Annotated in this window: 205 protein-coding genes, 9 tRNA genes and 1 other RNA gene (1 of these 215 cut by a window edge); 110 read left to right on the plus strand and 105 right to left on the minus strand. The window is 63.2% G+C overall.

Annotated elements, in window-relative coordinates; genetic code table 11:
• Positions 1–189: 189 nt before the first annotated feature.
• The 9 genes from HHL26_RS07025 to HHL26_RS07065 form a co-directional block, all read right to left on the minus strand.
• Positions 190–1,485 (minus strand): MFS transporter, encoded by a 1,296-nt coding sequence (locus tag HHL26_RS07025; RefSeq protein WP_066557664.1) that lies wholly within the window; start codon positions 1,483–1,485, stop codon positions 190–192.
• Positions 1,482–2,117: a TIGR02281 family clan AA aspartic protease gene (locus HHL26_RS07030; protein ID WP_066557663.1), complete on the minus strand. Its 636-nt coding sequence runs from the start codon at positions 2,115–2,117 to the stop codon at positions 1,482–1,484. Before HHL26_RS07030 ends, HHL26_RS07025 begins: the two co-directional genes overlap by 4 nt.
• A 16-nt stretch (positions 2,118–2,133) precedes the next feature.
• Positions 2,134–2,913 carry an MBL fold metallo-hydrolase gene (locus HHL26_RS07035; RefSeq protein WP_066557661.1) on the minus strand — a complete coding sequence of 260 codons (780 nt, stop codon included), beginning with the start codon at positions 2,911–2,913 and terminating at the stop codon, positions 2,134–2,136.
• A complete protein-coding gene (locus HHL26_RS07040) occupies positions 2,910–3,698 on the minus strand; it encodes a TatD family hydrolase (RefSeq protein WP_066557659.1) in 789 nt (262 codons plus the stop codon). The genes HHL26_RS07035 and HHL26_RS07040 overlap by 4 nt, the downstream gene beginning before the upstream one ends.
• Positions 3,699–3,702: 4 nt before the next feature.
• Positions 3,703–5,265, minus strand: a complete 1,563-nt coding sequence (gene metG, locus HHL26_RS07045; RefSeq protein WP_066557658.1) for a methionine--tRNA ligase — start codon at positions 5,263–5,265, stop codon at positions 3,703–3,705.
• A 43-nt stretch (positions 5,266–5,308) separates the two neighbouring features.
• Entirely contained in the window at positions 5,309–6,271 is a 963-nt protein-coding gene (locus HHL26_RS07050; protein ID WP_066557652.1) for an AAA family ATPase, read from the minus strand.
• On the minus strand, positions 6,268–6,909 hold the full coding sequence (gene tmk / locus HHL26_RS07055) for a dTMP kinase (RefSeq protein WP_066557650.1): 642 nt from the start codon (positions 6,907–6,909) through the stop codon (positions 6,268–6,270). Before tmk ends, HHL26_RS07050 begins: the two co-directional genes overlap by 4 nt.
• Entirely contained in the window at positions 6,906–8,069 is a 1,164-nt protein-coding gene (locus HHL26_RS07060) for a D-alanyl-D-alanine carboxypeptidase family protein (RefSeq protein ID WP_066557644.1), read from the minus strand. The genes tmk and HHL26_RS07060 overlap by 4 nt, the downstream gene beginning before the upstream one ends.
• An 80-nt stretch (positions 8,070–8,149) precedes the next feature.
• A complete protein-coding gene (locus tag HHL26_RS07065) occupies positions 8,150–9,187 on the minus strand; it encodes a lytic murein transglycosylase (protein ID WP_066557642.1) in 1,038 nt (345 codons plus the stop codon).
• 148 nt (positions 9,188–9,335) lie between these two features.
• Between HHL26_RS07065 and HHL26_RS07070 the strand changes: the two genes are divergently transcribed.
• The 3 genes from HHL26_RS07070 (at position 9,336) to HHL26_RS07080 (ending at position 10,443) form a co-directional block, all read left to right on the plus strand.
• A tRNA-Ser gene (locus HHL26_RS07070) sits at positions 9,336–9,425 on the plus strand.
• 91 nt (positions 9,426–9,516) lie between these two features.
• A complete protein-coding gene (locus HHL26_RS07075; protein ID WP_066557556.1) occupies positions 9,517–9,717 on the plus strand; it encodes a hypothetical protein in 201 nt (66 codons plus the stop codon).
• Positions 9,718–9,984: 267 nt separating this feature from the next.
• The gene (locus HHL26_RS07080) at positions 9,985–10,443 is read left to right on the plus strand and encodes a DUF983 domain-containing protein (RefSeq protein WP_240962388.1); all 459 of its coding nucleotides are present in this window, start codon (positions 9,985–9,987) and stop codon (positions 10,441–10,443) included.
• Positions 10,444–10,642: 199 nt separating this feature from the next.
• Here HHL26_RS07080 and secA read toward each other — a convergent pair whose 3' ends face one another.
• Positions 10,643–13,375 carry a preprotein translocase subunit SecA gene (secA, locus tag HHL26_RS07085; protein WP_066557553.1) on the minus strand — a complete coding sequence of 911 codons (2,733 nt, stop codon included), beginning with the start codon at positions 13,373–13,375 and terminating at the stop codon, positions 10,643–10,645.
• 227 nt (positions 13,376–13,602) lie between these two features.
• Here secA and HHL26_RS07090 point away from each other — a divergent pair, with 227 nt between their 5' ends.
• Genes HHL26_RS07090 through HHL26_RS07105 form a run of 4 tightly spaced genes read left to right on the plus strand, consistent with a single transcriptional unit; the run spans position 13,603 to position 17,815 of the window.
• Positions 13,603–15,114: a glycosyltransferase family 39 protein gene (locus HHL26_RS07090; protein ID WP_066557546.1), complete on the plus strand. Its 1,512-nt coding sequence runs from the start codon at positions 13,603–13,605 to the stop codon at positions 15,112–15,114.
• Positions 15,115–15,144: 30 nt separating this feature from the next.
• Positions 15,145–16,371: a bifunctional glutamate N-acetyltransferase/amino-acid acetyltransferase ArgJ gene (gene argJ / locus HHL26_RS07095; protein ID WP_066557543.1), complete on the plus strand. Its 1,227-nt coding sequence runs from the start codon at positions 15,145–15,147 to the stop codon at positions 16,369–16,371.
• 16 nt (positions 16,372–16,387) lie between these two features.
• Complete coding sequence (locus HHL26_RS07100; RefSeq protein WP_066557541.1) at positions 16,388–17,185, plus strand: inositol monophosphatase family protein; 798 nt, start codon at positions 16,388–16,390, stop codon at positions 17,183–17,185.
• Between the two features lie 18 nt (positions 17,186–17,203).
• Positions 17,204–17,815 (plus strand): glutathione S-transferase family protein, encoded by a 612-nt coding sequence (locus tag HHL26_RS07105; protein ID WP_066557539.1) that lies wholly within the window; start codon positions 17,204–17,206, stop codon positions 17,813–17,815.
• Between the two features lie 69 nt (positions 17,816–17,884).
• Here HHL26_RS07105 and trxA read toward each other — a convergent pair whose 3' ends face one another.
• From trxA to HHL26_RS07155, 10 genes are all read right to left on the minus strand, one after another.
• Positions 17,885–18,205, minus strand: a complete 321-nt coding sequence (gene trxA / locus HHL26_RS07110) for a thioredoxin TrxA (protein ID WP_066557531.1) — start codon at positions 18,203–18,205, stop codon at positions 17,885–17,887.
• A gap of 29 nt (positions 18,206–18,234) precedes the next feature.
• Positions 18,235–21,678 (minus strand): double-strand break repair helicase AddA, encoded by a 3,444-nt coding sequence (gene addA, locus HHL26_RS07115; protein WP_169576059.1) that lies wholly within the window; start codon positions 21,676–21,678, stop codon positions 18,235–18,237.
• Positions 21,659–24,634, minus strand: coding sequence for a double-strand break repair protein AddB (gene addB / locus HHL26_RS07120; RefSeq protein ID WP_066557523.1), 2,976 nt, complete (start codon positions 24,632–24,634; stop codon positions 21,659–21,661). Before addB ends, addA begins: the two co-directional genes overlap by 20 nt.
• Positions 24,627–25,337 carry a nucleotidyltransferase family protein gene (locus HHL26_RS07125; RefSeq protein ID WP_066557515.1) on the minus strand — a complete coding sequence of 237 codons (711 nt, stop codon included), beginning with the start codon at positions 25,335–25,337 and terminating at the stop codon, positions 24,627–24,629. Before HHL26_RS07125 ends, addB begins: the two co-directional genes overlap by 8 nt.
• Positions 25,334–26,320: a phosphotransferase gene (locus HHL26_RS07130; RefSeq protein WP_169576063.1), complete on the minus strand. Its 987-nt coding sequence runs from the start codon at positions 26,318–26,320 to the stop codon at positions 25,334–25,336. The genes HHL26_RS07125 and HHL26_RS07130 overlap by 4 nt, the downstream gene beginning before the upstream one ends.
• Positions 26,317–26,775: a tRNA (adenosine(37)-N6)-threonylcarbamoyltransferase complex ATPase subunit type 1 TsaE gene (gene tsaE, locus HHL26_RS07135; protein ID WP_087574231.1), complete on the minus strand. Its 459-nt coding sequence runs from the start codon at positions 26,773–26,775 to the stop codon at positions 26,317–26,319. Before tsaE ends, HHL26_RS07130 begins: the two co-directional genes overlap by 4 nt.
• Complete coding sequence (locus HHL26_RS07140; protein ID WP_066557507.1) at positions 26,768–29,113, minus strand: PAS domain-containing sensor histidine kinase; 2,346 nt, start codon at positions 29,111–29,113, stop codon at positions 26,768–26,770. The genes tsaE and HHL26_RS07140 overlap by 8 nt, the downstream gene beginning before the upstream one ends.
• A 427-nt stretch (positions 29,114–29,540) precedes the next feature.
• Positions 29,541–29,616 (minus strand) — tRNA-Ala (locus HHL26_RS07145).
• 198 nt (positions 29,617–29,814) lie between these two features.
• Positions 29,815–29,890: transfer RNA gene (locus tag HHL26_RS07150), tRNA-Ala, on the minus strand.
• Between the two features lie 90 nt (positions 29,891–29,980).
• Positions 29,981–30,316, minus strand: a complete 336-nt coding sequence (locus tag HHL26_RS07155; protein ID WP_066557504.1) for a TIGR02300 family protein — start codon at positions 30,314–30,316, stop codon at positions 29,981–29,983.
• Positions 30,317–30,494: 178 nt separating this feature from the next.
• On the opposite strand from HHL26_RS07155, the gene aroA reads away from it, so the two are divergent.
• From aroA to HHL26_RS07190, 7 genes are all read left to right on the plus strand, one after another.
• The gene (gene aroA, locus HHL26_RS07160; protein WP_176392327.1) at positions 30,495–31,805 is read left to right on the plus strand and encodes a 3-phosphoshikimate 1-carboxyvinyltransferase; all 1,311 of its coding nucleotides are present in this window, start codon (positions 30,495–30,497) and stop codon (positions 31,803–31,805) included.
• A complete protein-coding gene (locus tag HHL26_RS07165; protein ID WP_066557499.1) occupies positions 31,802–32,053 on the plus strand; it encodes a hypothetical protein in 252 nt (83 codons plus the stop codon). The genes aroA and HHL26_RS07165 overlap by 4 nt, the downstream gene beginning before the upstream one ends.
• Positions 32,050–32,685 carry a (d)CMP kinase gene (gene cmk / locus HHL26_RS07170; RefSeq protein WP_066557497.1) on the plus strand — a complete coding sequence of 212 codons (636 nt, stop codon included), beginning with the start codon at positions 32,050–32,052 and terminating at the stop codon, positions 32,683–32,685. The genes HHL26_RS07165 and cmk overlap by 4 nt, the downstream gene beginning before the upstream one ends.
• Before the next feature lie 170 nt (positions 32,686–32,855).
• Complete coding sequence (gene rpsA, locus HHL26_RS07175; RefSeq protein WP_066557495.1) at positions 32,856–34,568, plus strand: 30S ribosomal protein S1; 1,713 nt, start codon at positions 32,856–32,858, stop codon at positions 34,566–34,568.
• Positions 34,569–34,736: 168 nt separating this feature from the next.
• Positions 34,737–35,027: an integration host factor subunit beta gene (locus HHL26_RS07180; protein WP_066557492.1), complete on the plus strand. Its 291-nt coding sequence runs from the start codon at positions 34,737–34,739 to the stop codon at positions 35,025–35,027.
• A gap of 54 nt (positions 35,028–35,081) precedes the next feature.
• Positions 35,082–35,167: transfer RNA gene (locus HHL26_RS07185), tRNA-Leu, on the plus strand.
• 78 nt (positions 35,168–35,245) lie between these two features.
• Positions 35,246–37,030: a cation:proton antiporter gene (locus HHL26_RS07190; protein WP_066557489.1), complete on the plus strand. Its 1,785-nt coding sequence runs from the start codon at positions 35,246–35,248 to the stop codon at positions 37,028–37,030.
• Here the strand turns inward: HHL26_RS07190 and HHL26_RS07195 are convergent.
• The 3 genes from HHL26_RS07195 to HHL26_RS07205 all read right to left on the minus strand — a co-directional run bounded on the left by HHL26_RS07195 (position 37,027) and on the right by HHL26_RS07205 (position 43,142).
• Positions 37,027–37,965, minus strand: coding sequence for a glutaminase (locus HHL26_RS07195; protein ID WP_066557488.1), 939 nt, complete (start codon positions 37,963–37,965; stop codon positions 37,027–37,029). The genes HHL26_RS07190 and HHL26_RS07195 overlap by 4 nt on opposite strands.
• A 288-nt stretch (positions 37,966–38,253) precedes the next feature.
• On the minus strand, positions 38,254–40,908 hold the full coding sequence (alaS, locus tag HHL26_RS07200; RefSeq protein ID WP_066557486.1) for an alanine--tRNA ligase: 2,655 nt from the start codon (positions 40,906–40,908) through the stop codon (positions 38,254–38,256).
• Positions 40,909–41,048: 140 nt separating this feature from the next.
• A complete protein-coding gene (locus HHL26_RS07205; protein ID WP_066557484.1) occupies positions 41,049–43,142 on the minus strand; it encodes a malate synthase G in 2,094 nt (697 codons plus the stop codon).
• 92 nt (positions 43,143–43,234) lie between these two features.
• Here HHL26_RS07205 and HHL26_RS07210 point away from each other — a divergent pair, with 92 nt between their 5' ends.
• The 4 genes from HHL26_RS07210 to HHL26_RS07225 all read left to right on the plus strand — a co-directional run bounded on the left by HHL26_RS07210 (position 43,235) and on the right by HHL26_RS07225 (position 48,533).
• On the plus strand, positions 43,235–44,161 hold the full coding sequence (locus tag HHL26_RS07210) for a LysR family transcriptional regulator (protein WP_066557482.1): 927 nt from the start codon (positions 43,235–43,237) through the stop codon (positions 44,159–44,161).
• Positions 44,162–44,223: 62 nt separating this feature from the next.
• On the plus strand, positions 44,224–46,491 hold the full coding sequence (locus HHL26_RS07215) for an NADP-dependent malic enzyme (protein WP_066557480.1): 2,268 nt from the start codon (positions 44,224–44,226) through the stop codon (positions 46,489–46,491).
• 58 nt (positions 46,492–46,549) lie between these two features.
• A complete protein-coding gene (locus tag HHL26_RS07220) occupies positions 46,550–47,218 on the plus strand; it encodes a L,D-transpeptidase family protein (RefSeq protein WP_066557473.1) in 669 nt (222 codons plus the stop codon).
• A gap of 118 nt (positions 47,219–47,336) precedes the next feature.
• Positions 47,337–48,533, plus strand: coding sequence for an MFS transporter (locus tag HHL26_RS07225; RefSeq protein WP_066561735.1), 1,197 nt, complete (start codon positions 47,337–47,339; stop codon positions 48,531–48,533).
• Positions 48,534–48,561: 28 nt separating this feature from the next.
• Here HHL26_RS07225 and HHL26_RS07230 read toward each other — a convergent pair whose 3' ends face one another.
• From HHL26_RS07230 to HHL26_RS07285, 12 genes are all read right to left on the minus strand, one after another.
• A complete protein-coding gene (locus HHL26_RS07230) occupies positions 48,562–49,095 on the minus strand; it encodes a hypothetical protein (RefSeq protein WP_066561732.1) in 534 nt (177 codons plus the stop codon).
• Positions 49,082–49,465, minus strand: coding sequence for a phosphoribosyl-AMP cyclohydrolase (gene hisI, locus HHL26_RS07235; RefSeq protein WP_066561733.1), 384 nt, complete (start codon positions 49,463–49,465; stop codon positions 49,082–49,084). Before hisI ends, HHL26_RS07230 begins: the two co-directional genes overlap by 14 nt.
• 65 nt (positions 49,466–49,530) lie before the next feature.
• Positions 49,531–49,607: transfer RNA gene (locus tag HHL26_RS07240), tRNA-His, on the minus strand.
• 290 nt (positions 49,608–49,897) lie between these two features.
• Positions 49,898–50,170, minus strand: a complete 273-nt coding sequence (locus tag HHL26_RS07245; RefSeq protein ID WP_007688799.1) for an HU family DNA-binding protein — start codon at positions 50,168–50,170, stop codon at positions 49,898–49,900.
• Between the two features lie 177 nt (positions 50,171–50,347).
• Positions 50,348–52,744 carry an endopeptidase La gene (lon, locus tag HHL26_RS07250; RefSeq protein WP_066557468.1) on the minus strand — a complete coding sequence of 799 codons (2,397 nt, stop codon included), beginning with the start codon at positions 52,742–52,744 and terminating at the stop codon, positions 50,348–50,350.
• A gap of 130 nt (positions 52,745–52,874) precedes the next feature.
• Entirely contained in the window at positions 52,875–53,198 is a 324-nt protein-coding gene (locus tag HHL26_RS07255; RefSeq protein WP_066561731.1) for a YbaB/EbfC family nucleoid-associated protein, read from the minus strand.
• Positions 53,195–54,805: a DNA polymerase III subunit gamma/tau gene (locus HHL26_RS07260; RefSeq protein ID WP_066557466.1), complete on the minus strand. Its 1,611-nt coding sequence runs from the start codon at positions 54,803–54,805 to the stop codon at positions 53,195–53,197. Before HHL26_RS07260 ends, HHL26_RS07255 begins: the two co-directional genes overlap by 4 nt.
• A gap of 103 nt (positions 54,806–54,908) precedes the next feature.
• Positions 54,909–55,006: signal recognition particle sRNA small type (gene ffs, locus HHL26_RS07265), an RNA gene on the minus strand.
• Positions 55,007–55,158: 152 nt separating this feature from the next.
• Positions 55,159–56,073, minus strand: coding sequence for an SGM family class A beta-lactamase (gene blaSGM, locus HHL26_RS07270; RefSeq protein ID WP_237230058.1), 915 nt, complete (start codon positions 56,071–56,073; stop codon positions 55,159–55,161).
• Positions 56,074–56,090: 17 nt separating this feature from the next.
• Entirely contained in the window at positions 56,091–56,426 is a 336-nt protein-coding gene (locus HHL26_RS07275) for a 2Fe-2S iron-sulfur cluster-binding protein (RefSeq protein ID WP_066561729.1), read from the minus strand.
• A gap of 23 nt (positions 56,427–56,449) precedes the next feature.
• Entirely contained in the window at positions 56,450–57,538 is a 1,089-nt protein-coding gene (locus HHL26_RS07280) for a cysteine desulfurase family protein (RefSeq protein ID WP_066557459.1), read from the minus strand.
• Positions 57,535–58,581 (minus strand): aminotransferase class V-fold PLP-dependent enzyme, encoded by a 1,047-nt coding sequence (locus HHL26_RS07285; protein WP_066557458.1) that lies wholly within the window; start codon positions 58,579–58,581, stop codon positions 57,535–57,537. The genes HHL26_RS07280 and HHL26_RS07285 overlap by 4 nt, the downstream gene beginning before the upstream one ends.
• Before the next feature lie 131 nt (positions 58,582–58,712).
• On the opposite strand from HHL26_RS07285, the gene HHL26_RS07290 reads away from it, so the two are divergent.
• Complete coding sequence (locus HHL26_RS07290; RefSeq protein ID WP_046762752.1) at positions 58,713–59,369, plus strand: alpha/beta hydrolase; 657 nt, start codon at positions 58,713–58,715, stop codon at positions 59,367–59,369.
• A gap of 184 nt (positions 59,370–59,553) precedes the next feature.
• A complete protein-coding gene (locus tag HHL26_RS07295; protein WP_066557456.1) occupies positions 59,554–60,639 on the plus strand; it encodes an HPP family protein in 1,086 nt (361 codons plus the stop codon).
• Here HHL26_RS07295 and HHL26_RS07300 read toward each other — a convergent pair.
• Positions 60,636–60,833: a hypothetical protein gene (locus HHL26_RS07300; RefSeq protein ID WP_066561728.1), complete on the minus strand. Its 198-nt coding sequence runs from the start codon at positions 60,831–60,833 to the stop codon at positions 60,636–60,638. The genes HHL26_RS07295 and HHL26_RS07300 overlap by 4 nt on opposite strands.
• 102 nt (positions 60,834–60,935) lie before the next feature.
• On the opposite strand from HHL26_RS07300, the gene rpiB reads away from it, so the two are divergent.
• The 4 genes from rpiB to HHL26_RS07320 all read left to right on the plus strand — a co-directional run bounded on the left by rpiB (position 60,936) and on the right by HHL26_RS07320 (position 64,317).
• A complete protein-coding gene (gene rpiB / locus HHL26_RS07305) occupies positions 60,936–61,373 on the plus strand; it encodes a ribose 5-phosphate isomerase B (protein WP_066557453.1) in 438 nt (145 codons plus the stop codon).
• 12 nt (positions 61,374–61,385) lie between these two features.
• Positions 61,386–62,705, plus strand: a complete 1,320-nt coding sequence (gene glyA, locus HHL26_RS07310; protein WP_066557451.1) for a serine hydroxymethyltransferase — start codon at positions 61,386–61,388, stop codon at positions 62,703–62,705.
• Positions 62,706–62,711: 6 nt separating this feature from the next.
• Positions 62,712–63,173, plus strand: a complete 462-nt coding sequence (gene nrdR, locus HHL26_RS07315) for a transcriptional regulator NrdR (RefSeq protein WP_022682631.1) — start codon at positions 62,712–62,714, stop codon at positions 63,171–63,173.
• Positions 63,174–63,261: 88 nt separating this feature from the next.
• On the plus strand, positions 63,262–64,317 hold the full coding sequence (locus HHL26_RS07320) for a TrmJ/YjtD family RNA methyltransferase (RefSeq protein ID WP_082748591.1): 1,056 nt from the start codon (positions 63,262–63,264) through the stop codon (positions 64,315–64,317).
• Positions 64,318–64,353: 36 nt separating this feature from the next.
• Here HHL26_RS07320 and HHL26_RS07325 read toward each other — a convergent pair whose 3' ends face one another.
• Positions 64,354–64,653, minus strand: coding sequence for a chorismate mutase (locus HHL26_RS07325; protein ID WP_066557448.1), 300 nt, complete (start codon positions 64,651–64,653; stop codon positions 64,354–64,356).
• 192 nt (positions 64,654–64,845) lie between these two features.
• On the opposite strand from HHL26_RS07325, the gene rpsD reads away from it, so the two are divergent.
• Positions 64,846–65,460, plus strand: coding sequence for a 30S ribosomal protein S4 (rpsD, locus tag HHL26_RS07330; protein ID WP_066557445.1), 615 nt, complete (start codon positions 64,846–64,848; stop codon positions 65,458–65,460).
• Positions 65,461–65,522: 62 nt separating this feature from the next.
• Here the strand turns inward: rpsD and HHL26_RS07335 are convergent, their stop codons facing one another.
• Positions 65,523–67,508, minus strand: a complete 1,986-nt coding sequence (locus HHL26_RS07335; RefSeq protein ID WP_066557441.1) for an alpha/beta fold hydrolase — start codon at positions 67,506–67,508, stop codon at positions 65,523–65,525.
• 123 nt (positions 67,509–67,631) lie between these two features.
• On the opposite strand from HHL26_RS07335, the gene HHL26_RS07340 reads away from it, so the two are divergent.
• From HHL26_RS07340 to HHL26_RS07360, 5 genes are all read left to right on the plus strand, one after another.
• Positions 67,632–69,287 carry a M28 family peptidase gene (locus tag HHL26_RS07340; RefSeq protein WP_066557437.1) on the plus strand — a complete coding sequence of 552 codons (1,656 nt, stop codon included), beginning with the start codon at positions 67,632–67,634 and terminating at the stop codon, positions 69,285–69,287.
• Positions 69,288–69,542: 255 nt separating this feature from the next.
• Positions 69,543–70,523 carry an agmatine deiminase family protein gene (locus HHL26_RS07345; RefSeq protein ID WP_066557434.1) on the plus strand — a complete coding sequence of 327 codons (981 nt, stop codon included), beginning with the start codon at positions 69,543–69,545 and terminating at the stop codon, positions 70,521–70,523.
• Positions 70,524–70,877, plus strand: a complete 354-nt coding sequence (locus HHL26_RS07350) for a DUF3147 family protein (protein WP_066557429.1) — start codon at positions 70,524–70,526, stop codon at positions 70,875–70,877.
• 10 nt (positions 70,878–70,887) lie between these two features.
• Positions 70,888–71,736 (plus strand): N-carbamoylputrescine amidase, encoded by an 849-nt coding sequence (gene aguB / locus HHL26_RS07355; RefSeq protein ID WP_066557426.1) that lies wholly within the window; start codon positions 70,888–70,890, stop codon positions 71,734–71,736.
• Positions 71,737–71,752: 16 nt separating this feature from the next.
• Complete coding sequence (locus tag HHL26_RS07360; RefSeq protein ID WP_066557424.1) at positions 71,753–72,043, plus strand: antibiotic biosynthesis monooxygenase family protein; 291 nt, start codon at positions 71,753–71,755, stop codon at positions 72,041–72,043.
• A 1-nt stretch (position 72,044) separates the two neighbouring features.
• On the opposite strand, the gene HHL26_RS07365 is transcribed toward HHL26_RS07360, so the two are convergent.
• The gene (locus tag HHL26_RS07365) at positions 72,045–72,698 is read right to left on the minus strand and encodes a uracil-DNA glycosylase (RefSeq protein ID WP_066557423.1); all 654 of its coding nucleotides are present in this window, start codon (positions 72,696–72,698) and stop codon (positions 72,045–72,047) included.
• 23 nt (positions 72,699–72,721) lie between these two features.
• Here HHL26_RS07365 and folK point away from each other — a divergent pair, with 23 nt between their 5' ends.
• Together folK and HHL26_RS07375 are read left to right on the plus strand one after the other, a co-directional pair.
• On the plus strand, positions 72,722–73,222 hold the full coding sequence (gene folK / locus HHL26_RS07370) for a 2-amino-4-hydroxy-6-hydroxymethyldihydropteridine diphosphokinase (protein ID WP_066557421.1): 501 nt from the start codon (positions 72,722–72,724) through the stop codon (positions 73,220–73,222).
• A 45-nt stretch (positions 73,223–73,267) separates the two neighbouring features.
• Positions 73,268–73,343, plus strand: a tRNA-Lys gene (locus HHL26_RS07375).
• 248 nt (positions 73,344–73,591) lie between these two features.
• Here the strand turns inward: HHL26_RS07375 and HHL26_RS07380 are convergent.
• The 5 genes from HHL26_RS07380 to HHL26_RS07400 are packed head-to-tail and all read right to left on the minus strand — an operon-like array spanning position 73,592 to position 79,088.
• Entirely contained in the window at positions 73,592–74,047 is a 456-nt protein-coding gene (locus tag HHL26_RS07380; protein ID WP_087575796.1) for a carboxymuconolactone decarboxylase family protein, read from the minus strand.
• 52 nt (positions 74,048–74,099) lie between these two features.
• On the minus strand, positions 74,100–75,272 hold the full coding sequence (locus tag HHL26_RS07385; protein ID WP_066557418.1) for an acetyl-CoA C-acetyltransferase: 1,173 nt from the start codon (positions 75,270–75,272) through the stop codon (positions 74,100–74,102).
• Between the two features lie 14 nt (positions 75,273–75,286).
• Positions 75,287–75,952 (minus strand): NADPH-dependent F420 reductase, encoded by a 666-nt coding sequence (gene npdG, locus HHL26_RS07390; RefSeq protein WP_066557415.1) that lies wholly within the window; start codon positions 75,950–75,952, stop codon positions 75,287–75,289.
• The gene (gene cofH, locus HHL26_RS07395) at positions 75,942–78,335 is read right to left on the minus strand and encodes a 5-amino-6-(D-ribitylamino)uracil--L-tyrosine 4-hydroxyphenyl transferase CofH (protein WP_237229781.1); all 2,394 of its coding nucleotides are present in this window, start codon (positions 78,333–78,335) and stop codon (positions 75,942–75,944) included. Before cofH ends, npdG begins: the two co-directional genes overlap by 11 nt.
• A gap of 33 nt (positions 78,336–78,368) precedes the next feature.
• On the minus strand, positions 78,369–79,088 hold the full coding sequence (locus HHL26_RS07400) for a TetR/AcrR family transcriptional regulator (protein ID WP_066561725.1): 720 nt from the start codon (positions 79,086–79,088) through the stop codon (positions 78,369–78,371).
• A 97-nt stretch (positions 79,089–79,185) separates the two neighbouring features.
• On the opposite strand from HHL26_RS07400, the gene HHL26_RS07405 reads away from it, so the two are divergent.
• The 10 genes from HHL26_RS07405 to HHL26_RS07450 are packed head-to-tail and all read left to right on the plus strand — an operon-like array spanning position 79,186 to position 91,882.
• Positions 79,186–80,208 (plus strand): phosphotransferase family protein, encoded by a 1,023-nt coding sequence (locus HHL26_RS07405; RefSeq protein WP_066557404.1) that lies wholly within the window; start codon positions 79,186–79,188, stop codon positions 80,206–80,208.
• Between the two features lie 18 nt (positions 80,209–80,226).
• Positions 80,227–80,967 (plus strand): SDR family NAD(P)-dependent oxidoreductase, encoded by a 741-nt coding sequence (locus tag HHL26_RS07410; protein ID WP_066557403.1) that lies wholly within the window; start codon positions 80,227–80,229, stop codon positions 80,965–80,967.
• 23 nt (positions 80,968–80,990) lie between these two features.
• Positions 80,991–82,217, plus strand: coding sequence for an acyl-CoA dehydrogenase family protein (locus HHL26_RS07415; protein ID WP_066557401.1), 1,227 nt, complete (start codon positions 80,991–80,993; stop codon positions 82,215–82,217).
• A 36-nt stretch (positions 82,218–82,253) separates the two neighbouring features.
• Positions 82,254–83,582 carry an MFS transporter gene (locus tag HHL26_RS07420; RefSeq protein WP_066561724.1) on the plus strand — a complete coding sequence of 443 codons (1,329 nt, stop codon included), beginning with the start codon at positions 82,254–82,256 and terminating at the stop codon, positions 83,580–83,582.
• Positions 83,582–85,117, plus strand: coding sequence for an AMP-binding protein (locus HHL26_RS07425; protein ID WP_066557399.1), 1,536 nt, complete (start codon positions 83,582–83,584; stop codon positions 85,115–85,117). Before HHL26_RS07420 ends, HHL26_RS07425 begins: the two co-directional genes overlap by 1 nt.
• 5 nt (positions 85,118–85,122) lie before the next feature.
• Positions 85,123–87,201: a PQQ-dependent dehydrogenase, methanol/ethanol family gene (locus HHL26_RS07430; RefSeq protein WP_066561722.1), complete on the plus strand. Its 2,079-nt coding sequence runs from the start codon at positions 85,123–85,125 to the stop codon at positions 87,199–87,201.
• Positions 87,188–89,263 carry a 3-hydroxyacyl-CoA dehydrogenase NAD-binding domain-containing protein gene (locus HHL26_RS07435; protein ID WP_066557397.1) on the plus strand — a complete coding sequence of 692 codons (2,076 nt, stop codon included), beginning with the start codon at positions 87,188–87,190 and terminating at the stop codon, positions 89,261–89,263. Before HHL26_RS07430 ends, HHL26_RS07435 begins: the two co-directional genes overlap by 14 nt.
• A complete protein-coding gene (locus HHL26_RS07440; protein WP_206377390.1) occupies positions 89,260–90,411 on the plus strand; it encodes a thiolase family protein in 1,152 nt (383 codons plus the stop codon). Before HHL26_RS07435 ends, HHL26_RS07440 begins: the two co-directional genes overlap by 4 nt.
• Positions 90,412–90,414: 3 nt before the next feature.
• Positions 90,415–90,831 carry an OB-fold domain-containing protein gene (locus tag HHL26_RS07445; protein ID WP_066557395.1) on the plus strand — a complete coding sequence of 139 codons (417 nt, stop codon included), beginning with the start codon at positions 90,415–90,417 and terminating at the stop codon, positions 90,829–90,831.
• Between the two features lie 10 nt (positions 90,832–90,841).
• Positions 90,842–91,882: an SMP-30/gluconolactonase/LRE family protein gene (locus tag HHL26_RS07450; protein WP_066557393.1), complete on the plus strand. Its 1,041-nt coding sequence runs from the start codon at positions 90,842–90,844 to the stop codon at positions 91,880–91,882.
• Positions 91,883–91,960: 78 nt separating this feature from the next.
• Here the strand turns inward: HHL26_RS07450 and HHL26_RS07455 are convergent, their stop codons facing one another.
• The 8 genes from HHL26_RS07455 to HHL26_RS07490 form a co-directional block, all read right to left on the minus strand.
• Entirely contained in the window at positions 91,961–92,938 is a 978-nt protein-coding gene (locus HHL26_RS07455; RefSeq protein WP_066557386.1) for an NADPH:quinone oxidoreductase family protein, read from the minus strand.
• 3 nt (positions 92,939–92,941) lie between these two features.
• Complete coding sequence (locus HHL26_RS07460; RefSeq protein WP_066557378.1) at positions 92,942–93,583, minus strand: nuclear transport factor 2 family protein; 642 nt, start codon at positions 93,581–93,583, stop codon at positions 92,942–92,944.
• A 2-nt stretch (positions 93,584–93,585) separates the two neighbouring features.
• Positions 93,586–94,593, minus strand: coding sequence for an LLM class flavin-dependent oxidoreductase (locus HHL26_RS07465; RefSeq protein ID WP_066557376.1), 1,008 nt, complete (start codon positions 94,591–94,593; stop codon positions 93,586–93,588).
• A 25-nt stretch (positions 94,594–94,618) separates the two neighbouring features.
• Positions 94,619–97,015, minus strand: coding sequence for a CoA transferase (locus HHL26_RS07470; protein ID WP_066557374.1), 2,397 nt, complete (start codon positions 97,013–97,015; stop codon positions 94,619–94,621).
• A 150-nt stretch (positions 97,016–97,165) separates the two neighbouring features.
• Positions 97,166–97,819: a flavin reductase family protein gene (locus tag HHL26_RS07475; RefSeq protein ID WP_066557372.1), complete on the minus strand. Its 654-nt coding sequence runs from the start codon at positions 97,817–97,819 to the stop codon at positions 97,166–97,168.
• 14 nt (positions 97,820–97,833) lie between these two features.
• The gene (locus HHL26_RS07480) at positions 97,834–98,643 is read right to left on the minus strand and encodes an enoyl-CoA hydratase/isomerase family protein (RefSeq protein WP_066557370.1); all 810 of its coding nucleotides are present in this window, start codon (positions 98,641–98,643) and stop codon (positions 97,834–97,836) included.
• 99 nt (positions 98,644–98,742) lie between these two features.
• On the minus strand, positions 98,743–99,477 hold the full coding sequence (locus tag HHL26_RS07485) for a TetR/AcrR family transcriptional regulator (protein ID WP_066561717.1): 735 nt from the start codon (positions 99,475–99,477) through the stop codon (positions 98,743–98,745).
• Positions 99,478–99,615: 138 nt separating this feature from the next.
• Positions 99,616–101,664: a PQQ-dependent dehydrogenase, methanol/ethanol family gene (locus HHL26_RS07490; RefSeq protein ID WP_066557367.1), complete on the minus strand. Its 2,049-nt coding sequence runs from the start codon at positions 101,662–101,664 to the stop codon at positions 99,616–99,618.
• Positions 101,665–101,838: 174 nt separating this feature from the next.
• Between HHL26_RS07490 and HHL26_RS07495 the strand changes: the two genes are divergently transcribed.
• Genes HHL26_RS07495 through HHL26_RS07505 form a run of 3 tightly spaced genes read left to right on the plus strand, consistent with a single transcriptional unit; the run spans position 101,839 to position 104,234 of the window.
• Positions 101,839–102,609 carry an enoyl-CoA hydratase/isomerase family protein gene (locus HHL26_RS07495; RefSeq protein WP_066557363.1) on the plus strand — a complete coding sequence of 257 codons (771 nt, stop codon included), beginning with the start codon at positions 101,839–101,841 and terminating at the stop codon, positions 102,607–102,609.
• A 6-nt stretch (positions 102,610–102,615) separates the two neighbouring features.
• Positions 102,616–103,044: a Zn-ribbon domain-containing OB-fold protein gene (locus HHL26_RS07500; RefSeq protein WP_066557361.1), complete on the plus strand. Its 429-nt coding sequence runs from the start codon at positions 102,616–102,618 to the stop codon at positions 103,042–103,044.
• Between the two features lie 2 nt (positions 103,045–103,046).
• A complete protein-coding gene (locus tag HHL26_RS07505) occupies positions 103,047–104,234 on the plus strand; it encodes a hypothetical protein (protein WP_066557359.1) in 1,188 nt (395 codons plus the stop codon).
• Here the strand turns inward: HHL26_RS07505 and glgX are convergent.
• From glgX to HHL26_RS07535, 6 genes are all read right to left on the minus strand, one after another.
• Complete coding sequence (gene glgX / locus HHL26_RS07510; RefSeq protein ID WP_066557356.1) at positions 104,202–106,082, minus strand: glycogen debranching protein GlgX; 1,881 nt, start codon at positions 106,080–106,082, stop codon at positions 104,202–104,204. The genes HHL26_RS07505 and glgX overlap by 33 nt on opposite strands.
• Positions 106,079–107,521, minus strand: coding sequence for a glycogen synthase GlgA (glgA, locus tag HHL26_RS07515; protein ID WP_066561716.1), 1,443 nt, complete (start codon positions 107,519–107,521; stop codon positions 106,079–106,081). The genes glgX and glgA overlap by 4 nt, the downstream gene beginning before the upstream one ends.
• A 20-nt stretch (positions 107,522–107,541) precedes the next feature.
• Entirely contained in the window at positions 107,542–108,801 is a 1,260-nt protein-coding gene (gene glgC / locus HHL26_RS07520) for a glucose-1-phosphate adenylyltransferase (RefSeq protein ID WP_066561715.1), read from the minus strand.
• 50 nt (positions 108,802–108,851) lie between these two features.
• A complete protein-coding gene (gene glgB, locus HHL26_RS07525) occupies positions 108,852–111,029 on the minus strand; it encodes a 1,4-alpha-glucan branching protein GlgB (RefSeq protein ID WP_066557354.1) in 2,178 nt (725 codons plus the stop codon).
• An 18-nt stretch (positions 111,030–111,047) separates the two neighbouring features.
• Positions 111,048–113,516 (minus strand): glycogen/starch/alpha-glucan phosphorylase, encoded by a 2,469-nt coding sequence (locus HHL26_RS07530; RefSeq protein WP_066557352.1) that lies wholly within the window; start codon positions 113,514–113,516, stop codon positions 111,048–111,050.
• A 99-nt stretch (positions 113,517–113,615) separates the two neighbouring features.
• Positions 113,616–114,830, minus strand: a complete 1,215-nt coding sequence (locus tag HHL26_RS07535) for a beta-lactamase family protein (protein WP_237229780.1) — start codon at positions 114,828–114,830, stop codon at positions 113,616–113,618.
• A gap of 140 nt (positions 114,831–114,970) precedes the next feature.
• Between HHL26_RS07535 and HHL26_RS07540 the strand changes: the two genes are divergently transcribed.
• From HHL26_RS07540 to HHL26_RS07555, 4 genes are all read left to right on the plus strand, one after another.
• On the plus strand, positions 114,971–115,483 hold the full coding sequence (locus tag HHL26_RS07540) for a sigma-70 family RNA polymerase sigma factor (protein WP_066557350.1): 513 nt from the start codon (positions 114,971–114,973) through the stop codon (positions 115,481–115,483).
• Between the two features lie 55 nt (positions 115,484–115,538).
• On the plus strand, positions 115,539–116,468 hold the full coding sequence (locus HHL26_RS07545; RefSeq protein WP_066557347.1) for a FecR domain-containing protein: 930 nt from the start codon (positions 115,539–115,541) through the stop codon (positions 116,466–116,468).
• A complete protein-coding gene (locus tag HHL26_RS07550; protein ID WP_066557344.1) occupies positions 116,452–118,896 on the plus strand; it encodes a TonB-dependent receptor in 2,445 nt (814 codons plus the stop codon). Before HHL26_RS07545 ends, HHL26_RS07550 begins: the two co-directional genes overlap by 17 nt.
• Before the next feature lie 98 nt (positions 118,897–118,994).
• Positions 118,995–122,204: an autotransporter domain-containing protein gene (locus HHL26_RS07555; protein ID WP_066557341.1), complete on the plus strand. Its 3,210-nt coding sequence runs from the start codon at positions 118,995–118,997 to the stop codon at positions 122,202–122,204.
• 193 nt (positions 122,205–122,397) lie between these two features.
• Here the strand turns inward: HHL26_RS07555 and HHL26_RS07560 are convergent, their stop codons facing one another.
• From HHL26_RS07560 to gatC, 4 genes are all read right to left on the minus strand, one after another.
• The gene (locus HHL26_RS07560) at positions 122,398–123,282 is read right to left on the minus strand and encodes a hypothetical protein (protein WP_066557338.1); all 885 of its coding nucleotides are present in this window, start codon (positions 123,280–123,282) and stop codon (positions 122,398–122,400) included.
• Between the two features lie 53 nt (positions 123,283–123,335).
• Positions 123,336–124,838: an Asp-tRNA(Asn)/Glu-tRNA(Gln) amidotransferase subunit GatB gene (gene gatB, locus HHL26_RS07565; RefSeq protein WP_066557335.1), complete on the minus strand. Its 1,503-nt coding sequence runs from the start codon at positions 124,836–124,838 to the stop codon at positions 123,336–123,338.
• A gap of 160 nt (positions 124,839–124,998) precedes the next feature.
• Complete coding sequence (gene gatA / locus HHL26_RS07570) at positions 124,999–126,480, minus strand: Asp-tRNA(Asn)/Glu-tRNA(Gln) amidotransferase subunit GatA (RefSeq protein ID WP_066557333.1); 1,482 nt, start codon at positions 126,478–126,480, stop codon at positions 124,999–125,001.
• Positions 126,480–126,767, minus strand: a complete 288-nt coding sequence (gatC, locus tag HHL26_RS07575; protein ID WP_046765720.1) for an Asp-tRNA(Asn)/Glu-tRNA(Gln) amidotransferase subunit GatC — start codon at positions 126,765–126,767, stop codon at positions 126,480–126,482. Before gatC ends, gatA begins: the two co-directional genes overlap by 1 nt.
• Positions 126,768–126,874: 107 nt before the next feature.
• Between gatC and HHL26_RS07580 the strand changes: the two genes are divergently transcribed.
• Both HHL26_RS07580 and ruvX read left to right on the plus strand, forming a co-directional pair.
• The gene (locus HHL26_RS07580; RefSeq protein WP_066561713.1) at positions 126,875–127,993 is read left to right on the plus strand and encodes a DUF3089 domain-containing protein; all 1,119 of its coding nucleotides are present in this window, start codon (positions 126,875–126,877) and stop codon (positions 127,991–127,993) included.
• Positions 127,994–127,995: 2 nt separating this feature from the next.
• A complete protein-coding gene (ruvX, locus tag HHL26_RS07585) occupies positions 127,996–128,466 on the plus strand; it encodes a Holliday junction resolvase RuvX (protein ID WP_066557330.1) in 471 nt (156 codons plus the stop codon).
• Positions 128,467–128,621: 155 nt separating this feature from the next.
• Here the strand turns inward: ruvX and HHL26_RS07590 are convergent, their stop codons facing one another.
• From HHL26_RS07590 to serB, 3 genes are all read right to left on the minus strand, one after another.
• The gene (locus HHL26_RS07590; protein ID WP_066557327.1) at positions 128,622–130,103 is read right to left on the minus strand and encodes a L,D-transpeptidase family protein; all 1,482 of its coding nucleotides are present in this window, start codon (positions 130,101–130,103) and stop codon (positions 128,622–128,624) included.
• 71 nt (positions 130,104–130,174) lie between these two features.
• Entirely contained in the window at positions 130,175–130,435 is a 261-nt protein-coding gene (locus HHL26_RS07595) for a hypothetical protein (protein WP_066557323.1), read from the minus strand.
• Positions 130,436–130,653: 218 nt separating this feature from the next.
• Entirely contained in the window at positions 130,654–131,532 is an 879-nt protein-coding gene (gene serB / locus HHL26_RS07600; RefSeq protein WP_066557321.1) for a phosphoserine phosphatase SerB, read from the minus strand.
• On the opposite strand from serB, the gene miaA reads away from it, so the two are divergent.
• The 7 genes from miaA (at position 131,531) to leuA (ending at position 139,093) form a co-directional block, all read left to right on the plus strand.
• Complete coding sequence (gene miaA / locus HHL26_RS07605) at positions 131,531–132,490, plus strand: tRNA (adenosine(37)-N6)-dimethylallyltransferase MiaA (protein WP_169576060.1); 960 nt, start codon at positions 131,531–131,533, stop codon at positions 132,488–132,490. The genes serB and miaA overlap by 2 nt on opposite strands.
• 100 nt (positions 132,491–132,590) lie before the next feature.
• Positions 132,591–134,339 (plus strand): acetolactate synthase 3 large subunit, encoded by a 1,749-nt coding sequence (locus HHL26_RS07610; protein WP_066561711.1) that lies wholly within the window; start codon positions 132,591–132,593, stop codon positions 134,337–134,339.
• Between the two features lie 10 nt (positions 134,340–134,349).
• Positions 134,350–134,694, plus strand: coding sequence for a hypothetical protein (locus tag HHL26_RS07615; RefSeq protein WP_066557314.1), 345 nt, complete (start codon positions 134,350–134,352; stop codon positions 134,692–134,694).
• Positions 134,694–135,209, plus strand: a complete 516-nt coding sequence (ilvN, locus tag HHL26_RS07620; RefSeq protein ID WP_066557311.1) for an acetolactate synthase small subunit — start codon at positions 134,694–134,696, stop codon at positions 135,207–135,209. Before HHL26_RS07615 ends, ilvN begins: the two co-directional genes overlap by 1 nt.
• Positions 135,210–135,380: 171 nt before the next feature.
• Complete coding sequence (gene ilvC / locus HHL26_RS07625; protein ID WP_066557308.1) at positions 135,381–136,400, plus strand: ketol-acid reductoisomerase; 1,020 nt, start codon at positions 135,381–135,383, stop codon at positions 136,398–136,400.
• A gap of 112 nt (positions 136,401–136,512) precedes the next feature.
• The gene (locus HHL26_RS07630; RefSeq protein WP_066557305.1) at positions 136,513–137,136 is read left to right on the plus strand and encodes a YceI family protein; all 624 of its coding nucleotides are present in this window, start codon (positions 136,513–136,515) and stop codon (positions 137,134–137,136) included.
• A 283-nt stretch (positions 137,137–137,419) separates the two neighbouring features.
• Positions 137,420–139,093 carry a 2-isopropylmalate synthase gene (gene leuA / locus HHL26_RS07635; protein ID WP_066557302.1) on the plus strand — a complete coding sequence of 558 codons (1,674 nt, stop codon included), beginning with the start codon at positions 137,420–137,422 and terminating at the stop codon, positions 139,091–139,093.
• A 52-nt stretch (positions 139,094–139,145) separates the two neighbouring features.
• On the opposite strand, the gene HHL26_RS07640 is transcribed toward leuA, so the two are convergent.
• Complete coding sequence (locus tag HHL26_RS07640) at positions 139,146–140,504, minus strand: M20/M25/M40 family metallo-hydrolase (protein WP_066557300.1); 1,359 nt, start codon at positions 140,502–140,504, stop codon at positions 139,146–139,148.
• A gap of 192 nt (positions 140,505–140,696) precedes the next feature.
• On the opposite strand from HHL26_RS07640, the gene HHL26_RS07645 reads away from it, so the two are divergent.
• Positions 140,697–141,998 (plus strand): dicarboxylate/amino acid:cation symporter, encoded by a 1,302-nt coding sequence (locus HHL26_RS07645; RefSeq protein WP_066557298.1) that lies wholly within the window; start codon positions 140,697–140,699, stop codon positions 141,996–141,998.
• A gap of 60 nt (positions 141,999–142,058) precedes the next feature.
• Entirely contained in the window at positions 142,059–143,396 is a 1,338-nt protein-coding gene (gene trmFO / locus HHL26_RS07650; RefSeq protein WP_066557296.1) for a methylenetetrahydrofolate--tRNA-(uracil(54)-C(5))-methyltransferase (FADH(2)-oxidizing) TrmFO, read from the plus strand.
• Positions 143,397–143,399: 3 nt separating this feature from the next.
• Here trmFO and HHL26_RS07655 read toward each other — a convergent pair whose 3' ends face one another.
• Positions 143,400–143,864, minus strand: coding sequence for a hypothetical protein (locus tag HHL26_RS07655; protein WP_066557294.1), 465 nt, complete (start codon positions 143,862–143,864; stop codon positions 143,400–143,402).
• An 11-nt stretch (positions 143,865–143,875) separates the two neighbouring features.
• Complete coding sequence (locus HHL26_RS07660) at positions 143,876–144,517, minus strand: hypothetical protein (protein ID WP_066557290.1); 642 nt, start codon at positions 144,515–144,517, stop codon at positions 143,876–143,878.
• Between the two features lie 147 nt (positions 144,518–144,664).
• On the opposite strand from HHL26_RS07660, the gene HHL26_RS07665 reads away from it, so the two are divergent.
• From HHL26_RS07665 to HHL26_RS07675, 3 genes are read left to right on the plus strand one after another with little or no spacing between them, the layout of a single operon-like run.
• The gene (locus HHL26_RS07665) at positions 144,665–146,254 is read left to right on the plus strand and encodes a TadE/TadG family type IV pilus assembly protein (RefSeq protein WP_066557289.1); all 1,590 of its coding nucleotides are present in this window, start codon (positions 144,665–144,667) and stop codon (positions 146,252–146,254) included.
• Complete coding sequence (locus tag HHL26_RS07670; protein WP_066557287.1) at positions 146,251–146,847, plus strand: TadE/TadG family type IV pilus assembly protein; 597 nt, start codon at positions 146,251–146,253, stop codon at positions 146,845–146,847. Before HHL26_RS07665 ends, HHL26_RS07670 begins: the two co-directional genes overlap by 4 nt.
• Positions 146,848–146,849: 2 nt before the next feature.
• Complete coding sequence (locus tag HHL26_RS07675) at positions 146,850–147,530, plus strand: TadE/TadG family type IV pilus assembly protein (RefSeq protein ID WP_066557285.1); 681 nt, start codon at positions 146,850–146,852, stop codon at positions 147,528–147,530.
• Between the two features lie 62 nt (positions 147,531–147,592).
• On the opposite strand, the gene HHL26_RS07680 is transcribed toward HHL26_RS07675, so the two are convergent.
• From HHL26_RS07680 to eno, 4 genes are all read right to left on the minus strand, one after another.
• Complete coding sequence (locus tag HHL26_RS07680; RefSeq protein ID WP_066557283.1) at positions 147,593–148,948, minus strand: pyruvate dehydrogenase complex E1 component subunit beta; 1,356 nt, start codon at positions 148,946–148,948, stop codon at positions 147,593–147,595.
• Positions 148,948–150,015 carry a pyruvate dehydrogenase (acetyl-transferring) E1 component subunit alpha gene (pdhA, locus tag HHL26_RS07685; RefSeq protein ID WP_066557282.1) on the minus strand — a complete coding sequence of 356 codons (1,068 nt, stop codon included), beginning with the start codon at positions 150,013–150,015 and terminating at the stop codon, positions 148,948–148,950. Before pdhA ends, HHL26_RS07680 begins: the two co-directional genes overlap by 1 nt.
• 124 nt (positions 150,016–150,139) lie before the next feature.
• Positions 150,140–150,451: a septum formation initiator family protein gene (locus HHL26_RS07690; RefSeq protein WP_066557279.1), complete on the minus strand. Its 312-nt coding sequence runs from the start codon at positions 150,449–150,451 to the stop codon at positions 150,140–150,142.
• A 77-nt stretch (positions 150,452–150,528) separates the two neighbouring features.
• Positions 150,529–151,803: a phosphopyruvate hydratase gene (eno, locus tag HHL26_RS07695; RefSeq protein ID WP_066557277.1), complete on the minus strand. Its 1,275-nt coding sequence runs from the start codon at positions 151,801–151,803 to the stop codon at positions 150,529–150,531.
• 231 nt (positions 151,804–152,034) lie between these two features.
• On the opposite strand from eno, the gene HHL26_RS07700 reads away from it, so the two are divergent.
• The 5 genes from HHL26_RS07700 (at position 152,035) to HHL26_RS07720 (ending at position 154,316) form a co-directional block, all read left to right on the plus strand.
• Positions 152,035–152,655 carry a hypothetical protein gene (locus HHL26_RS07700; RefSeq protein ID WP_066557276.1) on the plus strand — a complete coding sequence of 207 codons (621 nt, stop codon included), beginning with the start codon at positions 152,035–152,037 and terminating at the stop codon, positions 152,653–152,655.
• A gap of 56 nt (positions 152,656–152,711) precedes the next feature.
• Positions 152,712–153,068 (plus strand): phage holin family protein, encoded by a 357-nt coding sequence (locus HHL26_RS07705; protein WP_066557275.1) that lies wholly within the window; start codon positions 152,712–152,714, stop codon positions 153,066–153,068.
• Complete coding sequence (locus tag HHL26_RS07710; RefSeq protein ID WP_066557263.1) at positions 153,065–153,388, plus strand: hypothetical protein; 324 nt, start codon at positions 153,065–153,067, stop codon at positions 153,386–153,388. The genes HHL26_RS07705 and HHL26_RS07710 overlap by 4 nt, the downstream gene beginning before the upstream one ends.
• The gene (locus HHL26_RS07715; RefSeq protein ID WP_066561709.1) at positions 153,381–153,989 is read left to right on the plus strand and encodes a hypothetical protein; all 609 of its coding nucleotides are present in this window, start codon (positions 153,381–153,383) and stop codon (positions 153,987–153,989) included. The genes HHL26_RS07710 and HHL26_RS07715 overlap by 8 nt, the downstream gene beginning before the upstream one ends.
• Positions 153,990–154,094: 105 nt before the next feature.
• Entirely contained in the window at positions 154,095–154,316 is a 222-nt protein-coding gene (locus tag HHL26_RS07720; protein ID WP_066557253.1) for a DUF4170 domain-containing protein, read from the plus strand.
• A 13-nt stretch (positions 154,317–154,329) separates the two neighbouring features.
• Here the strand turns inward: HHL26_RS07720 and HHL26_RS07725 are convergent, their stop codons facing one another.
• The 6 genes from HHL26_RS07725 to carA all read right to left on the minus strand — a co-directional run bounded on the left by HHL26_RS07725 (position 154,330) and on the right by carA (position 160,736).
• A complete protein-coding gene (locus tag HHL26_RS07725) occupies positions 154,330–154,983 on the minus strand; it encodes a rhomboid family intramembrane serine protease (RefSeq protein WP_066557246.1) in 654 nt (217 codons plus the stop codon).
• Between the two features lie 5 nt (positions 154,984–154,988).
• Complete coding sequence (gene greA / locus HHL26_RS07730; protein WP_066557239.1) at positions 154,989–155,465, minus strand: transcription elongation factor GreA; 477 nt, start codon at positions 155,463–155,465, stop codon at positions 154,989–154,991.
• An 81-nt stretch (positions 155,466–155,546) separates the two neighbouring features.
• Positions 155,547–158,882, minus strand: a complete 3,336-nt coding sequence (carB, locus tag HHL26_RS07735) for a carbamoyl-phosphate synthase large subunit (protein ID WP_066557237.1) — start codon at positions 158,880–158,882, stop codon at positions 155,547–155,549.
• Positions 158,882–159,118, minus strand: a complete 237-nt coding sequence (locus tag HHL26_RS07740; RefSeq protein WP_066557234.1) for a hypothetical protein — start codon at positions 159,116–159,118, stop codon at positions 158,882–158,884. Before HHL26_RS07740 ends, carB begins: the two co-directional genes overlap by 1 nt.
• A gap of 89 nt (positions 159,119–159,207) precedes the next feature.
• A complete protein-coding gene (locus tag HHL26_RS07745) occupies positions 159,208–159,576 on the minus strand; it encodes a ribonuclease E inhibitor RraB (protein WP_066557233.1) in 369 nt (122 codons plus the stop codon).
• Positions 159,573–160,736: a glutamine-hydrolyzing carbamoyl-phosphate synthase small subunit gene (gene carA, locus HHL26_RS07750; RefSeq protein ID WP_066561707.1), complete on the minus strand. Its 1,164-nt coding sequence runs from the start codon at positions 160,734–160,736 to the stop codon at positions 159,573–159,575. Before carA ends, HHL26_RS07745 begins: the two co-directional genes overlap by 4 nt.
• A 154-nt stretch (positions 160,737–160,890) precedes the next feature.
• Here carA and HHL26_RS07755 point away from each other — a divergent pair, with 154 nt between their 5' ends.
• The 7 genes from HHL26_RS07755 to HHL26_RS07785 all read left to right on the plus strand — a co-directional run bounded on the left by HHL26_RS07755 (position 160,891) and on the right by HHL26_RS07785 (position 168,977).
• Positions 160,891–161,343, plus strand: a complete 453-nt coding sequence (locus tag HHL26_RS07755; protein WP_066557231.1) for a GatB/YqeY domain-containing protein — start codon at positions 160,891–160,893, stop codon at positions 161,341–161,343.
• A 253-nt stretch (positions 161,344–161,596) separates the two neighbouring features.
• Positions 161,597–163,495 (plus strand): DNA primase, encoded by a 1,899-nt coding sequence (gene dnaG / locus HHL26_RS07760; protein WP_066557227.1) that lies wholly within the window; start codon positions 161,597–161,599, stop codon positions 163,493–163,495.
• A 42-nt stretch (positions 163,496–163,537) separates the two neighbouring features.
• Positions 163,538–165,583, plus strand: coding sequence for an RNA polymerase sigma factor RpoD (gene rpoD / locus HHL26_RS07765; protein ID WP_066557224.1), 2,046 nt, complete (start codon positions 163,538–163,540; stop codon positions 165,581–165,583).
• 242 nt (positions 165,584–165,825) lie between these two features.
• Complete coding sequence (locus HHL26_RS07770; protein ID WP_066561705.1) at positions 165,826–166,524, plus strand: hypothetical protein; 699 nt, start codon at positions 165,826–165,828, stop codon at positions 166,522–166,524.
• Positions 166,525–166,591: 67 nt separating this feature from the next.
• Entirely contained in the window at positions 166,592–167,437 is an 846-nt protein-coding gene (locus tag HHL26_RS07775) for a MoxR family ATPase (RefSeq protein ID WP_066561703.1), read from the plus strand.
• Positions 167,438–167,441: 4 nt separating this feature from the next.
• Entirely contained in the window at positions 167,442–167,855 is a 414-nt protein-coding gene (locus HHL26_RS07780) for a GFA family protein (protein WP_066557221.1), read from the plus strand.
• Between the two features lie 93 nt (positions 167,856–167,948).
• On the plus strand, positions 167,949–168,977 hold the full coding sequence (locus HHL26_RS07785; RefSeq protein ID WP_066561701.1) for a hypothetical protein: 1,029 nt from the start codon (positions 167,949–167,951) through the stop codon (positions 168,975–168,977).
• A gap of 3 nt (positions 168,978–168,980) precedes the next feature.
• Here HHL26_RS07785 and HHL26_RS07790 read toward each other — a convergent pair whose 3' ends face one another.
• On the minus strand, positions 168,981–170,345 hold the full coding sequence (locus HHL26_RS07790; RefSeq protein WP_197672707.1) for a methyl-accepting chemotaxis protein: 1,365 nt from the start codon (positions 170,343–170,345) through the stop codon (positions 168,981–168,983).
• Positions 170,346–170,484: 139 nt separating this feature from the next.
• Between HHL26_RS07790 and HHL26_RS07795 the strand changes: the two genes are divergently transcribed.
• On the plus strand, positions 170,485–171,660 hold the full coding sequence (locus HHL26_RS07795; RefSeq protein ID WP_066557215.1) for a VWA domain-containing protein: 1,176 nt from the start codon (positions 170,485–170,487) through the stop codon (positions 171,658–171,660).
• Positions 171,661–171,682: 22 nt separating this feature from the next.
• Here HHL26_RS07795 and HHL26_RS07800 read toward each other — a convergent pair whose 3' ends face one another.
• The 3 genes from HHL26_RS07800 to HHL26_RS07810 all read right to left on the minus strand — a co-directional run bounded on the left by HHL26_RS07800 (position 171,683) and on the right by HHL26_RS07810 (position 174,460).
• Positions 171,683–172,510, minus strand: coding sequence for a transporter (locus HHL26_RS07800; RefSeq protein WP_066561700.1), 828 nt, complete (start codon positions 172,508–172,510; stop codon positions 171,683–171,685).
• A 75-nt stretch (positions 172,511–172,585) separates the two neighbouring features.
• Positions 172,586–172,936 (minus strand): hypothetical protein, encoded by a 351-nt coding sequence (locus HHL26_RS07805; RefSeq protein WP_066557213.1) that lies wholly within the window; start codon positions 172,934–172,936, stop codon positions 172,586–172,588.
• Between the two features lie 435 nt (positions 172,937–173,371).
• Positions 173,372–174,460 carry an anhydro-N-acetylmuramic acid kinase gene (locus HHL26_RS07810; protein ID WP_066557207.1) on the minus strand — a complete coding sequence of 363 codons (1,089 nt, stop codon included), beginning with the start codon at positions 174,458–174,460 and terminating at the stop codon, positions 173,372–173,374.
• 117 nt (positions 174,461–174,577) lie between these two features.
• Here HHL26_RS07810 and tyrS point away from each other — a divergent pair, with 117 nt between their 5' ends.
• Complete coding sequence (gene tyrS, locus HHL26_RS07815) at positions 174,578–175,795, plus strand: tyrosine--tRNA ligase (RefSeq protein WP_066557205.1); 1,218 nt, start codon at positions 174,578–174,580, stop codon at positions 175,793–175,795.
• Between the two features lie 76 nt (positions 175,796–175,871).
• Complete coding sequence (locus tag HHL26_RS07820) at positions 175,872–176,225, plus strand: PilZ domain-containing protein (RefSeq protein WP_066557202.1); 354 nt, start codon at positions 175,872–175,874, stop codon at positions 176,223–176,225.
• Here the strand turns inward: HHL26_RS07820 and HHL26_RS07825 are convergent.
• Together HHL26_RS07825 and recG are read right to left on the minus strand one after the other, a co-directional pair.
• Entirely contained in the window at positions 176,197–177,288 is a 1,092-nt protein-coding gene (locus HHL26_RS07825; RefSeq protein ID WP_066557200.1) for a mechanosensitive ion channel domain-containing protein, read from the minus strand. The two genes, HHL26_RS07820 and HHL26_RS07825, sit on opposite strands and share 29 nt — an antisense overlap.
• 146 nt (positions 177,289–177,434) lie before the next feature.
• On the minus strand, positions 177,435–179,498 hold the full coding sequence (recG, locus tag HHL26_RS07830; protein ID WP_066557196.1) for an ATP-dependent DNA helicase RecG: 2,064 nt from the start codon (positions 179,496–179,498) through the stop codon (positions 177,435–177,437).
• A gap of 85 nt (positions 179,499–179,583) precedes the next feature.
• Here recG and HHL26_RS07835 point away from each other — a divergent pair, with 85 nt between their 5' ends.
• Both HHL26_RS07835 and mfd read left to right on the plus strand, forming a co-directional pair.
• Entirely contained in the window at positions 179,584–179,853 is a 270-nt protein-coding gene (locus tag HHL26_RS07835) for a succinate dehydrogenase assembly factor 2 (protein ID WP_066557193.1), read from the plus strand.
• 128 nt (positions 179,854–179,981) lie between these two features.
• Positions 179,982–183,446: a transcription-repair coupling factor gene (gene mfd, locus HHL26_RS07840; RefSeq protein ID WP_066557190.1), complete on the plus strand. Its 3,465-nt coding sequence runs from the start codon at positions 179,982–179,984 to the stop codon at positions 183,444–183,446.
• Positions 183,447–183,459: 13 nt separating this feature from the next.
• Here the strand turns inward: mfd and HHL26_RS07845 are convergent, their stop codons facing one another.
• Positions 183,460–185,472, minus strand: coding sequence for a bifunctional diguanylate cyclase/phosphodiesterase (locus HHL26_RS07845; RefSeq protein WP_145907318.1), 2,013 nt, complete (start codon positions 185,470–185,472; stop codon positions 183,460–183,462).
• A gap of 118 nt (positions 185,473–185,590) precedes the next feature.
• Here HHL26_RS07845 and moaA point away from each other — a divergent pair, with 118 nt between their 5' ends.
• The 4 genes from moaA (at position 185,591) to HHL26_RS07865 (ending at position 187,796) form a co-directional block, all read left to right on the plus strand.
• Positions 185,591–186,601: a GTP 3',8-cyclase MoaA gene (gene moaA / locus HHL26_RS07850; protein WP_066557183.1), complete on the plus strand. Its 1,011-nt coding sequence runs from the start codon at positions 185,591–185,593 to the stop codon at positions 186,599–186,601.
• Positions 186,598–187,374: an NAD kinase gene (locus tag HHL26_RS07855; protein ID WP_066557182.1), complete on the plus strand. Its 777-nt coding sequence runs from the start codon at positions 186,598–186,600 to the stop codon at positions 187,372–187,374. The genes moaA and HHL26_RS07855 overlap by 4 nt, the downstream gene beginning before the upstream one ends.
• Positions 187,375–187,452: 78 nt before the next feature.
• A tRNA-Asn gene (locus HHL26_RS07860) sits at positions 187,453–187,527 on the plus strand.
• Between the two features lie 194 nt (positions 187,528–187,721).
• Positions 187,722–187,796 (plus strand) — tRNA-Asn (locus tag HHL26_RS07865).
• 210 nt (positions 187,797–188,006) lie between these two features.
• Here the strand turns inward: HHL26_RS07865 and HHL26_RS07870 are convergent.
• The 3 genes from HHL26_RS07870 to HHL26_RS07880 are packed head-to-tail and all read right to left on the minus strand — an operon-like array spanning position 188,007 to position 190,613.
• Entirely contained in the window at positions 188,007–189,326 is a 1,320-nt protein-coding gene (locus HHL26_RS07870) for an SPOR domain-containing protein (protein WP_066556303.1), read from the minus strand.
• A 15-nt stretch (positions 189,327–189,341) separates the two neighbouring features.
• Positions 189,342–189,878 (minus strand): hypothetical protein, encoded by a 537-nt coding sequence (locus HHL26_RS07875; RefSeq protein WP_066556296.1) that lies wholly within the window; start codon positions 189,876–189,878, stop codon positions 189,342–189,344.
• 15 nt (positions 189,879–189,893) lie between these two features.
• Positions 189,894–190,613 carry a ParA family protein gene (locus tag HHL26_RS07880; RefSeq protein ID WP_066556294.1) on the minus strand — a complete coding sequence of 240 codons (720 nt, stop codon included), beginning with the start codon at positions 190,611–190,613 and terminating at the stop codon, positions 189,894–189,896.
• Positions 190,614–190,780: 167 nt separating this feature from the next.
• Between HHL26_RS07880 and HHL26_RS07885 the strand changes: the two genes are divergently transcribed.
• The 3 genes from HHL26_RS07885 (at position 190,781) to purU (ending at position 193,829) form a co-directional block, all read left to right on the plus strand.
• Entirely contained in the window at positions 190,781–191,809 is a 1,029-nt protein-coding gene (locus tag HHL26_RS07885; protein WP_066556293.1) for an SPOR domain-containing protein, read from the plus strand.
• Positions 191,810–191,874: 65 nt separating this feature from the next.
• The gene (locus tag HHL26_RS07890; RefSeq protein WP_066556288.1) at positions 191,875–192,903 is read left to right on the plus strand and encodes a DUF1338 domain-containing protein; all 1,029 of its coding nucleotides are present in this window, start codon (positions 191,875–191,877) and stop codon (positions 192,901–192,903) included.
• 53 nt (positions 192,904–192,956) lie between these two features.
• Positions 192,957–193,829 (plus strand): formyltetrahydrofolate deformylase, encoded by an 873-nt coding sequence (gene purU, locus HHL26_RS07895; protein WP_176392425.1) that lies wholly within the window; start codon positions 192,957–192,959, stop codon positions 193,827–193,829.
• A 173-nt stretch (positions 193,830–194,002) separates the two neighbouring features.
• On the opposite strand, the gene HHL26_RS07900 is transcribed toward purU, so the two are convergent.
• The gene (locus HHL26_RS07900; protein WP_066556283.1) at positions 194,003–194,653 is read right to left on the minus strand and encodes an MOSC domain-containing protein; all 651 of its coding nucleotides are present in this window, start codon (positions 194,651–194,653) and stop codon (positions 194,003–194,005) included.
• Between the two features lie 57 nt (positions 194,654–194,710).
• Positions 194,711–194,929, minus strand: a complete 219-nt coding sequence (locus HHL26_RS07905) for a DUF2945 domain-containing protein (protein WP_066556281.1) — start codon at positions 194,927–194,929, stop codon at positions 194,711–194,713.
• A gap of 123 nt (positions 194,930–195,052) precedes the next feature.
• Here HHL26_RS07905 and HHL26_RS07910 point away from each other — a divergent pair, with 123 nt between their 5' ends.
• The 5 genes from HHL26_RS07910 to HHL26_RS07930 all read left to right on the plus strand — a co-directional run bounded on the left by HHL26_RS07910 (position 195,053) and on the right by HHL26_RS07930 (position 198,998).
• Entirely contained in the window at positions 195,053–196,231 is a 1,179-nt protein-coding gene (locus HHL26_RS07910) for a glycosyltransferase family 1 protein (RefSeq protein ID WP_066556280.1), read from the plus strand.
• A gap of 62 nt (positions 196,232–196,293) precedes the next feature.
• Entirely contained in the window at positions 196,294–197,607 is a 1,314-nt protein-coding gene (locus HHL26_RS07915) for a replication-associated recombination protein A (RefSeq protein WP_066556278.1), read from the plus strand.
• Positions 197,604–198,464 carry a hypothetical protein gene (locus tag HHL26_RS07920; protein ID WP_066556276.1) on the plus strand — a complete coding sequence of 287 codons (861 nt, stop codon included), beginning with the start codon at positions 197,604–197,606 and terminating at the stop codon, positions 198,462–198,464. Before HHL26_RS07915 ends, HHL26_RS07920 begins: the two co-directional genes overlap by 4 nt.
• A 29-nt stretch (positions 198,465–198,493) precedes the next feature.
• Positions 198,494–198,568, plus strand: a tRNA-Thr gene (locus HHL26_RS07925).
• A gap of 49 nt (positions 198,569–198,617) precedes the next feature.
• A complete protein-coding gene (locus HHL26_RS07930; RefSeq protein WP_066556274.1) occupies positions 198,618–198,998 on the plus strand; it encodes a YkvA family protein in 381 nt (126 codons plus the stop codon).
• A gap of 484 nt (positions 198,999–199,482) precedes the next feature.
• On the opposite strand, the gene HHL26_RS07935 is transcribed toward HHL26_RS07930, so the two are convergent.
• Positions 199,483–199,923, minus strand: a complete 441-nt coding sequence (locus HHL26_RS07935) for a cupin domain-containing protein (protein ID WP_066556272.1) — start codon at positions 199,921–199,923, stop codon at positions 199,483–199,485.
• Between the two features lie 121 nt (positions 199,924–200,044).
• Between HHL26_RS07935 and HHL26_RS07940 the strand changes: the two genes are divergently transcribed.
• The gene (locus tag HHL26_RS07940) at positions 200,045–200,347 is read left to right on the plus strand and encodes a glycine zipper 2TM domain-containing protein (protein WP_066561591.1); all 303 of its coding nucleotides are present in this window, start codon (positions 200,045–200,047) and stop codon (positions 200,345–200,347) included.
• Positions 200,348–200,411: 64 nt separating this feature from the next.
• Here HHL26_RS07940 and HHL26_RS07945 read toward each other — a convergent pair whose 3' ends face one another.
• A complete protein-coding gene (locus HHL26_RS07945; RefSeq protein ID WP_237230007.1) occupies positions 200,412–200,696 on the minus strand; it encodes a hypothetical protein in 285 nt (94 codons plus the stop codon).
• A gap of 134 nt (positions 200,697–200,830) precedes the next feature.
• The gene (locus tag HHL26_RS07950) at positions 200,831–201,238 is read right to left on the minus strand and encodes an EVE domain-containing protein (protein WP_066556268.1); all 408 of its coding nucleotides are present in this window, start codon (positions 201,236–201,238) and stop codon (positions 200,831–200,833) included.
• A gap of 105 nt (positions 201,239–201,343) precedes the next feature.
• On the opposite strand from HHL26_RS07950, the gene HHL26_RS07955 reads away from it, so the two are divergent.
• Positions 201,344–202,288, plus strand: coding sequence for a 2-oxoglutarate and iron-dependent oxygenase domain-containing protein (locus HHL26_RS07955; protein WP_066556261.1), 945 nt, complete (start codon positions 201,344–201,346; stop codon positions 202,286–202,288).
• Between the two features lie 46 nt (positions 202,289–202,334).
• Here the strand turns inward: HHL26_RS07955 and HHL26_RS07960 are convergent, their stop codons facing one another.
• Complete coding sequence (locus HHL26_RS07960) at positions 202,335–202,718, minus strand: dihydroneopterin aldolase (protein ID WP_066556253.1); 384 nt, start codon at positions 202,716–202,718, stop codon at positions 202,335–202,337.
• A 143-nt stretch (positions 202,719–202,861) separates the two neighbouring features.
• Between HHL26_RS07960 and HHL26_RS07965 the strand changes: the two genes are divergently transcribed.
• The 4 genes from HHL26_RS07965 to HHL26_RS07980 are packed head-to-tail and all read left to right on the plus strand — an operon-like array spanning position 202,862 to position 205,792.
• On the plus strand, positions 202,862–203,380 hold the full coding sequence (locus tag HHL26_RS07965) for an N-acetyltransferase (RefSeq protein ID WP_066556252.1): 519 nt from the start codon (positions 202,862–202,864) through the stop codon (positions 203,378–203,380).
• Positions 203,381–203,425: 45 nt separating this feature from the next.
• On the plus strand, positions 203,426–203,992 hold the full coding sequence (locus HHL26_RS07970; protein WP_066556251.1) for a DUF1285 domain-containing protein: 567 nt from the start codon (positions 203,426–203,428) through the stop codon (positions 203,990–203,992).
• On the plus strand, positions 203,989–204,600 hold the full coding sequence (locus HHL26_RS07975) for a CoA pyrophosphatase (protein WP_066556250.1): 612 nt from the start codon (positions 203,989–203,991) through the stop codon (positions 204,598–204,600). The genes HHL26_RS07970 and HHL26_RS07975 overlap by 4 nt, the downstream gene beginning before the upstream one ends.
• On the plus strand, positions 204,581–205,792 hold the full coding sequence (locus HHL26_RS07980; protein WP_066556249.1) for a CCA tRNA nucleotidyltransferase: 1,212 nt from the start codon (positions 204,581–204,583) through the stop codon (positions 205,790–205,792). The genes HHL26_RS07975 and HHL26_RS07980 overlap by 20 nt, the downstream gene beginning before the upstream one ends.
• Here the strand turns inward: HHL26_RS07980 and HHL26_RS07985 are convergent.
• From HHL26_RS07985 to gcvA, 3 genes are all read right to left on the minus strand, one after another.
• Positions 205,756–207,507: a bifunctional diguanylate cyclase/phosphodiesterase gene (locus tag HHL26_RS07985; protein WP_066556248.1), complete on the minus strand. Its 1,752-nt coding sequence runs from the start codon at positions 207,505–207,507 to the stop codon at positions 205,756–205,758. The two genes, HHL26_RS07980 and HHL26_RS07985, sit on opposite strands and share 37 nt — an antisense overlap.
• Before the next feature lie 82 nt (positions 207,508–207,589).
• On the minus strand, positions 207,590–209,878 hold the full coding sequence (parC, locus tag HHL26_RS07990; RefSeq protein WP_066556247.1) for a DNA topoisomerase IV subunit A: 2,289 nt from the start codon (positions 209,876–209,878) through the stop codon (positions 207,590–207,592).
• A gap of 112 nt (positions 209,879–209,990) precedes the next feature.
• Positions 209,991–210,911, minus strand: coding sequence for a transcriptional regulator GcvA (gcvA, locus tag HHL26_RS07995; RefSeq protein ID WP_197672776.1), 921 nt, complete (start codon positions 210,909–210,911; stop codon positions 209,991–209,993).
• 129 nt (positions 210,912–211,040) lie between these two features.
• Here gcvA and HHL26_RS08000 point away from each other — a divergent pair, with 129 nt between their 5' ends.
• The 6 genes from HHL26_RS08000 (at position 211,041) to purC (ending at position 216,461) form a co-directional block, all read left to right on the plus strand.
• Positions 211,041–211,181 carry a hypothetical protein gene (locus tag HHL26_RS08000; RefSeq protein WP_169576061.1) on the plus strand — a complete coding sequence of 47 codons (141 nt, stop codon included), beginning with the start codon at positions 211,041–211,043 and terminating at the stop codon, positions 211,179–211,181.
• 76 nt (positions 211,182–211,257) lie between these two features.
• Positions 211,258–212,022: a trehalose-phosphatase gene (otsB, locus tag HHL26_RS08005; RefSeq protein WP_066561588.1), complete on the plus strand. Its 765-nt coding sequence runs from the start codon at positions 211,258–211,260 to the stop codon at positions 212,020–212,022.
• Between the two features lie 107 nt (positions 212,023–212,129).
• Positions 212,130–213,899 carry a glycoside hydrolase family 15 protein gene (locus HHL26_RS08010; protein WP_254911528.1) on the plus strand — a complete coding sequence of 590 codons (1,770 nt, stop codon included), beginning with the start codon at positions 212,130–212,132 and terminating at the stop codon, positions 213,897–213,899.
• 25 nt (positions 213,900–213,924) lie between these two features.
• Positions 213,925–215,328: an alpha,alpha-trehalose-phosphate synthase (UDP-forming) gene (otsA, locus tag HHL26_RS08015; protein ID WP_082748794.1), complete on the plus strand. Its 1,404-nt coding sequence runs from the start codon at positions 213,925–213,927 to the stop codon at positions 215,326–215,328.
• Between the two features lie 91 nt (positions 215,329–215,419).
• Complete coding sequence (locus HHL26_RS24480; RefSeq protein WP_254911527.1) at positions 215,420–215,548, plus strand: hypothetical protein; 129 nt, start codon at positions 215,420–215,422, stop codon at positions 215,546–215,548.
• Between the two features lie 130 nt (positions 215,549–215,678).
• A complete protein-coding gene (gene purC, locus HHL26_RS08020; protein WP_066556241.1) occupies positions 215,679–216,461 on the plus strand; it encodes a phosphoribosylaminoimidazolesuccinocarboxamide synthase in 783 nt (260 codons plus the stop codon).
• An 18-nt stretch (positions 216,462–216,479) separates the two neighbouring features.
• Here purC and HHL26_RS08025 read toward each other — a convergent pair whose 3' ends face one another.
• Positions 216,480–217,232, minus strand: coding sequence for a sulfite exporter TauE/SafE family protein (locus HHL26_RS08025; protein ID WP_066556239.1), 753 nt, complete (start codon positions 217,230–217,232; stop codon positions 216,480–216,482).
• Between the two features lie 58 nt (positions 217,233–217,290).
• Positions 217,291–217,440, minus strand: a complete 150-nt coding sequence (locus tag HHL26_RS08030) for a hypothetical protein (protein ID WP_165363364.1) — start codon at positions 217,438–217,440, stop codon at positions 217,291–217,293.
• A gap of 129 nt (positions 217,441–217,569) precedes the next feature.
• Here HHL26_RS08030 and purS point away from each other — a divergent pair, with 129 nt between their 5' ends.
• Positions 217,570–217,800, plus strand: a complete 231-nt coding sequence (gene purS / locus HHL26_RS08035) for a phosphoribosylformylglycinamidine synthase subunit PurS (RefSeq protein WP_007682101.1) — start codon at positions 217,570–217,572, stop codon at positions 217,798–217,800.
• A 3-nt stretch (positions 217,801–217,803) separates the two neighbouring features.
• On the plus strand, positions 217,804–218,478 hold the full coding sequence (purQ, locus tag HHL26_RS08040; RefSeq protein WP_066556238.1) for a phosphoribosylformylglycinamidine synthase subunit PurQ: 675 nt from the start codon (positions 217,804–217,806) through the stop codon (positions 218,476–218,478).
• Positions 218,479–218,828: 350 nt separating this feature from the next.
• On the opposite strand, the gene HHL26_RS08045 is transcribed toward purQ, so the two are convergent.
• From HHL26_RS08045 to wecB, 5 genes are all read right to left on the minus strand, one after another.
• Positions 218,829–219,182 carry a hypothetical protein gene (locus tag HHL26_RS08045; protein ID WP_066556236.1) on the minus strand — a complete coding sequence of 118 codons (354 nt, stop codon included), beginning with the start codon at positions 219,180–219,182 and terminating at the stop codon, positions 218,829–218,831.
• 165 nt (positions 219,183–219,347) lie between these two features.
• Positions 219,348–221,456 carry a polysaccharide biosynthesis tyrosine autokinase gene (locus tag HHL26_RS08050; protein WP_066556232.1) on the minus strand — a complete coding sequence of 703 codons (2,109 nt, stop codon included), beginning with the start codon at positions 221,454–221,456 and terminating at the stop codon, positions 219,348–219,350.
• Positions 221,456–222,166: a polysaccharide biosynthesis/export family protein gene (locus HHL26_RS08055; protein ID WP_066556231.1), complete on the minus strand. Its 711-nt coding sequence runs from the start codon at positions 222,164–222,166 to the stop codon at positions 221,456–221,458. The genes HHL26_RS08050 and HHL26_RS08055 overlap by 1 nt, the downstream gene beginning before the upstream one ends.
• 122 nt (positions 222,167–222,288) lie before the next feature.
• Positions 222,289–223,584 (minus strand): UDP-N-acetyl-D-mannosamine dehydrogenase, encoded by a 1,296-nt coding sequence (gene wecC / locus HHL26_RS08060; RefSeq protein WP_066556230.1) that lies wholly within the window; start codon positions 223,582–223,584, stop codon positions 222,289–222,291.
• Between the two features lie 118 nt (positions 223,585–223,702).
• Complete coding sequence (wecB, locus tag HHL26_RS08065; protein WP_066556229.1) at positions 223,703–224,845, minus strand: UDP-N-acetylglucosamine 2-epimerase (non-hydrolyzing); 1,143 nt, start codon at positions 224,843–224,845, stop codon at positions 223,703–223,705.
• Between the two features lie 157 nt (positions 224,846–225,002).
• Here wecB and HHL26_RS08070 point away from each other — a divergent pair, with 157 nt between their 5' ends.
• Entirely contained in the window at positions 225,003–226,322 is a 1,320-nt protein-coding gene (locus tag HHL26_RS08070) for a UDP-glucose/GDP-mannose dehydrogenase family protein (RefSeq protein WP_066556227.1), read from the plus strand.
• Positions 226,322–226,447 carry a hypothetical protein gene (locus HHL26_RS24485; protein WP_254911636.1) on the plus strand — a complete coding sequence of 42 codons (126 nt, stop codon included), beginning with the start codon at positions 226,322–226,324 and terminating at the stop codon, positions 226,445–226,447. Before HHL26_RS08070 ends, HHL26_RS24485 begins: the two co-directional genes overlap by 1 nt.
• A gap of 52 nt (positions 226,448–226,499) precedes the next feature.
• On the opposite strand, the gene HHL26_RS08075 is transcribed toward HHL26_RS24485, so the two are convergent.
• The gene (locus HHL26_RS08075; RefSeq protein WP_066556225.1) at positions 226,500–227,348 is read right to left on the minus strand and encodes an ABC transporter permease; all 849 of its coding nucleotides are present in this window, start codon (positions 227,346–227,348) and stop codon (positions 226,500–226,502) included.
• 117 nt (positions 227,349–227,465) lie between these two features.
• On the opposite strand from HHL26_RS08075, the gene HHL26_RS08080 reads away from it, so the two are divergent.
• Both HHL26_RS08080 and parE read left to right on the plus strand, forming a co-directional pair.
• Entirely contained in the window at positions 227,466–228,143 is a 678-nt protein-coding gene (locus HHL26_RS08080) for a GcrA family cell cycle regulator (protein ID WP_066556223.1), read from the plus strand.
• A gap of 104 nt (positions 228,144–228,247) precedes the next feature.
• A protein-coding gene (gene parE / locus HHL26_RS08085) for a DNA topoisomerase IV subunit B (protein WP_066556221.1) crosses the window boundary here: on the plus strand, positions 228,248–228,997 show its 5' end (the start). The gene runs 1,224 nt beyond the window's last position; 750 of the gene's 1,974 nt are visible here — the first part of the coding sequence; it begins with the start codon at positions 228,248–228,250; its stop codon lies beyond the right edge, outside the window.

Consider the following 228,997-nt stretch of genomic DNA (forward strand, 5'->3'; position numbering starts at 1 on the left):
TCAGCCGATAGATATCCCGCCGCTCATCCAAACCCAAATGCTGATAGCCGTTCATCGCGTGCCTTCCTGGAAAAGGGATCAAACCCTTATAAACCCTAGGATTTCGCACTTCGATTTAGAATCCACCCGCTTACAATCGCATAGTTCGATAATATATATTATGTTAAATCCATAACAATCCGCCCAGGTTCAATCCTCCAATATCTGGCTGTGCCGCTGGGTATCCCGCATTCGAATATAGACGACCAACGAGATGCCGATCATCACCGTGACATAGATATAGAATGCCTGCTCCATCCCGATCTGCTTGAACCACAGCGCGACGAATTCCGCCGTGCCGCCGAACAAGGTATTGGCCAGCGCATAAGGCAGCGCAACCCCCAATGCCCGGATATGCGCCGGAAAAAGCTCCGCCTTCACGACCGCGTTGATCGAGGTGTAGCCGGTGACGATGATCAAACCGACCATCACGAGCAGGCCCGCAATAAACGGGTTCTTGGTGACGGCCAGCGTCGCGAAGATCGGATAAGTGCCGATCACGCCCAATATGCCGAAGCCGATCATCAAAGGCTTACGGCCGATGCGATCGGAGAGCGCGCCTGCAAGCGGTTGAATCAGCATGAAAAGAAAAAGCGTTATCCCATTGATCTGAGACGCTATTTCTCGACTGAGACCGCTGGTGTTGACCAGGAATTTCTGCATGTAGATGGAATAGGCATAGAAAGCGATTGTCCCCCCCGCCGTCAGCATCATCACCGTCAGCGTTTCGCGAGGATGCCGCGTAATGAGTTCGACAAAGCCGGATTTGGGCGCGCCTTCAGCTTTAGCGACGGCAAAGCTTTGGGTTTCAGAAAGGCCGCGCCGCAGCCAGAAGACGACAATGGCCAGCGCTCCGCCGATCAGGAACGGAATGCGCCATCCCCAGGCGTCCAGTTCGGCTTCGCTTAGCATGGCCTGGAGCAGCAGCAGGACGCAGATGGCGACAAGTTGTCCCGCGATCAGCGTGACATATTGGAAACTGGAATAAAAACCGCGCCGGCTGCGTCCGGCCATTTCGGACAGATAGGTTGCGCTGGCGCCATATTCTCCGCCGATGGACAGCCCCTGCATCAGCCGGGCAAGGACCAGCAGCAAAGGCGCGCCCACACCGATAGTCGCATAGGATGGCGTCACCGCGATCAGCAGCGAGCCCGCGCACATCAACGCGACCGAGAGGGTCAGACCGCTTTTGCGGCCATGACGATCGGCATAGATTCCCATCAACCACGCGCCGATCGGTCGCATCAGAAAGCCGACCGCAAAGATTCCCGCTGCGCTCAGCAGTTGGGCCGTGCGATCTTCGTTGGGGAAGAAATGCTGTGCGAAATAGAGGGTGAAGGCCGAATAGGCGTACCAGTCATACCATTCGACCAGATTGCCGGTGGAGCCGCCGATAATGGCCTTCAGGCGCTCCCGCTGATTGGGCGCCGCAAGCGGTGACGTCATGGGGTCAGCACCATTTCACCGTCCTGCACTGCCCAGCTTTTCAGGCGCGAAAGCATGTTCATGCCGATCACATTGACATCCCCGAAGGCAGGAGAAATGACGATGTCGATATCGCTGGCACGGATCGGACCGATGGCCAGGGTCGCTATGGTGGAGCGTTTTGCGTCGATCTTGCCGTTCGCGGTCATCATGCTGACGCCGGGAGCATTGAGGTCAAAATTGAGCCCGGATGCCCGAGCCGAGGTTACGGACAAGGCCGTGACGCTTGCGCCGCTATCGATCAGGAAACGGGTCGGCGTGCCGTTGACCATGCCTTCCACCCAATAATGTCCATCCGCCGCGATGGGAATGCGCAACGCCTGCCCCTCCGCTCGCGCAGGGGGCAATGGTGCGGGCGCGTCACTGCTCGACAATGATGAGGACTCGCCCCCTTCCCCGCTCATGCGGCCGGAAAACAGGCCGAATTTCTCACCGGTCTTGAACAGGCCGAGCAGCGCGGCAAAGATGACGATCCAAAGTATCGCCATGCGCATGAGACCGCCCGACGGCGCGCGTCGGGCCAAGAGGGCCGATCCGACCAGGACAAGCGCCAGCACATACCAGAGACTGGACATTGCCTGATCGCCATCCATGCTTCCACCCCGCCTTCTACGTCCCGCCCAGTTCGGCTACCAGACCGTCATAGCCCGGTTCCACCCCTTCCGGGAGTGTCCGGCGCAAGGTGGCATAGTCCATGCTCTGGTCCATATGGATCAATATGGCACGTCGGGGCCGCACGGCCTGCACGGCATCCATTGTAAGCGCCAGATGCGCATGGGTCGGATGCGGCTTTTCCCGCAAGGCATCGACCACCCAGATGTCCAGCCTGTCGTAAAGGGCCAGCATATCGACCGTCATGTCATGAAAGTCAGTGGCATAGCCAATAGAATGGCCATCATATGTAAAGCGAAACCCGGTGGAGAAGATTTCGCCATGGGGCTGATCGGTGCAGGCGATGCTGATATCCCCGATGCGCAGGCCGTCGGGCAGCGCATGGGCTTCGATCGTGGGATGATAGCCGTGGCGTCCCTCGAAAGCATAGCCGAAGCGTTCCCGGAGCAATCTGAGCGTCTGCGGCCGGGCATAGCCGGGCACGGGAGTACCGCGATGATGATAGAGCTGGCGGACATCGTCCAGGCCGTGGCTGTGGTCGGCATGGTCATGCGTCCACAGGATGGCATCGATATGAACCACCTCCGCCGCCAGCAATTGCGCGCGCATATCGGGCGAGGTGTCGATCAGAAGCCGCGTGGTTGGACTTTCGATCAGGATCGAGGCGCGGGTGCGTCGGTTTTTCGGTTCATCGGGATCGCAGGCGCCCCAGTCATTGCCGATCCGGGGAACGCCCGAGGAGGTGCCGCTGCCCAGGATGGTGAGCTTGAGGCTCATGCTGCGGATGTGGCTCCGACCTTGCTGAAAAGCTTGCGGAAATTCGCTGACGTCGCTTCGGCCAGTTGTTCGACGCTCTCTCCCCGCAGATTGGCGAGAAAGCGGGCGGTGTCGGCTACAAAGGCGGGTTCGCAGGACTTGCCGCGATGGGGGACTGGCGCGAGGAACGGAGAGTCGGTTTCGATAAGCAGCCTGTCGATCGGCAGTCGCGCGGCCGTTTCCTGCAAATCCCTGGCGTTCTTGAAGGTCACGATGCCGGAAATGCTGATATAGAAACCCAGTTCCATCGCAGCATCGGCAAAGGCGCCGCTGGCGGTGAAGCAGTGGATGAGGCCGCCATAAGCCCCCTTCCCCATTTCATCGCGCATGATGGCGAGCGTGTCATCCTCCGCATCGCGCGTGTGGACGATCAACGGCAGTCCCATTTCGCGGGACGCCGCGATATGGGAGCGGAAGCTGCGCTGTTGCCGTTCGCGATCGCTATGGTCGTAATAATAGTCCAGGCCGGTTTCGCCTATGCCCACGATACGCGGGTGGGCTGCGCGTTCGACCAGCTTGGCCGTGTCGACATGCGGATGTTCGTCTGCCTCATGCGGATGGATGCCGACGGTCGCCCAGACATCGGGTTCGCGCAGTGCCGTGCCCAACACATCGTCCCATTCGCTTTCACGCGTGGCAATGTTGAGCATCAGGCCAACACCGGCGCCGCGCGCCCGTTCGAGCACGTTCTGCTGATCCTCGATCAACCCTTTGTAATTCAAATGGCAGTGACTGTCGATCAGCATGGTTTCACGCCTCTTCGGCGGGCAATTCGAGGCGCGGGAAAAGTGGCTTGGGCGCGCCGAGGATGAAACCCACGGTGCGAAGCTGCGCGTACCAGTCGCTGCCGATGGCGGCATAATTCCGCCTTTCCCCTGCCACGCCCATCTGGTCGAGCAGGGCCGAGGCGCTGGCCGGGATGACCGGCTGGATCGTGATGGCGAGATGGGCGATGGCTTCGTACAGAGTGGCGAGCACTGCCTCCATCCGGGCGGGGTCGGTCTTGCGGAGCGTCCAAGGCGCCTGCGCGTCGATATAGGCGTTGCAGGCGAAGACCGCCCGCATCCATGCTTCGATGGCAACAGACGGCGCGAGATCGGCCATGGCGGCCTGGAAGGTCTGCGCGGCCTCAGCGATGGTCTTGAGGAGGTCGCTGTCGACATCCTGAGCGGCCGGTTCGGGCAGGCGGCCTTCAAGATTCTTGGCGATGAAGCTCAAGGTCCGCTGGGCCAGATTGCCGAAGCTGTTGGCAAGGTCGCTGTTGGAGCGGGCGACGATTGCCTCCGCGCTGTAGCTGCCGTCATTGCCGAAAGTGACTTCGGACAGCAGGAAATAGCGGAGCTGGTCCACACCGAAACGCTCGGCCAGTTCCATCGGATCGGCCACATTGCCCAGCGACTTGGACATTTTCTCACCTCGATTGAGGAGAAAGCCGTGGCCAAACACCTGTTTCGGCAAAGGCAGCTTCGCACTCATGAGAAAAGCTGGCCAATAAACCGTATGAAAACGCACGATATCTTTGCCGATGATGTGCGTGATATCGCCACCTTCCGACCAATAGCGGGCCATGCGTTCGGCGTCGTCCGGATAGCCGCAGCCGGTCAGATAATTGGTGAGCGCATCGACCCACACATACATCACATGTCCGTCGCTGCCGGGTACCTTCACGCCCCAGTCGAAGCTGGTGCGCGAGACGCTGAGGTCGGAAAGGCCGCCCTCAACGAAGCGCATGATCTCATTGCGTCGGCTGTCCGGCTGGATGAAATCCGGTTGGCTGGCGTATAGGTCCAGCAGTTTCTGCTGATAGGCGGACAGGCGGAAGAACCAGCTTTCCTCGACCGTCCATTCCACCGGCGTGCCCTGGGGCGAGAGTTTCTGCCCACCCTCCCCTTCGGTCAGTTCCTTCTCGTCGTAAAAGGCTTCGTCACGGACCGAATACCAACCCTCATAGCGGCCGAGATAGAGATCGCCATTGGCCTCCATCGCCTGCCAGATGGCCTGGCTGGCGCTGTGATGATCCGGCTCGCTGGTGCGGATGAAACGATCATAGCTGATATTCAGACCATCGTTCATAGCCTTGAAATAGCTTGCCATTTCGTCCGCCAACTCGCGCGGCTCCATATTCCGGTTGCGGGCTGTCTGGGCCATTTTCAGCCCATGTTCGTCCGTGCCGGTCTGGAAGAAGACATCGCGGCCCATCATCCGCTGGAAACGGGCAATCGCGTCGGTGGCGATCACCTCATAGGCATGGCCGATATGCGGGCGGCCATTGGGATAGCTGATGGCGGTGGTGATGGTGTAGGGCTTCGACATGGGCCTTCCCTAGCGATAGTTAGCCCTTGCGCAAAGCCGCTTTTCAGTGCGCGAGCGCCGCGACATGCCCGGCCAGTTCGAACACCACCGCGCTTGGTTCCAGCGACAGGATGATGGCGCCGCTGGCAAGCTGGCGGGCGGCTTCCCAATGGTCGAGCGCCTTGCCGAGGTCGCTCCCCTGCCGCTGGCGAGCCGCATCCGCGATGAAGGCAGGCGCGCGTTCCAGAAAGGCTTCGTAGCGGGGCCGCGCCGCTTTCGACGCAAGCGTCTTGGCGAGGAGCAGGCGCTGGCGGTTGCCCGGATCGCCATCTGCGGCAATCGCCAGGAGCGACTGTTCGATGTCCGCGATATTCAGGCCAGCATAACGCAATGCCTTGCCGGGCGAACCCTCTCCCGCGTGGATCAGGGCGTTCAATTCCTTTGCGGACAGCGCTTCATCCGCAGCGCGCAATATGGTGCGCATGGCGTCCTCGCCAAGCGTATCGAAGCGCAGCGTGCGGCAGCGGGAACGGATGGTCGGAAGCAGGCGGCCAGGCGCGTGACTGACCAGCAGGAACAGCATGTCGGCCGGCGGCTCTTCGAGATTTTTGAGCAGGGCGTTGGCGGCGCCGCGCTCCAGATCGTCCGCGCTGTCGATCACCACGATGCGGCGCGAGGACATGGACGGAGCCGACTGGATCAGGCGCTGGAGGCCACGGACCTGATCGACCGTGATGTTGCGCGCCGTGCCGCTCTCCTTTTCCAGGCAGTAAAGCTCGGCATAGTCGGGATGGGAATCGGCTTCGAACAGGCGGCGGATCGGATGATCCTGCGGCACGTCCAGCCCTTCGGCCGAAACCGGTGGCCCGGCTGCCTCCGCCAACAGGCGCAGCGCCATGGCGCGAGCGAAGCTCGCCTTGCCGATGCCGCGCGGGCCAGCCAGAATCCAGCCATGGTGCAGACGCCCGCTCCGCGCCGCGCTCAGCAATGTGCGCGCCTGTTCGTCATGGCCGAGCAGTGACGTCATGGCAGCAAATCCTGCAGCGCATGCAGCAAGCGCTCCGTCACCGCCTCGCTGTCGCCCGACGCATCTACCGTGAGGAAGCGCGTCGGCTCCTGCTCGGCAAAGCGCGTGAAAGCCCTGGCAACGGACTGATGAAAACTGCGATCGCGCCCGCCGATCCGGTCGGAGGCATCTCCATCCCGGGAGCGGGCCCGCGCCGTCGCTTCCGCCTCGGGTAAGGTGAGGAAGAGGGTGCGATCGGGCAGGAAGCCCTCGCTGCCGATCCGGTGGAGCGTCAATATGTCCGCATCGGTCAGTTCGCCCATGCCCTGATAGGCGCGGCTGCTGTCGAGAAAGCGGTCGGACAACACCCATGCGCCGCGATCCAGCGCAGGCCGGATCGACTTTTCGACATGGTCCGCACGGGCAGCGGCGAACAGCAGCGCTTCGGCGCGGGGACTCCAGCGATCGGCACCGCCGGTCAGCAGCAATGCGCGAATGGCTTCCGCACCTTCGCTGCCGCCCGGTTCGCGGGTTTCGACCACTTCCAGCCCGCGGGCGCGCAGTGCCGCGGCAAGCGCCCGGAGCTGGGTCGACTTGCCGGCCCCCTCCCCGCCTTCCAGAGAGATGAAGCGGCCCCTTGTCGTTCGAGTGGCCGTCACCCGAAGAACGACTTCAGCCCGTTCCACAGACGGCCGAATATGCCCGCTTCGGAGACTTCCTCGCCCGCTACCAGCGGCAGGATCTGCGGCGGGGTATCGGGCGTGGAGATGATCAACTGGGCAATCTTCTGCCCCTTGGCGATGGGCGCCTTGATCGGGCCGGTATAGGCAACCTTGACCGAGATGTTGGACGACGCCGCACGGGGCAGGGTCACGGCCATGTCCTGCGGCGCGACAAGCGCGACCTTGGTGGCGCTGCCGAGCTGGACTTCGGCGGTTTCCACCGTCTGTCCTTTCTTGAACAGCGGTTGCGCCTTCCATGCGCGGAAGCCCCAATCCATGAAGCGCACGGATTCGGCAATGCGCTGATTGGCGCTGGTAAGGCCGGCGACGACCATTACCAGACGGCGGCCTTCCTGTTCGGCCGATCCGGTGAAGCCATAGCCCGCTTCCTCGGTATGGCCGGTCTTGAGCCCGTCGGCGCCCGCCACCTTGCCAAGAATGGGATTGCGGTTGCCCTGCTCGATATCCGCGCCGCCCATCGTCTTGCCCCAGGTGAAGGCGCGCGTGGCGTAGAATTTCTTGTAGAGCCCGGGCGTTTCCTCGATCGTCGCTTCGGCCAGGCTCGCGAGGTCGGCGGCGGTCACATAGGTCACGCCTTCGTCCGGCCAGCCGTTGCTGGTGCCGAAATTGCTGTTCTTGAGGCCTAGGCGCTTCGCCTCCTGATTCATCAGCGCGACGAAGGCCTGCTCGGTTCCGGCAATGCCCTCCGCCAGCACGACGCAGGCGTCATTGCCCGAGAGGGTGACGATGCCATGCAGCAGATTTTCCACCGACACCTGCTCGCCGGGGGAAAGGAACATGGTCGAACCGGCCTGGGGGCCGTGCCATTGCTGCCAGGTTTCCGGGCGGACCGTGAATTTCTGGTCGAGCTTCAGGTCGCCCTTCTGGATCAGACGGAAGGCGACGTGGACCGTCATCATCTTCGCCATGGAAGCGGGCGGCATTCGCGTCTCGCCGCCCTTGTCATAGAGGACGGCGCCCGAGGAAAGGTCCTTCAGATAGGCGATCGGCGCTTCGCCGGTATAGGGCGGTGCGGCGGCGGTCAGCGGCTGGGACAGCAACCCGACGAAAAGGAGGGCGGCGATGGACTTCTTCATGCGGGACTGCCTTCGGACTGGTGGATTCTTCGAGTGCCTTGCGCTTTCATTAGCCATGAGAGGGCCGATCTCAAAGCGCTCTATTGCTTCACCGCATCGGCCAGCAGGCCGACCGACAGGGCGTAGAAGTTCGAGCAATTATAATCGAGGATCGCCCGGTAATTGCTGGTGAGCAGATAAGCGGTCTTGCCCGGACCATCGGGTTCCAGCAGCGTCGCCATCACTCCGTCGCCGGGCCAGCTTCCGCCAGTCGGCACAACCCCCATGCGCCGCCATTCGGCCATGTTGAGCCAGCGGCTGTGCCGGTTGAACACGCGCTCGCAACGGGCCGGATTGGTGCGCGCGGCGATGCTTGCGCGATCGAGGTTGACGGGCACGGACACGGCGACGCCCCAGGGCTGACCCCGCCGCCATCCGGCATGGACGAAATAATTGGCGATGGATGCGAGCGCGTCGGCTTCGCTATTCCAGATGTCGACCCGACCGTCGCCATCGCCATCCTTGCCCAGCCGCAGATAGACGCTGGGTAGGAATTGGGGATAGCCCGTCGCCCCTGCCCAACTGCCCACCAGTCGGCTGCGCGGGACGCCATTGTCCAGCATCTTGAGCGTCGCGAGCAATTCCGGCTCGAACAGCGTCCGCCGGCGCCCTTCATAAGAGAGGGTCGCGAGGGAACGGATCAGGTCGAAATCGCCGGTGTAGGAACCGTAATTGGTTTCATGGCCGTAAATGGCGACCATGACCTCCTCCGGCACGCCGGTTTCCGCCTCGATCCTGGCCAGCCGGGCGCGATTGGCGAGATAGGCGGTGCGACCCCGGCTGATGCGCGCCGCATCGACATGTTGCTGGCGATAGGGCTCGAAATTGGGGATCGGCGCATAAATGCTGCCGCCGGGCTGGGTTTGATCGAGTTGAACCACGCGCGGATTGGGCGTCAGGCCCGGAAACACGCTGTCCAGGGTCGCGTCCCGTATGCCCAGAGCGCGAGCCCTGGGACGAAGGGATTCGAGATATGCGCGAAAGGCGACATCCTCCTGCGCCATGACGCTGTCGGCCGTCAGGCTGCCCGCCATGACGGCAGCCAGTCCCAGCAACAGCGACATGATCGACGAACGCATTGAAGAATCTCCTTATCCCCTTTTGTTGCACAGGGATGCCGTGGCGTGAATCCCCTTATTGGCGCATGACGCCATTCCAGCGCCGAAAGCGCCTTCCTGCGATTTTGCTCTTGGCATGGCCGCCGGGTTCGCTAGGAAGCGTGGCAACGGACAGGTGGCCGAGTGGTTTAAGGCAGCGGTCTTGAAAACCGCCGTGGGTTTACGCTCACCGTGGGTTCGAATCCCACCCTGTCCGCCATTCCCTTCCTCAAGTCGGTAAAATTGATCCTGGTTAAAGCGGGGCGGTTTTTCCGATGCTAGAATCGGCTCGTTCATCATCGGAGGTGACGATGTCTGCCGATACTGACGCGCGCTATTTGTTTCGGCGCGCAAGAGAGGAAACCGCGAAGGCCGATGCTGCGGCACGGCGGAGCGCTTCGTCGCAGGAGGTCGCGGCCCATCGCGAACTCGCGCTGCGCTATAAAGTCAGGGCCTTGGCGCTGTCCTGCCCCGATCAGGTTCTGCACGACGCGATGGAAAGAGAGCCGTGATCGGCTGGCGGGAACTTCTACCCACGCACAGAATTTAAAAAAAAGCGCCCCCGGGCAAGGGATAGCCGGGAGCGCGACTTGTTTGCTGTCGGGCATCCAAATCATCCTCCGCATAGCAAGGGGGCGGGTTTCTGGCAATCTACCCAAAGGTAGAGCGCATGCTTTCCGTAACGTAACCCATATGGTCGAAGGCAGGCATCCCCAGGGCAAAAAGCCCAATTGAAAATTCCCCTGGAATGCCGACATTTCTGCCGTTGATAGGATGGCATGACGATGGACGACACAGGCGGGATTTCAACGATGCAATCGGCGGCGGAAAATGGCGGACGATGGAAACGGCGTTCACCGATCGAGACAGGGCTCTTGGGCCGCTGCCCGCGCTGCGGCGAGGGGCATATATTTCGCGGTTTTCTGACGGTGCGCGATCATTGCGAGGTCTGCGGGCTGAATTATGACTTTGCCGATCCGGCGGACGGGCCAGCCGTGTTCGTGCAGTTGTTCGCCTGCGTGCCGGGAGTTGTCTTCATCATCATGCTGGAAATCTTGGCGCGACCGGGGCTGTGGGTCCATCTGGCGGTCGGCGTTCCGGTGCTGATCCTGACGACGATCCTGCCCCTGCGGCCAATCAAGGGATGGTTGATCGCCGCGCAATATGTGAACAAGGCCCAGGAAGCCGGCACCGCTCAATTATGGGCGAAATTGCACGGCGGTCGGCCCGGCGATTAACGGCCGCCTGCGGAGCCTGTCGATTTAGGGTGTGTGGGGATTCAGCCTATGGCGGGCTGCAAATCGCGGCTTTCTGCGCTTCCGGTGCTCACGACCTTCATGGTCGCTGCGCGCCGGTTCTCGAAATCCGCAATTTTCGCCTCACCCTGAGCTGAATCTCCACACACCCTAGATCAGTATGGCAGAAATCTCGGCGCGCTTAACTAAGCGCGCCGTGGCAATGCTTGTATTTCTGGCCCGAACCGCAGGGGCACGGCGCGTTCCGGCTGATGTCCAGATTGGCGAATTCTCCGCCCTGACCAGCGCCTACAGGCGGGCGCGGCAAAGTCGTGGTGATGCCGCCAATCTGTCCGCCGTCAATGTCCCCGCTATTATCTTCACCCGAAAAGGGATCGATATGCGTGGTGATGAAGTCGGGCAGTACCGGCAGCTCGAATTCGGGCAGCGGTTCCTCCATGCGGAACTGAACGCGGGCGATCGACCCGGTCACATCCTCCCGGATATTGCCCAGCATCCGCTCAAACAGGGCGAAGGCTTCCTGCTTATACTCGTTGATCGGCGTCTTCTGTGCATAAGCACGCAGGTGCACGACCTGGCGGAGCGCGTCGAGGGTCGACAGATGCTCCTTCCAATGATGATCGAGGCTCTGGAGCAGGATGCTCTTCTCGATCATATGCCAGTTTTCGGGGTCGAGTTCCTTGACCTTCTCCGCCACGGCTTCGTCAGCCAGCGCAGTCAGCCGTTCCTCGATCATTTCCGGATCGACATGATCCTCCGCCAGCCAGGCGTCGAAATCGGGTTCGAGGTTCAGCACCTCCGCTGTGCGGGCCTTCAGGCGCTCCATGTCCCATTGTTCGGGATAGGTGCCCGGCGGGCAGGAGGCGCCGACCAGATCGTTGACCGTCTCATGCCGCATGTCGACGACGACATCGTCCACCGTCTCCGCGTCCATGATGTCGCTGCGCTGTTCGTAAATGACCTTGCGCTGGTCGTTCATCACGTCGTCATATTCGACGACCTGCTTGCGGATATCGTAGTTGCGCGCCTCGACCTTCTTCTGCGCGGTCTCGATCGCCTTGCTCAGCCATTTGGACGGGGGCAGCGCCTCGCCATCCTCCAGGTTCGATCGGATCATCTTGGCGAACATGGTGTCCGGGCCAAAGATGCGCATCAGATCGTCGTCAAGGCTGAGGTAGAAGCGGGACAGGCCGGGGTCGCCCTGACGGCCTGAACGACCGCGAAGCTGATTGTCGATGCGACGGCTTTCATGCCGCTCGGTCGCGAGGACGAACAAGCCGCCGGCCGCGAGCACTTCGGCCTTTTCGGCCTCGATTTCGGCATCGATGCGGGCGATGGCCGCCTCGCGCTCCGGTCCTTCCGGCATGTCGCGCAGCTCATCCTCGACGCGCATTTCCAGATTGCCGCCGAGTTTGATGTCGGTGCCACGACCGGCCATGTTGGTGGCGATCGTCACCGCGCCCTTGCGACCCGCCTGCGCGACGATATGCGCTTCGCTTTCATGGAAGCGGGCGTTGAGGACGGCGTGCTTGACCCCTTCCTGATTCAGGAACTCGGACAGCATTTCCGATTTTTCGATCGATACCGTGCCGACGAGGACCGGCTGGCCCTGCTCGGCGTGGATCTTGATGGTCTTGGCGATGCCGCGGAACTTGTCTTCCAGATTCTTGTAGAAGCTGTCTTCCTCGTCGACCCGCTGCACCGGCCGGTTGGTCGGGATGGTGACGACGTTCATCTTGTAGATTTCGAAGAATTCGGTCGCTTCGGTCGCGGCCGTGCCGGTCATGCCGCCCAGCTTCGGGTACATGCGGAAATAATTCTGGAAGGTGATTGAGGCGAGGGTCTGGTTTTCCGGCTCGATATTCACCGCTTCCTTGGCTTCCACCGCCTGGTGCAGGCCGTCCGACCAGCGGCGGCCGTCCATCATGCGGCCGGTAAACTCGTCGATGATGATGACCTTGCCGTCTTTGACGATATAATCGATGTCGCGGCGGAACATGGCGTTCGCGCGCAGCGCCTGATTGACGTGATGGACGACGGCGGTGTTCTCGAAATCATAGAGGTTGGCGCCCTGAAGCAGCCCCGCCTCTTCCAGCATGCGCTCGATCTTCTCGGTCCCGTCCTCGGTCAGGGTGACGGTGCGCTGCTTCTCATCCTTTTCATAATCGGCCTCGTCCAGCCGCTTCACGATGGCGTCGACCGAGACATAGAGTTCCGACTTGTCATCGGTCGGCCCCGAAATGATAAGCGGCGTGCGCGCTTCGTCGATCAGGATCGAGTCCACCTCGTCGACGATGGCGAAGTTGAAGGGCCGCTGCACCATCGATGCGCGGTCGTACTTCATGTTATCGCGCAGATAGTCGAAGCCGAGTTCGTTGTTCGTCGCATAGGTGATGTCGGCGTTATAGGCCTCGCGCCGCTGGTCTTCCGACAGGTTCGGCACGATCACGCCGGTCGTGAGGCCAAGGAAGCGATAGACCTGCCCCATCCATTCGCAGTCACGGCTGGCCAGATAGTCGTTCACCGTGACGACGTGGACGCCCTTCCCCTCCAACGCGTTCAGGTAAGTGGCAAGCGTCGCGACCAGCGTCTTGCCCTCACCCGTGCGCATTTCAGCGATCTCGCCGCGATGGAGGACGATGCCGCCGACCATCTGCACATCATAATGGCGCTGGCCCAGCGTGCGCTTGGCCGCTTCGCGCACCGTGGCGAAGGCTTCGGGCAGCAGGCTGTCCAGGGTTTCGCCCTGCGCCAGCCGCTCCCGGAATCGAACGGTCTGCGCCGTCAATTCCTCATCGGTCATCGCGGAGATGGTGGGTTCGAAAGACGCGATCTGTTCGACGGTCTTGCCCAGCGACTTCACATAGCGGTCGTTGGAGGAGCCGAAAATGGACTTGGCGAGTGCGCCGAACATGCAAGTTCCTGACAAAAGGGGACGCGCGCGCCTTAAGGGCGACGCACGCAGACATGCGCGGCGATTTAGGGGGCGCACAGGCGTTAGTCAATCAGAGCGGGTATGTCCTGGTATCCCAATAAGGGCTGACCGCGCCAATTTTCAGAAACGAAATGATCGGATAAGCGGGATATTGGCGGATCGCGGCGTCTTGTGCCAAAGCCTGATAAAATGAGAGGCATTTGACGATGGTTCCCGCCCCTGCCCGCATGAAGTTGCGTGGCGCGACTTTTATCGTGATGGCGGTGGTTGCGGCCCTTCTCTGGTTCGGGATTACGGCGCTCGCCACGCCGTTAGATCATGATGAGAGCCAATATGTAGCGGGTGCCTGGTTCAGTTCGCACATGCTGATCTATCGGGACTTCCTCTACCTTCAGCCGCCGCTGCACGCTTGGCTGTTCGCGCCGCTCACCTGGGCGTTTCCGGGAAAGATGCTCGCGGCGATGCGGCTTGCTACGGCGGCCTGTGCGGTCGGCACGCTCCTGCTGCTATACCTTGTTCAGCGCCGGGCAGGCGTTTCACGCGGCAGCGCGGTCCTCGCGACCATCTCCATGGCCACCACGGCAGCGTTTCAGTTCACCGCCAGCGTGACGCGCAACGACATGCTGCCAACCATGCTGGCCACGCTGGCGATGCTCCTGATGATCGCAGCGCTGCACATCGGGCGGCGGCGCCACTGGTTCGCGGCGGGGGTGTTCTTCGGGCTGGCGATCGCCGCCAAGCTCAATTTCATTCCATTGGGCGCGGCGGCGGGCGGCTTTGCCCTGTTGGCCTATCGCCGCCATGCCCTTTGGCTCGCCCTTGGCGCATTGGCCGGGATCGCGCCGATGCTCATGGCCTGGGCCGCAGCGCCAGCCGCCTTTTCCTATGGCGTCGTCACCTTTGCCGCGAGCGGTCCCTTCGCCTGGTATGCGGCCAATGGGGCGGGCGACGAGCTGGCATTGGGCGAGAAATTCGCGGACCTCGCGAAATATCTCTGGCGGGGACCGGCTCTGATGAGCCTTGCAATGATCCTTGGCCATGGGTGGGCGAATCGCGGGCGAGCCTGCCCGCCTGAGAGGCAGTTTGCCTATTGGATGATCGGCGGCGGATTGATCGGCGCTGCATTGCCCACGCCGTCGCAGCTTCAATATGTCATGCCGCTGCTGCCGCCGCTGGGCTTGGCGCTCGGCATCATGCTGGACGATGCGCGGGCATGGCATGGTCGTATGCGGCCGGGTTTGATCGCTTTGCTCTGCCTTGCCGCTGTGCCGGGGCTGTTGCCGTCGGGCGGCCATGTCGCAGCGATGACGCGCCACGGATCGCCTATCCTGACCGCGAGCGCCAACGCTCGCTGGGCGGGGGCGCAGGTGCGCGCTCTGACCGGCGATGACGAGATCGTCAGCCTTTCGCCCCAGCAACTGGTCGATAGCGGCCTGAACATCGACCGGCGCTTTGCTCCAGGCCCCTTCGTCTATCGGACGGGATGGACGATGGACAAGGCCGAAGCGCGCAGCATTCATGCGATGATCCCGGCAATCTTGACGGATCTGGACCGCGATCCGCCCGAGGCCATATTGGTCGGCTATGAAATGGGGACGCGCAAACTGCCTCTGAGACCCGACGACAGCCTGATCGCCTATGCAAAGCGGCGTGCCTATCGGATGCTCGCCATGCCGGACGGCGTCGGAAAGCTGTATATCCGCCCATCTCGCCGTTGACGGACGGGCATATTGCGCTAATCGACGGGCATGACTGAACGCTCGCCCCTTGCCCCCGCCGCTTTCCCCGATCTTCCGCCCATTGCGGGCGTTACGGCGCGCGTGGCGCGAGCGCGCTACAAGAATTGGGACCGCTGCGACCTCACCTATGTCGAACTGACCGCAGGTACGGCGGTCGCGGGCGTCACGACGCAGAGCAAATGCCCCTCCCCCGAGGTGGAATGGTGCCGGGACGCCATTCCGCTGGGATCTGCGCGGGCTTTGGTGGTCAATGCGGGTAACGCCAATGCCTTTACCGGGCATCGCGGCCGCGCCGCCGTGGAGGCGATCGCCGCCAAGGTCGCCAATCATCTGGACTGCCAGCCTTCGGATATCTTCATCTCTTCGACCGGAGTGATCGGCGTTCCGTTGCCGGTGGACAAGGCCGAGGCCGGGCTGGAAGCTGCTTTCACGGCCCCCCCCTGCGGCTGGGAAGATGCCGCGACGACCATCGGCACGACCGATACCTATGCCAAGGGCGCTCACGCCTCCGCCATGATCGGCGGCACGCGGGTCGAGCTGGTCGGGATCGTCAAGGGTTCGGGGATGATCGCGCCCGACATGGCGACGATGCTCGGCTATATCTTCACCGACGCCGCCGTCGATCCCAAGCTGTTGCAGCAGATGCTGTCCGCCGCCAACAGGAAGACCTTTTCCTGCATCACGGTCGATAGCGACACCTCGACCAGCGACACTGTGCTGGCCTTTGCTACGGGCAAGGCGGGCAATGCGCCGCTCACTTCCATGGAGGATGCCGGAGCGGATGCCTTTGCGGCGGCGCTGGGCGATCTCTGCCGCCAGCTTGCGCATCTGGTGGTGCGCGACGGGGAAGGCGCGACGAAATTCGTCGAGATCACCGTCGAGGGCGCGGAAAACGATCCGAGCGCGCATCGCATCGCCCTTTCCATCGCCAATTCGCCGCTGGTGAAGACGGCCATTGCCGGGGAGGACGCCAATTGGGGCCGCGTGGTGGCCGCAATCGGCAAGGCGGGCGAGCCTGCCGATCGGGACAGGCTTTCCATCCGTTTCGGCGCGACTCAGGTGGCTTCCGGCGGCCTGGCGGTCGAGGGCTATGACGAAGTGCCGGTGGCAGCCCATCTCAAGGGACAGGACATATTGATCGGCGTCGATCTGGGGCTTGGCGACGGTCGGGCGACAGTTTGGACATGCGACCTGACTCACGGCTATATCTCGATCAACGCGGATTATCGTAGCTGAGAATAGGGCGGAGCCGATGCCGATCGAATTGCACGATCCTGTCGTCGCGCTGATGCGCGAAGTGGCGCGGGACGTCGTGATGCCGCGCTACCAGAATCTCGCCAGCCATGAAGTCAGCGAGAAAGCGGCCGACGACCTCGTCACCATCGCGGACAAGGAAAGCGAAATCCGACTGGCCGAAGGGCTGGCCGCCATATTGCCGGAAGCGGGCATCATCGGGGAGGAAGCCTGCGCTGCCGATCCCGCCATCCTGGACCGCGCAGGCGACGGCCTCAATTGGATCATCGACCCAATCGACGGAACGGGGAATTTCGCAGCGGGAAAGCCGCCCTTCGGCATCATGGTCGCGCTGGCCGATGCGGGGACAATCCTGGCCGGGTGGATATTGGACCCGCTGACGGGACGTCTATGCCATGCCATATTGGGCGCGGGCAGCCATATCGATGGCAAGCAGGTCTATGCCCGGGAAAGCGGCGAAGCGCTGCCAATCGCCGCACTCGCCGTCTATTTCATGACCGATGAAGAACGCGCCGACATCAAGCGCCGGTCGAAGGCCAGTTTCCAATTGGTGGATATTCCCCGCTGCGCTGCGGAGCAATATCCGCGCCTGGTGCTGGGGCAGAACGACATTTCGGTCTTCGCGCGCACTTTGCCCTGGGATCATGCGGCGGGAACGCTGTTTCTCAATGAGGCGGGCGGGCGGTGCCAGCGGCTGGACGGATCGCCCTATGTCGTGGGCGATCTGCGGCGCGGGCTGCTGGGGGCTTCGTCCCCGCGCCTTTGGGATCTGGCGGCGGAGCGGCTGTTCCGCTGAAATAGGGAAAGGACGGACATGCTGACGATCTGGGGACGCCTCAACTCGCATAATGTGAAGAAGGTGGCCTGGTTCGCTGGCGAAATAGGCCTGCCTTATGTTCGCCATGATGTCGGCGGCCAGTTCGGCATGAACGACGCCTATGTGGAGATGAACCCCAACCGGCTGATCCCGACGATCGAGGATGGCGATGTTATGCTGTGGGAATCCAACGCGATCCTGCGCTATCTGGCTGGACGCTATGCGCCTGAGCCGATGTGGCCCGCCGATCCCGCTGCACGGGCGCAGGGCGACAAATGGATGGATTGGCAGTTCAGCTTTGCCGATGCGCAGCGGGATGCCTTTGTGAACCTGATCCGCAGGAAAGCGGAAGATCGGGATGCGGCGGCCTTGGCGAAGTCGGCGCGGACATCGGGTGAAGCGATGCTGATCCTCGACCGCGCATTGGCCGGGCAGCCCTGGCTGTCGGGGGAAAGCTTCGGCGTCGCGGACGTGCCGATGGGCGTCTATGCCCATACTTTCTTCACGCTGGAGATGGAGCGGCCAAAGGTGCCGCATGCGCGCGCCTGGTATGACAGGCTACGCGAAAGGCCAGCCTATGCCGAGACCGTCATGATCCCGCTGACCTAAGATAAAATATGCTCCTGCGAACGCAGGAGCATATTTTGGAAAGGCCGTGACCGACCTTTCCTCATTCCATCAAAGAACGCTTTCGATCCAGCCCTTGAGCGCGCTCTTGGGCGCCGCGCCGACCTTGGTGGCGGCGGCTTCGCCATTTTTGAAGAGGATCATCGTCGGAATGCCGCGCACGCCATATTTGCCGGGCGCATCGGGATTTTCGTCGATATTGATCTTCGCGATGACGACCTTGTCAGCCAGTTCTTCCGAAATTTCTTCCAGAGCGGGGCCGATCATCTTGCACGGGCCGCACCATTCCGCCCAGAAATCGACGAGGACAGGCTTGTCCGCATCGATGACGTCCTGCTTGAAGCTCAGGTCGGTGACTGCCTTGGTAGCCATTTTTGGTATCTCCTTCGGTTGGCAGATATTTAGGACGGAGTGGCGTCGGTCTCAACGGGCGGAAGCGGCAAATTCTCCTGCGCGGACGGAAAGGCCGGCTTGTGCCGCGCCAGCAGCTCGGGCGGCAGGGTGATGAGCCGGGGCGCAGCGGTGTAGAGCAGCCCCGCCTCGATCCTGCGATCGGGGAAGATCACCTGCAACGCGGCGGCATAGGCCGCCATCTGCCGGACATGGGCCAACGGAACCTCCTCCACGACAAGCGGCGATATGCGGCCTGTCTTGAAATCGATCAGTTGCACCAGACCGTCGCTGATGCGCAGCCGGTCGACGGTTCCGGCGATCACCGCCTCGCCCACGACAGCGGCGATCGGCGCTTCGGCCAGCGCATCCGGTCCGAAAAGCCCGGCAAATTGCGGGTCTTCGATAACGCGCAACGTCTGCTTGATGACGTCATGCCGCCGCGCAGGATCGGCAAGACCCTGTTGCGCCAGCCATTTGTCGGCACGCAGGCGGCGGCTGTCGGGCGGCACATCGGCCAGCCGCTCGAACAGCCGATGCAACCAGCGGCCCCGCTCGGCCGCATCCCGCATCGCAGGGGTCGGCGGCGGATAGGGCACATCATCCTCCACAGCGGCAGACGGCGCCAAGGGACGCGGCGGCCGCGCTTCCGCTGGAGCGGGACGACGCAACCAGGATGGCTCGTTGTGAACCGCCTGATTTTCCGCGATGCCATGTTCCGCCGGTTTCGAGGGGAGAATCTCACTCCCGCGCCAACTGCGCCGCGCACCCCAGAGCGGATCGGCCTCCCATTCCGCCTCCAGCGAGATCAGCGCACCTTCGACAGCCGCATACCAGCTTTCGGGCTTGACCTCCCCCTTGGCCCTGGGTCCGAGCGATCCGGCGACGACCAACCTTTCTTCCGCTCGCGTCAGGGCGACATAGAGCAGGCGCCAATGCTCGGCGCGTTCGACGGCGCTCGCTTCCTCTGCCACCTGTCCGATCGCGCCCTGCCGTTCCGCCTTGCGCGGCGCGATGATCGGCAACCCGTTCCATTCGAGCGAATCCGCGCGATTACCCGCATCCGGATCAAGGCAGGCATCAGCAAGAATGACGATGGGCGCCTGCAAACCCTTGGCGCCATGCACCGTCAGCAGACGCAGCGAATCGCCCTGCGCGGCGGCATCGCGTACGATCTCCACCTCGCCCCGGTCGAACCAGTCGATGAAGCGCTGGAGCGAGGGATAATCGTCATTCTCGAAGGCGAGCGCGGCGTTCAGCAATTCCTCGATCGGATCGGCGGCTTCGGAGCCCAGGCGCTCGATCAGGCGGCGGCGGCCATCCATCGGGCCGGACAATATCGCCTCCAGATAGCGATAGGGGGTGGTGAAGTCCGCCTGCCCCAGCAACTGGCGCAAAGGCTCCAGCAGCGCAGCGTCCAGCGTCTGCGTCAGATGCTGCCACAGCCCGGCGCGCCGGTTGATGAGGCGGTCCATCAACGCGTCCTGCGTCCACCCGATCAGCGGCGAGACCAGCAGCGCGGCGAGGTTCAGATCATCCTCCGGCTGCACGGCAAAGCGCAGCGCCGCCAGCAGATCGCGCACCGCCAGCGGCGCGTTCAACCGCAGGCGGTCGATGCCCGCCACCGCGACCTTTTCCTCATAGAGCCGGGCCACGATCAGCCGCGCCAGTTCGCTGCGGCGGCGGACCAGGATCATGAAGTCGCCCGCCGTCACCGGGCGGCCCCGGCTTTCCAGCATCAGCCCGTCATCGATCCACTGCCTGATCTGGCGCGCAATGGTTTGCGCCAGAACGCGCTCCTGATCGGCGGCCCAATCCTCTTCCCCCTCGGCCTCGTCGGACAGGCCCGCGACCACAGGCTTCCAGAGCAGCACTTCGCCGGGGAAGCGATTCGCGCTGATATGCCGGACTTCGCCCGGTTCCAGCCCGAAACGCTCGGCGCGCAGCGTCGCGATGGTGCGGTCGACCACATCCAGAACCGCGGGCGTCGAGCGGAAGCTGTGCTGAAGCGAGAGGTCGTAAAAAGGATGACTCGCATCCTCGGCATGGCGCTGGAAGACGATCTGCGCGGCCCGGAAAGATTCGGGGCTGGTGCCCTGAAAACCGAAGATCGCCTGCTTGAAATCGCCCACGGTGAAGATGGTGCGGACCTTGTCGCCCTTCGCCCCTTCGCCTGCGAAAAACTCCGCCGCCAGCGCGCCGACGATCTGCCACTGGCTGACATTGGTATCCTGCGCCTCGTCCACCAATATATGGTCGATGCGCTGATCAAGCTTGTAGCGTATCCAGTCGGCAATGCCGGGCTGGGACAGAAGTTGCGCGGTGTTGGCGATCAGGTCGTCGAAATCGACCGCGCCCGCAAGTTGCTTGGCCTGGGCATAGGCGCGGGCATAAACCCGCCCGGCGTGCAGAGCCTTGGCGAGCAAAGCGGCATAGGCGGCGCGGAGCCTGAGGCCCAACAGTTCGGCACAACGCTCATGGATGCGTGCAATGGCGTCCCCATAGCCATCCACCGGGGGCGCCCAGCCTTTGGCGGTAGAGATCAGTTCGCCATCGGCCTTCGCCCAGACGACATGGAGATCGGTGAGCGTGGCCGCCCGCGCCGCCGGATCGAGATTCCGCCAGCGCGCGATCCGGTCGCAGCGCTCCAGCGCCCGACCCGTGCCCCAATCCGCATTGGCCTGCGCGATCCATATCAGCGTGCGCATATCGAACAGGTCGTCCGCGCACTGTGTGGCTATATGAGCGTCGATATCGCCTTCGGGCAGTTCCAGTTCCCGCAGCAGCCAGGGCGCGATATCCTCCGGCAAGGCCTTGAGCGCGTCCAGCCGGGCCGCACAGCGCAGCAGGAAATTCTCCGCGCCTCCCTCGCCCATGCGCAGGCTGAGCGCCTGCAAAGCTTCGATCAGCGCATCGTCGCCCTGCTGTTGTGCGACCACCACCATGTCGGCCAGCGTTTGGCGCGCCAGTGTTGCCTGCTCGCGCTGATCGAGCGGCCGGAAACCGGGCGGCAAGTCGGCCTCCAGCGGAAAAGCGGTCAGCAATTGCTGACAAAAGCCGTGAATCGTCTGGATGCGCAGGCCGCCGCCAGTCGACTCCAGCACTTCGGCAAAAAGGCGGCGCGCCCGGTCGCGGGCTTCCGGGCCGGACTCCTCGCTCAAAGCCTCCAGATCGTGGAAGAGATCGCCTTCCTCCATCTGCACCCAGGCGGCGAGCCGGTCATGGATGCGATCGGCCATCTCCGCCGCGCCCGCCTTGGTAAAGGTCAGGCAGAGGATATTTTCCGGCCGCACCCCTTGCAGCAGCAGACGGAAAACGCGCGCGGTCAGCACATGGGTCTTGCCCGTGCCCGCCGATGCCGACAGCCACACATGGGCGTCGGGCGCGGCGGCCTGCGCCTGGGCGCCGGCCAGCGGTTGCAGAGCCTTGGCCTTTTTAGCCATCGTCGCGGCCATACCATTCCTCCAGCCGCATGAGCTGGTCATAATCGCCATAGTTCGCGACTTCGGGGTTCACCTGCGCATCGAAGGGCGCCGAACCGAGGAGGTAGGTGGCGGCAATATCCTCGAACTGCGCGTAGACTTGGGAGGTGAAGTCGGCGGTGATGATCTTGTCCCGCTTGCCCATCGGATCGACCGGGCTTTCCCGATAGCCAAAGGCGTCGCCCTTCTTGGCGAGCGACCAATATTCGAAGCTCCCCGCCACAGGCGCCGTGTGGGGACCGGGAAAGCCGTCATGCTCCGCGATCAGGCCCAGCAATCCGAGCTGAAGCGCATAGCCAGCCTTGACCTGCCGGGCGCTGGGGGGCTTGCCGGTCTTGTAGTCGACAATGCCGAGCTTCCCGTCCGGCAGCAGGTCGATGCGGTCGGCCTTGCCGGTGAGCGTGACCCCTGCAATGTCCGCACGGCCGTCAATCTCGACGGAAAGGATCTTGCGCCCAGCGGCGAGGTCGCTCGCCACCTCGGCGGCGATCCAACGGATCGCTTCGATCAGGCGCGGCTGCCAGAGCGCTTTCAGCAAGGGATGCACATTCGGCTGGTCGAACATCGCCCGCGCACGGGCTTCGAGATCGGCCAGGTCGCGGCTGCCCGCCTCTGCCCATTGCTGGAGGATTTCATGTACCGCCGTGCCGCGCCAGGCCGGCCCGGCATCGGCGTCCACCGGATCGAGCCGCGCCAGACGCAGGATGCGCTTGGCGTAAAAGGCGTAAGGGTCGGCCTTCAACCGATCGACATCGGTGACGGGAATGACTTTCGGGCGCACCGACAGCGGCGGCACCGGCGCGGGGCGGCTGGCGGGCCGGTGGTCCGCCGCATCATCGATCGCTTGCGCCAGCGCGGCATAGCGATCGGCGCTTTTCCATTGCGGCCCCGTCATGGCCTTCAGCCGCAGCCAGAAGCGCGAAGCGACCGCCGGGCCGCCCGATCCGCGCCGGGCCCGCGTGATAAGGATTTGCGGCGCACCCAAGGCACTCGCAAAATCATGGGCGGCAAGGCCGATCCGGCTTTCCAGTCCCGGCAGCCCGATTTCCCGCCGGATGCGGGGCGCCAGCCAGGGATCGGGCGCGGGCAAGCCCGGCCATGTACCCTCGTTAAGGCCGCTCAGGATCATCAGGTCCGTCTGCACCAACCGCGCTTCGATCAGGCCAAGGATGCTGATGCGAGGATGTCCCCCCTGCGGCGGGCGCACCGACAGCCCGCCCAGAAGATGGTCGAACAGGGCTGGCAGCGCACGTATGTCGGCCTGGCGCGGCCCTTCGCTAGCCGCCTCCTCCATCTCAGCGAAGAGGTCGGCGGCGGCATGGCCCTGATGCCCGGCCCAGACCGCATCGCGCGACAGGCGACCGGCATGTTCGCGAATGACCGCCAACTGCCCGGCCAGGTCCGGCGCGGCCAGAAAGGCTTGTTCCAACGGTTCGAGCAGGGTGCGGGCTTCCGCCCACCAATGCCGCGTGCGAGCGCGCAGCGTGCGCTGCCGATCTTCACCCTCGCGGTCGCCAAGCAGCAGGTCGAGACCGACGATCCCCGCCTGCGGCCTTGGCCCGCGCAGCAGCAGGTCGAGACCCCGCACGCCCTCCAGCCAGGCGAGCCGCCCCTCCCCGCGCATGACGAGCGGATGCTTGAGCAGGGTTAGCAACGCAACCGGCGCAAAGCGTTCCGCCAATGCTTCCGCCATGGCGATCAGCAAGGTTCCGGGCGGCAAGCGAGACAGCGGTTGCCCGGCGGAATCGTCGGCGTCGATGCCCCAGCGCTTGAGATGCGCGGACACGCGGGTCGCCAATTGCCGGTCCGGCGTCACCAGAGCGGCGGTGCGGCCCGGCGTCTCCACCGCTTCGCGCAGAGCAATGGCGATGGCCTGCGCCTCCTCGCCGGGTGTCGCGACCTCCAGCGCCTCCACCCCCGCGAGCGAGCGATCCGCCGTCTTGAGATCGCGCCAGCGGCTGGTTAGGCGCGGCGGCAGCATGGCGTTGGAAATATTGCGTCCCCGCACGGCGCGGGCGTCATGCTCGCTGCCCCAGCGCCAGAGCGCCACATCGTCACGCGTCGCGCTCATCCGGTCGAGCAGGCGCTTCAGGGCGTATTGGGGATGGGTTTCATGCCCCGCGGGCGCCCGGCCGGTCAGTGGATCGGCGTCAAAGGGACCGATAGCATCCCAGGCGTCGCCATCCATCTCCTGATCCAGACCGGCAAAGACTACAGCGCCCTTGGGCAGCAGCGCGATCCGCCGCAGCAGCGCGGCAATCGCCGGGGCCGTCGTGGACATGCCCGCGGCAATGACGAAGCCCTCGGGCGGCGCCTTCGCCCAGCGGGCGGACACACGATCCAGCAGCCGATTGCGGCGATCCGCCAGATCGATGCAACCGAGCCGCGCTAGTTCCTGCGGCCATTGCGCCAATAGGATGCCGAACAGCTTGAGCGAGGTCTGCCAATGCTGCGACAGTTCGTCGGACAAAGTGAGATCGGCCAGCGCGGTGACCGAAAGCCGCTCAACCTGTATCTGATCGAGGACCGTGCCCAGCGCCTGGGCGAGTTGCAATGCCTGCCCCGCGTCCACCGGGTGCGCCGATGCCTGCTGGACCATCCGCGCCAGGATCATCTGGCGGCGCATCGGCGCTATGGCGGGCGGCACAGCCTCGTCCTCGCCCAGCGGATCGAGCGCGCTGCCGACCTGTTCGCCCAGATCGGCATCACCCAATGCGACAAGGCGCGGCAATAGCAGCCCGCCGCCCGATTTCCGCACGAAAGCGTCGCTGACCGACCGGACGGCGCGATTATTGGGCAACAGGATCATGCCCTGCGCCAGCCGCATCGGATCGCCGCCATGCTGGGCGAGGAGGCCCGCGACCAGCGCATCGGAAAAGGCGCGGTGCGCCGGTATGTTGAACAGCGCCGGGCGGGTGCGGTCACCCATCGGCCAGCATCGTCTCCACGGCGGGGATGGCCTGCGGCGTGCCGACATCGAACCACAAGCCCTGGTGCGAGACGCCATAGAGGCGCCCCGCCTCTATCGCCCGATTCCAGAAGACATTGGTCGAAAAGACCTCCGACGGCGGATCGACAAGCAGGCTGGGCGACATGATCTGGACGCCGGTAAACACGAAGGGCGCGACATGGGCCGTCTTGCGCCGGGTCAGCCGGCCGTTCGCGTCCATATGAAAATCGCCCGGCCCCTTATGGCAATTGGCGCGGGCCAGCGGGACCAGCAGCAGCAGGGCGTCCATGCGCTCCGGATCCCAGATCTTCCGCATCATGCCCAGCGTTTCCTGTGGGCCGTCGATCCACAGATTGTCGCTGTTGGCGCAGAAAAAGGGCGCATCGCCAAGCTGCTCCCTGGCATGGATCAACCCGCCGCCGGTCTCCAGCAGCTTCCGGCGTTCGTCGGAAATCGCCACCTGCATGCCGTTGCAATGCGCATGCAGATGCGCCTCGACCGTGTCGGCCAGATAGTGGACATTGACCACCAGCTTCCTGATGCCACCCGCCGCCAGCCGATCCAGCGCATGGTCCATCAGCGGCTTGCCCGCCACCTTGACCAGCGGCTTGGGGCGGGTCGCGGTCAAAGGGCGCATGCGCTTGCCCAATCCTGCGGCCATCAGCATCGCGGTATCGATCATGCGGGGGTGAAATCCTGTAACGCGTGATGACGCTTGTCGGCAGGAATATTGGCCGCGAACCAAGCCGCCACGGGCGCCAGCGCGGGATGGGCGAGGTCGCGCTCCAGCAAATCCCACATGCGCGGCAGATAGGACAGATAGCGCGGTTTGCCGTCGCGCTTCCACAAACGGGTGAAGATACCGATGATCTTCGCATTGCGCTGCGCGCCCAGCACAGCATAGGCGGCGTCGAAATCCGCTGGCGGATTGGCGATGGCGCGATAATGGTCGAGCATCGCCGCCTCCAGCGCGGGAGGCACGTCGCGCCGCGCATCCTGGAGCAACGAAACGAGGTCATAGGCCGGGTGCCCGGCCAGCGCGTCCTGAAAATCGAGCAGACCCAGCCCATGGGAAGCCGCCCGGTCGATCAGCATGATATTTTCCGCGTGATAATCGCGCAGCACCGTGACGACCGGGCTGGCCGATTGCTCGACGATCGGCAGGACCGCGTCCCAAGCCTCGGCATAGGCATCCTCATCCACCGGCAGACCAATGGCAGGACAATAATATTCGGTCAGAAGGCCGGCTTCGCGCTGATAGACTGCGCGGTCATAGGGCGGAACATCGGCGGGCGGCAGACGATGCAGGGCAGCCAGCAAATCGACGGCGCGGCTATACACATCCCATTCCGCGTCGGGCACGTCCTCGACATGCTCCTTGACGCGCAGATCACCGAAATCCTCGATCAGAACCAGCCCTTCTTCCAGATCGCGGGCCAATATCTGTGGCGCGGCAAAACCGTTCGCCGTCAGATGCTCTGCAATGGCGATAAAGGGGCGCGGGTCTTCATGGGGTGGCGGCGCGTCCATCAGCACCGCCCGGCGCGCACCGTCGATCGCGCGGAAATAGCGGCGGAAAGACGCATCGCCAGCCAGCGGCACGATGGCGGCATGCTCCCACCCCGCTTGCGCGAGGAAAGCGGGAGCGGCGGCGGGCGGGATCATATCTGTGACCATCGCTCCGTCCAAGCGTCCGGCACGCGCGCTGTCAAGCGCCGAGCGCCATCGAGTTCGATGCCGATGTGGAACCGCAAGGCTTCGGGCCAGGCGCCCTCTCCCAGCCGGTCGGGCCATTCGACGATCAGCAGGCTGTCCATCAGATACTCGTCCAGCGCCAGTTCCTCCGCTTCCTCGGGCCTGTCGAGCCGGTAGAGGTCGACATGAGCAACGGGCAGGCGGACTTCGGGAATGTCATAGGGCTGGACGATGGCGAAGCTGGGACTAGGCGCTTCTTCCTCCAGCCCCAGCCCTTCCAATATGCCTCGGGCCAACGTCGTCTTGCCTGCGCCAAGTCCGCCTTCCAGCGCGATCACGTCACCTATGCGGACAAGCGCGGCCAGACGATGCCCGAATGCCAGCATCTCGCCCTCCCCCGCCAGGATGATTTCGTTCTCAGTCACGGGGCAGCTCGATCACGACCATGGTGCCCTGCCCCGGTTCCGACACCAGTTGAAGCGTCCCGCCATGCGCCTGCGCCAATTGCCTGGCGAGCGGCAGGCCGATCCCCGCCTTGCCGCCGTTGCGCGCCTGCTCGGTCCGGGAGGAAGCGTCGAAGATGGTCCCCTGCCGCTTGGCGCTGATGCCCGGACCATTATCCGACACGACAAGACGCGCATTGTCCGCCGTGCCGTCGCCATGCAGCAGAACGCGGCCGCCCCGGCTGCAATAGCGCACCGCATTTTCCAGCAGATGATCCAGCGCCTGCCCGATCCGGCGCTTGTCGCCCTGCACCGTGCCCAGGCTGGACTGGAGCGACATGGCAAGGTCGATCCCCTTGGCGGTGGCGTCGCCCTTGATCCGCGCCACGGCGTCGCGGGCTTCCACCGCCAGGTCCACCGGCGCTTTTTCTATGGGCAGCATCCCCGCCTCGCCCTGCGTCAAATCCAGAACATTGTCGATCAGCATGGAGAGCCGGTTGGTGCTCTGCAGGATGCCGTCGACATATTCCCTGGCGGACGTGCTGAGCTCTCCCGCATAACCCGCGCTCATCATTTCCGCGAAACCGGCGATGGTGGTGAGCGGCGTGCGCAACTCATAGCTCATATTGGTGACGAAGGCGGTCTTCACCTTATCCGCCTGCTCCAGCGCGTCGTTGCGGTCGCGCAGCACCTGTTCCACGCGGCGGCTGTCGGTGACGTCGAGCATGGTGAACAGCGCATTGCCGTCGGGCAGCGGGATCGCTGCGAATTCGAAGATGCGCCCATCCGCGAAGCCGACATGACCGACGCGCTGCTTGCGTTCCACCGTGGCGGCCCGCACCAGTTCGCGAACGAGATTCGCCTGCTGCGGCTTGGCCAGGCGCGATTGGACCGCTCGCATCAGTTCGTCGATGCGCGGATGCTTCGCCAGCAAATCCTCGGACACGTCCCAGATCGAGCGGAAACGGCTGTTCCAAAGGTGCAGGCGCCCATCGGAGGAAAATACGCCGATCGATTCGAACAGATTGTCGAATGTCGCCGTGCGGACGCGGAGCAGCGTATCGCGCGCGCTCGACAACTGGACTTGCTCGGTCCGATCCTCGAAGATCAGCAACAGCCCGCCATCGGGCAAAGGCTGCCCATAGACGCGCAAATGGGTGCCGTCGGCCAGCAGCCAATTTTCCTCGCGGGGATCGGGCGAGAGGAACCAGTCGCGCCTTTCCGCGCGCCACGCCGGGAAATCCCGGTTTTCGGGCAGTCGCCGCGCTTCGCGCATCTGGTCCAGCACCCGCTCGAAGGGCGGATTGTCCGCCAGCCACTCCTGGTCAAGCCCGAACAGGCTCATGAAGGGCTGGTTCCAGAAGCGCAATGCCCGGTCGGACCCAAAGCGCGCCACGCCGGCGGACAGGCGGTCCAGCAAGTCCCGCTGCGCCGCCTCCAACCGCCGATGTTCGACGCGGGACTGTTCCAGCTCATTCTGGTCCATCGCGAAACCGGCCACGCCCGCCGTCCCGAGCGGGACGTCGACGACGCGCATGGTCCGCCTCTCGCCGTCGATCGTGGCGGGCACCATGCGCTCGACGGGCGTACCGTCGGCAAGCGTCTGAGCAGCGGCGGCTTGCGGTGTGAGGCCGCCGACCGTCTCGACCAGTTCGGTGCCATGGGCAATGACTTCGCGGGCGCTTTCGCCGTCCACCGCCCGGACATAGGCGGTGTTGACGAGGCTGAGCCGCATGTCCGCCGTGCGATGCCACATCGGGAAGGGCGCCGCCTCCACCAGTCCCGCCAGTGCTTCCAGCGCCTCGCGGAGCTGTTCGACCTTGCCCTTCAGCGTCTGGATTTCCGACTGGCTGTCGGTCGCGTCGAAAATCCAGAGCACGACCCCGCCGCTTTCGGCCAATACCGGCCCCGCGGGCGCGCCCCGCACCAGCAACAGGCGGGACGAATCGACGCCCCGCACCGGCAGCGCGAAGCTGCGGCCCGCGCGCTGGGCGGCGGCGATTTCCTGCGCCAATGCGGCGGCGTCATCGGCTTCCAGGCCGCCGTCGGGTGCGGTCAATTCGGACACGAAGGTCGGCACCCGATCCTTGCCAAGCCATTTGGCAAGCCGGTCGGCCGCTTCCAGCCGGCCATCGGGGTGGATGACGATGGGGGCGGCCGGTGCGGAGGCAAGCAGAACCGACAGCCGATCCAGCTTGCCCTGAGCCTGCATGCCTTCGCGACGCCGGCGCTGGCCGCTGGACAGCGCCCAGATCGCCGCGCCCAGCCATGCGGCCAGCACGACGCCGAGAATCACGGCGGCAAGTGGGGTCAACGTCATTACGCCCTACTTCACCCTCATCGCGAAAAATTGCCCCCGTGCATGATCTTGAGGGGACTAACCCAAGTCAGATGCAGCGTGAAGCGCTGAGATGGAAAGAATTATATGCGGGGCGACGGCGTCGCCGGCCTTTTGGATGAGCTTGGGTGATTGTCTGGCCGCGAAACCCGGAGCGGCAATGGGTAAGATGGCCCTTATTTCCGTCATCTCAGCGAAAGCTGGGATCTCTTGAGGCCAGGTCGTGCGTTATCGCTCGAGATTCCATCTTTCGCAGGGATGACGATATTATCAAACGTCCACTTTGGGTCGAAATCCGACAGAGCACTACTCAGCCCTGCGGCATACCAGCCAAGCTATGCCATCTTCACTGCCGATGTTTGAGAGCTTCGTGGTGAGGATATGTCCGAGCATTTTCTTGCCCGGGAATTGGTGGAGCCTAGCGGGATCGAACCGCTGACCTCCTGCATGCCATGCAGGCGCTCTCCCAGCTGAGCTAAGGCCCCATCGTTGCGCGGCATCATACCGCATCCCAATGGATCGAACCATGTCCGGCTTCGCGCCGTCGGCCCGGATGTCTGGACGCCCGTCGTTTGCATTGGGGAGCGTTGATCGAGGTCGTTTGCAACCTCACCACACCCCTCGCTTACGCCCGGGAGTTTTTCGGGAAAATGCCCCGCGGACATTTTCTTTATCCGAAAAACTGGTGGAGCCTAGCGGGATCGAACCGCTGACCTCCTGCATGCCATGCAGGCGCTCTCCCAGCTGAGCTAAGGCCCCGTTTTCCAGTGTCGGCGCCGTTTGGGTCCGGCGCCTGCGAGGTCGCTGCCATTAGGTGGCAGCTTCCTCCTTGGCAAGCATAAAATTCACTTAATTGTCGTCGTCGCCATCATCGGCGGCGGCATCGACGCCCAGGTCGTCGTCACCACCCAGATCGACATCATTATCCGGCGAATCACCGTCATCATCAACGTCCAGATCCAGGTCCAGATCGTCATCAGCCGTCTCGATTTCGCCATCGGCGGTTTCGATGACCTTCTTGGGCGCTTCCTCATAAGGCAGCGGCTGTTTCGACTTCAGCACCGGTTCCGGTTCCCAGGCCGTGCCGCAGTTGATGCAGGTGACCGGGTCATCCTTACCCAGGTCGTAGAAGCGCGTGGCGCATTTCGGGCAGGTACGCTTCGTGCCCCATTCAGCCTTGACCATGTCCGGCCTTGTCCTTCTTGCGAGTGCTCAAAATGGATATTACGCGGCACGACTGGGTCGCCCGCGAAGAGACGGCGCCTTGCCATAGCCAAACCGCGCTGTCAAAAGCCGGGCGCAATTTTTCAGTTCCTTCCAGACGGATTGACCCGTGACCGCTTCTTTCGACCACCCAACTCCCATGACCTTCACTGCCGCGCCGCCGCTTTCCGGTTCGGTCACCGTGCCGGGCGACAAGAGCATTTCGCACCGCTCGCTGATGCTCTCGGCGCTGGCCGTGGGCGAAAGCCGCGTCGAAGGTCTGCTGGAAGGCGAAGACGTCCTTGCCACCGCCGCCGCCATGCGCGCCATGGGCGCGGACATCCGCAAAGACGAGGAAGGCATCTGGCACGTTCACGGCGTCGGCGTGGGCGGCCTGCTCCAGCCCGAAAGCGCGCTCGACATGGGCAATAGCGGCACCTCGACCCGCCTGCTGATGGGCCTGGTCGCCAGCCACGCCATCACCGCGACCTTCGTCGGCGACGCGTCCTTGAGCAAACGTCCCATGGCCCGAGTCACCGAGCCGCTGTCCCGCATGGGCGCCGGCTTCACGACCAGCCCCGGCGACCGTCTGCCGCTGACCATGCGTGGCGCATGCCCGGCCGTGCCGCTGGACTATCGCCTCCCCGTCGCCTCCGCGCAGGTCAAGTCGGCCATCCTGCTCGCGGGGCTCAACACCCCAGGCATCACGCGTATCGTCGAGCCCATCCCCACCCGCGACCATAGCGAAAAGATGCTGAAAGGCTTCGGCGCCGATCTCAATGTGGAAGTCGAGACGGACGGCACTCGCATCATCACGCTGAAGGGCGAAGCCGAACTCCGCCCACAGTCGATCGTCGTGCCCGGCGACCCTTCCTCCGCCGCTTTCCCGATGGTCGCCGCGCTGCTGGTTCCCGGTTCCAAGGTCATCATCGCCAATGTCGGCCTCAACGCGACCCGCGCCGGCCTTGTCGACCTGCTGCGCGAAATGGGTGGCGATATCGCCATTGAAAATCCACGCGACGTGGGCGGCGAGCCGGTGGGCGACCTCGTCATCACGGCCTCGGCGCTCAAGGGTGTCGAACCCGACCCTGCCCGCGCTCCGTCGATGATCGACGAATATCCCGTGGCCTTCATCGCCGCCGCCTTCGCGGAGGGCCGCAGCATCTTCCGGGGTCTGGAAGAATTGCGCGTCAAGGAATCGGACCGCATCGCCACCATGGCGGCGGGCCTGCGTGCCATTGGCGTCACGGTCGAGGAGCTGGAGGACGGCATCGTCATAGAGGGCAGCGGCGGCGCGCTCCTTCCCGGCGGCGGCCCGATCGCCACGAAGCTCGACCACCGTATCGCCATGAGCTTCGCAATCGCCGGCCTCGTGTCGAAAAATGGCGTCACCATAGACGACATGCGCCCGGTTGCGACCAGCTTCCCCGGCTTCACCGCCCTGTTGCAGACGCTCGGCGCCATGGCATGAATTTCGACCTGGCCAACATCATAGGCCTGATCGGCAGCGGCCTGATGGTCATTGCCTATGCCTATAGCAACATGGCGAAGCTGCTCAATTTCACCCTCTTCAACCTGCTGAACCTGATCGGCTCGCTGCTGCTGATCTATTCGCTGATGGTTCATTTCAACGTCGCGTCGATGGCGCTGGAAGTCGTCTGGGCCTTCATTGCCCTGATCGGGCTCGCCAAGGCGCTGCGGAAAGGCAAAACATCATGATCATCGCCGTGGATGGCCCAGCCGCATCGGGCAAAGGCACGATCGCCAAGGCGCTCGGCCGCCATTACGGCCTGCCCGTCCTCGACACCGGCCTGCTCTATCGCGCAGTGGGCCTCGCCGTCCTCAAGGCCAGCGGGGATCCCGATCATGAAGCCGACGCGCTGGCCGCCTGCGATTTTGACGACGCGATGCTGAACGACCCGGCGCTCCGCAACGAAGCCGTCGGATCGCTTGCCTCCCGCGTTTCGATCCATCAGAGCGTCCGCAAAGCCTTGGTCAAGCGTCAGCGCGACTTCGCCACCCAGCCCGGCGGCGCCATCCTCGACGGCCGCGACATCGCGACGGTCATCGCGCCCGATGCCGATGCCAAGATCTTCGTCACCGCCAGCGTCCATGTCCGCGCCCAGCGCCGTTATGACGATGCCCTGTCGCATGGCAGCCATCCCGATATGGACAGCCTGATCGCGGACATTCAGGCCCGCGACACCCGCGACATGAGCCGCGATCATGCCCCCCTGCGCGTGGCGGATGGAGCGGACTTGCTCGACACCAGCAATTTGACTATAGACGCGGCCGTCCAGCAGGCCATTGCACTGGTGGACGCTCAGTTGGAACGTCGGCCAAAAGCCTGACGCGATGACGGCGCTTGGGATTCCCAGGCGCCCTTTTCGCTTATCCGCGGGGCGTCGACTCGTCAGGGCCGAAAGGATGTTCGCACGGTATTCGGCCGTGCGGGCGCTTTGGCCTGAAAGACCACCGGAGACAACCGGTAGGCCAGCAATGACGAGTGAAGGACTATATTATGGCCTCTACGGCATTCCCCTCGCGCGACGATTTCGCCGCGCTTCTCAATGATTCTCTCGGTGGCGAGGACGGCGGCTTCGAAGGCCGCGTCGTAAAGGGCACCGTTACCGGCATCGAAAACGACATGGCGCTGATCGACGTCGGCCTGAAGTCGGAAGGCCGCGTGCCGCTGCGCGAATTCGCCGCGCCGGGCCAGAAGGCTGACCTCAAGGTCGGTGACGAAGTCGAAGTCTATGTCGACCGCGTCGAAAACGCCCATGGCGAAGCCATGCTGTCGCGCGACCGCGCGCGCCGTGAAGCCGCCTGGGACAAGCTGGAATCCGAATTCACCGAAAGCGCCCGCGTCGAAGGCGTCATCTTCGGCCGCGTCAAGGGCGGCTTCACCGTCGATCTCGACGGCGCCGTGGCGTTCCTGCCCGGCAGCCAAGTCGACATCCGCCCCGTGCGCGATGTCACGCCGCTGATGGACATTCCGCAGCCCTTCCAGATCCTGAAGATGGATCGCCGCCGCGGCAACATCGTCGTGTCGCGCCGCGCCATATTGGAAGAGACCCGCGCCGAACAGCGCAGCGGCCTCATCCAGACGCTGGCCGAAGGTCAGATCATCGAGGGCGTCGTCAAGAACATCACCGACTATGGTGCATTCGTTGATCTGGGCGGCATTGACGGTCTGCTGCACGTCACCGACCTCAGCTACAAGCGCATCAATCACCCGAACGAGATGATCAACATCGGTGACACCGTTCGCGTTCAGATCATCCGCATCAACCGCGACACCCAGCGCATCAGCCTTGGCATGAAGCAGCTCGAGAGCGATCCGTGGGAAGGCGCTGCCGCCAAGTATCCGGTCGGCGCGAAGCTGTCGGGCCGCGTCACGAACATCACCGAATATGGTGCGTTCGTAGAGCTGGAAGCCGGCATCGAGGGTCTGGTCCACGTTTCGGAAATGTCCTGGACCAAGAAGAACGTCCACCCCGGCAAGATCGTTTCGACCAGCCAGGAAGTCGAAGTTCTGGTGCTCGAAGTCGATCCCGAAAAGCGCCGCATCTCGCTCGGTCTCAAGCAGGCCCAGAACAACCCCTGGGACAGCTTTGCCGAACGTCACCCGATCGGTTCGACCGTCGAGGGCGAAGTCAAGAACGCGACCGAATTCGGCCTGTTCATCGGCCTGGACGGCGACGTCGACGGCATGGTCCACATGTCGGACATCGCCTGGGGCATTTCGGGCGAAGACGCGCTGGCTCTGCACCGCAAGGGCGAGACGGTTCAGGCCGTCGTTCTCGACATCGATGTCGAGAAGGAGCGCATCAGCCTCGGCATGAAGCAGCTTGAGCGTGGCGGTCCGGCCGCTGGCGGAACCGCGGCTGCGGCTGCCGGCCTCAACAAGAACGCGATCGTCACCGTGACCGTTCTGGAAGTGCGCGACGGCGGCCTGGAAGTCCAGGCGGGCGAAGATGGCGCCGCCGGCTTCATCAAGCGCAGCGACCTTGGCCGCGACCGCGACGAGCAGCGTCCGGAACGCTTCCAGATCGGCCAGAAGTTCGACGCCATGGTCACCGGTTTCGACCGCGCCAAGAAGCCGACCTTCTCGGTCAAGGCGATGCAGATCGCTGAAGAGAAGCAGGCCGTGGCTCAATATGGCTCGTCCGACAGCGGCGCGTCGCTGGGCGACATCCTTGGCGAAGCGCTGAAGGCGAAGAGCGAAGGCTAAGGCCTCCTTCGATATCTAACTTAAGTAATAGAGCCCGCCGGAACTTAGCTCCGGCGGGCTTTTTCTTTTCCCATAATGAGAAAGACATACCGATATTGGCCAATTGTCAGAACGTTGAGGATTCATTATAAATTAAGCGGGAACCAGAAGGGGGAGTCTGGAGGACCAATGATACGCTCGGAACTGATACAAAAATTGGCTGAGGAAAATCCAAACCTCAACCTCCAGGAAGTGGAAAGGATCGTCGATCTTTTCTTCAAGGAAATAGTCGACCGCCTTTCAAGTGGCGGTCGAGTGGAATTGCGCGGCTTTGGCGCGTTTACGACACGGGCGCGCGACGCGCGTACGGGGCGGAATCCGCGAACGGGGGAGCAGGTTCCGGTGGACGCGAAGCGCGTTCCCTATTTCAAGCCAGGAAAGGAAATGCGCGAGCGGTTGAACACGAAAGCTGCGGTCTGATTCAAGCACATCCTTGACCTCTGCGCCGTTAGCCTTCAGGGGGTAACGGCCCGAGCGGACGTGGCGAAATCGGTAGACGCAGCGGACTTAAAATCCGCCTCCCCCTGGGAATGCGGGTTCAAGTCCCGCCGTCCGCACCAGCTTTTTTTCCAGGCGCTAATTTCCCAATTCCAGTGCTTATTGCTGGATATCCACCTCATTTGTGGTGATGATCGGTCATGGCCGGTGCAATCAATCCACAAAGCTTCAGCGATTCCCTCGTCATATTGGGGGCAGCGGGGCTGGTCATTCCAGGATTCGCTCGGCTCCGGATCAGCCCGGTCATCGGCTTCATTCTGGTCGGACTGGCAGTGGGACCGTCTGGATTGGGCGCATTGGTCGGCCAATATCCCTGGCTCTATCATGTCACCATTTCCAACAGAGCGGCGATAGAGCCCTTTGCCGAACTCGGCGTCATCCTGCTTCTTTTCTCCATAGGGCTGGAACTAAGTTTTCGTCGTCTTTGGACCATGCGGACGCAAGTATTCGGTGTCGGCGCGGCAGAATTAATTGGCGGCGGTACTCTTATTGCACTTGGCCTTTATTTACTGGGTCAGGCACCCGCCGGCGCTTTCGGCCTTGGACTCGCATTGGCGCTGTCATCGACGGCGGTCGTTCTGCCGATGGTCGGCACGCAGAGCGCCGTGGGCCGCGCCGCATTTTCCATGCTGCTTTTCGAGGATCTGGCACTCGTCCCGATCATCTTCATGCTGGGCGCCCTCGCGCCTTCCGTGGCAGCCAGTCCTGAGGGGCCCTGGAGCGAACTGGCCGACACGCTGCTGAAAAGCGGCATCACCATCGCCATCATGCTGGTCCTGGGCCGCCTCTGCCTGCCGCATATCTTCAGTCAGGCCGCGCGCACCAAAAGCCCTGAAGTGTTTCTCGCCGCCAGTCTTCTGGTCGTTATCGTTTCCAGCATGGCGACCTCCATTGCCGGCTTGTCACCAATCGTCGGCGCGCTTCTGGCGGGTCTGCTGATTGCCGAAACCGACTATCATGGCGAGGTCGAGGTCATGACCGCGCCGTTCAAGGGGCTGGCTCTGGGCGTCTTCCTCATCACCGTCGGCATGGGCCTGGACGTGCGCGTCATCCTTGCCAATTGGCCAAATCTTATTCTGGCCGTGGTGGGAGTGGTTCTTGCCAAGACGCTTGTAACCGCCGCTTTGCTGTACCTCTCAGGCGCGAGGAAAGGTGTCGCGCTGGAAGTCGGCGTGCTGATGTCCAGTCCATCGGAAACCACCCTCATCGTGCTTTCCGCCGCCGCCGCCGCCCAATTGATATTGCCCTCCACGGCCGCCTTCTGGCAGATCGTGACGGCAATCGGACTGACCATTACCCCGCTGCTGGCGCGGCTGGGCCATGATGTTGCCCGGCGGCTGGAAATGGCGCTAGGCGAAGAGGCGTCCGAAATCAGCGAAGATCATGCAGAATCTGCTGCCGTCGTGATCGGTTTCGGGCGCGTGGGGCACATGGTGTGCGACTTGCTCAATCTGCATAAGCAGCGCTTCATCGTCGTGGAATCCGATCCGGATGTCGTCGCGGAGGCCCGGCGCAGGGGATATCCCATCCTGTTCGGGGACGTGTCGCGGACCGAAATGCTCGACAAGCTTCGCCTGGGTCATGCGCGCGCGTTGATCCTGACGATGGACGACCCTGTGCTATCCATCCGCATGACGAAGCGCGTGCGCGGCTGGGTGCCGGACTTGCCGATCATCGCACGCGCGCGGGACACCGATCATGCGGCCCAGCTCTATCGGGCGGGCGCGAGCGACGCGGTTCCGGAAACTCTGGAAAGCTCGCTTCAACTGGCGGAAACCGCGCTGGTCGACCTGGGCGTGGCGATGGGGCCGGTGATCGCCTCCATACATCAGATGCGGGAAGACCTGCGAATGGACATCAAGGATGCCGCCCAGCTTGAGACGGCGCCCAAGCTGCGGCGATTGCGCGCGGATGAGGTGCCTTAAGCCTCATCTCGCGGCGGGCTGAAAACCGACCAGCCGGTGCGGCGGGCCAGTTCTTCCAGAGCCAATGTCCCGAGTTGGCTGTTGCCATTTTCGTTCAAGCCGGGGGACCAGACGGCGATGGAGGCGCGACCGGGAACGATCGCCAATATGCCGCCACCAACTCCCGATTTGCCGGGAATGCCGACGCGGAAAGCGAAATCGCCCGATGCGTCATAATGACCGCAGGTCAGCATCAGGGCATTGATGCGCTTGGCCCGGCTGGACGAAACGACCCGGCCACCCTCCGGATGCTGACCGTCGAGCATCAGGTAGCGTCCGGCCAGGGCAAGCTGACGGCAGCTCATTTCGATCGCGCATTGGTGGAAATAAGTGCCGAGCACCAGATCGACCGGGTGCCTGATATTGCCGAAGGCGCGCATATAATTCGCCAGCGCCATATTGCGGAATCCGGTGGCGGTTTCGGAGGCGGCCACGGCTTCATTGATGGCGATGCTGTCGTCCCCGGCCAGATAGCGCACGAAGCGCAGCATTTCCCCGATGGCGACGCGGGGTTGATGGCCGCCCAGATTGACATCCGCGACGACGATCGCGCCTGCATTGATAAAGGGGTTTCGCGGAATGCCCCGTTCCTGCTCCAGTTGGACGATGGAATTGAAGGCATTGCCGGATGGCTCCCGCCCTACCCTTTCCCAGAGCTGGTCACCGACTTTGCCGAGCGCGAGGGTCAGCGCGAAGACCTTGGAAATGGATTGGATCGAAAAGCCGGTGTCGGAATCGCCGCCTTCGATCAAGCGGCCATCGGCGGTGGCTATGGCGATGCCGAACTGGCCGGGATCGACCTTGGCCAGTTCCGGAATATAGCTGGCGACGGTACCGCGATCTTCCCGGGTCGCGGCTTGGGCGACGATATCAGAAAGGATCGCGGGCAGGTCCATGGCTGGCCTCAGATTCCGGAGAATGATTCAGGTGATAGGTTACATGGATAGAAGCGCGAAAGAACGTCGTTTTCTCGGATTTTTCCTACGGGTCAAAAGTCCGGTGCGGCATAGCCTGATCGGGGTGATGCATGGGTGGCAGTAACTGGCCATTAGCTGCCATTGAGCGCATCCGTGTTCCTGCCTTCGCAGGAACACGGTGTAATTCAAGAAAACAGCGCGAAACAGAACGTCCGCTAACCACCCTTATTAGACAGGTGAAAGGCCCGCTTACAGCAGGGGATGGACTTAGGCTGGAACGTTGGCGAGGGTAGCCTTGACCGCTTCAATCGCGGCCTGTGCCTTGTCGCCTTCAGGGCCACCACCCTGGGCCATATCCGGACGGCCGCCGCCGCCCTTCCCTCCCAGCGCTTCCACGCCCGCGCGTACAAGGTCGACGGCGCTGATGCTGTCCTTCAGATCATCGGTCACGCCGACGGCGATGGTGGCACGCCCGTCGACAACGGCGAGGACCGCGGAGACGCCGCTGCCCAAGGTCGCCTTGTTCTGGTCGACCAGGCCGCGCAGCTCTTTGGGGTCAAGGCCTCCTATGACCTGACCGATGAAGTCGATGGCGCCGACCTTTTCGGGGCCTGCCGCCTGTGCGGAGCCGCCGCCGCCTAAAGCCAATGCCTTCTTCGCTTCGGCCAATTCGCGTTCGAGCTTGCGGCTCTGTTCGACCAGCGCGGCGATGCGGGCCGGGACTTCCTCCGGCGTCGTCTTGAGCGCGGCGGCGGACTGGCGCAGCCGATCCTCGCGGTCGGACAGCCAGAGGCGCGCCGCTTCGCCAGTCAGCGCCTCGATGCGGCGGACGCCGGATGAGACGGCAGATTCCGAGATGATCTTGAAGATCGCAATGTCGCCCGTTGCGCGGACATGGGTGCCGCCGCAGAGTTCGACCGAATAGCTGTGCGCGTCACCCGTCCCCATCGAAAGAACGCGGACTTCATCGCCATATTTTTCCCCGAACAGGGCCATGGCGCCTGCCTGGATGGCGTCGTCGGGCGTCATCAGGCGGGTCGTCACCGCCTCATTATGGCGGACCTGCTCGTTCACCTCAGCCTCGATCGCGGAAATCTGGCTGTGGGTCAGCGCCTCGGGATGGGAGAAGTCGAAGCGCAGGCGTTCCGGCGCGACCATGCTGCCCTTCTGCGTGACATGCGCACCCAACTGGTTGCGGAGTGCGGCATGCAGCAAATGCGTCGCGCTGTGGTTGGCGCGGATGCGATCGCGGCGGTTGACGTCCACGCTCAGGTGAACGGTGTCGCCAACCTTGATCTTGCCCGCGCCGACCTTTGCCTTGTGAGCATGGAGGCGGCCGAGCGGCTTGGCTGTATCTTCCACATCCGCGACCAAGCCCGCCTGCGAGCTGATCGTGCCCGCGTCGCCCATCTGGCCGCCGCTTTCGCCGTAAAAGGGCGTCTGGTTGGTGATGATCATGACCTCATCGCCCGGCCCGGCCGCATCGATGCGCGCGCCGTCCTTGACCAGCGCGAGGACTTCGCCCTCGCCCACTGTGGCGGTGTAGCCGATGAATTCGGTGCTGCCGGTGCTTTCGGCAATGTCGAACCAGATTTCGTCCGACGCCTTTTCGCCCGATCCCTTCCACGCGGCGCGGGCAGCGGCCTTCTGTTCCGCCATCGCCTTGTCGAAGCCTTCGCGATCGACGCCGAGGCCGCGCGAACGCAGCGCGTCTTCGGTCAGGTCATAGGGAAAGCCAAAAGTGTCGTAGAGCTTGAACGCGGTTTCGCCGGAGAGCGTGCCGCCTTCGTGCAAGTCGCCGGTCGCTTCGTCGAGCAGCTTGAGCCCGTTTTCCAGCGTCTTGCGGAAGCGGGTTTCCTCACGCAGCAGCGTTTCCTCGATCAGCGGCTGGGCGCGGACCAGTTCCTGATAAGCGCCGCCCATTTCGGAGACGAGACTCCCGACCAGACGATGCATCAAAGGCTCCTTCGCGCCGATGATGTGGGCGTGGCGCATGGCGCGGCGCATGATGCGGCGCAGCACATAGCCGCGGCCTTCGTTCGCGGGCAGCACGCCATCCGCGATCAGGAAGCTGGTCGAGCGCAGGTGATCCGCGATGACGCGGTGACTGGCCTTATGCTCGCCATCGATAGCGGTTTTGGTCAGCGCACCCGATTCCTCGATCAGCGCCTTGAAAGTGTCGGTGTCGTAATTGTCGTGGACGCCCTGAAGTACAGCGGCGACGCGTTCCAGGCCCATGCCGGTGTCGATGCTCGGCTTGGGCAGTTCGGAGACGATCTCATTCGCCTCCTGCTCATATTGCATGAAGACGAGGTTCCAGATCTCGACGAAGCGGTCGCCATCCTCCTCCGGGCTTCCCGGAGGGCCGCCCCAGATATGCTCGCCATGATCGTAGAAGATTTCCGAGCAGGGACCGCAAGGACCACTATCGCCCATCGCCCAGAAATTATCCTTGGTGGGGATGCGGATGATCTTGTGCTCGGGCAGGCCTGCAATCTTCTTCCAAAGGTCGAAGGCTTCATCGTCGGTGTGATAGACGGTGGCGGTCAGCCTTTCGGCCGGGATGCCCCATTCCTTGGTCAGCAGGGTCCAGGCGTGGGTGATCGCCTGTTCCTTGAAATAGTCGCCGAAGCTGAAATTGCCCAACATTTCGAAGAAAGTATGGTGGCGCGCGGTGTAGCCGACATTGTCGAGGTCGTTATGCTTGCCGCCGGCACGGACCGACTTCTGGCTCGACGTCGCCTTGTTGTACGGGCGGGTTTCCAGCCCTGTGAAGACATTCTTGAACGGCACCATGCCCGCATTGACGAACATCAGCGTCGGGTCGTTGTGCGGCACCAGAGGCGCCGATGGGACGATGGTGTGGCCGTTGGCCCCGAAATAGTCGAGGAAGGAGCGGCGAATGTCGTTGGTCGAAGTCATGAGGCGCGATTTAGTGGGAAGCGCTCCAACGCACAAGCGGGGCTTTTCGTCGTTTATTGGAATATCGGTCGATGGGGTTTTGGATTGGGACGGGTAGCGTCTCATTTGCCCCCTCCCGATAGCAGGAGGGGGCACATTGGTTACGCCGCCGCCTTCGCCAGCGCGCGATATTTGTGGAGCAGCGGTTCCGTATAGCCATTGGGCTGGCCGACGCCTTCGAACACCAGAGCGCGAGCGGCCTGCCAGGCCAGGCTGGACGGATTGCCGCTCATGGGCCGGTAGAGCGGATCGCCGGCATTCTGGGCATCGACCTTGGCCGCCATGCGGGTGAAGGCGGCGTCGACCTGTTCCGCCGTGCAGACGCCGTGGAGCAGCCAGTTCGCCATATGCTGAGAGGAAATGCGCAGCGTGGCGCGGTCTTCCATCAGGCCGATATCATGAATGTCGGGAACCTTGGAGCAGCCGACGCCCTGATCGACCCAGCGGACGACATAGCCAAGGATGCCCTGGGCGTTGTTGTCCAGTTCCTGAGCGATTTCCTCTTCGGACCAGTTGCGGCCCTGCGCGACCGGGATGGTCAGCAGCTTATCCAGCGGTGCGATGGCTTCAGCCTTGCGCTCAACCTGGCGGGCGAAGACGTCGATGCGATGATAGTGAGTCGCGTGCAGCGTCGCTGCGGTGGGGGACGGAACCCAGGCGGTGTTGGCGCCGCTCTTCGGATGCCCGACTTTCTGGTCGAGCATATCGGCCATGCGGTCCGGCGCGGCCCACATGCCCTTGCCGATCTGGGCGCGGCCGGAAAGCCCACAGGCGAGGCCGATCTGGACGTTGCGGTCTTCATAGGCCGTGATCCAGTCGGACGTCTTCATCTCCCCCTTCCGGATCATCGGGCCGGCGCGCATCGACGTGTGCATCTCGTCGCCGGTGCGGTCGAGGAAGCCGGTGTTGATGAAGACGATGCGGTCCTTCACTGCCTCGATGCAGGCGGCGAGGTTGGCAGAGGTGCGGCGTTCCTCATCCATGACGCCAACCTTCAGCGTGTGGCGGGCAAGGCCGAGCAGATCCTCAATGGCGTCGAACAGGCGATTGGTGAAACCGACTTCTTCAGGGCCGTGCATCTTGGGTTTGACGATATAGACGCTGCCAGTGCGGCTGTTGCCACCTTTCCTCTTGAGGTCGTGCAAGGCGATCAGCGTGGTGACGATGCCGTCGAGAATGCCTTCCGGGGTTTCCTGGCCGTTGGCGAGCAGGATTGCCGGGGTGGTCATCAGATGGCCGACATTGCGGACGAACAGCAGGCTGCGGCCCGGCAGGGTTAAGCTGCTGCCGTCGGGCGCGGTGTAGCTGCGATCCGGGTTGAGCGCGCGGGTCATCATCGCGCCATTCTTTTCGAACGTGTCGCTGAGGTCGCCCCGCATCAGGCCGAGCCAGTTGGAATAGGCGGCGACCTTATCCTCCGCATCCACCGCGGCGACCGAGTCTTCCAGGTCGCAGATGGTGGTAAGGGCGGATTCGAGGATGACGTCGGCTATGCCAGCAGGGTCGTCCTTGCCGATCGGATGCGAGCGGTCGAAGACGACTTCGATGTGCAGGCCGTTATGGCGGAACAGGCGGCCCTTTTCGCTTTTGCCGCGATATTGGGCCGGGTCGGCCAACTGGATGTCGCCGCCGGTAAGGTCAGCCCAAGAGCCGCTAGCGAGCGGAATGGCTTCGTCGAGGAAGGATTTGGCCCAAGCGATGACCTGCGCGCCGCGCTGCGCATCATAGCCCTTGCCCGCCGCCGCGCCGGGAATCGCGTCGGTGCCGTAGAGCGCGTCATAGAGGCTGCCCCAGCGCGCATTGGCGGCGTTCAGCAGGAAACGGGCGTTGAGGATCGGAACGACCAATTGCGGCCCGGCGAGGCGGGCGACTTCGTCATCGACATTCTCGCTGCCGATCTGGAACGGCGCCGGTTCGGGGACGAGATAACCGATCTCGCGCAGAAAGCCCTGATAGGCCGCGCCATCGAAGCTGCGCCCACCGCTTTCCCCGTGCCAGGCGTCGATCTGCTCCTGAATCGCATCGCGCTTGGCGAGCAGCGCGGCATTTTCCGGGGCGAACTTCGCGAAGATCGCGGCGGCGCCCTGCCAGAAAGCTCCGGCCTCTATGCCCGTGCCGGGGAGCGCCCGTTCCTCGATGAAGCTGGCGAGTTGCTGCGCGACCTGGAGGCCTGCGCGATCGGTCATGCTGGTCATGGATGATCTCCTTTTGCGCGGGACCATAGACGGATCACATTATGTTCGGTAGACGATATTATTTGAATTCAGATTTTCCTCTGGTGAAACAAATGATGGACCCGGATTATGACCTGTTCGCGACCATCGTGGACGAAGGCGGCATGGCGGCGGCGGGACGGCGGCTGAATATCTCGCCCGCCATGGTGTCGAAGCGACTGGTTCGGCTGGAGGAGCGGCTGGGCACCCGGCTGATCCACCGGACGACGCGTCGGCTCGCGTTGACCCCGGCGGGCGAGCGGCTGCATGACGATCTGCGCGCGATCATGGCGGCGCTGGATGAGGCGGAGCAGCGCGTGTCCGGTGCTTCGGCGGAGGCGACGGGGACTTTGCGGGTATCGGCGCCGACATCCTTCGGGCGGATGCATGTCGCGCCCTATCTGGGCCGATTTCTGGAAACGCATCCCAAGGTGCGGATGCAGATCGACCTGTCGGACGACTATGCCGACCTGCTGGCGACGCGGGCGGACCTAGCCATTCGCATCTGTTCCGATCCGGGGCCGGGGCTGGCCGCGCGCAGGTTGGCGACCAACCGGCGGGTCTTGTGCGCCGCGCCCGCTTATCTGGAGCGGTTCGGGGTGCCGGAGACGATCTCCGATCTCCGGAAACATCGCTTGCTCGCGGCGGATGGGCAATTGCCTTGGCGGCTGATCGGGCCCAAGGGCGCGACTTCCGTCGAAGGCGACAGCCATGTCCGCACGAATAGCAGCGAAATGGTGCGCGAACTGGCGCTTTCGGGCGTGGGCATCGCGCTGCGCTCGCTCTGGGACGTGAGCGACGCGCTAGCACGCGGCGACATTCGGCAGATCATGCCGGACCATGAGGGATCGGCGGATGTCGGCCTCTATGCCGTTCATCTGCCGCAGAATAATCCGCCACTCGCCATCACCGCCTTTGTCGATTTTCTTGGTCAACTCTATGCCCCCAGCCCGCCTTGGGAGCGGTCGGGCATTGCCCCAGCGGAAAAGCAGCCTTTTTGATGCCGTGATTTCCGAGCCGCGAAATGTTCCATTTCGCTCCAAATCACTCTAGAGGCCATCCCATGGACGAAAACACCCGGCGCGCCGCCCTAGACTATCACCGCTATCCGCAACCCGGAAAGCTGAGGATCGAACCGACCAAGCGCATGGTCAACCAGCGCGACCTGGCGCTGGCCTATTCGCCCGGCGTCGCCGCGCCCTGCATCGACATTGCCGAAGATCCCGAAAAGGCGATGGACTATACCGCCCGCGGCAATCTGGTCGCGGTGATCTCCAACGGCACGGCGGTGCTGGGGCTGGGAGCCATCGGCGCGCTGGCTTCCAAGCCGGTGATGGAGGGCAAGGCCGTCCTCTTCAAGAAATTCGCGGATATCGACGTGTTCGACATCGAGGTCGACACCACCGATCCCGAGAAATTCATCGAAGCCGTCGCCCTGCTGGAGCCGACCTTCGGCGGCATCAACCTTGAGGACATCAAGGCGCCGGAATGCTTCGCCATCGAGGCGGAGCTGAAGAAGCGGATGAACATCCCGGTCTTCCACGACGACCAGCATGGCACGGCCATCGTCGTCGCGGCGGCGGTGCGCAACGCGCTGGTGCTGCAGGGCAAGACGCTGGCCGATGCGAAGCTGGTGACGTCCGGTGCGGGCGCGGCGGCGCTGGCCTGCGTCGACCTGCTGGTATCCATGGGCCTGCCGATCGAAAATGTGACGCTGACCGACAAGGATGGCGTCATTCATTCGGAACGCGAGGGCATGTTGCCGAACATGGCCCGCTATGCCCGCACCACCAATGCACGGACTTTGCCGGACGTGCTGCCGGGCGCGAACCTGTTCCTGGGCCTGTCGGCGCCGGGCGTGCTGAAGCCCGAATGGCTGCCACTGATGGCGCCCAATCCGCTGATCTTCGCGCTCGCCAATCCGGAGCCGGAAATCCGCCCGGAAGCGGCGCGAGAAGCCCGTCCCGACGCCATCATTGCGACCGGCCGCTCGGACTATCCCAATCAGGTCAACAACGTCCTGTGCTTCCCCTATATCTTCCGGGGCGCACTCGATGCGCGGGCGACCGAAATCAACGAGGCGATGAAGGTCGCTGCCGCCGACGCCATAGCCAATCTCGCCCGGATGCCCGCCCATGACAGCGTCGCCCAGGCCTATGGCGGGCGCAAGCTGGTCTTCGGGCCGGACTATATCATCCCCACCCCCTTCGACCCCCGCCTGATCGCGGAGATCGCCACCGCCGTCGCCAAGGCTGCGATGGACAGCGGCGTCGCCAAGAAGCAGCTCGATCTTGAGGTCTACAAGCGCCAACTTGCCCAGCAGAATACTCGCTCGGCGCAACTCATGCTGCCGGTGTTCGAGGCGGCGCGCGGCACCCAGCGGCGCATCGCCTATGGCGAGGGTGAGGATGAGCGCGTGCTGCGCGCCATTCAGGATGCGCTGGACGAAGGCATCGTCCGCCCGGTCATCGTGGCGCGGCGGCGGATATTGGACCAGAAGCTGCCGGATCTGGGTCTGCGTTTCCAACTGGACCGCGATGTCGAGGTGGTCGATCCCGAAACCGACCATCTGTTGATGGGCGAACTGGTCGAGGCCTATCGGAGCGTTGCCGCGCGGCGGGGCGTATCGTCCAACGAGGTCGTGCGTCATGTCTACCGCCGTCCGAGCGTCACCGCCGCCATGCTGCTGCGCACCGGCCGCGTCGATGCCGCACTGGTCGGCGGCAACAGCGAATATTGGGGCGAGGTCGAGCATGTGCTGCGCATCATCGACCGCACGCCGGGCAACAGCCGTATCTATGCGCTGTCGGGACTCATTCTGGACGCCGGTGCGCTGTTCATCACCGACACCCATATGGTGCCCGATCCAACACCGGAGCAGATCGCGGAAATGGCGCTGCTGGGGGCGACGGAGCTCAAGCATTTCGGCCTGACGCCGCGCATAGCGCTGCTCTCGCACTCCAATTTCGGGGCGTCCCACTCGCCCAGCGCGCGCAAGATGCGCGAGGCGCTCAAGCTGGTGAGGAAGGCCGCGCCCGAATTGATGGTCGATGGCGAAATGCATGCCGATGCCGCGCTGAGCCAGGGGCTGCGCGAGCGGCTGATCCCGGATTCGCGGTTCGAAGGTCCGGCCAATCTGCTGGTCATGCCCAATCTGGACGCGGCGAACATCACGCTGACGGCGCTGTCGGCTTCGTCCAGTTCGCCTACGGTCGGGCCGATGCTGGTGGGGCTGGCGCAGCCGGTCCATGTGCTGACGCCCGGCGTGACGGCGCGGGGCATATTGAACCTGACCGCCATCGCCGCAGCGGAAGTGGAGCGCGAGGGCTGAAGCCTTAACCTTTTTCTGCGATAATCCGGCGAAGGTTTTTTGCGGTGACGGACGGTTCATGGCGGGACGGATTTCGACAGGGGTGAAGCTGGCGATAGGCGGCGGCGTCGCGGCTGTGGCGCTGTTGCTGGGTCTGTCGATGGGACGCGGACGCGACCTTGCGCCGCACCGGCCTGCTCCTGTTCAGGCGACCAAAGCGGCCACGCCAGCCAAGCCCATCGAACGGACCCGCGCCCAGCCCGTAACGGTCGATCCACATGCACTGCTGGTGAAGCGCGTTCTGCCGATCGACGGCCCCTTTCGCCATGGCGACTATGTCTGGGACGAAGGCGGCGCTCCCGCAACGGGACCGGTCATCATCACCGTCGACCTCAAGGCGCAAACGCTATCCGTCTTCCGGGCGGGCTATGAGATCGGATCGGCGGTCATCATCTATGGCGCGGACGACAAGCCCAGTCCGATCGGAGCCTTTCCGATCACGGAGAAGGATGCGGATCATTATTCGCGCACCTACAACAACGCGCCCATGCCTTACACGCTGCGACTGACCAGCGACGGCGTGGCGATCCACGGCAGCGACGTGCAGTGGGGCAATGCCACCCATGGCTGCATCGGCGTGCCCAAGGCTTTCGCGAAAAAGTTGTTCGGCGTGGCGAATCTGGGCGATCTGGTGGTGATCACCGATGGCAAGATGCTCGACACCAGCCATGCCAAAACCGCTGCCTGAGTTGCGCCGAATATCAACGCACCTGCAATAAATTCATCCGGGCTACAGCTTGATTCTCCATGGTAACGTGATCATGTGCGGGGCTTAACCCCTATCGCATCGCAACATGGAGCAGCCGATGGCGCAAGCCAGCCGCGCGGTACATCCCGCTCTTGTCATTCTTGCGCTCTCCATGGGCGCTTTCGCCATTGGCACGACCGAATTCGCGGCGATGAGCCTGCTGCCCTTTTTCGCGGACGATCTGCGGATCAGCGAGCCGATGGCGGGCCATGCGATCAGCGCCTATGCGCTGGGCGTGGTGGTCGGAGCGCCGGTGATCGCCGTGCTTGGCGCCCGATTGCCCCGGCGGACGCTGCTGATCGGATTGATGGCCCTGTTCGCGATCGGCAATGGCCTCAGCGCCGTTTCGCCCGATTATGCGACCATGCTTCTGTTCCGCTTTCTGAGCGGCCTGCCCCATGGCGCCTATTTCGGCGTTGCGGCGCTGGTGGCAGCGTCTCTGGTGCCGAGCGACCGGCGAGCGCTGGCGGTGGCGCGGGTGATGACCGGCCTGACCGTCGCGACCGTCATCGGCGTGCCGGTGGCCAATTGGACGGGACAGGCGCTTGGGTGGCGCTGGGGCTTCGGCATCGTCGCGCTGCTGGCGATGATCACCATGACGCTGGTAGCGCTGTACGCGCCACGCGACGCGGGCGATCCGGAAGCCAGCCCGATGCGGGAACTGGGCGCGTTGCGGGAACCACAGGTGCTGCTGACGCTGCTGACCGGAGCGATCGGTTTCGGCGGGATGTTCGCCGTCTATACCTATGTCGCGTCGACCATGATTTCGGTGACCCATGTGTCGGAGCAGCTGGTGCCGGTGGTGCTGGCGATCTTCGGCATCGGTCTGACCATCGGCAATCTGGTCGCGGCCTGGGCGGCGGATCGGGCACAGAGCCGAACGGCGGTCATCGTGCTGTTGTGGAGCGCTGCGTCGCTGGCGCTGTTCCCGCTGATGGCAGGGAATATCTGGAGCCTGTCGCTGGTGATCTTCCTGATCGGCTGTGGCGGGGGTCTGGGCAGCGTGCTCCAGACCCGGTTGATGGACGTGGCGGGCGATGCGCAAACGCTGGCGGCGGCGGCGCATCATGCCGCCTTCAATCTCGCCAATGCGCTGGGGCCGTGGTTGGGCGGCATGGCGATTGCGGCGGGCTATGGCTTTACTTCGACCGGGTGGATCGGCGCGGCGCTGGCGCTGGCAGGTCTCGCAATCTTTCTGTTCGCACTGAACCAGCGTCAGCGCTCGATGCGGCTGGCGCCCATTCCTTGCGAATAAGCCGACTGCCGTTGGTTCACAAACCGCTCTAATCCGGCTTGCAGAGAGCGTAACCAGCGCTGTCGCGCGCCTGGAGCGCTGAAGCCGCGTCGCTGGCGATGCGCGGGAAACTGACGCCTTCGAGCGACCCCCGGCCTTTGCAGACATCGGCGCACTTCATGTCGACCACGCCGGGAAACGCTATCTGATCGCCGTCATATTGCGCGACGACAATGCAATGATCGCTGCGGGAGAAGCTGAGGATCAGCTTGTCGCCTGCGCGGCGCGCCGAACCTCCACCCGTGCAGCTTTGATCTTCCCCGAAGGTCGCTTCCAGGCCGAAGCGGTAATCGCCATTCTTCGCCGGGATCACGCAAAGCGCATCGCGGCCCGCCTCATGGGTGCGCTGGTAGAGGCCGATGGCCGGAATTTGCGCCGCGTCCTCAATCACGCCGGTTTCAATGGCTGCGCGTTCAAGGCCCGAACCTGTCTGGACGCCGGTCTCATGTCGGCCCGGCGCGGGCGCAGCTTCACGCTGGCACGCAGCGAGCAGGACCAGCGCGCCCAGGCTAATCAGCCGCATCGGCGTCCGGCGTGACCGGCGCAAGGCCTTCCGGGCCGATATGGCGGAAAAAGCAGGAGCGAGCGCCCGTATGGCAGGTGGGACCGGCGGGGACGGCCTTCACCCAGACGGCGTCCTGATCGCAATCGATGCGAAGGTCGCGGACTTCCAGCATGTGGCCGGAGGTTTCGCCCTTTTTCCAGAGCGACTGGCGGCTGCGCGACCAGAAATGAGCGAAGCCGGTGTTCATGGTGAGCTTGAGCGCCTCTGCATTCATATGCGCGACCATCAGCACTTCGCCGCTGTCCACATCGGTGACGACGGCGGTGATCAGGCCGTCTCGGTCATATTTGGGGTTGAGGGTCAGGCCTCTGTCGCGCGCTTCGTCCATCAGCGGGCTATAGAGCGCACGGAGCCTCATGCGAAGCCCCGATTATCAAGGGATAAGGGAGAAAATGGGGCGATCGACGGGATCCGAACCCGCGACCTCCGGTACCACAAACCGGCGCTCTAACCAACTGAGCTACGATCGCCACAAGGGCCGTGCCCCTGAGAGAAGGGCGACATATGCGGCCCATCCCGCGCCGTCAAGCGGCCTGATGCCGAAAAAAGCATGAGGCCAAAATAAAAAAGAAAAGGGGTGACGAGCCTGACGCCCTCACCCCTTTTCATGCCTTTCGGAAATGGGCACGCGCATGGGAGACTGGCTCCGTGCCGCTGCGCCCAAATCCTGAAACTTCTCTCCGTAAAACTTTCGCCAACCGCGACGCCGGCTCTAAAAAAACAGACAAAGGCGCTCTTTGAAAGAGCGCCCCTGGACCTTTTAGTTGACCGAATCCTTCAGACCCTTGCCGGCCTTGAACTTCGGCTGAGCCGAAGCCTTGATCGTCATCGTTTCGCCGGTGCGCGGGTTGCGACCGGTCGAAGCCTTGCGCTGCGAAACGGAAAAAGTGCCGAAACCGACCAGGCGAACTTCGTCGCCCTTCTTGAGCGCACCAGTGATCGCATCGAAAACGCCCTCGACGGCCTTGCTGGCGTCGCTCTTGGAAAGGCCGCTGCTTTCAGCCACTGCGCTGATAAGATCCTGCTTGTTCATGCCTTGGGAACCCCCTTCTAGCTGTTTGGATAACTTAGGAATCGCGGCGTAGGCGGCGCAATAAGGCGCAGCTTTGGGGCCTTGTCAAAGGGAAAGCTGCATCGACGGCTACCCAGACAAGATTTTACGTCAAAACCTTGTTGAATAGCCGTCAAACCCGATATTTCCTGATCCGGTTCAGTGCCGGATCGACGCTTCCCCGTCCCGTCCCTGCGCCGGATTCGGCTGGGCGGCCAGATCGTCTTCCTCGGTCCAGGCGATTGCTTCCGGCTTCGACATCAGCGCGCGGGCCAGCACCTCGTCCACATGGGACACGGGAACAATCTCCAACCCCTCCCTGATATTGGCCGGGATCTCCGCCAGGTCCTTTTCATTCTCGGCAGGGATCAGTACCGTCTTGATACCGCCCCGCAGGGCCGCGAGCAGTTTTTCCTTAAGGCCGCCGATCGGCAGCACCCGCCCGCGCAGCGTGACTTCGCCGGTCATCGCCACATCCTTGTGGACCGGAATGCCCGTCAGCGTCGACACGATGGTCGTTACCATGCCGATGCCCGCCGATGGACCATCCTTGGGCACCGCGCCTTCGGGAAGGTGGATGTGGATATCCTTGCGGTTGAAGATGCTGGGCTTGATCCCGTAGCCGGGCGAGCGCGCCTTCACATAGGAGAAGGCCGCCTGCACCGATTCGGTCATGACCTCGCCCAACTTGCCGGTGGTCCTGATCGCGCCCTTGCCGGGAACGGTCACTGCCTCGATGGTCAGCAATTCGCCGCCCACCTCGGTCCAGGCCAGGCCCGTCACCGCCCCGATCTGATGCTCTTCCTCGCCCACGCCATGGCGGAACTTCCGCACACCGGCATAATCGGCCAGATTTTCCGGCGTGATGACGACCTTGTCATAAGCGCCTTCGAGGATCTTGCGCAGCGCCTTGCGGGCGAGACGCGCTATTTCGCGCTCCAGCGTGCGGACGCCAGCCTCGCGTGTGTAATAGCGGATCAGGTCACGAACCGCGTCCTCGGTGACCTCGAACTCGCCTTCCTTGAGGCCATGGGCATCGATCTGCTTGGCGAGCAGGTGCCGCTGGGCGATCTCGACCTTCTCATCCTCGGTATAGCCTTCGAGCCGGATGATCTCCATGCGGTCGAGCAGCGGCTGCGGCAGATTCAGCGAATTGGCCGTCGTCACGAACATGATGTCGGACAGATCGACGTCGATCTCCAGATAATGGTCCTGGAACTTGCTGTTCTGTTCAGGGTCCAACACCTCCAGCAGCGCCGAGGCCGGATCGCCGCGGAAGTCCTGACCGAGCTTATCGATCTCATCCAGCAGGAAGAGCGGGTTCATCGTCCCCGCCTTCTTGAGATTGGTCACGATCTTGCCCGGCAGCGAACCGATATAGGTGCGGCGATGGCCGCGGATTTCCGCTTCGTCGCGCACGCCCCCCAGCGACTGGCGCACGAATTCGCGGCCCGTCGCCTTGGCGATCGAACGGCCAAGCGAGGTCTTGCCGACGCCCGGAGGGCCGACAAGGCACAGGATCGGCCCCTTCAGCTTGTTGGTGCGCGCCTGGACGGCGAGATATTCGATGATCCGGTCCTTGACCTTCTCCAGCGCGAAATGATCCTCATCCAGGATCGCCTGCGCTTTCTTGAGATCGGTCTTGACCTTGCCCTTCTTGCCCCAGGGCAGGCCGAGCAGCACGTCGAGATAGTTGCGTACCACTGTCGCTTCGGCCGACATGGGCTGCATGCCCTTGAGCTTCTTGAGCTCCGCCGTCGCCTTGGCGCGGGCTTCCTTGCTGAGCTTGGCCTTGGCGATCTTCTCCGTGAGTTCGGCAAGCTCGTCGCCTTCCTCGCCTTCGCCATTGCCCAGCTCGCGCTGGATCGCCTTCAACTGCTCGTTCAGATAATATTCGCGCTGGGTCTTTTCCATCTGCCGCTTCACGCGGCCACGGATCTTCTTCTCGACCTGGAGCACGCCCAGCTCGCCTTCCATGAAGGCAAAGACCATCTCCAGGCGCTTGACCGGATCGGCCTCGACCAGCAGCGACTGCTTGTCGGCAACCTTGACGTTGATATTGGCGGCGATGGCATCGGCCAGACGCCCAGCATCCTCGATCTCGCGCAACTGCACCGGCGTTTCGGCAGGCAGCTTCTTGTTGAGCTTGGCGTAATTTTCGAACTGTTCGGCCACAGAGCGCATCAGCGCGGCGGCTTCGGGGCCTTCGGCGGCCAGTTCCTCGACCTCGGTCACATCGGCAACCATATGGCCATCGGCATTGGCGATGCCGCCAAGCCGGGCGCGCTGCTTGCCCTCCACCAGCACGCGGACCGTGCCGTCGGGCAGCTTCAGCAATTGCAGGACCACGGCAATGACGCCGGTATCGTAGAGCGAATCCTGACCCGGATCATCCTCTGCGGGATCGAGCTGGGAAACGAGAAAGATTTCCTTGTTGCCTTCCATCGCTGATTCGAGCGCGGAAACGCTTTTGTCGCGGCCTACGAAGAGCGGCACGATCATCTGCGGGAAGACGACGATGTCGCGCAGCGGAAGAAGGGGATATTGCGTAGTCATTCACTCTCCGGGGCGCTTATTCCACCCAGTCATGCGGTTCATCGCCTTTATGGGGAGAGTCACCGCATGGTTCAATCATGCCTTATAGATCCGGAATGATGAATAAGGGCTGATCCTGTCATAAGTTCAATCAGAAAGGCAATTTAAAGCCGGGGGGCAGCGGCAAGCCGGCGGTCATCTTGCCCATTTCGGCGTTGGACACTTCGTCGGCCTTCTTGCGCGCATCGTTGAACGCGGCGGTGACGAGATCCTCCAGCATCTGCTTTTCCGTAGGGGAAAGCAGGCTGTCGTCGATGGCGACGCCCAATATGCGGCCCTTGGCGGAGGCGCGAACCTTCACCAGACCACCGCCGGCCGAACCCTCGACCTCCAACTTATCGAGATTTTCCTGCGCGCGTTGCAGTTCCTCCTGCACGCGGCTCGCCATGCCTAGAATTTCATTCAAATCTTTCATCGCTCTGCGCTCCATTGTTCAAGCTCATCGCTAAGCTCGGCATCGGGGAAAGCGGCCAACGCCGCCTTGACCACCGGGGTTTCCATGATTTCCGCGCGAGCGTCCGCCGCCTTGCGCATTTCCTGTTCGAGCAGGGTCGGCACGGCAGAGCCATCGCTTTGCGTGACGCGCCAGGCCACGCCAGTGACTTCCCGCAACGCCGGGGTGATGCGGCTGACAAAACCAGGCAGCAGCGAGGGCGCGCCGGTAAAGTCCAGTTCTGGCGGGGCGTAGCGGGTCACGCCGATGCAATCGTGCATTTCCTGCGCGAGCTGACCTTTGCCCTTTTGCCAGAAAGCTTCGATGAGATCTTCAAAGCTGGCGGGAAAGTTGGCCGCAGGCGCGCCGGAGGATGGCGCAGCGGATGCTTGGCCGGGGGCAGCAGCGGTGGGCGCGCCTTCGCGAAGCAGGCGGGCGATCTCGCCCGGATCGGGCATGGTCGCGGCGTGCATTACGCGCAGCAGCGCCATTTCGCACGACTCGATGGGCAGAGCGGCGTTGGCGACCTCGTCATGGCCCTTGAGCAGAAGCTGCCAGAGGCGGTGGAGCGGCGCGAAGCCCAATTGCGAGGCCCAGTCGGCCAGCGCTTCGCGTTCTTCGGCGGACTGGCCGGGATTGGCGATGTCGCGCCCGGCCTTCACCAGCGTTACGGCGTGGACCAGTTCGAGCAAGCCGCGCATCAGCGACAACGGCTCGACGCCCAGCGCATATTGGTCGCGCACGGCACCAAGCAGCGCGCCGGTGTCGCCTTCGAGCAAAAGCCCAAGCAAGCGGCGGGTGGAACCGCGATCCGACAGGCCCAGCATGTCGCGGACCTGGGTGGCGGTAACGAGTGGTGCCCCTTCGCCCATTTCGGCATGGGCAATGGCTTGGTCCAGGATGGAAAGGCCGTCGCGGGCAGACCCTTCGGCCGCCTGGGCGATGAGCGACAGCGCGTCGGGTTCGGCTGCGACCGACTCGGATTCGACCACATGGGCGAAGTGGGCCGCGAGCAGTTCCGCAGGGATGCGGCGCAGGTCGAAGCGCTGACAGCGGGACAAGACCGTCACCGGCACCTTGTTCACTTCGGTCGTCGCGAAGAGGAATTTCACATGCGCCGGGGGTTCCTCCAGCGTCTTCAGGAGCGCGTTGAACGCGTTCTTCGAGAGCATGTGAACTTCGTCGATGATGTAGATTTTGTAGCGGGCGGAGACGGCGGCGTAGCGCACCGCCTCGATGATCTCGCGCACATCGTCGACGCCGGTATGGCTGGCGGCGTCCATTTCGACCACGTCGATATGACGGCCTTCGGCAATCGCCCGGCAGGGCTCACAGACGCCGCAGGGGTCGATGGTCGGGCCGCCCCGCCCGTCCGGGCCGATGCAGTTGAGCGCCTTGGCGATCAGGCGGGCAGTGGAGGTCTTACCCACCCCGCGCACGCCGGTCATCAGAAAGGCATGGGCCAGCCGACCCCGCCGGATCGCGTTGCCCAGCGTCTGGACCATGGCGTCCTGCCCGATCAGTTCCCGGAAATTGCGCGGGCGATATTTGCGCGCAAGCACGCGATAGGGCTGAGGGGAATCGGACATTCGATCAGTCTAGCGGCTTGGGGCGAGGCTGTCGAAGCCGGAAAGCCTTTAAGGGGCGGGTTTTGTTTCGCTGCCGGATGAGGACATCGACGCTGCGATGAATGGAGGTGGGAGCCGGAACGACCCGCAGCGAAATCACTGTGGCTGCTTCCGTCAGGACCTGACCAGGTTCGCGACGACTACGTCCGCCCGACTCCCGGCGCGGCATATGGCGAAGTGATGAGTTTATAGCAAGGGGTCGCGGACGATCACTGTTACGAAAGGCAAAAAGCGAGGCCAAGGAATCAGGTGCTCCTGCCTTAGGTGCTCCTGCCTTCGCAGGAGCACGACAACCCACAGGTCGATGTCCCGCGCTATTCCAGACCCGTCTTCTGCGCTTTTCCAACAAAATCCAGCGCGGCTCGGGCAGTTTCGGCTATGGCGGCTTCGGCAACCTTGGCATCTACCGTGGGGCGGTCGAGATAGATGGCGAGGATATATTCCTCTCCGGCGGGCGACTTCACCAGCGCCACATCATTATAGGCGGTGCCGCAGCTTCCGGTCTTGCTGCCGGAAGTCCAGTCCTTGGGAAGGCCTGCCTTGATGCGGTTGGTGCCGGTGGTGCTGGCGTTCAGCCAGCCCCGCAACTTGCCGGCGCTCTCGGTTTTGAGGTCGCGAAAGATCAGGCGCCCCATCAGTCCGGCCATGGCGGCTGGACTGGTGGTGTCACGCTCGTCGCCCTCGACATTCTCGTTGAGCGTGGGTTCCGTCCGGTCGAGGCGGGTCACGGTGTCGCCATGAGCGCGGATGAACATCGTAAGACCTTCCGGGCCGCCGATCATCGGGAGCAGCAGATTGGCGGCGCTGTTGTCGCTGACCTCTACGGCAGCGGCGGCCAGTTCCTCCATCGACATGCGTCCGCGCTTGCCGTTCTTCTTGACGACCGGGGCATAGTCCAGAATGTCCGCCTTGGTGAAGCTGATCTGGCCTTCGAGGCCGAATTTGCCGCCTTCCGCGCCCGTCAGGATGGCTGCCGCGAGCGGCGCCTTGAAGGTCGAGCACATGGCGAAACGCTCGTCGCGGTTGAAACCCAGGATCAGCGCGCCCTTGCTGTCGACCAGCGCGACGCCCAACCGGCCACCGGTTTCGGTTTCGATCTCCTTGGGATTGCGGACCGATTTCATGGCCGATTCGCTCACCATATAGCGGGGCGGCGGCGGGAGGAGCGACTGGCGGGGGGCTTCATCCTGCGCCAAAGCCGGGGCGGCAAGCAGCAGGGCCGCAAAGATCAGGCGTTTGGGCAAGCTTACATCCCCTGCATATTATAGGATTCGCCGGGGATGCGGACGGTCAGGCTTTCGAGCTTCTCGTCCAGTATGATCTGGCAGGACAGGCGGCTGGTGCGGGTCGCCGCGGCGGCGAGGTCCAGCATGTCCTCCTCATCCTCACTCGCCTTTTTGAGCTTGGCGAAGTCGGCGGCGTCGACGATGACATGGCAGGTGGAGCAGGCCATCTGGCCTTCGCAGGTGCCCTCAAGCGGCTGTCCCGCGGCTTGGGCGACGTCCAGCAGGACCGATCCGGCCGGTGCTTCAACCTCCTGCTTATGCTCTCCATCGGCGCTGATGAAGATTACCCTGGTCATGGTGCGACGTTCCCCGCTTTTCTTCAAGGCGCCCATATTTGGGCTGCCTCATTCAATATCCTCGCGGCATCCTCCAGTTCGGCCAGCGTCGTGTACCGGCCAAAGCCGATCCGCACCGATCCACGCGCCTCCGCGTCTGAAAGGCCGAGTGCGCGCAGCACATGGCTAGGCCGCCCGGACCCACTTGCGCAAGCGCTGCCGAGCGAAAAAGCGACATCGCGGCATTCCGACAACAGCCGCGCACCGTCCACTCCAGCCCGGCGAAGGTTGAGATTGCCGGGATAGCGACAGGTTTCGCTGCCGTTGAGCGTCCATTGGAAAAAGAGGTCGCGGGCGGCTGTCCAAAGCGATTCGACATGGGCGCGGTCGGTTTCGGCGCGCTCCCGCATCAAGCGGGCAGAAGCGCCGAAGCCCGCGCAGAGAGCGGGCGAAAGGGTGCCCGAGCGCAGGCCACCTTCCTGCCCGCCGCCATGGATGACGGGGGTGAGATCGACGCCCTCGCGAAGCCAGAGAGCGCCGACGCCTTTGGGGCCGTGGATTTTGTGGGCGCTGATCGCGACCATGTCGCATAAGGGCGGAATGGGGACGCGGCCATAGCCTTGCACGGCGTCGCAGAGAAAGAGGGCGCCCGCACGGTGGGCAAGCTCGGCCAGTTCCGCAACCGGCTGAATGACGCCGATTTCATTGTTGACCAGCATGACCGCGACCAAGGCCACGCCGGGGCGGATGGCTTTGGCGGCCTGGTCGAGATCCACTAGGCCGTCGGAGCCCACTGGAAGGATGGCGACGTCGCGCCCCGCCCTGCCCTGCGCTTCGACAGTGTCAAGAACGGCGGCATGTTCGGTGGCGACAGTGACGATTCCGCCCGAAGGCGCGCCCCGGATCGCCATGTTCAGCGCTTCGGTAGCGCCGGAAGTGAAGAGGAGGCGGCCGCCCTCCGGAAACAGCTTCAGGATTTCGGCGCGCGCGACCTCTACCTGCGCGGCGACGACTCGGCCCAGGCGGTGGGCGCTATGGGGGTTGGCGAACTGGTCGCGGAGCAGCGGGACCATGGCGTCAAAGGCTTCGGGCGCGAGCGGCGTGGTCGCCTGATAGTCGAGATAGATGGTCATCGGGCGCGCGCCGCCATGCTGGTCCAGGCTTCGATGAAGCGGTCTATGTCGGCTTCGCTGGTGGCGGGGCCAAAGCTGACGCGGATGACTTCGCCTGCCTGCGCTTCATCCCAACCCATGGCGTGGAGGACATGGCTGGTCTTGAGCGAGCCGGAGGAACAGGCGCTGCCGGCCGAGACGGAAATGCCCGCGAGATCGAACTGGATAAGCTGGGCGCGGGCCGAAAGGCCGGGCATGCGGTAGCTTGCGATGGAGGGGATGCGCGGGGCGTCGCGCGCGACGATCTCGCCGCCGAATGCTTCGATGGCGTCATCCAGCTTGGCGCGCAGGGTGGCTACCTTGGGAATCCAGTCGGTGCGGGCCTCCAGCGCCGCCGCCATGGCGAGGACGGCGGGGAGGTTTTCCGTGCCTGCGCGATAGCCCTGTTCCTGCCCGCCGCTGGCGTGGATCAGGGTCAGATCCTTGATGAGCAACGCACCGATCCCCGGAGGGCCGCCGAATTTATGCGCGCTGATGGCGATCATGTCAGCGTCGGGGAGAGGGAGTTTGGCGGCGCTCTGGGCGCAGTCCGCGAAAAGGATGACGCCCTCGCGGTCGATCTCTTCCAGGGGCTGGATCACGCCGGTTTCATTGTTGACGTGCTGGATGGCGAGGAGGCTTTTTCCGCCGTCATTAACGTGCAAACAGGAATGATGAATAAGGAGGCCGTTGATATCCACCTCCAGCCGCTCGGCCTCCGGTGTCACGCGCAGGACCGAATCATGCTCGACCGGCGATGTCAGGATTCGTCCCGCCTTGCTGCGGGTCAGCGCGATCGCAATGGCTTCGCTGGCGCCGGAGGTGAAGATGACATGCCCGTCCCAACCCAGCGCAGAACCGATCCGACGGCGAGCGTCCTCCAGCGCGGCGCGGGCTGCGCGGCCGTCGCCATGCGGGCTGGAGGGATTGGACCAGCTTTCCAGCGCCTGGATCATCGCCGCTTGCGCCTGCGGCAATATCGGCGTGGTGGCAGCGTGATCCAGATAGAGACGGTGGGAAGCCACGGACGGAAGACACTCATTGATTGCGGAAATGGTGGCGACTTCTATATAGGCGGTCTGTCGCGCAGCGCCAGCATTGGCTGCTGCGCCGTCTCCATTCGCCGTATCGACGGCCCAGAACCATAACAGGTGCCATGCCCGACGTAATTTTCCCCGGACCCGAAGGCCGCCTCGAAGGCCGCTTCAGCCCTCCCCCCCGCCCCCGCGCGCCGGTCGCGATGATCCTCCATCCGCACCCCCAGGGCGGCGGCACGATGAACGACCGTATCACCCAGGCGCTTTACAAGACCTTCGTGCGGCGCGGCTTTGCGGTGCTGCGGTTCAATTTCCGTGGCGTGGGGCGCAGCCAGGGCACGTTCGACAACGGCATTGGCGAATTGAGCGACGCCGCTGCGGCGCTCGACTGGGTGCAGAGCTTCCATCCGGAGGCGCAGACGACATGGATCGCCGGTTTCTCCTTTGGCGCCTGGATCGGCATGCAGTTGCTGATGCGGCGCCCGGAAATACGGGGCTTTATCTCGGTCGCACCGCCAGCGAACATGTATGACTTCTCCTTCCTGGCGCCCTGCCCTTCCTCGGGCATCATCGTCCAGGGAACGGCGGACGAGGTCGTCACCGCGAGCGCCGTGCAGAAGCTGGTCGACAAGCTGCGCACCCAGAAGGGCATCACCATCCATCATGACGAGATCCGTGGCGCGAACCACTTTTTCGAACATGAGCTGGAGCAGTTGATGAAGTCGGTGGATAATTATCTCGACATGCGGCTGTCGCCGGATTCGCCTATACGGTGAGCTGGGGTTACAGATTTGCAAGATTGGGGGCTGCGAAAGCGGCCCCTTTTCTTTTGGGTTACGAACTGGCCCCCTCCTATCCCCTCTCCAAGCTTGTGAGAGCATTAGCGCGAAGCTGCGATTGCGGCGGACGAGTAAATTTGCGCTTGGCCTGGAAGGGTGCGGGCTTTAGCGGCAGCGCGTGATGAGTGAGCCCAAGAATGACGTCCGCCTGATCTGGAGCCGCTATTATAGCGCCTTCATCCCCGCACCGGCGGGACCGGGCTTTCTGGACCGGCTGAAGGCAGCAAGCGGAGCGATCGGCGGGATCGCCATTACCGGCCTGCTATGCGGGCTGATGCTGGGGAACGGGATCGCCCATCCGCTGCTGGTCGCGCCCATGGGGGCGTCGGCGGTGCTGCTCTTTGCCGTGCCGGCCAGTCCGCTGGCCCAGCCCTGGCCGGTCTTGGGTGGCAATGTGGTGTCGGCGCTGGTGGGCATCAGCGTGGCAAAGCTGATCCCCGATCCGACCATTGCCGCCGCGCTGGCGGTGGGCAGCACAATCGGCGTCATGTCGCTATTGCGTTGCTTGCACCCACCCGGCGGGGCCGTGGCGCTGTCCGCGGTCCTGGGAGCCACGCAAGGCGCACCGAGCTATATGTTCGCCTTCGTTCCGGTGGCGGTGAATACGGCGCTGCTCGTGACCGTCGCGATCATCTTCCATCGGCTGGCCGGGCATAATTATCCCCATATCGTGCCCAAGGCACCCGGCACCCATGGCACCAGCGATCCCGCCCCCCTGTTGCGCTCGCCGTCGGAGCAGGACGTCGAAGAGGCATTGCATGCCTATGGCGAGACGCTGGACGTGGATGCGGCCGACTTGCAGATCGTCCTGCACGACGCGGAGATGCGCGCAGCCGAGCGGGCGCATGGCCGGCTGACCTGCGGCGAGATCATGTCTCGCGACGTGATTTCGGTGCGGGAAGGCCAGCCGGTGGCCGAGGCGCGGGCACTGCTCCACCTCCGGCGGCTACTGTCCTTGCCAGTGCTGGACAATGCCGGACGCGTGCATGGCGTAGTCGGCCCACTGGACCTGGCGCGCGTGGGTGAGCGCGTGGGCGACATCGCTTCGGAACCCTATATCGTGCACGCGGATACGCCGGTGGCGGCGCTGCTGCGTCCCCTGACCGGCGGAGGGCGGCGCGAGGCGATCGTGGTGGATGACGACCGGATGCTGCGCGGCCTCATCACGCAGACCGATCTGCTGGCGGCGGTGGCCCTTCGCGCTTAACGGCTGCCGTTTTCCAGCACGGGCAGGTCGGAGCCCGGAATGGCGGTGATGGCGACGTTGACGAACATCACCAGCCCCGCGACGATCATCAGCGTGCCGCGCTTGCGGTCCCTCTTCTTGACGATCGCATAAATGCCGCCGCCCGTCAGAGCCATGCCCGCAAGCATCAATATGGATAAAATCGTGCCAGCCATGAAGCAGGCCATAGGCGGGCGGGTGGACTGTGGCAATATCGCGGTTCAGCCCCTATGAGGCGCGGGAACGAATCACCTTTTGCGTGACAGGACAGCTTTACCGTGAAAATCGCACTCGCTTCCGATCATGCCGCCGTTGATCTGAAGGCGGAACTCGCAGACTGGCTGCGCGCCGAAGGCCATGAGGTCGACGATCTGGGTCCGGCGACCGCCGATCGGGTGGATTATCCCGATTTCGGTTACAAGCTGGCGACGGCAATTGCTTCGGGCGCGGCCGAGCGCGGCATTGCGCTTTGCGGGTCGGGCATCGGTATTTCCATCGCCGTCAACCGCAACCCCGCCTGTCGCTGCGCGCTGGTGTCCGAACCTCTCTCCGCCGCGCTCTCGCGTGAGCATAATGACGCCAACGTCCTTGCCCTGGGCGCGCGCCTGACCGGCGTGGACATGGCCAAGGCCTGCGTCGCTACCTTTCTTTCCACAGATTTCGGCGGTGGCCGCCATGCCGGCCGCGTCGAGAAACTCTCCCAGCCCGCGCTTTAAGGAGCCTGCCCTATGAGCACCGCCACCCTCACCCAGCCCGACCTGTCCGATATCCGTTCGGAAGGCTATTTCACGCGCAGCCTGGCCGATGCCGATCCGGCGGTCTTCGCGGGCGTCACCAACGAACTGAAGCGCGAGCAGAACCAGATCGAACTGATCGCCTCGGAAAATATCGTGTCAAAGGCGGTGCTGGAGGCACAGGGTTCGGTCTTCACGAACAAATATGCCGAAGGCTATCCGGGCAAGCGCTATTATCAGGGCTGCGCGCCTTCGGATGAGGTCGAGCAGCTCGCCATCGACCGCGCCAAGCAGATCTTCAACTGCGGCTTCGTGAACGTGCAGCCCCATTCGGGCGCGCAAGCGAACGGCGCGGTCATGCTGGCGCTGACCAAGCCGGGCGACACCATCATGGGCCTGTCGCTCGATGCTGGTGGTCACCTGACCCATGGCGCCAAGCCGGCGCTGTCGGGCAAGTGGTACAATGCCGTACAGTATGGCGTGCGCGAGGATACGCATGTCATCGATTATGACGCACTGGAAGCGCAGGCGATCGAGGCAAAGCCGACCCTCATCATCGCGGGCGGTTCGGCCTATCCGCGGCATTTGGACTTCGCCCGCTTCCGCGCCATCGCGGACAAGGTCGGCGCGCTGCTGATGGTCGACATGGCGCATTTCGCGGGTCTGGTCGCGGGTGGCGCGCATCCGACGCCTTTCGGTTTTGCCGATGTCGTGACCACCACCACGCACAAGACCCTGCGCGGTCCGCGTGGCGGCATGATTCTGACCGATAACGAAGCCATAGCGAAGAAGATCAACTCGGCGGTGTTCCCCGGCCTTCAGGGAGGCCCGCTGATGCATGTGATCGCGGCGAAGGCGGTTGCCTTTGGCGAGGCGCTGCGTCCGGAGTTCAAGACCTATGCCCAGGCGATCGTGACCAATGCCAAGGCGCTTGCCGGCAAGCTGGAGCAGCGCGGCCTAGCTGTGGTGTCGGGCGGCACCGACACGCATCTGGCACTCATCGACCTGCGTCCCTATGGCATTTCGGGCAAGGATGCGGACGAGGCGCTGGAGCGCAGCTTCATCACCTGCAACAAGAATGGCGTGCCGGGCGACCCGCTGCCGCCCACCAAGACCAGCGGCATCCGCGTGGGCTCGCCCGCCGGTACGACCCGCGGTTTCGGCGTGGCCGAGTTCGAGGCCATTGGCGACATGATCGCGGACGTCTTGGAAGGCCTGCGTGACAATGGCGAGCATGGCGACGCCGCCGTGGAAGCCAATGTCCGCGAGCGCGTCTCGGCCCTTTGCGCCCGTTTCCCGATCTACGAAGGCTGATCGCCCTTGCGTTGCCCTTTCTGTGCCCATGACGACAGTCAGGTCAAGGACAGCCGCCCGACGGAGGATGGCGCCGCCATTCGCCGTCGGCGTCAGTGTGAAGCCTGTGGCGCGCGCTTCACCACCTTCGAGCGGATTCAGCTCCGCGACATATGGGTGGTGAAGAGCGAGGGGCGCAAGGAAGCCTTTGATCGCGACAAGCTGGCCCGCTCCATCGGGATCGCGTGCCGCAAGCGGCCGATCGATCCGAGCCGCCTGGAAAAGCTGATTTCCGGCATCCAGCGGCAGTTGGAAACGTCCGGCGACGGCGAAGTTCCTGCGCGGGCTATAGGCGAGATGGTGATGGAGGGTCTGAAACGCCTCGACAGCGTCTCTTATATCCGCTTTGCCAGCGTCTATAAGGACTTCACCGACGCACGGGACTTCGAGGATTTTGCCTCCACCGTGAAAGAGGTGGGCAGTGAGTGAGACGGTGATCTCCCCACCGCCTTCCCACCTCCGTTCGTCCTGAGTAGCCATTGAGCGAAGTCGAAATGGCGTATCGAAGGACCATGCCATGACATTCCACGCTTATATGCTGCGCTGCTCGGACGGCAGCTATTATCTGGGTCACACGGATAATCTCGAATATCGCGTAGCCCAGCATCAGGCTGGTGAGGTCGAAGGTTACACGCAAAAACGGCGCCCTGTATCACTCGTTTGGCAACAGGATTTCGGGACTCGCAACGAAGCGCTTTCCGCCGAGCAACAGATTAAGGGCTGGTCGCGGAAGAAAAAGGAAGCCTTGATCGCGGGCGATTGGAACGAGATCCGCCTGTTGGCGCGCAAATCCTTCGATACGGGGCTTCGACAAGCTCAGCCCCTACTCAGGACGAACGGAACTATGGAACAAGTACAATCCCCCTCCCCCGTCATCGTTCTAGTTCGGCCGCAGCTTGGCGAGAATATCGGCAAGGCGGCGCGTGCCATGCTCAATTTCGGGCTGACCGAGATGCGGCTGGTCAGCCCACGTGATGGCTGGCCCAATCCGGATGCCGGACCGTCTGCGGCTGGCGCGGATGTGGTGCTGGACAAGGCCAAGGTTTTCGAGACGCTGGCTGATGCAGTGTCCGACTGCGCCCATGTCTATGCGACCACCGTGCGCAAGCGGGGCGTGACCAAGCCGGTTGTGACGCCGGAAGAGGCTGCACGGGAAATCCATGAGGCAGCGGGGCGCTCTGCCTATGTGTTCGGGCCAGAGCGGTCGGGGCTGGAGACCGAAGATGTGGCGCTGGCGCGGAAAATCCTGACCGTACCGATCAATCCGGAGTTCGGGTCGCTCAATCTGGCGCAGGCGGTGATCCTGTGCGCCTATGAATGGTCGAAGCAGGCTGGGCTGGAGCAGCCGACCGTGGTCGATCTAGGCGAACCGGCTCCGCAAGCGGAACTGGAGGGGATGATCGACCAGTTCGAGACGCTGCTCGAAGGCGCGGGCTATTTCTTTCCGCCGGATCGGGCGCCCGCAACCAAGCGGACTTTGCGGAACCTGCTGACTAAGCCGGGTTGGAACCATCTGGAAGTGCGGACCCTTCGCGGCGTGCTGTCGGCGTTGGGCAATCCACGGGCGCGCTGAACCTCCGTCATCCCTGCCTGCGCGGGAAATGACGGACTAAGAGGACCGGAGGCGATCGAACTCGTTCATCTCATAGGCGATCGAGGCTTCGACCAACTTGTCCCACAACTCCCCGACCACATCGGAAGGGACGCCCAGGCGCTCCGCTTCAGCGCACACATTTGCGATGACTTCAGCTTTGCGAGGCTCATCGCGAACAGCCCCCCGATCCGGCTTGATCCGGGCAGCGGCGCGCATATGGGCAAAGCGCTGGTCGAGCAGCGCGACAAGCTGGCGGTCGATTTCGTCCACGCCTGCGCGGACTTCGGCCATGGTCGTGTAGCTTTCAGGATTCATGGGTGGTGGAACTAAGCCCGGAAACCGGGCCTGTCGAGGGTTGACGTTCGGGGTTGACAGGCTCCCATCCCTTCTCCATAGGCGCCGCTTCGCGATTGGTCCCGCATCCCGGTGAAGCGGTGGCCCTGCCCCTGAAATATGGATCGTAGGCGATACCGGGCATAACGTTGTTAGCAGTTGTAAGGAAATATCATGTCGAAGCGTTCCAGCGCCAAGTATAAACTCGACCGCCGCATGGGCGAGAATATCTGGGGTCGCCCCAAGAGCCCGGTCAACAAGCGTGAATATGGCCCCGGCCAGCACGGCCAGCGCCGCAAGGGCAAGATGTCCGACTATGGCATCCAACTCCGCGCCAAGCAGAAGCTGAAGGGCTATTACGGCGACATCACCGAAAAGCAGTTCAAGAAGAGCTATATCGAAGCCGCCCGCATGAAGGGTGACACCGGCCAGAACCTGATCGGCCTGCTCGAGCGCCGCCTGGACGCCGTGGTCTACCGCGCCAAGTTCGCGCCCACCATCTTCTCGGCCCGCCAGATCGTTTCGCACGGCCACATCTATGTGAACGGCGTGAAGTGCAACATCGCCAGCCGCTTGGTAAAGCCGGGCGACGAAATCACCCTGGGCAAGAAGGCGCAGGAAATGGCGCTGGTTCTGGAAGCGCAGGGTCTGCCCGAGCGCGACATCCCCGACTATGTGTCGCCCGATGGCGCCGCCAAGGTCACCTATGTCCGCGTGCCCTCGCTGGACGAAGTGCCCTATCCGGTGAAGATGGAGCCCAATCTGGTCGTCGAATTCTATTCGCGCTAATCGGCGGCGAATATTCGAAACAAGAAAGGGGCGGTCCGATCGGGCCGCCCCTTTTCTTTTGCCTATTTGGCCGGTTCGAGTTTCAGGGCAGACCTCAGGAAATTATCAGCGCGATCAAGCATCTGCGCGCGCACATCGCTATCGTTCAACTGATGGTCCAGATTCTTGAACTCCACCAGTTCGACCGACTTGCCCTTGCTCCTGAGGCGGGAGGCCATGGTGCGCGATTCCGCTATCGAAACATTCTGATCGATATCGCCATGGAATAGCTGCACCGGCGCGACGAAGGCATCGGCATGACGGGCAGGCGACCCGGCCTGCGCGACGGCGCTGTCACCGAACATCGCTTCGAGTGAGGCGGGGCTGAGGTCGCTTTTCCATTCCTGCTGCAAGTCGCCTATGTCCGTGACCGGCGCGATGGCGACGATGGCCTTGTAGAGCCGCGGATCGACCACCGCGGACTGAAGAGCGGCATAACCGCCATAAGACCAGCCGACGATCGCCAGCTTGGCGGGATCGGCTATCCCTTGGCTGACCAGCCATTTTCCGGCATCGTTGATGTCACCGATCGACCTTTGCCATGATTTGAAGCCGCTGCCTCCCAGCCAGTCAGCGCCAAACCCGGTCGAACCGCGAAAATTGGGCTGGAACACGGCATAACCCTGATGCGCGAAGAATTGCGCGAGCCAGTCGAAGCCCCATTCATCGCGCGCCCACGGCCCGCCATGAGGCATGACGATGGCGGGCAGCCCCTTGCCGTCGCTGCCTGGCGGCAAGGTCAAATAGCCGGGGATCGTCTTGCCGTCCGAAGCGACGAAGCCGACCGGCTTGACCGGCGAGAGCCTGTATTTATCCAGCGCCGGCTGGATCGCCATGATCTCGCCCAATTGCTTGGTCGCCTTGTCGAACAGATAATAGCGGCCCGCGTCGATATCGCTGCCTGCATAAAGGACCAGCTTCTGCTCGTCCGCGCTGGCATCGACGAAGCTGACCAGCGGCGCATTGGGCAGCGCTTTGCCCAGCGCCGCCGCGAATTTCTTGAGCTCCGGATCGAAAAAAGCTGAATGGCGCCGGTCGGTGGCCCAACTGACGCCCACGACGCGCTGTTGGCGGCCGATCTGGATCAGGTCGGTCACATCGACATCGCTGCGGTCGTAGACCAGCTCCTTCTTCATGCTGCCGTCCAAACTGATGCGGTAAAGGCCCGCACGCCCATTTTCCGCATCCGTGCCGTAAACGACGTCCAGGTCGGAATCGACCGCCTGCGCCTCAAAACCCTGTGCAACGACACCCGAAACCGACTGGGTCGAGAGCGGAAGCCAGTCGCGGCTTCCCTTCTTCCGATAGAAATATTCGTAACGATGCCCGCCATAGCCCATGCTGGTCGTCGGACGCGTCACCATGATCCTCACCGCCCCATGGCCGTCCGTGATGTAGGACACGGCATCGCCACGCGGGATTTCGACCATAGAACGCGCAAGGCTGCGCGTGTTCACGCGGTCTACGCCCAGCCCCTGTCTGCTTTGCGCCGTCAAGTGCCCGGTCGTCTGTTCGGGAATATAATAACGATCCATAAGGACGGTGCCGTCCTCACGCTCCCCCATCCAGTCGAGAATGCTGCCGCCGCCAAGAGCGATCCCCAGCTGCGTCGTGCTTTGCCGGGCGCTCACCATCTTGACGTCCGTCCCGTCGGCATTGACGCCCAACATGCGCGTCTGGCCGGTCCTCTGTCCGAACACGGTGCTGATCATATAGACGTTGCAGAGAATGCGGTCATTGGTCGACCAGCCACAGGATGTCAGTTGGTCCGGATTGCCGTTCGAGGCAAGGATCAACTTGCGGTCGGCATCGCCGCCGATCTTGAGCACCGACACGACCGATCCACGCCCTGCTGTCGCCTCGATCATCGCCAGCGACTGGCCATCGGGCGAAATGCTGACATCGGAAACGGCGGGCCGGGCGCCGAAGGCCTTGGCAGCATCGCTTTGTGCATGGGCCGGCACGACGAACGCAACCCATGGTAAAAAATTCAGAAACTTCAATCGCATGAAACTACCCCCTTGCGGGGTCCAGAAATATATACAGCCGTAAAACTGTCAACGCCTGACGCTTGCCGGTTCCGGTGCGCGGTGCCATCATCGCACCAATCCATCTGTCGAGGTTCCCCCCTGATGCGCCCCTCTTTCGCCAAGATCACGCTACCGCTCATCGCCCTGTCCTGCGCGCTGCCAGCCTCCGCCGCGTCCTCGAACGACGGCCCTTCCATCGACACGATGAAGGAGGTGGTGAAGGAGATTTCTTCCGACGCTTATGAAGGCCGCGCGCCGGGGACGGTGGGGGAGGAAAAGACCCTCGCCTATCTGGTCCAGCGGTTCGAGGTGCTGGGACTGAAGCCCGGCAACAAGGGTAGCTGGTTCCAGGATGTGCCGCTGGTCGAGATCGACGCGAAAAATGTGTCGCCGCTCCGCTTCACCGGCGGCAAGAGCGCTGTTTCCGCCAGTTACGGACCGGAAATGGTGATCGCCACCTATCGCACCGGACAGCCGCATGTCGAGGTGAAGGACAGCCCGGTCATCTTCGTCGGCTATGGCATCAACGCGCCGGAGAAGAAGTGGAACGACTATGCCGGCGTCAATGTGAAGGGAAAGACGGTCATCATTCTGGTGAACGATCCCGATTACCAGACCCCGACCCTGCGCGGGCCGTTCAACGGGCGGGCGATGACCTATTATGGCCGCTGGACCTACAAGTTCGAGGAAGCGGCGCGGCAGGGCGCGGCGGCGGCGATCATCGTGCATGACACGGTGCCCGCCGCCTATGGCTGGAATGTCGTGCAGTCGAGCTGGACCGGCGCTCAGCATGTCGCGGACAGCGCCAACGGCAATGCCGACCAGTCCGCCGCGATCGGCTGGATGCAGAAGGACAAGGCTGCCGCGCTGATGGCGAGCGCGGGGCTTAATCTGGACACGTTGATGGCGGCGGCGAAGAAGCGCGGGTTCAAGGCCGTGCCGTTGAAGGGCATGAAGGCGAACCTCAGCTTCGACAATGCCATCCGCAAGCATAGTTCGAAGAATGTCGTCGCCCTGCTGCCCGGCAAGGCGCGGCCCGACGAATATGTGCTTTATGCCGCGCATTGGGATCATCTGGGCCATTGCGAAGCGGCGCCCGACGGCGACGACATCTGCAACGGCGCTATCGACAATGCGACGGGGACCGCTGCGCTGGTGGCGTTGGCGGAAGCCAATGTGAAGGCCGGACCGACGGATCGCAGCCAGGTCTTCCTGGCGGTGACGGCGGAGGAATCGGGGCTGCTGGGATCAGCCTATTATGGCAATCATCCGGTCTTTCCGCTGGGCCGGACGGTGGGCGGCGTGAATATGGACGCGCTCAGCATGGCGGGGCTGGCGAAAAATGTCGTCGTGATCGGCAAGGGCAAGTCCCAGCTCGATGCCTATCTGGACCGGGCGCTGGCGGCGCAGAAGCGGGTCGCCAGCCTGGAGCCGACGCCGGAAAAGGGCTTTTATTACCGCTCCGACCATTTCAGCTTCGCCAAGCATGGCGTGCCGATGCTCTATTTCGAGGGCGGGCAGAACCTGGTGAAGGGCGGACCCGCTGCGGGCGCCAAAACCGCCAAGGAGTATGAGGAACATCATTATCACGGGCCCAAGGATGAATATGATCCCAAATGGGATTGGGGTGGCGTGAAGGCGGATCTGAAGCTTTATTATGATGTCGGGCGGGCGCTGGCGAACACGACCGACTGGCCCAATTGGATGCCGGGGGACGAATTCCGGGCGATCCGCGACAAGAGCCGCGCCGGGAAATAGCGGGTTTCGGGCAATGCAAGCCATTAAGTGATCCGTGTTCCTGCGAAGGCAGGAACCCAGTTCCGCCGCTTGTGGATCATCGCACCATAGGAACTGGGCTCCTGCCTTCGCAGGAGCACGATGTGCTTCAAGAAAAGCCGTACGAAGCAGACCGTCCGCCTTCCACCCGAATTGGCCATTCCTCATAATGCCTCTGGAATGCGCGCCGCGATCCTGTAGAGGCGCGAAGAACACCCGCAGACAGGAGCCAAGCCCATGACTTTCCGTATGCCCGCCGAATGGGCGCCGCATGAATGGACCTGGATCGGCTTTCCCACCTCTCCCGAGGAATGGCCAGGCGCGTTTGACCAGGCGCGGCAGCAGATCGCGGATTTTGCGAGCGCGCTTCACGCCAATGGCAGGGGTGAGGAAGTAAGGCTGGTCTGCGCCAATGAAGGCGATGCGGAGGTCGGGCGCAGACTGGCGCCGAACGTCAGCATCGTCGTTCAAAAGCTGGGCGATGTATGGTTGCGCGACACGGCCCCCATTGCAGTATTGCGCGAGTCCGAACGTGCGCTGGTGGATTTCGGCTTCAACGGCTGGGGCGGCAAATATCGGATGCCCGGCGATGAGAATATCGGCGCGCGCCTGGCGGCGATGACGGGCCTGCCGACCTCGACCCAGCATTGGGTGTTCGAGGGAGGGGCGGTCGATACAGACGGCACGGGTTTGTTCGTGACGACCGAGCAATGCCTGCTCAACCCCAATCGCAATCCGGAACTGGACCGGGGCAAGATCGAAACCCTGCTGGCCGGATCGCTGGGTCTGTCGGATATGCTGTGGCTGGGCGATGGGCTGCTCAATGACCATACGGACGGGCATGTCGACAATCTGGCGCGCTTCGTGGCGCCGGGCGTGCTGGCCCTGCCCGAAGCGAGCACGGAGGATGATCCCAATGCGGCGATCTATGCCGATGCGCGGGCACGGGCCAAGGCCTTCGGCATAGAGGTGGCGTCGATCCCCTCCCCCGGCCGCGTCGTCGTGGACGGCGAAATCATTCCGGCAAGCTACATGAATTTCGCTATCGGCAATGCAGCGGTCATCGTGCCCATCTATGGCCAGCCCAATGATCAGGCAGCCTTGAATGCGTTCAGACCCTTCTTCCCTGGCCGGGAGATTGTCGGGCTGCGCAGCGACGCCATTCTTTCGGGCGGCGGCAGCTTCCACTGTTGCAGCCAGCAAATGCCGTCCGCTTAGATGAGCGCGATTCTGGCGCTGCGGGCGCTTATTTCCGGTATCATCATCGCCATCGTGTCGGTGGTGTCGCGGCGTTATCCGGGCCTTGGCGCGCTGATCGCATCGCTGCCGCTGATTTCGGTGATGGGGATGATCTGGCTGTGGAACGACAAGCCCGATGTCGAGAATATGGCGCGCCATGCAGAGGCGACATTCTATTATGTCATTCCCTCGCTGCCGATGTTCCTGCTGATCCCGATGCTGCTGCGGCGTGGGGTTGGCTTTGGGCCAGCGCTGATCGTGGGTTGCGTGCTGACGATCCTGCTCTATCTCCTGACCGTTGCCATTGCCGCCCGGATGGGCATTCGACTCTAGGGTATCGTTCATGACCAAAGTCACCGTTGCCGCGCTCCAGCTCGCCTTTTCCGACGACCGGGCGAACAATATCGAAATGGTCGCCGGCCATGTCGTGAAGGCCGCCGCGCGGGGCGCGAAGATCGTCCTCCCGCCGGAACTGTTCGAAGGCCCCTATTTCTGCAAGGTCGAGGAAGAAGCGCTGTTCGCCAATGCTCTGCCGCTCGACGAGCATCCCGCCGTGCAGGAAATGCGCAAGGTGGCGAAGGCCGAGGGCGTCTATATCCCGGCCAGCTTCTTCGAGCGCGATGGGCAGCACTATTACAATTCGCTCGCCATGATCGACGATGAGGGCGAGATCATGGGTCTCTATCGCAAGAGCCACATCCCGGACGGGCCGGGCTATGAGGAAAAATATTATTTCCGCCCCGGCAATACGGGCTTCAAGGTTTGGAAGACCAAGTTCGGCACCATCGGCGTTGGCATATGCTGGGATCAATGGTATCCCGAAACCGCGCGGGTGATGGCGCTGATGGGCGCGGAAATGCTGTTCTACCCGACCGCGATCGGATCGGAACCCTATGACGTCGGCCTCGACACCAGCCGCATGTGGCGCCGCGCAATGATCGGCCATGCGGTCAGCAACTGCATGCCGGTGGTCGCCGCCAACCGTATCGGTGAGGAAGATGGTCAGAAATTCTACGGCCACAGCTTCATCAGCGACGAATGGGGCGATTTCGCCGCCGAAGCCGACGCTAGGGACAATGGCGCGCTGGTGGCGACACTAGATCTGGCGCAAGCGCGCAAACATCGGGCCGGCATGGGCTTCTTTCGCGACCGGCGGCCGGAGCTTTATGCACGTATCGCCCAGGATATCTGACAGCAGGAGAGAGGCTATGACCGTTGCCCGGCACTATATCATGCACGCGAAGGAAGGCATGGACGCCGCATTGGAAACGGCCCTGCGTGCCATAGCGGATGCAGTGCGTCCGCTGCCCGGCTGCGAGGGTGTCGAAATGCTGCGCGATTTGGGGAATGAACGGCGCTTCGTCTTTATCGAGCGATGGGCCGACGTCGACGCGCACAAATCGGCTGCGGCGCTGATCGACAAGGGGCTGTTCGCCTCGCTGATGGCGGCGCTCGACGGGCCGCCGGATGGGGCTTATCTTGACTATCTGATGCGCTGACTCATGCGCTGAGCGTCAGCGCGCGGGCGAAGACCGCCTCGAACATCTCGGCGGTCAGCCGCCCCGTATTCTGGTTGTAGCGCGAGCAATGATAGCTATCGATTACGATCTTGCCGCTGGGCATGCGATGCTCCGCCAAATGGGCGAAGCGCGCCTTGGGGAGCTTGCCGCCCAGCACCTTCACGGCTGACTGGTGCGCGATTTGGCCGAGCGCAATGAAGACCTGCGCATTGGGCAACGCTGCCACCGCGGGTTTCAGGAAGGCCCGGCAATTGCGGATTTCCTCCGGCAGTGGCTTGTTCTGCGGCGGCAGGCATTTGACCGCATTGAGGATGATGATGTTCCGCAGCTTCAGGCTGTCATCCGCGCGCGCTTCATAGACGCCTTCGGCAAGCCCGAATTTGTGGAGCGTCGCGAAGAGAAGATCGCCGGCATAATCTCCGGTAAAGGGCCGGCCGGTGCGGTTGGCGCCCGATTTGCCGGGCGCCAGTCCGATGATCGCGATCTTGCCGAGAGGATCACCGAAAACGGGAACCGGAGCATTCCACCAGTCGGCATGTTCTGCCCGGTTTTCGTCGCGGAACGCAACGAGGCGCGGGCAAAGCGGACAATCATGCGGCGGTTCGCTATGCGGGATAGGGCTTTGCAGCGTCATGGCGACGGGATAGGCGCTGTCGGATGACAAAGACAAGCACTCGTCATGTTTACGCGCTCGCATTGGGATCGAACCGCCCGCTGTCGGCCCGGCTCGCTCCTGCGCGCTTGCTGAAGGAAGCAGTTCGCCTGATCGGGCAGTTGGGCACGGTTCTGGCCGTGGCTCCTGTCATAAAAACACTGCCCCTGGGACCATCGCGGCGGATTTTCGCCAATAGCGCGGCCTTGGTGGAGAGCCGCTTGCCGCCCGAGGCGATGCTTTTGCACTTGCAGGCGATCGAGCGCCGCCTGGGGCGCCAGCGATTCATGCATTGGGGAGCACGTCGTCTGGATATCGACATCATTCTCTGGTCCGGCGGGCGGTGGAACAGCCGTTCACTGCGCATCCCGCATCCGGCTTTTCGGGAGCGGGACTTCGTGCTGACGCCGCTTTGCGCGATTGCCCCGGATTGGCGCGACCCGGTTTCAGGACTTTCCATGCGCCATTTGCGCTTCCGCTTACGAAAAGCGATTTCTGGAGGTTGACCAGCCGCACCACCGCCTCTAGTGCGTGCGGACCTCATGATATGAGGGCCCTTAGCTCAGTCGGTAGAGCAACTGACTTTTAATCAGTAGGTCGCTGGTTCGAATCCAGCAGGGCTCACCATCCCCCTTCCGATCATCAGGTCAGGGCTGTCAGCAGCAGCGCGGCGCAGCACCATAGTTCGATCGACACCAGCAGGCCGAACAGGATGCCGAACATGGCATGAGGCTTCAGCGCGTCGTCCATCTGCCCTCTCCAATTCTTTCTGCAAGATGAACGGCTTAACCATGCGTCTGGTTCCCGGAGCGCTTTGGCGCAGAGCATCGGTTCACCGCATTTCCGGCGAAATGGTGGAGAGATGTAGCCGGTTGTCAGGGAATATCCGGCCCGGCGCTGATGCGGATCGGGCAGGATGTGGCGATCTCCATCACTGCATTGAGGCGACCAAGGCCCAGCCATTTCGCGCAATGGGTGGCGAGTTCCAGCAATTCTGCGGCGCTGAATTGGGCATGGAGTTCCGCCCAGAACAGGTCGTCAAAGGCGGCCGGGCCTGTCGCGAAGCGTTCGGCAAAAGCGATGGCCAGCGCTTCGCGTGGCGCATAATCGGTGCGCCGGTCCGGATCGTCGACCCCTGCGTAGAAATCTTCGGTAAGGCCGTGGCGTTCCATATCCTCCACCCGCGTTTCCGAGCAGGGAATGCAGCCGTTGATATGGGCAATACGGATGCGGGCGGCTTCGCGAATGCGGACCGGAAGCCGCGCCCCCTCCTGCAACGCGTCGCCAAAGGCATGCGCCGCAGCGCCAAGATCCGGGCGGAGGGACCACATGCGGGCGCCCTCCTCTCCGTCGCCGGGTGGGAGGGCGAGCCGCGCCATGATCTCAGAGCCTTTCGACGATAGCGACGTTGGCCATGCCGCCCGCTTCGCACATGGTTTGCAGGCCATAGCGGGAGCCCCGGTCGCGGAGGGCGCTCACCAGCGTCGCCATGAGTTTCGCGCCTGAGCCGCCGAGCGGGTGACCGAGCGAGATCGCGCCGCCATGGACATTGAGTTTCGCCGGGTCGGCACCGAGCGCCTGCGCCCATGCCAGCGGGACCGGGGCGAAGGCTTCGTTGACTTCATAAAGGTCAATGTCGGAGAGCTTCATGCCCGCTCTGGCCAGCGCCTTTTCCGTCGCGGGGATCGGGGCTTCGAGCATGATGACGGGGTCGTGGCCCAGCACGGTCATCTCATGCACGCGCGCGAGCGGGGTCAGGCCATGCGCCTTGAGGCCGCGTTCGTTGACCACCAGCAGCGCAGCGGCTCCGTCGCAAATCTGGCTGGCGTTGGCGGCTGAGATCACGCCATCCTCGGTCAGCAGCTTGACGCTGGCGATCCTTTCCAGGGTCGCGTCGAAGCGGATGCCCTCGTCGATCTTGTGGAGGACGGTTTCGCCTTCCGGGGTGACGATTTCGAGGGGGATGATTTCCGCGTCGAACTTGCCTGCTTCCGTCGCGGCGGCTGCACGGCGATGGCTTTCGAGCGCATAGGCGTCCAGCACATCACGAGTCAGGCCATATTTCTTTGCCAGCATTTCCGCGCCGCCGAACTGGCTGAAGGGCTGGTTCGGATAGCGGGCCTCGATGCCGGGGCTGCGATAGGTGCCAAAGCCATGTTTGGCGGGAAGCGTCCAGGGCAGGCCCATGGGGACGCGGGTCATGCTTTCGACCCCCGCCGCGATCACCACATCCTGCACGCCGGACATGACCGTGGCGGCGGCGAAGTGCAGCGCCTGTTGCGAAGAGCCGCATTGGCGGTCGACATGGGTGCCGGGGACGGATTCCGGCAGGCCGCTGGCGAGGACGGCGTTGCGGGCGATATTGGCGCCCTGCTCGCCGCCGGGGCAGGCGCAGCCCATGATGACATCCTCGACAGCGGCGGGGTCTAAGCCGGAGCGTTCGACCAGCCCCGCAAGGACTTTGCCCGCGAGATCGGCGGGGTGGACGCCAGCGAGGCGACCGCCGCGCTTGCCGCCAGCGCTGCGCGCGACGGCGGCGATATAGGCTTCAGCCATGTCTTTTTCTCCTGTCAGACGCCGGTGATACGGATGCCGGAGCCGGGAACTTTATATTTGCGGTTAAGGGCGATCAGGACGGAGGTGAGGCCTTCCGCCACGACCGAGTTGCACAAGGGGCCTGCATTCCAGGCACGCAGGCCGATTTCCTGCGCGAGCGCGACCACAGTATCGGCGGCTTCGCTGTCGTCGGCGCAGACCAGAACGTCGCACTCGACTTCCTCATCCAGCTTGGTGAGGTGATGGGCGCTGATATTCTGGAAGGCGGAGACGACGCGCACACCCTCGCCCAACATCTTCTGCACGGCTTCGACGGCGGAACCGCCTTCGGGAAGCTGGACGCGGCTGACCTTGGGCGGGACCAGGGGAACGGTCACGTCGATCAATATCTTGCCCGCCAGCGCCGGTTCGACATCCTTCACCGTCGATTGCTGCGCAGCATAGGGCACGGCGAGGACGACGATATCGGCCTGCGCGGCGGCTTCCGGGTTGGCGGCGCCGGTGACAGCGCCCTCCCCCAGAAGCTCGTTCATCTGGGCGGCGGCTTCCTGCGCGCGCTCGGCGGTGCGACTGCCGATGATGACCTTGTGGCCCTTATGCGCCCAGCGGAGGGCCAGGCCGCCGCCTTCCTTGCCGGTGCCGCCAAGGACGGCGATGCTCGCCAGAGCTTCATTCTGCATATTCAAACCTCTCCTGTTCTTTTCGGCGCTTGCGCGGGGGCGTGAGGATCATCGGGGTGAGTTCCTCAGCGGCCATGCCGCGCTCATGTATATCCTGGGCGATGGCGCCATAGGCGGTGCTGCGCTGGCGCGGGGTGCGGCCCAGCGAGCGGATCAGCGCCTCCATGGCGGCGGGCGGCATCTCCTGCCCGTGCTGGGTGCCGGCGGCGCGGGAAATGCTCTCATTCATCAGCGTGCCGCCAAGGTCATTGGCGCCCGACATAAGGCAGGCCTTCACTCCCTCCTCGCCCAGCTTGACCCAACTGGTCTGGATCGAGCGGATATGGGGGTGCATCGCGAGCCTCGCCACGGCGTGCATCAGCCGGACTTCGCGGAAGGTCGGGCCATGGCGCGCCTCGCCGCGCAGGCCCATGGGCGCTTCCATATGGACGAAGGGCAGCGGCACGAACTCGGTGAAGCCGCCAGTGCGGCGCTGGAGGTCGCGGATGCGGATCAGATGGCGCGCCCAATGGCGGGGCGTGTCGACATGGCCGAACATGATCGTGGCGGTGGTGGTGAAGCCGACCTTGTGCGCGGTTTCGACCACCTCCAGCCATTTCTCGGTGCTGAGCTTGTCCGGGCAGATCTGAGCGCGGACTTCATCGTCGAGGATTTCCGCCGCCGTGCCGGGAAGCGTGTCGAGACCCGCTTGCCTAAGGCGGATCAGGAATTGCTCGACCGTCAGGCCCAGCGTCGCAGCGCCTTGCGAGACTTCCAGCGGGGAGAAGGCATGGATATGCATCTCCGGCACGGCGGCGCGGACCGCTTTGGCAAGGTTGATGTAGGTTTCGCCGGTATAATGCGGGTGGATGCCGCCTTGCAGGCAGACCTCGGTGCCGCCGCGATCCCAGGCCTCGCGGGTACGGCGGATGACTTCTTCGAGGTCGAGATCATAGGGTTTGCCGCGCAGTTCCTCCGCCTTGTCGCCCTTGGAGAAGGCGCAGAAGCTGCATTTATAGGCGCAGATGTTGGTATAGTTGATGTTGCGGTTGACGACATAGCTGATCTCGTCGCCCATCACCTGTTCGCGCAAGGCGTCAGCGCTGTCGCAAATATGTTCGAGGTCGGTTTCGCGGGCGGAGAAGAGCGCAGCGATCTCCTCCTCTTCCAGCAAAGTGCCCGTCATGGCGCGCTCGACGATGGCGGCGATCTTCGGATCGACCGGCAGGGTCGAGGGGCGCGTGACGCGGGGCTCCAGCGCTATGCCCGGCGACCAGCTATCCTCGCGGGCAAAGCCGTCCGCATCGGCATGGGCGAGGATGTGGCGCACCATGGCCGCATCCTGCCAGCGATCATTATCCTGCGCATAGGCGGGATAGACCGGCAAGCGCGCGACCAGCATCCGCCCCTCCCCTTCGGTCGCCATGCGCAGGCGCTCGACTTCGGGCCAGGGCGCTTCGGGGTTCACATGGTCGGGCGTGACCGGCGAGACTCCGCCCCAGTCGTTGATCCCCGCCGACAGCAGGCGCGGGAAGTCGGCAGCCGAGAGATTGGGCGGCGCCTGGATGTTCATTTCAGGACCCAAAATCAGGCGAGCGGCGGCGATGGTCCAGAGCAGGTCTTCCATGTCCGGTTCGGGCGCATGGGCCATCACCGTGCGCTCCTTGGCGCGGAAGTTCTGGACGATGACTTCCTGGATGTGGCCATAGCCTTCATGCAGGTCTCGAATGGCTTCGAGCGCTTCGACCCGCTCCTCGCGGGTTTCACCGATGCCGATCAATATGCCGGTGGTGAAGGGGATTTGCAGTTCGCCCGCGAGGCGGATCGTTTCCAGCCGTGCCGCCGGTTCCTTGTCAGGCGAGCGATAATGCGCGCCACCCTTCCGGCAGAGCCGGTCTGAAATGGACTCCAGCATCAGGCCTTGGCTTACGGAAACCCGGCGGAGCGCGGCCATTTCCTCGCGGGTCATGACGCCGGCGTTGATGTGCGGCAGTAGTCCGGTTTCGTCACGTACCAGCGCGGCCATTTCGATGAGATAGGAGATGGTCGTGGCATGGCCGAGCCGCGCCAGTTCCTCGCGGGCGGCGGTGAAGCGCAGTTCGGGCTTGTCGCCCAGAGTGAACAGCGCCTCGGTGCAACCCGCCGCCTTGCCTGCGCGGGCGACGGCCAGCACCTCCTCGCGGGTCATATAGGCGTTCTCGCCGGGACGCGGGGGCTGGGAGAATGTGCAATAATGGCAAAGATTCCGGCAAAGCTGGGTCAGCGGGATGAATATCTTGCGCGACCAGCTTTGCACACGGCCATGGCCTGCCTCGCGCAGCGCCGAAGCGGCGGCCAGCAGATCGGCCAAGGGCGTTTCCAGCAAAGCTGCCGCCTGTTCGCTCATCCCGTTCCTGCCCGTCATCATCCGCTCCATCATCTTATCTTTGCGCCCGTCTCAGCCGACCGGCCCCGGCTGCTCGGGGATTGCGCCCGCGCCTCCACCAATACCGTCGAGCATTTCCTGCGGGAGATCGGCGGGCGCGTCCAGCAGGGCGACCAGCGACTGCATGAAATGTTCGAGGCTGGAGTCGCTACCCCACATCGGATGCGCGCGGCTATGGTCGACCAGGGCGCGCTGCCGCGCCGAAAGGACCGCGCTGATATATGCGCCCATGAACACGAAGCGCTGGTTCTGAAGTCCAGGCGACAGATGCGGCATCAGGCGGCGCAAATGATCGAGGCAGCGGCCATAGGCGATGTTCCACGCCGGATCGATCGCGTCCAGCATCATGTCCCTGTGGGTCATTGCGAAGATCACGATGAACTGGACATAATGCTCATCGGGCAGGCCAAGAACCGGCTGGACAAGGATATCCACGACCTCCCGGATCGTGCGGGGTCCGCCCTCCCGCTCCAGCGAGTCGAGCGCGGCGTTGCGTTCCCGGTCGAGCGCCACCGCGCCGTCCATGACGATGGCCCGCACCAGCGCTTCCTTCGACCCGAAATAATAGCCGACAGCGCCGTGATTCTTCTGCCCCGCCGCCGCCGCGATCTCCCGCACGGTGACGCCATCCACGCCCCGTTCCGCGAACAGGCGCAGGGCGACCTTCTTGAGCTGCTCCGCAGCGGCGCTGCGCGTGACGTCATCGGCCTTGGCAAGTTGAAGTCTGACCATGTGTGCATTTTTCTCATTGCCAAGCGCGTTCGTCAAGTGCATTATCCAATTGATCTAATCGACGGGTGAACAGTCGATAAAAGTGAGGGATGCCTAAGTGGAATCAGCGGTCGACATCGAGTCGCTGGCGGCGTGGATGACGGATCAGGGGCTTGGCTCCGGCCCGTTGATGGACGTGACGCCGCTTGCGGGAGGGACGCAGAACATCCTGCTGCGTTTCAGCCGTGATGGGCGCGATTATGTGTTCCGTCGCCCGCCCGCGCATCCCCGTCCCAACAGCAATGAGACGATGCGGCGGGAGGCACGCGTGCTGCGCGCTTTGGCCGGGACAGCAGTGCCGCATCCGGGACTGATCGCGGATTGTAGCGATGAGAGCGTGCTGGGCGTCGCCTTCTATCTGATGGAGCCGGTGGATGGCTTCAATCCGGTGGGACAATTGCCCGAACCCCATGCCAGTTCGCCGGCGATGCGCCATGCCATGGGGCTGGCTCTGGTGGATGGGATCGCGGCCCTGGGCGCGCAGGATCATCAGGCATTGGGCCTGGCCGATTTCGGGAAGCCGGAGAATTTCCTCGGGCGGCAGGTCGATCGCTGGCGATCGCAGCTTGCGGGCTATGGCGAGTTTGACGGGTGGACGGGGCCGGAGGCGTTGCCCTCCGTCGGCGCGGTAGGGGATTGGCTGGAACGGCATCGGCCCGACCGCTTCATGCCCGGCATCATGCATGGCGACTATCATCTGGCCAATGTGATGTATCGCAATGATGGGCCGGAACTGGCGGCGATCATCGATTGGGAACTGGCGACGATCGGTGATCCGCTGCTGGACCTGGGATGGGTGCTGGCGACCTGGCCGGATGGGAAATCGGAAAGCACGGTATCGGTGAAACCCTGGAATGGGTTCCCGGCCGCGGGCGAATTGGTCACGCGCTATGCGGAGGGATCGGCGCGCGATCTGTCGGCTGTCGATTGGTATCATGTGCTGGCCTGCTACAAGCTCGGCATCCTGCTGGAGGGCACTTACGCCCGCGCCTGCGCTGGCAAGGCGCCGCGCGAGACCGGCGACAAGCTCCACGGCCGCGCCATCCATCTTTTCGAGCGCGCTGAAGCGCTGATCCGCTGACATGAAGAGGAATCCCCTTTGACCAACGAACTCGACTTCACCGGAAAGACGGTGCTGGTGGTCGGCGGATCGAGCGGCATCGGCAACGGCATGGCGCAGGCCTTCCGCCAGCGCGGTGCGCAGGTGCATGTCTGGGGCACGCGGACCAGCGCGGCCGACTATGCGGGCGAGGAAGGCTCCGACCTCGAAGGCGTCGGCTATACGCAGGTCGACGTCAGCGATGCGGCAGCGATTGCAGCGGCGCCGGTGCCTTTCGACAGGCTCGATGTGCTGATCCATTCGCAGGGGGCCGTGCTCTACCGGCGGCAGGAGTTCGAGGCCGAGGGCTGGAACAAGGTGATGGCGGTCAATCTCGACTCCATCCTGCATATTTCCAATCTGTGCCGGGAAGCGCTGGCGGCCGCCAAGGGGGCGATCATCGTCGTCAGTTCCATCGGCGCGTTCAAGGCGACCTTCGGCAACCCCGCCTATGCGGCGTCCAAAGCGGGCGCGGTCAATCTGGTGCGGGCGCTGGCGATTGCCTGGGCGGGCGACGGCATCCGCGTCAACGGCATCGCGCCGAGCCTGGTCGATACCAAGATGACCAAGGTGACGATGGACAATGACGAGCGGCGGACCCGAGCGCTGGCGAAGATTCCCCTGGGCCGCTTCGGGTCGGTCGAGGAGATGGCGGGCGTGGCGCTTTTCCTCGCCTCTCCCCTCTCCGGTTATATTTGCGGGCAGACTCTGGTCGTCGACGGCGGCCTCACGCTCACCTGAATTTTTCCAAGAAGGATCATCCGATGAACTTCGAATATTCCGATAAGGTGAAAGCGCTGCAAGCGCGGCTCATCGATTTCATGGACGCCCATGTCTATCCGATCGAGAAAGAGCGCGACCATTTCCACCATGACCCGGCGAACCTGTGGAAGCGCTGGCCGGGCACGGAGGAGATCAAGGCCAAGGCCAAGGCAGCCGGTCTGTGGAACCTGTTCCTGCCGCATGAATATGGCGAATGGAGTCCCGGCCTAACCAATCTGGAATATGCACCGCTGGCCGAGATCATGGGGCGCGTGATCGGGTCGTCGGAATATTTCAACTGCTCGGCGCCCGACACCGGCAATATGGAAGTGCTGGCCCGCTACGGCACGCCGGAGCAGCAGGAGAAGTGGTTGAAGCCGCTGCTCGATGGCACGATCCGCTCCTCCTATGTGATGACGGAGCCGGAGGTCGCCTCTTCGGATGCGACCAATGTCGCCACCACCATCATCGCGGATGGCGACGATTACGTCATCAATGGGCGCAAATGGTGGATTTCGGGCGCGCTCGATCCCAATACCAAAATCTTCATCCTGCTGGGGAAGACCCCCAATGACGGGCCGCGCCACCAGCAGCATTCGCAGATCCTGATCCCGGCCGGCACGCCCGGCATCGAGATCATCCGCCCGCTCGATGTGATGAACGCCGTGCATTCGCCCGGCGGTCATGCGGAAATGGTGTTCAAGGATGTGCGCGTGCCCAAGGAGAACCTGATCCTTGGCGAAGGGCGCGGCTTCGAGATCGCGCAGGGACGACTTGGGCCGGGCCGTATCCATCACTGCATGCGGCTCATCGGGCAAGCGCAGCGGGCGCTGGAATATATGGCGCGGCGGGTGGAAAGCCGGGTCGCTTTCGGGCGCAAGCTCGCGGATCAGGGGAGCATAAGGCAGGATATCGCCCTCTCCTTCTGCGAGATTGAGCAGGCGCGGCTGCTGACGCTGAAGGCCGCCGATGCGATGGACCGCTATGGCAACAAGATCGCCAAGGACCTGATCGCCGCCATCAAGATCGTCGCGCCGCGCATGACCCAGACGGTGGCGGATCGGGCCATGCAGGTGTTCGGCGGCATCGGCATTTCGAGCGATTTCCCACCCGCCGCCGCCTTCATGAATGCGCGCTACCTGCGCTTCGCGGATGGCCCGGACGAGGTTCACATGGCGCAGCTTGGCAAGCTCAAGATTGCTGAACTCAACCAATTGCCGGTGCGCTGAACTTTTTAACCGGAAAGGCGAGGAAGGATCATGCTGATGACCCCGCAGAACCAAGCCGACAGCCGGGCCAACCCCGGCCTCGGCAGTGCCTGGTGGATGGTGGCGGTTCTGTTCGGGCTGTACGTGCTCAGCTGGGTCGACCGGCTGATCGTGTCGATGCTGGTGACGCCGATCAAGGCGCATCTGCTGCTGTCCGACGTGCAGATCAGCATGATCACTTCGACCTCCTTCGCCATCTTTTATGCAGTTTTCGGCTTGCCGCTCGGTTGGGCTTCGGATCGGTTTTCGCGGCGCTGGATCATCTTTGGCGGCGTGGTGATCTGGGGGATCGCGACCACGGCCTGCGGTTTCGCGCAGACCTATGAGGCGCTGCTGATCGGGCGGATTTTCGTGGGCGTGGGGGAAGCGGCGCTGCTACCTGCCGCCTATTCGCTGATTGCCGACGCCTTTCCGCCGCGCCTGCTGACGCGGGCGACCTCGACCTTCCAGATGGCGGGCAAAGTGGGGTCGGCGACGGCCTTTGCGCTGGGAGGCGTCGCGATTGCCTTTGCGACGGCGCATACCGGCATTCACATTCCCTTTCATGGCCCCGCGCAGCCCTGGCAGCTGGTCATGATGATGGTGGGCTTGCCGGGGATCATCTTCGCGCTGTTGCTGTTCACCTTTCCCGATCCGGGCCGCAGGAAACCGCCGGGCGCGGCTTCAATGGCGGCTTCGGGCGAAATCCGAACCTTCGTTTCGCGCAACTGGAAGCTGCTGGCGCTGATGCTGGTGGGCACATCCTGCCTCGCCATGTGCGGCTATTCGATGACCAACTGGGTGCCCGCCTATATCGAGCGGCATTTCGGGTGGAAGCCGGTGCAATATGGCCTCGCGCTCAGCATGATGAACATCGTGTCGGCCGTGTCGCTGGTGGTGAATGGCTGGATCGTCGACCGGCTCTTTTCCGGCGGCATGAAGGACGCGCATTTGCGCTTCTATAGCTGGCTGATCATCGGTTTCCTGCCGGTGGTCGGCTATATGTTCTTCGCCACCAACGTCTATGTGTTCCTGGCCTGCTATTGCGTGGCGCAGTTCATCACCGTGCCGTTCATGGTCTATGTGTCGTCGGTCATGGGGCTGATCGCGCCAGCCACGATCCGGGCGCGGATGCTGGCCTTTTTCCTGTTCGTCTTCACGATCCTTGGCCTCGGTGCGGGGCCGGCGATCGTCGCGGCGCTGACCGAATATGTGTTCCATGATGAGGGCGCGCTGGGACAGTCGCTCGCCGTCGTGGTGACGGTCTGTTCGGTGATCGCCTTGATCTCCTTCCGCATGGCGCTGCGCTATCTGGCGCCCGCCATTGCTTCCCGAAAGGACGTTTGATGTCTTTGAGCCTTGGCGGGGTCGATCCCGCGCGTCGTGACCAACTCGCCCTTGCCGATGAGCGGGTGACTTATGACTGGCATCAGTTGGATGAGCTGCTCAACCGGGCGGCCAATGCGCTCAATGGCCTCGACCTGACCGAGCGGCGAGTGGCGGTGTTCGCGCCCAACAGCGCCGAGACAGTGATCGCCTATGTCGCCTGTCTGGAGGCGGGCATTTCCAGCGTGCCGGTGAGCTTTCACCTGACGCCTTCGGAGGCCGCCTATATTCTGAAGGACAGTGGCGCGGTGGCGCTGCTGGTCGGGCCGGAGACGATGGAGGCCGGGCTTGCCGCAGCCGCTGAGGCTGGCGTCAAGACGGTGATCGGCTGGCGCTGCCCTGATCGTGAAGATGTCATCCATTGGGAGGACTGGATCGCGGCGGCTTCGACCGCTGAACCCGATCCTGAGGTGCCACCTTTGCCGCATCTCCACTATACGTCCGGCACCACGGGACGACCCAAGGCCACCGAGACGCCGCCGCAATATTTCCCGCGCGCTGCCACGGTGAAGGCTCTGGCCGAAGCGATCCGATCGAAGATCACGCCTTCGCCCGGCATTGCCGTGGGGCCGCTTTATCATACCGGGCCGCTCGGCATGGCGCGCAATGTCTTTGGCGGCATGAGCCTGATTACCGTCGAGCATTTCGATGCGGAAAAGACGCTGGCACTGATCGAGAAATATAAGGTCGCAGGATCGGTGATGGTGCCGACGCATTTCCAGCGGATGCTGGCTCTGCCCGAAGACATCCGCACCAAATATGATGTGTCGAGCATCCAGCGGCTCGCCCATACCGGCGCGGCCTGTCCGCGTGCGGTGAAGCAGGCGATGATCGACTGGTTCGGGCCGGTGCTGGTCGAGGCCTATGGCGGGACCGAGGCGGGATCGACCACCTACATCACCTCGCAGGAATGGCTGGAGCGGCCGGGGTCCGTCGGCAAGGCGCTCCCGCCTTTCGAGACGGAGATTTATGGCGAGGATGGGCAGTTGCTGGGGCCGAACGAAGTCGGACAGGTCTATTTCCGCGACACCAGCGGCCATGGCATCGTCTATCGCGGCGATCCCGAAAAGACGGCCGCCGCCCATATCGCGCCGGGCGTCTTTACGCTGGGCGAGATGGGCTATGTCGATGCGGAGGGCTATCTCTTCATCACCGACCGCGTGTCCGACATGATCGTAAGCGGCGGGGTGAACATCTATCCCGCCGAGTCCGAGCATGTGCTGCTGCGCCATCCCAAGGTGGCGGATGTGGCCGTGGTTGCCGCACCCAATGCGGAAATGGGCGAGGAAGCGCGGGCGCTGGTCATTCCCAAGGATGCGGACGATCCGCCGAGTCCGCAAGAACTCAACGCCTTCTGCCGCGCCAACCTCGCCGGTTACAAATGCCCGCGCGGTTACGAGATGGTGGATGATATCGGCCGCACCGTCATGGGCAAGGTCAACAAGAAGGCGCTGCGCCAGCGCTTCTGGCCTTCTGATCGCACCATCGGGGGTTGAGCTTCATGCGTTTTGTCTTGCCCTTGCTGCTGTTGCTCGCCGCTTGCGCGCCTTCGGGGGAAGCCCGGCGAGATGGGAGCGACTGGCCGGGCTATGGCGGGATCGATGAGAACCATTACAGCTCGCTCACCGAGATCAATGACCGCAATGTCGGGAAGCTGAAGCTCGCCTGGTATCATGACATCAGCGGTGGCGGGTCGAGCCTTTCCGCGCCTATCGCGGTGGATGGCGTCGTTTATTATGCCTCGGGCTATAGCGTTATTCATGCGCTGGACGCTTCGACTGGCCGGGAATTGTGGACCTATGATCCGCAAAGCTGGAAGGTCGCGGGGCAGAAGATGCGCGCCGCCTGGGGCATCAGAGGCATCGCCTATGACAGTGGCATGGTCTTTACCGGGACCATCGACGGGCGGCTGATCGCGATCAACGCCAAGTCCGGCCATCCCGTCTGGACCGCGCAGACCATCGGCAAGGATGACGAGCGCTATGTCACCGGCGCGCCCTGGGTGTTCAAGGGCAAGGTCATCATCGGCCATGGCGGCGCGGACTTCGCGCCGGTCCGGGGCTATGTGACCGCCTATGACCAGCAGACGGGGAAGCAGCTCTGGCGCTTCTACACCGTGCCGGGCGATCCGAAGCTGGGCTTCGAGAATAAAGCGATGGCGATGGCCGCCCGGACGTGGACCGGCCAGTGGTGGAAATATGGCGGCGGCGGGACGGCGTGGAACGCCATGGCCTATGACCCCAAATATAACCGCATCTATATCGGCATCGGCAATGGTTCTCCATGGAACCAGAAGATCCGTTCGCCGGGCGGCGGGGACAATCTCTTCCTCTGCTCCATCGTCGCGCTGGATGCCGATACGGGCGAATATGTCTGGCACTATCAGACCAATCCCGGCGAGACTTGGGACTTCAACAGCGCGATGGATATCGAGCTGACCCGGCTCAAGATCGGCGGGAAAGAGCGCGATGTGCTGATGCACGCGCCGAAAAACGGCTTCTTCTATGTAATCGACCGGGAGACGGGGAAGCTGATCTCCGCCCGCAACATCGTGCCCGTCAACTGGGCGAGCGGGATCGATATCAAGAGCGGGCGGCCGATCGAGAATCCGGCGGCGCGCTATCCGGGCGGCAAGGCGGCGATCGTCTACCCCTCCCCCTTCGGCGCGCATAATATCGAGGCGATGTCGTTCAATCCGGGGACCGGCCTCGTCTATATCCCGACCATGGATCAGGGGCGGGTCTATATCGATCCGGCCGAGTCCTTGCAGGGCTGGAAGCATCTGAACGGCCAGCGGATCAGTGTCGGCACGGGCGCGCCGCCTCCGAACGTGGTGCCGGATCGGCCCGCGACCAGCTTCCTGCTCGCCTGGAACCCGGTGACGCAGAGCGAGGCGTGGCGCGTGCCGATGCAGGGCATTCGCGGTGGCGGCGGCACGGCAACCACTGCGGGCAATCTGCTGTTTCAGGGCAATGCGGCGGGCAAGTTCGTCGCCTATGCCGCGAATAACGGGACGCCGCTCTGGTTCTTCGATGCGCAGACAGCCGTGATGGCGCAGCCGATCACCTATCGGGCACGCGGCAAGCAATATGTGACGGTGATTGCGGGATCGCGTTTCCCCAGCGCCACCGGCATTGGACATGAATGGAACTACCGCACCCAGCAATGGCGCGTCCTCACCTTCTCGCTTGATGGCAAGGCTGCTTTGCCACCGGTGCAGCCCGTCGAAACGCCGGTCATCGACATGCCCGATTTCGCCGTCGATCCTGCCAAGGCCGCCCCCGGCGCGACCGTTTTCGGCCAGCGCTGCTCCATCTGCCATGGCGCCAATGCGGTGTCGGGCGGCATGGCGCCGGACCTGCTCCAGTCCGGCGTACCGCTCGACAAGGCCAGTTTCGAAGAAGTGCTGCACAAGGGCATCTTGCGCGAACGGGGCATGCCGCGCTTCGAGGAACTGACCGACACCGAAATCACCAGTCTGCAACATTATTTCCGCCAACGCGCCCGCGAGGTTTTGGCAACGCAAGCCGCTGCCAAGCCGGGCGCCCAGACACATAGAGGCTTGAATGAAGGTCAATGACGTCGTCACCTATGAGGTGGAAGGCCCAATCGCGGTCATCACGGTCAACTCGCCGCCCGTGAACGCGCTCTCCAATGCCGTGCGGCAGGGCGTCGCGGGCGCGGTGCAGACGGCCATCGGCGATAGTGGCGTGGGCGCGATGATGCTGATCTGCGAAGGAAGAACCTTCTTCGCAGGGGCCGAGATCAGCGAACTGGGCAAGCCGCCGGTCGAGCCGACCCTGCGCAATCTCCAGTTGGTTGTCGAAAATGCGTCCAAGCCGGTGATCGCCGCCATCCATGGCACGGCGCTGGGCGGCGGTCTAGAACTGGCGTTGGTGGCGCATTATCGCATTGCCGTGCCTTCGGCCAAATGCGGGCTGCCCGAAGTCAATCTGGGCCTGCTGCCCGGCGCTGGCGGTACGCAGCGTCTGCCTCGCATCGTCGGGGTGGAGAAGGCTTTGGACCTCATCACTTCCGGCGCGCCGGTCGGCGCCAAGGCGGCGAAGGAAATGGGGCTGCTCGATGAACTCGCGACGGAGGGCAATCTGCGCGCCGAGGCCATCGTCTTTGCGCAGCGCGTACTCGACGAGAAGCGTCCACTGCTCAAGGTCCGCGACCGTACCGAGAAGCTGGATGAAGCACGCGGCAAGCCGGAAATCTTCGCGGACTTCCGCAAGGCCAATGCCAGAAAATTCCGTGGCTTCAAGGCGCCCGAACATATCATCCGCTGCATCGAGGGCGCGCTGGAAAAGCCCTTTGACGAGGGCATGGTCTATGAGCGCGAACTGTTCAACGAGCTTCAGGCCGACAGCCAGTCCGCCGCCCAGCGCCATGTCTTCTTCGCAGAACGGCAGGCGGCCAAGATCGACGGCATTCCCGCCGACACGCCCATCCTGCCAATCCAGAAGGTCGGTGTGATCGGCGCGGGCACTATGGGCGGCGGCATTGCGATGAACTTCGCCAATGCCGGCATTCCCGTGACCCTATTGGAGACGAACGAAGAAGCGCTGTTCCGGGGTCTGCGCATCATTCGCGGCAATTATGAAACCACCGCGAAGAAGGGCAAGATGAAGCCCGAGGATGTCGACAGCCGCATGGGCCTGCTGACCGGATCGGTGGCGATGGAGGATCTGGCCGACTGCGACCTCATCATCGAGGCGGTGTTCGAAAATCTCGACGTCAAGCGAGAGGTCTTCGCCAAGCTCGACAAGATCGCCAAGCCCGGTGCGATCGTTGCCACCAACACCAGCTATCTCGACATTGACGACATTGCCGCCGCCACCCAGCGGCCCGAAAGCGTCGTCGGCCTGCACTTCTTCTCGCCCGCTAATGTCATGAAGCTGCTGGAAGTGGTGCGGACCAAGGATACCAAGCCCGAAATCACCGTCACAGCGATGAAGCTGGCCAAGACCATCGGCAAGATCGGCGTGCTGGTGGGCAATGGCTTCGGCTTTGTGGGCAACCGCATCCTTGCGGCGCGCAACACGCAGGCAGATCAGTTGGTGCTCGAAGGCGCGACGCCCTGGGCAGTAGACAAGGTGCTCTATGACTTCGGCTTTGCCATGGGGCATTTCCAGATGCGCGATCTGGTCGGCCTCGACGTCGGCTGGAATCGGGACGCGACCAGTTCCGCCAATGTACGGGAAATCCTCAACGAAATGGGCCGCCATGGGCAGAAGACGAAGGGCGGCTATTATGACTATGACGAGAACCGCAAGCAGACGCCCTCCCCCATCGCCATGCAGGTCATCGAGGATTTCGCCGCGAAGCAGGGCATCGCCCGGCGCGAAGTGAGTGACGGGGAAATCCACGACCGCATCCTCTTTGCCATGGTGAATGAGGGCGCGCGCATTCTCGACGAAGGTATCGCCTCACGGGCGTCGGACATCGATATCGTCTGGATCACCGGTTACGGCTGGCCGAAATATCGGGGCGGGCCGATGTTCTGGGCGGATTTGCAGGGGCTTCCCGTGGTGCTGGAGAAGCTGAAGGCGCTGGAAGCCGCCCATGGCGAGGCATTCAAGCCCTCTCCACTGATCGAGCGGCTGGTGGCGCAAGGCAAGGGGTTCAAGGACGCATGATACAGGGAAACCGCATCGCCATCACCGGGGTCGGTGAAACCCCCTTCCTCCGTAAAGGCGAGGAAGGGGTCATGAAGATGATGACCCGCGCCAGCCTCGCGGCGATTGCCGATGCGGGCCTGACGCCGAAGGACATCGACGGCTATATCTCCAACAAATATGCGGGGCATGGATCGGACGAGGTCGCCTTTGCCATCGGCGCGGGGGAGAAGCGCTTTTGCGCCACGACCGACAGCGTCGGTGGCACGGCGACTTCGGGGCAGGCGCTGCAACTGGCGCAGATGGCGATCGAGGCAGGTTTGGCGCGGCATGTGCTGGTGCCCTATGCGATCCAGTCGACCAAGCCGGGCGGCGTCTATGGCTTCCATGCGCGCGAGCCGCAAAAGGCAGGGATCGAAATGCCGGTCGGCTTCTTCGGCCAGCCCACCTATTTTGCGAGCATGGCGAACCGCTATGCCCATGAATATGGTATGACGGAGGAGGATCAGGCCGCCATCCCGATGACCTATCGGGCCTGGGCGGTGCTGACGCCAAGCGCACAGCGGCGCGATCCGATGGACCTCGCCGCCTATCGCCAGTCGCCCATGATCTCGACGCCGCTCAGGGCAGCGGATTGCTGCCTCACCACCGATGGCGGCGGCGCCTATGTGGTGAGCGCCATAGAGGAAGCCCGCGACATGCCCCATCCGGTGGTGAGCGTGCAGGGGCTGGGGTTGGGCTTCAACAACTGGCCACAGGGGGTACTGTTCACCCAGACGCCCTGCACCTACGACTTCCCCGGTGAGGTGTCGGCGAAGCTCGCTTATGCCATGGCGGGCTGCGATCCCAAGGACCTCGATCTGGCGCAGATCTATGATGGCTTCACCATCTCTGCGCTGGTGCAGACCGAGATGCTGGGCCTGTGCGAGCGGGGCGAAGGGCCGCGTTTCTATGCTGCGGGGCATGGGATGCCGGGCGGGCGCATGCCGATCAACACCAGCGGCGGACATATGTCGGGCGGCTATGTGCCGGGCATGAACCTGCTGATCGAGGCGGTGCGGCAATTGCGCGGGCAGGAAGGCGATCGGCAGGTGCCGAACGCGAAGCTCTGCGCCGTCGCGGGGCTTGGCGGCAACAATCATTCCACCACCATATTGGCGCGGAGCTGATCCATGGGCATTCCGATTTACCCCCCGAAGATCGAAGACCCGCTGTTTCAGGGCTATTATGACGGGCTGGAAGCAGGCGAGCTGCGCATCACCGCCGACGCCGAGACGGGCGAATGGATATGGTATCCGCCCGAAGTCATCCCCGGAAAGCCCGACGCCGTGCTGGAATGGCGCCCGGTTTCGCCGGAGGGCAGCGCCTATAGCTTCACCACTGTCATCCGCAGCCTGCTGCCCGGCGATCACAAGGCGGAAGTGCCCTTCACCGTCGTCCTGTTCGAGCCGGATGATGCGCCCGGCGTGCGCGTGCCGGGCTTGCTGATTGATGCCGACGGGATCGAACCTCGCTGCGGGATGCGGCTGCGCTTCCGGGCTGTGCAGGCGGGGGATCATAAGATTGCGAGCTTCGCGCCCCTTGCTTGAGGAACGCCTTATGGAAGTCGGCCGCCGCGAACTCTTGTTGGGCGGGGCGGCCATGGCTCTTGCCGGTTGCGCGGGATCGGGAGGGATCGGCCAGCCCCACCCGCCAAAGCCGCTGGGCCTTGCCGACTTCACGCTGGTTCGGGGCAATCTGGAAAGCCCGGAAGGCATAGCGAGCAGTCCCGATGGCCGCCTGTTCATCTCCAATGGCGGCGGCGCCATCAGCGTGCTGGAGCCCGACGGAACACTGCGCCAGATCGGCAAGGCACTGGCGCCCAATGGCGTGGCGGTGGACCGCGACGGCCGCGTCATCGTCGCCAATATGGGCCTGCTCAAGCAAATGCCGGGACCGTTGCAGCGGATCGACGTCGCGACGGGCACGGTAGAAACGCTGGTGTCGGAACTGGAGGGACGGCAACTGGTCGCCTCCAACGGCCCGGCGACGGCGCGCAATGGCGACATCTATTGCACGCACAGCACTTGGGGACCGCTTGGCAATATCGGCACGACCACGCCTTCGGGTTTCATCTACAGGGTCGCGCCGGATGGCAAAGCCTCGATCGTCGCGCGCGATCTTCGTGGGGTGAACGGCCTCTGCCTCGACCGGGAGGAGCGCTTCGTTTATGCCTCGCTGACCGCCGAAGGGCGCATCAGGCGCTGGCGGCGGCAGGCCGATGGGTCGCTCACCGATCCGCAGGATTATGGCCCGCTCTTGGGAGTCGTGATCCCCAACCATCAGGCGAAGGATATTCGCGCCATGGCTGCTGCGGATCGTGCGACGCTGGGCTATTGCGACGGCATCGCTTTCGATCGGACGGGCAATCTCTGGGTGACGCTGCCCTTCGCCAACCGGATCGTCGCGATCACGCCCGACGGGCGGAAGGTCGACATCATCCACGATCCTGAAGGGAAGATGCTCTCCAGCCCTACCAATCTCTGCTGGAGCGGCGCGGGCCTGCGCGACCTCTATGTCGTGTCGCGGGCGAGCGGTATGGTGGTGAAAGCGCGCACAGATGTTGCGGGTTTGCCGTTGGCGAACTGGCCTCGGACCTAAAGCGACGTGTTCCTGCGAAGGCAGGAACCCAGTCCCGCCCTCTGAACTGGACTCCTGCCTTCGCAGGAGTACGTCATTCTAAGCCATCTCGATCACGACCTTGCCCAGCGCTTTGCGATCCATGATCCAGCGGATCGCCTCTGCGCCCTGCTCGAAGGCGAAATGGCGGCTGATCTCCGGCCGCAGGGCACCCGCTTCATACCATTGGTAGAGCTGCTCGATATTGGAGGCATTGGCCTCCCGGTCACGCGCAAGAAACGCGCCCCAGAACACGCCGACGATCGCAGCGCCCTTCACTAGCGGCAGATTGAGCGGAATGGCCGGAATATCCCCCGTCGCAAAGCCGATCACCAGATAGCGCCCGTCCCAGGCAATGGTGCGAAAAGCCGGGTCAGCCAGCGCTCCGCCGACCGGATCATAGATGACGTCCGCGCCCTTGCCACCGGTCAGTTCCTTGACCGCCGCCTTCAGATCGGCGGTTGCATAGTTGACCGTCTCGTCCGCCCCATGCGCCCGCGCCAGGGCCAGCTTTTCCTCGGAGGAAGCGGCGGCGATCACCCGCGCGCCCATCTGCTTGCCGATCTCCACTGCGGCAAGGCCAACGCCACCCGCTGCGCCCAGCACCAGCAATGTCTCGCCCGGCTGCAAGCGCCCCCGCTGTTTGAGCGCATGGAGTGACGTCCCGTAAACCATCGTAAAGCCCGAAGCGACATCGAACGGCATGGCATCGGGTATGGCGAAACAGCGTGCCGCCGGAACCACCACCTCCTCCGTAAAGGCGCCCCAGATCGTCATCGCCGCAACCCGATCACCCACGCGCAGGCTGGTCACGCTCTCGCCCACCGCATCCACTACGCCTGCCGCCTCGCTGCCGGGGCTGAAGGGCAAGGGCGGCTTGGTCTGGTAGAGATTCTGGATGATGAGGCCGTCAGGGAAGTTGACGCTCGCAGCCTTCACCCGCAGTCGCACCTCGCCCGGTCCCGGTTCGGGCGAGGGCATATCCCGGAACACCAGTTCCTCGGGCGGTCCATGATGCTCGCACATCAGCGCGCGCATGGATCAGCTCCCTCGGAATTGCTGGCGCATCTTGTAATAATCGTCGCTTGGATATTTCTCGCTATGCTGGCCGGCGGGCCATTGCGCATAGGTAGTTTCCGACAGGAAAGCCGGAGAGGTATAGTCGGAAAGCCCTCGGCGGCGAATGATCTTCCATTCGCCATTGCGTCGTTCGAGATCGTCAAGATAGCGCCCCTGAAAAAAGACATCTTCCTCCCCACTACCATCTTTCCGGTCGCGGCGATGCTGCGCGAAATAATAGCATTCGGAAAAGGCCTTATCGCCCTGCACCTCGACCGAGACGTTGGAGATATGATGGCACGCATATTTGAGGGCGGAGACGATCTTGAAGGCGAAACCGACGAAATCCGAAGATTTGCCCTCGAACTTCCCATGTTTGTGCGTCGATTCCGGCCAGAATAGCGAGCGCAGCAACGCTTCATCCGCCCGGTCATTGGCGCGGGCATAGGCATAGAGCAGTTCGGCGATCGCCTGCTTGGATTCGATCACGTCCAGACGATCGGCCATGCTCATCGGCTTGCCCTTCCCTTTCGCGGTCGCGGCTGAGGCCTGCCCCACGGCCGCCAAGCCAAAGGGCACGGCCAGCATCGTAGCCAGCGTTCCGCGACGATTTTGCTCTTCCATGCTCATTCTCCCGGCATTTCCAGTAGGCCCGGCTCAGCCTTGAGGCGTGGCAGGACTTCCTTTTCGAACAGGCGCAGGCTGCGCCAGGAGACTTCAGGATCAAGCCCGCCTAGCAGCGCGTGGAACGTGACCGCCGTGCCGCGCCCCAAACCCTTCAGATAAGCGAAACATTCGTCCGGCGTCAGCACCTTGATATTGGGCATGGCCTTGAGGCCTTCGATCGTCTCGGCGGGCTGATAGCGGGTCTGGCCGGTGCCCCGCTCCTTGGCCCATTCGGCATAGGCGTTGGTCGCATAAGCGACATGCGGCGCGACCAGCGGCCAGTCGCGGTCGGGGTCGTCCGAGACATAGAGGAAGCTCGCCGCAGGCTTGCGCAGTTCCTCCGGTGGCCCGAAACCGGCCTTTGCGCGCTCTTCCTTGTAGAGCGTGAACAGGTCGGGATGGCCGGGGAAATATTGATAGCCACCCTTGGCCGCGCGGATGGCGGATTTGTCGGTCGAGCCGCCCATGTAGATTTTCGGACCGCCCGGCGTCGCGGGCGCTGGCGTCACGCGGACGGTGCGGCCACGATATTCGAAAGGCTCGCCGGTCCATGCGTTTTTGAGCGTCGCCATCGCCTCGTTCATGATGGCGAGCCGCTTGGTGATGTCGCGGTCGAACATTTCGAACTCATGCGGGCGATAGCCCATGCCCGCCGTCAGCCAGATGCGGCCCGGCGCGATATTGTCGAGGACAGCCAGGTCTTCAGCCAGACGCAACGGATCGTGCATCGTCACCACCAGCGCCGACAGGTGCGCGACGATCCGGTCCGTCGCGCCCAGAATAGAGGCCGCCTGGATCATGGAGGACGGGCAATAGCCGCCTTCCGCACCATGATGTTCGGCCAGGAAAACCTGGGTGAAACCCAGTCTGTCAGCCCATTGCGCCTGCTCGATCGCGGTGCGGTACAGCACGGGATGCGGCGCACCGAAGTCAGGGCGGTTCATGTCATAGCGAAGGTTGAGTTGCACCTTTGCGTTCCTCTCTCTTGTCTTGTCAGGCGGCTGAGACGCGGGACTGGATACGGCCTGTGACGTCCGCCGCCTGCATCGCCTTGCGGCTTTCGATCAGCGCATCAATCTCGCTTTGGGAATAGCCGATCTCGCTCAATATCTGCCTTGTATGTTCACCCAGACGCGGCGCGGAACCCTTGGCGAAGCTGGGTGTGCGGCTGAAATGGATGAAGCTGCCGAACTGGCGGACATGGCCGTACATGGAGTCGAAATTCTCGATCACCCGGTTGCTTGTCGTCGCCCAATCCTGCCACAGCGCCTCGCGCACCCAGCTCGTTTCGCGAGCGATTTCACTGGGCGCTCCGGCGGCTTCGAGAAGCGCATGGGAATCTGCGCTGCTCTTGTCCGCGAACCAGGGCTTGAGCGCCTCCAGCAGCACCACGTCGTTGGCTGAACGGTCGCGCGCCGTAGCGAAGCGGGGATCGCTCAACCATTGCTCCTGCCCGACCGCCTTGGCGAGCGCTGCGAAACGCTCGTCCGACCGGCAGCTAATGCAGAGCCAGCCATCGCTGGTCCGGTAAATCCGGTCGAGCGCATTGAAGCCCGCCTGTTCCTTGTCCAGCCGGAAGCCGTAAACGACCTTTTTGTCGGCATCGAGGAAATGTTCGGAGGTCGTCCACAGGCTCGAATGAAGCTGCGGAATCTCCATATAGTCGCCCTTGCCGGTGACGGAGCGATGTTCCAGGCCCATCAATATGCCAACCGCGCCGAGGAAGCCGTTATTATAATCCTCATTGCCGAAGACCGCGCGGGTCGGCGGATTGCCTGCGCCGCCGCCTTCGTAGAGCAGGCCGGTCCAGCCCGACACCAAGGGCGCGAAGCTCTTGAGCAGCGACTTCGGTCCCTTGGAGCCATAGCCGGGCAGATAGACATAGATGAGCCGCGGATTGAGCTTCGACAGCGCCTCATAGCCGATGCCGAGCTTGTCAGCCTTGCCGGGGCGCAAGTTGTGCGTGACGACATCCGCCGTCGCCACCAGTTTCAGCGCCGCTTCCAGCGCTTCGGGGTCTTTAAGATTGAGGACGATATCGCGCTTGCCGCGCTGGGCCGCGTCGAAACAGTCGGGCAGCGGACGCATCTGGTCGCCGCCGGGGGTTTCCACCTTGATGACGTCGGCGCCAAGGTCGGACAGCAGACGACCGCCATAGCCCACGGCGAAGAAGGAGGAGAAATCCACCACCTTGATACCTTCGAGCGGCCGGTCGAGAGGCTTGCCATCCGCGGCAAGCGCTTCACGGCGGCGGGCGATCAGGTCGGCCAACGCGCCATTGTCAGCGCCCACCTCTGGGGCGGGGCGGGGCGCAGCGCAAGGAGCGTTGCTCATGCGGACTGCCGGCGCGGCCTGATAGATGGTGCCGAAATCCTTGTCCGGCATGGCGATGCGCTGACCGACAAACTCCACCTGATCGTCGAGCAGCACTTCCGCCGGTTCCAGCACCGGCAGCGCCGCCACATCCGCCGCCTGGAACAGCGAAATCCATTCGGCGCGCGGCTTGGTCTTGAAGGCGTCGAAAATCTCGACGCGGGCGATTTGATATTCATCGTCGGTAAGCGGCACCGACATTTCCGGCGCGGTTACGGTCTGGATGCGGTCGCCAAAGCCCAGCACATCCATCGCCGCCTTAAAGCCGCCCTGCCCGCCGGTGTGCATCTGAAGGAAAAGGCCATCGCCGCATTCGAACATGCCAGTGGCAAGACGGGTTTTCCCGAAGCGATCGACAGCGCCGGAATCGCCAGCCTTGATGTAGCTGATGCCCTCTTCCTGCCACCAATTGTTCATCGGGGATTGGGCGATCATCGCGTCCAGCAGCGATGCCTCGACCCGCTGCCCCTGGCCGATATGGCGGCGGGCACGCACGGCCGAAAGAGCACCAATCACGCCGAGGAACGCCTGCCCATAATGCAGCGCCGGATGGCCGAGATAGACCGGTCCGGGACGGAAGCTACTGGACCGATCGATCATCGTCCCCAGCAGCGCGGCGGCCAGCGATTCCCCATGCGGCCGACCGGCAAAAGGCGTGTCCGCGCCATAGGCAGTCAGCGCGCAGACGACCAGTTCGGGGAAATCCCGGGCAAGGCTCTTGCCATCCAGGCCAAGCGCTGCGGCGTCCTTTTCCTCAAGCGCGTGGATGAATATGTCTGCCCCTTCCAGCAGCCCGCGCAGCGATTGCAACCCCTCCGCATCCCGCACATCCAGTTCGACGCTACGCTTCGAGCGGTCCCAGCTCTTGCGACTGAGATCATGGGCGAAGAAGGCGCCGCCCTTCGGCTCTACCTTCAGCACGTCGGCGCCATGATCAGCCAGCAGCATGGCGGCAATGGCGACAGGCATTTGATCCGCCAGTTCAATGACGGTCAGATGATCCAGGGGACCGGGCATCTCATCACTCCTATGACGGGCGAGGCCCGCTTCCTTTTCGGGAATTATCGTTATGGCGCCGCTTCTTTCGGCGGGCCGAAAAATGCTCTTCGGTGTAAAGAACACCAGTTTGACCCCAAGTGCAAGTAATTTTGCACCATGGGTTCAAATTCATTCGGCCGCCTTATCCTTGCCCATCAGGCGCGAGGGATCGTAGCGGGGCCGCTCCATCTGGAAACTGTCGCTGTTGCGGACATACCAGCCGCTGCCGTGCGTGCGGCCGATCAGCTTCATGGCGGGCGTGTCGAAATAGACCCGTTCCCTATCGCTGATGAATTCGTCGCGGATATGGGCCATCAAAATTTCACCGATCACCACGGTCTGGAGCGCGCCGATGTCCATCGCGGCGACCTTCCGGCATTCGAAGCTGACCGGGCTGGAGGCGATGCGCGGCGGCGCGACCACCACCGAGGGCGCGGTTTCGACGCCCGCATAGTCTATCTCGCTGACATCGGCGGGCGCATCGACACTGCACAGGTTCATCTTTTCGGCATCCGCTTCGCAAACGAGGTTCACGACGAACTCGCCGGTCGCGATGATGTTGGAGGCGGTGTTCTTCAGGCCACGCGAGGCCGGTTCCTTGAGCAGGCCCAGCACCACCAGCGGCGGTTCCGTGCCCACGCAGTTGAAGAAGCTGTAGGGCGCGGCGTTGAGGATGCCGTCGGCTGACTGGCTGGTGATCCAGGCGATGGGGCGCGGCGTGATCGTCGAATTGACGATCTTGTAGCGCGTGACCATCGGAAGCTCGCGCATGTCGAACTGCATGGACGGACCTCCTCTTATTGCGCTGCCTTGGCGGCCGCTTTCGCAGCGGCGCGGGCCTTGAAGCGTTCGCGTGCGCGGGGCACTTCCTCGCCCGCCTGACAAGTGTGGCAATAGACCAGCTCCAGCGCATGGGTCGTCGCCAGATCGCCGCTTTCCGCTTGCTGGAGCAGGCGCTTCGTGAGTTCGACCGCGTGGCGATTGCCGTCACCGATCGCCTCTCCCAACGCCATGGCCTCATCCACCGCCGTGCCCGGCGTCACCACCCGGCTGACAAGGCCGAGCGACAGCGCCTCCGCGGCATCAAGCATCCGGCCAGAAAAAATGATTTCGGCTGCCCGCGCCCGGCCCAGTTGCTTCGTCAGGAACCAGGCCGCGCCGCCATCGGGCACCAGACCGAACTCCAGGAAAGGCGCCCCGAACCGCGCATTGTCCGCCGTGAAAATCATGTCGCACGCCATGGCGAGGCTCCACGACACGCCAAAGGCGCCCCCCTCCACTGCCGCAACCGTGGGAATCGGCAAGGCGCGAACCCGGCTGATGATCCGCTGCCCCATTTCGAGGCGCGCCGCCAGCGCGAGCGCCCCCTCACCCCTTGCAGGAGGCAGCTTCACATCGCCGCCATTGGAGAAATAGCCCTCCGCTCCGCTGATGATCAGCAACCGGGCAGGCGTCGCATTTTCCAACACATCGAGCGCGGCGGAAAATTGCTCCCACATCGCGAAGGACACGGTGTTCTTGGCGCGGGGCCGGTTGAGGATGATATGCGCGATCCCCCGGTCGTTCAGATCGAACAGCAATTCGGGGGCTTCGCTTACCGCGTTCATCTCTCTCGCTCTCCATTCCCGCACATTCTCTTCAAGTGCGGGAACTGAACTAGCCGACCGGGCGTCCCTCTTCAAGTAAATTTGCATCCATGTGCAAATTCATGCCTCGACTGCCTTGGGACGTTGGGTAGCGGGCAAGGCGTCCATGCCGCGTTCGGCAATGTCCTTGATCAGCCCCTCCACTTCCTTGCGCGCCGCGCCCTTCAACGCGCCGAGCAGGCTGGTCAGGTAGCTGCTCACCAGCCGCACGATGACTTCGTCGTCCGGAATGCGCCCCTGCGCCCAGTCGTTGATCGTCGCATATTCGAAGCGCACCAGATCCTCGACCAGCTTGTCGACCTCGACCCAGGGCTGGAGCTGCTTCTTGGCCACCAGCACCTCGATCCACTGGCGGTTATGGTGAACCGCAGGCGAGTGCATCGCTGCCCAGATGTCATGATCGACGTCGGAGCTGAAATAGAGCGCCATGATCGCCTTGATATAGTTGCGAATCTTGCGGTTGCGCTGCACGACGGAGATCATGCGCTCCAGATTATGCTGCATCGTGCCGGGCTCGCTGGAATAGGCGATGCGGCTGACATATTCGTCGAAATATTCCTGAATGGCAGAGGCAATCATCCGCTCCCGCGTCTGGAACGCATTATAGAGCGTGCGCTTGGCCACGCCTGCGCGCTGCCCGATCTCGTTCATGCTGAGCGCGGCGATACCCTGTTCAGCGATAACCTTGCGGGTTTCCTCCAATATTCGGCGGCGGCGCTCGATAATGGCCGGACTGGAATAAGTCTGGGGCCGCTCGCCGCTCTCCTTCAATTCTTCGTTCGCTTTACTCGCCAAAGTCAATCGCCTTCATTTCACTCTCATCCCATATGTCGGGATCATAGCGGGATTGCATGAACGTGCCAATTTATCCTTCCCTTGACGTAGAAAGCCCCGTTCCACCCGCCGGGAGGATAGCGGGCCGCGGATCTTCCATCACTTGCCCTTGGGCGCGGTTTCGCGCGCACGCTGGCGGATATAGTGACGCAGCCCTTCCAGCTCCCCGTCGGTCAACTGGCCGAAGGAACCCATGCCCCGCGCCATCAAGGCGCCGTCATGCACCACCGACTTGAAGGTTTCGGCGTCCAGCGGCACGCCCGATTTGCGCAGATCCGGTGCAGCGCCGCCCGCCATCATGCCCGAGCCATGGCAGATGACGCAGCTACTATTATAGATGCCCGCGCCGATCTTCGCCTTGTCGGCATCCACCACAAAGGCCGGATCATCCTGAATCGGTTCGTCCACCGAATCGACCTTCGGCAACTTCTTCACGCCGCCGATGGTGAAGGTCAGCAGCCGACGCTGCTGCTGGCGATAATCCCAGTTCGGCTTATTGGGGAAACTGCTGCGGAACCCGGTGATGACCGAAACATATTGCTTGCCGCCGACCGAATAGCTGATCGGCGCGGAAAGAATGCCGTTCTGCGCCGGATAGGACCAGAGCTTGCGCCCCGTCTTCGCGGAAAAGGCGTTGAACGTGCCGTCATTGGTGCCCTGGAACACCAGATTGCCCGCCGTCGCCAAAGTGCCGCCATTGAACACGCCGGGCTGGGGCACGGACCAGGCGATCTTGTTGTTGGCGACGTCGTAGGCGACGAGCTTGCTGGTCGCGACCGGGGGAACCATATTGGCCGGCGGCGCGCCCAGGCCCGTATTCACCATCATGCCGGGCTTATATTTCCAGTCCTTGATATTTGCCGGATCGACGAAGACGCGTCCTCCCTCCATCACCGGGATGTAGCTGTAGCCGGTCTTCGGGCTGAACGACATGGCCTGAATGCCGTGCGCACCATTGGGGAAGGGATACATCATGAACGGCTTGCCGTCGGGATATTGCGCGTCCGGATTGATGTCCGGCCGTCCCGTCACCGGATCGATCCGCTTCGCCCAATTCTGCTTGCCGAACTCGCCCGCCTGGATGAATTTGCCGGTCTCCCGGTCGATCGCGTAGAAAAAGCCGTTCTTCGGCGCATGCATCAGCACCGACCGCATCTTGCCGCCGATCATGATGTCGGCCAGCTCGATATCCATCGCATCGTTCCAGTCATGGCTGTTTTCAGGGTTCACCTGATAGTGCCAGACATATTCGCCGGTCTTCACGTCCAGCGCGACGATGGAGGAGAGATAGAGATTGTCGCCCCCGCCGGGGCTGCGGATCTTGATGTTCCACGGAAAGCCGTTGCCGGTGCCGATATAGATTCGGTCATATTTGGCGTCATAGGCCATGGCGTGCCATACCGATCCGCCGCCCCCCCATTTCCACCATTCGCCGTTCCAGGTCTTGGCGGCAGCCTCCATCGCCTTGTTCTCGAAGCCCTTGGCCGGATCGCCGGGCACGACATACCAGCGCCAGGCCTTCTTGCCCGTCTTGATGTCATAGGCGGTGACATAGCCGCGCACCGGGTTGTAGTCCGCACCGCCGAAGCCGATCACCACCTTGTCGCCCGCGACCCATGGCGGGCCGGTGATATAGGCGCCCTCGGCCTCATCGAGTGTCTTGACCGACCAGCGCGGCTTGCCGGTCTTGGCGTCGACGGCGATCAGACGGCCTTCACGCGTGGCGGTGAAGATGGTGCCATCCTTATAGGCGATGCCCCGCGTGCCCCAACCGGCGCGCATCCGCCATTTGGCTTCGGGCTGGCTCGCCACATCGGGATCATATTGCCAGAGCAGCTTGCCGGTGCGCGCATCGACCGCATGGACGACGCTCAGCCCCACAGCGAAATAAATGACGCCATTGACCGCCAATGGCTGAGTATAGCTGTCATAGCTATCGACATCATAGGACCAGGCAAGCCCGAGCTTTCCGACATTCGCTTCGGTGACTTGCGCGAGCGGGCTGTAATGCTGTTCCTTGTCGTCGCCGCCAAAGCTGGACCAGTTCGTCGCAGCCGGGCCCGCGCTTTCCGCCGAACGGGAGATGACGGCGGTGGAGAGCGCCAGAACCGCGGCCCCCGCCGCGAGCGCCGAAAATCTTGCCTTCATGGATCGCATCCTCTTTCTTCGGGGCGCGTCGCGACGCAGCCTTTTATTGCACCATCGTGCAATATTATGCACTTGTCAACGCGTCTCCTCAATTGACAGCGCAACGCTTTGCGGATTTAATATTGCACCGAAGATAAATTTTGGGAGCAGGGCCGTGAAGCGCAGGGCCACACAATGACCGTCCGGGTCGAAAGCCAGGGACGCGTCGGCATCGTCACGCTCGATCAGCCGGGGCGAGCCAATGCCTTCACCATGGCAATGCGCGAGGAAATCTGGCGCATTTTCGAAGAATTGGCGGAGGATGACGCGGTAGGCGCGGTCATTCTGACAGGTGCGAACGGGCAATTCTGCTCGGGCGCTGATACCGGCGACATGGGCCATCAGAACACGGCGGCATTCCTGCGCCGGATGCGCTGGCTGCACCGGATGGTGAAGGCGGTCGGCGGCATCCGCAAGCCCGTGATCGCGGCGATCGACGGCGCCTGCGTCGGCGCGGGCTGGAGCCTGGCACTGGCCTGCGACATCGCCATCGCCACGCCCCGAGCCCGCTTCTGCCAGAGCTTCGGGCGGATCGGCTACGTCCCCGATGCGGGGGCGGTGTGGCAGCTCAGCCGGCTGGTCGGGCCGATGCGGGCGAAGGAAATCGTCTATTCCGCCCGCATGATCGACGCGCAGGAAGCCTTGCGTCTGGGGCTGGTGCTGGAACTGGTCGAGAGTGACGCGCTGATGACACGGGCGCTGGAATTGGCGGGATCGCTGGCGCAGGGGCCGACATTGGCGATCGGCATGGCCAAACGGCAGTTCGAGGCCGCGCAGGCTCTTCCGCTGGACCAGTATCTGGAACTGGAATTCGCCATGCAGCCGCTGCTGGCCACGACCCAGGACCATCTGGAAGGCATATCCGCCGCGCGGGAAAAGCGCCCGCCCCATTTCCAGGGATTGTGAACTGCGATGCCGCAAACAACTTCCCCGCAACGGCCGTTGCCCCTGCCCGATCTGCTGTCGGAACCCTTTTGGGCGGCTGCGCGGCGCCATGAACTGCATATGCAGAGATGCGGCGCCTGCGGTCGGCTGGCCTATCCGCCCGAAATCGCCTGTCGGGCCTGTGGCGGGGGCGAGTTGCATTTCACGCCGGTTTCCGGGCACGCAACATTGCATAGCTGGACGGTGCTGCACGATCCGCCCTCTCCCGGTTTTCGCGACCGGCTGCCGGTGATCCTGGCGGTGGTGGAACTGGATGAGCAGGCGCGCCTGCTGATGAGCAGCAACCTCATCGGCGTCGCGCCCGACGATCTGCGCATCGGCCTGCCCCTTGAAGCGCGGTTCGAGGATGTGACGGACGACTGCACGCTGGTGCAGTTCGGCCTGGCTGAGCGCTGACCATGTGGGACTATCGGGACAAGGTGGCCGTCGCCGGGCTTGGCTACAGCACGCTGGAGCGGCGGTCGGACCGAACCCTGGCGGCGCTGACGCTGGAGGCCTGTGACGCAGCGCTGGCTGATGCCGGGCTGCAACGGAGCGATCTTGACGGCATCGCGACCTCACCCTCCATGCCGCGCTATGGCGGCAAGAAGGGCGTTGATGAAGGGATCGACGTGGTGACGCCCTGGTATCTGGCCGGGCTGCTCGGCGTGACTTCGGGCGTCCAGTGGATCGGCTCGACCAACGGCATGGTGACGCAGAGCCTGATCGATGGGGCGCTGGCGATCATCGGCGGACTTTGCGACCATGTGCTGGTCTATCGCGCGCTGCATGTACCCGATGGCCGCTACGTCAATTTCGAGCCAGTGCAGGCGGTGGGGAGCGACCAATATCTGGCGCCCTATGGATTCAGCATGCCACCCGCTTGGGCAGCGGTGGTGCTGCGCCGCTATTTCGAGCTTTATGGTTATAGCCGGGCGGATTTCGCCCATTATATCGCCAACAACCGCGCCAATGCGCAGCTTAACCCCCATGCCTATTGGCGGGGCAAGATCATCACGGCTGAGGATTATCTCGGCGCCCGGATGATTGCCGATCCCATGTCCATCCTCGATTGCGACATTCCCGTCGATGGTTGTTGCGCGCTGATCCTGACGTCTACGGAACGGGCGCGCCATCTGCGCCAGCCGCCTGCTTTGCTCACCGGCTTTGCGGCCTCCGCCCATCAGGGCGCAGGAGGCACGCCGATGAATCTTGAGGATATGCGGGACGGCGCGAAAGATGTTGCGCAACGGCTGTGGGACACAACCGGCCTGTCCCCGATGGATGTGGACAATGCGCAGCTATATGACGGCTTCAGCGTGCTCGTGCTGACCTGGCTAGAGGGCATGGGCTTTTGCCGGGACGGCGAGGGACTGGCATTCCTGCGCGAAGGCCATGGCGATCTGGGGGGCAGGCTGCCGATCAATACCGGCGGCGGAGCGCTGGGCGAAGGGCGGCTGCATGGCATGACGCAGCTTGCCGAAGCGGTGGCGCAAGTGACGGACCGTGCGGGCGAGCGGCGGGTGCCGGGCGCGGCGCGGTCATTGGCGACGATCTCCAACGGACTGGCGAAATCAACCGCCTTCCTGTTTAGCCGGGATGGGTAAGATCGTTCGGGCTGGAACCTGAACGGTGCCGAATTGATGGGCCTGATCGTCGCCGTTGATGAATATGGCGAACCCCGACCGCCGGAACCGCATCGCCAGGCAGCGCCGGTCGGGATCTTCCCATTGCGCGACGGTCAGGGGCTGGCCCTGCTCATCAAGCCACTCGACATCCGTTTCGGACAGCCAATTCGTGGCGTTGAAGTCCGGCTGTGATGATCGCAGTCTGGCAAGGGCAAAGGCATGCGCCTCGATCTCCCGATCACGCCCCGACCAGTCGACCCAGCCTGTCGCATTATCCTGCGCATAGGCATTGTTGTTGCCCTGCTGCGTACGCCCGAACTCATCGCCTGCCGTCAGCATGATCGTGCCGCGCGAGCAGAACAGCGTGCCGAGCAACGCCTTGATATCCCAGCGCCGCGCGGCCTGAACTGCCGTGTCGTCGCTCACCCCTTCGACGCCGTTGTTCCAACTGAAATTCTCGCCATGGCCGTCGCGATTCTGCTCGCCATTGGCTTCATTATGCCTGTGTTCATAGGCTGTGAGGTCCGCCAGGGTGAAGCCGTCATGGGCCGCCAGGAAATTGACGGTGCGCGTGGCTGGACCGCCACGGAAGATATCCGACGATCCGGAGAGCCGCGTCGCCAGAGCGCCAAGCGTGCCGCGATCCCCTCGCCAGAAGCGCCGTATATCGTCGCGGTAACGGTCATTCCATTCCAGCCAGCGTTCCCCGAAATGACCAAGCTGATAGCCGCCGGGACCGATGTCCCACGGCTCCGCGATCAGGATGCGATCGGCCAATAGCGGATCGACTCCTATCGCTGCTAGCAACGACGCCTTTGGATCGAAACCGGCCGGCAAACGTCCCAGCGCTGGCGCGAGATCGAAGCGAAAGCCGTCCACGCCCGCTGCACTGACGAAATGGCGCAACGAATCCAGGATGAGCCGTTGCGTGACGGGATGATTGCAGTCGATGCTGTTCCCCGTGCCGGTATCGTTGATCAGGCGACCATCGGGTTCATGCCGGAAATAGCTGCGAGCATCGAGGCCGCGCAGAGACAATGTCGGCCCCAGTGCATCGCTTTCCCCGTCATGATTATAGACCATGTCGAGGATCACCCCGATCCCCGCCGCGTGCAACGCCTCCACAGCGGCGCACAGTTCCGCCATGCCGCCGGGCGCCAGCCGGGGATCGAGCGCGAAATAGCTGACCGGATTATAGCCCCATGCGTTGTGCAGCCCAAGCGGCCCCAGATGCCGTTCATCGATCCAGGCGTTGATCGGCATCAGTTCGATCGCGGATACATGCAGGCGACGCAGATGATCGATCACGGCGGGATGACCGAGTGCGGCAATCGTCCCTCGCTGCTCTTGCGGAATGTCGGGGTGCAGCATGGTAAAGCCACGGACCTGAACTTCGTAGATCAGGCCGCCGCGACGAAATAAGGGCTGCGCAAGGGCGACCGGCGGAAGCGGCGTCCTCGCCACCCCCTTGGGCATGAGCGGCGCGGTATCGATGCAACTCCCCCGCTGCGCGGCGAGAACCGGATCGTAGACGAACGCCCGGTCGATTTCCGTTGCATAGGGATCAAGCAACAGCTTGTAGGGATCGAACCATAGTCCTGCGGCTGGATCATAAGTCCCGTCCGCTCGGAAGCCGTAGCGCGCGCCCTCACCCACGCCCGGCGCATCAATGGACCAGACGCCCTCCCCATCCCGTGCCATCGGCAGGCGCGTCTCGCGATCATCGGCATCGAACAGGCACAGCCGGAGCTGTTCGGCATTGGGCGAATGGACGCGAAAACGGGTTCCCAACCCATGAATGTCCGGGCCGAGCGCCCTTGGACTCATGGCGCGTTCCGGAGCAATGCGCGGAACAGCTCGGCATAGCGCGCCGCGCTGTGGGTCCAGGAAAAGTCGGCGCGCATCCCCGCACGCTGCATCGCCTGCCAGTCCGGCTTGTGCGCATGAAGCCGGATGGTCCGCGCAATCGCGCCGTGCAGCGCCAGCGGATCGGACGGCGGAAAGACGATGCCTGTCGCGACACCCGCGCTGACGGCGGCCTCATTGGCGTCGATCACCGTATCGGCCAGCCCGCCGACCCGCGCCACCACCGGCACGCAGCCATAACGCAGCCCGTAAAGCTGCGTCAGTCCGCAGGGTTCGAAGCGGGAGGGGATCAATATGGCGTCGGCGCCAGCCTGCATCAGATGGGACAGCGGCTCGTCATAGCCGATCTGCGCCCCCACCCGGCCGCGATGCCGGTCCGCGGCGGCCAGAAAAGCGCCCTCCAACGGATGATCGCCCGACCCCAGCACGGCCAGCTTGCCGCCCAGCTCCACAAGATGGTCGATCGCGCCCATCACCATGTCCATGCCCTTTTGCCAGGTGAGGCGGCTGACGATGATGAAGATCGGGGCATCGTCGCGGTCGAGGCCGAAGCCCGTTTCCAGCGCCCGGCGATTTGCGTTCCGCCCGCCCAGCGCCCGCGCGCTGAACGGCTTGGCGATAAGCGGATCGGCGGCGGGGTTCCAGATAGCGGTATCGACGCCGTTCAATATGCCGTGCAGCCGGTCCGCCCGCCCGTTGATCAGCCCATCCAGCCCCATGCCATGCACCGGCGAGCGGATTTCATCGGCATAGGTGGGGCTGACGGTGGTGATGGCGTCGGCGGAGACCAGACCCGCCTTCAAATAGCCCGTGCCGCCATAATATTCGACGCCGTCGACGCCCCAGGCTTCGGGCGGCAGGCCGAGCTGGGGGAAGATGTCCGCGCCGAAACGGCCCTGAAAGGCGAGGTTGTGGATGGTCACCACCTTGGGCACGGCATGGGCAGGCCCGAAGCGCATATAGGTGGCGGTCATCGCCGCCTGCCAGTCATGCGCATGGACCAGATCGGGCCGCCAGCCCTTCGCGCCTTCGGCCGCGATGTCCGCGCCTGCGCGGGACAGGGCGGCGAAGCGCTTCCAATTGTCGCTCCATTCGCCGCCGCCGGGATCGCCATAGGGACCGCCTTCCCGCGCAAAGAAATCCGGCGCGTCCAGCACCAGCAAATCAAGGTCGCCCACTCTGGCGGCTAGCACCGTGGCGGGCGCGCCGAACAGCGTTTCATAGCGCCGCAACGCCTTTGCCTTGCCCAGCCGCGAGAGGACGGAGGGATAGCCGGGCACCAGCGTCCGCACTGCAATGCCATGTCCGGCCAGCGCGCCGGGCAAGGCTCCCGCCACATCGGCCAGCCCCCCGGTCTTGATCAGCGGATAGATTTCGGACGCGACCGAAAGCACCTGCATCGAAGCCGTCTTGCCCAAGATCAGTCCACCAGCCGTTCGATCATATATTGGGTAATCAGCGTCACGCCGCTGTCGGTGCGGCGGAAACGCTGTGCGTCATGATCGGGATGCTCGCCCACGATCAGGCCAGGCGGGATGATGACACCCGAATCCAGCACGCATTTGTGCAACCGCGCCCCGCGCCCGATGACGCAATCGGGCATGACGACGCTTTCCGTGACGGACGAGAAGCTGTGCGTCCGAACGCCGGAAAAGAGCAGGCTGCGGTGGAGCGACGATCCCGACACGATGCACCCGCCCGCGACCAGCGAGGATGTCGCGGACCCGCGCCGTCCTTCCTCATTATGCACGAATTTGGCGGGCGGGGTGACTTCGGAATAGGTCCAGAGCGGCCAGCTCCGGTCGTACAGGTCGAGTGACGGCACCACATCGGTCAGATCGATATTGGCCTGCCAATAGGCGTCGATCGTGCCGACATCGCGCCAATAGGGCACCGGCTCGCTTTCGGCGCGCACGCAACTGTTGGAAAAGCGGTGGGCGACGGCTTTGCCATGGCTGACGATATGGGGGATGATGTCGCCGCCGAAATCGCGCTTGCTGGCGGGATCCCCCGCATCCCGGCGCAATTCTTCGATCAGGAAAGCGGTGCGGAAGACATAGATGCCCATGGACGCCAGCGCCACGCCGGGATTGCCGGGGATATGCGGCGGCTTCTTCGGCTTTTCGACGAAGGCGGTGATGACGTCCTGCTCATCCACATGCATGACGCCGAAACCGCTGGCTTCCTTCACCGGCACTTCCATGCAGCCTACGGTGACGTCAGCGCCGCTGTCGACATGCTGCTGGAGCATCAGCTCATAGTCCATCTTGTAGACATGGTCGCCCGCCAGGATGACCATATATTCGGGCGCATAATCCTCGATGATGTCGATATTCTGGAAGACGGCGTCGGCCGTGCCCTCATACCATTGGCTTTCCGACACGCGCTGGCTGGCGGGCAGGATATCGAAGCTTTCGTTGCGCTCCGGCCGCAGGAAGTTCCAGCCGCGCTGGAGGTGGCGGATCAGCGAATGCGCCTTGTACTGCGTCGCGACGCCGATGCGGCGGACGCCGCTGTTGAGCGCGTTGGAGAGGGCGAAATCGATGATCCGCGCCTTTCCGCCGAAATGAACTGCCGGCTTGGCGCGGCGGTCGGTGAGTTCGGCCAGACGACTGCCGCGCCCCCCGGCCAGCACATAGGCCATGGCGTCACGGGCGATCGGCTGGTGTCTTGGCTGCATCGGCCTCTTCTCCATCATGCCCGCGAGCGTTTGGCTTCCACCCGTCGGTCTCAATAGTCCAGTTCCAGCATCAACGTGCCAAAGGGCGGGATGGTGACATTGCCCCATCCTTCCTCATCAGCGGTGACGATCCCCATATTCCCAACACCGCTGCCGCCATATTCCGCCGCGTCGCTGTTCATGATCTCCCGCCAGCGTCCCCCCGAAGGCAGGCGCATCCGGTAGCCATGGCGCAATTGCGGGGTGAAATGGCTGATGACGACGATCGGCGCGGCGCCCGGCGCGCGCCGGACCCAGGCAAAGACCGAGTCCGCCGCCGCGTCGACCAGCACCCATTCGAACCCCTCCGCCTCGCAATCGCGGGCATGGAGGGCTGGGCGGGAACGATAGAGGCGGTTGAGGTCGCTCACCAGCAACTGCACGCCCCGATGCGGCGCATGGTCCAGCAAATGCCAGTCGAGCGCCCGATCCTCGCTCCATTCGTCGCGCTGGGCGAATTCCTGGCCCATGAACAACAGCTTCTTGCCGGGATAGCCCCACATCATCGCGTAATAAGCGCGCAGGGTCGCGAATTTCTGCCAATCATCCCCGGCCATCTTGTGGAGCAGGGATGATTTGCCGTGCACCACCTCGTCATGGCTCAGCGCCAGCACGAAATTCTCGGTAAAGGCGTAGAGCAGGCCGAAGGTAATATCGTCATGATGATGGGCGCGATGCACCGGATCACGCGCCAGATAGCGCAGCGTGTCGTGCATGAAGCCCATATTCCATTTGAAGCCGAAGCCCAGCCCTCCTTCATGGACGGGGTGGGACACTTTTGGCCAGCTCGTCGATTCCTCGGCTATGGTCATGATGCCGCCATGAGCGCCGTAGAGCGCCGTGTTCATCTGCTGGAGGAATTCAACCGCCTCCACATTCTCCCGCCCGCCATGCTTGTTGGGAATCCATTCCCCTTCCTTGCGGCTATAGTCGAGGTAGAGCATTGAGGCGACGGCATCGACCCGCAACCCGTCGACATGATAGCGCTCCGCCCAGAACAACGCATTGTTGACCAGGAACTGCGCCACTTCGCGCCGCCCGAAATTGTAGATGGCAGTGTTCCAGTCCGGATGGAAACCCTTGCGCGGGTCTTCATGCTCGTAAAGCGCCGTGCCATCAAAGCGTGAGAGGCCATGGGCATCGGTCGGAAAATGCGCTGGCACCCAGTCGAGGATCACCCCGACACCCGCCCGATGCGCGCCGTCGACGAAGCGCGCAAATCCCTCCGGATCACCGAAACGCGCTGTCGGCGCATAAAGGCCGGTGGTCTGATAGCCCCAGCTTGGATCATAGGGAAATTCGCTGATCGGCAGGAACTCGATATGGGTAAAACCCATGCCGACCACATAAGGGATCAGCCGGTTGGCCAGCGCATCCCAACTCAGGAAATCGTCATGCTCGTCGCGTTGCCATGATCCGGCGTGGACTTCATAGATGGAAACGGGTTCGCGGCGCGGATCGGCCTTCTCCCAATGGGCGCGATGGCGCTCATCGCCCCAGACATGATCCGGCGCGCCCGCGACGATGGAAGCGGTCGAGGGCCGCAATTCCGACTGGAAGGCGAAGGGATCGGCCTTCAATGGCAGCATCTCGCCATCCGGCCCGATAATCTCGAACTTATAGGGGCTGCCCTGCACCACTTCCGGCAGGAAGATTTCCCAGACCCCCGCATCCTGCCGCCGCCGCATCAGCCCCCGGCGGCCGTCCCAGCGGTTGAAGTCGCCCACCACCGCAACCCGTTGCGCATTGGGCGCCCAGACCGCGAAATGCGTGCCCTCCACCCCTTCATGGGCGATCAGATGCGCGCCCATCTTGTCGAATAGCCGCGCGTGAGACCCTTGGGCAAAAAAATAGTCGTCCATCGGCCCCAGCACCGGGCCAAAGCTGTAGGGATCGATCAGCCGATATTCGCCGCCATCCGCATAAGTGGCGCAATAGCGCAGCGGCTGGCGCTTGCGGATCGACACCTTGCCGAAGAACAACCCGCCCACCCCGAGCGGGGTCAGGGTTCCGATAGCCTTGCCGTCCAGCCTGTGCGCCGTGACACTGACCGCTTCGGGCAACAGGACGCAGGCGGTGAAGCCCCCTTTTCCCTCAGAAGCACCCGCCGGATGGACGCCAAGCGTCGCAAATGGATCGTCCTCGCGCCCCTCCAGCAGCCGGGCGATCTGTTCCGGCGTCAATCCCACCCTGTTAACGGCCTCCCCTCAAACCGGCACTTTCCAGATGTCGGTCGCATATTCTCTTATCGTGCGATCGGATGAAAACCATCCCATCCGCGCAACATTGTGGATCGCCTTTTTCGCCCAGAGCGCCTGATCCTGCCACATCGCATCCACGCGCCGCTGGGCGGAGGAATAGCTGTCGAAATCGGCCGCCACCATGAACCAGTCATGATCGTAAATGCCCTGCACCAGATCCTTGTAGCGATCCGGATCGTCCGGCGAAAAGACGCCGCCCGCAATCGCGTCCAGCGCCTGCCCGAGTTCCCGGCTCTGGCCGATGACGTCGCGGGGATGATAGCCCTGGGCGCGCCGCTCGTTCACCTGAGCGGCGGTCAGGCCGAAGATCACGATATTCTCGTCACCCACATGATCGCGCATCTCGACATTGGCGCCGTCCAGCGTGCCGATGGTAAGCGCGCCATTGACCGCGAACTTCATATTGCCGGTGCCCGACGCCTCCATGCCCGCCGTCGAAATCTGCTCCGACAGGTCCGCCGCCGGGATCATCACTTCGGCAAGACTGACATTGTAATTGGGCACGAACTGTAGCTTCAGCAGCCCCTGCACGGCGGGATCGTGATTGACCGCCCGCGCCACGTCGCCCGCCAGCTTTATGATCAGCTTGGCATTATGATAGCTGGGTGCCGCCTTGCCGCCGAACAGCTTGACCCTGGGCACCCAGTTCTTTTCCGGATGCGACCGGATCTGGTCGTAGAGCGAAACCGCCTCGATGATATTGAGCAACTGCCGCTTATATTCATGGATGCGCTTGATCTGGATGTCGAACAAAGCCGCCGGATCGATCCGGGCATTCACCCGCTGCCGCAGCAGATCGGACAGCGCCACCTTGTTGGCGCGCTTCACGGCCAGGAATTTCTCCTGGAAACCACTGTCTTCCGCGAACGGATCGAGGTCGCGCAGCGCTTCAGGATCATCCATGAAGCGGTCGCCTATCGCCTCGCGGATCAACTCGAACAGGCCATGATTGCACTGCATCAGCCAGCGGCGGAACGTCACGCCATTGGTCTTGTTGTTGATCCGCGTCGGATAGAGTTGATGGAAGTCGGCAAAGACCGTCTCCTTCATCAACTCTGTATGCAGTGCCGACACGCCGTTGACGCTGTGCGATCCGGCAAAGGCCAGATTGCCCATGCGCACCCGACGCTCGCCGCCTTCATCGATGAGGGAAATGGCACCGATCGACCGATCGTCGAACTTGCCGGACCGCCGCGCCTCACCCAGCAGACGGCTGTTCACCGCATAGATGATCTGCATGTGCCGGGGCAGAAGCCGCTCGAACAGCGGCACCGGCCAGCTTTCCAGCGCCTCCGGCAGCAGCGTGTGATTGGTGTAGCTGAACGTCTGGCGCGTGATGTCCCACGCCTCGTCGAAATCGAGGCCGTGATTGTCGAGTAGCAGCCGCATCAGCTCCGCCACGGCGACCGCCGGATGCGTGTCGTTAAGCTGGATCGCTGCCTTGTCCGACAGGGTCCGTACGTCACCGAAATATTGGATATGCCGCCGTATGATGTCCTGCAAGGAGGCGGAGGAGAAGAAATATTCCTGCCGCAGCCGCAATTCCTGCCCTGCCGGCGAACTGTCGGCCGGATACAGCACCCGCGTCAGCGACTCTGCCCGGTTGCTTTCCGTCAGCGCGCCCAGATGGTCGCCCGCGTTGAAACGGTCGAGCAGGATCGGGTCGATCGGCTGCGCTTCCCAGAGGCGCAACGTGTTGACGCGCTTGCCCCGCCAACCCGCGATCGGCGTGTCATAGGGCGTCGCGATCACCCGTTCGGCGGGCCGCCAGCGCATCTGGTGCGGGCTGGCATCCTCATTTTCCGATGGATCGACCCGGCCGCCAAAGCCGATTTCGTAACTCGCCTCGCGCCGTTCGAACTCCCAGGGATTGCCGTGGGTCAGCCAGGTTTCGGGCAGTTCCACCTGCCAGCCGTCGGAAATCTCCTGCCGGAACATGCCGTTCACATAACGGATGCCATAGCCATAGGCGGGCACGTCGACCGTCGCCATGCTTTCCATGAAACAGGCCGCCAGCCGCCCCAGGCCGCCATTGCCCAGCGCTGCGTCCGGCTCCAGCGCGGCGATGATGTCGATGTCGACGCCCAGCGAACTCAGCGCCACCTGCATGTCGTCCAGCATTTCCATGTTGGACGCGGCATCGCGCATCAGGCGGCCGATCAGGAACTCCAGGCTCAGATAATAGACCCGCCGCCCCTGCGCCTCATAGGTTTTTTCGGTGGAGTCGATCCACGCATCGATCACCCGGTCGCGAATGGCCAGAATGACGGCATGCAGCCAGTCATGCGGCTTCGCCGCCGTTGCATTCTTGCCGATGCGATAGGTCAGCCGCTCAACGATCTCATGGGCAAGAACCTCCGGATCGACCTGCCGGGGAGCGGGCTTGGGAAGGGTCGGTTGGCCTTTGAGGTTCATGGCGTGTGCCCCTTTTGCCGTGAGTCCGGGCGGATGATTGCACGGCCCCTGTCCCTCGCCAACAGCAAATTTTGCAGCGCAGCAATCTTAGGGATGATTTCAACGATGATCGATGATCGCGTCGCGAATGCCGCGCCGCAATTCGGCCCGCACCGGATAGGAGCTGGAAGGGAAATGCTGGGTCATGAAGATGCCGATCAGCCGTTCCACCGGATCGATGAAGAAGAAGGTCGAAAACACCCCGCCCCAATAATATTCCTGCGTCCCAAGGTCGATCGCGAAACCCAGCCCGAAACCAACCCCCGCATAGTCCGCTTCACTGAACATGGAGGAGGACAGACTGGCCAAATCCTTGCCCCCCGGCAGATGATTGGCGTGCATCGCCGCCACCGTCTCGGGCTTGAGCAGGCGTACCCCATCCAATTCCCCGCCCCGCAGCAGCATTCGGGCAAAGCGGTGATAATCCGTCGTGCAGGACAGCAGCCCTCCGCCGCCGGAACGCAGCTTCAGTGGCCTGCGCCAGCCGCTGCGCGAACCCCGATCATAGAGCGACAGCGTGCGATCCGTCCCCAATTGCCAGGCATCGGTCATCCGCTCGACGCGATCCTCCGGCAACTCGAAGAAAGTGTCGGCCATGCCCAGCGGATCGAAGATGCGCTCGCGGAAATAGCGCTCCAGATCGAGGCCGCTCAAACGCTCCACAACCACGCCCAGCACATCGGTCGACACCGAATAGTTCCACCGCTCACCCGGCGAAAATTCCAGCGGCAGCGAGGCGAGCGCGGCGATGAACTCATCCGAACTGCGCCTCTGCTGAAATTCGTCGAGGCCAAGGTCGCGGTAACGCGCATCGATCGCCGTCTGCCGCTGCAAGCCATAGGTGAGGCCGGAGCTGTGCCGCAGCAAGTCGACCATCAGCATCGGCCGCTTCATCCGACCCTTGCCGTCGGCGCCAACAGGCAGACCGGCAAATTCAGGCAAGACCTTCGCCACCGGATCATCCAGCGCTACCGCTCCCTGCTCGACCAGCATCATGAACGCCACCGAGGTCACGGGCTTGGTCATGGAAGCGATGCGATACAATGCATCCTCCCGCAAAGGCTCGCCCGTCGCCCGCGCCATGCCGCTGCGGACCGAGACGATCGGCTGATCGTCACGCGATACCAGCAATTGCATATGGGGCAGCTTGCCCGGCGCGACATAGGTTTCATGAACGAAGTCGGCCAGCGCCTGCAATTTCCCGGCATCCATGCCTGCGGTCCGCGCTGCCGCTACGTCCACCTGTCCGCTCACCTGCCCTGGTGCCTGCATCATCCCTCCTGCCGGTCTACCCATCGGCCCTAGAACAGGCGCAGGCGCAGGTAAATGCCAAGCGCCCTCCGCTGCTTGCCCGTTGCAACGCCCCCATCGGCCCTTTATGGCAACCGCCTGATCCCACTGGACGCAAGTTCTTCATGGCTACCGGCCTTTCCGCCATCTTCCTGCGTAATCGCCCCGCGCTGATGCGCTTTTTGCGCGCCCGTGGCGCCGGGGACGAATCCGAAGACCTGTTGCAGGACATGTGGATGAAATTGGAGGAGAAGGATCTGGGTCCGATTGCCGACCCGCTGCCCTATCTCTACCGCATGGCGAACAATCTGATGCTGGACCGCTATCGTTCCGCCACCCGGCGCGGGCGGCGCGAACAGGATTGGGCGGAGGGCGCGGGCGGCGTCATGGCCGATCCCTCGGAAGACATCGCGATCGACGAACGGCTGATCCTCACCGAAAGGCTGGAGGAAGCCCGCGCCGTGCTGCGATCGCTTGGCCCCCGCGTCGAACTCGTGTTCCGCCGCTTCCGCATCGAGGGCGTCGGGCAAAGGCTGATAGCAGAGGAACTGGGCGTCAGCCTGACCACCGTGGAGAAGGATCTGCAAAAGGCCTATCGTGCCATGATCGCCCTCAAGCAGAAAATGGATACGGAATGAGGACCGCGGCGGCGTCTGGCTCAGATGAGGGGCTGAAATGAACGGGGCTGGAACCATGATGAATGAGGAGGCGCTCGGATGGGTCATCCGCACGCGCGATCCTGAATTTGCCGATTGGGAAGCCTTCACCGCATGGCTGGAGGCTGATTCGGCGCGTGCGCCCGTTTACGACGCGCTGATGGCGGCCGATGCCGATCTGGCCGGGATCGTTCCGGCAGAGCCCGTCACCATCGCCACGCCCGCCAATGATGCGGGAAGCCGCGGATGGAGGCCGGTGCGCTGGCTGACTGGTGGCGCGATCGCGGCGGCTTTGGTCGGGGTGGTTTCCGTCGGCCTTCTCAATCGCCCTGACATCTACACCGTCACCACCCGGCCCGGCGAAACCCGCAGCATTGCGCTGGACGATGGCACCCGTGTCGAACTGAACGGCGGCACGACCATGCGCTTCGACCGGCATGATGCGCGCTTCGCGGCGCTCGACAGCGGCGAGGCGGCCTTCACCGTGCGGCATGACGCCGCCAATCCTTTCCGCGTGACCGTGGGCGATGCGCTGTTCGAGGATGCGGGCACCGTCTTCAACATCGTCCACACCGGCAGCGCCACCCGCATCGGCGTGTCGGAAGGCAAGGTGATCTACAATCCGAAGGCCGAGGCGATCGCCCTGCCCGCCGGCCGGGGACTGAGCGAGGACGAGAGCGGCCTGCGCGTCATGGACATCGCCACGGATGCCGTCGCGAGCTGGCGCCAGGGCCGCCTGACCTATGCCAATGCCCCAGTGACGCAGATCAGCGCCGACATCGCCCGTTCGCTGGGGGTCCGGCTCAGCGCCACGCCCGGAGCCGGTGCGGTGCGCTTTACCGGCACGATCCGCCTTGATCGCGATACCGTGCGTTTCTTTGGCCAGGCCGCTCCGCTGATGGGCCTTAGCGCCGTCAAGCAGGGCGACGGATGGCTGTTGAAGGAGGGGGATGGCCCGCCACGCTGACGTCCTTTTCGTCACCGCCCTCGCCATAACGGCCGCTTCGCCTGTGCAAGCGGCGGAAAGACAACAAATCAGCATCGCCTCCGGTCGGCTGGGCGAGGCGGCGATAGCGCTCGGCCGTCAGACAGGCGCGAGCATCGGCATGTCGGATCAGTCGCTCGCCGGGATCGCTACTCCCGCCGTCCATGGCCGCATGTCTGTGGAAGGCGCGCTCAAGCGCCTGCTCAAGGGCAGCGGCGCCAGCATCCGGCGGATCGATGGCAGCACCTACAGGATCGTGCGGGAACGCATGGCGCGCGAGCAGCCTCGCGTCGCCACTACCGTCCCTGCATCGGAAGTCGAGCAGGAACCCGTCGATATCATCGTCACCGCTTCCAAGCGGGACACGCCCCTCCCCCGCTATGCCGGGATGGTCGATGTGGTGAGCGACAATGCCTTTACGGCCGGAGAGGCGGCGGGCGGCACCGCCAGCCTGATCTTCCGCGTGGCGAGCCTCAGTTCTACCCATGCCGGTGCGGGTCGCAACAAGCTGTTCGTCCGCGCCATCGCGGACTCCGGCGTAGCCGGGCCGACCCAGGCGACGACGGGGCAATATCTGGGCGACATGCGGCTCAATTATGCCGCGCCCGACCCGGACCTGAAGCTTTACGACATGCAGGGCGTGGAGGTGCTGGAGGGGCCGCAGGGCACGCTCTATGGCGCCGGTTCGCTGGGCGGCATCATACGCATGATCCCCAATGCCCCCAATCTGGGTCAGGCAGGCGGGCAGATTTCCGCCGGGTTCAGCGCAACGCAGCATGGCGATCCGGGTGGCGATCTGGCCGCGACGATCAACCTGCCCATCGTCACGGAGAAGATCGCGCTGCGCGTCGTCGGCTATGGCGTGCAGGATGGCGGCTATATCGACGATGTCCTGCGCCTCAAGGATGACGTCAACCGCACCCGCACCTATGGCGGCCGTGCGGCGCTGCGGTTCGCGCCGGACGAGAACTGGACCATCGATCTCACCGGCGTCTACCAGCGGATCAAGGCCGACGACGCCCAATATGCCGCCAAGCTGATCGGCAACCTCGAACGCGCCTCCGCCGTCGCTCAGCCCTATTCGTCGGATTATGCGCTCGCCAATCTCAGGGTCGAGCGGCAATGGGACGATCTGCGCTTCGTGTCCTCGACCGGATTCGTGCGCAACATCCTGTCGGAAAGCTATGACGCGACGCAGTATGATCCGGCTGGGCCGGATGGCCCCGCCGCGCTGTTCCGGCAAAGGAACAAGGTCGACATCTTCTCCACTGAAAACCGCATCGTGCGCGATCTGGACAATGGCCTGGGCTGGATATTGGGCGCCTCCTATCTGGAAAGCACGTCGGACATCCAGCGAACGCTGACCTCCTACGGCACGGCCCCCATCCAGTCGGAGGTCATTCCGGGCGTGCCGATGTATGGGCGCGGCATGCCCGCGACCTCCACCGGCGTGCGCAACCGCATCCGGGAGGCGACCCTGTTTGGCGAAGCCTCCTTCGAACCCGTCACGGGCCTGATCGCCACGGTCGGCGGGCGCCTGACCAACAGCCGCCTGACGGGCGAGGCGCTCGACCCCATCGCCATCCTCTCCATGGCGGCGATTGCGCGGGCGGAGGCGCAGGCGAACCGGAACGAAACGATCTTCCTCCCCTCCTTCTCCCTGCTGACCGACGCCTTGCCCGGCATGACGGTCTATGCCCGGTTCCAGCAGGGCTTCCGTCCCGGCGGGCTTGCGGTCGACGACCAGCATATCCAGCGTTTCCGCAACGACCGCGCCTCAACCCTGGAATTCGGCTTCCGCAAGGGCGTGCCGGGCGTCGATGCGGTCGCGCTGACCGGCAATGCCGCCTATACGCGGTGGAAGGACATCCAGGCCGACGTCACGGACCGGATCGGCATCCCCACCACCGCCAATATCGGGGATGGGCGCATCTATACGGTAGAGGGCCGCATCGCCGTCCGCCTCATGCCGCGCCTGACGCTGGACGGCAGCATCATCTATAATGACAGCCGCCTCAGCCGCCCCGCGCAATTCGTGCGGCTGCTCTCCTATGAGGGGCAGTCGCTGACTCTGCCCAATGTCGCCAATCTGGGCGGGCGCATCGGCTTCGACTATCTCGCGCCGGTGGGCAAGGACATGCAATTCCACCTCAGCGGATCGGCGCGCTATGTCGGCAAGTCCCGGCTGGGCGTAGGGCCGATATTGGGGCGGGAACAGGGCGATTATGTCGACACCGCGCTCAGCGCCGCGCTGACGCATGGGACTGTACAATGGTCGCTGTCGGTCTCCAACCTGCTCGATAGCAGCGGCAACCGCTTCTCACTCGGCACACCCTTCGACCTGCGCGGGGATTATGTGACGCCGCTGCGCCCGCGCACCGTCCGACTGGGGCTGGATTTCGCCTTCTGATCTTGCATCGCATTATTTTTATCTGACGGAACAGGCGTTTCAGCGCCGTCTCCCGCGCATAGGCGCTGATCAAAAAGGGCGCACGCAGAGGAGACATCATGCGCAATCTACTGGCCTGCACGGCCATCGCTTCCGTTCTGGCCGCCCTTGCAGTGGCCGACGCGGCGGCGGAAACCACTATCGGTTCCGCTACCACCACCGCCGTCAAGACCTCCACCGCAGCGAATGGCTCGGCCGATGATGTGACGGTCAGCTCCGCAGGCTCGATCACGCTGACGGGCGGCACTACCATCACCCAGGACAGCAACAACAAGGTGAGCAATGCCGGCACGCTGAAGATTTCGAACGCGGACGGCGCGACCGGGATTCTCGCGATGGCGGGGACCAGCGGCAACATCACGCACAGCGGCACGATCACGCTGGACGAGGATTATACCGCCACCGATAGCGACAGCGACGGCGATGTGGACGGCGCCTTCGCCAAGGGGTCGAACCGCAACGGCATCTGGATCCAGTCGGGCGCGGCCCATACAGGCAATATCGACAGCAGCGGCACGATCACGATCGAAGGCAATCAGTCCGCCGGCATCCGCGTCGACGGCCCGCTGGTGGGCAATCTCTCGACCAGCGGCTCCACCAGCGTGATCGGTGACAATGGCTATGGCGTGCGCGCGAATGCGGTCACCGGCAATGTGACGATCCGTGGAACGACCGCCGTGGTGGGTGCCAACAGCGTTGGCGTAGCGCTGCAGGGCGATGTCACCGGGGCAGTCAAGATACAAGGCTCCATCACCAGTACCGGCTATCGTTCGACGTCCCGTCCCACCGACGTTACAAAACTGGACGCGGACGATCTTCTGCAGGGCGGATCGGCGGTGACGATCGCGGGCAATGTCACGGGCGGCGTGATCTTCGACATTCCCCCGACGCTGGACAGCACCAAGCCCGATGTCGACAATGACGGGCTGACCGACGCCAGCGAGGGTTCCGCCACCGTCATCACCTATGGCTCCGCCGCCGCCGTGCGAATCGGATCAGCCGCGAGCGACACGATCATCGGCGCGGTGGCAGCGGAAAGCTCCGGCTATAGCCTAATCGTCAAGGGCTCGATCGCGGGTTACGGCATTTATGACGGCGTCTCCGCAAACGGCCTGGCCATCGGCGGGCTTGGCGGCAATGTGACGCTGGCCAAGGGCATGTTGATCGCGGGATCGGTCGGCGCGGTTTCCTATGACAGCAATGCGACCGCCATCCGGCTGGGCAGCGGCGCGCGCGCCGATACTATCCAGATCAGCGGCACCATCGGCGCAACCGGCTCCAACCTGGCAGGGACGTCGGCGCGTGCGCTGGTGATCGACGCGGGCGCCGTGGGCCGCGCCATCGTCAACAGCGGCACCATCACCGCTACGGCGCTCAGCGCTGAAAAGGGGACGGCCATTGCCATTCTCGATTCTTCGGGCACCGTGTCGACCCTAAGCAATGGCGGCGCCATCACGGCATCGGGCGGCAAGACCGGATCGAACGTCGCCATAGACCTGACCGCCAACAACAGCGGCGTCACCCTGACCCAATCGCTCGCCTCTGCGACGGCGGCCGCGCCGAAGATCACCGGCGACGTGCGGCTTGGGTCGGGCAACGATGTCGTGACCGTCTCCGCAGGCACGATCACAGGCAATGTCGATCTGGGGGCGGGCAGCAACAGCCTGGCGCTGTCCGGCGCCTCCACCCTGGCAGGAAATGTGACGCTGGGCGGGAACGGTTCCAGCCTCGGCCTGGCGGGAAGCGCGCGGATCAATGGCGGAGTGGATTTCGGCGGCAGCGCGTCGACCCTGACCCTGTCCGATACCGCCGCGCTCAACGGCGCGATCAGCAATGCCGCCAACACCGCGGTCATCCTGAATGGCGGCACGCTCAACGCCAGCAACAAGGGCATGGTCGCGCTGGCATCGCTGGCGGTCGGCGGCTCCTCCGTCATCGGCGTCACGATCGACGCGGCCAACGGCACCAACACGCTCTACAATGTCGCCGGGGCCGCGTCCTTCGCCAGCGGTTCGCAGGTCAAGGCGACCCTAACCAGCGTCGTCGGCTCGGAGGGCGATTATGTCATCGTCCGCGCCGGATCACTGAGCGGTACGCCCGCCCTCTCCAGCACGACGCTGATCCCCTATATGTTCAAGGGCGCCATAGCCAGCAACGCGTCGACCGGAGAGGTGACGTTGTCGATCGCCGCCAAGACGGTGTCCGAACTGGGCCTCACCGGATCGCAGGCACGGGCCTATGACGCGATCTTCAACGCGCTCGACAAGGACAGCACCTTCGCCAGCACCTATCTCGCCATCACGGATGGCGACACGCTGAAGGCCGATCTGCAACAGATGCTGCCCGAACATGCGGGCGGCGCGTTCGAGGCGGTGACGGCCGGTTCGCGCGCCACCGCCCGCATCCTGTCCGATCCCGGCGGCATCTATCGCACGGGCGACGGCCATCTGGGCTTCTGGCTGCAACAGGTGGCGTTCGGCAGTTCCAAGAGCGTGGGCGACACCGCTTCCTATGACATCAACGGCTGGGGCGCGAGCTTCGGCGCGGAGTATCTAACGGGAATCGGCGCCTTTGGCGGATCGTTCGCCTATATTCACGGCAGCGATTCTTCGGGCAGCACCAACAATGCGGTTGATTCGGACCAGTTCGAACTGGCGGCGCACTGGCGTGGGGACTTTGGCCCGCTCCAGACCTATGCCCGGCTGTCGGCGGCCCACATCAAATTCGACGGCAGCCGCCATTTCGAAAGCGGCAATGTCGTTCGCACTGCCGACGGCAATTGGACCGGCAAGCTGTTGTCCGCGACGGCGGGCGGCTCCTATGAGATGCGCTTCAATCGCTTCTCCCTGCGCCCGGCGGCCGGCATCGATTATTACCGCCTCAAGGAAGACGGCTATAGCGAAACCGGCGGTGGCGACGCGTTCAACCTGATCGTCGACGGGCGTACCAGCGACGAACTGACCGCCAGCGGCAATGTGACGGTCGGCTATGATTTCGGCAGCCTCAACCGTGAGGACGGCTGGATGCGGTTCGAGCTGGAAGGCGGCCGTCGCCAGATCATCGGCGGATCACTGGGTGACACCACCGCGCATTTCACCGGCGGCGAGGACTTCACCCTGGTGGCCGACAAACGCACCAGCGGCTGGACCGGCCGCGCCCGCCTTATCGGCGGCACCGAGAGTTTCCGCGTCGGCGGCGAATTCGGTGCGGAACAACAACAAAATCACGTCGCCATCTCCTTGCGGGCGACGGTTAACTTCATCCTGTGACGTCTAAGGCGTGATTTCTAACCCGATGGAACATCCACCGGCTCGGGAATGACGACTCTCGAATTGGCGGGCCGCCCCCCACAGACCCTCCCAGGCCCGCCAGTCAGCCATGACATAAACCCGCTCCCACGGGGTCATGGCCTTAAACGGAAGGGGCGCTGCCTCCCCCGGCAGCGCCCCTTTTATTTGCCCTTCAGGGCCGGATCGCGAAATCGAAGATTCTCGCGCCGCCTGTGCCCCCGCCCCACATGCCGGGACCGGAACCAGCGCTGACCGAATAAAGAAAGCCATATTCACCCGCCCCCAGATCCGCCTTGGGCATGACCTTGAACACGCCGGGCGCGACCTGCTCATAATCGAAGGCGATGCGGTCCTTGTCCATCACGCCGGATTTGGCGCCGCCCAGATTCATGCTGCCCACGCGGGTTTCGCGGCGATCCTTCTTCACATCGAACTGGATCAGGCTGAATTCATTGGGCGAAGTGATCGCGGTCGCCGGGCCTGCCAGCCAGAGCGAAGGCGTCCCCGCTTGCGACAGGCTGCGATTGGCCTCGTCGAAATAGAAATAGAAGGTCGGCCGCGCCTTGCCCGAAGCGATCCGGGCGCTGACATTGGGAATGACCGCCTTGATGCTGAGAGAGGCGATGCCGCCGGTAAAGGCATAGCCCAAAATGCCGCCGGTCTTGCTCTGGTTGGAGATGGTGGGGTCGATCCGCGCCATGCGGGCGGTCGAAGCGCCCTCCATCAGCATGTAGATGCCCGATGGATGCGGCACCATCGGATCGGGGGAGTCCGCCGACATCGCCGCCTTGGAAGAGGTGATGCCCTGCGACCCCGCCTCGATCATCGCGGCGATGACGGGGCCGGAAACACCGCTTTTCTTGAGCGCGATCAGATCGTCGGTGGACAGCTTATATTGGGCAGGCGACGCCTTGATCTTCGCGATGACGGCTTCGTCGCCCAGCCCCGCCGTCACCAAAGCCACGACGCTTTCGTTATTGAGCGTTTCGGCTCGCGCTGTCGCGGACAGCGCGCACGCCGCAAGGCAAAGCCCCACAGCCAAAATTCCCCTGTTCATACCACCCCCCAAAAGAAAAAGCCCGGCATCCCCATGCCGGGCTTTCATGTCGCTTAACCCAAGGCCTTTTTGATCAGTTCGTTGACGACCTGCGGATTGGCCTTGCCCTGCATGGCCTTCATCGTCTGGCCGACGAAGAAGCCGAACAGCGCTTCCTTGCCCGCCTTATACTGCTCGACCTTGTCGGCATTGTCGGCAAGGATCTTGGCCACCGCCGCCTCGATCGCGCCAGTGTCGCTGGTCTGCTTCAGGCCCTTTTCCTCGACGATCTTGGGTGCGCAACCGCCGGTTTCGAGCATGATCTCGAACACCTGCTTGGCGATGGTGCCGGAAATGGTGCCGTCCGCGACGAGGGCCAGCAGCTCCGCGCCCTCCTCCGGACCGACAGGGCTGTTTTCCAGCGTCTTGCCCAGACGATTGAGCGCGCCGTAAAGCTCCGACAACAGCCAGTTGGCCGATGCCTTGGCAACTTCGCCCTCACTTTTCTTCTGGATACGCGCGCCTTCGGCCAACAGAGCCTCGAACCAGCGGGCGGTGTCGGCGTCGGCGGTCAGGGTCGCAGCATTATAGGCGCTAAGGCCCAGCGCCTGCTCATAACGCTGACGCTTGACGTCGGGCAGTTCGGGCAGCGACTGGCGGCATTCCTCCAGAAATGCGTCGTCCAATTCCAACGGCAGCAGGTCCGGATCGGGGAAATAGCGATAGTCATGCGCGTCTTCCTTCGACCGCATGGAGCGCGTTTCATTCTTGTCCGGATCGTAGAGGCGGGTTTCCTGCACGATCTTGCCGCCCGCCTCCAGCACGTCGACCTGACGGCTGGCCTCATATTCGACCACCGCCATGACGAAGCGGACGGAGTTGACGTTCTTCGTCTCGGTGCGGGTGCCGAACTCGTGCCCCGGCTTGCGGACCGAGACGTTGACGTCGGCGCGCATTGAGCCCTGATCCATATTGCCGTCGCACGAACCGACATAGCGCAGGATCGTCCGCAACTTCGACAAATAAGCGCCGGCCTCCGCAGGCGAGCGCATGTCGGGCTTCGACACGATTTCCATCAGCGCCACGCCCGAGCGATTGAGGTCGACATAGGAGCGCGTCGGATGCTGGTCGTGCATCAGCTTGCCCGCATCCTGCTCGACATGGATCCGCTCGATGCCGATCCGCTTGGTTTCGGCGTCGGGGTTCTTCTCATCGAGATTGATCTCGATCTCGCCCTCTCCCACCAGCGGATGGTAGAGCTGGCTGATCTGATAGCCCTGTGGCAAGTCCGCGTAGAAGTAGTTCTTCCGGTCGAAACGCGACCATTTGTTGATCTGCGCATTGATCGCCATGCCGGTGCGCACCGCCTGCCGGATGCACTCGCGGTTCAGCACGGGCAGCATGCCGGGCATGGCCGCGTCGACCAGCGACACCTGCGTGTTCGGCTCCGCGCCGAAAGCCGTGGCGGCGCCGGAAAAGAGCTTCGCCTGGCTCGTCACCTGCGCATGGACTTCCAGGCCGATCACGACCTCCCACTCGCCGGTTGCGCCCTGAATGCGATAGGTTGATTCAGTCATCTATGCTTCCGTCTGTTCGCGCGCTCGAGAGCGCGCTGTTCCAGAATTTTCTGCCTGTTGCGTGTCCGAACTTTTGACGCGGAACGCCCGAATTTCAGCCGCTTGAAACTTTCGACGAGACCTTCTCCAAGAAGTTGAACGAACATCTCGCCAAGCCAGTTCACCACCACTTCTCCGGACGAGCCGTGAAGCCTGCGCGTTCCTCGATGGCGAGGCCCGCGTTCAACACGGTCTGCTCGTCCAGCGCCTTGCCTATGATCTGGAGACCCAGCGGCAGCCCTTGCGCGTCCAGCCCGCCCGGCACAGCCATGGCAGGCAGCCCCGCCAGCGACGCCGGAACGGTGAAAACGTCGTTCAGATACATGGCGAGCGGATCGGCCTGCTTCTCGCCCAGCGCGAAGGAGGCGCTCGGCGCAGTCGGCGTCAGCAGCAGGTCGCACTTTTCGAACGCCTGCTCGAAATCGCGGGCGATCAGCGCCCGGACCTTCTGCGCCTGCGTATAATAGGCGTCATAGAAACCCGCCGACAGCACATAGGTGCCGATCATGATGCGGCGCTTGACCTCCGGCCCGAAACCGGCGGCGCGGGTGGCGGCATACATGTCCTGCAAGCCCGCCCCATCGGGCAGGTCGCGCTGGCCGTAGCGCACGCCGTCATAGCGGGCGAGGTTCGAGGAAGCCTCGGCCGGAGCGATGATATAATAGGTCGGCAGCGCGTACTTCGTGTGCGGCAACGACACTTCCACCACTTCGGCGCCCGCATCCTTCAGCCATTCGATGCCGCGATCCCACATGGCGGAGATTTCCGCGTTCAGGCCATCCGGACGATATTCCTTGGGAATACCGACCTTCTTGCCCTTGAGATCACTCGACAAATTGGCTTCCCACTGCGGGACGGCCAGATCGAGCGAAGTCGAATCCTTGGGATCGAAGCCCGACATGGTTTCCAGCAGGATCGCATTGTCGCGCACTGTCCGCGCCATCGGCCCGGCCTGATCGAGCGACGAAGCGAAAGCCACAATGCCCCAGCGCGAGCAACGGCCATAGGTCGGCTTGATGCCCGAAATGCCGGTAAAGGCGGCAGGCTGGCGGATCGAGCCGCCAGTGTCGGTGCCGGTCGCCGCCGGACACAACCGCGCGGAGATCGCCGCCGAAGACCCACCCGAAGAGCCACCCGGCGCCAGCGCAGCATTGTCGCCACCGCGCCGCCAAGGCGAGATCACATTGCCGAAATAGCTCGTCTCATTGGATGAGCCCATGGCGAACTGGTCGAGATTGAGCTTGCCCAACATGCCCGCGCCCGCATCCCACAGCTTCTTCGAAACGGTGGACTCGTAGGTTGGCTTGAAACCCTCCAGCATGTGCGAAGCGGCTGTGGTCTGCACGCCTTCGGTGCAGAACAGGTCCTTCATGCCGATCGGCACGCCCGAAAGCGGCTTCAACGCCTCCCCTGCGGCCTTCGCCTTGTCGGCGGCATCGGCGGCTTCCAGCGCCTTTTCCGGCGTCTCGACGATGAAGGCGTTCAGCCCCTTGGCGGCGGCGACGTTGGCGTTGAACGCCTCCGCCACTTCGCGCGCCGAAAAGTTGCCGCCACGGAAACCGTCACGGATTTCTGCTACGGTAAGATCAGTGAGATTGCCCATTATTCGATCACTTTCGGCACCGCGAAAAAGCCATGTTCGGCTTGCGGCGCATTCGCCAACACCTTGTCGCGGACATTGCCGTCGGTGACGGCATCCTCGCGCAGGCGCAGATGGTTGGGGATGACGGCGGTCATCGGCTCGACGCCGGTCACGTCCACCTCGCCCAGTTGCTCCACCCAGCCGAGGATGTTGTTGAGTTCGGGCACCATCGCCTCCGCTTCGGCGTCCGTCACCGAAATGCGCGAAAGGCTGGCGATCTTTTTCACGGTTTGAAGGTCTATCGACATGCGCCGCCGCTACCATTGGCGTCCCCAGGCTTCAAGTCCTTGCGCACATGTCGCGCTTGCGCCAGACAAAGACGCATCAGCACAGCACCCAATATGGAGAGCGTCGGTTGGCCCGCAAATTCCTCTATGTCGTCGCCGGCCTGATCGTGCTGGTGATCGCGGCATTGCTGGCCTATCGCATCTGGGGGATGCAGTTGATCCGTGCGGTGATGGTCCCACGGGAAGCCTTCACGCAAATTCAGCCCCTGCCCGCCAACGCCTATGACGATCCGAAAATGTGGATCGCCCGCCCCGACGTCGTGAAGGACAATCCTGCGCTCTGGATTCCGGAAGGGGTGAAGGACGCCCCCCCGACGGAAAAGGCGGCGGTCTTCTTCATCCACCCGACCTCCTACATCACCACGCTGGGCGACGCGCATTGGAACATGCGCCTGGACGATCAGGAATCGCTCGCCACCGCCAGCCGTTTCGTGAAGAATCAGGCGAGCGCCTTCAATGCCGTCGGCGCGATCTGGGCGCCACGCTATCGTCAGGCGAATTACGGCGCCTTCCTGACCGACAAGCCCGCAGGCGATCAATCCCTCGCCGCTGCCTATCGCGACGTCGCCCAAGCCTTTGCCGACTTCCTCAAGGCCAATCCCGATGGCCCGCTGATCCTTGCGGCACATAGTCAGGGGTCTCTCCATCTGCTCAAGCTTCTGCGCGAGCAGGTCGCCGGCAAGCCTGTCGCTGATCGCATCGCGGCCGTTTACGCCGTGGGCTGGCCGATCTCGGTCGAGGCGGACCTCCCTGCCCTCGGCCTTCCCGCCTGCGCGCGGCGCGACCAGTCGCACTGCATCGTAAGCTGGCAAAGCTATGCCGAACCGGCCGATCCCTCCGCCGTGATCGAAAGCTTCGAGCGCAAGCCCAGCTTCACCGGCACGCCCCACAAGGGCACGCACATGCTCTGCACCAATCCGATCACCGGCGCCTTCAACGGAGCCGCCCCGGCCGGCGCCAATCGCGGCACGCTGGACGCCCGCGATGCCGACAAGCCGACCCGGCTGGTTCCCGGCATAGTTCCGGCCCGCTGCGACACCAGCGGGGTGCTGATGATCGGGGAGCCGGTCGACATGGGTCCGTTCACCTTGCCGGGCAACAACTATCATGTGTATGACTATGCCCTGTTCTGGGCCGACGTCCGCGAGGACGCAAAGCAACGGCTCGCCGTCTTTCTGAAGAAGTAACCATGTCCATCCTGACTGCCGACCGCGCGGCCTTTCGCGAAGCCTTGCCTCATGGCGGCCGCCTGATCGGGCTGGATGTCGGCACCAAGACCATCGGTCTGGCGCTCTGCGACGCGGGCTGGTCCATCGCCAGCCCCGCCCATACCATCAGCCGGGGCAAGTTCACCAAGGACAAGATCGCGCTCACGGCCTTCATGGAGCAGCAGCAGGTGACGGGCGTGGTGATCGGCCTGCCGCTCAACCTGGACGGCAGCGAGTCCCCGCGCAGCCAGGCCAGCCGCGCATTTGCCCGGAACATAGCGGATCTGGGCCTGCCCATCCTGCTTTGGGACGAGCGCTGGTCGACTCAGGCGGTGACGCGCACCCTGCTTGAAGCCGACGCAAGCCGAGCCCGTCGGGATGAGTTGGTCGACAAGCTTGCAGCGAGTTATATCCTGCAAGGCGCGATCGACGGGTTGATGGCGGGCTTCTAGAGCAGAATCCTACCCGATTGCATCGGATCGGCTGCTCTAGACCTTTGTTTTGCCGCGTTTTCCGAGTCAGCAGATGATTGGCTTCGCCGAACTGCCGTTTCTATCTGCTTAGAAAACGCTCTAACCAGTTCCGTTCGTTTCGAACGAAGCATTGGCTACATGGCATCCCGCCCATAGACATCGGGCAGGAACTGCACTCCGTCCCCGGAAGGCACTGCCGTCAGATAAGTCAGATAGACCGGCACCGGCTGGGGCAGCGGTTCATGCTGCTCGGGCTTGTCGCTGTCGGCCGTCAACGGCTTCCCGAAGAACCAGCGTCCCAGCCGCTGCGCATCCTCCAGCCGCACGCAGCCATTGCTGAACTGCCGCGCCGGTTTCGCCAGAAGATCGCGGGAGGGCGTGTCGTGCAGATAGATGCCCAGGTCGTTGGGGAACATGAACTTGACCTTCCCCATGGCATTGTCGCCGCCGGGAAGCTGCCGCACGCGCAATTCGGTGCGCCCATCGGCCACTGCCCGCCAGTCGATATTGGCCGGATCGACCCTCTGCGCATTGGCGCTCCAATCCGACAGCGCCTCATAATGTTTCTTCGTGAAGCTGTCCCCTGCCAGCATCTTGGGCGCCAGCTTCCGCTCGACCAGGTCGGACGGCACATTCCAATAGGGATTGAGCGTCGCATAACGCACCATGCCCGCCATCATCGGCGTCTGGCTTTCCTTCGCGCCGACGACGACCTTCATCGCGCCGTCCTGCGCGCCCTTGCTGAAATACCAGAGCCGCGCCGAAGCCGCGTCCACCACCACATGCCGCACATAGGGGCCGGGCAGCAGCCGCGTCCGCTCCAGGTTGAGCGCAATCAGCCGGTCATAATAGTCGTCGCCCCGATTAAGCGCCTGAATCGTCGCCGCGCCCGCAACGCCATCGGGCTTCAAGCCATGATCGCCCTGGAAGGCCTTTACCTTCGCGACCAGCGCCTTGTCATAGGCAGCGCCACTTGCCAGCCCCAGCCGCTGCCGAAGAGGCGCGGCACCGGACTTCATGCCGGGACGCAGCCTCGCGTCGGTCGGCACGGCAACCTGCGGCAGGCCAGTCCAGCGCTTGGCAAAGCCCCCTCGCGCATCGCGCAGCTTCACGTAAAAGGGGCTCATCCAGCCGACAGACCGAAGATAGTCGACAAAGGACGGCGCTACCGCAGCGGCGCGCAAAATCTCCTTCGGCTCCTCATCCTTCGGTTCAACCTCCGGGTCGAGATAGCGTACCTTCACTTTGCGCGAGGGTTTGCGCATGTCGCCCACCAGAGCGGCGAAAGCCTTGGAAAAGGCGAGGTCCGCCCGTGCCAGCAGCTTGGGATCGCCGCTCGCGCCAGCCTCCTTCATCAAATCTTTCAGGGCGCGGGGATCATAATCCCGAGGCTTCAACCCATCCGCATCCGCGCTCTCGATCAGATCGATCAGCGCATCGCCTTGCGGACCAACCCTGTCCTTCTCGATCCAGAGCGGCCAATAGCCGCGAGGGCCGTAGAAATCCCTGAGCTTCCCACCGACAGACGAACGGATTTCCGCCGCCACGCTGGTGCGCGCGGTGTCCGAAGCGGCACTGGGTTGTGCGATGACTTGTCCAGGCCATGCGGCAAGCATCAGCGCTGGAACCAGAATCGTCCGAAGGAAGGGGGCGCGGCATCGCTGCCGCGCCCGAAAATATGCCTTTGTCAGCCGCGTTCTCCACGACGCGAGGGCGGCGGAGGTGGCGGAGGCGGCGGGCAGGGCGGACCCTGAACCTCATGATACATGCCGTCCGGCGAATAATAGCCGTCGACGATGCCATCGCCGTTGCGATCCGCCGCAACGGTGCCGCTGATCGCGCCGGGGCCGACCGGCGGCGCAGGAGCGACAGGTTCATCCTTCGTCGACGCGCATGCGCTCAATGCGAGCGCCGTGCCGCCGAGAAGCGCCAATAACCTGATCTTCATACCCTCTCCCTTGGCGCTACGAGGACCGTGCGCCGGCTAGAATTTGGACGCTGCGGATTGCAGCGCAAGTGTAACGACCGGGCATCGGATTCGATTCCATTACTCGCCCGCAATGACGACGAGTCGTGCCTAAGCAGCGATTAACCGTTTTGTCGGCGCTGCCTTCAATAGCAATGCGCTCCCGTGAGAGCAGGAGCACGAACCGCGTAAGGGAAGCTTCAGCCCTCGACCCACTCCGCCGAAGATATGCCCTGCGCGTAAAGCAGCACGGACAGGTCGCCATGCACGATCTCCGCCGCAGCCGCTTCCCGGGTCTTGGGCTTGGCATGATAGGCAACGCCCAGCCCGGCCCCCTGGATCATCGGAATGTCGTTGGCGCCGTCGCCCACGGCCAGGGTCAAGACCCGGTCGATCCCGCCTTCGATCGCCGCTTCCAGTTCAGCCCTTTTGCGTGCCGCGTCCACGATCGGCACCGTGACCGTCCCCAGCAAAGCGCCGTCTGCGATCTCCAGCACATTGGCGACGGCGGCATCGAAGCCGATTTCCTCCGCCACAGGTCCGGTGAAGCGCGTAAAGCCCCCCGATACGAGCAGGGTCTTTGCCCCCCTCTCCTTCATCGTGCGCACCAGAGTCCTGGCGCCCGGCATGATCTTCACCCGCTCGGTCCGGCATTGGTCGATGGCTGCATCCGCCAGCCCCTTGAGCAAGGCCACCCGCTCATGCAACGCGCCCGCAAAGTCGAGTTCGCCCCGCATCGCCCGCTCGGTGATTTCGGCAATCTGTGCCTTGATCCCGGCATAGTCGGCCAATTCGTCGATGCACTCGACGGTGATCATGGTGGAATCCATGTCCGCGATCAGCAGCTTCTTCTCGCGGCCCTCTGCCGATTGAACGATCACATCCACCTTGTCGCCAATGCCGGTCAGCGCGGCCCGCCCCGCGATCGGATCGCTCCCGAAGAAAATGTCCGCCGCCTTGCCCTCGTCCAGCCACTTGCTATCCACCGGCGCGCAACCCGCCGTGGCCAGCCGCCCGACAGCTTCGGCAATATCTTCCTGACTCAAGGCGCCACTTGCCACTAAGGTCGCAACGAACATGGATACTCCCACAACAACAGACCCTAAAAAAATGGGGGGCGAATCCCGCCCGCGCGTCGCGCTTATTGCCGGGCCTACCGCTAGCGGCAAGAGCGCGCTTGCGCTTCGCCTTGCCCGCGCGGCGAACGGCATCGTCATCAACGCCGACGCCAGCCAGGTCTATGCCGACCTCCAGATTCTTTCCGCCCGCCCGAGCGAAGAGGAGATGACCGGCGCCCCGCACCGCCTGTTCGGCCATATCGACGGCAGCGAAGCCTGCACCGCCGCTCGCTGGGCCGCCGAAGCCCGCGCCGAAGTGAACAAGGCGCATGAGGCAGGCCATCTGCCCATATTGGTCGGCGGCACCGGCCTCTACCTGCGCACGCTGCTCGACGGCATCGCCCCGGTCCCGGACATAGACCCCACCATCCGCGCAGCGATCCGCGCCATGCCCGTGGCGCAGGCCCATGGCGCGCTGGCGAAGGAAGACCCCGAAGCGGCAGCCCGCCTCGCCCCGGCCGACACCACCCGGGTCGCCCGCGCGCTGGAGGTGGTCCGCTCGACCGGCCGGCCCCTCGCGCAATGGCAACAGCACAAGACCGGCGGCATAGGCGACCGGATCACGCTCTCGCCCATGATCCTGCTGCCCCCGCGCGATTGGCTGATAGCCCGCTGCGACCTGCGTTTCGAGCAAATGATAGATGAAGGAGCCGTAGCGGAAGTCGAAGCCCTGCTCGCCCGGAATCTTTCCCCCGACCTCCCCGTCATGCGGGCCATCGGCGTGCCGGAGATCGCCGCCTGGCTGGCGGAAGAAATCGGCCGCGAGGCGATGCTTGAGCGCGGCCGGATCGCGACCCGCCAATATGCCAAACGGCAATATACCTGGTTTTCCCGCCAGCCTCCGGCGCACTGGGCGCGGGAAATACGGCAGATTGATGATAAAATAGCAGATGAATTGGTAATTAAATTACAACATTAGTGGTTGACTTGCCATTTTATGTCTAATAATGGCAGCCGCCTTGCCTTCGCTCCGCTTCTGGAGCAGAGGGCGCAGCAAATATCCAACGGAAGGATCTATCGTGGCCGAAAAGAGCGGCGCGGACATATTGGTTGAGTGCCTGATCGACCTGGGGGTCGAGGTCGTGTTCGGCTATCCGGGCGGCGCGGTGCTGCCCATCTATGACGCACTCTTCAATCATCCGAAGATCCGCCACATACTCGTCCGCCACGAACAGGGCGCGACCCATATGGCGGAGGGCTATGCCCGCTCGACCGGCAAGCCGGGCGTCGTGCTTGTCACCTCCGGCCCCGGCGCGACCAACGCCGTCACGGGCATCACCGACGCGCTGATGGATTCCATTCCGATGGTCGTCATCACCGGCCAGGTGCCGACGCAGCTCATCGGCACCGACGCTTTCCAGGAAGCCGACACGGTCGGCATCACGCGCCACTGCACCAAGCATAATTATCTGGTGAAGTCGCCCGCCAAGCTGGCCAGCGTCGTCCATGAGGCGTTCCATATCGCCACCACCGGCCGCCCCGGTCCGGTCGTCATCGACATTCCGAAGAATGTCCAGATCGCGACCGCCCCCTATAAGCGTCCGGAAAAGTTCGAACATGCCAGCTACCGCCCGCAGACCAAGGCGGACCCGGTCGCCATCGCCAACGCGGTCGAGATGCTGGCAGCCGCCGAACGGCCGATCTTCTATACCGGCGGCGGCGTCATCAACTCCGGCCCTGAAGCGACCGAATTGCTCCGTGAAATCGCGGCGCTGACCGGCGCGCCCGTCACTTCGACGCTGATGGGCCTGGGCGCCTTCCCGGCCTCGTCGGACCAATGGCTGGGCATGCTGGGCATGCATGGCACCTACGAGGCCAATTGGGCAATGAACAAGGCGGACCTGATCATCTGCGTCGGCGCCCGCTTCGACGACCGCGTGACCGGGCGGCTGGATGCCTTTGCGCCCCATTCGAAGAAGATCCATATCGACATCGACCGCAGCTCGATCAACAAGACGGTGGAGGTTGATCTGCCGATCGTCGCGGACGTCGCCAGCGCCCTTTCCGACATGATCGCGCTTTGGAAGGATCGCCGCCACAAAGCAGCCGATCTCACCGAATGGTGGGCACGGATCGACGGCTGGCGCGCGCGCAACAGCCTGGCCTATCCGGAAAGCCGCGAAGAAATCATGCCGCAGGAGGCGATCGCGCAGCTCTACAAGGCTTCGCGATCGGCCAAGGACGTCATCATCACCACCGAAGTCGGTCAGCACCAGATGTGGGCGGCGCAGCATTTCAGCTTCGATGCGCCCAATAAATGGCTGACCTCCGGGGGCTTGGGCACCATGGGCTATGGCTTTCCGGCCGCCATCGGTGCGCAGTTGGGCAATCCCGACAGCCTGGTCGTCTGCGTCGCGGGCGATGCCTCGATCCAGATGAACATCCAGGAAATGGGCACCGCCAGCCAATATCGCTTGCCGGTCAAGATCTTCATCCTGAACAATGAATATATGGGCATGGTCCGCCAGTGGCAGGAACTGACCTATGAAAGCCGCTATTCCAACAGCTATTCGGACAGCCTGCCCGACTTCGTGAAGCTTGCGGAAGCTTACGGGTGGACCGGCATCCGCATCGAAGGACCGCAGGAACTGGAAGCGGGCATCCGTCAGATGATCGACACACCCGGCCCGGTGATCGTGGACTGCCGCGTGGCGAAGCTTTCCAACTGCTTCCCGATGATCCCGTCGGGCGCGGCGCATACCGACATGCTACTCGACCCCAGCCAGGTCGAAGGCATCATGTCGGATGAGGCGAAGGCTTTGGTGTGAGAACGATACAGTGACTGGGCACCTGAAGCTCCGCATCCATGTGAGCGAACCCTTCGATTTCGAACGGATTGCCGGCACGTCGGAACTGACGGGCTGGACGGTGGATCATGCCGATCCGGAGAATGAGGATTGGGAAGTCCATCTGGATGCGGGCTTCGACTTTCACGACCGCCATATCGGCCGCTTGCTGGTCAGCCCACGTTATGTAGGCGAGCATCTCAATCGGATGTTCGATGCGATTGCGGGTTTCCCGGTACGTCTCGCGCACAGGGATGACGGCAGTTGGCACTACGCCTTTACGGGCATGATTTCGCAGCGCCATGAGCGCGAAGAAGCGGATAACGGAACGAACTGATGCATATTCAGGAAGAACTGAGCGAGCGGCACGTCCTGTCGCTGATGGTTTCCAACGAAGCGGGCATATTGGCGCGCATCGCCGGCCTGTTCACCGCGCGCGGCTATAATATCGACAGCCTGACCGTGGCGGACATCACCCCCGACCATGCGATCAGCCGCATCACCATCGTCACCAGCGGTCCGCCCAAGGTGATCGACCAGATCATGGCCCAGCTCGACCGGCTGGTGCCGGTGCACAAGGTCACCGACCTCACCGAAAACGGCCCGTTCGTCGAGCGCGAACTGGCGCTGGTCAAGGTCGCGGGCACGGGCGAAGACCGGATCGAGGCGTTGCGGCTGGCCGACGTTTTCCGCGCCAAAGTGGTCGACACGACGATCGAGAGCTTCATCTTCGAGATCACCGGCACGACCGAGAAAATCGATAATTTCATCGGCCTGATGCGGCAAATCGGTCTGGTCGAAGTCGGCCGCACCGGCGTCGTCGGCCTGATCCGAGGCAAGGAGCCGAACTGACAGCAATAACCCCTCTCCCATCGGGAGAGGGAGGGGCCTACCGCGCAGCGGTGGGAGGGTGAGGGCGAAAACCCCTCCCCCGCGCGCAGGTGGTTCCCCTCACCGCAAATCCAGGCTCCGCAAGGCGCCGACCGGACCGAAAGAAGGCCGGACTGAAAGAAGGAACGTCAAATGAAGGTGTATTACGACCGCGACGCGGACATCGGCCTGATCAAGGGCAAGAAGGTCGCCATCCTGGGCTACGGCTCGCAGGGTCACGCCCACGCCCAGAACCTGCGCGACAGCGGCGTTGCCGAAGTCGCCATCGCCCTGCGCCCCGGTTCGCCCAGCGCCAAGAAGGCCGAAGGCGCCGGTTTCAAGGTGCTGTCGAACGCCGATGCCGCAGCATGGGCCGACGTGCTCATGATCCTGGCACCCGACGAGCATCAGGCCGCCATCTACGCCACCGACATCCACGCCAATCTGCGCCCCGGCGCCGCGCTCGCCTTCGCGCACGGCCTCAACGTTCATTTCGGCCTGATCGAGCCGCGTGCCGACGTCGACGTGATCATGATCGCGCCCAAGGGTCCGGGTCATACCGTCCGCAGCGAATATCAGCGCGGCGGCGGCGTGCCCTGCCTGATCGCCGTTCATCAGGATGCGACCGGCAACGCGCATGACATCGCCCTCTCCTACGCCTCAGGCGTCGGCGGCGGCCGTTCGGGCATCATCGAAACCAACTTCCGCGAGGAATGCGAAACCGACCTGTTCGGCGAGCAGGCGGTTCTGTGCGGCGGCGCGACCGCGCTGGTCCAGGCCGGTTTCGAAACGCTGGTCGAGGCCGGCTATGCCCCCGAAATGGCCTATTTCGAATGCCTGCACGAGCTGAAGCTGATCGTCGACCTGATGTACGAAGGCGGCATCGCCAACATGCGCTATTCGATCTCGAACACCGCCGAATATGGCGATATCAAGACCGGTCCGCGCATCATCACCGAAGAAACGAAGAAGGAAATGAAGCGCGTTCTGGCCGACATCCAGTCGGGCCGTTTCGTCAAGGACTTCGTGCTCGACAACCGCGCCGGCCAGCCGGAACTGAAGGCCAGCCGTATCGCCGCCCAGCGCCACCCGATCGAGGAAACCGGCGCCAAGCTGCGCGCCATGATGCCCTGGATCGGCGCGAACAAGCTGGTCGACAAGGACAAAAACTAAAGCCTTTTGCGAGCCGGAAAGGGAACGATCCGTTTCCGGTTACGCCTCTGGAACAATTGAGGGACGTCGCTTATTCTCGCGGCGTCCCTCGTTTTTTTGGAGAGCGTTTCGCATGCGCAAATTTCTGATCCCCGTCGCGGCCCTGGTCGCTGTTGCCGGCGGCAGCGTCGTCGTCGCCCAGCAAATGCCCCCTGCGCCCGGCGCGAAGGATCCGGCCCGCGTCACCGCCGGAACCTATGCGATCGACCCCGGCCACACCCAGATCCTCTTCGCCTATGACCATATGGGCTTTTCCAACAATATGGGCGTCATTTCCGAATCGACCGGCACGCTAACGCTCGATCCGAAGAACCCGTCCGCCGCCAAGGTTTCGGTGGAGGTTCCGGTGACGAACCTGAAGACCGGCATCGCCAAGCTCGACGAGCATCTGATGAAGCCGGAATTTTTCGATTCCGCCAAATTCCCCAAGGCGACCTTCGTGTCGACCGGCGTGAAGGTTCAGGGCACCGAAGCGGAAATCAGTGGAAATCTCACGATCAAGGGCATTACCAAGCCGGTAACGCTCGACACCGAATTCTACGGCGCGGGCAAGGCTCCGGCCATGATGGGCGGCAAGGAGAATGTGGGCTTCGTCGCTACGACCACGATCAAGCGCAGCGATTTCAACATGGGTTATGGCGTGCCCATGGTTGGCGACAATGTTGAATTGAAGATCGTCGCGGCCTTCCAGAAATAAGGCTCCACGCTCCCCTCCCGCAAGCGGGAGGGGAGTTGACAGACTCCCTCCAGCCTATCCCTTTTGTCAGCAACGCTTGCGCTTCCCTGCCGATTCAGGCTATGGCCATCCCATCATGCAGCGTGCGCTTCTTCCTCTGCTACGACTTACACGCCCTTAGGCGTGGTTTTTGTGCTGCTCTTCGCTTGAATGACGCGGCAATACGCCTAAGGGCACAATCAAGCAGATAGTCGTACCACCGGGCAGGCTGCAGCCGCTCGATTGCAGAGAAGTCATTTTCGTCATGATGCTGAACGATCCCTCGCTGAAATACCGCCCCTTCCCCCAGGTGGACCTGCCCAATCGCCAGTGGCCGTCGAACGTCATCACTACGCCGCCACGCTGGCTGTCGACCGACATGCGCGACGGCAACCAGTCGCTGATCGACCCGATGAACGCGGAAAAGAAGCGCCGCTTCTTCGACCTGCTGGTGAAGGTGGGCGTCAAGGAAATTGAGGTCGGCTTCCCCAGCGCGGGCGCGACCGAGTTCGACTTTATCTCCGGGCTGGTCCGTGACGGCGCGATCCCCGACGATGTGTTCCCACAGGTGCTGACCCAGGCGCGCGAGGATCTGATCGCCACCACCTTCGAAAGCCTGCGCGGCGCGAAGAAGGCCATCGTCCATGTCTACAACGCCGTGTCGCCCGCGTGGCGCAATATCGTGTTCCAGATGGACCGGCCGCAGATCAAGGAAATCGCGATCACCGCCGCCAAGCTGCTGCGCGACAATGCGGCGAAGCAGCCCGACACCGACTGGCATTTCGAATATTCACCCGAAACCTTTTCCACCGCCGAGCTGGATTTCAGCCTGGAATGCTGCGAGGCGGTGATGGAAATTCTCCAGCCGACGCCCGAGCGCCCGCTGATCCTGAACCTGCCCGCCACGGTCGAGGCGGCGACGCCCAATATCTATGCCGACCAGATCGAATGGATCTGCCGCAATATCAGCAAGCGCGACAGCGTGGTGATCTCGCTGCACACCCATAATGACCGGGGCACCGGCGTTGCCGCCGCCGAACTGGGCCTGATGGCGGGCGCGGACCGTGTCGAAGGCTGCCTGTTCGGCAATGGCGAACGCACCGGCAATTGCGACTTGGTGACGGTGGCGCTGAACATGTACACCCAGGGCATCAATCCCGGCCTGGATTTCAGCGACATCGATGAGGTCATCCAGACCGTCGAATATTGCAACCAGTTGCCGGTCCATCCGCGCCATCCCTATGCGGGCGAGCTGGTGTTCACCGCCTTCTCCGGTTCGCATCAGGACGCGATCAAAAAGGGCTTCGCCGCGCAGGAAGCGCGCAACGACCGGATTTGGGACGTGCCCTATCTGCCGATCGATCCCAAGGATCTGGGCCGCGATTATGAAGCCGTGATCCGCGTGAACTCGCAATCGGGCAAGGGCGGCGTCGCCTGGGTGTTGCAGCAGGACAAGGGGCTGAAGCTGCCCAAGCGCATGCAGGCCGACTTCTCCAAGATCGTGCAGGCGCTGGCCGACGAGAGCAGCCGCGAACTGAACGCCGCCGACATCTGGGGAGCCTTCGAAACCCATTACCGTCTGGCGGGCGAACAGCCCTACAGCCTGATCGACTATCATGAGAGCGGTGCGGCGGGCGACCGCATCTTCACCGGCAAGATCACGCACAAGGGCGGCGAGCGCTCGATTTCCGGGCGTGGCAACGGCCTGATCTCCTCGGTGCTGGCCGCGCTGCGGGACGAACTGGACGTCGATCTGGAGGTCGCGGACTATAGCGAACATGCCATCGGCGCAGGCACTGACGTCGCGGCGGCCGCTTACGTCGAATGCCGCACGCCCGATGGCCGGACCATCTTCGGCATCGGTACGGACACGGACGTCGCCACCGCTTCGGTTCAAGCGGTGTTGTCGGCGGCGAACAGCGTAGCGGCGTTACGCTGATCCTCCCAAAAAGCCGTGCTCCTGCCTGGGCAGGAGCACGGAGCGCTGGCAATTATTCCGCCAGCGCTTTTATCACCCGCTCCCACTGATCGAGCGCGTCGGCTATTCCCGCCACCGGAACGCGTTCGTCCAGTCCATGGGCAAAGCCGTCCTCGCCCCGCTGGAATAGGCTGGACACGCCATAGCTCGGCACTCCCAGCGCCCGAAAATAGAGGCTGTCCGTCGCCCCCGCCGACATAGATGGGATGACGGGAATATTCGGATAGCGCGCCGCGACCGCCGCCGTCACCGCCTTCATCACATCCTCGCGCAAGGGCGACGCGTCGCTCGCCTTGAGATCGTCGAGCGTGGTGATCGCCGCGCCGGGATCGTCGATCGCCTGGGTGAGTTCCGCCTTCACCACATCAATGGCTATGCCCGGAAAGATGCGGCAGTTGACATCGACCTTCGCGCTTTGCGGCAAAGCGTTGAGCGCATGCCCAGCCTGCGCCATGGTCGCCACGCAGGTCGTCCGCACCTGCCCGACAAATTCGGGATATTCGGATAGCAAATCGGCCGCCTTCCTGTCCCCCGTCTCCGCATAGCGCCGCATCGCCGCGCCCACCGCGCCGCCGATGCGATCGGCCGACAATGACAGCGAAGCCTTGGTCAGTTCGTTGCGCATCGGCGCGAAGCGATAGGCCGCGATCCGATCGATCGCGCGCGCCAGCCGATAGATGGGATTGCCGGGCGTCGGCGCGCCGCTATGGCCGCCGGCATCGGTAAAGGCGATCTCGAAATCGGCATAAGTCTTTTCGCCCGCCTGCAACTGATACAGAACGGGCTGGCCAGCCTCATCCAACAGGCCGCCGCCGCCATCGCCGTTCAGCAGCAGTTCGGCGTCCCTATATTTCTCCGCCAACGCCCGCGTCGTGCGCATATGGGTTTCCTCGTCGCCTGACAGCAGCAAGGTGACGGTCCGCCGCAGTCGCCAGCATTCCTTCTTCAGCCCAGCCATCGTCGCCACCATCATGGCGACGTCATATTTATTGTCCTCCGCCCCCCGGCCGAAAATATAGCCATTCTCCTCCACCGGCGTGAACGGATCGCGTGTCCAGTCCGCCGGATTGGCCGCCACCACATCCATATGGCCGATCATCAGCAGGGGCTTGAGATGGGGATCGCTGCCCCGGACGGTCGCGGCCAATGTCGCCGTTTCGCCTATCGGCGTGATCTCCAGATCGGTCGTCGCAAAGCCCGCCTGCCGCAACACCGACGCATAATAAGCAGCGAGGCGGGGAACCTGCCCCTCACCCGCCACCGTCCGGAAGGCAATCGACTTCATCAGCACCGCCTTGGCCAGCGCCGGATCGCCCGCCGCCGACGCCCCCTGCGGCAAGGACAGGGCCATCAGAACCGGCCACCACTTCATCAAATCGCATCTCCATGCTGGATTTCGCCATTCCATGTGGCATAGCGGATCGCGGCGGCCAATCCGTTTGGCTGTTAAGCTGCGGAAAGAGGGCGTCCTTATCCGCGTTCACCCCCATAAAGAATTGCTTGCGCGCATTTGGCAGGGTCGCTCCCCATATCGCGCGCCGGTCGCCCGAAGGAATGTGAGCCCATGGCCATCAACTATCGCAGTTTCGGATTTCAGGTTCTTGCCGGCATGGCCGTCGGCCTGTTGCTTGGCCTGCTGGCGCGATCCATCGGTTCGGGGCCGGACGGCGATCTCAACTGGCTGGCGACAGCGCTCAAGACCACGGGGTCGATCTTCGTTTCGCTGCTGAAGGCCGTGGTCCCGCCGCTGGTGTTCGCGGCGATCGTCGCCTCCATCGCCAATCTGCGCGCCCTCGACAATGCAGCGCGGTTGGCCGGACAAACCCTCCTCTGGTTCGCTATCACGGCGCTGATCGCCGTCGTCATCGGCCTTGCCATCGGGTTGATCGTCCAGCCGGGTTCCGGCTTGCACGGACAGGCCTTGGCCGTGGGAAAGCCCGATTCCATTGGAGGCTGGCTCGATTTCCTGAAAGGCCTGGTCCCCAGCAACAGCTTCGCCCTGTCCGCCAGCACCAAGATCACGGATACGGGGGCGACCACCAGCTTGTCCTTCAATATCCTGCAATTGCTGGTCGTTTCCATCGCCATCGGCCTCGCGACGCTGAAGGTGGGAGAGAAGGCCGAACCGTTCCTGGCTTTCGTCCGTTCGCTGCTCGCCGTGGTGCGCGCGATCCTGGGCTGGATCATCCGCCTGACGCCCATCGGCTCGGCCGCTCTTATCGGCAGCGCCATCGCCACCTATGGCTGGAGCGCGCTAGCCCAACTCGGCAGCTTCGCAGGGGCGGTATATCTCGGCCTCGCCATTGTCCTGCTCGTCGTCTATCCGCTGCTGCTGGCCGCCAATGGCCTGAAACCCCTGCCCTTCTTCGCCAAGGCGTGGCCCGCCATCCAGCTTGGCTTCGTCTCGCGATCCTCGGTCGGCACCCTGCCCGTCACCGAGACCGTAACGGAGCGTATGGGCGTGGAAAAGGGCTATGCCGCCTTCGCCATTCCACTGGCCTCCACCACCAAGATGGACGGCTGCGCCTCCATCTATCCGGCGCTTGCAGCGATATTCGTGGCCGGCTTTTACGGCATCCCCCTCCATGCGGCGGACTATGCGCTGATCGTCTTCGTGTCGGTCGTCGGATCGGCGGCGACGGCAGGCCTGACGGGCGCCATAGTCATGTTGACGCTGACGCTTTCCACGCTCGGCCTACCGCTCGAGGGAGCGGGCCTGCTGCTCGCCATCGATCCGATCCTCGACATGGGCCGCACCGCCGTCAATGTCGCGGGCCAGGTGCTGGTCGCTACCATCGTCGCCAAGCGGGAAGAAATCTTGGACGAAGCTGCCTATTATGGCGGGACGGAACTGGCCCCGGCCTGAGCAGCGCCCCCCTCTGAACAACGGTTGACCTGCGGCGCGGAGGGGACCATGGGTCGCCGCATGCATCAGGTTCATATCATCGGCGGCGGGCTTGCGGGCACGGAAGCGGCATGGCAGTTGGCGCAGGCCGGCGTGAAGGTCCGCCTGTCGGAAATGCGCGGCAGCGGCGACATGACGCCCGCGCACCAGACCGAGGGTCTTGCTGAACTGGTCTGTTCCAACAGCTTCCGCTCCGACGATCCGGACAAGAATGCCGTGGGGCTGCTGCATCAGGAAATGCGGCGGCTTGGCTCGCTCATCATGGCGCAGGCGGAACCGGCCAAGGTGCCCGCCGGATCGGCGCTGGCGGTCGATCGCCATATCTTTTCCGATGGCGTCACCCGAACATTGGCCGAACATTCCAATGTCGAGATCGTGCGTGAACGCATCGACGCGCTGCCCACCGAGGGTATGACCATCGTCGCCACCGGACCGCTGACCGCACCCGCGCTCGCCGCCAGCATCGGCCAGGCGGCGGGGATCGATCATCTCGCCTTTTTCGACGCCATTGCGCCGGTCGTGCATTTCGACAGCATAGACATGGACAAATGCTGGATGGCCAATCGCTGGGACAAGATCGGCCCCGGCGGCGGCGAGGGCAAGGATTATATCAACTGCCCCATGAACAAGGAGCAGTATCAGGCCTTCGTCCAGGGACTGCTCGACGGCGAAAAGACCGAGTTCAAGGAGTGGGAAAAGGACACGCCCTATTTCGAAGGCTGCATGCCGATCGAGGTGATGGCGTCACGCGGCCCCGAAACGCTGCGCCATGGGCCGATGAAGCCGATGGGCCTGGACGATCCACGCACCGGCCGCTGGCCCTATGCCGTGGTGCAGCTTCGGCAGGACAATGCGGCGGGCACGCTGTGGAACATGGTCGGCTTCCAGACCAAGCTGAAGCATGGCGCGCAGGCCGAACTGCTCCGGACCATCCCAGGCTTAGAAAAGGCGGAGTTCGCGCGGCTGGGTGGGCTGCATCGCAACACCTTCATCCAGAGCCCCAAGCTGCTCGACGCCACGCTGCGCCTCAAAAGCGCGCCGCACATCCGCTTCGCCGGGCAGGTGACGGGCTGCGAGGGCTATGTCGAGAGCGCGGCCATCGGCCTGCTTGCTGGGCGTTTCGCTGCGGCGGAGATTTTGGGCCGGCCGCTCGCGCCGCTGCCGCCCGAAACGGCGCTGGGCGCGCTGCTGAGCCATGTCATCGGCAATGTCGAGACGGCGGATTATCAGCCGATGAACGTCAATTTCGGCCTGTTCCCGCCACTGGCAGATGTCAAGAAAAAGCAGCGCAAGGAAGCCATGACCGCCCGCGCCCGCGCCGCTTTGGGCCAATGGCTGGGCGAGCTTCAGCCCGCCTGACGCTTAGCATTTGCACTTCGGCGCGGCCGTGCGTTTGGGCGCGGTCGTCGCGAATTCGGCAGGGGTCAGCTTGCCGTCGCCATTGCCGTCGGCCTTGGCGAAACGGTCCGACGTGGTCACGGCCCACTCCTCGAAGGAGAGGAGATTGTCGTTGTTCTTGTCGAGCGCCTTGAACGCCTTCACCCGGCTGCCCATCATCTCGATCCGGGTGATGACGCCATCGCGATTGCGGTCATAGCGGCCGAAACGCTTCTCTTCACGGCTCTGCGGCGAGGCCTCGCCGGGCATTGGCGGCGCATCGCCCGTGGCGTCCGGGTCGCCTTCGGGCAGCGCCTCGACGGCAGGCGGCGGCGGTGATCCGATCAGCGGCTGAGGCACGGCCTCATTGCTTGCGCGCCCCTGCCACCAGAACAGCCCGCCGGCCGTCAACAACAGCGCGGCCATCGCGCCCGCCAGAACTCGCCCCACTTTTAATCCCCCTAACGTCCCGTCAGCGCGACACGCACCAATCTCAGATACAGCGCAGGGGTCAATCCCGCCGGTGCGCAACGGCCCATTTTAATGTCATGGCGCGCGAGATGATAAGCGATGCGCAACGTGCGCCATTCCTTGGGCCAGGCTGGCTTCTCCCGCAACATATGCCCCCGCGCCATTTCGATCGCCCGGCCGGCGATGACCCGATCGTCGATATGACCCGACAAATCCCACAGCGCCCAGGCCGCTCCCGCCTGGACGAGCCACGTCGGAATATCGTCCCGCCCCGCCAAGGCACGAAACAGGCCACTGCCCCGTCCCTCCGCATAAGCGTGGAGATCGATCTCCCCGATCAGGGCTTCCCATCCATCAAGCCATTGAGAAAGCCCACATGGCGACCCCGCGCCCAGCTTCCGCATCGCGTCGATCAGCGGTTCGCCCTGCCCTTTCACGCCGTTGTCGTCGGTTAGCGCGTCATTCCACCACGCTAAACGCATCTGTCCGATCATCGGCTCGCTGGTCGTCGCCACCAACCGCGCGAACCGCGCATCGAGCGCCCAGATGAGCCGATGGCGCGCAACGTCCGGCCCGGCATAGGCGCTCAACAGCGAAGCGAGTGGGGAGAGATCGTCCTGCGCCACAACCATTAGCATATATCCATGGGAATAGTTTTTGCCGAAATTATCAGCTTTTTAACCTCAGTGGACATAGTGATCCTGGCAATTGCCCCTTCATGGGCATGGGGCTGCCCTGCCTGAAATGGGGGTGCGGGGCAAGTAAAGGCAGAGCGGATTATGGGCGATCGGATCAAGCGCGCGCTGTTCATTCAGACGCGGCTTTACCACAATCAGGCGGGCAATACGCTGGCGATCGTGGCTGCGGCGATGATTCCGTTAACAGGCATGGCTGGCGCCGCTGTGGATTTCAGCCGAGCCTATCTCGTAAAGGCACGTATGCAGCAGGCTTGCGATGCTGGCGCGCTGGCTGGACGGCGGTCGATGAGCGGGACCATATTGACGAGTGCCGACAAGCAACAAGCCCTCAACTATTTCAACTTTAACTTCCCTAATCAGTTGATGGGGTCTGCGGTCATGTCCACGACGGACGCCAATGCCGCCAATCGCGTTACGACTGCGCTGGACAACGGCCAGCTTCGGATGGAAGCCACCACGACTGTCCCGACCACCCTGCTGCGGGTCGTCGGGATCACTGAAATGCGCGTAAACGCCGAATGCCTGGCGGAAGAATATTACGTCAATACTGATCTGATGCTTGTTCTCGATACGACCGGCTCGATGAACTGTTATATGTCCAATGCGCTTAGCTGCGCCCAGGAGACAGAAAAACCTGTGAGCGGGACAAATAAGTCCAAAATGCGAGAAATGCGGGATGCGCTAAAGACCCTATATTCCAATTTGCGTCCCGCCCAAGTAGCGCTCGAAGGAAAAAATCTTCGTATGAGGATCGGGTTCCTGCAATTTTCCAGCACGGTGAATGTCGGCAAACTGATCCGCGCCGAAAATACAGCCTATGTTCGTTCATCCTATCAGTATCGAAACAGCAGCGGAACATTGAAAACGGCGACCGACTGGCCGAATTATTCATCGACCTGGCTCGACAATAGCTGGCAAGGATGCATCGAGGAACGCGGCACATCCACTGCACTTACGGCAACCAGCACCACCATACCGGCTGACGCGTGGGATCTCGACATCGCGAAAATCCCTGACAGTGACGCCACCCGCTGGGCACCCTATGACTATGAGGCAATGAGCGGCTCCAGTCGTATCAGCGAAGAATCCATGGGTTCAGTTACGGGTTCTAACTTCTACAAAGCCGCCTGCCCAAAGCCTGCTGTCCACATGAAGGCATGGGCCAGCCAAAGCGAGTTCGACGCGCAGGTCGATACGATCGTAACAGGCGACGGCGCGACCTATCACGACCTCGGCATCATCTGGGGTCTTAGGATGATAGCTAACAACGGCATCTTCGGATATCGCAATCCGGATAAATTCAACAACGTGAAGGTCCGCCGCACCATAGTCTTCATGACCGATGGTGAGATGTCGCCATTCCGAGATGCGTACAGCGCTTATGGCGTAGCTAAATATGCAGGGCGAACAGCGTCGACCGGTACGCTAGATACACCTCTGGAAGCCATTCACACGCAACGCTTCAAGCTGATGTGCGCAAAGGCGAAGTCCGATCCCTATTATGTCGATATATGGGTCATCGGGGTCTTATCCGGCCAAACCATGAATTCGGATATTGCGTCCTGCGCGTCCAACAGCAGCCAGGCCATTTCCGTCAGTAACGCTACCGACCTTGCCAATGCATTCAAGCGGATATCGGACAAGGTGGGCAATTTGAGGCTGGGCGCATGATCTCCGCCTCCCTCAAGCAACTCGCGAAAAATCGCGACGGCGTAACCATTGTGGAATTCGCCGTCGTTGCAGCGCCACTAATCTTCATGATCTTAGGGGCGCTCGATCTTGCATATCAGGCTTATGCAACCGCCGTCGTTCAGGGTACTGCGAACGCAGCCGCTCGAAAGGTGACGCTGGAAAACGCCGCGGCCGCCACCGTCGAAACCTATGTTCGAGGGCGGCTGGCTAGCATTGCGAGCGGTTCCAATGTGCAGATAGGCTCTTCGAATTTTCTGACCTATAACAAGATCGGCAAGCCCGAAAAGCTGACGACCGACGTCAATTCGAACGGCCTTTACGACAAGAGCGGGCCCGACTGCTTCATCGACGATAATCGCAACAATAGTTATGACATCGCCAGCCAGGGCGCATCGGGCATCGGCACAGCCGAAGATGTCGTCCGTTATCAGATCACCGTCACCTACAACCGCCTTTCGCCTATTCCGCAACTCTTGGGCATGGGCAATTTGGTGACGATTTCCCGGACGACTTTCATGCGCAACGAACCCTATGCCGGCATTGTCGATCCCCCCGTGAAATGCGGAGTTTGAGCATGTTTGCCACGCGGCATATCGATAAATTCGAACGCGTACTCCCGATGCCTCTACGCCAGCTTCGCGCAAATCAAAAAGGGCTGGCCCTGATCGAGTTTGCCTATGCGTTGCCGTTTCTCATCCTGCTCACCTTCGGAGGAACGGAGCTTGCGAACATCGCCATTACGCATGCACGGATAAGCGCCATTACCAGCATGGCGGCTGATGGCGTGGCGCGCGTCAGGGATCGAATTGACGAAAACGACATCAACGACGTCATCATTGGCGCAAAATATGCTGCGGATTCACTTGATCTGACATCCCGGGGTCGGATCATCATATCTACCGTGGAAGACAATGCGTCAACCTCGACTCCCCTCACCGACCAGGTGATCACATGGCAACGCTGCAAAGGAATAAAGAGTGTCGCCGCAGCTCAGACCATCGGAACGGAAGGTCAGGTGTTGACCACCGGCATGGGCGCAGCAGGTAGTCAGATTTCAGCAACGCCGGGCAACCCGGTGGTAGTCGTGGAAATTTTCTACGACTATAAGCCGATCATGTCGAACATGTTCTTCGGCCCGATCACCATCCACTACTCATCGGCCTTTTCGGTGCGCGATCGCACAATTCAGAGCCTTCAAAACGCTCAAAACCTATCTGGTACGGCAAAGTCGACCTGCAACTATTATTCGGCCTGACCCTCATGGATAGCCTTTGCAAAAGGGGGGCGGCCCATTTTGCGCCGCCCGCCTCCTTCTTCTTACCTATAACAAACCCTCTTCACCGCCTCGACCACACGCGCGGCGTCGATCAGGGCTGCTTTTTCGAGGTTGGCCGCATAGGGCAGTGGCACATCCTCATTGGTCACGCGCAGCACCGGCGCGTCGAGGTCGTCAAAGCCCTGCTCCATGACCACAGCAGCGATTTCCGATGCGATCGAGCAAACCGGCCAGCCTTCTTCGACTACCACCAGGCGATTGGTCTTCTTGAGGCTCTCCAGAACCGTCGCCGTGTCGAGCGGACGCAGCGTGCGCAAGTCGATGACTTCCGCGTCAATGCCTTCGGCCGCCAGCTTTTCGGCCGCCTCCAGCGCGACGCCGACGCCGATCGAATAGCTGACCAGCGTCACGGCCTTGCCCTCGCGGACGATGCGCGCCTTGCCGATCGGCAGGACATAATCGTCAACCTTGGGCACATCGAAGCTGCGGCCGTAGACCAGTTCGTTCTCAAGGAACACGACCGGATCGTCCGAACGGATCGCGGCTTTCAGCAAGCCCTTGGCGTCGGCCGAGTCATAGGGCGCGATCACGATCAGGCCCGGAACCGCCGCATACCAGGGACCATAGTTTTGGCTATGCTGCGCGGCAACGCGGCTCGCGGCGCCATTGGGACCGCGGAACACGATCGGGCAGCGCATCTGGCCGCCGGACATATAATTGGTCTTGGCCGCCGAGTTGATGATGTGGTCGATCGCCTGCATCGCGAAGTTGAAGGTCATGAACTCGACGATCGGCTTCAAACCGCCCATCGCCGCGCCCGCACCGATGCCGGCAAAGCCATATTCGGTGATCGGCGTGTCGATGACGCGCTTGTCGCCAAATTCTTCCAGCAGCCCCTGGGTCACCTTGTAGGCGCCCTGATATTCGGCCACCTCTTCGCCCATGACAAAGACGCGCTCGTCACGGCGCATTTCCTCCGCCATGGCATCGCGCAGCGCTTCGCGCACGGTCGTCTTCACATAGTCCGTGCCTTCGGGCAGGGCCGGGTCCTTGACCGTCGCCTTGACCTCGACCGGCTTCTTCGGCTCAGGCGCCGCTTCGACCTTTGCAGGCGCTTCCGCCTTGGCAGCCGGAGCAGGAGCGACCGCCTCACCACCCTCACCCGCCATCGTCGCGATGACGGTGCCGACTTTCACGCCTTCGGTGCCCTCGGCTATCATGATCTGGCCGATCTTGCCTTCGTCGACGGCTTCGAATTCCATCGTCGCCTTGTCGGTCTCGATCTCGGCCAATATGTCGCCCGAGCGGACCTCGTCACCTTCCTTCACCAGCCATTTCGCCAGCGTGCCTTCCTCCATGGTCGGGGAAAGCGCCGGCATCTTGATTTCGATACCCATTAATATTGCTCCACCAGCACGTCTGTATAAAGCTCGTGCAGTTCCGGTTCGGGAGAGGTTTCAGCGAAATCCGCGGCGTCGCTGACGATTTTGCGGATATCCTGATCGATCTTCTTGAACTCGTCTTCGGAAACGCCGACATCGGCCAGATATTTCTTGACGCCCTCGATCGGGTCGGACTTGTCGCGCATCGATTGCACTTCCTCGCGCGACCGGTATTTGGCCGGGTCGGACATGGAATGGCCGCGATAGCGGTAGGTCTTCATTTCGAGCAGGATCGGACCATTGCCGCCCTGCACCCATTTGAGCGCTTCCTCGGTCGCACCGCGCACGGCGAGCACATCCATGCCGTTCACCTGAATGCCCGGAATGCGGAAGCTCTCGCCCCGGCGGTAAAGCTGGTCTTCCGCCGATGAGCGGTTGACGCTGGTGCCCATGGCGTACTGGTTGTTCTCGATCACGAAGATGATCGGCAGCTTCCACAGCTCGGCCATGTTGAAGCTTTCGTAGACCTGGCCCTGGTTGGCCGCGCCGTCACCGAAATAGGCGACGCACACGCCGCCGTCATTGTTATACTTATGCGCAAAGCCCAGACCCGCGCCCAGCGACACCTGCGCGCCGACGATGCCGTGGCCGCCGAAGAATTTATGCTCGACGCTGAACATGTGCATCGAGCCGCCCTTGCCGCGGGAGATTCCCGCTTCACGACCGGTCAGTTCCGCCATGATGACATTGGGATCGATGCCATAGGCCAACATGTGGCCGTGGTCGCGATAGCCGGTGATGACGCTGTCCTTGCCGGGCTTGAGCGCCGACTGGATGCCCACGGCAACCGCTTCCTGACCGATGTAGAGGTGACAGAAGCCACCGATCAGGCCAAGGCCGTAAAGCTGACCCGCCTTTTCCTCGAAACGGCGAATGAGGACCATCTGCCGGTAGAATTCCAGCAGCTCTTCCTTGGTGGCCTTATAATCTTTGGGAGCGTCGGGGCGAGGCCGGTTATGGTCCGCGCCAGCCGGACTGGCTGCCTTTGCGCGTGACGGACGCGGCGTTGTTGGTTTCGCCAAGGCTTTTATCCTTTTGCGTGGGTGAGGATGGAAGGAAGGCCGGTATAGCGGCAGTCCGCCTCTAAATGCAACGCGGCATGGAGCCTCGAAACGCAGCAAAAGCGATCAATCAGCCCCCTGAAGATCAGTTCAGTGGAACGATCACTTCATCATGATGGACGACGCCCAGCTCGCGCCGGATCAGTTCGTCGGAAAGGTCGGGGTCGACGCGCCGGGGATTGAGCAAATCCACCCGGTTCTTAAGCTCTTGCCGATGAGTCTGAATTTGCTTCAACTCAGCCTGCGCATGATGAAGCTGGCGCTTATAATCGCCCCAGGCCAGAACGCCGTTGGAGCCCAGCACCACATAGCCGGCGAAGAAAAGAAGAAGAAGAACCGCAATCGCCGGCCCGAAGGCCGAAAAAAGCAACATGCGGAGTTTCGCGATATGCGCCATGGACCAGTTGAATCACAGGGACGGGCCGGCCGCAAGCAAAATTTATTGCCCTTGCGGCCGACCGTCGAAAAATTGACTTAGCGGAAGATCGAACGGCCCGCGTAAAGGGCAATGTCGCCCAGCTCTTCTTCGATACGGATAAGCTGGTTATACTTGGCAAGCCGGTCGGAGCGGGCAAGCGACCCGGTCTTGATCTGGCCGCAATTGGTGGCGACGGCGAGATCCGCGATGGTCGCGTCCTCGGTTTCGCCCGAACGATGCGACATGACGGCGGTGTAGCGCGCACGGTGGGCCATGTCGACGGCCGCCAGCGTTTCGGTCAGCGAGCCGATCTGGTTCACCTTGACCAGCAGCGAATTGGCGAGCCCCTTACCGATGCCCATTTCCAAGCGCTTGGGGTTGGTCACGAACAGGTCGTCACCGACCAGTTGGACCTTGGCGCCGATCTTGTCGGTCAGCGCCTTCCAGCCTTCGAAATCATCCTCGCTCATGCCGTCCTCGATCGACTTGATCGGATAGTCCGCGCAAAGAGCGGCAAGATAATCGGCCATTTCGACGGGGCTAAGCGACAGGCCTTCGCCCGAAATTTCATATTTGCCGTTCTTGAAGAATTCGGTCGCCGCGCAGTCCAGCGCCAGCACGACATCGTCACCCGGCTTGTAACCGGCCTTCTCGACCGACAGCATGATGAAGTCGAGCGCGTCGCGGGTGGAGGCGATGTTCGGCGCGAAACCGCCCTCATCCCCGACCGAGGTCGCCAGCCCCTTGTCGTGCAGGCCCCTCTTCAACGTATGGAAGATTTCCGAACCGATACGAACCGCGTCAGCGATGCTCTCGGCGCCGACCGGCATGATCATAAATTCCTGGAAGTCGATCGGATTGTCGGCATGCTCGCCGCCGTTGATGATGTTCATCATCGGCACCGGCAGGACATGCGCGTTGACGCCGCCGACATAGCGATAGAGCGGCAGGCCGCGCGCATCGGCGGCGGCCTTGGCCACGGCCAGGCTGACGCCCAGGATCGCGTTGGCGCCCAGGTTCGACTTGTTCTCCGTGCCGTCGAGCGCGATCATCGCAGCGTCGACTTCGGCCTGGTCCTCGGCATCCAGGCCGATGATCTGCTCGGCAATCTGGTCGTTGACGGCAGCGACAGCCGTCAGGACGCCCTTGCCGAGATATTTGCTCTTGTCACCGTCGCGCTTCTCGACCGCTTCATAGGCGCCGGTGGAAGCGCCCGACGGCACGGCGGCGCGTCCGAAGCTGCCATCTTCCAGCATCACGTCGACTTCGACGGTCGGATTGCCGCGGCTGTCCAGAATCTGGCGGGCGTGAATATCGAGAATGGCGGTCATGGATCGCTCCTTGGAGTGGCGCTGGGTCGCTTTTCGCGCCTCGCTTAGCTACCACCTTCCCGATTGGCAATGCGGGGGGCTTGCAAGGACTCGAAAAATGCCGATGCTCAAAATAGTAACGGCAACGGAACTGTGGGCGGTGGCGAAGCATTAGAAGCAAAGCCGCCCACCCCCTTCGCAATTTGACCCCACTTCGCAATTCGACCGTATTTCAAAGGGAGACATAGGACGATGGCCGACACCCCGGAAACCCCGCCCGTCAAGCGCGCCAGAAAAGCCAGCCCGGCCAAGACCGCCAAGGCCAAGCCGGCCAAGGCCGCCTCCTCCGGTACGCTTGTGAAGGCCGCGCCCGTCAAGACCGCCGCCACCCGCAAGGCAGCCGCTCCCAAGACTGCTGGCAATGGCGCCGCCGCGCATGGCTGGACCGCGCAGATCGCACCGATCAAGGCGCAAGCCGAAAAGGCGGCGAAGGCAGCCGCCGACAAGATCAACGCCGTCGACTGGAAAGCGCATATCGACCCGATCAAGGATCAGGCCTCCAAGACCGCCAAGTCGGCGGCCGGCGTCGCCAAGGACAAGACCGGATCGGCCATGCAGAGCTTGGCCAAGCTGATTTCCGATACGGCCGGCACGGTCGATGCCAAGCTTGGCCCTCAATATGGCGATTATGCCCGCCAGGCGGCAGAATCGGTAGCCGGTGCTGCAAAGACGCTGGATAGCAAGGATGTCGATCAGTTGATGACCGAAGCGCGCGATTTCGTGCGAAAAAGCCCTGCCGTGGCGATCGGCGCGGCTGCGGTGGTCGGCTTCGTGCTGATGCGGCTTGCCAAGGGTTCCGACGAAGACGCCTGAGCACGTCCTACGCAAGTGACGGACGATAAGGCCCCGGCGCCGGGGCGGAGGAAGTTTTGACGCAAGAGCCCCTGCAGACCGAGGCACAGGACGAGTCCGTCCGGGATGTTTTCACGCGTCTATACGCCGACGGGCGCGCCTATGCGGAAGCGGAAGTCGAACGGCAGAAACTGCGCGCAGGCATTGTCGGCGCGGGGTTGCGCAACGCAGTGATTTTCGCGGCGGTGGGCATCATGCTCATCTTTGCCGCGATCGTCGCCTGCCTTGTGGGCTTCATCCTGGCGCTAGCGCCCCATCTGGGAACGGGCTGGGCGACCTGCGCCGTGTTCGGCGGTGCCCTGATCGTCGCATTGCTGTTGTTGCTGATCGCCAAGGGCCGGATCGACCGGATGAAGAAGGCGGTGAAGTCATGAAACGGGAAGAAGCCTATCGCGACGCGGTGGCGCGGGCGGATGCCCGCAGGACTGCCTTCATGTCCAGCGCCCTTGCCGCCAAGGCGCGCATCACGCCTGCGCGGCTGAAGCAGGACGCGAAGGGCAAGGCGACTGAAACCCTTCTGGACGGCACCGCCTACGCCGCCGCGAAGGTCCGGCAACGGCCGGCCGCAACGGCGGCAGCGATCGGCGCATTGGCGCTGTATTTGCTGCGCCGTCCGCTTGGGACCCTTTTCCAGCGGATATACGTTCGGATAAGGAACCGCACAGAAGAGACTCCGGAGACTGATGATGGCTGATATCCGCGCTCAAATCACCCGCGCCCGCGAGGCAGCGAACGACATCGCTGAAACCGCATCAGGCAAGTTCCGCGATACGGCAGACCGGGCCATGGAAGGCGCCGGTGGCCTGATCCAGACGAGCCGCGAGCGGGCCGGCGATGCGCGCGACAAGGCCAACGCCGCCTATGCCGATGCGCGGGAACGCTCCCAGCGCGTTGCGGCGCGCGCCAATGAGATCGTTCAGGAACATCCCATAGCAGCCGTAGCCGGAGCCGTGGCGGCGGGCGCGGTCATCGCATGGATGTTCCCCAAGAGCCGCGCTGCGATGAAAGCTTTGCCCGGTATTGCCTCAAGCGCGAGCGCAAAAATGCTGGAGACCGCGCTCGCTGCCAAGGCAGTGGCGGCGGAAAGCGCGGAAAGCCTGAAATCAAGCACGGGCGACGCGCTGAACAATGCCGCCGAGGGAACGAAAGAGGCAGTCATTTCGGCTCGGGATGCGGTGGCTTCCGCCGGTCTGGGAGGGAAGACCTCTCGCCTCGCGGACGATGTGATCGCGCTGGTCGCGGCCAAGGTCGAGGCGATCAGCGACGCATTGAAAGCGCGGTTGCCAAAAGCTTAATCGCTTCATCGCCAAAAGCATGCTGATCTGGCCGCCTGCCCCCTTGGACGGGTGCGGGCGGCCTGCTAGGGTATATGTTCACCGTATAGGAGAACATAAGATACCATGAGCAAGCTGCACCTTGTGATGGGTGGTCGCGTCAAAAATCCCCAGACGCTCGAATTCGAAGATTTGAACTCCATCGAGCTGGTCGGGGTTTATCCCGATTATGCCACGGCGGAAAATGCCTGGCGCGGCGCGGCGCAACGGACGGTCGACGACGCGGAGATGCGCTATGTGATCGTGCATCTGCACCGTCTGCTGGAACCGGAACTGCCGACCGGATAAGGACGTTGATCGTTCAGGACAGGGGCTGAGGACGCTTGCGGAAACGCCAGCGGAGCAGCGGGCGCGTCAGCACCAGCCCCACCAGGAAGCCGCCAATATGCGCGGCAATGGCGATCTGGCCCAGATCGCCAAATCCTCCAGCCAGGCCAATCATCAACTGGATCGCGATCCAGCTTGCCGCCAGCCAGAGCGCGCGCACCAGGTTGGCCGAAAACGGACCGATCCGCCGGACATTCTGCTGGCTGTAAAGCAGCGCATAAGTCGCGATGATCGCGGAAATCGCGCCGCTCGCTCCCACCATCGGATTGGTCGAGTGCGGGTCTACCGCCCATTGCAGCGCTGTCGCCCCATAAGCACCCGCCACGTACAGAGCCAGCGTGGCGCCCTTGTCCAGCACATGTTCCACCTGCCGTCCGCAAAAGACGAACATGAACAGGTTGAAGGCGATGTGCAGCCAGTTTGCGTGAACCAGCGTGCAACTGAGCGGCGTCAGCCAGACCGGCACCGCTGTCATTCCGGCGAGCAGAGCGCCATCCTCCACCCGTGCAGGGATGAAGCCCGCGATGATCGCGGCATTGTCGACCTGCCCGGTCAGATAGATCAACAGGAACGCGACGAAGGTGATCGCAGCGATCCCGTTGGTCATGCGGCCAGCAGGCAGCTTCATGGATTTCAGATGAAATCGATCTTGTCGACCAGGTAGAATTTGTCGCCCGACGGGACCGACACTTCGACCTCTTCACCGATCTGACGGCCGATCAGCGCACGGCCGATCGGGCTGTTATAGCTGATCATACCGACCTTGGCATCCGCCTCGGCCTGCCCCACGATCTGATATTTCACCGGCTTTTCATCTTCATCGAGCAAGGTGACGGTCGCGCCGAACACGATCTTGTCACCCGAAAGCGTGGTGGGATCGATGATCTGGGCACGCGACAGCTTGTCTTCCAGGTCAGCGATCGTCGCTTCGACCTGGCCCTGCCGTTCCTTTGCCGCATGATATTCGGCGTTTTCGGAGAGGTCTCCATGTGCGCGCGCTTCTTCGATGGCGTCCACGATCAGGGGCCGTTCGGCCTTCAACTCGCGGAGCTGCGTATTGAGCTTGTCATAGCCCATTTGCAGCATCGGCATCTTCTCGACGGTCGCCATTATTGCAAATCCTTCGTCAAAACTTCCCTTTGGCGGCCCCCACCATGGAGCCACCCGCAGCGTGCTTCCTTATGCAGGGGATCAGGCTTGCGACAGGGGATAATAGGACTGGAGCGATCGCACTTCAAGGGCATGGCCCCGAAGAGCCTCGATCGCGTTCGCCGCCGCGACGCTGGCCGCCGCCGTGGTGAAGCTGGAGACCTTGGCGCGCAACGCGCTGGTACGGATCGCCTTGCTGTCCTTGAGCGACTGCCAGCCCTCGGTCGTGTTGAAGATCAGGTCGACGTCGCCGTCGGTGATCTTGTCGACGATGTGCGGACGGCCTTCCGCCACCTTGTTCACCAATTGTACGGCGACGCCCTGCTCTTCCAGATAGCGGGCGGTGCCGCCGGTCGCGATGATGGTGAAGCCAAGCGCCGCCATCTTCTGGACGGCGGGCAGGATCACCGGCTTGTCGCTGTCCTTGACCGACACGAACACCGTGCCGCTCTTGGGCAGAACGGTGCCCGCGCCGAGCTGCGCCTTGGCGAAGGCCGTCGCGAAATCGCTGTCGATGCCCATGACTTCGCCGGTGCTCTTCATTTCCGGCGACAATACGGGGTCGACACCGGCAAAGCGCGCGAAGGGGAATACCGCCTCCTTGACCGCGATATGCGAAATCGCGTTGCGGTCGATCTTCGGCAGATCCTTGAGCTTCTCGCCAGCCATGACCCGCGAGGCGATCTTGGCGATGGGCGTGCCGATCGCCTTGGCGACGAAGGGCACGGTGCGGCTGGCGCGCGGGTTGACCTCGATCAGATAGACCACACCGTCCTTGACCGCGAACTGGATGTTCATGAGGCCGCGCACCGACAGGGCATGAGCCAGCACTTCGGTCTGGCGCTCGATTTCCGCGATCACCTCGTCTGACAGGCTATAGGGCGGCAGCGAGCAGGCGCTGTCGCCCGAATGGACGCCCGCCTCTTCAATATGCTGGAGCACGCCGGCGACCACGACATCTTCGCCGTCGCACAGGGCATCCACGTCGACCTCGACCGCATCGCGCAGATATTGGTCGATCAACACCGGCGAGTCGCCCGACACCTGAACGGCGGTGGCGATATATTCCTCAAGCTGGGCCTGGCCGTCGACGATCTCCATGGCGCGGCCGCCAAGGACGTAGGACGGGCGCATCAGCACCGGATAACCGATGCGGTTGGCGACCGCGATCGCCTCCTCGCGGCTGCGGGCGATGCCGTTGGCGGGTTGCTTGAGCTTGAGCTTGTCGATCAGCGCGGCGAACCGTTCGCGGTCTTCGGCAAGATCGATGGCGTCTGGCGAGGTGCCCAGGATCGGGATTCCCGCATCCTCCAGCGCCTGCGCCAGCTTGAGCGGCGTCTGGCCGCCGAACTGGACGATGACCCCGGCCAGCGTGCCATTCGACATTTCGACGTTCAGGATTTCAAGGACGTCTTCGGCGGTCAGCGGCTCGAAATAGAGGCGGTCGGACGTGTCATAGTCGGTCGACACCGTTTCCGGGTTGCAGTTGATCATGATCGTCTCATAGCCGACTTCGCTGAGCGCGAAGCAGGCGTGGACGCAGCAATAGTCGAACTCGATGCCCTGCCCGATGCGGTTGGGACCGCCGCCAAGGATCACGACCTTCTTGCGGTCGCTGGGCTGCGCCTCATTCTCGGCCTGCCCGAAGATCGGGGCTTCGTAGGTCGAGTACATGTAAGGCGTCTTCGCCTCGAACTCGGCGGCGCAGGTATCGATGCGCTTGAAGACCGGACGCACGCCGAGCTTGTGGCGCAGGCTCCGCACTTCGTCCTCGGTGACGCCGCCGGTCATGGCCTTGACCGCTTCGTGGATCAGGCCCGAACCACGGGCAATGCCGCGCTCCATGCCGCGCAGATTGGCGGACTTGAGCGCAAGGTAAGCAAGGCGCTTGTCGGAGAAGCCCATGGCCTTGAGGCGACGCATGCCATCCGCATCCTGCGGCAGGCCGTTGCTGAGGATTTCCGCTTCGGCGTCGACGATTTCCTTGATCCGCTCCAGGAACCAGGGGTCGAACTTGGCGATATTGTGGATTTCCGCGACGCTCAGCCCTTCGCGCAGAGCCTGCGCGGCGACCAGCAGGCGATCCGGGGTCGGCTGGGCGAGCGCGGCGACGATGTCATCCTTGGGCGCACCGACCAGATGCTCCACCTCATTGAAGCCGCACAGGCCGGTTTCCAGACCGCGCAGCGCCTTCTGCATCGATTCATGGATGTTGCGACCGATGGCCATCACCTCACCCACCGACTTCATCGCGGTGCCGAGCAGCGGCTCGCTCCCCTTGAACTTCTCAAAGGCGAAGCGCGGAATCTTGGTCACGACATAGTCGATGGTCGGCTCGAAGCTGGCGGGCGTCGCGCCGGTAATGTCATTCTCGATCTCGTCCAGCGTGTAGCCGACGGCCAGCTTCGCCGCGACCTTGGCGATCGGGAAGCCGGTCGCCTTCGACGCCAGCGCCGAGGAACGGGAGACGCGCGGGTTCATCTCGATGACGATCAGGCGGCCATCCTTCGGATTGACTGCGAACTGTACGTTGGAACCACCTGTTTCCACGCCGATTTCACGCAACACCGCGATGCTCGCGTTGCGCATGATCTGATATTCCTTGTCGGTCAGCGTCAGCGCGGGCGCGACCGTGATGGAGTCGCCGGTATGGACGCCCATCGGGTCGACATTCTCGATCGAGCAGATGATGATGGCATTGTCGTTGCGGTCCCGCACGACCTCCATCTCATATTCTTTCCAGCCCAGCAGCGATTCTTCGATCAGCACTTCGGTGGTGGGCGAAGCATCCAGCCCCTCCATCACGATCCGCTTGAACTCTTCCCTGTTGTAGGCGACGCCGCCGCCGGTGCCGCCGAGCGTGAAGCTGGGGCGGATGATCGAGGGAAGGCCGGTGAACTCCAGCGCCTCCAGCGCCTCCTCCATGCTGTGCGCGATGCGTGAGCGGGCAGATTCCAAGCCGATCTTGTCCATCGCGTCGCGGAACTTCAGACGATCCTCGGCCTTGTCGATGGCTTCGGCGTCGGCGCCGATCATCTTGACGCCGAACTTCTCCAGCGTGCCGTCGTTGAACAACGCCAGCGCCGTGTTGAGCGCCGTCTGGCCGCCCATAGTCGGCAGCACCGCGTCCGGGCGCTCCTTCTCGATGATCTTCGCCACGATTTCGGGCGTGATCGGCTCGACATAGGTCGCGTCGGCAAATTCCGGGTCGGTCATGATAGTGGCCGGGTTGGAATTCACCAGGATGATGCGATAGCCCTCTTCCTTGAGCGCCTTCACCGCCTGCGTACCCGAATAGTCGAACTCGCAAGCCTGGCCGATGATGATCGGGCCGGCGCCGATGATGAGGATGGAGGAGATGTCGGTTCTTTTGGGCATTATTGCTCTTGTCCCGGTTGCTCGATCGAAGCGAAAGTAAGATGGCCGTCCTCGGATTTCTTAACCCAGCATTTTTCGCCCAATTTTTGAAGCGATCCGCTCGGTTTCAGTGCGAGGTCTGATTTGATTGCGTTCAAGGCCTGCTCAGTCACTTTGCAATGCTCAGCTATCTCGGCGCTTGTCGGATTGTCCGAACATGCCATCAACAACATGAGCGACAACAAAGCTTTTACCATGCGTCCTCTCCGAACCGTTGGGACAGATAAAAGCAGTCCTACGGCCCAAGGGGGTGTTCGAGTTGATATTTTAACTTGATTCATTGCGGTCAATGCACCGCCCCCGTCCGGGCCTCGCAACCCCAGCCGTCATATTCGACGCCGCAGAGGATTTCGATCTGGAGACACTTCTTCGTCAGTGCGCGGATGGAGGCTTCATCGACCGCCTGCTCGGTTTCGAGGAACAGGTAGAGATCGCCCTCCTCATCCTCTTCGCGGTCGAGTTCGACAAAGCCGAACTGGCTGGCGATCGTCAGCACGCGCTCGAAATCCTTTTCGCTCCCGCGGAAGCTGACATCGACGGGCCGCGGAATGCGCGGCTTGTCGCCATTCTCGGCCAGATTGGCGAGAACGGCCTTGTCCGCCTCCCACTCCGCTTCGAGCCGGGCGGGATCAACCGGAGGCAGGTTGAGGCTCACTTCAGCCCCTCGACGAAGCGCTGGAACAGATAGAAGCTGTCCTGCGGGCCGGGCGAGGCTTCGGGGTGATACTGGACCGAAAAGGCTTTTTTATCCGTCAGTTCGATGCCGCAGTTGCTACCGTCGAAGAGCGACACATGGGTCGGCTTCACATTGGCGGGCAGCGTGTCGGCATCGACCGCGAAGCCGTGGTTCATAGAGGTGATCTCGACCAGACCGTCGGACAGGCGCTTGACCGGATGGTTGGCGCCGCGATGGCCCTGATGCATCTTGATCGTCCTGGCGCCAGCGGCAATCGCCAGCATCTGGTGGCCAAGGCAGATGCCGAAGATCGGCTTTTCCGCGTCCAGCAGCTTGCGGATCACCGGCACGGCATATGCGCCGGTCGCGGCCGGATCGCCGGGGCCGTTGGAGAGGAACACGCCGTCGGGCTGCTGCTCCATCACCTGCTCGTAGCTGGCGGTGGCGGGCAGCACGGTGACGCGGGCGCCCGCCTTCACCAGATTGCGGAAGATATTGTTCTTCGCGCCATAATCGAGGGCGACGACATGGGGGCGCTCTTCACCCGCTTCATCGAGACCGTAGCCGAAGCCCAGCTTCCAGACGCCGTCTTTCCAGAGGCGGCTTTCCTTGCCCGACACTTCGATGGCGAGGTCCATGCCTTCGAGGCCCGGCCACGACGCAGCCTTGGCGGCGAGGGCTTCGAGGTCGAACCGGCCTTCGGGATCATGGGCGATCACGACATTGGGCGCGCCCTTCACACGGATCATGCGGGTCAGCGCGCGGGTATCGACCCCGGCAAGGCCAATGCGGCCCTTTTCCTTCATCCACTGGTCGAAGGGTTCGACATTGCGGAAATTGCTCGGCTCGGTCACATCCTGACGCACCACGCAGCCCAGCGCGTGGGGGGCGTCCGCCTCCACGTCATCCAGATTCGTGCCGACATTGCCGATGTGCGGGAAGGTGAAGGTGACGATCTGGCCCGCATAGCTGGGGTCGGTCATCACTTCCTGATAGCCGGTCATCGCCGTGTTGAAGCAAAGCTCGCCCACCGCATCGCCGGTCGCACCGAAACCGCGGCCGAACACCACGGAGCCATCGGCAAAAACCAATACCCCTGTCGCTCCTTTGGGCACAATGAGGGTCTTGGCGTCAGCCATGGTCATATCGTCCTTTTATGCTTTTGCTAAGAACCCGTCTCAAGCGGGTTAAACGGCCGGTCACCTATGCGCGTGAGGCCGTCGGGTCAACTCCTGTTAAAAATCTCTTTTGGCGTTATATCTGATCCTTTCCCAACGAACAGGACTCATTCGCATGATTCGCGACGCTGTTAAGAGTGCCCAGGTCACTGCCATGAAAGCCGGGGAGAAGGATCGGCTGGCCGCCGTGCGCCTGATCCTCGCGAAGCTGAAGGACCGGGATATCGAGCTGCGTACCGCTTCGAATGTGCCGGATGACGATGTGGTCGTGGTCGAAGTGCTGCAGAAGATGGCCAAGCAGCGGCGCGAATCCATCGAGATGTTCAAGAATGGCGGGCGCGATGAGCTGGCCGCGAAGGAACAGGCCGAACTTGACGTGATCGAAAGCTTCCTGCCGCAGCAGCTCAGCGAGGATGAGACCAGGGCCGCGATCGAAGGGATAAAGGCTGAAGTGGGCGCGGCGAGCGTCAAGGATATGGGCAAGGTAATGGCTGTGCTGAAGGAACGGCATGGGTCGGTGATCGACATGAGCAAGGCCAGCGGGCTGGTGAAGGCGGCTCTGACCTGATCTGCGGAGCGGACGGCATTCTTCCTTGCCCCGCCTCCGTTCAGGCCAGCCTCCGTTCAGGGAAGCAGGCGCCCGCTCGACATTAGCATGGGTTCCGGCATAATCGGATGATGGCGTTCTGGACCTACATGCTGCGATGCTCGGACGGGCGCTATCATACCGGGCATGCGGGCAATCTGGAGTATCGGATCGGGCAGCTCGAAACGAACGGGTGTGGAAGAAATGGACCCGCGCATGAGGATATGCAGCAAGGATGAGCCTATCCCCCGCCTTTCTCGATGAGTTGCGCGCCCGGACATCGCTCTCCACCCTGATCGGGCGGACGGTGAAGGTGCAGAAGGCGGGCCGCGAGTATAAGGCCTGCTGCCCCTTCCATAATGAGAAGACGCCCAGCTTCACCATCAACGACGAGAAGGGCTTTTATCATTGCTTCGGCTGCGGTGCGCATGGGGATGCGATCCGCTGGATGACCGATCAGCGCGGCCTGCCCTTCATGGAGGCCGTGAAGGAACTGGCGCAGACGGCGGGGATGGAGGTCCCTGCCCCCGATCCTCGCGCGGCAAAGCGAGCGGAGCAGGCCAAGGGGCTGCACGACGTCATGGCGGCGGCGCAAAGCTTTTTCGAGGAGCAGCTAGGCGGGATCGAGGGCGCGGAGGCGCGGGCCTATCTCCAGAAGCGGGGGATGAGCGCGACGATCGTCAAAAGTTTTGGCTTCGGCTTTTCGCCTGACGGACGCGGGCGGCTCAAGGCCGCGCTCAAGGATTTTGGCGAACCTTTGCTGATCGAAGCCGGGTTGCTGATCGATCCTGATGGAGCCGAGCCGGACGACGGCAAAATCAAAAAGCGCGACAGCTATGATCGCTTCCGGGGTCGGCTGATGCTGCCGATCCGGGACATTAGGGGCCGCGTCATTGCCTTTGGCGGGCGCATCCTTGGCGCGGGCGAACCCAAATATCTGAACTCGCCCGACACCCCGCTCTTCGACAAGGGGCGGACGCTATACAATATCGACCGCGCCTCACCGGCCAGTCGCCAGACGGGACGGATCATCGTCGTCGAAGGCTATATGGACGTGATCGCGCTGGCGCAGGCGGGTTTTGGCGAGGCGGTGGCCCCAATGGGGACAGCGCTGACCGAGCATCAGATCGAGCGGCTGTGGAAAATGGCCGACGTGCCGATCCTTTGTTTCGACGGCGATTCGGCGGGGCAGAAGGCGGCGATCCGGGCAGCGACGCGTGCCCTGCCCATGCTGCAACCGGGGATGAGCCTGGCCTTCGCGACCTTGCCGGGCGGACAGGACCCCGACGACCTGATCCGTGCCGAGGGATCTGCGGCCATGGAGGCCGTGCTGAGCGCGGCCGAGCCGTTGGTCGAACGTCTGTGGAAATATGAGAAAGCGGCGGCCCCACTCGACACGCCGGAACAGAAGGCCGCGCTCAAGCAGCGGCTCTCCGCCATCACCGACGCCATCGCGCATCCCGATGTGCGGGCGCATTATATTCATGCCTTTCGCGAGCGTTACGATGCGTTGTTCTTTGCGCGGGCGCCTTTTCAACCCCGGCATCAACGTGGTGGTGGCGCGCGCTCCGGCTGGCAACGGGATCGGCGGGGCAATTGGAAGCCACCTCTTCCACCCGCCGGAAACGAGGCTCGGGCGATCGGCGCAAGCGGCATGGAACAAAGGCTTTTGCGCGCCGTTCTCGCCAGTCTGCTGCGGCATCCGGAGCAGATCGCGCTGCATCGGGAAATGCTTTCAGGCTTGCGAATCGCTGACGCTGCCCTGGCGGAATTGCTGAACGTGATGATCGCGGCCTCATTCGGCAAAGAAACAGTTGAAACCGGTGGCCTCCTTACCATATTGGGGCAAGGTGAAGTGTATAATATGGCGAAGGGGATGCTTCGGGCCGACACGTTCACATTCACCCCCCACAGAAGCAAGACCGACTCGGATCGCGTGCAGCGCGATCTGGATGAGGTCATTGGGGAAATTGCGTTAGGGCCGGAGCTCGAATTGAATTTGGCTGAAGCCACCCGGCGGCTGATGGAAGATGTGAACGAAGAGAATCTGACTGCTCAACAGCAGGCTCTGAGCGCTCATCGGAACCATCTGGCTCGCATAGCGGAACTGGCGCAGCCCGAAGATATTGTTTGATTAGATCGCCCCTTTTCGGGTCGACGCAGTTAAGGCGAATAAATGGCGAGCAAGGCGAACAGCAAGGGTGCGGGCGAGGAACAGGATACCGGCGATGCGCCGCTGCTGGATCTGAATGAAGCGTCGGTAAAGAAGCTGATCGCCCGCGCCAAGAAGCGCGGCTACATCACCTATGACGAGCTGAACGACGCCCTGCCGCAGGATCAGATGTCCTCCGAGCAGATCGAGGACATCATGTCCGCGCTCAATGAAATGGGCGTGAACATCGTCGAGAATGAGGAAGCCAGCGAGGATGGCGACGACAGCCGAGACGACAGCGATGACGACAGCAGCGATGACAGCGCCGAAGACGATGGCTCGCCGCGTCCGGTAGCCGAGAAAAAGAAAGAGACCGTCGATCGCACCGATGACCCGGTGCGCATGTATCTGCGCGAAATGGGCGCGGTGGAGCTGCTCAGCCGTGAGGGCGAAATCGCCATCGCCAAGCGGATCGAGGCCGGCCGCGACACCATGATCCTGGGGCTATGCGAAAGCCCGACGACGTTCAACGCGATCATCGAATGGTCGACCGCGCTCAACAATGGCGAGATGCAGTTGCGCGAGATACTCGATCTCGACGCGATGCTGTCCAAGGATCCGGCTCCGGAAAATCTGGAGGAAGGCGCCGAGGACGATGATGGCGAAATCAGCGAGAAGACCGCTGGCCCCAGCTTCAAGGAAGAGGAAGAGCCGGAAGAAGAATCCGCCGACGCCGATGAGGATGAGGACGGCCTGACCGAACGCCGCACGCGCCGGGTGGAAGAGGAAGAAGAGGAGGACAACACCCTCTCCCTCGCCCAGATGGAAGAGACTCTGAAGCCCATGGCTCTGGAGAAGTTCGCGACCATCACCGAGATTTTCCGCGCCTTCTCCAACGCGCAGGAAACGCGCATGATTGCCATGGCGATCGGCGAAACGCTGAGCCAGAAGGAAGAGGACGATTATCAGGAACTGCGCGAGCAACTAACCGCCGAGGTCGAGAGCGTCCAGTTCCACCAGCAGAAGATCGAATATCTGGTCGACCAGCTCTATGCCTATAACCGCCGCCTGACCGCGCTGGGCGGGCAGATGCTGCGCCTGGCCGAGCGCCACAAGGTCAGCCGCAAGGACTTCCTCGACCGCTATGTGAACCATGAGCTGGATGACGGCTGGATGGACAGGGTGTCGGGGCTCGACAAGAAATGGGCCGCCTTTGCCGCCGCCGAGGGCCGCGCGGTGGAGCGTATCCGCACCGAGGTCAGCGAGATCGCGCAGGCGACCGGCATGTCCTTGAGCGAATTCCGCCGCATCGTGAACATGGTGCAGAAGGGCGAGCGCGAGGCGCGCATCGCGAAGAAGGAAATGGTCGAGGCGAACCTGCGTCTCGTGATTTCCATCGCTAAAAAATATACGAACCGTGGCCTGCAATTCCTTGATCTTATTCAGGAAGGCAATATCGGCCTGATGAAAGCGGTCGATAAGTTCGAATATCGCCGCGGCTACAAATTCAGCACCTACGCGACCTGGTGGATCAGACAGGCGATCACCCGCTCGATCGCGGATCAGGCGCGGACCATCCGTATCCCGGTCCATATGATCGAGACAATCAACAAGCTGGTTCGCACCAGCCGCCAGTTCCTGCACGAGCAGGGCCGCGAGCCGACTCCGGAGGAAATGGCCGAGCGCCTGTCCATGCCGCTGGAGAAGGTGCGCAAGGTGATGAAGATCGCCAAGGAGCCGATCTCCCTCGAAACCCCGATCGGTGACGAGGAAGATTCGCATCTGGGCGATTTCATCGAGGACAAGAATGCCATCATCCCGGTCGATGCCGCGATTCAGGCGAATCTCAAGGAAACCGTCACCCGCGTGCTCGCCTCGCTGACGCCGCGTGAGGAACGCGTGCTGCGCATGCGTTTCGGCATCGGCATGAACACCGACCATACGCTGGAGGAAGTCGGCCAGCAGTTCAGCGTGACCCGTGAACGCATCCGCCAGATCGAGGCGAAGGCACTGCGCAAGCTCAAGCATCCCAGCCGCAGCCGCAAGATGCGCAGCTTCCTCGACCAATAGAGGCGCTTTGACAGGCGAAGGCGCCTCGGCAGGCCGGGGCTTCTACGGGTAAGGGCGCCTCGGCAGGCCGAGGCTTCTACGGGTAAGGGCGCCTCGGCAGGCCGAGGCTAAGGCGCGGTAAAATGATCAAAAAGGGCGGTTTTCGGGCCGCCCTTTTTTCTTGGCGTAAACTCCTCTTTTACCTCGTCTCTCTAGGGTCGTTCCGATGATGCCTCGCCAGCACCGGGGCCCAGGGGAAGATGATGAGCGAAGCAGCACCGCGCTATCAATTTGGCAATGTATCGCAGATTTTGGAGGCCGTCGTGGCCGCCGATGGCACCGCCGGCCACGGCTATGCCAGCGGCGCCCGCGCAAGCTTCGGGCCGAATGCGACGCTCTCACTGCCCGATCTGGCGGACGGAGCCTATTATCTTTGCCTGCTCCATGGCCGGCATCCAGGCGTCATCGACCATGCCGCCACGCGATCGGCCGACAATGCTGCGCGCGGCTGGCTGATCCAGGCGGCGGATGCCTTTGCGCGGGAACGAGCCTATCTGACGCAGGTGACGGTCGCGGTCGGCCCCGCCCCCAGCACCGCAGGACAGAGCGATTGCGAAACGGTCGTCAGCCAGCAGCGCCACGCGCTCGACATGCTGGCACAATCGGACCGTCGCGGCTGCGCCATGGGCGCGGCGATCGCGCTGGTTCTCGATTGGCGGGCCGTGCGCCACATTCTGGATATCGCCGCGATCCGCGTCGGACTGGAACCCCATGTCTGCGACCTGCCGGACCGCGCAGCGACGCTGGAGGTTGCCCGGGAAATCGGCGGGGATGATGCGATCGATCGCGCCATCCTGTTCGGCGCGCGCCAATTGCTCAACCAGCATCGCGGGCTTTGGGATGTGCTTCAAGCCCGCGCAAAGATCCGCACCGGCAAAGACCAAGTCTTGAATCGCGCATAAAGGCTTTGCGCTCCATCCCTGCTTTGCCATAGTTGGGCCAGTGCAGGCAGGATGAGTGAACAAGAATATGCGGTTTGAAGGCACGCAGGATTATGTCGCCACCGATGATCTGAAGGTGGCCGTCAACGCTGCGGTGTTGCTTCGCCGCCCCTTATTAGTGAAGGGTGAACCGGGCACCGGCAAGACCGTGCTGGCACAGGAAATCGCCACGGCGCTCAATGCCCCGCTGATCGAATGGAACGTGAAGTCGACGACCAAGGCGCATCAGGGACTGTATGAATATGATGCCGTGGCCCGGTTGCGCGACGGCCAGCTTGGCGATCCACGCGTCCATGAGATCGGCAATTATATCCGCAAGGGCAAGCTGTGGGAGGCCTTCACTTCCCCGACCTTGCCGGTGCTGCTGATCGACGAGATCGACAAGGCTGATATCGAATTTCCCAACGATCTGTTGCAGGAACTCGATCGCATGGCCTTCCATGTCTATGAGACGGGCGAGACGGTGGCGGCGCAGGAACGGCCGGTCGTCGTCATCACCTCCAATAACGAGAAGGAACTGCCGGACGCCTTCCTGCGCCGCTGTTTCTTCCACTATATCAAATTCCCCGACCGGGAGACGATGCAGGCAATCATCGACGTGCATTTCCCCGGCATCCAGAAAATCCTGGTCAACCGCGCGCTGGAGATTTTCTACGAAATCCGGGAGGTTCCGGGCCTCAAGAAAAAACCCTCGACCAGCGAACTGCTCGACTGGCTGAAGCTGATCCTGGCCGAGGACATGCCGCTCGACGTGTTGCAGGATCGTGATCCCACCAAGGCGATCCCGCCGCTCCATGGTGCGTTGCTCAAGAACGAGCAGGACGTCATGATGTTCGAACGGCTCGCCTTCATGGCGCGCAGACAGGGGCGCTGAGACCATGGCGCATGGTGCGGGTTGCCTGTGCGGACAGGTCCGGATCAGCATCGACGCGGAACCCATGGCGGCGCGCATGTGCTGGTGCCGGCTCTGCCAATATCTGGGCGGCGGGTCGGGGACGGTGAATGTCTGCTTCCCCTCCGACAAAGTGGCGACCACGGGTGAGGTGCGCTGGCATCACGCCGTCGCGGACAGCGGCAATGCGATGCGGCGCGGTTTCTGTCCTGCATGCGGCACGCCTCTGTTCAGCCTGGCCGAATCGCGTCCGCACCTGACCTTCATCCGGGCCGGAGCGCTGGACGATCCCGATCTTCTGGCCCCTCAGGCGGTCATCTGGACCGATGCGGCCCCCGCTTGGGCGCATCTGGACCCGGATCTGCCCCATTATCCGGCACAAATTCCGCCGGTCGCCTAAAAGCCCGCTTGCGCAGGCTCTGCATTTCGGCTCAATCTTCCTCCTGACATTCAAAGCCGCGAAAAGACGGTAAAGAATAAGGGAAGGATGCCAATGCCCAAGCGTGCGTTGTCCTTTTTATCGGCGGTGCTGGCCTTGTCAGCGCCTGCGCTCGTGCGCGCCGCCGAGGAACGGGAAGCCTGGACACCGACTGCCACAACCCTGCGCGCCGATGCCGCCGGAATCAGCATGCCGCAAAGCGTGGCAGGCCTGTCGCTATCCAAGAGCGGGGAGGTTTCCAACGGCGGCAAGGGCATCGACAATTACGCCCAATATCTGTCGGATGATGGCGCGATTCAGGCGACGCTCTATGTTTATCTGCCGAGCTATGCCGACGCCTCCCTCGCCGCCTATATGACGGACAAGGCGGTGATGGAGCGTTTCGGCGCCAGGACGCATCGCACCGCTTATGCAGCCGTGGCTGTGGCGGGCCATGCCGATGGCGCGATCCGCGCCGTTTATGACGATGCGGCGGACGGCGCGCTCACCACAGCGGCGGCTTTCCTGCATGCGGGGCACTGGGTGGTGAAGATGCGCGTTACCGGACCAGCGGAGCGCCGTAAGGAAGTGCTGGCCGGGCTGGATGGCATGCTGGCCGGCCTTCGCTTTGACGACCCGGCCTCCCTCCATGCGACAAAGCCGGCGCGACTGGCTGCCTGCCCGGCCAATGACGGCGGGGACGCGCGCCTCACCACGCAAACGGTAGCTGAGCCAGCCGATATTTCCCTGCCGCGTGAAGGGCGGGAACCGCTCTGCGTGCGGGGCAAGGTCGATACGGCTGACGGCAGCTACGACATTCTTCAGCAGGCGGACGCCGCCAACGGCGCGATCATCGTCCCGGTAGACGATGCAGGCACTGTAGTGGCGTTCGACCCGGCGAAAGCCGGCCAAGGTTATCAACTTTCGATCCATTCGGTGGGTCAAACCGACCTTTACGGCATCTATGACAAGGTGCCGAGCGCTCGTCAGATTGCGCAGATATTGGATGGAAAGGATCCCCAGACCGCCCAGGCCGGAGCAACTGCCGATTATGCCGCCAATGGCGAGATTACGATGCGGACGGCGGACGCGAAGCTGCGCTAGAATTTAAATGAGATAGCCGACTTCATAAAGGCCCCAGCGCCGACCGCCGAACATCAGCGGCACGAACACGCTGCGCAGCGCACGATAGCGTCCTTCGCCCAGATCCTGCCGGTAGGTGAACAGGAAGAAGTCCCCTTCCCCATCCAATGCGCGGCGGGTCTGGCTGTCCATGAATATCTGGCGGTTGCGCGCATGTTCCATGTTCCAGCGCGTCTGGCCGGCCCGCTGCGGCTGGCTGCGCGCACTGATATGGGTGGGCAGATAGCCGTTCATGTCGATCAGGCAGCAGCCGACGATCGCGCTGTCCTGCGCCGTCCGCCGGTCGAGCAAGCGCCGCACGAAGCGGTCAGCAAAGGCGGTGAAGCCATTTTCATATTGCGCCGGTTCGGAACCGGGAAGCGGCCGATAGGCGGTATCGAACAGGCGGGCCATGTCCAATTGCCCCTCGGCCAGCGCCTGTTCGATCAGCGCCTGCATCTCTTCGGCGCCCTCTTCGGCCATGGCGATATAGCGGCTGTTGCGCGTGACATGACCACTGTGCGCGGCGGTGTTGAGCATCGCATTCGCCATCCCCTCCAGACCTTCCAGATGGCTGCGCGCGGTTTCGACGCGGGTGGCGCTTTCCGTCGAGGAACGGCTGAACCGGGCAAGGCCTTGCCGCAGCGCCGCCACATCGCTGTCGGCCTCATCCGTGCAGGTGACGATCGTGTCGGACCGTGCCCCGAACTGCGTCACAAGAGAGGCGATTTCGGCCATGCTGATCCGCAAGGTGTCGATATGGGAACCGACATCGCGACCACGCAGGATATTGGCCTCCACCCCTCCGATCAGTTGGCGCGCGTCACGGTCGAGCTGGCCCAGCTTGTCTCCGACGGACGCGGCGGACTCGCCCGCCTGTCCCGCCAGCCGTCGGATTTCATCCGCCACCACGGCGAACCCCAGGGTCGCCTCCCCACCCCGCGCCGCCTCGATCGCCGCATTGACGCCCAGCAGCCGGGTCTGGCGCGCAATGGCGCCGAGTTGATCGGAAATATCGCCCACCGTTTCGATGACATCCAGAAACTGGCGCAAATGCCCTTCCAGTCCCGTCACATTCTCGATGAGTTCCGTGATCTGCCCCAGCGAACGCCCAATGGTTTCGTGCCCCTGGGCGATGATGGTTCCGGCGCGACGAGCGGTGAGGCTGAGTTCCTGCGCCGCCAGCACGCTTTCATTCTGGCTGACGGCCAGCGTTTCCATGGTCGATTGCAATTCTCCCAGATGCGCGGAATCGGCCTGGATGCGACGCGTAAGCTCCCCCAGGAAGCCCGCCGTTTCGCTGCATTGCAATGCGATGTCGCCCGATCGTTCCCCTAGGTCGGTCAACAAATCCCCGTTTTCCAATGATCGCTGCCCTATTCCGCTCGATATGGATACTGCCTTGTTAACGATGCATTGCAACACTTAACATTCCGACAACGCGGCAGAGCTTGCATCGCTGACCAAGCTGGCAGACAAGAGCGCCGTCATGATGCTCAACTTTCTCGACGCGCTGCGTGCTGCCGGCATCCCCGCTAGCATCAAGGAACATCTGCTGCTGCTGGAGGCGCTGGATCGCGATGTGATCGGGCAGCGGCCGGAGGATTTCTATTATCTCGCCCGCGCCACCTATGTGAAGGATGAGGGGCTGATCGACCGCTTCGATCAGGTGTTCGCCCGCGTGTTCAAGGGCGTGCTGGGCACGGAGGGCGTCGAAGCGGAAATCCCGGAGGAATGGCTGCGCCTGGTCGCGGAGAAATTCCTCAGCCCCGAGGAGATGGAGAAGATCAAGTCGCTGGGAAGCTGGGACGAGATTATGGAAACGCTGAAGAAGCGGCTGGAGGAGCAGAAGGAGCGCCATCAGGGCGGCAACAAGTGGATCGGCACCGGCGGCACATCCCCCTTCGGCCATGGCGGCTATAATCCCGAAGGCGTGCGGATCGGCGGCGAAAGCAAGCACAAGCGCGCCATCAAGGTGTGGGAAAAGCGCGAATTCGCCAATCTGGACAATCAGAAGGAGCTGGGCACCCGCAACATCAAGGTGGCGCTGCGGCGGCTGCGGCGCTTTGCGCGGGAGGGCGCGGCCGACGAGCTGGACCTGGACGAGACGATCCGGGGCACGGCGCGGCAGGGCTGGCTCGACATCCGCATGCGGCCCGAACGGCACAATGCGGTGAAGCTGCTGCTGTTCCTGGATGTCGGCGGGTCGATGGACCCGTTCATCACGCTCTGCGAGGAACTGTTCTCGGCGGCGACCAGCGAATTCAAGAATATGGAGTTCTTCTACTTCCATAACTGCCTCTACGAAGGCGTGTGGAAGGACAATAAGCGGCGCTTTTCGGAACGAACGCCGACCTGGGACATCCTCCACAAATATGGGCATGATTATAAGGTGATCTTCGTCGGGGACGCGGCGATGAGTCCTTATGAGATCAGCCATCCCGGCGGATCGGTCGAACATATGAACGAGGAACCGGGCGCGACATGGTTGAGCCGTGTGCTACACACCTATCCCGCCGCGGTCTGGCTGAACCCCGCGCAGGAGGCGCATTGGGGCTATAGCCAGTCGACGAAGATCATCCGCGAGATCATGAACGGGCGCATGTATCCGCTCACGATCGAGGGGATTGACGACGCGATGCGGGAGCTGACCCGGAAGCGGTAAGCTTTACCGGCTGGCAGCAGGATCAGAATTTCACGCTGACCATGGAGCCCAGGCCATAGTCGGCGGCGCCTTTGCTGAGGCCGCCGGTGCCATAGAGGGTGAAGATCAGCTTTTCCGCGACCGGCGTGCTGAAGGCGCCGAACAGTTCCCGGCTGTCGCGGGCAAGGTCGCTGGTGGATTCACGATAGTCGTAGGAGACGATCAGCGCCGACTTGCCCAGCATCACGCTTGCGCCGCCCGATGCTGTCCAGGCGTTGTGCAGATTGAAGCCCGAAGGGTCGCCGGGCATGCGATAGCCCACATTGGCAAAGGGCGTGACGATGCCGAAGCTTTTGGAGATTTCCGCCGCGACCGTCACATCCGTCTTGCCGGTCCCCAGCGCCTTGGAGCGCGAGGCGGTGGGGAGCTTGACGCGGGCTGAGAGGTCTAGACCGAAACCGAGTTGTTCCTCCGGAATCTGGTAGCCGACGCCCAATGTCAGGTCGCCAAGGCCGCTGCGAGTGGTGCGGGGGGCGTTCGGATCGATGATGACGCCGCCCGATCCGCCGCCGACGATCGCGGACGATCCGTTGATGCGCAGCCATGGCAAGGTCGCGGTGAAGCGGAGCGGGCCGGTGCGATAACGCAGGCTCATCGGCACGACCCATATATGGGTGTCGGAGCCGGTGCCGTAATCGCCGCTGCTATAGTCGACGCCAGTGATCGCGGTGAGACTGCCGCCTGTAGATAAGGCTGTGGACGGCTCTTCGGCCTGCATGGTTTGCGGGCCGCTTTGCGCCGCGATTTGTGCCGGCGCGGGCGCGGCAGCCATGGCCATGCCGGCAGCGACCAGCTTCATGGTCCCCTTCATCGATTTCCCCTCCATATGCCAAGCAGGGCGAGCCTTTGATGGGCCCGCCCTCCACTCTTCATGCTTGGGATGCGATCAACTGCCGCGGGTCGAACGCGCGGTTTCCTTGACCGACGTGGCCGTTTCGCGGGCAGCGCTCGCGTTGGCGCGGGCATCCTGCGCAGCGCTGCGGGTTTCAGCAGCCGAGGAGCGCGCTTCGGTCGACGCGGTACGCGCATCCTGCGCCGCCCTCGTGGCGCTCTGCACATCCTGCAGCGTGCCTTTGACATTGGCGTCCTGCAAGGTGCCTTTCACATTGGCATCTTGCAGCGTTCCCTTCACATTGCTGTCCTGCAGGGTTCCCTTGACGCCGCTATCCTGCGCCTGTGCGCCCGTAGCGGCGGTCAGGACGGCAAGGCCGATGAGGGGAAGGGTAAATCTGGTCACTGCGACTCTCCTATGTTGTGACACCCCCGGGCGCTTCCGGTTCGAAGGCCCGCCCTGTATGTTGCTGATTTCTTTCCGGCGTGGAATCGATCGAAAGAATTAGTTTCGGGAAAATCGAAATGACCATGCGCCGATGAAGCTTTATCGACCGAAATTCATCATGTTTTTCGGCAGGATAGAAGAATGGGCTGATACTGTCCTGAGGTTCGCTCTCTCGGATTATCAGATGATATGTGCAAAATGGGCGACAAAGGGCGTGTGGATTGGCGGGAATGGGTGGAAGGCGGACGCTTCCTGTTTTGTCATTCCCGCGAAGGCGGGAATCCATCTCCTGACCTAACCGCTTGATGCAACGCTGGGAGATGGATCCCCGCCTTCGCGGGGATGACGACCTTCGAAAATGTCCGGAAATGGCCAATTCGAGCCGTCGACAGGCTAAGCCGGTTCGAAGAGCACGCCGCCCGTCATGGGCTGCGGCGCGCCAGTCGTGCCGGGGAAGCTGATCGGCAGGCCTTTCAGATGACGGACGGCCATATAGGCAAAGCCTTGCGCTTCAAGGGCGTCGCCGTCCCAGCCCAGTTCGTCCACAGGGCGGACCTCCGTGCCGGTATAGGTCGCCAGCATCCGCATGAGCGTGGCGTTGTGGCGGCCACCGCCGGCGGCATAGATATGTTTCGGGCGTTCCGGCAGATGGCCGAGGGCTTTGGCGACGGCTGCGGCGGAAAAGGCCGTGAGGGTTGCCGCGCCGTCCTCCAGGGAGAGCGCGCGCATGGCTTCGATGGTGAAGGCTTCCCGGTCTATGCTTTTCGGAGGCGCGACGACGAACCAGGGGTCGGAGAGCATGGACGCCAGGCGCGCTTCGTCGATTTTGCCCCTGGCAGCCGCGGCGCCATTTTCATCGAAGCTGCGGTCGCTATGGGTCTGCATCCAATTGTCGATGAGGCCGCTCGCCATGCCGGTGTCGAAGGCGACGATCTCGCCGTCGGAGGCGATGGCGGTGATATTGGCGACTCCGCCTAGGTTCAGGACGGCGACCGGCTTGGGAAGATCATAGGCGAGAGCACGGTGATAGACCGGAAGCAGCGGAGCGCCCTGCCCTCCCGCGGCGACGTCGGCGCTGCGCAGGTCCGCGACAACGCGAATGCCGAACGCGCCTGCGAGGGCGGCGCCGTCCCCGATCTGCCAGGTCCAGCGGCGTTCGGGGCGGTGGGCGACGGTATGGCCGTGGAAGCCGATGACGGCGATGTCCTGCGTGACATGGCCGCTACGGGCGAGAAGGTCAGATACCGCCTCGACATGGAGTTCGGTCAATTCTTCCTCGACCGCGTGGATTAGGGGTTCGAAGCCGGGCTTTTCCATTGTCATGGCACGCTGACAGGCTTCGGCCAGGCGCATGCGGAAGCCGTCGCCATAGGGCATGGCGTGGAAGGCGATGCCTATGCTGGCGCCCTCTCCGTCGGTTTCGATCAGCGCGGCGTCTATGCCGTCGCGCGAGGTGCCCGACATCAGGCCTATTGCCAGCATGGGGTGACTGTCTGTCATGGCCTGTCCTGCTGCCCCTAAAATGCGGAGAATCAACTTTGGCGTGACTATCAACATAATGGTGACGATGACAAACCGCGATGCTAAGGGCGCCGCACTATGACCAGCTACTCATCCGATCTGCTCTGCCTGCTCGAAACGCGCGGCTACATTCATCAGTTGACCGATGCGGAGGGGCTGGACGCCCTGGCCGCCAAGCAGATCGTACCGGGCTATATCGGCTTCGATCCGACGGCGCCCTCGCTGCATGTCGGTCATCTGGTGTCGATCATGATGCTGCGGCAGTTGCAGAAGGCCGGGCACAAGCCGATCGTTCTGATGGGTGGCGGCACCGGCAAGATCGGTGATCCGAGCTTCAAGGACGAGGCGCGCAAGCTGCTGACCACCGATCTGATCGCGGAGAATGTCGCGAGCATCAAACGGGTGTTCGAGCGCTTCCTGACCTTCGGTAACGGGCCGACGGACGCGATCATGCTGGACAATGCCGAATGGCTGGACAAGTTGGAATATATCCCGTTCCTGCGGGATATCGGACAGCATTTCTCCGTGAACCGGATGTTGAGCTTCGATTCGGTGAAGCTGCGCCTGGATCGTGAGCAGTCGCTGAGTTTCCTCGAATTCAACTATATGATCCTTCAGGCCTATGACTTTCTGGAGCTGTCCCGGCGGTCGGCCTGCCGGTTGCAGATGGGCGGATCGGACCAGTGGGGCAATATCGTCAACGGCGTCGAACTGGCCCGGCGCGTGGACGGGACTCATGTGTTCGGCCTCACCACGCCGCTGCTGACCAACGCCGATGGGACCAAGATGGGCAAGACCGTAGGCGGCGCGGTCTGGCTCAACGAGGATCAGCTTTCCAACTATGATTATTGGCAGTTCTGGCGGAATACCGCCGATGCCGACGTCGCGAACCGGCTGAGGCTGTTCACCGACCTGCCGATGGATGAGGTGGAGCGGCTGGCTTCGCTTCAAGGGGCGGATATCAACGAGGCGAAGAAGATTTTGGCCAATGAGGCGACGGCGCTTTGCCGGGGTGCCGATGCGGCGGCCTTGGCGGCTGAGACGGCGCGACGGACCTTTGAGGAGGGCGCATCGGATGCCAATCTGCCGACCGTCAGCCTGGGGGCCGAGGGGCTGAATATCGTTCAGGGCACGACGGCGCTGGGCTTTGCCGCCTCCAACAAAGAAGTGCGGCGCAAGCTTTCCGAGGGCGCCATTCGCGTGAATGGCGAAGTGGTCAGCGATCCTGCTCTGGTGCTGAAACCCGGCGACAAGGTCAGCTTCGGCGCGAAGAAGCACGGGCTGGTAACCGCCTGAAATCAAAAGAGCGTATATGGCGCGTTAACCAGATGAGGTAAGGAAGGGGCTATCTTCCTTACCTTATCCTGCGGGCATGCCTTCGATGTTCGCAAGCCTCTCTCACCTGAACCAGTCGCGGGATCCTGCCGTCAACCAGCGACGCGCACAGCGCGATCTGGTCGATATGGTGAGCCATATCACGGCGCAGGGCCGGACCCATGGGACGCGGATCATCAATATCTCCGCGCTGGGACTGATGTGCCGGACCGAGGCGCAACTGGCGATCGGTGAGCGGGTGACGATATGGCTGCCGGTCGTGAAGGATCATGCCGGGGAAGTGCGCTGGGCCGAAGATGGCCGCATAGGCGTCGAGTTTCTGAAGAAGATCGAGCCGCACGTCTATGACGCGATGCTGTCCCTCATCCCGCCGCGGCAGACGGCCTGGTAACGGCTTCCGCAAACCCCTCCCCTGCTTCCAGACGCTGACGCGACCGGACCAGCGCTTGCGGCATGTGCGTGCGCAGGAAATTCATCATAGCTTCGCGCACTTCACAACGCAGGTCGAAGGCGGTGCCGGCGTTGCGCGCACTCAGCAAACCGCGTAGCTCCAGCGCGTCGGCGCGGTGGTCGGTCACTTGCAGGATCGCGACGCGGCCGTCCCAGCGGCTGTTTGACCGGACCGCTTCGATGAATTTGGCGCGGATCGGCTCTATGTCCGTGGCGGGATCGACATAAAGAAAGACAGTGCCGAGTAGGTCCGACGTCCTGGTCGTCCAGTTCTGGAAAGGCTTTTCCAGGAAATAGGAGACGGGAACGATCAGGCGGCGGTCGTCCCAGATGCGGATCACGACATAGGTGAGCTTTATGTCCTCCACCCTGCCCCATTCGCCCTCCACGATCAGCACGTCATCCAGGCGGATGGGTTCGGAAAAGGCCATCTGGATACCGGCGATCAGGTTCTTGAGCGCGGGTTGGGCGGCTGCGCCTACCGCGAGGCCCGCAAGGCCTGCCGACGCCATAAGGGTGACGCCGATGCTGCGAACGCCGGGAATGGCGATCAGCATCAGCGAGAGGATGAGGAAACCGATGATGCACTGCGCCACGCGATAGAGGATGCGGATGCGCGTGTGGTGGCGGCGGGCCTTGAGATTGTCCTCGACCGTGATGTCGCTGCGCCGTTCGAGGAAAATGCGGCCTGCGCGCATGGCCGCGAAGATTAGCCAGCCGTTGAGGAGGATGAACAGCATTTTCGAGCCGATCGACCAGATCGCCTCGACATTGGGACTGAAGGTCAGGGGCTGGATGCCTGCGGCGAGCGTCATCAGGACGATGATCCAGCGGGTCGGCTGGTAGATGGCCGGGAGGATGATCGGCTCTATGCGCATCCGGCGAAATATGCGGGTGGCTGTCCAGTAGGCGAGCCAGTGGAAGAGGAAGGCGGCGACCACCGACAGGGCGATGGAGATCGCCGCCATCGGCGTGATGTGGTGCAGGCTGATGTCCGATTGCATGATGCAAGCAACGGCTTGGCGGCGGGATGGTTTCGCGGTTGCAGCAATTGCGGGCCATGGGACTAGGTGAAACGTGCTCCTGCGAAGGCAGGAGTCCAGTTCGATCGGCAGGACTGGGCTCTTGCCTTCGCAGGAGCACATCAACTTTAGCCGCTGCGAAGCAGGCCCACGGCGGCATCGCGTTCGAAGAGGTAGAGACAGGTTCGGGCAGCCTCCCCTCTCGTTTCGGTCAGGCCGCCGTCCCGGTCGATCAGGAGATGCGCGTCATCCCGGGCCGAATCCAGCAGCGCCGAGAGATGTTCCGGGGTGGCGAGTTTGAGTTGCTGTTCGCCCGATTGGCGGGTGCCCAAAATTTCGCCCGCGCCCCGCAGGCGGAGGTCTTCTTCGGCTATGCGGAAGCCGTCATTGGTTTCTCGCATCAGGGCCAGGCGGGCGCGGCTGGTTTCGCTCAGCGCGCCGCCGCGCAGGAGGATGCAGACCGAATGGTTCTGGCCCCGACCCACGCGGCCTCTGAGCTGGTGAAGTTGGGCGAGGCCGAAACGATCGGCGCCTTCTATGATGATGAGGTTGGAATTGGGAACATCGACGCCGACTTCGATGACCGTGGTGGCGACAAGTATCCTGGTGCGGGCCGAAGCGAAGGCTTCCATCGCGGCGTCCTTTTCCGGCCCCTTCATGCGGCCGTGAACGAGGCCGACCAACTCGCCAAAGCGCATTTTCAGCATTTCGGCGCGAGCTTCGGCCGCGGCGAGGTCGCTGGTTTCGCTTTCCTCGACCAGGGGACAGACCCAATAGGCCTGACCGCCGCCTTCGACATGGCGGGCAAGCGCTTCGACCACTTCATCCAGGCGGTTGGCGGACATGACGACCGTCTGGATCGGCTGGCGGCCGGGGGGCATCTCGTCGAGGCGGGAGACGTCCATTTCGCCATAATAAGTGAGCGTCAGCGTGCGCGGGATCGGGGTAGCGGTCATCACCAGCAGATGGGGGGTACGTTCAGCTTTCGAGGCAAGCATCATGCGTTGGGCGACCCCGAAGCGATGCTGTTCATCGATCACCGCCAGCGCGAGATTCTTGTAGCGCACGGCTTCCTGGAAGATGGCGTGGGTGCCGACGAGGATATCGATGCTGGCGTCCGCCAGGCCCATGAGGGTGGATTCGCGGGTCTTGCCCTTTTCCCGGCCAGTGAGGATGGCGATGGTGACAGGCAGGCCCGACGCCATTTTGCGCAGCGTTTCATAATGCTGGCGGGCGAGGATTTCCGTGGGTGCGAGGAGCGCGCCCTGGGCGCCCGCCTCGACCGTGTTGAGGAGCGCCATCAGCGCGACCAGCGTCTTGCCCGAGCCTACATCGCCTTGCAGCAGGCGGAGCATGGGGACGGGTTGGGCCATGTCGCCTTCAATCTCCGAAAAGGCGCGGCGTTGCGCTCCGGTCGGCGCAAAGGGCAATTGAAGCATGGCGCGCAGGCGGCCGTCTCCGGCAATGGGCACGCCCCTGCGTTTGCGGGAGGACTGGCGGACCAGCATCAGCGCGAGCTGGCCGGCGAAGATTTCATCATAAGCGAGGCGTTCGCGTGCCTGCGCGTCGGAGGGGTCGGCGTGGATGCGGATGAGCGCTTCGTGCCATGTGGGCCAGCCCTTGCGGGCGAGCAGGCTGGGTTCGATCCATTCGGGAAGGTCCGGGGCGCGGGTCAGGGCTTGGGTGGCCAGATCGCGCATGCGGTTGTTGGTCAGGCCTTCGGAAAGACCATAGACCGGCTCGCGGGCAGGGATCGTCGCGGCTTCCTCGGGGGGAAGGACATAGTCCGGGTGGACGATCTGGAGATTGTCGCCATAGGCATCCAGCTTGCCGGAGATGAATTTGGGCTCGTTCAAGGGCAATAGCTTGCGGGGCCAGGCGCTGTTGCGGCCGAAATAAACCAGCGCGACGCTGTTGCCGTGCTTGTCCTGCGCGATGACGCGAAAGGGCGCGCGGGCGCTGCCGGATGCCCGATAGTCGGTGGGGGTGAGTTCTATGCCGATGACCCGGCCGGAGTCGGAGAGAATCAGTTCGTCCACCATCCGACGGTCGATGAAGCTGACCGGGAGATGGAAGGCCACGTCGACGGCCCGGGCCAGCCCCAGCCGCTCCAGCGGTTTTGCGAGCGCGGAGCCTACGCCTTTCAGCGCTTCGATTTCGGTGAAGAGTGGGTTGAGGATATCGGGTCGCATGGCTATCTGGCGGTGTCTAGCCCAGCCGGGACGATGCGCAAACATCCGATCGGTGATTTTAGCATGTCCGGTTAAGGAACAAATTGTGAACGAAGATCCCCGTATACGCCGCCTGCAATTCCGGGCCTGGCATCGCGGCATCAAGGAAGCGGACCTTGCGGTGGGCGGGTATTTCGATCGCTACCATGCCCAGTGGGGTGAGGAAGAGATTCAGTGGTTCGAGCGGTTCATGGATGAGCAGGATGCCGACATCATGGCTTGGGCCATGGGCGTGCTGCCGGTGCCGGAGGAGTGGCAGGGCGCGATGTGGGACAAGTTCGCCAAGCTGGATTTTGTGGAAATCGGGAAGAAATAAGCCTCTCCCCGTTCGGGCAAGGCGAAATCGAAGCCCCTTGATCGAACGAAATGAGATCATCCCAACCCGGCTTCGCCTTCGCTCAGCCGGGCACTTCGACAAGCTCAGCGCGAACGGATGTTGTTAGTTTGACCGACCTTCTCAAGATTCTCAAAGCCTCCACCCCGATTACGCTTTCCGGGGTGCCCGCCGGCTTCCAGCCCTGGTTGCTGGCGGACATCGCTCGGGCGGCGCCTTCGCGCGCGCTGTTCGTGGCGCCGGATGAGCAACTCATGCGGGCGGTGGCGGATACGGCGCATTATTTCGCGCCGGAGATCGAGATCGTCGAAATTCCCGCCTGGGACTGCTTGCCCTATGACCGGGCCAGTCCTTCGCTGCGGACGGCTTCGGCGCGATTGGCTGGCTTGCATGCCTTGCAGGCGAAGCCCAAGGGGCCGCAGCTTGTTCTGACGACGCTCAATGCGTTGACGCAGAGGACTTTGACGCCTTTTCGCGTGCGGCAGTTGGTGGCGAAGCTCGCGCCCAAGGAACGAATCGCGATTTCGCGGCTGGCGGAGATGTTGCAGGCCAATGGCTATGTGCGGACCGATACCGTGCATGACCGGGGCGAATTCGCCATTCGCGGCGGCATTGTCGATCTGTTTCCCGGCGGCGAGGAACAGCCGCTGCGGCTCGATTTCTTCGGGGATGAGATCGAGACGGTGCGGCGCTTCGATCCCGCCGATCAGCGGACCAGCGGCAGTGTCGAGGGCTTCACGCTGCTGCCTGCGTCCGAGGCTTTGCTGGACGAGGAGACGATCAAGCGGTTCCGCGGGCGCTATCGCGAGACTTTCGGGGCCACGGCGACGGGCGATCCGCTCTATCAGGCGGTGAGCGACGGACGGCGGTTGGCGGGTATGGAACATTGGTTGCCGCTGTTCGAGGAACGGCTAGTGCCGATGACCGAGCATCTGGGCGACGACACGCTGGTCGTGCTGGATCATGGCGTGGCGGGCGCGGCCGAGGCGCGGTTCGAGGCGATCCGGGACTATCACGCCAATCGCGTGCAGGCGAAGTCCTCCGATCCGGGGGCGTATCGGCCGCTGGAGCCCAAGGCGCTCTATCTGGATGCCGAAGAATGGGATGCCGTCGCGCGCGAGTGGCCGATGCATGCCACCACCCCTTTTCATGAGCCGGAAAGCGCCTCGGTCCTGGATTTCGCGGTTGATGGCCCTCGCGATTTCGCGCCGGAGCGGGCGCAGAACGCCAATGTCTATGAGGCGGTCGGCAAGCATATCGCTTCGCTCCAGCGGGCGAAGAAAAAGGTCGTCATCGCCAGTTACTCGGTGGGCGCGCGGGAGCGGCTTTCGGGGCTGCTGGCCGATCATGGGCTGAAGCGGATAGCGGCGGCGGATAGCTGGCAGGAGGCTTTGGGAATCGCGGCGGGCGGCAGCGCTGTATTGACCGTCTTGCCGCTGGATCATGGTTTTACCGCGCCCGACGTGGCTGTGCTGACAGAGCAGGACATGCTGGGCGACCGGCTGGTGCGACGGGCCAAGCGGAAGAAGAATGCCGACGCCTTCCTTCAGGAACTGGCGACGCTCTCCCCCGGCGATCTGGTCGTGCATATGGATCATGGCATCGGCCGCTATGAAGGGCTGACGCAGATTCCGGTGGCCAAGGCGGCGCATGATTGCGTGGCGCTGGAATATGCGGGCGGCGACAAGCTCTATGTGCCGGTGGAGAATCTAGAGGTTCTCTCCCGCTATGGCTCCGACAGCGAGGGCGTGAGCCTCGACAAGCTGGGTGGAGAGGCCTGGCAACGGCGCAAGGCGCGGATGAAGGAGCGCATCCGCGAGATTGCGGGTGAATTGCTCAAGACGGCAGCGGAGCGGGCCTTGCGCGCCGCGACCGTGGCGGAGCCGGACAGCGCCGGATATCCGGCGTTCGTGGACCGCTTCCCCTATCAGGAGACGGAAGATCAGGACCGCGCCATCATGGATGTGGTCGAGGATCTGGGCGCAGGCCGCCCGATGGATCGGCTGGTGTGTGGCGATGTGGGCTTCGGCAAGACGGAGGTGGCCTTGCGCGCCGCATTCGTGGCGGCGATGGCGGGAATGCAGGTGGTGCTGATCTGCCCCACCACCCTGCTCGCCCGGCAGCATCATATGAATTTCGAGGAGCGCTTCCGTGGCTTTCCGGTGAATATCGGGCGCCTGTCGCGGCTTGTACCGGACAAGGAGGCCAAGACCGTGAAAGCGGGGCTGGCCGATGGAACCGTCGATATTGTGGTGGGAACCCATGCGCTGCTGGCGAAGGGGCTGGAGTTCAAGCGGCTGGGGCTGGTCATCGTCGACGAGGAACAGCGCTTTGGCGTGACGCACAAGGAGCGGCTGAAGAGCCTCAAGACCGATGTGCATGTGCTGACGCTGACGGCGACGCCTATTCCCCGCACCTTGCAGATGGCAATGTCGGGCTTGCGGGAACTGTCGGTGATCCAGACGCCGCCGGTGGATCGTTTGGCGGTGCGGACCTACATCATGCCCTGGGACGGGGTAGTGATCCGCGAGGCGTTGCTGCGCGAGCATTATCGCGGGGGACAAAGCTTCTTCGTGGTGCCGCGCATTTCCGACCTGACCGAGATAGAGGAGTTCCTGCGAACCGAGGTGCCGGAGGTTCGGCCCGTCGTCGCGCACGGGCAGATGAGCGCCACGGAAGTCGAGGAGCGCATGTCGTCCTTCTACGACAAGCGCTACGACGTCCTGCTGTCCACCACCATCGTCGAGAGCGGGCTGGATATTCCTTCGGCCAATACGCTCATCATCCATCGGGCCGATCGCTTTGGGCTGGCGCAGCTTTACCAGCTTCGCGGGCGGGTCGGGCGCGCGAAGACGCGGGCCTATGCCTATTTCACCACGCCTGCGAATCGGGTGATCACCGAAACGGCGGAAAAGCGGCTAAAGGTGCTGTCCGATCTGGATACGCTGGGGGCCGGGTTCCAGTTGGCCTCCCACGATCTGGATATTCGCGGCGCGGGGAACCTCGTCGGGGACGAGCAGTCCGGGCATATCAAGGAAGTCGGATTCGAACTGTACCAGTCGATGCTGGAGGATGCGATCCTGGAGGCGAAGGCGGGCGGCGCGGGTCTGGAGAAGGCGCGCGACAGCTTCTCGCCGCAAATCAGCGTCGATGCGCCGATCATGATTCCGGAGGATTATGTGCCGGATCTGGATCTGCGCATGGGACTTTACCGGCGCTTGAACGAGGTCGAGGACCGGCAGGGGCTGGAGGCTTTCGCAGCGGAACTGATCGACCGCTTCGGCAAGCTGCCAGCGCCGACGCAGAATCTGTTCAAGATCATCGAGATCAAGCAGAATTGCGTGGCCGCCAATATCGCCAAGATCGATGTGGGGCCAAAGGGCGCGCTGGTCAGCTTCTTCGAGGATCGCTTCCCGCGGCCCGAGGCGCTGGTGGCTTATATTCAGCGGTTGAATGGAGTCGCCCGGTTGCGGCCGGACAGCAAGATCGTGGTGAACCGGGCCTGGGCCGATCCGGGGGCGCGGTTGAACGGGGCTTTGCAGCTTTCGAAGGGATTGGCGAAGGCGGCAGGGTAGAATTATGTGAGGCTCAGGGTTTCAACGCCAGCGCGACCAGATCGGCGGAGGAGACTCCCGCCGAGCGGAGGAAGCCCTGATAATAGTCGCAGCCTTCGCGGGACAGGAGATCGAGTTGCTGTTCGGTTTCCACCCCTTCCGCAATCACATGCAGGCCCAGCGATTTGGCCATGTGGATGACGCCGCGCACGATGATGCGGTCGCGGGCGGTGCCGGCGATGTCTTGCGCCAGGCCGCTGTCGATCTTCAGATAATCAAGCGGCAGGCTTTTCAGATAGGCGAGGCTGGAATAGCCGGTGCCGAAATCGTCCACCGCGACCGCCAGCCCTTCGGCGCGCAGGGCCGTCAGCAGGGCGGTGGCGTTGTCCACATCCTCCATCAGACCGCTTTCGGTGATCTCCACCGTCAGGCGCGAACGAGGAAAGCCGCTGGTGTCGACCAGATTGAGCAATTGCGGCATGAAGCCGGGCTGGGCGATATCCTCCGCCGTGACGTTGATCGACAGGCGGAGATGGGACAGCGCGCGCGGCCATGCGGCCGCCTGGCGAAGCGCTTCGGCCTGAATATGCGCCGAGAGCGGAAGCATATAGTCGGAACGCTCCGCCGTCGCGAACAGCATCCCCGCGCCTAGCGCCCCATATTGGGGGTGGTTCCAGCGGGCCAGCGCCTCGACCCCGATCATATGTTCGCCATCGACGGGATATTGCGGTTGGAACAGGATGGCGATTTCGCCGCGATGCAGGGCAAGGCGCAGGTCGGTTTCCAACTGGTCGGCGTCGACCTGACGGCTGCGTTTTTCCGAAGAGAAGATGCGGATACCCTCCCCTCCCCCGACTCTGGCGTCGGCCAGGGCCGTGCCGGCGCGGCGGATGAGGCGAGTGGCGTCGTCGTCGGACCGCGACTGGGCGATGCCGCAACGGGCGGTCAGGCGGATGAGATGGTCACCCGCGCTGAAAGGGCGGCCTATGGCGCCGATCAGTTGCCGGGCGAGAAAAGTCGCTTTCTCGGCTGTGGCTGCTTCCCCCGTTAGGCCGATCAGGAATTCCGTCCCGGCGATGCGCGCCACCATGGCGCCGACGGCCATGTCGACGGTCATGCGCTCGATCCGGCGGGCGATGCGACCCAGCAGCGCGTCCCCCACCACCTGACCATAGGCAGCGTTCATCCGGTCGAACTGACTGATCGAGAGCAGCAGGACAGTCGTCGCCAGCCCCTTGCGCCGTTCGAGCCAGTCGAGCGCCGCCGGGCGTGAGCGCAGGCCGGTCAGGTCGTCGCGGCCCGTCTCGTCAGGGCCATGGGCGTCGGATAGCCACTCCACATCCGCCGCGACCACGCCATCGATCAGCCGCAGATGGTGAACCAGCCGGTCGCCGGGGCGGCCGGGCGCGGCGTGGGCGAAGGCTTCGGGGCGACCGGACCGCATCATGCCGCGCAAGGCCGCCATCACCGAACGGCGCTCCGAACGCGGCAGGCAGCGGATGAAGCCCGCCGGACCGATGCTCTGTTCATCAAGGCCGAGATGGCGGGCAAGATTGTCGCTGAGGCGGATGCGATCCCCCTCCCTCTCCCAGAACAGCGCGTCGCCGCGCCTGATGCGCTGGGCGCGTCGACTATGCGTGGCGCCGCCGACCAGCCGGTCGACCAGCCGCTGGGCGGAAGCGAGCGTGGCGCGCAAGTCGCCGGGCGTGAAGGGCGCGGCGAGAAAATGCGTGGCCCCCACCTCCAGCAGCCGCGGCACGACGGCGATGTCCTGTCCGTCGACCAGCACGATCAGCGCGCCGCCGCCCGCATCCACCGCCGGGACCAAGGCGGTGATCAAACGCACGTCGCCGTCGCGCGCGCCCCGCATGTCAACCAGGGCGATCTGGGCATCGCTGTGGAGGAAGCGTTGCGCGGCGTCGGTGGCGCGCCGGGCCGCCATCGCCCGCCAGCCAGCCGTCCGCGCCTGCTGTGACAGCCCATCGCGGTCACCTGGCGACAGGATGAAAAGGCTGCGCTGTCCGTCCAGTGCGGTCTCGCCGCTCACATGATGCTCCCCGGGACGGCCCATCGTCCCATTCTAACCCTTATCGGTTAGCGACCTGTTTACGTTGTCGCAACCGGGGACGCTTGCACGGCGCGGGTCCATCGCCTAGCTAGGAAATATGGAGAAGGTCGATCTTGGGCGTAGGGCGCTGACCGATGCACTCGGCCGCCGGATCAGCTATTTGCGGATTTCGGTGACGGACCGCTGCGACCTGCGCTGCCGCTATTGCATGGCGGAGCGGATGACTTTCCTGCCCAAGGACCAGGTGCTGACTCTGGAGGAGATCGCGCTGCTGGCCGACCTCTTCATCATGCGGGGCGTGCGCAGGATCAGGCTGACCGGCGGCGAGCCGCTGGTGCGGCGGGACATTATCGACCTCGTCCGACGCATCGGGCGGCATCTGGGCGAGGGGCTGGATGAACTGACGCTCACCACCAACGGCACAAGGCTGGCGCAGCATGCGCAGGCGCTGGCCGATGCAGGCGTGCGGCGGATCAACGTCAGCCTGGACAGCCGCGATCCGGATCGCTTCGCCAATGTGACGCGCAATGGCGACATTCGATTGGTGTTCGAAGGGCTGGAGGCTGCGCGGGCAGCCGGACTCGCGGTCAAGATCAATATGGTGGCGCTCAAGGGCATTAATGAGGATGAAATCCTGCCGATGCTGCATTGGTGCGATGCTCAGGGCTTCGACCTGACGCTGATCGAGACGATGCCATTGGGCGAAACCGGGGAAGATCGGACCGACCATTATCTGCCGTTGACGCAGGTGGCCGATTCGATCCAGCAGCATCATGCACTGACGCCGATCGCGCATCGCACCGGCGGACCGGCACGCTATCATGCGGTCGAGGGTCTAGGTGTCCGCTTGGGGCTGATCACGCCGCTCACCAATAATTTCTGCGCCGATTGCAACCGAATGCGCATGACCTGCGAGGGCAAGATCTTCATGTGTCTGGGTCATGAGGATCATGTCGACCTGAAAACCGCCTTCCGCGAAGGTGGGCTGGATGCGGTGGAACCGTTGATCGATCGCGCGCTGCGGCTGAAACCCGCGGCCCATGATTTCCGCATCGGCGCAGGAACTGAGGCGGCGGTCAGGCGGCATATGAGCGTGACCGGCGGATGACCGAAGACGTTCGGCGCGCCTTGGTCGCCTCCCCCAGTCCGGCAGCCAAGGCGGCGGAGGAAAGGCTGCGCGCCGCCTATGATTTCGTGCCCGTCGATCAGGCGGACATGATCATCGCACTGGGCGGCGACGGCTTCATGCTCCAGACGCTGCACGCCATGCTGGAGGGGCGGCGGATTTTGCCGGTGTTCGGCATGAACCTCGGCACGGTCGGCTTCCTGATGAACGAATGGCGGCTGGAACGGCTGGAACAGCGGATCGAGGCGGCTAAGCTGTTCAAGGTCAATCCGTTGCGCATGACCGTCGATACGGTGGATGGAGAGCGATTCTCGATCCCCGCCATCAATGAGGTCTCGCTGTTGCGCGAAACGCGCCAGACCGCCAAGCTGGAGGTGAAGGTCAACGACCGCACCGTCTTGCCCGAACTGGTTTGCGACGGCGTGCTGGTGGCCACGCCTGCGGGATCGACGGCCTATAATCTCTCGGCTCATGGACCCATCCTGCCTTTGGGATCGGCGCTGGTGGCGCTGACGCCGATCAGCCCTTTCCGTCCCCGGCGCTGGCGCGGCGCGATCCTGCCGGAAAATACCGCGATCCAGTTCACTGTGCTCGATCCGGTGAAGCGCCCGGTCAGCGCCGTGGCCGATCAGCGCGAAGTGCGCGACATCGCGCAGGTAGAGGTGAAGATCGATCGCGCGACGCCGCTGACGCTGCTGTTCGACCCGGAACATACGCTGGACGACCGGATCGCGGCGGAACAGTTCATCGCGTAAAAATTCCGCAATTTGGCGCTTGCCATTGTCGGAAAGCCGCTGCTATAGGCGCGGCCTGCCCGGCGAAATCCGGGTTGCTCCCCGATAGCTCAGCGGTAGAGCATTCGACTGTTAATCGAATGGCCGTAGGTTCGAATCCTACTCGGGGAGCCACTTTTCATCCGGCGACTGAGGCCGGAAAAACCTTCCATAATCAAATAGATCGGCGCTTTTGATTGGATCGCGCCCCATGCTTCGTGCAGTCGGGGCGGTTTATCCATTTTTTGAGGCGGGAGGGTTTCCAGACCCTTGCCATTCCGCAAAAGCCGCTGCTATAGGCGCGGCCTGCCCGGCGAAAGCCGGGTCGCTCCCCGATAGCTCAGCGGTAGAGCATTCGACTGTTAATCGAATGGCCGTAGGTTCGAATCCTACTCGGGGAGCCAATTTGACCGGGCCAGACCGGTTTTTCCTGACGCTCAGCGCCAATGCGTGACCAGTGGCTTACCTTAACCGCGGTTCCGGCGGTGGAACTGCCATCCTGCCTGTGCAGGGATCTGGTTCGGTATCCGGAATGCCCAAGGATGTACCCGCAAAATAGTTGCGGGCGGACACCAGGGGTGCCGCCCGCAAGATATGCAGTCTTTAAGCCCGTTTCAGCGGGAGGCGTATTGCCGGCCCCGTGTTGCCAGAGCCCAGCGTTGCGGCGTGGCGTCGGCCACATTTTCCCGCACGAAACATTGGCCGCGACGGGCCTTGACCGCGTGGCAAAGCGCCATCGCCTCAGCCCGATCGTCAAAGCCGCCGACGGCTAGACGGGCCAAGGTCGCGCCGTTCACCGTGACTTGGCTGGTGAGGACAGGCAGGCTCGCCAAAGCGCCATTGCGGCGGGCCATGGCATACCATTTTTCCTTCGCGATGGCCGCATTGTCATAGGCGCCAAGCTGAACCACCCAGTTGCTGCCGCCCTTGCCGCTCGGACGGAAGGCGAGTTGCTGGATGCGCGCGGATTGCGGGGCGCGCGCAGGCTGAGCGGCACGAACAGACGAGGCCTGATGCGGCGCAGCAACACGGACAGGGGTCGCGATGGCCTGGATCATCGGTGCGGACGCTTCGGCAACGGCCGGTTGTGGCGCGGGATCGGCAGCGGCGATCTCAACGGGTGCGGTTTCGACGGTTTGCGCGGCGGAAACGGCCTGCTCCACGGGAACGGCCTCCGCCATCTGCGCTGGCGTGGTCGCAGGCGCCAGGGCCAGGACGACCGGCTGACCTGCATCGGCGCCGTTGATCGTCACGCCCATCAGAGCGGCTACCCGCTGCTGCGAAAGGCCAGGCGCGGCGTTCTGCGCCCATTGGGTGATGCGCTGATTGGCGGCGAGCGGATCGAGGTCGAAGCCCGCCATCATGCGCGCATCCTTCCACCGGCCAGCCAATGCATAGGCATAGGCCAGATTCTGACGGGTGCGCGCAGTGGCCGACGGGTCGTGGATCACTTCGGAGAGGATACGCACGCCTTCCGGCGCGTCACCCGCCATCGCCATGGCGAGGCCATAGTCGGCGGCAGGCACGATGTCGGCATGGTTGGCGAGCAGGTCGCGGGCGGCACGATCCTTGCTTAGCGCAACTTCGACCAGCGCCAGGGTGATGATGGTGCGCGCATCGCGATTGCCCAGCGTCATCGCGTCCGACAGCGCGGTTTCGGCCGAAGCGAAGCGACCGTCCGCCACATAGGCGCGGCCGAGCAACTGGCGATAGCGGACGTCCTGCGGCGCTGCCTGTACGGCGGCTTCGGCCAGTTCGACCGCGCGGGCGCCGTCGCGATCGGCCAGCGCCTTTTCGACATTGGCGGCGAGACGATCAGGATCATGCTGCGGAGCGATCGCGGCGGGGCGGAAGGCCGCGCCGGTGCATCCCACCATGGTCGTGCCGATAAGCATCGACGCGACCGCTGCTTTGGCGAAGGCCTTGCGCTTCATGGCTTTTCCCAACCCTTAATTGTTGCCGCGAACGCGCGGCAGTTGCTGGGCCAGCCGGTCGACATCCGGCAAGCTGCTGAGGAACGAGTCGAGCGCTTCGGTCACCATCTGCTGCGCCGAACGGCCGACGATGGCGCTGGCGAGCCGCAGCTTCAGATGGCGGTCGGCGTCAAGCCGCAGGGTGAAGGCGGCCTTGCGGCCCTTCGCCACGGCGGCAGCATGGGCCTTCCTTTTCGGCTTTTCGACCTTGGCCGGGACGCTGGCCTCGGCAATGCGTTCGGCCAGTTCCTCGCGCTCGGTCACCACGACGGGCACTGGCGCCATGACCGGAACGGCGGTCATCGGCGTCAGACCGGCCACGGAGCGGGATTCGGTCGGCGCAGGTTCGGGCTGCGTCACGTCAAAGCCCATGTCGTTCCAGCCCAGATCCTCCTGGAGCGCAGTGGCTCCAGCAGTCAGGCCGAATACCGGACGGCGCATGGCGGGGGAAGCAGCGCCCTTGCGGGCCAGCAGACCGGAAGTCAGCGAGGCGAGAGGTTTCGGTTCGACCATGATATTCCCCTCCCCTTACTGTGAGACCCGGCGGCCGAAGCCACCGCTTGCCGGACGAACCGTGCCTGCCGCGCCGACCGCATTGTGCGGGACGGAAAAGACGGTGCGGCGGAAATTCTTTTCCAGCCGGTCCGAAATATAGGTCCAGAGCTGCGTGACCTCTCCGGCCGAACGGCCCTTGGGGTCGACCTCCATCACTGTGCGGCCGTCGATCATCGAGGCGGCGAAATCGGTGCGATGGTGCAGCGTGATTGGGGCAACCGTGCCATGTTGCGACAGGGCAACGGCGGCTTCGGAGGTGATCCGCGCCTTGGGCGTCGCGCCGTTGACCACGAAGATCAGCGGCTTGCCCGCACGCTCGCACAGGTCGACCGTGGCGCCCACGGCACGCAGGTCGTGCGGGCTGGGACGGGTCGGGACGACGATCAGCTCAGCGACCGAAATGACGCTCTGGATCGCCATGGTGATCGCGGGCGGGGTGTCGATGACGGCCAGCTTGAAACCCTGCTGGCGAAGAATTTCAAGGTCGGCGGCCAGGCGGGCGACCGTGGTCTGGGCGAAGGCGGGATATTCGGCCTCGCGCTCGTTCCACCAGTCGGCCAGCGACCCCTGCGGGTCGATGTCGATCAGCACGACCGGACCTGCGCCCGCCATCTGGGCCTGAACGGCCAGATGCCCCGACAGGGTGGTCTTGCCCGATCCCCCCTTTTGCGATGCCAATGCCAATATGCGCACGCAACTTCCCCCAGAAAATCCAATTGAGGCAAGGAGTGCCACAGCCCCGCCTAAGAATTGGTTAATCCGCGTGGAAGCCTGACGGACGGTAAAAAGGCGATGTTCTTAATGCTAAGTCGCTATTAACCTTGATGCGGCATAGGATCGCGCAAGAACCCATTGGGAGCATGAGCATGAGGCGTATTTGGGGCGTGCTGGCCGCTGGAACGATGTTGAGCCTGGCGCAACTGGCCTTGGCCGGGGCCGCGATGGCCGATGTGAAGGCGGGCGTCGATGCCTGGCAGCAGGGCGACTATGCCAAGGCCATCACCGTCTGGCAGCCGCTCGCGCAGGCCGGCGATCCCGATGCGCAGTTCAACATGGGGCAGGCCTATAAGCTGGGCCGGGGCGTTAAGGCCGATCCAGCCGCCGCGATCGATTGGTATCGCAAGGCGGCGAAACAGGGTCATAGCCGCGCCGAGGACAATCTGGGGCTGCTGATGTTCCAGCAGGGCGATCGGGCGGGCGCCCTCCCTTATTTGCAGCGTGCCGCAGACCGGGGCGAGCCGCGTGCCCAATATATCGTCGGCACGGCCCTGTTCAACGGCGACCTGACGACAAAGAACTGGGTGCGGGCCTATGCGCTGATGACGCGGGCGTCCGAATCCGGGCTGGCGCAGGCGACCGCAAGCCTTCGCCAGATGGACAAATATATTCCGCAGGATCAGCGCAATGATGGCATCGCCATGGCACGATCCATCGGCCAGCAGGAAAAGACGGCGCTGACGGCGGATGAGTCTCGCCAGTCCGCGCCCGTGTCGCGTGAAGCGCCCAAGCCGATCCGGACGGCGCAATTGCCGCCCTCCACTCCGCCCAAACCCAAGGCTCCTGAAGTCGCGCCATCCCCCAAGCCCGCACCCACGCCCGCGAAGGTGGCAGCAGTCAAGCCGACCGCTCCCAAGCCTGCCTTGCCCAAGGCAAGCAGCGGCGGATGGCGCGTGCAGATCGGCGCATTCAGTGCGGAAACGCGCGCCCGGACGCTCTGGAGCCAGCTCAGCGCCAAGGTCAGCGGCTTGTCGGGCTATCACCCCTATATACTGACGAGCGGCGGGGTGACGCGGTTGCAGGCCGGCCCCCTTGCGAGCAATGCGGACGCCGCCAAGCTGTGCGGCGCGATCAAGGCTGCGGGCGCGGAGTGCATGCCCAAGAAGATATAAATCTTGCCAAAGCTTGGAATTTAATTTCAAGCATGCGATAATGGGACTTCAGCACGGAGCGTCTCATGTCGGTCGAAAGTCAATCGGTGATCAACGCGCTGGTGGAGAGGATATTGGGTCTGGAGGCAGCGCAGGCAGCGCTGGCGGCGCTCGATATCAATCCCGCGCTAATGGCTGAGCGCGGTCCCACTATATCCCGCGCCGCCTTCGCCATGGCGATGAACATCGCCCTGTTTCACGACTTGCTGGAACGCGTGCCGAGCGGCGCGGCCTATGTCGAAGACCGGCTGGCGCGAGGCGGCAAGGTGGTGTTCGATCATGGCGCGTTGCGCACGGTGCGGCTGGCCCAAGGCCCGACCGGCGAATTGCCGCCGGGCGAAGAGGCCTTTACCCGCATATTGGTGCCGCTGGGCTATGAGATGGCGGCGGTCTATCCGCTGGACCGGCTGCGGATGACCGGGCGGGCCTATCGCCATGCCGATCTGCCCGAAGCCATTCCGCAATTCTTCCTGTCCGAACTGCATGTCGACCGCTTTGACCCGGAATTTGCCGAGGTTGCGGCGCGGGTGTTCGGCACCTCCCGCGATCCGTTGACCGCGGAAGCCAAGGCGGTGTTGGAGAAATATGCGGACGGTCGCCCCGTCTCCCTCGCAGAATCTGCGGTAGCGTTGCCGGTGATCGTCGCGGCCTTCGACCGGCAGCATGAACCCGCCAGCATAGAGGATTATGAGTTGCTGCTCTCCCGGTCCCATGAAGCGGGCTGGATCGCGACTGAGGGCAATGCCTTCAATCATGCGACGGACCGGGTGGCGGATGTGGCCGCGCTGGCGGAGCGGCTGAAGGCGGAGGACTGGCCGATCAAGGATCGGCTGGAGATTTCCCGCACTGGGCGGGTGCGGCAGACGGCCCTCCGCGCCGATACCGTGGAACGGCTCTTTGCCGGGGATGAATTGCGCCGGGTGCCAGGGTCTTTCTATGAATTCATCAGCCGGGACATCGATCCTGAGACGGGCGGATTGGACCTGGCCTTCGACACCGGCAATGCGACAGGCATTTTCGCGATGACCAGCGCCCAGGGCGAAGGAAGCGCGTAACGGGTTGATCGGCGCGCAGGCTTGGGGCAACGCGTTCCCCTGTTTGCGGGGAGATGCGCGTGACTGATCCGGTTGTTCCATCCTGGGTGCTGACTCTGGCCTGTGCCGATCGGGTGGGCATTGTCGCTGCGGTGAGCCAGTTCCTGGCGGAGCGCGGCGGCTTCATCACCGACAGCCAGCAATATGCCGACCGGGAAGCAGGCCGCTTCTTCATGCGCGTCGCGTTCGAGGCGACCGACGAGCGCATGGGCGACACAGGGCGGCTGCGCCAGGAGTTCGCCAATGTCGGCACGCGCTTCGCCATGGACTGGCGGTTGACGGCGGCGGAGGAAAAGCCGCGCATGCTGATCGCCGTGTCCAAAGGGTCGCATTGCCTGGCGGACCTGCTGCATCGCTGGCAGACCGGAACGCTGGCGGTCGACATCATGGGCGTGGTGTCCAACCATCCCGACATGCGCCGGATCACCGAATGGCACGGCATCCCCTATCATGAGTTGCCGCCCAATGGCGACAAGGCGGCACAGGAGAAAGCGCTTCTAGGCATTTTCGAGCGGACGCAGTCGGAATATCTGATCCTGGCGCGCTACATGCAGGTGCTGTCGGAAGGTCTGGTTGAGGCGCTTGCGGGACGCTGCGTCAATATTCACCACAGCTTCCTGCCAGGCTTCAAGGGCGCTCGCCCCTATCACCGGGCGCATGAACGTGGGGTCAAACTGATCGGCGCGACGGCGCATTTCGTGACCGCCGATCTGGATGAAGGGCCGATCATCGAGCAGGCGGTGGAGCGAGTCGATCATCGCGCAACGGCGGAGGATATGATCCGGATCGGGCGGGACATCGAAGCGCAGGTGCTGGCCCGCGCAGTAGGCTGGCTGGCGGACCGGCGGGTGCTTCAGAATGGCGGGAAGACGGTGGTATTCCGTTAGGAGCGAGCGAGCCGGAGGGTGCGGTTGTGATGGGTGGGACATCATTCCCGTCATCCCAGCGAAAGCTGGGATCTCGTGAGACTAAGCTGTGCCCTATCGCCTGAGATCCCAGCTTTCCGTGGGATGACGACATTATCAACGTGCGTTATTGGCCAAAATTTGCCGCGCTAACATCACGCCAATTTCCGCGCCCGTTCGCGCCAGGCTTCGGCCAGCACCGGCATATCCGCCAGCGCCCGCACCGCGTCCGGCTCGGCCTTGTGTCCACCACCGATCAGCAACCGGAACACCCGCGCAATCGGCCAGTCCGGTAAAGGCCGCTCCAGCAATTCCATCTGCGTCCCCGCTTCCGCTTGTCCCTCCCGGATAACCCGGAAGTAGATGCCGCAACGCGCCGTCTTCACGATGGTCGCCATCACGTCCCGCGCACCGAAACGGTGGTCGAGCTTCCAGCAGGGTTGCCGCCCATGGCTCACCTCCACCACGGCGCTGCCTAGGGTGAAGCGATCGCCCAGGCAGATTTCCGCCTCGGTCATCCCATGCGACGCGATATTCTCGCCAAAGGCGCCTGGCCCGTCGAGCAGAGGATGTCCCGGCTTCAGGTCGCGCCACCAGTCATAATGGTCCTGCGGATAGAGATGGATCGCCTTGTCCCAGCCACCATGATGCAGCGTATCGGCTACCCCGTCACCCTCAAGGCCGAGCCAGCCGATCCGCACGGCGCCTGTCACCGGCGTCTTCGCAATGGCACTATATTCGCCATCCCGGAAAGGAACGGGCTTGCCGGTCAGCAGCGCGTCGATGGTCATGGAAAGCGCGGTCATGGCTTTTCTTGGCACGGAAGCCGTCGGCGGGGAAAGGCCGGTCGACAGGAAAAGGCCTCAGGCCGGGGAAAGCTCCGACCCCAATTTCAGCACTTCGCTGCCGCTGTCTGTCGTCACCAGATAGGCCGGGTTACGGCTGGACCCGTTGCGGCGGATGACGGCGCCTTCAATCTTGCGTTCGACATGCCGTTCAAACCGCTCGGATATTCTCCCGCGGCCGACGCCCTGCCCCCAATTCCACTTGACCCTCGCTCCTTTGCGAAAGCTTTCGGTCATCAAGCATTCTCTCCTATAGGGAACAACCGCGCCGGCCGGGCATCACTGCTGCCGGCATGCAAAAATCCCAAATGGCGTCGTGGTTCCCTTGGGTTTTGCGATTGTCTGCGTTAAGGGCGGCGGATGGATGTTAAGGGGCTTCGCGTCGCGCTTTTCAGCGGCAATTATAATTATGTGCGAGACGGCGCGAACCAGGCGCTCAACCGCTTCGTAGGCTATTTGCTGCGGCAGGGGGCGGCGGTGCGCGTCTATTCGCCCACGACCGATACTCCGGCCTTCGACCCTGCGGGCGACCTGGTCAGCACGCCTTCCGTACCGGTGCCGGGGCGCAGCGAATATCGGATTCCCTATCGTCTTTCGGGCGCCGTCCGCCGCGATCTCAAGCGCTTCGCCCCCAATCTGGTGCATGTCTCCAGTCCCGACCCGCTCGGTCACCGCGCAATCAGTTGGGCGCGCGCGCGCGGCCTGCCCGCCGTCGCATCGGTCCATACCCGCTTCGAAACCTATCCGCGCTATTATGGCCTCGCCTTTCTGGAGCCGCTGATCGAATCGATCCTGCGCCGCTTCTATCGCCGCTGCGACGCCATCGTCGCGCCGTCCGAATCGATGGCGCAACTGCTGCGCGAACAGCGGATGAGCTATGATGTCGGCATCTGGACCCGCGGCATCGACCGGGAAATCTTCAACCCCGGCCGCCGTGACACTGCTTGGCGCCAGTCGCTTGGCATAGCAGGCGACGAACCCGTGATCGGCTTCATCGGCAGGCTGGTGATGGAAAAAGGTCTCGACGTCTTTTCCGACACGATCGACCATCTGGCGGCGAAGAATGTGCGCCATAAGGTGCTGGTCGTCGGGGAAGGCCCGGCCCGCGAATGGTTCGCCAACCGCCTGCCCGACGCCGTCTTCACCGGCTTTCAGAAAGGCCCGGACCTTGGCCGCGCAGTCGCCAGCATGGACATGTTGTTCAACCCCAGCGTCACTGAAACCTTCGGCAATGTGACGCTGGAGGCGATGGCCTGTGGCCTGCCCACCGTCGCCGCCCGCGCCACCGGCAGCGAGAGCCTGGTCACCGAAGGCGTCACCGGCCGCCTGATCCGACCCGGCGCGATCACCGCCTTTGCCGATGCGCTGACCGCCTATTGCACCGATCCCGCCATTCGCTCCGCCGCTGGCGCAGCCGCCATGGCCGAAGCGGAGCGCTATGGCTGGGATCAGGTGAACCAGGCGCTGGTCGATACCTATGTCCGGGTCATCCGCCAGCGCGAACATGGCGCATTGGTAAGGTCGAGCCCAGTTCCCTGATCAGAAGCGCTCCCTGATCAAACTCATTTCCTGAAAGCCAAAGCCTTCCTATATCGAGGGCGATGGCTGACCTTTTCACTCCCGACGACCTCCCTACCGCGACTCCGGCCGACGCCCCGTTGGCGGACAAGCTGCGTCCCCGCACCCTGGCCGATGTGGTGGGGCAGGATCATCTGACCGGCCCTGAGGGTGCGATCGGCCGCATGGTTGCTGCTGGCCGCCTTTCCTCGATCATCCTGTGGGGACCGCCGGGCACGGGCAAGACCACCATCTCCCGCCTGCTCGCGGACGCTGTCGGCATGCGCTTCGAGCCGATCTCCGCCGTCTTTTCCGGTGTTGCGGATCTCAAGAAGGTCTTCGCCGCAGCGAAGGAATATGCCCGGCGCGGCGAAAAAACCTTGCTCTTCGTGGACGAAATCCACCGCTTCAACCGCGCGCAGCAGGACGGCTTCCTCCCCTTCGTGGAGGACGGCACCGTCACCCTGGTCGGCGCGACCACGGAGAACCCTAGCTTCGAACTTAACGCCGCGCTTCTTTCCCGCGCGCAAGTGCTGATCCTACGCCGGTTGGACGCCAGCGCTCTGGAACAATTGCTCGACCGCGCCGTGGCCCTGACCGGCCGCCCGCTCCCGCTCGATCCGGCCGCCCGGGATGCCCTGCTGGCCAGCGCCGACGGTGACGGACGCTTCCTGCTCAACCAGGTCGAAACCCTTTATTCCATTGACATACCAGAGCCGCTCGATCCGGCGGGCCTTTCCGCCCTGCTCCACCGCCGCGTCGCCGTCTATGACAAGGACCGCGAGGGCCATTACAACCTGATCTCCGCGCTGCACAAAAGCCTGCGCGGCTCCGACCCGCAAGCCGCGCTCTATTATCTCGCCCGCATGCTGACCGCAGGCGAGGAACCGCTCTACGTCCTGCGCCGCCTCGTCCGCTTCGCCGTGGAGGATATCAGCCTTGCCGACCCGCAGGCCGTCGTCCAGTGCCTGGCCGCCAAGGACAGTTATGAGTTCCTCGGTTCCCCGGAAGGCGAACTCGCCATCGTCCAGGCCTGTCTCTATTGCGCCACCGCGCCCAAATCCAACGCCGCTTACAGCGCCATGAAGTCCGCCTGGAAGTCCGCCCGCGAAACCGGCTCGCTGATGCCGCCGCAAAATATCCTGAACGCACCAACGAAGCTTATGAAGACCATCGGCTATGGCCAAGGCTATCACTATGACCATGACGCGGCGGACGGCTTTTCCGGCGACAATTATTGGCCGGAAGAAATGCAGCCCCAAAGCTTCTACGCCCCCACCGAACGCGGATTCGAAGCGCGCATTGCAGAGCGTTTGGCCTATTGGGACCGCTTGAGAGCCGAACGCCGTCAGCAATGACGCCCAGTTTTGCCCGCTATGCCGTCATCGACTGGTCCGGGGCCAAAGGTGCCCGCCACAAGGGCATAGCCATCGCCCTCTGCGAAGCGGGCGACGAGGTTCCCCTGCTCCAGCATCCCGAAGGCGGCGGCTTCTGGTCGCGTCAGGCCGTGGCGGCATGGCTCATCCGAACGGCCAGCGAAGCGCCCACCCTCTTCGGCTTCGATTTCAGCTTCGCTCCGCCCTATATCGCCCGCCAAAGCTATCTGCCCGGCGATCCAGTCCCCATCACCGGCCCCGCCTTCTGGGCCTATGTCGACAGTGTCTGCGATGATGAGGATCTGGGCGCCGCCAGCCTGCTCGAACGCACCCACCGCCGCCATTTCTATTTCGGCAAGGCCGATGGCATCAAGGCCGACTATATGCACAACCGCGCCTGCGAAGCGCATTATAACGTGCGGGGCGGAGGCAAGCCCTCCACGGTCTACGACGCCATCGGCGCGGCGCAGGTCGCCAAGGCGAGCTTTGCAGGCATGCGCCTGCTCCACCATGTCCACGCCCATGTCCCGGTCTGGCCGTTCGACCCGCCGCCTCAAAATGGCTCGCTGGTCATTGAAATCTACACCAGCATAGCCGCGCGCGCCGCCGGGCGTCCCAAGGGCAAGGCCAAGATGCGAAGCCTCGCCGCGCTGAACGACGCGCTGCTCGCCGTCGAATCGCAGCCGCATGAAGGCCCGCCCCCGGACGATCACGGCGCCGACGCGATCCTCACCGCCGCTTGGCTCCGTCGCGCGGCGCCCCGCCCGAGCCTGTGGACACCCGCGCACCTCGACGAAAAAATCGCAGCAACAGAGGGCTGGACGTTCGGCATCATCTGATAGTAAGGCGCTCCCCGTCAGAACGATGGGCCGGATTAGCACAGCGGTAGTGCAGCGGTTTTGTAAACCGAAGGTCGGGGGTTCGATCCCCTCATCCGGCACCATATCGGCCAGTGCCCTTGCGGCACGGTCCTTTGCACCTAAAATCGGCAGATGGCATTTCAACGTCTAAAAAGCTGGGCCAGCGCGCTGAAGGTCGACATCATCGCCCTGTGGCTTGCCGCCCGCGACAGTCGCACGCCTTTTATCGCCAAGCTGGTGGCAGCCAGCGTCGCCGGCTTCGCGCTCAGCCCGATCGACCTCATTCCGGACTTCATCCCGGTCCTGGGCTATCTGGACGACCTGATCATCCTTCCCTTGGGCATAGCCCTGGCGATCCGTCTCATCCCGCCCGCGCTGATGGCCGAATTCCGTCTCCAGGCGCGCAGCAAAGCGGACCGCCCGAAAAGCCGGACCGCGATGGCGCTGATCATCCTGTTCTGGCTGGGCATGTCATTTTTGGCCGGTCTCTGGATCTTGCGATACCGGGCCTGAGCAAATCCCGATGCCCCCCAACGCAAAATGGGGGCCGACATTTCTGCCGGTCCCCACTTCCGTCGTGTCTCTCGATCCGCTTCTCTTTCAAGATGCGATCATCGGACTCGGCGCGCGATAGGTCTGCCTCCAAGGTTTTCCTATCGTGTCGGCTCCGTTTGCCCGGCCGGTCGGCCGTTCTCGCGCAGCCTGTTCTCTTTATTCGATACCCGACGTTCACTCACGCGCGTGCACAGCATCGTCTATTGAGAACCATCGGCTTTCCACATTTTCCTTCCGGTCCATGCTTCTTTCCCGACGCTCGAAAAGTCCTTCAAGTCACTGATTTCTCACTGACTTTGGCATTCAGATTCCTCTGTCTCCCGTCCTTTCCGATAAGAAGATGCTCTCACCAAAAGCGAGTCGTTCAAAGCGGAATCTTGCACCTAGAAGACGGATTGCCCCTAAAGCTGTGGATAAATGTGGATAATTTTTTCATGGCGATTCAGCCGCCCGGCGACCACCCTTCGGGCGCCAGGGTAAAGCCCGAAAATTCAAAGCCTGGAACCACGGTGCAACTCACCAATGTCCAGCCGCCCATGGGCCGGGCCGCCTGCCAATGATGCGCCGGAACCAACCCTTGGGGCTGCTGCCCCGCCAGCACATCGCCGCCCAGCAGCCAATCCCTTACCGGCCCGTCCTCCGGAGCGATGGAAAAGGTCAGCGGCGCCCCGGCATGCCAGAACCAATGTTCATCGGCATCGACCCTATGCCAATGCGAACGCTGATGCGCTTCCAACAGGAAATAGATTGCCGTACCCGCAGCCCGCTCGCCCGGCTTGGCCGCCGCCCGCCAGCTTTCCCGAAACCATCCTCCTTCGGGATGAGGCAACAGGCCAAGAGACTGGATCAGCGCCTTCGCCGCCGCTTCGTCGCATCCGTTCATCACTTTACCTTAAATTTTATTCTTGAAAAAACAATATGATGTGCCGTTGTCGCAGGTTCATGCAACCTCGATCAATATGGGTGAGTTGAACGACCAAAGCACGCCTTTTGGAGGAGATAAAATGCGTAAAGCCCTTATGGCCCTGGCCGCCGTTTCGCTGGCCATTCCTGTTTCGATGGCCGTCCCGACGGATGGCGCGAATGCCCGCCGTCATTATGAGTATCGCGAATGGCGCGGCCGGGACGGTCGCACCTATTGCCGCAAGTCCAACGGCACGACCGGCCTGATCGTCGGCGGCGTCGGCGGTGCACTGGTCGGCCGCGCGATCGACACTCGTGGCGATCGCGCCACCGGCACGATCCTGGGCGCCGCGGGCGGCGCGCTGCTCGGCAAGGAAATCGACAGCAAGCGTCGCTGCCGCTAAAATATGAAAAAGGGCGGCTTCCCGATGGGGAGCCGCCCTTTTTGATCGATCAGCTTCGAAACGCCTATTCGGCAGCAGCGCCGCGAGCGTCTTCAACCTTGAACGCAACGGCCTGACCGCCCGAAACGCCCGAAACGCGGCCGTTCTTGACAGACAGATTGAAGGCAACGGCGTCGGGATAACGACGACCCGAAATCACCTTGCCGGTCTTGGTGTCCTTGACGTCATACACATAGGTGTAACCCTCGTGCGTGAACTTCTGCTTGGCAGCATCTTCGGCATGGACCGGAGCGTTGGCGGCACCAAGGGCGAACAGGGCGGAAAGGACAAACTTGGACAGCATTCGCATGGGTAAACTCCTTGTGAATGCCGATCAAACACCTCTGGAATATTCTTTTCTGTTGGCGTCAATTTATGGTGCAGTGCGGCAAAAGCTCAATCGCAAACAAAGGCGAAACGATTGCATTTCCCGCAACCGCTTTCTCAAGCCTTTGATAAACTGATGATATGCTTGAACTCCGCCTCCGTCAGCGGGGAAACGGACAGGCGCGATTGGCGGATCATCGCCATGTCGGCCAGCGCCGGATCGGCCTTCATGGTCTTCAACGTCACCGGCTTGTCGAACTTTTCCTTCGGTCCCACATGGACGGCGATCCACTTGCCGCTGTCGTCGGTGCTGTCGGGCGCAGCTTCCTCGACAATTTCCATGATGCCGACCGCCTCGATGCCGATATTGCTGTGATAGAAGATCGACAGGTCGCCCTTCCTCATCGCCTTCATATTGTTCTGGGCGGCATAATTGCGCACGCCGTCCCATTCCGCTTTTCCCTTTTCGACCAGATCGTCATAGGAAAAGACATCGGGTTCGGATTTCATCAGCCAGTAGTTCATGGCTCCTCCTTGCATCAGCCGCCAAGGACGATCAAGGATGTGTGCATGGCCACGTGGCGCCCGGACGGTGCGCCGGGCCGATCATGTTGTTTTCGGAGACTAAAAGTGTCGCAATCGGTGCTGGAACAAGTGCCTGTCCTGTCCCTGGGCCATATGACCAAGGCCGACTTTGCCGCCGCTTTCGGTGGCTCCTTCCAGCGCTTCGGCTTTGCCATGGTGAAGGACCACGGCATGGACCAGACGCTGATCGACAAGGGTTGGGCGTTGGCTCGTCAGTTTTTCGCGCTGCCCGAAGAGGCGAAGCGCCGCTACGACGCCAAATATAATGGCGGCCAGCGCGGCTACACGGCTTTCGGCGTGGAAATCGCCAAGGGCGCGAGCGAGAACGACCTCAAGGAATTCTGGCATGTCGGCCGCGACCTGCCCAAAGACGATCCGTTGGCGCAAACCATGCCGCCCAATGTCTGGCCGGACGAGCTGCCCGAATTTCAAGAGACTTTTGCGCAGCTCTATGCCGAGTTCGACCGCGTTGGCGCCGAACTGCTTTCCGCCATCGCCCTCTATCTGGGCCTGGAGGAGCGCTGGTTCGACAAACCGATCGAGAACGGCAATTCGATCCTGCGCCTGCTTCATTATCCGCCCGTATCGCCGGAAGCCCCCGGCATCCGCGCCGGGGCGCATGAGGATATCAATCTCATCACCCTGCTGCTGGGCGCTGAGGAAGGCGGACTTGAACTCAAGGATCGCAACGGCAACTGGCTACCTGTGGTGCCGCCGCCGGGTGCGCTGGCCATCAATGTGGGCGATATGCTCCAGCGGCTGACCAACTATCATTTGCCCTCGACCAGCCACCGCGTCGTCAATCCGCCACCGGAACGCCGCGGCTTTTCGCGTTATTCCATGCCCTTCTTCATGCACCTGCGGCCGGATTTCCTGATCGACGCTCTGCCGCAATGCGTGGACGCGGAGAATCTTCGGCGCGATCCGCCGATCACTGCGCATGACTATCTGACGGAGCGATTGCGGGAAATCGGGCTGATCAAGGGGTAAGAGCTGAGCTTCAGCATGGCCTATGCGGACAGGATCACGAAGAAAACTACCTCCGCCCGCGTCCCATGGTAATCCCGATCTCCTCGCCCTTCTCGCTAAGGGCGAGTTTCACGATCTTCACCTCGACATGCGTCACCTTGTCGTCCTGAAGAAAGATCGTCTCGATGATATGATCCGCCACCGCCTCTATCAGCGTGAAATGCTGCCCTTCCGGCAGCGCCGTGGTCGCGGCATGTTTCAGGTCCATATAATTTTTGGACCGGGACAGCGGCGTATCGGACTCATAATGATCCGCGATCTTCAGCTTCGCCCGGATCGAGATGCGCAGCGGCTGCGGCAGGTGCGTCTCTTCGGAATAGATGCCGGTCAGGACATCCACATCCAGATGATTGACCTCCAAGGTCAGAAAATCGTCAAATCCGCTGCTCATAGCTCGCCACATTCGGCCGGTCCCTGCGGCAGATATAGCCTGCTGCGGGCGGGGGCCAGTTTAGACTTTTATTTTGCGAGCCACGCGCTAAAGCCCGCCGCTCTCGGCGCGTCCATGCGCCATTGAGAACGGATCGGCAAGACGTGTCTGTGATAGTGCCCCTCAACATCATGTCGCAGGAAGTGATCGAGCATCTGCTCGATGCCGCCTTCGGCCCTGACCGGCACGGCCGCACCGCCTATCTGATTCGCGACGGCATGCCCTGGCTGCCCGAACTGTCCTTCGGGATCGAGGATGAGAAGGGCAGGCTCATCGGATCGCTGCAAAGCTGGCCCGTCGCCCTCACTCATGACGACGGCAGCCAGACGCCGCTCATCATGGTCGGGCCCGTCGCCGTCGACCCGTCCGCCCAAGGCACCGGCCATGGCCGCGCGATGATGGATACCGTCGTCACCGCCGCCCGCGCCCATCGCAGCGACCCGCTGATGATGATCGGTGATCCCGAATATTATGGCCGCTTCTGGGGCTTTTCTGCGGAAGGCACCAGCGGCTGGGATTGCCCCGGCCCATTCGAGGCGCGCCGCCTGCTGGCGCTCTCCGTCGACGGGCGCCCCATTGACGGCAGGGGCATGCTCAGCCCGCGGATCACGGTTCAGGCCTGAAATTTCCCTTTTGCCTTCGGACGCGCGCGCTCCTATCTCGACCCTATGCCGATGGAACCGCCTCCTGATCTTGCCAGCCTGTCCCTGACCGACATTGCGCATCTGCTTGCGGAAAAGCGCCTGCCGCCCGTGGAAAAATGGAATCCCGATCATTGCGGCGACAGCGACATGCGCATCGCCCGCGACGGCACATGGTTCCACCAAGGCTCGCCCATCGGCCGCGAAGCCATGGTCCGCCTCTTCTCGACCATCCTGCGCCGAGAAGCCGATGGCAGCTACGTCCTCGTCACGCCGGTCGAAAAGCTGTCGATCGAGGTGGAGCACGCGCCCTTCATCGCCGTCGAACTCAAGACCGAAGGCGAAGGCCGGGAGCGCAGCCTGGCCTTCCGGCTCAACACCGGCGATCTGGTCGCCGCCGGTCCGGACAACGCCCTCATCCTGCGTGAGACGCCGGACGGCCCCCATCCCTATCTGCATGTGCGCGGCGGGCTGGAGGCGCTCATCGCCCGCAGCGTCTATTATGAGTTGATGAACCTCGCGCTGGACGAAGGCGCCGACCCCATCGGCCTGTGGAGCAACGGCGCCTTCTTCGCGCTGGACGGATCGGCATGACCCTGGCGGAGCGGTTGCGCGCCGCCTTGAAGGAAGGGCATGAGCGCGAAGTCGGCCTGTTGCTATCCGATACCCGCGACCCGCGCATAGAGGGCGACCTCATCCTGGCCCCCGCTGCCGTGCTGGTCGCCATTACCGACCGCCCCGAACCCGGCCTCATTCTGACCCAGCGTTCGGCCCGATTGCGCAAACATGCGGGACAGGTCGCTTTCCCCGGCGGACGCGTCGATGACGATGATGCAGACGAAATCGCGGGCGCCTTGCGTGAGGCGCAGGAGGAAATCGGCCTCGTCCCGCATATGGTGGACATCATCGGCACGTCGGATCGCTATCACACCTTTACTGGCTTCGATATTATCCCGGTGCTCGGCGTGATCCCGCCAGATCTCCCGCTTTTCCCCCAAGAGACGGAGGTCGCGGAATTGTTCGAACTTCCGCTCTCCTTCGCCCTTGATCCCTCCAATCGAATCAAGAAATCAATAGAATTTCAGGGTGTTGAACGGCATTATTACGAAATAATGTGGGAAGGACGCCGCATCTGGGGGATTACCGCCGCCATCCTCGCCAATCTTTCGCGAAGGCTCGGCCATGACCAGCCTGTTGCCTGACGCCGACTGGCGCCATCGGCCCGGCCTGGACGCGCTGCTGAAGGCTCTGGGGAGCGAACAAGGCCTTGCCCGCTTCGTCGGCGGCGCGGTGCGGGATGGGCTGCTCGGCCTGCCGGTAAGCGATCTGGACATCGCGACCGTCATCGAACCCAAGGGCGTTATCGACCGGCTGAAAGCCGCCGGGATCAAGGCCGTGCCCACCGGCATAGATCACGGAACGATCACCGCCGTCATCAATAGCTGGCCGGTCGAGATCACGACTCTGCGCCGCGACGTCAGCACGGATGGCCGCCGCGCCACCATCGCCTATACCGACGACTGGCGCGAAGACGCCGCCCGGCGCGATTTCACCATCAACGCCCTCTATGCCGATCCCCTCACCCACGAAATCACGGATTTCTTCGGCGGCGTGGCTGACTTGAAGGCGCACCGCGTCCGCTTCATCGGGGATGCCAACGCCCGGATCGCAGAGGACCATCTCCGCATCCTGCGCTATTTCCGTTTCCTCGCCCGCTTCGGTCAAGATGAACCGGACGAAGAGGCCTATACCGCCTGCCGTGCCGCCGCCAACAGCCTGATGGCGCTTTCGCGAGAGCGGATCGCGGACGAGTTGCTCAAATTGCTCGCCATTCCCCGGCCCCTTGCCTCGCTTCAACTCATGATCGAGGGTGGCATATTGCTGCCGGTCATTCCCGAGATCGATGGAAGCGGGCTCGCTCGCCTGTCCACGCTGATCGAGCGCGAATCCGCTTCGGGCACCAGCCCTTCGGCGATGCGCCGTCTGGCCGCCCTTCTCCCTCCCGATCCGCGCATAGCCGATCAGGTCGGCGCCCGGCTCAAATTGTCCAACAAGGCCCGCAAGCGGCTCATGACCGCGCTTGACGGAAGCGCCACCAGCGCGGCACCCCGCACCCTCGCCTTTCAGATCGGCATTGAAGGGGCGATCGATCGCCTCCTGATCGATCCCGAAGCGCCGCTCGACGGCATAGCGACGCTCATGGACTGGACCCCGCCCCGATTGCCGCTAGGCGGCGGCGCGCTCATCGCGCGCGGCCTGCAACCCGGCCCAGATGTGGCCAAGGCGCTGGCGGAGGTTCAGAAGATCTGGGTGGCCGAGGGCTTTCCCGATGACGCCCGCGTGGCCGAAATCGCGGATCAGACCGTTTCGAAATTCCAGCGCGCCCGCCAATAATCAAAAGCTTCGCTCTCCGGCATCGGCCGCGCGAAATAATAGCCCTGCCCCTGCCAGCAGCCCAGATTCTGCAACGCATGGGCCAGTTCTTGCGTCTCGATCCCTTCGGCGGTCACATGCAGGCCCAGCGATTCGGCCAGCGACAGGATGGTGCGAACCATGATTTCCTTGTCGCGGTCCTCCAGCATGGAGGTCACGAAGCTGCGATCGATCTTCAAAATATCGATCGGCAGGCTGTGCAGGCTCGCCAGGTTCGAATAGCCCGTGCCAAAATCGTCCATGGCGATCGGCATGTGGAGATCCTTGAGCGCGAAAAGCAGCTTCCGCGCCTTTTCCGGATCGGCCACGATGGCGCTCTCTGTCAGTTCCGCGGTCAGCCGATTGCCCGAAATGCCCGAATAGCGCAGCGCTTCCTCGAACATGGAAGCGACATCGTCCCGCGCCATTTGAATGGGCGAAAGGTTCACATTGACGCCCACCGGCAGCGGCTGGCCGAATTTCGCGTCCCAACGGCTGATTGCCTGCGCCGCCTCATAGGCTGCCCAACGCCCCAACGGCGTGATCAGCCCGCTTTCCTCCGCCACGGCGATGAACTCAGTGGGTGAGACATGGCCCAGTTCTTCATCCTCCCACCGGGCCAATGCCTCGAAGCCGGTAATTTCTCCGGTCTGCAAATGAATGAGCGGCTGGAAGGCCAGGGTCAACCCGCCCTGGGCCAGCGCATCGCGCAGACGGCTCTCTATGGAAAAGCGCCGCTGCGCCTCCTTGAGTACGCCGTTTCGGTAGATTTCAACCTTGCCGCTGCGCTTGGCGATTTTCACCGCCGCCTGCGCCTTGCGGACCACATCTTCGGGGTCTTCGGTCAGGTTGGTCGACAAGGCGCAGCCGATCGCGCAATCGACCCGGATTTGCAGATCGCTCAGCCTGATCGGATAGCTAAGCGCATCGCGAATGCGCTGAACGATATGAAGAGCATCCGATAGGCCATTGTTCAAGCGAGCAAAAATTGCAAAATCATTGCCCCCAATGCGCGCCAGCACATCGCCCTGCCGCAGGCTCGACTTCAATCGCTTGGCGACCGTGATCAGCAATTCGTCACCGGCCATCGGTCCCAATGACTCATTGACCCGGCTGAACCGGCTGAGATCGATGGCGATGATCCCGAACTGCGCATTGTCCGGCCAAGGCATATTGGCCAGCCGTTCCTCGATTTCCTCGCCAAAGCCGGTCCGGTTGGGCAGCGCGGTCAAGCCGTCCGACAGCAATTCCCGCCGCAAATTCTTCTCGATGGTCCGGTCGCTGGTTCGGTCGAGCGCGGTGAATAGAAAAAGATTGGACTCACCCTCCATTTCGGGCAGGCGGCCCACCGTGCAATAAAAATATTCAGGGCCCAAAACGCCGTCACGGCGCAATTCGAAACCTTCCGAATCACGCCCTGACAAGACGCATTGCACGATGCGCTTGCGCCATTCCGCGACATGGGATCGTTCGGCTTCGCCCGGCCCGCGGGGATTGAAATAATTGCCGAACGGCACATTGCTCGTCATCATCGACAACTTATTATTTTTGAACGAAAATGTCGCCGCCGGATAGGGCAATGCGGCCAGCCAGTCGGCTATCGCCACGCGATGCGAAAGATGCGCGTCATCCGCCCCCTTAAGGAGCTCGATCTTCGGCATCTCACTCGTCCGATCGCGCATCGACATGGATTTCATAGGCCCGCGATAGGCCCAATCGGTAAATTTTCGGGAAACGACATTCCCGTACCCGATGCGCTAATGGCAAAAAATCAGCTTGTCAGAACCGGTTATCGCGGGGAAAGCCCGTGGGCGGCATCCGCCCCGCCGCGCCTCTTGCGACGCGCCATGGCGTCATGTCCGCTTCCGTCCGGGTACGGCCCGATCCTCCGCCCATGGCCCAGCTAAGGCCGTCCGACAGGCGGAAGGCGATGGCGTCGGACAATCCGCCATCGCGATAGCGCTGCATCTGGACGCCCTGTCCACGCGCCATGCGCGGCATTTCGATCAGCGTGAAGACCAGCAACTTGCGGTTCTCGCCCACCACTGCGACGCTGTCCGCCTCGGATGCGATGGGATGCACGACGCTGAGCTTCGCGCCGGTCCGCACATTGACGACCTGCTTGCCCTTGCGCGTTTCCGCGATCACGTCGGCCACAGCGGCCACGAAGCCGCGACCGTCAGAGGCCGCCAACAACAGTTCGCCGCCGATCCGCGCAGGCATCAAGGCAACGATATTGCCGGTCCCATCCATATCGACCAGCGACCGCACCGGATCGCCAAAGCCGCGCCCGCCCGGCAGCTTGTCCGCGCCCAGGGTGAAGATGCGGCCCGTTTCCGTGGCCAGCAACAGCTTGTCCGTGGTCTGAGCGTGGAAGGCGATCATCGGACCGTCGCCTTCCTTGAACTTCAGCGTGTCTGCCGAGGCAAGGTCGCGATGTCCACTCATCGCCCTGATCCAGCCGCGCTCGGACAGGATCACGGTGATCGGCTCCTTCTCTATCATCGCCTCCAGCGGGATTTCCCGCGCCGGGGCGGCCTCCTCGACCAAAGTGCGCCGCTTGCCGAAATCGCTGTCGGGCGAATAGCGCTTGCGCAGGTCCGCCAGATCCTTCTTCAGCCGGGTCCGTTGCCGCGTCGGGCTTTCGACCAGCTTGATCAGTTCGTCACGTTCTTTCAGCAGCTCCGAATGTTCGCGCCGCAGTTCCATCTCCTCCAGCTTGCGCAAAGAACGCAGCCGCATGTTGAGGATCGCCTCGGCCTGCCGGTCGTTGAGGCCGAATTCGGCCATCATCACTTCCTTGGGCTCATCCTCGGTGCGGATGATCTCGATCACCCGGTCGAGGTTCAAATAGGCGATGATATAGCCGTCGAGCAGTTCCAGCCGCGCCGCGATCTTCTCCAGCCGGTGCTGCGCGCGCCGCACCAGCACATCGATCTGGTGCTTCAACCACTCGACCAGCACGGATTTCAGGCCCAACACCCGCGGCGTCCGAGTGGCGTCGAGCACGTTCAGGTTCAGCGGAAAGCGGTTTTCGAGGTCGGTCAGCCGGAACAGGCTGTCCATCAGCACATCGGGGTCGACGGTGCGGGCGCGTGGTTCGATGACGATGCGAATCTGCTCGTCGCTCTCGTCGCGCACATCGGCCAGGATCGGCAGCTTCTTGTCGTTGATCAGAACCGCGATCTGCTCGATCAGCTTGGATTTCTGGACCTGGAAGGGGATTTGGGTGACCACGGCGACCCAGGTGCCGCGCCCGCCATCCTCCTTGTGCCAGCGCGCGCGGGTTCGAAACGATCCCCGCCCCGTCGCATAAGCCTCTGAAATGATGGAAGCGCTGTCGACCAACACGCCGCCCGTCGGAAAGTCCGGCCCTCGCACGATCTGCATCAGATCGGCATGCTCCGCCTCCGGATTGTCGATCAACAGGCTGGCGGCGTCGATCAGTTCCGCGACATTGTGCGGCGGGATGCTGGTCGCCATGCCGACCGCGATGCCGGTGGCGCCATTGGCGAGCAGATTGGGGAAAAGGCCGGGAAAGACCTCCGGCTCATGATCCTCGCCATTATAGGTCGGGCGGAACTCGACAGTGCCCTCGTCCAGCCCCGCCATCAGATCGGCCGCCGCCTGCGTCAGCCGCGCCTCGGTATAGCGCATCGCCGCCGCATTATCGCCGTCGATATTGCCGAAATTGCCCTGTCCATCGACCAGCGGCGTGCGCAGCGAAAAATCCTGCGCCAGACGCACCATGGCGTCATAGACCGATGCGTCGCCATGCGGATGATATTTACCGATGACGTCACCGACGACGCGAGCGCATTTCTTGTAGGAGGTGGTGTTGCGCGCCGGATTGGCGACCAGCACGTCCGGGGAGGCGCCGCCTGGCTCCATCCGCAGCAGCCGCATCGCCCAGAGCAGCCGGCGATGCACCGGCTTCAACCCATCGCGCAGGTCCGGCAACGATCGGGCCGTGATGGTCGAAAGCGCATAGACGAGATAGCGCTGGGACAGCGCATCGTCGAACGGGTGGTCCTTGATAGCATCGAATGGGTCGCGAAAATCGGTCATCGAGATCGGAATAGCAGCGCCGTGACAAAACGGAAACGAAGTTTAGATAGGCGATCGATCCAGTTAAAGGAATCGCTCTCCCGCGTTCGCAGGAGCACCGAGCGCCTCATTACTAACGCGGCAGGAACCGCCCTTCCGGATCGGCCGCGATCTCCCGAGCGAACTCCGCGCTGATCCAGTCGCGGAACGCCTTCACCTTGGGCATGTTGCGGGCGTGGGGCGGATAGACCACCCAATAGCTCGCCCGTTCCTTCACATAGGATGGAACAGCCTCCACCAGCAGCCCGGCCTCAACCTCCGCCTTCCACAGGAAGAGGTTGACGATCGCGACCCCCTGTCCCGCCATGGCCGCGCGGCCCTCCATCACCTGGGAATCCAGCGCGATGCCCGGCGGCAGCACCTTTCCGTCGGCTTCCACGCCGACGCCCGCGAACCATTCATGCCACCACATGTCATCCGGCGACAGGCGCGGCATGGCATGTAGCGCCCGAGGATCGGCAATCGGCCCGTTCTTCGCCAGCCACCCGGGGCTGCACAAGGGCGCCAGCCGGTTGTGGGTCAGCAACTTCGCCTCCACCCCCGGCCATTTCCCTTCCCCGCCGCGCACCGCAACATCCACGCCGTCGCGGGCAAAATCCACGACCTGGTTTGTCGCATCGATCCGCACGGCCAACCCTGGCTGGCGCATCTGGAAAGTCCCTATCCGGGGCGCCAGCCAGAGATGCGCGAAGCTAATGGAGCAACTGATCGTCAGCACCGTCGAATGATCCTGCGTCAGCGCGGCGAAACCCTGCCGCATCTGGTCGAAGGCGCGGGTGATGATGGGCGCGATCTCTCGCCCCTTGTCGGTCAGCGCCACCTTCCGTCCTGCCCGCTGGAACAGGCCGATCCCCAGCCGCTCTTCTAGCAATTTCACCTGATAGCTGACGGCCGCCTGCGTCATCCCCAATTCCTGCGCGGCGGCGGTGAAATTTTCGAGCCGCGCCGCGGCCTCGAACACGCGGACGGCAGACAAAGGCGGCAATTGGCTCATGACGGATTGATAAGCAGACCTTATATGAAAGGTCCATCCTTTTGTTGGCGGCCGCTACGGAAAAAAGCGATAGACATTCCAGCGAAACGAAAGCGTTTCGCACTTCAATCATGGAAAAAGGAGCCCGTCATGCGCTTGTCTGACGACGACCAGCTGTGCGCCAACAGCCATGAAACATCCACCGCCCTTTCCGGTTTGATCGCCACCATCATGCAGGCCTTCTGCACGCTTCACCGCATCGCCTGGTCAGCGCCCTGGACGGAGGAATAGCGATGAAGCCGCTCAAAAATCGCGAAGACCGTCCGACGGGGCTTGCACATTCCGCGCCATGCGCCACCTTGCGCGCGTGTCCGATTCCCGTCTTTCCTCTCTTCCCGATCTTCCCCCTCCGCCGCCCGCGCTGCTGATCGGGGCCGCGCTGTTCCTCGACTTCGACGGAACCCTGGCCCCGATCGCGGATACCCCCGATAGCGTCGTGGTCGATGACGATCTGCTCGCCTTGCTCGGTCGCCTGCGCGATCGTCTGGAGGGACGGCTCGCGATCGTGAGCGGCCGATCGGTCGCGACGCTGCGCGACTTCGGCTTTGGCGCATTTCTGCTGGCGGGCACGCATGGGCTGGAATTGGCGGAACCCGGCCGTCTGGCCGAGGCGCCGGCCCGCCTGCCCGCGATCAATGAGGCCGAAGCCGCCTTCCAGAGTTTCGCAGCGGGCAAGTCCGGCGTCCTTGTTGAACGCAAGACGATCAGCGTCGGCCTTCATTTTCGCGGTGCGCCCCAGTGGGGCCGGGAGGCGGGCGATCTGGCGACGCGCCTCGCGGATCAGTTTGGCCTCGCGCTCCAGCCGGGCAAGATGCTCTACGAATTGCGTCCCGGCGGCGCCGACAAGGGCAGCGCCGTCCGCGCGCTGATGCAGCGCGCGCCCATGACAGGCGGCACCCCCCTGTTCATCGGAGACGATGTCACCGATGAGGAAGGCTTTGCCGTCGCCCGCGATCTGGGCGGCGCAGGAATTCTGGTCGGCGCGCCCAGATCGACGCTCGCCGCATTCTCTTTGGAACAGGTTGCCGCCGTCAGGCATTATCTTGCTCAGGGGTTCGCTGGCACCGACTGATCCGATGTCCGTCGTCCCCGTCGTGCACGAACTAGGGGGACGGACCGATAGCAACGCAGAAAAACGACCGCCCGGGCGGGAACGAGCGTACGCTCGACCTTTGGCCCATCGGCAACTGCCAGGCGTCCGCGCTGATCGACCGCGCCGGGCGGATGGTCTGGGCGTGCGTGCCCCGCGTGGACGGCGATCCCGTTTTTTCCGCGCTGCTGGACGATGCCGCCTGGGACAAGCCGGAAGCGCGAGGATTCTGGGCCATCGAGCTGGAAAACTGCACCCGGATCGAACAGTATTATATTCGCAACACGCCGATACTGGTCACGCGCCAGACCGATGACCAGGGCAATGCGATAGAGCTTTACGATTTCTGCCCGCGCCACAAGCATCAGGGCCGCATGTACCGGCCGGTGGCGTTCGCCCGCATCGTCCGGCCGATTTCCGGGAGTCCACGCGTTCGCGTCAGGCTGCGCCCGACCACCTCCTGGCATTCTGAAAAAGTGCCGATCAGCTACGGATCCAACCATATCCGGCTGGTGCTGTCCTATATGGCGATGCGCATGTCCACCAACGCGCCCATCGGCCTCATTTCCCAGGAAAGCTGGTTCCGCATCGAACATGACATGCATTTCTTCCTGGGGCCGGATGAGAGCTTTTCCGATGCCCTCCGCCCAGCGGTGGAACGAATGCTGGACGATACGATCCACGAATGGCAGATCTGGGTGCGCAGCCTGGCCATCCCCGCCGAATGGCAGGAGGCGGTCATTCGTTCCGCCATCACGCTCAAGCTCTGCCAGCATGAGGAAACCGGCGCGATCGTAGCAGCGCTCACCACCAGCATCCCCGAACATGCCGATAGCGGCCGTAACTGGGACTATCGCTACTGCTGGATCAGGGACGCCTATTATACTGTCGAGGCGCTCAATCGCCTGGGTGCGCTGGACGTATTGGAAAGTTATCTCGTCTATCTGCGCAACATCGTCGACGGCGCGCGGGGCGGCCATATCCAGCCGCTCTACGACGTGCGCGGCAATGCCACGCTGGAGGAGCGGGAGGCCCAAAATCTCCCCGGATACAGGGGCATGGGGCCGGTGCGGATCGGCAATGCCGCCTATTCGCAGATCCAGCATGACGCCTATGGCCAGATCGTCCTGTCCTCCGTCCAGGGCTTCATCGACCAGCGGCTGCTGCGCATGGCCGGCCCGGCGGATTTCGAGGCGCTGGAGGCGGTGGGCGAACGTGCCTGGCAGGTCTATGACCAGCCCGATGCGGGCCTGTGGGAACTGCGCACCCGCGCCCATGTCCACAGCTATAGCGCGGTCATGTGCTGGGCGGCATGCGACCGGCTTGCCCATGCGGCGACCGCCGTGGGATTGCCAGAACGCGAAGCCTATTGGCGCGAGCGGGCGGAGGTGATGAAGGCCCGCATCCTCCAATCCGCCTGGCGGACCGACAGCAATGCCATTTCCGCCAATTTTGAGGATGATGCGCGGGACGCTTCCCTGCTCCAATTGCTCGACCTGCGCTTCCTGACCGCGGACAATCCCATGTTCGTGGGGACGCTGACGGCGCTGGAAAAGGATTTGCGGCGCGGCAACGACATGCTCCGCTACAGCGCGCCCGATGATTTCGGGGAGCCGGTCACCGCCTTCAACGTCTGCACCTTCTGGCTGATCGAGGCGCTGCACCGCACCGGCCGCGGGGAGGAGGCGCGGTCCCTGTTCGAGGAAATGCTCTCCCGCCGCACCGCCGCCGGGCTGTTGTCCGAAGATATCGACCCTGTTTCCGGCGAGTTATGGGGGAACTATCCTCAAACCTACTCATTGGTCGGCATTATCAACTGCGCCGTGCTATTGAGCAAACCATGGAGCGTGATGCGATGAGGCGCTTGGCATGGAGGCGCTTGGCATGAGCCGTTTGATAGTCATTTCCAACCGGGTCAGCAAACCCAGCAAAACCGGCAATCAGGGCGGGCTGGCCGTCGCCCTTTCCCAGGCGCTGCGGGAAAGCCGCGGCATATGGGTCGGCTGGTCCGGCGAAGTCACGGAAAATTTCACCGGGCAGATCGGCTTTTCCGAGGATGAAGGCGTCAAGACCGCGACCATCGACCTGGAGGAACAGGATGTCGACGAATATTATAACGGCTATGCCAACAAGACGCTCTGGCCGCTGTTCCATTTCCGCATCGACCTGGCCGAATATGAGCGCGATTTCGAGGGCGGCTACAACCGCGTCAACCAGCGTTTCGCGGACACCACCAGCCCGCTGATCGAACCGGAAGACGTCATCTGGGTCCAGGATTATCACATGATCCCGCTGGGCCGGATGCTGCGGGACCGAGGCCATGACAATCGCATGGGCTTCTTCCTGCACATCCCCTGGCCGCCGACCCGGCTGCTGGTATCGCTCCCCCATCATACCAAATTGGTGCAGGCTCTTTTCGCCTATGATGTCGTGGGCTTCCATACCGAGGAATGGCTGGAATCCTTCCGCCATTATGTGGAACGGGAAATGAACGGCTCCGTGGACGGCGACTTTGTGACGCTGGGCGACCGCACCATTCAGGCCATCGCCTGCCCAATCGGCATCAATGCGCAGGAATATGCCCATGCCGCCGTCAGCGAAGCGGCCAGCGACATGTATGAAAAGGTCCGCCGCTCCCTCCAGGATCGCGTCATGATCGTGGGGGTCGACCGGCTGGACTATAGCAAGGGTCTGGAGGAACGTTTCAACGGCTATGCCCGCTTCCTGAAGGACCATAGCGAACACCATCGCAACGTCGTGCTGACACAGATAGCTCCGCCCTCACGCGGGGAGGTGGAGAGCTATCAGCATATCCGCGCAACCCTGGATTCCCTCGCCGGCCGCATCAACGGCGAATATAGCGATGTCGACTGGACGCCGATCCGCTACGTCAACCAGGGCTATCCCCGCGACAAGCTGGCGGGCATCTATCGCGCGGCGAAGATCGGCCTCGTCACCCCCCTGCGCGACGGCATGAACCTGGTCGCCAAGGAATATGTGGCGGCGCAAAATCCCGACGATCCCGGCGTCCTCATCCTGTCGCGCTTTGCGGGGGCCGCCCAGCAGCTCAAGGACGCGCTGCTGATCAACCCCTACAGCCCGGAGGAGATGTCCGACGCCATCACCCGCGCTCTCGCCATGCCGCTCGATGAGCGCAAGCGCCGCTGGCGCGCCATGATGGACAGCGTGGAACAACAGGACATCAGTTGGTGGCGCCAGCGCTTTACCGAGCGGTTGATGGCGGTGCAGCGCAACGGCGAAATGAAGCCGGAAGCGGAACCGGCTTAACTTTCCCGCATCTGCCGCTAGAGCGATTTCCAAACGATCAGCATTGATCGCTGGTTAAGAAATCGCGGTCAACAAAAGACTCGGAGCGGCGATGGAAGACGAAGAACAAGCACGCGGCCCGATCGCCGCCATTCGCGCCAGATCGGGCGTCATATTGGGCGCGATCGGGCTGGTGGCCTGGATCGCGCTGGTTTGGTTCATGTTCGGGGACGTCCTGTAGGAGCCGCCATCCATTTGCACCCTTGCCCACTTTGGTCTAAGGGCCAGCCCAAGCAGCCCCGGCACCCGCTGATCCTTCCCGATTCGCGTTTGCCGGGGCACATTCATTATTGGGAAGACAGGAACCGCATATGGCCCGTCGCCGCCAGATCTACGAAGGCAAGGCAAAGATCCTTTACGAAGGCCCCGAGCCGGGCACGATCATCCAATATTTCAAGGATGACGCGACCGCCTTCAATGCCCAGAAAAAGGGCACGATTTCAGGCAAGGGCGTCCTCAACAACCGGATTTCCGAGCATATCTTCACCCTGCTCGGCCAGATCGGCGTTCCCACCCACTTCATCCGCCGCCTCAACATGCGCGAGCAGCTCGTCCGCCAGGTCGAGATCGTGCCGATCGAAGTCGTTGTGCGCAACGTCGCCGCCGGTTCGCTGAGCAAGAAGCTGGGTATCGAGGAAGGCACGCAGCTTCCCCGGACGCTGATCGAATATTGCTACAAGGACGACGCGCTGGGCGACCCGCTGGTGTCCGAAGAGCATATCGCCTGCTTCGGCTGGGCAACGCAGGACGAGATGCATGACATTGCCGACATGGCGATCCGCATCAACGACTTCATGTGCGGCCTGTTCGCGGGCATCGGCATCCGCCTGGTCGACTTCAAGCTGGAATTCGGCCGGCTGTGGGACGGCGAATATAGCCGCGTCATCCTGGCCGACGAGATCAGCCCGGACGGTTGCCGCCTGTGGGACATGACCACCGGCGAAAAGCTGGACAAGGACCGCTTCCGTCGCGACCTGGGCGGCGAAGTCGAAGCCTATCAGGAAGTCGCCCGCCGCCTGGGCCTGATGCCCGAAGGCGCGGACACGACCGTGCTCGACCTCGACACCCACCGCAAGAAGCGCGGCAAGGATTGATGGAGTTCGGCGCGCTGCTCAGGCGAGCAGCGCGTCCGCCATCAGCTTGACGCCCAGCAGCACCATCAGCACATAGATGAGCGTGTAGAAACGCGCGGCATCGACCCTCCGGACCAGCGCCACACCCGCAAAAGTGGCGGCCACGGCCAACGGGGTCAGCATCGCTGTCGCCAGCAGATTGCCTCTGGTGAATTGCCCCAGGGCGGCATAGGCGGGCACCTTCATCCAGTTCATCGTGGCGAAAGCGATCGCCGTCGTTCCGACCAGAACGTCACGGGGCAGGCGCTTGGGCAGCACCCACATCTGGAAGGGCGGCGATCCGGCATGGGCGATCTGGCTGGTGAAACCGCTCGCCACGCCGAACAGCACACCCACCCAAGCCGGCGAGGTGGACGGCAGCACGATTGCCCCTCCCCGCTCGACCCACAGGCGTTGAAGGCCGAACAGCGTCGAGATCAGGCCCAGCACCCCCAACACCGCGACTTCGGACACCTGGGCCGCAAAGAAATAGCCAAGGCCGATCCCTGTCGCCATGCCCGGCAGCATGACCTTCAGGACATGCCGGTCCCAGCTATGCCGGAAGGACCAGACGCTGACGGCATCCTGCAGGATCAGGATCGGCAACAGGATCGCCGCTCCCCTCACCGGATCGACTCCCAGGGCCATGATCGGCATGGCGAGCGCGCCGACTCCGGCGAATCCGCCCTTGGCAAGGCCGGACAGGATCACCGCTGCGATGGCGCAGGCATAATAGAGATATTCCGGATTCATGGCGTCCGCCTAAAGCAAGGAAGCCGATGGCGGGAGCATGTTTTTTCTTCCGAGCGTGTCAGCTATGCGCGCGATAACCGATCAAGACGCCGAAGGTGAAGGTCGCCAGAAGCGCAAGCTGAACCCGGCCATGGGGATCGTCGTAGCCCATAACCTGTTGACCGAAGGCGAAAAGCCCGACAAACATCGCCAAAGCAAGACCAGCCATGATGCAAAAACCCTTCCCTCCGGCCCGGAAGATAGCGCGGCTGTCGCTAACAAAAGCATAATGCCTTGCCTGTAGGAGCCGAGGAGATTAGGGGGTGCGCGAAAGCCTGTTTACGGAGTTCCTTGCCCCATGAAAGCCCGCATCTTCGTCACCCTCAAGGGCGGTGTCCTTGACCCGCAGGGCAAGGCGATCCACCACGCGCTGGAAGGCCTTGGCTTTGGCGGCGTCAACGATGTGCGCGCGGGCAAGCTGATTGAGCTGGACCTGGCCGACGGCACCAGCGACGAGGATATCGACGCCATGTGCCGCAAGCTGCTGGCGAACACGGTGATCGAAAACTACCGCATCGAAAAGGCCTGAGCCATGAAGAGCGCCGTCATCGTCTTCCCCGGCAGCAATTGCGACCGCGACCTCGCCGTGGCGTTCGAGGCGGCGACCGGCGCGAAGCCTGCCATGATCTGGCACCGCGACACCGAATTGCCGGACGATATCGACCTGATCGGCGTCCCGGGCGGCTTTTCCTATGGCGACTATCTGCGTTCCGGCGCGATGGCGGCCCGTTCGCCGGTAATGCAGGCGGTCGGACAAGCGGCTGAGCGCGGGGCTTATGTGCTCGGCATCTGCAACGGCTTCCAGGTGCTGACCGAGAGCGGGCTGCTGCCCGGCGCGTTGCTGCGCAATGCGGGCGGGCATTTCGTCTGCCGCGACGTGGCGCTGACGGTCGAGAATGCGCAGAGCGCCTTCACCAGCCGCTATGGCGCGGGCGAGGCGATCAGCTTTCCGGTGGCGCATCATGACGGCAATTATTTTGCCGATGCCGAAACGCTGGACCGGCTGGAAGGTGAAGGCCGGGTGGCGCTGCGTTATGCGGAGAGCGTCAACGGTTCGGCGCGGAACATTGCGGGCATCCTCAACGAAGCGGGCAATGTGCTGGGCATGATGCCGCATCCCGAACGGGTGATCGAAGCGGCCCATGGCGCGACCGACGGCCGAAGGTTGTTCGAGGGGCTGGTGGAAGGGCTGCTGGCCCGGGCCTAAGAGGCGCTGTCCCTCCGAGGGGTAGAGTGACATAGTTGACGCTATGGAAGGTCGGAAAACTGCGGTTTCCGGGCCTTTTTCCTGTTCGCGGTCGAGCGTTCCACGCCGAAGTTCACAGTGTATGCGCGCGCGTGCCCGGGCGCGCGTATGCGTGGCGGCGCGATGTGTCGGACGTTTCAAAGAGGGAAGCGAGATAGACCCGTCGGCGCGAAATAGGACAGGCGAAATTGTACATTGTTGGAGAAATAGGATGCTTTTGAGGATGCTGTGGCCATTGGGTCACCCATTATCCTCAGCCAGCCATCAGGCTCAGGGGCCGGATGATTGAAAGGAGAGTCGGAAAACGACCACTACCGGACGTTGCGGTCGCGGATAAAGGTGCGCCAAGCTGCCTTTCGGTCCATCCGCTTTTCGGCCTTTCGTTTGATCAATTCGCGGCAGGCCAGCCATATCACTGGCGCAGCGACAATCCCGTAAATCGTCAGATTGAGCCATGCAGGAAGGGAAAGAAACCGGACCGCAAAGCCAGCGGCGAATAACGCGAAGGCTATCCCATATATAAGCGCCCACTGAGACAACTTCTTTTTCCGCACGGCGTTTCCTTTCCGACGCCGCTGTAAGGCTATCGAGTTAATGACCGCTTTCCACCCAATTTCGTCATTCCAGCGAAAGCTGGAATCCCGTGAGGATTGATATTGCATCATCGCCTGAGATCCCAGCTTTCGCTGGGATGACGGATGGCGGCAAATGCCGTTTAACGAGACTCCCACTCTGCCGGATATGCATCCCCTGGCAGCCGAAATTTATGGAAATGTCCGGAGATGGATTCCCGCTTCCGCGGGAATGACTGGTAGGGTGCGCTTTCCGCTCTAGCCGCCCCGGTGATAGTCATATTCGAAGGCGCGGCCTTCCTGCTTGGTGAGGATCGCGCCGATAATCGCGCCGCCTGCGCGGCGGAGGCGATCGACAGCCACGCGCAGGCCGCCATGATGGTTGCGTCCCCATTCCACCACCAGCAGCGTCACCTGCGCCTTGCTCGCCAGCAGGCAGGCGTCCGAAAGGCCCAGGACCGGCGGCGCGTCGATCAGCACCGTGTCATAACGTTCGCGCACGGTCGCCAGCAGGGAATCCATCGCGGGCGTGACCAGCAATTCGGCCGGGCTGGGCGGGATCGCGCCGCAGGGCAGCAGAGCCACGCCCGCCACGCCGCTGTCGATGATGACATCGTCCATCTTCGCCTGTCCCGTCATCAGTTCGCTGATGCCGCGCGCGGGCGATACGCCGAACAGGCTATGCTGCCTGGGCCGCCGCATGTCGGCGTCGATCACCAGCACCCGCTTGTCGAGCTTCGCCAGCGCCTTCGCCAGAGCATATAGGGTCGAGGACTTGCCCTCCCCCTCCTGCGCGCTGGTGACGAGGATCGAGCGCGGCAGGCCCACCGCAGAACCCAGCAGCAGCGAGGAGGCCATGGGCGCGAAAATCTCCGCCCCAGGCTTCTCGCCCGCCGGAACCGCGCCCAGCAGCGGCAGGTTGACCCGCTCCGCCAGCGTATCGGCGGAGGTCACCGCATCGTCGAAAATATGCCGCCCCGCCACCGCCAATAATCCGAGGAACAGCCCGCCCAGCGACGCCAGCAGCATGGTGACGCCGATATTGGGCGAGGAAGGCCGCGATGGCACCGCCGCCCGGTCCAGCGGCTGGATGCGGCCCGCCTGGAAGCCCGCCTGCGAGGCCATGTCGCGATAGCGCTGGAGCAGGCTGTCGTGCAACAGGCGGAAGGTGTCGACCTGCCGTTCCAATATGTTCATCTGCACGCCCCGGCCGCGTTCGGCCTGCGCCTGCCGCTCGACCTTGGCGATTTCGGACTGGATCTGCTTTTCGCCATGGATGGCGACGTCGAACTGTTCCTTGAGCGAGGCGCGGATGGTGTTCGCCATACCTTCGGCCTGATCGTCCAGCGCCGCCAGCCGCGCGCGGGCTTCGCGCATTTCGGGATGGGCATCCTTGCGGAACTGGCGTTCCTGCACGACCTGCGCCCTCGCCTGGGCCCGCTCCGTCATGATCTGTTGCATGGCACCGTTGTTCAGCACTTCGGGCAGGGTTTCGACGCTGGACATGCGCGCGCTTTCCCAGCGTTTCTGGGCGGCGATCCGGTCCGCCGTCGCCTGTGCGCGGAAGGCGTTGAGCTGGGCCAGCCGGGTCGCCGTGGTGCCTTCGGGCGGCGTGTCGCCGCTTTCATCGTCCTTCGACCCCGGTGGAGCCATCGCGCCGGCATTGGCGGCATAAACCGCCAGATCGCGCTCCGCTCGTTCCAGATCCTTGCGCGCCCCGTCCAGTTCGCCCAGCAGGAAACGGCGGGCCTGAACCCCGGATTCAAAGCCGCGCCGGAGGTCGGCGCGGATCAGGCTGTCGGCATAGCTGTTGGCGACGCGGGCCGACAGAACCGGGTCAGCGCTGGTGAAACTGATGCGGATGACGCGGGACTTGCCCGGCAGCTCGACATGCAGATTGTCGCGCAGCAGGCCCACGACCATCTCGGTTTCGACCTGCCGCTGGGTGAGCGATCCCGCTCCCCGGTCCGGGCGGCGGACATCCATGCCGTCGAAAAAGGTGCGGCTGCCGACCAACGCCAGTTCGCGGGCCACATCCTCCGCCAGAGCGCGGCTGCGCAGCACCTCCAGTTCGGTCTGCATCAGCGCTTCATTGTCGGACGGTGTCGCCTGCCTTTGCGCGGCGGCGGCACCTGCGGCACCGGCCGGGATATCCTCCACCTCGACCGAGGCGGTCGCCTGATAATCGGGGGTCGACAGCAGGATGAAGACCACGCCCGCCAGCACGCAAAGCGCCATGGTGACGAACAGGATGATGCGATGCCGCCGAACCGCCGTCCAAGCTCCGCTCGCGGCAGTGGCGAAGCGGGCGGCGCGGCCTTCCATCGTGGCGGAGGCGCCGTCGATCAACAGGCCCGGCCCCGCCATCAGAGCCCTCCATCCAGCGCGACGAAGCCCGCGCCGACCACCGGCAGGGCCAGCAGCGCGCCGCCCAGGATCGCCTTGGCTCGCGACAGGCCGACGATGATGGTGTCGCCCGGCAGAATTTCGGGATCGGGCGCCTGCCCCTTACGGATCGCGCCAAGGTCGAACATCGCGGCCTTGCGCTCGCCGTCCGATTGCCGGACCACCACGATCTGGCCGAGGCTGGCGAGCCGGGTCGGTCCCTTGGCCAAGGCGACGGCCTGCAACAATCCGAGGCGGCCGTCGAACGGGAACAGGCCCGGTTCGCGGACTTCGCCGTCGACGGTGATGCGGCGGCCCACCGCCTTCTTGACGAATATCGTCACCTGCGGGGAGACGAGATAGCGGTCGCCCAAGCGCCCGGCGATGACGTCCGAGGCTTCGCTGGCGGAAAGACCGGCGACGGAGACGTCTCCGACCAGCGGCATGCGCACCATGCCCGCCGCCGTCACCTGCGCATCTTCCAGCGACAGGCCCGGCTCGTGATAGATATGGATGCGTAGGATATCGTCGGGGGATATGCGGTAATCGACACCTACCGCCGGGGCGGGCGGGATCGCGGCATAGGCGGCATCCCCCTTCGGCGCGTCCTCCACGGTCGAGCAGGCGCCAAGCAGCGCAGTGGCCATGATCATGGCCAGCATCTGGTTCCTGCTGTCGGTCGGCCGGTTCATGCCGTTAAAAATCCCCGCAAATTCTCTGGGCACGCATGAAGCCTGCCATTGCGGGCGGGGTTAACGGCGCGACGGGGACATGGCAACCATGGGCTCGTCGGAAGGCGAGCCCATGCGCCCGATCAGATGGCGATCCGGGCCTGATCCGGGACGACTCGCCGGGGCTGATCGGGCCAGACGCCGCGCGTATCGTAGACCGCCTTGTCGGAACGTTCGTCCACCGGGACCGATTTGAACATGTCATGATCGACAAGAATGACGAAAACGCCGCATTGTTCCAGAGCCGTATCGAGATCGATCAGATCGGCGCCGGTCCCGGCGAACTCCATCGGCAGGTCATGGGCATAGGGTTCGACCAATTTGATCCGGCGCCCATAGCGTTTGGCGAGGCGCGCGGCGACCTTCACGGCGGGGCTTTCGCGGAAATCGTCGATATTGGGTTTGAAGGCGAGGCCAAGACAGGCGACCTGCTCGCGCGGAAATTCGTCGATTAGGTCGGATGCTTTCGCGACGACATGGTCGGTCTTGCCGTCATTCACTTCGCGGGCGGTGCGGATGAGGCGGCTGTTTTCCGGGTCGCCATGGACGATGAACCAGGGGTCGACCGCGATGCAGTGGCCGCCGACGCCGGGGCCGGGTTGCAGGATGTTCACGCGGGGGTGACGGTTGGCGAGCCGGATGACTTCCCACACGTCGATGTCCATGCGTTCCGCGATCACGGACAGTTCGTTGGCGAAGGCGATGTTGACGTCGCGGAAGCTGTTTTCGACCAGCTTCACCATTTCCGCCGCGCGAGCGCTGGTGGTGATGCAGGCGCCGCGCACGAACTGGCGGTAGAAGCCCAGCGCCTTGCGGGCGCAGCGGGGCGTGATGCCGCCAATGCAGCGGTCATTGTCGATCAGTTCAACCAATATGCGGCCGGGCAGGACGCGCTCCGGGCAATAGGCGATGGCGATGTCGCCGGCGACCCCCGGCTCGGGCATTTTGAGGTCGGGACGAAGCTGGGCGAAGAGGTCGCGCATGGCTTCGGTGGTGCCGACGGGGGAGGTCGATTCGAGGATGACGGTGTCGCCCGCTTTCAGAACCTGCGCGACGGTGCGGGCGGCCTTGAGGACATGGCTGATGTCGGGGGCACGGTCCTCGGCTACGGGCGTGGGCACGGCGATGATGAAGACGTCGCTGGGTTCGACTTCCATGCTGGCGCGGAGATTGCCGCGGGAGACGACGCCCTGGACCAGACCGTCAAGGTCCACCTCCTCGATATGGACGCGGCCGGAGTTGACCGTCTCCACCACATGGGCGCTGACGTCGACGCCGACCACCTTTGCGCCCCCTCGCGCAATCAGGGCGGCGGTCGGCAAGCCGATATAGCCTAGTCCGATGACGGAAACCTTCTGCTGAAGCTTGTCGAGGGGCATTTGGAGGTCCTGGGGAAGCCGATGATTTCCCCCGGTTTCTGACTGGAAATGCTGAAGATTTCGGTAACGAGGGTTTGAATGCGTTGTGTTCCTGCGCAGGCAGGAACATCGCTAAACGTCAGGCCGCCTCTTCCAGATCGTCAGCCGCTGCGCTGGCGGCAATGATGTCCCCGATGCGCTCCGACGCGTGGCCATCGCCAAAGGGGTTGTGGGCGCGGGACATGGCGGCGTAGGCAGCCTCATCATCCAGCAGGGCGAAGACGGAGCGGACGATTGCCGCCCGGTCCGTGCCGACCAGCTTCGCCGTCCCGGCCGTCACCCCCTCGGGACGCTCCGTCGTTTCGCGCATCACCAGCACCGGCTTGCCGAGCGAGGGCGCCTCTTCCTGCACGCCGCCGCTATCGGTCAGGACAAGGTCGCACAGGTCGAGCAGGCGGACGAAATGAGGATAGTCCAGCGGCTCGATCATCGCGACATTGGGAAGGCCGCCGAGTACCGCGTCCATCACCGGACGCACATTGGGATTGGGGTGAACGGGGAAGATCACCGCGACGTCAGGCCGTCCGGCAATATCCGCGATGGAGCGGGCGATCGCTTCCATGCCGCCGCCGAAATTTTCCCGCCTATGGCTGGTGACGGCGATGATCCGCTTGTCCGCGAAACGCTGGGCGAGATCGTCCAGCCCAGCGGCAAGGCTGGGCTCCTGCAGAACGCGCTGGCGGGTGGCCAGCAGGGCGTCGATCACGGTGTTGCCGGTAATGTGGATGGTCGCCGGATCGCGATTTTCGGCCAGCAGGGCATTGGCGGCCTGCTGCGTCGGAGCGAAGTTCATGTCCGCGATGCAGGCCACCACGCGGCGGTTCACTTCCTCCGGCCAGGGGTGGTGGATGTCGCCGCTGCGCAGGCCCGCCTCGACATGGGCCACGGGGATCTTCCGGTAATAGGCGGCAAGGCTGGCGACCATGGTGGTCAGCGTATCGCCGTGCACGACGATACGGTCGGGCTTTTCGGCATCGAAGGCGCGGCCCAGTTCCACGATCAGCTTTGCGGTGAGGCCATCCAGCGTCTGGTTGGGCGTCATCACGTCCAGGTCGATGTCGGGCGCGATCCCGGCAATCTCCAGCACCTGGTCCAGCAGGCCGCGATGCTGCGCGGTCACGATCACGCGCGTTTCCACATCCTCCCGCTCCCGTAGCGCGTGAATCACCGGAAACAGCTTGATCGCTTCGGGGCGCGTCCCGAACACCAGCGCAACCTTCATTTCCTACCCTTTGCAAGCCGCCATTCGGATAAGTGCCTGGCAGAAAATGGTAACCATCCCCTGAACATGAGTACCCCCGACGCACGCTTTCGCATTGGCAAAAACCTATGCTAGAGGCCAGCCGAACCCTCTTCCCAAACGAAGGCTCAGTTATTTTATGAAGATCACGATGATCGGCACGGGCTATGTCGGGCTGGTGTCAGGCGCCTGCTTTGCCGATTTCGGCCATGACGTGGTGTGCGTGGACAAGGATGCGGGCAAGATCGCCGCGATCGAATCCGGGCGGATGCCGATCTATGAACCGGGCCTCGACCATCTGGTGGGCAGCAACGCATCCGCGGGGCGGCTGACCTTCACGACCGATCTGACGGCGGGCGTGAAGGGCGCGGATGCGATCTTCATTGCCGTGGGCACGCCTTCGCGGCGCGGCGACGGGCACGCGGATTTGAGCTATGTCTATGCCGCTGCGAAGGAAATCGCGGAATCGCTGGACGGGCCGACGGTCATCGTCACCAAGTCCACCGTCCCCGTCGGCACCGGCGACGAAGTAGAGCGGATCGTCAGGGAAGCCCGGCCCGATCTCGACATCCATGTCGTCTCCAACCCCGAATTCCTGCGCGAAGGCGCGGCGATCGGGGATTTCAAGCGGCCCGACCGCGTGGTCGTCGGCACCACCGGCAGCGAGCGAGCGATCGAGGTGATGGCGCAAGTCTATCGCCCGCTGAACCTCAATCAGGCGCCGGTCATGTTCACCGGGCGGCGGACGGCGGAGCTGATCAAATATGCCGCCAACGCCTTTCTGGCGACCAAGATCACCTTCATCAACGAGATGGCGGACCTGTGCGAAGCAGTCGGCGCCGAGGTGCAGGATGTGTCGCGGGGAATCGGGCTGGATAATCGGATCGGATCGAAGTTCCTGCATGCCGGGCCGGGCTATGGCGGTTCCTGCTTCCCCAAGGACACGCTGGCGCTGGTGAAAACGGGTCAGGATTACGACACGCCGATCCGCATCGTCGAAACCGTCGTGCAGGTGAATGACCTGCGCAAGCGCGCCATGGGCCGCAAGATCGTCAAGGCGCTGGGCGGCGAAGCGCGAGGCAAGACGGTCGCGCTGCTGGGCCTGACCTTCAAGCCCAATACGGACGATATGCGCGATGCGCCGAGCCTGGCCATCGTGCAGGCGCTGGAGGATGCGGGTGCGAAGATCGTCGCCTATGATCCGGAGGGCATGGAGGTGGCCGCGCCGCTAATGCCGGGCGTGACCATGGCGAAGGATGCCTATGAAGCCGCGACCGGCGCCGACGCGCTGGTTCTGGTGACGGAATGGGACGCGTTCCGGGCGCTGGACCTGAAGCGCCTCGCCGCTTCGATGAACGGGCCGGTGCTGGTCGACCTGCGCAACATCTATCCGCGCAGGGAGGCTGAAGCGGCGGGCTTTGCGCTGACGCGGGTCGGGGGCAAGGGCGTTTCGGTCTGATGCTGTTGAAACCCTCGGAAGGGCGCGAGGAGCGCGTCCTTCCCCGGCTACATCATTGGGTGATGGCGACTGTTACCCTGTTTGCGATCATACTGGTCGTGCCGGTCATTGCAGGCCTGACCTGAGTACCTGAAAATGCCGTGCTCCCGCCTTCGCAGGAGGACGGCGTCTCTCCAATCAGGCCTTCAGCTTCCACCCGCGCTTGAGAAGCACATAGCACAGCACTCCCAGACCGATATTCAATCCCAACAGCACCAGGCTGCCCACCACCACATCGCCGTCCGCCGCCGCTACGAATCCGTAGCGGAAGCCGGAAATGGCGTAGAAGAAGGGGTTGGCATGGCTGATAGCGCGAAAGACGGGCGCCAGCCGATCGATCGAGTAGAAAGTGCCCGACAGGAGCGTCATCGGCCCGATCACGAAATTGGTGATGGCGGCGGCATGATCGAACTTTTCCGCCCAGATCGAGGTCAGCACGCCGATAAAGGCCGTCAGTCCCGCGCCCATCAGCCCGAACCACAGGATCGCCCAGGGGTGAGCCGGGGTAACATGCACGCCCGGCCAAAGCGCCATCGCGCCCCACAGCGCAAGCCCCACGCAGACAGCCCGGGTCACCGCCGCGCCGACCAGCGCCAGCAGCAATTCGCTGACCGACAGCGGCGGCATCAGATAATCGATCAACGTCCCCTGCATCTTGCCCGCGAGCAGGGAAAAGCTGCTATTGGCGAAGGCATTGTTCATCATGCCCATGATCATCAGGCCCGGCGCGATGAAATCCGGGAACGGCACGCCCAGCACCTGACGATTGGCCCCGCCAAGCGCCAGGGTGAAGATCACCAGGAACATCAGCGTCGTGACGGCGGGCGCCCAGATGGTCTGAAGCTGCACCTTCATGAAGCGCCTGACTTCTTTCCGGTAGAGCGCGCGGGTTCCCGCCCAGTTGACATTGCGGATGACCAGCTCGCCGGGTTCATGGAAAGGCGGCTGATGCGACAGGGAGGCAGCAATTTTGGACTGGTCGTTCATGATCGGATCGACTATCGGCTGAGGGGTTGTGCCGCAAGGGCGTTATGCACGGGAAATTGAACCTGTGCTGGCGCGCCCCATATAGGGCGCGGATTTGAAATTTTGAGGAGTCATTCATTGTCCTGGACCGACGAGCGTATCGACCAGCTCAAGGCAATGTGGGAACGGGGTCTGACCGCCAGCCAGATCGCGGACGAACTGGGCGGGGTCAGCCGCAATGCGGTGATCGGCAAGGCGCATCGTCTGGGCCTGCAATCCCGCCCTTCCCCGGTTAAAGCCAACGAAGTGCCGAAAAAGGCCGCACCGCCTCTGCGCAAACCCGCGCCAGAGGCCGAAGCGCCCAAGCCGGCCGCTCCGGTGCATCACGCCGCCCCCTCGCCGGTCCGGCCTGCGGCTCCTGCCACGCCCGCACCGGCTCCAGTGGCGGCCGCTCCGGATGCGGAACCGCCCAAGCCGCAGCCGCGCATCATCTCGGTCGGGCCGGGCGGCTTCCTGCGCCAAGGGCCCGGCGACCAGCAGGCGCCGATTCCGCCCGCGCCGCCCCGTCGCCTGGTGCCGGCCAAGCCCAGCCCGGAAATCGCCGGCAAGACCACGCTGCTGGACCTAACCGAACGCATCTGCAAATGGCCGATGGGCCATCCGGGCGAGCCGGACTTCCACTTCTGCGGTGAGACGGTCAATCCGGGCTTTCCCTATTGCGTCGAACATTGCGGCCGTGCCTATCAGGCGCAGTTGCCGCGCGGCACGCGGCGTCCGCCGCCGCCACTGCCCTTTGGCGGACCCAGGGTCCGGTAAAAAATGCGATAGATGCGGAAAAGGGCCGGTTCTTAGAAAGAGCCGGCCCTTTTCCTTTGCGCGTCGCGCTTGCGCACGACGCGCACCCGCTTATAGCTATATCCATGTCCGATCTGTTCGAGAGCCAGCCCACTTCTTCCCCCGGCTATGACGCCTCCACCATCGAAGTGCTGGAAGGACTGGAACCGGTTCGCCGCCGCCCCGGCATGTATATCGGCGGCACGGACGAGCGGGCGCTGCATCATCTCGCCAGCGAAGTGCTCGACAACAGCATGGACGAAGCGGTGGCGGGCCATGCCACGCGGATCGAGGTGCTGCTGGAGCCGGGCAACAAGCTTACCATCACCGACAATGGCCGCGGCATCCCGGTCGATCCGCATCCTAAATTTCCCGGCAAGTCGGCGCTGGAAGTCATCCTCACCACGCTCCATTCGGGCGGCAAGTTCACCGACAAGGCCTATGCGACCTCCGGCGGCCTGCACGGCGTCGGCATCAGCGTGGTGAATGCGCTTTCGATCATCACCGTGGTGGAGGTGGCACGCAACAAGGAGCTGTTCCGCCAGAGCTTCACGCAAGGCCTGCCCAGCAGCGGGCTGGAGAAGGTCGGCGCCGCGCCCAACCGGCGCGGCACGTCGGTCAGCTTCGTGCCCGATCATGAGATTTTCGGGGAGCAGAAGTTCAAGCCGTCCCGTCTCTACCGGCTGGCACGGTCGAAGGCCTATCTGTTCGCGGGCGTCGAAATCCGCTGGAAATGCGCGCCCGAACTCATCACCGACGATACGCCGCCTGAGGCCGTGTTCCAGTTTCCCGGCGGCTTGGCCGATCATCTGAAGGAACAGGTGGGCGACCGGGAA

The organism is Sphingobium sp. TB-6, assembly GCF_012927365.1.
Classification (GTDB): domain Bacteria; phylum Pseudomonadota; class Alphaproteobacteria; order Sphingomonadales; family Sphingomonadaceae; genus Sphingobium.

What these genes read in the sequence shown, in the direction of transcription:
- ruvX (WP_066557330.1), top strand. Translation starts at nt 127,996, where the DNA reads ATGTCCATCCTGACTGCCGACCGCGCGGCCTTTCGCGAAGCCTTGCCT.
- HHL26_RS07080 (WP_240962388.1), top strand. Translation starts at nt 9,985, where the DNA reads ATGACGATGGACGACACAGGCGGGATTTCAACGATGCAATCGGCGGCG.
- addA (WP_169576059.1), bottom strand. Translation starts at nt 21,678, where the DNA reads ATGGCCGCGACGATGGCTAAAAAGGCCAAGGCTCTGCAACCGCTGGCC.
- HHL26_RS07500 (WP_066557361.1), top strand. Translation starts at nt 102,616, where the DNA reads ATGCCGCAAACAACTTCCCCGCAACGGCCGTTGCCCCTGCCCGATCTG.
- HHL26_RS07595 (WP_066557323.1), bottom strand. Translation starts at nt 130,435, where the DNA reads ATGAAGATCAGGTTATTGGCGCTTCTCGGCGGCACGGCGCTCGCATTG.
- HHL26_RS07870 (WP_066556303.1), bottom strand. Translation starts at nt 189,326, where the DNA reads ATGAAGCGCAAGGCCTTCGCCAAAGCAGCGGTCGCGTCGATGCTTATC.
- HHL26_RS07380 (WP_087575796.1), bottom strand. Translation starts at nt 74,047, where the DNA reads ATGTGGTCCCTCCGCCCGGATCTTGGCGCTGCGGCGCATGCCTTTGGC.
- HHL26_RS07530 (WP_066557352.1), bottom strand. Translation starts at nt 113,516, where the DNA reads ATGAACCTCAAAGGCCAACCGACCCTTCCCAAGCCCGCTCCCCGGCAG.
- HHL26_RS07155 (WP_066557504.1), bottom strand. Translation starts at nt 30,316, where the DNA reads ATGGTCAAGGCTGAATGGGGCACGAAGCGTACCTGCCCGAAATGCGCC.
- HHL26_RS07230 (WP_066561732.1), bottom strand. Translation starts at nt 49,095, where the DNA reads ATGCGGCTGATTAGCCTGGGCGCGCTGGTCCTGCTCGCTGCGTGCCAG.
- HHL26_RS07935 (WP_066556272.1), bottom strand. Translation starts at nt 199,923, where the DNA reads ATGAACGGATGCGACGAAGCGGCGGCGAAGGCGCTGATCCAGTCTCTT.
- HHL26_RS07100 (WP_066557541.1), top strand. Translation starts at nt 16,388, where the DNA reads ATGCCGATCGAATTGCACGATCCTGTCGTCGCGCTGATGCGCGAAGTG.
- leuA (WP_066557302.1), top strand. Translation starts at nt 137,420, where the DNA reads ATGATGCTGAACGATCCCTCGCTGAAATACCGCCCCTTCCCCCAGGTG.
- HHL26_RS07555 (WP_066557341.1), top strand. Translation starts at nt 118,995, where the DNA reads ATGCGCAATCTACTGGCCTGCACGGCCATCGCTTCCGTTCTGGCCGCC.
- alaS (WP_066557486.1), bottom strand. Translation starts at nt 40,908, where the DNA reads ATGACTTCGACCAACGACATTCGCCGCTCCTTCCTCGACTATTTCGGG.
- glgX (WP_066557356.1), bottom strand. Translation starts at nt 106,082, where the DNA reads ATGAGTCCAAGGGCGCTCGGCCCGGACATTCATGGGTTGGGAACCCGT.
- HHL26_RS07225 (WP_066561735.1), top strand. Translation starts at nt 47,337, where the DNA reads ATGGCGCAAGCCAGCCGCGCGGTACATCCCGCTCTTGTCATTCTTGCG.
- HHL26_RS07210 (WP_066557482.1), top strand. Translation starts at nt 43,235, where the DNA reads ATGATGGACCCGGATTATGACCTGTTCGCGACCATCGTGGACGAAGGC.
- HHL26_RS07435 (WP_066557397.1), top strand. Translation starts at nt 87,188, where the DNA reads ATGAAGGTCAATGACGTCGTCACCTATGAGGTGGAAGGCCCAATCGCG.
- hisI (WP_066561733.1), bottom strand. Translation starts at nt 49,465, where the DNA reads ATGGACGAAGCGCGCGACAGAGGCCTGACCCTCAACCCCAAATATGAC.
- HHL26_RS07590 (WP_066557327.1), bottom strand. Translation starts at nt 130,103, where the DNA reads ATGCTTGCCGCATGGCCTGGACAAGTCATCGCACAACCCAGTGCCGCT.
- HHL26_RS07050 (WP_066557652.1), bottom strand. Translation starts at nt 6,271, where the DNA reads ATGACGTCACTGCTCGGCCATGACGAACAGGCGCGCACATTGCTGAGC.
- HHL26_RS07255 (WP_066561731.1), bottom strand. Translation starts at nt 53,198, where the DNA reads ATGAAAGATTTGAATGAAATTCTAGGCATGGCGAGCCGCGTGCAGGAG.
- aguB (WP_066557426.1), top strand. Translation starts at nt 70,888, where the DNA reads ATGACCAAAGTCACCGTTGCCGCGCTCCAGCTCGCCTTTTCCGACGAC.
- HHL26_RS07855 (WP_066557182.1), top strand. Translation starts at nt 186,598, where the DNA reads ATGACCGAAGACGTTCGGCGCGCCTTGGTCGCCTCCCCCAGTCCGGCA.
- HHL26_RS07065 (WP_066557642.1), bottom strand. Translation starts at nt 9,187, where the DNA reads ATGCGTTCGTCGATCATGTCGCTGTTGCTGGGACTGGCTGCCGTCATG.
- wecB (WP_066556229.1), bottom strand. Translation starts at nt 224,845, where the DNA reads ATGAAGGTTGCGCTGGTGTTCGGGACGCGCCCCGAAGCGATCAAGCTG.
- rpsD (WP_066557445.1), top strand. Translation starts at nt 64,846, where the DNA reads ATGTCGAAGCGTTCCAGCGCCAAGTATAAACTCGACCGCCGCATGGGC.
- HHL26_RS07335 (WP_066557441.1), bottom strand. Translation starts at nt 67,508, where the DNA reads ATGCGATTGAAGTTTCTGAATTTTTTACCATGGGTTGCGTTCGTCGTG.
- HHL26_RS07425 (WP_066557399.1), top strand. Translation starts at nt 83,582, where the DNA reads ATGTCTTTGAGCCTTGGCGGGGTCGATCCCGCGCGTCGTGACCAACTC.
- HHL26_RS07535 (WP_237229780.1), bottom strand. Translation starts at nt 114,830, where the DNA reads ATGATGCAGGCACCAGGGCAGGTGAGCGGACAGGTGGACGTAGCGGCA.
- HHL26_RS07325 (WP_066557448.1), bottom strand. Translation starts at nt 64,653, where the DNA reads ATGAATCCTGAAAGCTACACGACCATGGCCGAAGTCCGCGCAGGCGTG.
- rpoD (WP_066557224.1), top strand. Translation starts at nt 163,538, where the DNA reads ATGGCGAGCAAGGCGAACAGCAAGGGTGCGGGCGAGGAACAGGATACC.
- HHL26_RS07720 (WP_066557253.1), top strand. Translation starts at nt 154,095, where the DNA reads ATGAGCAAGCTGCACCTTGTGATGGGTGGTCGCGTCAAAAATCCCCAG.
- gatC (WP_046765720.1), bottom strand. Translation starts at nt 126,767, where the DNA reads ATGTCGATAGACCTTCAAACCGTGAAAAAGATCGCCAGCCTTTCGCGC.
- parC (WP_066556247.1), bottom strand. Translation starts at nt 209,878, where the DNA reads ATGACCGATTTTCGCGACCCATTCGATGCTATCAAGGACCACCCGTTC.
- HHL26_RS07910 (WP_066556280.1), top strand. Translation starts at nt 195,053, where the DNA reads ATGGATGTTAAGGGGCTTCGCGTCGCGCTTTTCAGCGGCAATTATAAT.
- HHL26_RS07275 (WP_066561729.1), bottom strand. Translation starts at nt 56,426, where the DNA reads ATGACCAGGGTAATCTTCATCAGCGCCGATGGAGAGCATAAGCAGGAG.
- HHL26_RS07950 (WP_066556268.1), bottom strand. Translation starts at nt 201,238, where the DNA reads ATGAACTACTGGCTGATGAAATCCGAACCCGATGTCTTTTCCTATGAC.
- HHL26_RS07400 (WP_066561725.1), bottom strand. Translation starts at nt 79,088, where the DNA reads ATGGTCAGACTTCAACTTGCCAAGGCCGATGACGTCACGCGCAGCGCC.
- HHL26_RS07900 (WP_066556283.1), bottom strand. Translation starts at nt 194,653, where the DNA reads ATGACCGCGCTTTCCATGACCATCGACGCGCTGCTGACCGGCAAGCCC.
- HHL26_RS07785 (WP_066561701.1), top strand. Translation starts at nt 167,949, where the DNA reads ATGCCCAAGCGTGCGTTGTCCTTTTTATCGGCGGTGCTGGCCTTGTCA.
- HHL26_RS07985 (WP_066556248.1), bottom strand. Translation starts at nt 207,507, where the DNA reads ATGAAATCCATGTCGATGCGCGATCGGACGAGTGAGATGCCGAAGATC.
- HHL26_RS07450 (WP_066557393.1), top strand. Translation starts at nt 90,842, where the DNA reads ATGGAAGTCGGCCGCCGCGAACTCTTGTTGGGCGGGGCGGCCATGGCT.
- HHL26_RS07090 (WP_066557546.1), top strand. Translation starts at nt 13,603, where the DNA reads ATGGTTCCCGCCCCTGCCCGCATGAAGTTGCGTGGCGCGACTTTTATC.
- HHL26_RS07490 (WP_066557367.1), bottom strand. Translation starts at nt 101,664, where the DNA reads ATGAAGGCAAGATTTTCGGCGCTCGCGGCGGGGGCCGCGGTTCTGGCG.
- glyA (WP_066557451.1), top strand. Translation starts at nt 61,386, where the DNA reads ATGAGCACCGCCACCCTCACCCAGCCCGACCTGTCCGATATCCGTTCG.
- HHL26_RS07165 (WP_066557499.1), top strand. Translation starts at nt 31,802, where the DNA reads ATGAATTTCGACCTGGCCAACATCATAGGCCTGATCGGCAGCGGCCTG.
- HHL26_RS07660 (WP_066557290.1), bottom strand. Translation starts at nt 144,517, where the DNA reads ATGGTTGTGGCGCAGGACGATCTCTCCCCACTCGCTTCGCTGTTGAGC.
- gatA (WP_066557333.1), bottom strand. Translation starts at nt 126,480, where the DNA reads ATGGGCAATCTCACTGATCTTACCGTAGCAGAAATCCGTGACGGTTTC.
- HHL26_RS07445 (WP_066557395.1), top strand. Translation starts at nt 90,415, where the DNA reads ATGGGCATTCCGATTTACCCCCCGAAGATCGAAGACCCGCTGTTTCAG.
- folK (WP_066557421.1), top strand. Translation starts at nt 72,722, where the DNA reads ATGACAAAGACAAGCACTCGTCATGTTTACGCGCTCGCATTGGGATCG.
- HHL26_RS07795 (WP_066557215.1), top strand. Translation starts at nt 170,485, where the DNA reads ATGATGCTCAACTTTCTCGACGCGCTGCGTGCTGCCGGCATCCCCGCT.
- HHL26_RS07970 (WP_066556251.1), top strand. Translation starts at nt 203,426, where the DNA reads ATGCCGATGGAACCGCCTCCTGATCTTGCCAGCCTGTCCCTGACCGAC.
- HHL26_RS07475 (WP_066557372.1), bottom strand. Translation starts at nt 97,819, where the DNA reads ATGCAGTTCGACATGCGCGAGCTTCCGATGGTCACGCGCTACAAGATC.
- HHL26_RS08050 (WP_066556232.1), bottom strand. Translation starts at nt 221,456, where the DNA reads ATGGCGGGGCCGGGCCTGTTGATCGACGGCGCCTCCGCCACGATGGAA.
- aroA (WP_176392327.1), top strand. Translation starts at nt 30,495, where the DNA reads ATGACCTTCACTGCCGCGCCGCCGCTTTCCGGTTCGGTCACCGTGCCG.
- HHL26_RS07280 (WP_066557459.1), bottom strand. Translation starts at nt 57,538, where the DNA reads ATGACCATCTATCTCGACTATCAGGCGACCACGCCGCTCGCGCCCGAA.
- HHL26_RS07930 (WP_066556274.1), top strand. Translation starts at nt 198,618, where the DNA reads ATGGCATTTCAACGTCTAAAAAGCTGGGCCAGCGCGCTGAAGGTCGAC.
- HHL26_RS07295 (WP_066557456.1), top strand. Translation starts at nt 59,554, where the DNA reads ATGAGTGAGCCCAAGAATGACGTCCGCCTGATCTGGAGCCGCTATTAT.
- HHL26_RS07915 (WP_066556278.1), top strand. Translation starts at nt 196,294, where the DNA reads ATGGCTGACCTTTTCACTCCCGACGACCTCCCTACCGCGACTCCGGCC.
- HHL26_RS07220 (WP_066557473.1), top strand. Translation starts at nt 46,550, where the DNA reads ATGGCGGGACGGATTTCGACAGGGGTGAAGCTGGCGATAGGCGGCGGC.
- HHL26_RS07975 (WP_066556250.1), top strand. Translation starts at nt 203,989, where the DNA reads ATGACCCTGGCGGAGCGGTTGCGCGCCGCCTTGAAGGAAGGGCATGAG.
- HHL26_RS07690 (WP_066557279.1), bottom strand. Translation starts at nt 150,451, where the DNA reads ATGGCGCATATCGCGAAACTCCGCATGTTGCTTTTTTCGGCCTTCGGG.
- HHL26_RS07810 (WP_066557207.1), bottom strand. Translation starts at nt 174,460, where the DNA reads ATGCTGGCAATAGGCCTGATGTCGGGCACCTCGCGCGACGGCATAGAC.
- HHL26_RS08045 (WP_066556236.1), bottom strand. Translation starts at nt 219,182, where the DNA reads ATGATGCAATATCAATCCTCACGGGATTCCAGCTTTCGCTGGAATGAC.
- HHL26_RS07770 (WP_066561705.1), top strand. Translation starts at nt 165,826, where the DNA reads ATGAGCGAAGCAGCACCGCGCTATCAATTTGGCAATGTATCGCAGATT.
- HHL26_RS07505 (WP_066557359.1), top strand. Translation starts at nt 103,047, where the DNA reads ATGTGGGACTATCGGGACAAGGTGGCCGTCGCCGGGCTTGGCTACAGC.
- HHL26_RS07025 (WP_066557664.1), bottom strand. Translation starts at nt 1,485, where the DNA reads ATGACGTCACCGCTTGCGGCGCCCAATCAGCGGGAGCGCCTGAAGGCC.
- HHL26_RS07260 (WP_066557466.1), bottom strand. Translation starts at nt 54,805, where the DNA reads ATGTCCGATTCCCCTCAGCCCTATCGCGTGCTTGCGCGCAAATATCGC.
- HHL26_RS08070 (WP_066556227.1), top strand. Translation starts at nt 225,003, where the DNA reads ATGAAGATCACGATGATCGGCACGGGCTATGTCGGGCTGGTGTCAGGC.
- argJ (WP_066557543.1), top strand. Translation starts at nt 15,145, where the DNA reads ATGACTGAACGCTCGCCCCTTGCCCCCGCCGCTTTCCCCGATCTTCCG.
- HHL26_RS07680 (WP_066557283.1), bottom strand. Translation starts at nt 148,948, where the DNA reads ATGGGTATCGAAATCAAGATGCCGGCGCTTTCCCCGACCATGGAGGAA.
- HHL26_RS07215 (WP_066557480.1), top strand. Translation starts at nt 44,224, where the DNA reads ATGGACGAAAACACCCGGCGCGCCGCCCTAGACTATCACCGCTATCCG.
- HHL26_RS07700 (WP_066557276.1), top strand. Translation starts at nt 152,035, where the DNA reads ATGGCCGACACCCCGGAAACCCCGCCCGTCAAGCGCGCCAGAAAAGCC.
- HHL26_RS07960 (WP_066556253.1), bottom strand. Translation starts at nt 202,718, where the DNA reads ATGAGCAGCGGATTTGACGATTTTCTGACCTTGGAGGTCAATCATCTG.
- HHL26_RS07755 (WP_066557231.1), top strand. Translation starts at nt 160,891, where the DNA reads ATGATTCGCGACGCTGTTAAGAGTGCCCAGGTCACTGCCATGAAAGCC.
- HHL26_RS07430 (WP_066561722.1), top strand. Translation starts at nt 85,123, where the DNA reads ATGCGTTTTGTCTTGCCCTTGCTGCTGTTGCTCGCCGCTTGCGCGCCT.
- HHL26_RS07775 (WP_066561703.1), top strand. Translation starts at nt 166,592, where the DNA reads ATGCGGTTTGAAGGCACGCAGGATTATGTCGCCACCGATGATCTGAAG.
- rpsA (WP_066557495.1), top strand. Translation starts at nt 32,856, where the DNA reads ATGGCCTCTACGGCATTCCCCTCGCGCGACGATTTCGCCGCGCTTCTC.
- HHL26_RS07640 (WP_066557300.1), bottom strand. Translation starts at nt 140,504, where the DNA reads ATGAAGTGGTGGCCGGTTCTGATGGCCCTGTCCTTGCCGCAGGGGGCG.
- cofH (WP_237229781.1), bottom strand. Translation starts at nt 78,335, where the DNA reads ATGACGGGCAGGAACGGGATGAGCGAACAGGCGGCAGCTTTGCTGGAA.
- HHL26_RS07780 (WP_066557221.1), top strand. Translation starts at nt 167,442, where the DNA reads ATGGCGCATGGTGCGGGTTGCCTGTGCGGACAGGTCCGGATCAGCATC.
- HHL26_RS07105 (WP_066557539.1), top strand. Translation starts at nt 17,204, where the DNA reads ATGCTGACGATCTGGGGACGCCTCAACTCGCATAATGTGAAGAAGGTG.
- glgA (WP_066561716.1), bottom strand. Translation starts at nt 107,521, where the DNA reads ATGCAGGTGCTTTCGGTCGCGTCCGAAATCTATCCGCTGATCAAGACC.
- HHL26_RS07710 (WP_066557263.1), top strand. Translation starts at nt 153,065, where the DNA reads ATGAAACGGGAAGAAGCCTATCGCGACGCGGTGGCGCGGGCGGATGCC.
- cmk (WP_066557497.1), top strand. Translation starts at nt 32,050, where the DNA reads ATGATCATCGCCGTGGATGGCCCAGCCGCATCGGGCAAAGGCACGATC.
- npdG (WP_066557415.1), bottom strand. Translation starts at nt 75,952, where the DNA reads ATGCAGAATGAAGCTCTGGCGAGCATCGCCGTCCTTGGCGGCACCGGC.
- HHL26_RS07545 (WP_066557347.1), top strand. Translation starts at nt 115,539, where the DNA reads ATGATGAATGAGGAGGCGCTCGGATGGGTCATCCGCACGCGCGATCCT.
- ilvN (WP_066557311.1), top strand. Translation starts at nt 134,694, where the DNA reads ATGCATATTCAGGAAGAACTGAGCGAGCGGCACGTCCTGTCGCTGATG.
- HHL26_RS07205 (WP_066557484.1), bottom strand. Translation starts at nt 43,142, where the DNA reads ATGACCAGCATGACCGATCGCGCAGGCCTCCAGGTCGCGCAGCAACTC.
- carA (WP_066561707.1), bottom strand. Translation starts at nt 160,736, where the DNA reads ATGGCTGACGCCAAGACCCTCATTGTGCCCAAAGGAGCGACAGGGGTA.
- HHL26_RS07940 (WP_066561591.1), top strand. Translation starts at nt 200,045, where the DNA reads ATGCGTAAAGCCCTTATGGCCCTGGCCGCCGTTTCGCTGGCCATTCCT.
- HHL26_RS07875 (WP_066556296.1), bottom strand. Translation starts at nt 189,878, where the DNA reads ATGGTCGAACCGAAACCTCTCGCCTCGCTGACTTCCGGTCTGCTGGCC.
- HHL26_RS07740 (WP_066557234.1), bottom strand. Translation starts at nt 159,118, where the DNA reads ATGGTAAAAGCTTTGTTGTCGCTCATGTTGTTGATGGCATGTTCGGAC.
- HHL26_RS07125 (WP_066557515.1), bottom strand. Translation starts at nt 25,337, where the DNA reads ATGATCGATACCGCGATGCTGATGGCCGCAGGATTGGGCAAGCGCATG.
- HHL26_RS07190 (WP_066557489.1), top strand. Translation starts at nt 35,246, where the DNA reads ATGGCCGGTGCAATCAATCCACAAAGCTTCAGCGATTCCCTCGTCATA.
- HHL26_RS07945 (WP_237230007.1), bottom strand. Translation starts at nt 200,696, where the DNA reads ATGCGAATGCTGTCCAAGTTTGTCCTTTCCGCCCTGTTCGCCCTTGGT.
- glgC (WP_066561715.1), bottom strand. Translation starts at nt 108,801, where the DNA reads ATGCAGCCAAGACACCAGCCGATCGCCCGTGACGCCATGGCCTATGTG.
- gatB (WP_066557335.1), bottom strand. Translation starts at nt 124,838, where the DNA reads ATGACTGAATCAACCTATCGCATTCAGGGCGCAACCGGCGAGTGGGAG.
- HHL26_RS07180 (WP_066557492.1), top strand. Translation starts at nt 34,737, where the DNA reads ATGATACGCTCGGAACTGATACAAAAATTGGCTGAGGAAAATCCAAAC.
- HHL26_RS07385 (WP_066557418.1), bottom strand. Translation starts at nt 75,272, where the DNA reads ATGGCTGAAGCCTATATCGCCGCCGTCGCGCGCAGCGCTGGCGGCAAG.
- HHL26_RS07715 (WP_066561709.1), top strand. Translation starts at nt 153,381, where the DNA reads ATGGCTGATATCCGCGCTCAAATCACCCGCGCCCGCGAGGCAGCGAAC.
- HHL26_RS07455 (WP_066557386.1), bottom strand. Translation starts at nt 92,938, where the DNA reads ATGCGCGCGCTGATGTGCGAGCATCATGGACCGCCCGAGGAACTGGTG.
- HHL26_RS07290 (WP_046762752.1), top strand. Translation starts at nt 58,713, where the DNA reads ATGCCCGACGTAATTTTCCCCGGACCCGAAGGCCGCCTCGAAGGCCGC.
- HHL26_RS08000 (WP_169576061.1), top strand. Translation starts at nt 211,041, where the DNA reads ATGCGCTTGTCTGACGACGACCAGCTGTGCGCCAACAGCCATGAAACA.
- HHL26_RS07825 (WP_066557200.1), bottom strand. Translation starts at nt 177,288, where the DNA reads ATGCAATCGGACATCAGCCTGCACCACATCACGCCGATGGCGGCGATC.
- HHL26_RS07030 (WP_066557663.1), bottom strand. Translation starts at nt 2,117, where the DNA reads ATGGATGGCGATCAGGCAATGTCCAGTCTCTGGTATGTGCTGGCGCTT.
- trmFO (WP_066557296.1), top strand. Translation starts at nt 142,059, where the DNA reads ATGCATCAGGTTCATATCATCGGCGGCGGGCTTGCGGGCACGGAAGCG.
- moaA (WP_066557183.1), top strand. Translation starts at nt 185,591, where the DNA reads ATGGAGAAGGTCGATCTTGGGCGTAGGGCGCTGACCGATGCACTCGGC.
- HHL26_RS08075 (WP_066556225.1), bottom strand. Translation starts at nt 227,348, where the DNA reads ATGAACGACCAGTCCAAAATTGCTGCCTCCCTGTCGCATCAGCCGCCT.
- metG (WP_066557658.1), bottom strand. Translation starts at nt 5,265, where the DNA reads ATGTCGAAGCCCTACACCATCACCACCGCCATCAGCTATCCCAATGGC.
- purU (WP_176392425.1), top strand. Translation starts at nt 192,957, where the DNA reads ATGCGCGTGACTGATCCGGTTGTTCCATCCTGGGTGCTGACTCTGGCC.
- HHL26_RS07140 (WP_066557507.1), bottom strand. Translation starts at nt 29,113, where the DNA reads ATGACGTTGACCCCACTTGCCGCCGTGATTCTCGGCGTCGTGCTGGCC.
- HHL26_RS07665 (WP_066557289.1), top strand. Translation starts at nt 144,665, where the DNA reads ATGGGCGATCGGATCAAGCGCGCGCTGTTCATTCAGACGCGGCTTTAC.
- HHL26_RS07060 (WP_066557644.1), bottom strand. Translation starts at nt 8,069, where the DNA reads ATGAAGAAGTCCATCGCCGCCCTCCTTTTCGTCGGGTTGCTGTCCCAG.
- dnaG (WP_066557227.1), top strand. Translation starts at nt 161,597, where the DNA reads ATGAGCCTATCCCCCGCCTTTCTCGATGAGTTGCGCGCCCGGACATCG.
- HHL26_RS07345 (WP_066557434.1), top strand. Translation starts at nt 69,543, where the DNA reads ATGACTTTCCGTATGCCCGCCGAATGGGCGCCGCATGAATGGACCTGG.
- HHL26_RS07550 (WP_066557344.1), top strand. Translation starts at nt 116,452, where the DNA reads ATGGCCCGCCACGCTGACGTCCTTTTCGTCACCGCCCTCGCCATAACG.
- HHL26_RS08025 (WP_066556239.1), bottom strand. Translation starts at nt 217,232, where the DNA reads ATGAATCCGGAATATCTCTATTATGCCTGCGCCATCGCAGCGGTGATC.
- secA (WP_066557553.1), bottom strand. Translation starts at nt 13,375, where the DNA reads ATGTTCGGCGCACTCGCCAAGTCCATTTTCGGCTCCTCCAACGACCGC.
- purS (WP_007682101.1), top strand. Translation starts at nt 217,570, where the DNA reads ATGAAAGCCCGCATCTTCGTCACCCTCAAGGGCGGTGTCCTTGACCCG.
- HHL26_RS08055 (WP_066556231.1), bottom strand. Translation starts at nt 222,166, where the DNA reads ATGAACCGGCCGACCGACAGCAGGAACCAGATGCTGGCCATGATCATG.
- HHL26_RS08030 (WP_165363364.1), bottom strand. Translation starts at nt 217,440, where the DNA reads ATGGCTGGTCTTGCTTTGGCGATGTTTGTCGGGCTTTTCGCCTTCGGT.
- greA (WP_066557239.1), bottom strand. Translation starts at nt 155,465, where the DNA reads ATGGCGACCGTCGAGAAGATGCCGATGCTGCAAATGGGCTATGACAAG.
- HHL26_RS07540 (WP_066557350.1), top strand. Translation starts at nt 114,971, where the DNA reads ATGGCTACCGGCCTTTCCGCCATCTTCCTGCGTAATCGCCCCGCGCTG.
- gcvA (WP_197672776.1), bottom strand. Translation starts at nt 210,911, where the DNA reads ATGAGCCAATTGCCGCCTTTGTCTGCCGTCCGCGTGTTCGAGGCCGCG.
- HHL26_RS07645 (WP_066557298.1), top strand. Translation starts at nt 140,697, where the DNA reads ATGGCCATCAACTATCGCAGTTTCGGATTTCAGGTTCTTGCCGGCATG.
- HHL26_RS07560 (WP_066557338.1), bottom strand. Translation starts at nt 123,282, where the DNA reads ATGAACAGGGGAATTTTGGCTGTGGGGCTTTGCCTTGCGGCGTGCGCG.
- HHL26_RS07360 (WP_066557424.1), top strand. Translation starts at nt 71,753, where the DNA reads ATGACCGTTGCCCGGCACTATATCATGCACGCGAAGGAAGGCATGGAC.
- recG (WP_066557196.1), bottom strand. Translation starts at nt 179,498, where the DNA reads ATGCGACCCGATATCCTCAACCCACTCTTCACCGAAATCGAAGCGCTG.
- HHL26_RS07420 (WP_066561724.1), top strand. Translation starts at nt 82,254, where the DNA reads ATGACCCCGCAGAACCAAGCCGACAGCCGGGCCAACCCCGGCCTCGGC.
- HHL26_RS24485 (WP_254911636.1), top strand. Translation starts at nt 226,322, where the DNA reads ATGCTGTTGAAACCCTCGGAAGGGCGCGAGGAGCGCGTCCTTCCCCGG.
- HHL26_RS07075 (WP_066557556.1), top strand. Translation starts at nt 9,517, where the DNA reads ATGTCTGCCGATACTGACGCGCGCTATTTGTTTCGGCGCGCAAGAGAG.
- HHL26_RS07820 (WP_066557202.1), top strand. Translation starts at nt 175,872, where the DNA reads ATGCCTTCGATGTTCGCAAGCCTCTCTCACCTGAACCAGTCGCGGGAT.
- HHL26_RS07885 (WP_066556293.1), top strand. Translation starts at nt 190,781, where the DNA reads ATGAGCATGAGGCGTATTTGGGGCGTGCTGGCCGCTGGAACGATGTTG.
- tyrS (WP_066557205.1), top strand. Translation starts at nt 174,578, where the DNA reads ATGACCAGCTACTCATCCGATCTGCTCTGCCTGCTCGAAACGCGCGGC.
- HHL26_RS07040 (WP_066557659.1), bottom strand. Translation starts at nt 3,698, where the DNA reads ATGCTGATCGACAGTCACTGCCATTTGAATTACAAAGGGTTGATCGAG.
- lon (WP_066557468.1), bottom strand. Translation starts at nt 52,744, where the DNA reads ATGACTACGCAATATCCCCTTCTTCCGCTGCGCGACATCGTCGTCTTC.
- HHL26_RS07245 (WP_007688799.1), bottom strand. Translation starts at nt 50,170, where the DNA reads ATGAACAAGCAGGATCTTATCAGCGCAGTGGCTGAAAGCAGCGGCCTT.
- HHL26_RS07920 (WP_066556276.1), top strand. Translation starts at nt 197,604, where the DNA reads ATGACGCCCAGTTTTGCCCGCTATGCCGTCATCGACTGGTCCGGGGCC.
- serB (WP_066557321.1), bottom strand. Translation starts at nt 131,532, where the DNA reads ATGTTCGTTGCGACCTTAGTGGCAAGTGGCGCCTTGAGTCAGGAAGAT.
- HHL26_RS07480 (WP_066557370.1), bottom strand. Translation starts at nt 98,643, where the DNA reads ATGAACGCGGTAAGCGAAGCCCCCGAATTGCTGTTCGATCTGAACGAC.
- HHL26_RS07800 (WP_066561700.1), bottom strand. Translation starts at nt 172,510, where the DNA reads ATGAAGGGGACCATGAAGCTGGTCGCTGCCGGCATGGCCATGGCTGCC.
- HHL26_RS07195 (WP_066557488.1), bottom strand. Translation starts at nt 37,965, where the DNA reads ATGGACCTGCCCGCGATCCTTTCTGATATCGTCGCCCAAGCCGCGACC.
- HHL26_RS07300 (WP_066561728.1), bottom strand. Translation starts at nt 60,833, where the DNA reads ATGGCTGGCACGATTTTATCCATATTGATGCTTGCGGGCATGGCTCTG.
- addB (WP_066557523.1), bottom strand. Translation starts at nt 24,634, where the DNA reads ATGGGTGACCGCACCCGCCCGGCGCTGTTCAACATACCGGCGCACCGC.
- HHL26_RS07670 (WP_066557287.1), top strand. Translation starts at nt 146,251, where the DNA reads ATGATCTCCGCCTCCCTCAAGCAACTCGCGAAAAATCGCGACGGCGTA.
- HHL26_RS07725 (WP_066557246.1), bottom strand. Translation starts at nt 154,983, where the DNA reads ATGAAGCTGCCTGCTGGCCGCATGACCAACGGGATCGCTGCGATCACC.
- wecC (WP_066556230.1), bottom strand. Translation starts at nt 223,584, where the DNA reads ATGCCCCTCGACAAGCTTCAGCAGAAGGTTTCCGTCATCGGACTAGGC.
- HHL26_RS07630 (WP_066557305.1), top strand. Translation starts at nt 136,513, where the DNA reads ATGCGCAAATTTCTGATCCCCGTCGCGGCCCTGGTCGCTGTTGCCGGC.
- otsA (WP_082748794.1), top strand. Translation starts at nt 213,925, where the DNA reads ATGAGCCGTTTGATAGTCATTTCCAACCGGGTCAGCAAACCCAGCAAA.
- HHL26_RS07130 (WP_169576063.1), bottom strand. Translation starts at nt 26,320, where the DNA reads ATGATCCCGCCCGCCGCCGCTCCCGCTTTCCTCGCGCAAGCGGGGTGG.
- HHL26_RS07905 (WP_066556281.1), bottom strand. Translation starts at nt 194,929, where the DNA reads ATGACCGAAAGCTTTCGCAAAGGAGCGAGGGTCAAGTGGAATTGGGGG.
- HHL26_RS07035 (WP_066557661.1), bottom strand. Translation starts at nt 2,913, where the DNA reads ATGAGCCTCAAGCTCACCATCCTGGGCAGCGGCACCTCCTCGGGCGTT.
- ilvC (WP_066557308.1), top strand. Translation starts at nt 135,381, where the DNA reads ATGAAGGTGTATTACGACCGCGACGCGGACATCGGCCTGATCAAGGGC.
- eno (WP_066557277.1), bottom strand. Translation starts at nt 151,803, where the DNA reads ATGACCGCCATTCTCGATATTCACGCCCGCCAGATTCTGGACAGCCGC.
- HHL26_RS24480 (WP_254911527.1), top strand. Translation starts at nt 215,420, where the DNA reads ATGGAAGACGAAGAACAAGCACGCGGCCCGATCGCCGCCATTCGCGCC.
- HHL26_RS07890 (WP_066556288.1), top strand. Translation starts at nt 191,875, where the DNA reads ATGTCGGTCGAAAGTCAATCGGTGATCAACGCGCTGGTGGAGAGGATA.
- HHL26_RS07495 (WP_066557363.1), top strand. Translation starts at nt 101,839, where the DNA reads ATGACCGTCCGGGTCGAAAGCCAGGGACGCGTCGGCATCGTCACGCTC.
- carB (WP_066557237.1), bottom strand. Translation starts at nt 158,882, where the DNA reads ATGCCCAAAAGAACCGACATCTCCTCCATCCTCATCATCGGCGCCGGC.
- HHL26_RS07350 (WP_066557429.1), top strand. Translation starts at nt 70,524, where the DNA reads ATGAGCGCGATTCTGGCGCTGCGGGCGCTTATTTCCGGTATCATCATC.
- HHL26_RS07470 (WP_066557374.1), bottom strand. Translation starts at nt 97,015, where the DNA reads ATGCCCGGTCCCCTGGATCATCTGACCGTCATTGAACTGGCGGATCAA.
- HHL26_RS07340 (WP_066557437.1), top strand. Translation starts at nt 67,632, where the DNA reads ATGCGCCCCTCTTTCGCCAAGATCACGCTACCGCTCATCGCCCTGTCC.
- HHL26_RS07675 (WP_066557285.1), top strand. Translation starts at nt 146,850, where the DNA reads ATGTTTGCCACGCGGCATATCGATAAATTCGAACGCGTACTCCCGATG.
- HHL26_RS07365 (WP_066557423.1), bottom strand. Translation starts at nt 72,698, where the DNA reads ATGACGCTGCAAAGCCCTATCCCGCATAGCGAACCGCCGCATGATTGT.
- trxA (WP_066557531.1), bottom strand. Translation starts at nt 18,205, where the DNA reads ATGGCTACCAAGGCAGTCACCGACCTGAGCTTCAAGCAGGACGTCATC.
- HHL26_RS07980 (WP_066556249.1), top strand. Translation starts at nt 204,581, where the DNA reads ATGACCAGCCTGTTGCCTGACGCCGACTGGCGCCATCGGCCCGGCCTG.
- purQ (WP_066556238.1), top strand. Translation starts at nt 217,804, where the DNA reads ATGAAGAGCGCCGTCATCGTCTTCCCCGGCAGCAATTGCGACCGCGAC.
- HHL26_RS07440 (WP_206377390.1), top strand. Translation starts at nt 89,260, where the DNA reads ATGATACAGGGAAACCGCATCGCCATCACCGGGGTCGGTGAAACCCCC.
- HHL26_RS07320 (WP_082748591.1), top strand. Translation starts at nt 63,262, where the DNA reads ATGACATTCCACGCTTATATGCTGCGCTGCTCGGACGGCAGCTATTAT.
- HHL26_RS07460 (WP_066557378.1), bottom strand. Translation starts at nt 93,583, where the DNA reads ATGGAAGAGCAAAATCGTCGCGGAACGCTGGCTACGATGCTGGCCGTG.
- purC (WP_066556241.1), top strand. Translation starts at nt 215,679, where the DNA reads ATGGCCCGTCGCCGCCAGATCTACGAAGGCAAGGCAAAGATCCTTTAC.
- miaA (WP_169576060.1), top strand. Translation starts at nt 131,531, where the DNA reads ATGGATACTCCCACAACAACAGACCCTAAAAAAATGGGGGGCGAATCC.
- HHL26_RS07415 (WP_066557401.1), top strand. Translation starts at nt 80,991, where the DNA reads ATGAACTTCGAATATTCCGATAAGGTGAAAGCGCTGCAAGCGCGGCTC.